Genomic DNA, 227,189 nt, shown 5'->3' with positions numbered 1-227,189 from the left:
GGGCATCGTTGACGTTGAAGTCGTAACCCAGATGCACGACATCTTCGCCGTAGTTGTCGACGTTGGCAAGCATGCCCTTGAAGGTATGCTGACCCCAGTCGTAGGCGGCGTACACGTTGGCGGCGATGTCTCCGTCATCACCGAATACGTCCTCATCCTGATCGCTGTCGATGTATTCGACCTTGGCGGACAGCGACAGGTCACCCATGCTGTGCATCGCGGAGAAGCCCCAGATACGGGTGTTCTGGGCGCCATCGACGTCGTCAACGCCCAGCGAGAGCGTGGTGTCCTGGAACGAGTAGGAACCGGTCAGCTGGTAACGGTCGTCCGGAGAACCGGAGCTGTCGGCATATCCCGAGTTGGCGCTGTAGGCCGCCCCGAAGGAGAAGCCGTTGAAGTCGGGGGAGTAGTACATCACGCTGTCGCTTTCGCGGAACGTGGTATAGGTCGCGAAGCCCGACTGGAAGGAGCTGAACATGTCGACCGGGAACGCGATCGCGTTGTAGTAGGGCATCCAGTCGCGGCCGTAGGCGAACGTGCCGGCCACATCCGACTCGAGGCCGATCTTGCCGATGCGGATGTCTTCATCGGCCGTGTTGAACGGGTCCTGCACCTTGCCATTGGCCAGATCCAGCGGCATTTCCAGCTGAGCGAAGGCGTTCAGGCCTTCGTTGAGCGGCAGGCTGCCGGTGAAGCCCACGCGCGAGTAGGCATCGCGGAAACCGTCGTAGCTATCTTCTTCAGCCGGGTCGGCAGCTTCATACTGAAGCCGCAGGGAGCCGTAGAAATCCCAGTCGATCGGACCGGCGCCTTCTTCCTGGGCCATGGCCATGCCGGGAGCGGCCAGGGTCGCGGCCACGGCCGCGGCAAGCATCTTCCTGTTCATCATCTTCCTGTCCTCGCGCTCAATTGAAACTTTTCGGGATGTCCGGAACCGGCTCCGCCGTCCGGTCGGTGTGCGGCTCTTGCAACAGCTGCGCGCGGAACATCGCGGACGATCCATTCCACTGCACACCAGTGTGGTTATATAAACGAAGTCTAATTCGTTGTAAAGGGCCCACATGCACGTACGTGGTGCGTCTGTTGTGCACAACAGACAGGAAGACCGGCTGCGGGTACCGAAGTACCGCCGAACGCACGGCGGCATGGTGCGGTCGCACGGGGTGAAGGCCACCGGGCCGTGTTTTCGTGACACGGTTTGCGCCGGAGGTATTTTTGCGCAAAAATAGTGTTCGTTCACCATCACTGCCGAGAAACGCATGTCATCCGCCAGCGCCGCCACGCAAACGTCCGCCGCCCCGTCCGGGGGCGAGGACCCCGCACGCTCGGTCATCCGCCAGCTGCGGGTCATCATCCGGGCGCTGCAGGGGCATTCGCGCGCGGTGGAGCGGGCCTGCGGGATCAGCGCCTCGCAGCTGTGGGCGCTGTGGGAGCTCCAGCGCACGCCGGGCCTTAACGTGAGCGACCTGTCGCGGCGGCTGTCGGTGCATGCCTCCACCACCTCCAACCTGCTGGACAAGCTCGAGCAGCAGGGCCTGGTCGAACGTCGCCGCCCGGAGCGCGACCAGCGCATCGTGCGTCTGTACGTGACCGAGACCGGACAGGAACTGCTGGAACGCGCCCCGGCCGCCCCCCAGGGCGAACTGAACCGGGCGCTGGAATCCATGCCGCCGGACGAACTGGCCGATCTGGACCAGAACCTGGCGATGCTGGTGGAAACCATGCAGTCCACCGAGCAGCGCGCCGGCCTCAAGCCGTTCGAGGGTGGAGCCTGAGCGGGATGCTCCGCCTCGCCGCCAGCTTCGGCCGCCTTCCGGTGCTGGCGCTGGCGCTCGTCCTGCTGGCCGCCCCGGCCCTGGCCGAACCCCGCTTCGACGATCCCCCCGAGCACTCCGCCGATGGCGGGTTCACCCTGCACTGGGAGGCGCCCGGGGCGGTGGTGCTGGAACGCGCCAGCGGCCCCGATTTCGACGATGCCGGCGTGATCTACGAAGGCGGCGACACCAGCCGCGTGATCAGCGGCCTGCCGGACGGTGAATACCGTTTCCGGCTGCGCGCGGCCGACGCCGACGAGGATGCCTGGAGCGACCGCATCACGGTCGTGGTCGAGCATCACGGCCTGGCGCGCGCCTTTGGTTTCTTCGCTGTCGGCGGCGCGGTGTTCCTGGTGCTGATCGTCGTGCTGCTGCGGGGCCGCCCGCGCGGCTGACCCCCATGCCCCGGGCCGTTGGCCCGGCCAACCGGAGACCTTCATGCCCGATTTCGCCATCAACATGCAGCGCCTGCAGCAGGACATTAACGACCTCGCGCAGATCGGCCGCGACGCCGACCGCGGCCTGCACCGCCGCGCGTTCTCCGACGGCGATCGGGCCGGTCGCGAGTGGTTCCGCCACCGCCTGGAGGCCGCAGGGCTGGACGTGTGGCAGGACGGGGCCGCCAACCTGCACGGCCGTCTGCAGTACGACGGCCGGCGCCCGGTGGTGGCGATGGGCTCGCACCTCGACACGGTGCCCGGCGGCGGTCCGCTGGACGGCGCGCTGGGCGTGCTGATCGGGCTGGAGGTGCTGCGCACCACGCAGGAGCAGGGCATCGAGCTGCAGTACCCGCTGGAGGTGATCGACTTCACCGACGAGGAGGGCCGCTTCGGCGGGATGTTCGGCTCCCAGGCGATGGCCGGCAAGCTGACCCCGGAGAGCATCAGCCATGCGCGCGACCTGGAGGGCGTGAGCCTGGTGGACGCGATGGCGGCCTGGGGCCTGAACGCCGACGACGCGCTGGCCGCGCGGCGCGATCCGAACACCCTGCACGCCTTCATCGAGACCCACATCGAACAGGGGCCGGTGCTGGACCGGCGCGGCCTGAGCGTGGGGGTGGTGGAGGCCATCACCGGGCTGTTCAAGTGGGAGGTGCGCCTGAAGGGCCAGCCCAACCATGCGGGCACCACGCCCATGGACATGCGCGCGGACGCGTTCCAGGGCCTGGCCGAGTTCGGCGGCGAGATCGACCGTCTGCTGGAGGAACACGGCAGCCCCAACTCGCGCGCAACCATCGGCCGCGTCGAACTGTCCCCGGGGGCACCGAACACCGTGCCCGGCATGGCGACCTTTTCGTTCGAGGTGCGGGACACCGACGAGAAGGTCCTGACCGCCCTGGCGCATGCGGCTCGGCGCACGCTCTCCAGCCTGGCCCGGCGGCGCGACCTGATGTTCGAGTTCGACGTGCTCTCGGAGATCGATCCGGTGCGCTGCGACACCGGGATCGTGCAGACCATCGAGGGCCAGGCCGAACGCATGGGACTGGAATACATCACCATGCCCAGCGGCGCGGCGCACGACACCCAGAGCATGAGTGCGATCACCCGCACCGGGATGATCTTCGTGCCCAGCCTGCAGGGGCGTTCCCATTCGGCCGCGGAATGGACAAACTGGGAGGACATCGAGACCGGCGCCAACCTGGCCCTGCACAGTGCGCTGGCACTGGCGGCCCCGCAGTAGCGCCGCCCCAACCGACCAAGGAGCCCGCGGCATGGCCGACGACAACGTTTCCCGCCTGACCGACTACGACTCCCTGGATCCGCTGCGCGAGCAGTACCAGGAGAGCCTGATCAGCAAGCCGGTACTGCGGCGCGAGCTGCGCGAGCACCATGTCGCCCTGCTGTGCATCGACCTGCAGTACCTGGACGCCGCGCGCGGCCACGGGGTGTTCGCGGATTCCGCCGTGTCGGGCATCCCGCTGGAGGCGCAGGAGTACTACTTCCACCGGCTGGAGGAGACCGTTCTGCCGAACGTACGCCGGCTGCAGGATGCCTTCCGCTCGCAGCAGATGGAGGTGATTCATACCCGCATCCGCTCGCTGACCCGCGACGGACGCGACCGCAGCCCCGGCCACAAGCGCCTGGGCCTGCATGCGGCCCCCGACAGCAAGGATGCCGAGTTCGTCGACGAGGTCGCACCAAAGGGCGACGAGATCGTCCTCGACAAGACCGCGAGCGGCGTGTTCAACTCGACCAATCTGCACTACATCCTGCGGAACCTGGACATTTCCTCCCTGGTGATCGTCGGCGTGTACAGCAACGAATGCGTCTCCACCGCGGTGCGCGACGCCTGTGACCTGGGTTTCTACGTGACGCTCATCGAGGACTGCTGTGCGACGGTGACCCCCGAGATGCAACGGGCGACCATCACCACCATCAAGGACCGCTACGCCCGCGTCATGACCACGGACGAGGCGATCCGCGAGATCACGAGGGTGCAGGAGGCGTCGTGACCGCCCTCGAGGATCCCATCCTCCCGACTTCTCTGGCCTGGGGGCTGCTGGCCGCCTTCAGCGTCCTCTGGGTCGCGCTGGGCGCGTGGCTGGGCCGGCGCAACTACACGGCGGCCGATCACATGCTGGCCGGGCGCAACGTGGGGCTGGCACTGGCGAGCGCTACCGCGATGGCCACCTGGGTCACCGCCAACACCACCATGACCGCCCCGCAGCTCGCGCTGGAGCTGGGCGTGTGGGGTATGCTGGGCTACTCGCTGGGGGCGCTGGGCCTGATCCTGTTCGCCCCGCTGGCCCGGCGCATCCGCGAACTGATGCCGCACGGCTTTACCTCCGGGGACTTCATCCGCCTGCGCTACGGGACCTTCACCTGGCGGGTGTTCCTCGGCGTATCCCTGATCTACGCCTTCGGCTGGCTGATCTCCATGGCGATGGCCGGCGGCGTGCTGATCAACGCTCTGGCCGGGATCGACTACCGTGTGGGCATGACCGTGATCCTGACGGTGTGCGTGATCTACACCCTGCTGGGCGGGCTGCGCGCGGTGATCGGCACCGACTTTATCCAGACCGTGATCATCATCGCCGGCGCCGCCTTCCTCGCCTGGATGACCATCGACCGGGTGGGTTTCGAGGCCATCCATTTCGACCTGATGGAAGAGCGCCCGGAACTGCTGAGCCTGCTGTTCCCGGCCGCGATCATGTTCCTGTTCAACAACCTGCTGTTCGGGGTCGGCGAGATCTTCCACTCCAACGTGTGGTGGTCGCGCGCCTTCGCCTTCGGCCGCAACGTGGGCTTCCGCGCCTACCTGCTGGGCGGACTGCTGTGGCTGCCGATCCCGATTGTGGCCGGGTTCGTGGCGCTGGCCACCCCGGCGCTGGGGATCAACGTGCCGGCGGCGGACATGGTCGGCCCGCTGGTGGCCGCCGAGGTGCTCGGCCTGACCGGCGCGATCGTGGTGTTCATCGTGGTGTTCGCCGCGCTGGCCTCCAGCCTCGACTCGCTGCTGGCGGCGACCTCCGACCTGGTCACCCGCGACATCTACCGCGGGCACATCCGGCCGCAGGCCTCGGAGCAGGCGCAGCTGCGGGCGACGAAGATCATTGTCGTGCTGCTGGGCCTGCTGACCTGGCTGGCCGCCAGCTACCGTGGCGAGGTGCCGGTGGTGGGTTCACTGGCGGCCCTGCTGTATTTCACCGGGGCCTTCGTGGCCAGCGCGATCTGGCCCATCGTGGCCGGGCTGTACTGGCGCCGCGCCAACCCGCAGGCGGCGGCCTGGGCGATGCTGCTGGGCTCCGGGCTGGGCCTGGCCAGTTACTTCATGATCGGCTGGTACGTGGCCGCACTGGTGGGTGCGGCGGTCTCGCTGGTGGTGATGGTCGCCGGTACCTGGCTGTTCCCGCGGCCCTTCGACTGGGACCGACTGGCGCACGATGACCGCGACGCCTCACCCGGCCGTGGCAACCCGGAGGTGGCCACATGACGATCCCGGTAACCGCACTGGCGACCATCGTGATCATCGCGACCACGGTCGCGACCCTGACCCCGATCCTGCTGATTGCCCTGTTCATCCGCGACTGGAAGAGAGGATGCCTCTGGTGAATCCCCATGACCCGCTGAACACCCTCAAGCCGCGGGACGGTGCCGCCGGCACCGACCGGCCGCGCGCCCTGCTCGAGGCAGTGGAGGAAAATCCCGACCCACTGCTGAAGCTGGCCGCCTCGCACGTGGTATCCAGCCGCCAGTTCACCCGCGAGGAGCTGCTGCAGCTGTTCCGCCTGGCCGCGCAGTACGAGACGACCCCGGCGCTGATGCATCTGCCGCTGGCCGGCAAGATCCTGATCAGCGCCTTCTACGAGCCGTCCACCCGCACCCGGCTGTCATTCGAGAGCGCCTGGCACCGGCTCGGCGGATCGGTGATGTCGATCACCGATCCGAAGAGCACCGGCATCGCCAAGGGGGAGTCGCTGGCCGACATCGCCGAGATGTTCAACAACTACGGCGACGTCCTGGTACTGCGCTCCTCCGAGGGCGAGGCCGTGCACAACATGCTGGAGAACCTGCGCATCCCGCTGGTCAACGCCGGCAACGGGATCGACGAGCACCCCACCCAGGCGCTGGCGGATGTCTACACCCTGGCCAAGTGGCGCCCGGAGCTGTTCCTGCCCGACTGCCCGCCGGAAAAGCACGTGAAGGTGGGGATCGTGGGCGTACCCTCGCGCATGCGCACGGTACGCAGCCTGCTGAGCATGCTGAGCCTGTTCCCCGAGGCGATCGACGAGATCGTGGTGATCTCGCGCGAGGAGGAAAACTTCGCCCCCGAGCAGCGCGAGCTGCTGGAGGGCGCGGGCCTGAAGCTGCGCGTGGTGAACGACCTGGACCCGGTGCTGCCGGAACTGGACGTCGTCTACATCAACGCCATCGCCTGGGTCGGCGACACCTTCGAGTCCATGGGCGAAGGCCTGAACCTGAACCGCCAGTCGCCGCTGAAGGAGGGCGCCATCATCATGCATCCGCTGGCGCGCGGCGCGGAGCTGTCGACCGATCTCGACGACACCCCGCACAACTGGTACTTCGCCCAGGCGCGCGGGGCGGTGTTCGTGCGCATGGCCCTGCTGACTACGGTGGTGCGCCGGATCAGCGCGGTGATGGACACCCCGGAGGGCTGACCCCCCGGTTATGCGATTGCCTGACTGACCGCGAGCGGCGCGGCGACCCGGCCCCGCTCGCCCCCGATGGATAACCAAGGAGAATACCCATGTGCGGCATTGGCGGCATCTTTCACGCCGACCCGGAACGTCCGGTCGATGCACAGACCCTGGTCAACATGGCCGCGATCCAGTACCACCGCGGCCCCGACGGCTTTGGCTACAAGATCCAGGATGATCGCGGCGTGGGCTTCAGCCACGCGCGGCTGTCGATCATCGACCTCGACGAGAACCGCGGGCGCCAGCCGTTCACCATGAGCAACGGCGAGATCATGACCGCGGTCAACGGCGAGCTGTACGACTACAAGCGCATCCGCACCGACCTGACCTCGCGCGGGGTGAAGTTCCGCACCAAGAGCGACTCCGAGATGGTGATGCACCTGTACCGGCGCGAGGGTCTGGAGGATGCGCTGCAATACTTCCGCGGCGAGTTCGCGATCTCGCTGTACGATCGCAAGCACGACCGCCTGGTGCTCGCCCGCGACCGCTTCGGCGTCAAGCCGCTGTACTTCACCGAGACCGCCAACGGCAGCTTCGTGTTCGGCTCAGAGCTGAAGGTCCTGTTCGCCAACCCCGACGTGCAGCGCCGCTTCTCCGACGACGGCCTGTACCACCAGCTGATGCAGACCATGGTCCCCGGCACCACCGCCTTCGAGGGCGTCCACCAGGTCAAGCCCGGCCACGTGGTCATCGTCGAGCGCGCCCACGGCAAGCTGAAGATCCGCCAGGAGAAGTACTGGGACATGGACTTCCCGCTGGCCTCGGAACGCCCGCCGGAGAGCGAGACCGACGAGGAATACTGGATCGAAGGGGTACGCGAACAGCTGATGGAGGCCACCCAGCTCCGTCTGGAGGCCGACGTGCCGGTCGCCTGTTACCTCTCCGGGGGCATCGACTCCTGCATCACCCTGGGCCTGGCCTCGGCGAGTCAGCAGGCACCGGTGAAGGCCTTCACCATCGGCTTCGACAACGACGACTACGACGAGACCGCCATCGCCCGCGAGATGGCCGAGAGCGTGGGCGCCGACCAGGACATCATGTCGCTGGACGCCGACCACCTCTACGACAACTTCGAGGAGGCGCTCTGGCACGCCGAGCGCACCATCTACAACACCCTGGCGGTGGCCAAGCTGCTGATGAGCCGGCACGTGAACCACGCGGGCTACAAGGTGGTGGTGACCGGCGAGGGCTCGGACGAGCTGTTCGGCGGCTACCCGGCGTTCCGCCGCGACATGTTCCTGCACGGGCTGGACACCCTGCCGGAGGCCGACCGTCAGGCCTGGCAGCAGATGCTCAACGAGTCCAACGAACTGGTCTCCGGGGCGATGCTGGCCGAGGACGAGGTCTCCGACCCCGACTTCAACCGCATGATGGGCTTTACCCCGTCCTGCCTGCAGCCCTGGCTGGCCGCCGCCGACCACGTGCCCGGACTGCTGCACCCGAAACGCCGCAAGCGGATGAAGGACTACAAGCCGGGCAAGGCCATTGCCGACGCCCTGGACAATGACATGCTGGAAGGCCGCCATCCGCTGGACAAGGCCCAGTACGTGTGGATCAAGACTATGCTGGAGGGCCAGATCCTGACCTGGGGCGGCGACCGCATGGACATGGCCAATTCCATGGAGGCGCGCCCGCCGTTCCTCGACCACCATCTGGCCGAGTTCGCCGCGCAGCTGCCGCCGACCATGCGCATCAAGGGCCGCAACGAGAAATACGTGCTGCGCGAGTCGATGAAGGGCCTGCTGCCCAAGGTGCTGTACGAGCGCGAGAAATTCCCGTTCATGGCGCCGCCGGCCCACACCGATCCCACCAAGTGGGCAGCGATGAAGGCGCTGGCGGATCGCTACCTGTCGGAGGAGAAGGTCGCCGAGGCCGGGCTGCTGGACCCCGAGGGGGTGCGCCAGGTGTTCGAGATCCACGAGTCGGAGGAGACCCCGGCGGCGACCCAGGTGCAGCTGGACGCGGTGATCAACCACATGATCGGCGTGCAAGTGCTGCACGAGCAGTTCGTGGCCACCGACATCCCGGCGCTGGCGGCGCAGAAGGCCCGCGAATTCGGCTGGAGCGCCTGACTTCGGGCCTTCGGGCCCGGAAAACAGCGGAAACGGTCCGTGTCAGGCGGCACCGCTTCCCGGACGGCGCACGAGCTGACGCAGGCGGCCATGGGCTAAGTCCAGGCCGCCACCGCACTGCGGTAGAACCCGGGGTCGGTGGTGGTGGCACCCTGCAGGGTGCACACGCGGGCGGCGAATTCGAGGGCACGGTGCAGGGTGCCTTCCCAGCCCCAGCCGCGGCGCAGGCCCAGGATGGCGACGCTGGCGAAGGCGTCGCCGGCACCTACCGCGTCCTGCATGCCCTCTACCGCCGGGGCGCGGGCGCGCACGGGCTGGCCGGCGCGCGGATGGATCTCGGCGCCGTCGGCGCCCAGGGTGACGATCAGCGCGGACTGGATGTCGCAGGCCTGGAGGCAGCGTTCGGCGCGCTTCTCGGCCGGGACGTTCGGGAACAGCGTGGCCAGCTCGTCGGCGTTCAGCTTGACCACATCGGCACCCCGGAGCAGGTCGCGCGCGTCGTGCGGGTCGTACCAGGGCTCGCGCAGGTTGGCGTCGACGAAGCGGCGTTCGCAGCGCCGGCGCAGGGCCGCCAGCAGCTCGCGGTTGCCGCTGCGCAGGGCCAGCGTACCGTGATAAAGCAGCGGGATGCGGGCGGGCACCGCGGGGTCAACCGTGGCGGGCAGGTCGTCATAGGCCTGGTCGGGCAGGATGTGATAGGCGGGCTCGCCGTCCTCCACCGTCACCTGCACCGCGCCGGTGGGGGCCTGCGGATGCGTATACAGTGCGTCTTCCGCCAGGCCGACCTCGCGCATGGCCTCGCGCACGCGCGCCCCGGCGGTGTCGTTTCCCACACCACCGACGAACAGCACGGGTTCCCCCAGCTGGTGCAGGTTCCAGGCGACGTTGAACGGGGCTCCGCCCAGGACTTCAGGGCCATCCGGAAACCGGTCGAACAGGACTTCGCCAAAGATCACGTCGGGTGCATCCGGCATTCTGGAACCCTCCCGTTACGCGGGCGCGACCGCGACAATGCGGTCGCGCCCCTGGCGTTTCGCGGCCAGCAGCGCTTTGTCCGCCAGTTCGAAGGCGGCCCCCTCCGGCGCATCCGGTCGCATCTCGGTGATACCGCCGGAGATGGTGACGTTCAGACGCTTCTTGCCGGCCCTCACCGCGATCGATGCTACCTCCTGGCGCAGGCGGTCGGCGAGGTCCCGGGCGATGTCGAGCGGCTGGTGGACGACCATCACGAATTCCTCGCCGCCATATCGGGCGACGAAGTCGGGCTCGCTGACGCCTTCGACCAGCACCTCGGCGACGGCCTTGAGGATGCGGTCACCGGAGGTGTGCCCGTATTCGTCGTTGACGTGCTTGAAATGGTCGATGTCCCAGACGATCACGGACGCCGGTCCCCCGTCGGCGGGGAATCCGGCCATGCGCTGGTCAAAGGCGTGCCGGTTGAGAAGCCCGGTCAGCTTGTCACGGTTGGCCTCGTCCCGAGCCTCGGACAGACTGTCCCGCAGCCCGGCGACCTGGCGTTCCAGCTCCTGGGCGCGCGTGCGCAGGGCGCGGTTACGCTCCAGGGCGGACAGCAACTCCGCCTCGCGGGTGTCACGGAAATCCTTGACCCGGTCGGCGACCCGATCGAGCCCCTGCACCACTTCGCGTCGCATGGTGTCGATATTGGTGATGTCGATCACGCGCCCCTTGATGCTGCTCACATCCCCGGAGATGTTGTTGTGGAGTTCGCGGATGGACGCGCGCGTACGTTCGGAGTGATCGTGGTCGGCGGACAGGGCCGAGTCGACGTCATCCAGCCGCGTGCGGATCTCGCCCATCACCTCGGTCAGCTGTTCGCGCTCCGCCAGCGCCTGGCCGCAATTCTCTTCCAGCGCCGAGAAGACCCGCGTGAGGCTTCGCCGCACGAGATCCGCATCCCCCCGGTCCGCGGCCTGCCGGACCTTCGCGAGATCGTCGGCGAGGAAGGGGAACCCCTCCAGTCCGGACTGCAGCGCGGTCAGAAGACCGCCTTCCATCGCATCGCGCTGATCATGCTGGCGGATGGTATCCGCCAGGCGCGCACTCATGCGATCCAGACACTGGGTATCGTCGGGATCCTCCTCGATGGTTCGCGTCAGGTCATGCACCGCTCCCTCGAGGTCGGGCTCGCGGGCCGACAGCACGGCCAGGGCGCGCAGGGCCACCCGCCGCAGTGAACGCATGCGTTCGCGCTCGTTCTGGAGCGAGGTTTCGAGCTCGATGACGGTCTTGCGCAGGTCGTTCTCGGCCATGGGTCTCCCTCGATCGGCCGCCCATTACAGCCGATGGGCGCTGCGAACGCCACCGTCGGCGGTGCCGGGAGTTCAGGTCAGGCCGGGGCCTGGTGCACATCCAGACGCTCCCGCACGGGCAACTGGATCTCGACCCCCACCGGCAGATGATCGGACAGCGCAACGTTGTAGACCCGCATATCGGACACGTGCAGGTCCGGGGTCAGCAGGATGTGATCGAACACCCGCTGCGGGTCCCAGGCCGGATAGGTGGCCGGGCAGGCCATGGGCTCCATCAGCCCGGTACGCGCGACCAGACGACGGATCTCGGGGCTGTCCTGCTGGCAGTTGAGATCGCCCATCACCACCGCGTGCGGCTGGTCCTCGATGCGTTCGGCAACATAGTCCAGCTGCTGCCGGCGCGCGCGCCGACTCAGCGCGAGGTGCAGCAGGAACAGCACCAGCTCCTCGCCATTGCCCATTGCAAACCGCGCCTCCACGGCCCCGCGCCCGGGCAGCGGCCCGGGCAGGCTGTGCATCTGCACATGCACCGGCTCCACCCGTGAGAACAGCGCCAGCGAATGCTTGGCAATCTGGCCGAGATCACGGTTGATGCGGGTATAGGTGTGAGGGAAGTCGGCACGGTCGGACAGCCAGCTGGACAGATCGACGAAGCGCGAGCGCAGACTGCCGCCATCCAGCTCCTGCACGCCGACGATGTCGAAGTCGCGGATGAAGCGGGCCACGCGCTCCAGGTTGGTCATGCGCCCGCCGTAGGGCAGCACGTGCTTCCAGCTGTTGGTGACGTAATGATGCAGACGCGAGGAATGGATGCCCACCTGGGCATTGAAACTCAGCAGGCGCAGTCGCTGGCCCGCAGCCTCCGGCTGCCAGACCAGGCCGCGGGCGGGTTCGTCGGTTACGGCGGACGAGCCGTTCTCCGTCATCGTGCCATCCTTCCTTCCCGTCATCCCTCACGGGACTCCTGTCAGAAGGGACAGACGAGATCCCCCAGTCGTTCCGTGAGTTTCAGGTTTTCGGAATAGTCTACCGGACAGTCGATGACGGTGACGCCCGGCCGGGTCAGCGCGGAACGCAGCGCCTGCTCCAGGCTGTCGCCGGGTTCGATGTGGACCCCTTCCGCGCCGAACGAGCGGGCCAGGGCAACGAAATCGGGGTTGCCGAAATCCACCGAGGCCTTGCGCCCGTATTCCCGCACTTGTTTCCACTCGATCAGGCCGTACGCGCTGTCGTTCCACACCAGCACAACGAAACTCTGACCCAGGCGCACCGCGGTCTCCAGCTCCTGCAGGTTCATCAGGAAACCCGCATCGCCGGTGACCGCCACCACCTGGCGCTCCGGATCCAGGGCGGCCGCAGCCACGGCCCCCGGAAGGGCGATGCCCATGCTTGCGAACCCGTTGGAGATCAGACAGGTATTGGGCATCTCACAGCGGAACATGCGCGCCATCCACAGCTTGTGGGCGCCCACGTCGGTGATCACTACGGCATCCAGGGCGGCGGCGGTGCGGAGATCCCAGATGATCTTCTGCGGCTTCATCGGCACCCCGGTGTCGTCGCGGTGCTCGTTCATGTCGTCGATCAACGACTGCCGCAGGGGCCGCAGCACGGTCTCCTCGCGTGGCGTGACCCGCTCGGCCAGATCATGCAGGCAGGTTTCGAGATCGCCGATCACCTCGGCCTGGATGTCGTAGTGGCCGTCGATCTCCGCCGGGGAGGCATCCACGTGGATCAGGGTGCAGTCGCCCTCCGGGTGCCACAGGGATGGCGGGTATTCGACCAGGTCGTAGCCGATACAAAGGACCACGTCGGCCTTGTCGAAGCCGAAGTGGACATAGTCGCGACTCTGCAGGCCCACGCTGCCCAGCGCCAGCGGGTGGCGAAACGGCAGCACGCCCTTGGCCATGAAGGTGTTGGCCACCGGGATGTTGAGGGTCCCGGCGAAATGCGCCAGGGCCTCGCTGGCGCCCGACCGGATCACCCCGTTACCGGCCAGGATCAGGGGATGCCGGGCTTGCTCCAGCAACCGTGCAGCGGCCGCCAGGGACACCTCCGCGGGCACCGCCGGCGCCCCCGAGTGGACCGGCAGCGGCGCCACCGGGCAGGGCTGGGATGCCACGTTTTCCGGCAGCTCGATGAAACTGGCCCCCGGCTTGCCGCCCTCGGCCCACTTGAAGGCCTTGCGCAGGACCTCGGGCAGGATCTCGGGCTCCACCACACTGGAGGCGTATTTGGTGACCGGGCCGAACAGCCCCTTGAGGTCCAGGACCTGGTGGGATTCCTTGTGCAGCCGGTGGGTGCTGGCCTGACCGGCGATGGCCACCAGCGGCGCGTGGTCCATGTTGGCATCCGCCACGCCGGTGATCAGGTTGGTCGCACCGGGCCCCAGGGTCGCCATGCAGACCCCGGCCCGGCCGGACAGGCGGCCGTGGACATCGGCCATGAAGGCCGCGCCCTGCTCGTGGCGGGTGGTGACGAACTCGATCGGCGAATCCTCGAGGGCATCGAGGACCGCCATGTTTTCCTCGCCGGGCAGGCCGAAGACCCGTTCGACCCCTTCCTGCTCCAGACACTGTACCAGGCGCCGTGCGGTGGTCGGCGACGGATCGGACATGCGTTCCCTCGAGGGTCGGGCCGGGGCGCTCAGCCCCGGGCCTCCGCGATCAGGTGATCGACGATCTCCAGCATCTGCTCGTGACTGGTGGTCATGCTGGCCGAAACCACGGATTCGCCGTTGACCACCATCGACGGCACGCCTTCCAGACGGTACTCGCGCACGCGCTCGGCGGAACGGCCGACCTTGCGCGCCACATCTTCCGAACGCATCGCCTCGCGGAAGGCGTCGGCATCCTGATCCATCTGGTTGACGAACCGCAGGATCGCGCTCTCCGAGCGCATCTCGCGCCCCTGTTCGTGAATGGCGTCGTAGAAGGGCTGATGGATGGCATCCACGATGCCCAGTTGCTCCGCCGCGTAGTAGACCCGCGCGTGCAGGGCCCAGACATCGTTCAGCGGGGCCGGCATGTACTCGAATTCGATGTCATCGGACAGTTCGGCTTTCCACTCCTGTACCAGCGGCTCGAACGAGTAGCAGTGCGGGCAGCCGTACCAGAAGGCCTCGACCACCTTGATGCGGCCTTCTTCGAGACCGTAATCGACGGGCGAGTCCAGGCGCATGAAGTTGCGCCCCTCGGCGAAGTCGGCCAGCAGGCGGCCGGACGCCAGCAGGGCGCCCGTACCGGCCAGGGTTCCGAGAAACTGACGTCGCTTCATCACAGTTCTCCGTAGGAATGAAGACCGGACAGGAACATGTTCACGCCCAGGAAGGTGAAGGTGGTCACGAACAGACCGATGATCGCCCACCAGGCCATGCCCGGACCGCGCCAGCCCTTGGTGAAGCGCATGTGAAGCCAGGCCGCGTAGGTCAGCCAAAGGATCAGGCTCCAGGTCTCCTTCGGGTCCCAGGTCCAGTAGCCGCCCCAGGCCTCGGCCGCCCACATGGCGCCCAGCACGGTGGCGATGGTGAAGAACGCGAAGCCGATGGCGATCGCCTTGTACATTACCCCGTCCAGCGCATCCTTGCTCGGGATGCGGGCCAGCACACGGGAGTCCGGACGGGTGCGTTCCATGCGGTGGCGCACCAGATAGGCCACGCCCAGCATCGCCGCGATCGCGAATCCGCCGTAACCGACGAAGTTGGTCGGCACGTGGATCTTCATCCACCAGCTGTCGAGCGCGGGCACCAGCGGTTCGACCATGTGGGCGTCACGATCGAACATGTACCACAGCAGGAAGGTGGTGGAGGCCGCGACCACCAGCATCACGAAGGCGCCCATGCCGCGCTGACCCGTGCGCTGTTCGTAGTACAGGTACATCAGCGCGATCATGGCGACCATCAGCACGAACACCTCGTAAAGGTTGGCGACCGGGATGTAACCCCAGCTCGGATCGTGCAGATAGATCTCGCGCCAGCGCACCATCAGGGCCATCAGGCCCGCGCCCGCCGCGATCCAGGCGAACGCGGCACCGGCCTTGTACGGGAAGTCGGAGCGCGAGAACAGCCCAACCACGTAGGCCACGGTGGACAGGTAGACCATCACGCTCATCCACATCACCCCGGCCTGGCCGGACCCGATGTAGTTGAGCCAGAACACGCTCTCGCCGCGCGCCAGGTCATCCCCGTACAACCAGACCCCGAACAGCGAAAGCACCGCGACAATCACGGAGAACAGCTGCCAGGGTCGCCAGAACCAGCCCAGCCAGGCGCTCATGCCGGCCGCGAGGATCAGGCCCCCGGTGTCGTAGCGGTCCATCATGTGGCCGTACATGGCATAGGCCGTGACCGCCACCGCCAGGACCAGGGCCATGTAGGCCCAGTCCCGCAGAAGCAGCTGCCGGAAGAATCCGGGCCGTTCGAAATCCAGGGCCTCGTGGGGTACAGACATGGGGCGCTCTCCTCCGACTGCGTGCGACTTAGTCGTTCTTGTTGGTTGCAGAATCCGGCGATTCATCGTCGCCAACGTTCTTCTGCTCGATGATCCACCGTTTAAGATGCGCGAAGCGCTTCTCGAATTCCACCCGGTGGCGGTTGCTGGTGCCCGCCATCACCACGTGGGTGCCGCTGCCGTCCGCGTTCGGACGGGCCACGATCCACAGACGCTGATAGGACACGTAGAACATCAGGAAGATCCCGATGATCAGCATCAGGCTGCCGGTGTACACCGTGCTTTCGCCCGGCGCCTTCGCGATCTGCAGGCCCGAGGCCTCGCGATGGTCGAAGTCATCCAGGCGGAAGAAATAGGGCGAACCGTAGAAGTTGAGGGCATTGATCGCCGAGACGGCGTCTTCCAGCCAGCGCTGTTCCTCCTCGGTGATCGCCACCACGCCTTCTTCCTCCAGGACCTCCATGTACAGGCCCTGGAGCCCGGAGTTCAGGACCTGGAACAGCAGGCCGCCGAGCTGCTCGCGCTGGCCTTCGGGGATCCGCTGCTCGATCTCGGCATCCACCGCGGGGTAACCGCCTTCGGCGAAGGTCTGCATGAGCATGCTGACGGTGCGCGCGATCGCCTGGCGCCCTTCTTCTCCGCCCATCATGTCCTCCGAACCCCGCGCGGCCTGCTGCGCGACGGCCATGCGGACCTCGTCATCGTGAAGCATGGTCAGATACGTGCGGAAACGATCCAGGGAGTCATCCGCGTCCGCCGGGATGAACAGGTAGGAAAATTCCTCGGCCGGACTCTCGCGGACACCGCTGAGGAAATATTTCGCCCCTTCCTGCGGGATCGGATTCTGGTAGTTGCGGTAATAAAGCCCCGCGCCGGTGCGGTCCACCAGGCGGAAATCCACGCGCGGACCGAGGAACACGTTTTCTTCCTCGCCCTCCTCGTTGAGCAGGCGCTGGGTGTTCACCAGGGAAAAGTCGATGAACTCGATCGTCAGCTCCTCCCCTCCCGGGGCCGGAATATCCATCTCGTCAAAGATCCGGCCCGGGAAATCCACCCCGCGCAGGGCGCCTGCGCCGAGCGGGATCGCCTCCATTTCGAGACGCGTACCGCCGTCGGCAAAACTGGACTGGTAGATCGCATAGCCATCGTAGATCAGCGGGTCGTTGACGCTGATGGTGGCGCGGTAGGGTTCGTCGCGTTCCGGATCATGGATGACCAGATCGCTCTCGTAGGACTGTTCCGCGCCGGTGGAGAAGCGCTGGATCCGGAACTCCTCCAGCTCGACCCGGAACGGCAGATCCTGCACCAGATACCCCTCGCGCACCGGCAGGAAGACCACGTTGGCCGAGGCCCCTTCGGGGATCTCCACGCTGCCGCGGAACGACGGGTTGCTCACCGGGACGCGCGAGATCTCGGGCACCTGCGATTCGGGGATGGAGCGGGTCTCGATCTCGACGTTGCCCATCCACTCGTTGACCTTGAGCAGGAACTGGCCGTCGAGCAGCGCGCCCACGCAGATCACCACGATCCCCACGTGCGTCAGCATGTAGCCGAGGCGGTTCCAGCGCCCCTTCATCGCGGCGACCACCGTCTCGCCGTCTCGCGTCTTTTCGCGCGCCCGGAAACCCTGGGCCTTCAGCACCCGGCGGGCATGGGCGAGGAAATCCTCCTGCGACTGCCCCAGATCCCCGGTGGAGCTGGCCGGGAAGGAACGCAGGGACTTTTCCTTCACCTGCAGGTTGTAGCGGCGCAGGTCCTTGAGGATGCCCGGCGTCTGGCGGTAGACACAGAAGGCGGTGGAAACCACCAGGAAGGTCACCACCAGCAGGAACCAGGTCGCCGAATAGACCTGGTAGAGCCCCATCCCGGCGAAGATCTCGTGCCAGAAGGGTCCGAACTGGATCAGGTATTCGGTGTACGGCTCGTTCTGCACCAGCACGGTGCCGATCACCGAGGCGATGGCCAGGGCCACCAGCAGGGTGATCGCGAGGTTCATCGACCCCAGGAATTCGACGATGATCCGGCTGCGGCGCGGGGTCCGGGCCTGACGGCGAGACGAGGACTCGGAGCCCGTCCGGTTGCTGCGTTCGGAGGCCCCTGAGGGCTGATGGGATTCTGCCATGTTCAAACCTGCGTTAATCGCCCCGAATGTGTCGGGACGCGGTCGGAAATTCAATTTCCACGACATTCCGCACGGACGCTGGGTTCCGGCGCTGCGTGGAGGGCGCGGGAACAGACGCCCCGCCTTCCGACTTCATTCCGGTGTCCGGGTTCCCGCCCGTGCATTTTCCGGACCCCGAAACGACGAGGGGGCGGCCACGGCCGCCCCCTCGTAAACCGGACGAACCCGGAGCACGCCTGCGCACCCGGGCCGTACGTACCGTGCTCAGTTCGGCTGGAGGCCGGCCATGTACTGGGCCACGGCCTCCATGTCTTCGTCCGACATGTTGCCGACGATGCCGCGCATCATCTGGCCGTTGTCGTTGCGACGTTCGCCGTCACGGAACTGCTGGAGCTGGTCCAGGCTGTAGGTCGCGTGCTGACCGGCGACCTTGGGGAACATGGCCTCCGGATTGCCCTGGCCCTGGGCGCCGTGGCAGGCGATGCAGGCGGCCACGCCTTCCGACGGGATGCCACCGCGATAGATCTGCTCGCCGCGGGCGACCACGTCCTCGTCGGCGGTCTCGGTGGTGATGCTCTGCTCGGCGTAATAGGCCGCCAGGTCCTTCATGTCCTGCTCGCTGAGGTCGGCGACCTCTCCGGCCATCAGGTTATCGTGGCGGAGTTCGCCTTCCTGGAAGTCGCGCAGCTGCTTGGCCGTGTACTTCGGGTGCTGCCCGGCCAGCTTGGGCCACTCGGGATTGGTGCTGTTGCCGTCGGCCTGGTGGCAGGCGGCGCAGGACTGCGAGAGTTCCTGACCGCGCTGGGGATCGCCCGCCTGGGCCGCCGAAAGCGGGAGCATCAGGGAGACGGACAGGGCAGCAAAGAGAGCGGAAAGCTTGTGGTTCATGGTGGAGAATCTCCTGCTTGTATATGCGTGCCGGGCCTCGACCCGTTCCTTGTGCCCCGTGTAGAAGGGCGATCAAAATCTGGGGCGCAGTTTATAGCACAACGCCAGGGAACCCACAAAAGTTTCCCACTGTCCCGCTCAGCTCAGGATGATTTCGATCATGCAACCTCGTTTTCGTGAAACCGCCTTCTCCCGGGGTGTCTCCCGCCTCGACCAGCTCCCCGCGGACCAGGGGATCGAGATCGCCTTCGCCGGGCGCTCCAACGCCGGCAAGTCCAGCGCGCTCAACGGCCTGTGCGGGCGCAAGGCCCTCGCACGGGTGGGACGCACTCCGGGTCGCACCCAGGAAATCAACATCTTTACGCTGCCGCCGGCGGAGGACTGGCGCCTGATCGACCTGCCCGGCTACGGCTACGCGAAGGTCTCCGCGAAACAGCGCGAGCACTGGGATCGCCTGCTGGGCGGCTACCTGCGCCATCGCCGGTGTCTGGCGGGCCTGGTCCTGATCATGGACATCCGCCGGCCGCTGACCGACCTGGACTGGCAGATGCTCGAATGGACCGGCGCCAACCGGCGGCTGCATTGCGTGCTGACCAAGGCCGACAAGATCTCGCGACAGGAAGCCGAACGCCAGCTGCACGCCACCCACGCACGTCTGGAAGAGGCCGGCATCGAGGCTTCGCTGCAGACCTTCTCCGCGCTCAAGAACCAGGGCGTCGACGACCTGCGCGGACTGCTGGCGGAATGGCTGGAGGAAGAAAACGCCGAGGACGGGGACGGAGGGGCCGAACAGGGCCCATAAAAAAGTGCCCCGATCCCGGGGAGGAGGATCGGGGCACCAGCGACCTCGACAGGGGGAGGCGAGGTCTTCCCGCTCAGGGAGAGAAGCGGGGAGCGCCGGGCCATGGCGCTCACCTTTTATGACGCATCACCGGCAGTGAAGTTCCCGGCCGTTCCTGTTCCGGACGGAAACTCGTCACAACCCGCGAAGCCGTGCGAAACCGCGGGGCTCACTCGCGTTCCGCGCGGGCCTGCAGGGTCGCCACCAGTTCATCCGCCGAAGTCCCGTGCGGATGGATTTCCAGCAGATCGCCCTCCGGCCCCACCAGGTAGGTGGACGAGCTGTGATCGATCACGTAGCCCATCGCGGACTGGCTGTCGGTCTTCTCGTAGAACACCCCGTACTGCTCCACCGCCGGCTCCAGCGCCTCGTGCGGGCCAGTGGCCGCCTGGATCCGGGGATGGAAATGGTCGGTGTACTCCGCCAGGTGCTCGCGGTCGTCACGCTCGGGATCCACGCTGACAAACACCGCGCTGACCCGGTCCTCCAGCGATTCGGGGAGCTGCTCCAGCGCCATCCGGATCCATCCGAGACTGACCGGGCAGGCATCCGGGCAGGAGGTGTAGCCGAAATAGAGCCACACATACTGTCCCTCCAGATCGCGCAGATCGAAGGCCTCCCCCTCGGTGGAGACCGGCAGCTGGAACGGGCCGCCGGTCACCCGGTCGGCCACCGGGATGTCTTCGTGAGTGGTGGCCTCGCCGGCTGGGGGGGGCCCCGGGACGAGCCAGACATACAGCAACAGCGCGGCCGCGGCGACAGCGGCCAGGGCCCACAGCAGGGTGGTAAAGGGAAGTCGGGACATCGCGCGCAATCCTCGGTGGAAGCCAGTACGTCAGTGGTCGCGGGCGGTGACGAAGCGATACTGTACCCGCGCGGCGTCGCCGTCGCCTTCCGGCAGCACGGTCGCCGCCCAGGTCATCGCCTCGGTGGTGCAGATCGGCAGGGTGGTGGTGCCGGCGTATTCACCCGGGCCCACGCGTTCCAGGCGCGGGCGCTGGAAGCCCATGTACATCTCGACCCCGGCAAAATCCAGCTCGATCCACTCGGGGTCGCTGCCATCGTGCCCGACATGCCGCAGATGCAGCTCCAGCTCCTGCAGCATGGGCACCGGGCGCGGGGTGATCTCGAGGGTCATCTCGCCGCCCTCCGGGTGCTGCGCGGTACAGGCCCCTTCATTGAGATCGCAGATCTCCGGGGTCACCACCACGACATTGTCGCTGCCGTCACCGCCGGCCAGGTAGCGGTCCGCCGCCACCCAGCCGGCCGCCAGCAGCAGGCCCGCGACCAGCCACGGGGCCGCGCGGTTGAACCCGCGGGCCAGTGATTCGAGATCCCCCATGCTCAGCCTCCGGCTCCGACAGGGGCCTCAGTGGGCATCATCCCAGTTATCTCCGACGCCGATGTCCACCAGCAGCTCGACATCCAGCTCGGCCGCCCCGCCCATCGCGCGGCGGGCCCGCTCGCCCAGGGTCTCCACCGCACCCTCGGCAACCTCGAACACCAGTTCGTCGTGCACCTGCATGATCATGCGGGCATCGAGCCCGTTGCCGTCCAGGTCCTGCGCCATGCGCACCATCGCACGCTTGATGATGTCGGCCGCGGTGCCCTGCATCGGGGCATTGATTGCCACGCGTTCGGCCTGCTGCCGGCGGGCCCCGTTGCGGCTGTTGATCTCGGGCAGGTAGAGCCGGCGCCCGAACAGGGTTTCCACATAGCCCTGCTCGCGCCCGCGTTCGCGCGCCCGCTCCATGTAGGCGTGCACGCCGGGATAGCGGTGGAAATAGCGGTCGATGTACTCCCGCGCCTCGGCCTGCTCGATGCCCAGGTTGCGCGCCAGGCCCCAGGCCGACATGCCGTAGATCAGACCGAAGTTGATCGCCTTGGCCGCGCGGCGCTGCTCGCCGGTGACCGCGTCCGGGTCGGCGCCGAACACCTCCGCCGCGGTCGCGCGGTGGATATCCAGACCGTCGGCGAAGGCCTGCAGCAGGCCGGCGTCCTGCGACAGATGGGCCATGATCCGCAGCTCGATCTGCGAATAGTCGGCCGCCAGCAGGCGGTACCCCGGCTCGGCAATGAACGCCCGGCGGATGCGCCGGCCGGCCTCGGTGCGCACCGGAATGTTCTGCAGGTTGGGCTCGGAGGACGACAGGCGCCCGGTGGCCGCGCCGGCCTGGTGATACGAGGTATGCACCCGCCCGGTCTCCGGGTGGATACGCCGCGGCAGGGTCTCGGTATAGGTACTGCGCAGCTTGGACAGGCCACGGTGCTCCAGGATCAGCCGGGGCAGGGCGTAGTCGTCCGCCATCTGCTCCAGCACGTCCTCGGCGGTGGAGGGCTGGCCCTTGGGCGTGCGCCGCAGCACCGGCAGGCCCAGGCGCTCGAACAGGATCTCCTGGATCTGCTTGGGCGAGCCGAGATTGAACTCGGTACCGGCCTCGTCGAAGGCCTCGCGCTCGATGCGCTCCATCTCGCTCAGCAGCTCCTGGCTCTGCTCGCCGAGCAGGTCCGGGTCCACCTTCACGCCGGCGCGCTCGATGTCCGCGAGCACCGGCACCAGCGGCATCTCGATCTCGCGGTAGACGAAGGCCGGGCCCTCGGCCTCGTTCAGGCGCGGCCGGAACAGGGCGTCCAGACGCAGGCAGATGTCCGCGTCCTCGCCGGCATAATCGGTGGCGATGCCGACGTCCACCTCGGCGAACGGGATCTGTTTCGCCCCCTTGCCGGCCACGTCTTCGTATTTCGTGGTGCGGTGATCCAGATGGCGCTCGGCCAGGGAATCCAGGTCGTGCCGGTTGGCGCCGGCGTCGAGGCAGAACGACTGCAGCATGGTGTCATCGACGATGCCGCGCAGCACGATGCCATGGTTGCCCAGCACGTTGCGGTCGTACTTGAGGTTATGGCCGAGCTTGCCGTGTTCGGCCGATTCCAGCCACGGCCGCAGGCGCTCCAGGGTCGCCTCGCGCGGGAGCTGCGGATCGGCATCCGGACCGCTGTGGGCCAGCGGCAAGTAGTACGCGGTACCCGCCTCGAACGCGAAGGACATGCCGATCAGCTCGGCCCGCATTGCCTCCAGGCTGCTGGTCTCGGTGTCAAACCCGACCCGCGCGGCGCCCTGCAGGCGTTCCAGCAGCTCCGTGAATGCCGCCTCGTCCCGCACGGTGTGATATTGCGCCGCCTGCCCCGGATCGGCATCACCGCCGTTACCGGAGGCATCGCCCCCGGCGTCGCCGCCTTCCAGCTCCGCCCGCCAGCGGGAGAACCCGTGGTGGCGCACCCGCTCCAGCAGCTGCTGCGAATCGGGCTCGCGCAGCTCGAGGTCGTCGGGGCCCAGCGGGAGATCGACATCCCGGCGCACGGTGATCAGCTCGCGCGAGGTCGGCAGGCGATCGGCCGCGGCGCGCAGATTCTCGCCGATCTTGCCGCCGATCTCGTCGGCCCGCTCGAGGATGGTGTCGAGGTCGCCGTACTTCGCGATCCATTTGGCCGCGGTCTTGGGCCCGACCTTCTCGACCCCCGGGATGTTGTCCACGCTGTCGCCCATCAGCGCGAGGTAGTCGACGATCTGCCCCGGCTCCACGCCGAACTTCTCGCGCACCCCGGCGGGATCCAGCACCGTCCCGCTCATGGTGTTGACCAGGGTCACGTGGCCATCCACCAGCTGCGCCAGGTCCTTGTCGCCGGTGGAGATGACCACCTCCTGCCCGGAGGCCGCGGCACGGTCGGCCAGGGTGGCGATCACGTCATCCGCCTCCACCCCTTCCACGCACAGCAGCGGGAAGCCCATCAGCTGCACCAGCTCGTGCAGCGGCTCGATCTGCGCCGCCAGCTCCTCCGGCATCGGCGGCCGGGTGGCCTTGTATTCAGGGTAGATCTCGTCGCGGAAGGTGGGCCCCTTCGCGTCGAACACCACCCCCATGCGCTCGGGGGCATAGTCCGCGCGCAGCTTGCGCAGCATGTTGGCCACGCCGTAGAGCGCCCCGGTGGGGTGGCCGTCGGGGGCGGTCAGCGGGGGCAGGGCGTGGTAGGCCCGGAACAGGTAGGAGGAACCGTCGACCAGGACGAGCGGGGCTTGCGACATCATGCGGATCCGGCTGGGCTTGCGAGGGAAGCATTCTAGCAGGCTGCGGGGCCCGGCCCGAGCAACGCCGGCGCGATTTGTACGCCCGTCGGGCCACGGTTAGTCTAGGCGCCCCAGAGTGCAAAGAATGCGCCCCGATGAACGATCAAGATCGAGCGGAACACCCCGGGCTGCGGCCCATCGACGATTCCTCGCTGACCCGCGAGAGCTGGAAGATCTTCCAGATCATGGCGGAGTTCGTGGAGGGCTTCGAACGCCTGGCGCACATCAAGCCCTCGGTCAGCGTGTTCGGGTCGGCACGCATCCCGTCGGACCACCCGGATTATCTGCTCGCGGAGCAGATCTCGCGCCAGCTGTCGGACGCGGGTTTCGCGGTCGTCAGTGGCGGCGGGCCGGGCATCATGGAGGCGGCCAACAAGGGGGCGTTTGCCGGTCACTCGCCCAGCATCGGGCTCAACATCCAGCTGCCGCACGAACAGCACGCCAACCCGTACCAGGACATCGGGCTGGGGTTCCGGCACTTCTTTTCGCGCAAGGTGATGTTCGTCAAGTACGCCTCCGCCTACGTGGTGCTGCCGGGCGGCTTCGGCACGCTGGACGAGCTGGCCGAGATCCTGACCCTGGTGCAGACCGGCAAGACCCGCCGCATCCCGGTGGTGCTGGTGGGCAGCAAGTTCTGGGAAGGCCTGCTGCAGTGGTTCGAGGACGCGCTGGTCACCCATGGCACCATCGATGCCGAGGACCTCAATCTATACTCGGTGGTGGACACCCCCGAGGAGGTCGTGGACGTGATCTTCGAGTACTACGAGGCCCGCAGCTTCGAGCCCTCGGCGGAAGAGAAACAACGACTGATGGAGCTCTGATGATGACGAGCACCCGCGCCACGGCGCTGGCCGCTGCCCTGCTGGGCCTTTTTCTCGCCGCCGGGCCGCTGGCGGCCCAGGACTTCGAGGACGCCCCGCCACCGCCCGACATGCCCGACGAGGCCGCCCCGCCTCCGGTACTGGACGAGCGCGCCCGCCAGCTGCAGGAGCTGGAGGAAGCCGACGTCATCATCATGGAGCGCGACGGCGAGACCCGGCGCGAATACCGCGTGGACGGCGACCTGGTGATCGTTGAGGTCAACCCCGCCGCCGGACCCACCTACTACCTGGTGGATGTCACCGGGGAAGGCGACCTGCGGCGCCGTGACGACCTTTCCCCCGATTTCACCCCGCCTCGCTGGAGGATCCTGGAATGGTAAGCACACAGTCGACCGTGGAACTTCCGGCCGCGGGTGCCGCGGCGCTGGAAGCGGCCTTTGCCGCCGCCCGGGCGGCCGGCGCGCCCGTGGGGCTGCCCGCCGCCGGCGATGCCCCGCAGCTCGACGGGGATCGCGCGCGCTGGACCCTGGAGCGCGGCAACGCCGCGGAGCCCGGGGCGATCGCCAGTGGTCCCGGCACGCCGGAGGCGCTGGGCCGCCTCGCCGCCCGCTGGCAGGCCTGGCATCCGGCGGAGGTCCTGCCGCAGGACAGCGTCTGGCGCCGCGGCGTGCTGCAGCAGCAGCTGCGCGAACGCACCGAAGACCTGAGCTCAACCCTGGACGAACAGGCGCGCGAACAACTGAACCGGGAGCTGCATCATCAGGGGCTGTACCGGTTCGAGGACCTGCCGGTGGCCGGCAGCTTCTGGCACTCGGTCAGGCGGCACGGCGAGCACACCGGACTGGCGGATCTGACGATCCCGCCGGCCCCCGTGCCGGCGTTCTGGCAGCTGGCGCGCATCGCACTTGCGGTGAGCGTGAACGAGGCGGGCGAACTGGACCGCGAACGTTACCGGGCCCTGCTGGGCGGCTATCACCAGGAGCGCCCGCTGAGCGCGATCGAACGCGGCGCCGCCCCGACCCTGCTGCGCATGGCCGCGCTCGACGACTGGCTGGAACGCATCGAGGCCGGCCGCGCACCCGCGGGCCCCGATCCGCGCCTGGCCGGCCTGCAGGACGCCGGCACCCGGGTGCAGTCGGTATGGGTAAGGCCCGCCGCCTGATGACCCCGCGGGCCTCCCTCGCGGGGCTTTTGGCCCTGGCCATCGCCGGGGCGCCGGGCATCGGCGTTCTGGCCTCCACCGAGGTCCACCGCTGGGTGGATGAAGACGGTGTGGTGCATTTCTCCGACGAGGCGCCGGGCGACGGGCGCAGCGAACGCATCGAGGTTCAGGAGCCGATGGGCGCCGTCCCCCTGGAGAATGCCCGCGAGATCCTCGAACGTCCGATCCGGCGGCCGGGAGAAGACCCGACGGACGACGATCCGGAGGAAGACGCGGCCGCGGACGAAGAGGCCGACGAAGAAGACGAAACTTCGATCGAGGACGTCCCGGTGCCCGTGGAACTGGTGGATTTCTGAACCGCCCGCGAACGTCGCACCACAATAATGCACGGAATGCCTTATAATGGGGCAATGACTGCACCTTATCGGCGCATGCCCGCGCAATGCCCCCGGACGAAGCGCCCCGGCCCCCCGTGACCATGCTGGCGCGCTTCATGCTTAAAGCCGGATGATGAGCCCGCATACGCCCCGTCCGTCCCCTCCGCTGCCCACCCCTCCGTGGTGGGACGACCTGTCCACGGCCGTCATGGTCACCGACGGAGAACTGCGACTGCAGGCCATGAACGGTTCCGCCGAGGTCCTTCTGGGACTCAGCCGCGAACGCATCCTCGGGCACCCGCTCGGCCACTGGCTGCATCTGGACCGCAACCTGTCCACACGCCTGCGCAGCGCGCTGGTCCAGGACCAGCCGATCACCCTGCGGGCGCGCCAGATGGAACCCCTGCGCGCGGAGAGCTTCCTCGCCGATGTGATCATCACCCCGCTGCAGGGCGAGGGCGACGAACCCGGGCGGCTGCTGTTCGAGCTCAGCGCCATCGACCGCCACGAACGGATCTCGCGCGAGGAGCAGCTACAGAAGCAGCAGGCCATCTCGCGCGCAGTCACGCGCGGGCTGGCGCACGAGATCAAGAACCCGCTGGGCGGCCTGCGCGGTGCCGCGCAGCTGCTGGCCGGGGAACTGGATGATCCCGACCTGCGCGAATACACGCGCATCATCATCCACGAGGCCGACCGCCTGCGTGCCCTGGTGGACCGCATGCTCGGCCCCAACAACATGCCGCAACGGACATCGGTCAACCTGCACGAGATCCTCGAGCACGTGCGCGGCCTGATCAGTGTGCAGCTGCCGCTGGGCGTGAAGATCCGCGGCGACTACGACCCGTCGATCCCGGAGATCAAAGCGGATCGCGACATGCTGGTACAGGCGCTGCTCAATCTGGTGCAGAACGCGCTGCAGGCTCTGGGTGACGAGGGCGAGATCGTGCTGAGCTCGCGCATCCTGCGCCAGTACACCGTTTCCGGCAAACGGCACCGGCTGGTGGCGCGCCTGAGCGTGCGCGACAATGGCCCCGGAATCCCCGAGGAGGTCCGCGAACGGATCTTCTTTCCCATGATCACCGGTCGCGCCAGTGGCACCGGCCTGGGGCTGCCGATCGCGCAGAGCCTGGTGCAGCTGCATGACGGCCTGATCGAATGCCATTCACGGCCCGGCTCCACGCGCTTCGACATCCTCCTGCCCGTGGCCGGACCGCCCGCCAGCGAGAGCCCCGAGGCATGACTCCGACGGTCTGGATCATCGACGACGACGATTCCATCCGCTGGGTGCTGGAACGCGCCCTGAGCCGATCCGATATCGCGGTGCGCGGGTTCGAGTCCGCCGACGCGGCATGGGCGGCCCTGGAGACGGAAGACACCCCGGACACCATCGTCGCCGACATTCGCATGCCGGGGCTCAACGGGCTCGATTTCCTGGCGCGCATGCAGAGCCGGGGTGACGCGCCGCCGGTGATCATCATGACCGCATTCTCCGATCTGGAGAGCGCGGTGGGCGCCTACCAGACCGGGGCGTTCGAATACCTGCCCAAGCCGTTCGACGTGGACGAGGCGGTGGCCCTGGTTCAGCGTGCCCTGGAGGCTCGCCGTGACAGCCTGGCGGCCGCAACGCCCGACGAGGGCAGCGCCGAGGAAACCCCGATCATCGGCGAGGCGCCGGCGATGCAGGAGATGTTCCGCGCCATCGGCCGCCTGTCACGCTCCAACATCACGGTGCTGATCAACGGCGAATCGGGCACCGGCAAGGAGCTGGTCGCACGCGCGCTGCATCAGCACAGTCCGCGGGCGGGGCAGCCGCTGATCGCCCTGAACACCGCGGCCATCCCCAAGGACCTGCTCGAGAGCGAGCTGTTCGGCCACGAGCGGGGGGCCTTTACCGGCGCCAGCCAGACGCGCAAGGGCCGCTTCGAGCAGGCCGACGGCGGGACCCTGTTCCTCGACGAGATCGGCGACATGCCGTTCGACCTGCAGACCCGCCTGCTGCGGGTGCTGGCCGACGGGACCTTCTACCGGGTGGGCGGGCATACCCCCATCCATACCGACGTGCGCATCATCGCCGCGACCCACCAGGACCTGGAGGAGCGAGTGCGCGCGGGTCAGTTCCGCGAGGACCTGTTCCACCGCCTCAACGTGATCCGCATCCATGTGCCGTCGCTGCGCGAGCGGCCGGAAGACATCCCGCTGCTGGTGAATCATTTCATGAGCGAGGTCGCCACCGAGCTGGGCGTGGAGCCCAAGGTGATGCGCCCCGAGGTGGTCGCGGAGATGCAGCGCCTGCCATGGCCGGGCAATGTGCGCCAGCTGGAAAACACCTGTCGCTGGCTGACGGTGATGGCCTCCGGACGCGAGGTGCACCTGGACGACCTGCCGGCGGAACTGCGCCGCGATGACGCGCCCCGGTCCACGGATACGCCGCAACCGGGACCGGCCCGGACCGTGCCGGTCGAACCCCGGGAGTGGACCGATGAACTGGCGCGCGTGGCCCGCGAGCACTGGGAACGTGGCGACCGGGACGTGCTGGGAAGCCTGCAGCCGGCGATGGAACGCACGCTGATCCGCGAGGCGCTGCGGGCCTCGGGCGGACACCGCCAGCAGGCCGCGGCCCTGCTGGGCTGGGGCCGCAACACGCTGACGCGCAAGATCCAGGAGCTGGGTATGAACGAGGAGCGACCGTAACCGGCGGGCCCGGCCGCTGCCGGCGCGTCAGGCGCCGCAGCCGGAGAACCCCTCGTTCAGCTGCAGCCGCCCGGTCAGCTCGCTCACGTGGCCGATCCCGTGGCGGTCCATGTAGTCGTTGATGCCGGCGAGGATCTTCGGCAGGCACAGCGGATCGTAGAACAGCCCGGTGCCCACGCCCACGGTGCTGGCCCCCGCGAGCAGGAACTCCAGGGCATCCTCGGCGCGGGTGACCCCGCCCTGGCCGATGATCGGGATGCCATGGGCCCTGGCCACCTGGTGGACCTGGTGGACCTTCAGCAGCGCCACCGGCTTGATCGCCGGGCCCGACAACCCGCCCTGGTTGTTGCCGATCACCGCGCGGCCGCTCTCGGCATCCACCGCCATGCCCATCAGGGTGTTGATCACGGCAAAGCCGTCGGTGCCCGCCTCGATGCAGCGCCGGGCGTTCTCGGCGATGTCGGTCTGGTTGGGCGAGAGCTTGGTAATCAGGGGCTTCTGCGTGACCGAACGGCAGGCCTCGACCACCCGCGCGGACATGTCCGGATCATTGCCGAAGGCGACCCCGCCTTCCTTCACGTTGGGGCAGGAGATGTTGATCTCGATCGCGTCCACCGGGGAATCGTCGAAGGCCCGGGTGACCGCGATGTATTCCTCGATGGTGGAGCCGGAGACGTTGGCGATGAAGCGCGTCTCGTCGTAATCCAGCCCCGGCAGGATCCCGCCGACCACCTGTTCGACCCCGGGATTCTGCAGGCCGATGGCGTTGAGCATGCCCTCCGGGGTCTCGTACACCCGGTGCGGGGGGTTGCCGGGCCGGGCGGCCCCCGTAGTGCCCTTGAGGCACACCGCGCCGGCATCGCGGTTGGAAAAGCCGGCCACCCGGGTATATTCCTCGCCGAAGCCGACACAGCCGGACAGCAGCACCAGAGGCGTGTTGAAATGCAGCCCGCAGAATTCCAGGGAGAGCCGCGAATCGTCGCGCGCTTCGCTCATGTTTCACATCGTCCTGTATCAGCCCGAGATCCCGCCGAACACCGGGAACGTCATTCGTCTGGCCGCCAACACCGGGGCGGCCCTGCATCTGATCCACCCGCTGGGCTTCAGCCTGGACGAGAGCCGGCTGCGCCGCGCGGGGCTGGATTACCGGGAATGGGCCCGGGTCCGCGAGTATGACAGCCTGGCCGCCTGGCGGGAATCCGTGGCCCCGCGGCGGGTGTTCGCGATCACCACGCGCGGGAGCAGCCGCTTCGATAACCCGGCGTTCGCCGCGGGCGATGCCTTCCTGTTCGGCCCCGAGAGCCGCGGCCTGCCGCAGCAGGAACTGGACGCGATCCCGGAGGAGCGGCGCCTGCGGCTGCCGATGCAGCCCGGCAGCCGCAGCCTCAATCTCGGCAATTCGGTCGCGGCGGTGATCTACGAGGCCTGGCGCCAGCTGGACTTCGCCGGCGGCGAATGAGCCGATGGGTCAGATATTCTCGGCGACCGGGTCGCGCTCCAGCAGGCGCCGCACCGCGTCGTGCACCCGCCGGCCACGGTAGAGCACCGCGTGCACCTCCTCGCAGATCGGCATCTCCACGCCGGCGGCATGCGCGCGTTCCACCGCCACGCGCGCGGTCTCGACCCCTTCCACCGACTGGCCCACCCGCTCGCGCGCGGTCGCCAGGTCGTAACCCTGGCCCAGCAAAAGACCGACGCGGCGGTTGCGCGACTGGTCGTCGGTGCAGGTGAGCAGCAGATCGCCGAGGCCGGACAGCCCGGTCAGGGTCTGCGGCCGCGCCCCCAGGGCCTCGCCCAGGCGCTGCAACTCGGCCAGCCCGCGGGTCAGCAGCGCGGCGCGGGCGTTGGCGCCGAACCCGGCCCCGTCGGCGATACCGGAGGCCACCGCGAGGACGTTCTTGAACGCCCCGCCCAGCTCCACGCCGATCACGTCGGGGTTGCCGTAGATGCGCATGGAACCGCCGTGGAAGGCATCGGCCAGACGTCGCCGGCGCTCCGGGTCGGCCGAGGCGGCGGTGAGGGCAGTGGGCTGACCGCGCGCGACCTCGGCGGCGAACGAAGGCCCGGAGATCAGAGCCGCCGGCTGTCCGGGGCCGAGTTCCGCCTCGGCCACCTCGTGCAGCCAGGCACCGGTCCCGGTTTCCAGCCCCTTGGTGGCCCAGGCCACGACCTGCCCCGGTTCCAGCCGGGGCCGCAGCCAGCGCAGGGTCTCGCGGAAGGCGCCCGAAGGCACGACCACCAGCACCAGGTCGACGCCGTCGACGACCTCCGACGCGGCGGTCACCCGCAGGTTGCGCGGGAAGGTCAGGCCCGGGAGATAGCGGGGATTCTCGCGTTCGCGCTGGAGGCGCTCGGCGGTCTCAGCCGAACGCCCCCACAGCCGCACGTCGTCGTGCAGGCGTGCGGCATGCACCGCCAGGGCGGTCCCCCAGGAACCGGCCCCCAGTACCGCGATGCGCATGCGCCGGGCCGGCTCAGGGGTTTTCGCTGGCCGTGACGGCGGCGCCGTTGCCTCCCTGGCCCTGACCCGAACCTTCCTGCTGTTCCTTCAGGTGCTTGGCATACAGCGCGTCGAAGTTGACCGGCTGCAGCAGCAGCTGCGGGAATCCGCCCTTCAGGACCAGGTCGGCAACCGTCTCGCGGGCGAAGGGGAACAGCGCATTGGGGCAGTAGGCGCCCAGCAGCTGATTGCGTTGCTCCTCGGAGAAACCGCGCACGATGAACACCCCGGCCTGCTTGATCTCGACCAGGTAGCCGGTCTCGCCGTTGGATTCGGTGGTGACCGTCAGGCCCAGCTCGACCTCGTAGACCCCTTCCTGCTCGCCCACCGGGCGCGCCTGGGTGTTGAGCTGGATGCCGGTCTCGCCCTTCCATTCCTTGAGGAAGATCTCCGGGGCGCCGGGGGCCTCGAAGGACAGGTCCTTGATGAAGACCTTCTGCATGGAGAATTCGGGGCCGTCGGAGCCCTGGCCGCCCTGTGCGGCCGCGTCGGTCTGGTTTTCTTCAGCCATGGTGCGTTCGGATCCTTTCAGGTGTTCGTGGAATCGCCGGCGTCCACGCCCCCGCAGGCCTCGATCAGGCGGTCCAGCTCGCCGGACCGTTCCATGGCCTGGAGTTCATCGTAGCCGCCGATATGGGTGTCCCCCAGGAAGATCTGCGGGACGCTGGTGCGTCCGTCCGCCCGCTGTTCCATCTCGTGGCGCAGCCCGGAGTCCCGGTCGATGCGGTATTCGTCGAAGCCGAGGTCGCGCTGGTTCAGCAGGCGGCGGGCGAGGATGCAGAACGGGCAGTGCCCGGTAGAGTAGACCTCGAAGCGCATGTCACTTCTTCTTCAGCGGCATGCCCGCATTTTCCCATGCCTGGATGCCACCGGAAAGATTGACCACGTCCTCGAAGCCGGCCGCCGTCAGCTGGTTCGCAGCCATGGAGGACCGGTTACCGCTACGGCAATAGACCACCACGGGGCTGGACTTCCACGCCTCGATGTCCTGCATGCGCTTTTTCAGTTCGCCGAGGGGGATATGCTTCGCGCCACCGATGCGGCCGCCGGAGACCTCGTTGTGCTCGCGCACATCCAGCACCAGGGCATCATCCTGGTTCATTACGCGCACCGCTTCGGTGGGCGCCAGCTCGCGGTACTTGCGCGTCAGGCGCCGGAACTCGGCGTAGATGATCAGGGCAAGCACCGCGATCAGGGCGCCTGTCAGAATCGGGTTGTTGGCAAGGAATTCGGGCAGTCGTTCAAGCATGCGGGAGACCGGTCGGGATTCAGGAACGGCAGAAGACGTCCTGCATCATACCGATCAGGCGCAGGGTGCGGGAGTCCCCCACGCGGTAATAGACCCGATTGGCGTCCTTGCGCGTGGCCAGGATGCCCTTGTCACGCAGGATTCCGAGGTGCTGGGAAATATTGCTCTGCGAGGTCCCGACCTGATCCACGATTTCCTGTACGCTGACCTCCCGGTCGCCCAGAATGCACAGGATCTTGAGCCGCAGCGGATGGGACATGGCCTTGAGCGAGCGCGAGGCCCTCTCGATATCCTCGTCCTGCGACATCAGTTCGTCTTCGATGCACGGTTCGTCGCTCACGGCAGCCTCTCGTTCGGAGGGGCATGACCCCTGCCACTGGGTGAGAATATTAGAACGCAAACGTACCCCGATATGCGGATTCACGCAATCTTGTCCCTGTCGTTTTCATGGGTTGGCCTGCTGCTGGCGGGCATGCTGGTTGCCGTGCCGGCCACGGCGCTGGAACCCGAGGCGGAGCTGGAAAAGACCCTGGAGGCCATCCGGGACGTCGAACGCTCGCTGGAGGAACGCCGCGAGGCGGTCGACGACCTGGAAGACCGGATCGCCGCATCCGCACGGGGCGCAGGTGAACAACGCGAGCGTCTGGATGAACTGAAACGCCGCCGCGAGGCCCAGGAGGAGGTGATAGCCGAGCACGAGGCCCGCGTGGCCCGGCGCGAGGAACGGCTGCACGAGCAGCGACGCGACGCGGCCCGACTGGTACACGACCAGTGGCTGCAGGCGCGCCATGGGCAGGGTGATCGGCCCACGGAAGACGGCCAGCGGCACCACCCCGTTTACGCCGCCGCCATTCAGCAAGCTCGGGAACGGGCCCTGGCGGGCCTGCATGAACGGATCGAGGAGCTGCAGACGGCCCGGGCCGGTCTGGCGAAGGAACGCGACCGGCTGGCTCGCCGCGAGACGGAAACCCGCGAAGCCATGGCCGAGCTGGAGCGCCAGGACGCCGCCCGCCGGGCGGCACTGGAGGAACTCGAGGCGGCCATGGAAGACGAGGCGCTCGAACTGGAACGCCTCGAACGCAACGCCGAGACCCTGGATCGCGTGATCGCGGAGATCGAAGAACAACGCCGTGCCACCAGCCGCGAAAAAGAATCGGGCGAGGAGGCAGCCCCTCGGTCCCGCGCAGTCAATCCGGATGTCCCGTTCGCGGATCTGGAAGGGGAGTTGCCGCGACCGGTGGATGCGCCGGTCATCCGCGATTTCGGCAGCGAACGCCGGGGCAGTCTGCGCAGCCAGTGGAACGGGGTAGTACTGGAGGCGCCCTCCGGCGCGCCGGTGCGGGCAGTGCATCAGGGTCGCGTGGTCTATGCGGACTGGATGCAGGGCTACGGGTTCCTGGTGATCCTGGATCACGGGGACGGTTATCTGACGCTGTACGGCAACCTCGAAGACATCCTCGCCGGGCCGGGGGAATCGGCCGATGCAGGCGAGCCGGTGGGACGCGCCGGGGAAGGCAGCCCCGCCATCGCGCCGGGACTGTACTTCGAAGTGCGGCGTGAGGGGCGGACATTGAACCCGCAGGCATGGTGGCCGTCACAGTAAGGGCGGAATGCTAGAATTCGGAGCATAACCGCAGAAAGACCTCGGACAAGGGATACTCTGATGAACAAGCTTTTCCATTCCGGCTACGGCCTGCTCACCGGCCTCGTTCTGGGCATCATGCTGAGCGTCTCCGTTGGCGTGTACGCCGGGCGCGACGATGCCGCCGGTCTGTCGGCACTGCCGGTCGAGGACCTGCAGCGCTTTACCGACGTTTACATGCGCATCAAGCGCAACTACGTCGAGGAAGTCGACGACAGCGAACTGCTGGACAATGCCATTCAGGGCATGCTGACGGGGCTCGACGAGCACTCTTCCTACCTCGACGAGGACGACTTCCGTGACATGGAAGCGGGAACCTCGGGCGAGTTCGGCGGCCTCGGGATCGAGGTCGGGATGGAAGACGGCTTCGTGAAGGTCATCGCTCCGATCGACGACACGCCGGCGGATCGTGCGGGCATCCAGGCGGGTGACCTCATCGTGCGTCTGGACGGTGACTCGGTGCGCGGCATGACCCTGTCGGATGCCGTCAGCCGGATGCGTGGCGAACAGGGGTCCGACATCACCCTGACGGTGGTGCGCGACGGCGAGGATCAGCCGCTGGAGATCACCATCACGCGCGACATCATCCAGGTGGAATCCGTCCGCTCCGAGATGCTGGAAGAGGGCTACGGCTACGTACGCGTCAGCAACTTCCAGACGCGCACGGCGCGGGATCTGGTCAGCGCGATCGAGGAGCTCAAGGAGGCCAACGGGCTGAAGGGCCTGGTCCTGGACCTGCGCAACAACCCGGGCGGGATCCTCAACGGCGCGGTGGGCGTGTCCGACGCCTTCCTGGACGGTGGACGGATCGTCTACACCGAGGGCCGTCTGGACGAGGCGCAGATCGAATATGACGCCTCGCCGGGGGATGTCCTCGATGGCGTGCCGATGGTGGTGCTGGTCAACCGCGGTTCGGCGTCGGCTTCCGAGATCGTCGCAGGTGCCCTGCAGGACCATGGTCGCGCGATCATCATGGGACAGAACAGCTTCGGCAAGGGATCGGTGCAGACCATCCTGCCGCTGTCCGAGCAGACCGGGATCAAGCTGACCACCGCGCGCTACTTCACCCCGGACGGCCGGTCCATCCAGGACGAAGGCATCAATCCGGACATCGCGCTCGACGAGAGACTGCGGGTGTCGCGGTCGGAAGACGATGAACCCGCGCGGCGCGACCTGCCTGAAGACGTCGAAGACGAGGAAGAAGAAAGCCTGGCCGAGCGCGACTTCGGGCTTAACGAGGCCCTCAATCTCCTCAAGGGCCTGAATTTCTACAACGGACGCTAGCTGGGAGGAGCGCGATGACGCGAGTGCTCGTACCTCTGGCCTCTGGCTCGGAAGAGCTGGAGGCCGTGACCATGATCGACCTGTTCCGGCGGGCCGGGTTCGAGGTCACGGTGGCCGGTCAGGAGGCCGGGCCGGTCACCTGCTCGCGCGCGACGGTGATCCAGCCGGAAAGCGACCTCGAGTCCGCGCTCGGCGAGGATTTCGATCTGATTGCCATTCCCGGGGGACTGCCGGGCGCGAATCACCTGCGCGATGACCCGCGGCTGATCGCGCGACTGCAGAAACAGGCGGAGGCCGGCCGGCATGTGGCGGCCATCTGTGCGGCCCCCAAGGTGCTGGCGCAGGCCGGGTTGCTGCAGGATCGCCGGGCGACCTGCTTTACCGGCGCCCTCGACGGCACCGGAGTGGAGTCGAGCGGAGCGGCCGTGGAGATCGACGGTACCGTGATTACCGGACGTGGCCCCGGGGTGGCGATGGATTTCGCCCTGGCGGTGATCGAAGAACTGGCGGGCCGCGAAACCCGCGAAGCGGTGGAGGGTCCGCTCCTGCGGGCCTGAGGCGGACCGCCGGAACGGACGTGATGCCGGGTCGGCGAGGGGGCCGAATCGGCGAGGGGGCTCGCCTCCTACAGGGAGGTCGAACCCTGGCCCCGGCAGGAGGCCGGACCTCCGGCCGATTTTGCGTCCGGCCAATCGCCTGCGCCGGGTCGGCGAGGGGCTCGCCTCCTACGGGCAGGTCGAACCCTGGCCCCGGCAGGAGGCCGGCCCTCCGGCCGATTTTGCGTCCGGCCAATCGCCTGCGCCGGGTCGGCGAGGGGCTCGCCTCCTACGGGCAGGTGGAACTCTGGCCCCGGTAGGAGGCCGGCCCTCCGGCCGATTTTGCGTTCGGCCAATGCCTGCGCCGGAACGGCGCGGGGGCTCGCCTCCTGCAAGGAGGCCGAACACGGAAATCGCGTCAGTCGGCGCGACGCAGGAACGGCCGCTGTCCGGACTGCACGGCGCGACGGATGAAGTCCGCACGGCCGCCTTCACGCTGGTTGACCTCATCCGCGCACTGGGACGGCTCGTAGGCTGCGGCGGACAGCATCACTTCCAGCTCGGCCACGTCCACCTTCGGATCGGTCAGCTGGTCGGAGGTCACGTTCAGATGACGCCCCACCTCCCAAAACATGCGCGGATTCCACATCTTGGTCTGCACCCGCGGCGAGTTGAACAGTTCGACGCAGCGCTGATTGATCTGTTGCTGATCCATCGGATACTCCGGTCACGGTTTTCAGGACGCCGGGGAATCTAGCGAAGCCGGCGCGGCAATACAAGCCATGTACGCTATTCCACGGTCACGGACTTGGCGAGATTGCGGGGCTGATCGACGTCCGTGCCCTTGAGCACCGCGGTGTGATAGGCGAGGAGCTGCAGCGGGATCGCGAACAGTACCGGCGCGATCCAGGGATTCAGCGGACCGCTCTGCGGCATCCCGATCCAGGTGTCATCCGAACCCAGGGCACGCGCAGCAGCCGCTTCCCCGATCACGATGAGCTCGCCGCCCCGGGCACGCACCTCCTGGAGATTGCTGGCGAGCTTCTCCAGCTGGGCGTCATCCGGCGCGACCGCGATCACCGGCATCTCGGCATCCACGAGCGCCAGGGGACCGTGCTTGAGCTCGCCGGACGGGTAGGCCTCGGCATGGATGTAGGAGATCTCCTTCAGCTTCAGGGCGCCTTCCAGGGCGATCGGATAGTGCACACCGCGGCCCAGGAACAGCGCGTGGTGGCGTTCCACGAGATGCTCCGCCACCTGCGCCAGGCGGCCGTCCAGCTGCAGGGTGGCTTCCGCCATCGCGGGCAGGGACTGCAGGGCCCGGATCCCGTCCTGGCGATCACCATCCGCAAGGCGGGCGGCCCGCGCCGTATCGCCCAACAGGAGCACCAGCACCGCCAGCGCGGCCAGCTGGGTCGTAAAGGCCTTGGTTGAGGCCACTCCGATTTCGGGGCCCGCCTGAGTCATCAGGACCAGATCGGCGAGACGAGCCATGGTGCTCTCGGGCACATTGCAGATGGCGAGACGCGCGGCGAAGGGCTCTTCCCGCGCCTGGCGCAGGACCGCGAGAGTATCAGCAGTTTCTCCCGACTGGGACAGCACCAGCAACAGGGTCCCCGGCGCCACGACATGCCGACGATAACGGTATTCGCTCGCCACCTCGACCTGTGCCGGCATGCCGAGATAATCCTCGATCCAGTACCGCGCGACCATCCCCGCGTGGTAGCTCGTGCCGCAGGCCACGATCTGGACCGAGCTCACTTCCTGCAGCAGGCGGTCGGTGTCCGGACCCAGAAGATTGGGCAGAACACCATCGTGCCCGAAACGCCCCGCCAGCGTGTCGTACAGTGCCCGGGGCTGTTCGTGGATTTCCTTGAGCATGAAATGGCGATATTCGCCGCGGTCGGCGATCGTCACCTCGCACCGGGTTTCGCGAGCTTCGCGGACGACCGGCTGTCCGGCCACGTCCTCGATCTCGACCCGGTCGCGGTAGAGCACAGCGATATCGCCTTCTTCCAGGTCGATAAACCGCTGGGTGACCGGAAGGAGGGCCTGCATGTCCGAGGCGGCGAAATTTTCGCCGATTCCCAGTCCGAGCAGGAGCGGGGACCCGTGGCGAGCGACGATGATGCGATCGGGCGCGTCGGAAACACTCACCGCCAGTGCCCATGCACCCTGCAGCCGGGCGCAGGTGCTCCGGACTGCCGCCACCGGTTCCTGACCCGCCTCCAGCGCCTGTTCGACCAGGTGGGCGATGACTTCGCTGTCGGTGTCGGATGCACAGGCCCAGCCATCGTCGGCCAGCGCATCGCGCAGGGCCGCGTGGTTCTCGATGATGCCGTTGTGCGCGATGGCGACACGCCGGTCGCGCGACAGGTGGGGGTGGGCATTCACCTCGGACGGCCGACCATGGGTCGCCCACCGGGTGTGGGCGAGGCCAGCGTGACCGTGGATACCGGTCCGGGCGACGCGATCTTCCAGCGCCGCCACCTTGCCCTCGGTCCGCACCATGTCGATTCCGCCGGCTCCGGTGACCGCAATGCCGGCGGAGTCATAGCCGCGGTACTCCAGGCGATGGAGGCCTTCGATCAACAGCGGGACGATATTGCGTTCGGTGATTCCGGCAACCAGTCCGCACATGGTTCAGTCCCCGCTTTTGGTTGGATTGGGGCCGGCTGCGCCTGACTCAGGCTGCCTGGCCGGACGCTGCCAGCCCTCTACGGTTCGTGCCGGTGCCCGCGTGAGCGCCAGGGCCCCGTCCGGGACATCACGGCTGATGGTGGAGCCCGCACCCACGGTCGCCCCGGCACCAATGGTGACCGGTGCGACAAGCGCCGTATTCGAGCCGATGAACGCATCCGCACCAATCTCGGTGTGATGCTTGTTGGCGCCGTCGTAATTGCAGGTGATGGTGCCGGCGCCCAGATTGGCGCCGGCACCCACACGGGCATCCCCGACATAGGCGAGATGGTTGGCCTTCGCACCCGAATCCAGGCGCGCGTTCTTCACCTCGACGAAATTGCCGACACGAACGTCCTCGGCAAGATCGGCGCCCGGCCGCAGGCGCGCGAACGGGCCCGCCTCGGCCCGCTCACCGAGCCGCGCGCCCTCAACCACCGTATACGGCTGCAGCCGCGCGCCGGAGGCGATACGACAGTCACGCAGCACGCAGCCGGGGCCGATTTTCACGTCGTCCCCGAGGACCACCGTGCCCTCCAGGACCACGTTCACGTCCAGACGGCAGTCCTGCCCGAACTGCAGCGTACCGCGGCAATCGAATCGGGCCGGGTCGGCCAGTGCCAGACCCTCGCGCATGTATTTTTCGGCGATATCCCTCTGGAGCAGACGTTCCTGCACCGCAAGCTGGGCCCGGTCATTCACGCCCAGAACGGCATCGGGATCCTCGCTGTCGACCAGTGCCACCGATTGACCCTCGCCGCGAGCGACTTCCACCACGTCCGTGAGGTACCACTCGCGTTCGCTACCCGGCGCCGGTGCGCATGCGCCCAGCCATCGCCTCAGCGCGACCGCATCCCCGGCAAGCACACCCGTATTAATCCGCGTGACGGCAGCTTCCGACGCACTGGCTTCCTTGTCCTCGACAATGCACTCCAGGTTGCCCTGCGCATCTTCGATCAGCCGCCCGTAGCCTCGAGGATCGGCCACCCGCGTTCCGAGCACCGCCAGACTCTCACGGGCGCGAGCACAACCCTCCAGATCTGCGACCGGAATCCTCGGCACGTCGCCATACAGCACCAGGACCCGTGCCCCGTCGGGAACAGCCTCCAGGGCGCGGGCCACCGCATGGCCGGTCCCGCCAGGGTGTCCCTGATCCACCCAGTGGATGTCCTGTCGGGACGCGAATTCACCTTCCACTGCCTGGCGTCCGTGACTCACCACCACATGCCTGGCTTCCGCGCGGAGCGCGTCCGCCCGTTCCAGCACGTGGGCAAGCATCGGGCGCCCACCCAGCGGTTGCAGCACCTTCGGCAGGGGCGAACGCATCCGCGTCCCCTTGCCCGCCGCCAGTATGATCAGATGCAGTGTTTCCACGTTTCACCTTCCATCCCGAGTGCCCGGTCGGGGCCACAAACAACAAGGCCGCCCAGAACAGGCGGCCTTGCACTGCTTCCCTGCCGTGTCCGTCGCCTCAGCGGCGCCGACGCAGCTTTTCGATCATCTGCAGCCGGGCCGCGGCTTCCACAAGCTCGGCCTGCGCCTTGGCATAATCGAAGTCGGCCTGCTTGTCGGCCAGGGCTTCCTCCGCCCGCTTCTTGGCCTCGAGCGCCTCGGCCTCGTCCAGGTCCTTCGCACGGACCGCGGTATCCGCGAGCACCGTGACGTGGCGCGGCTGCACCTCCATCACCCCCCCGGAGACGAACACCGGCTGGGGCTCTGCCCCTTCCTTTTCCTGGATGCGCAGTTCGCCGGGATTCAGACGAACGAGCATCTGCAGGTGACCGGCATACACGCCGACCTCGCCTTCCTCGGCCGGGGCCGCGATCATCTCGGCCGTGCCGGAGTAGATCGACTCCTCGGCACTGACCACGTCCACATGCATTGTCATTGGCATGACAGGTGCTCCTTAGCCGAGTTTGTCGGCCTTCTCGACGGCTTCCTCGATGGTACCCACCATGTAGAACGCCTGCTCGGGCAGGTGATCGTACTCACCGTCCACGATGGCCTGGAAGGCACGGATGGTGTCCTTGAGCGACACGTACTTGCCGGGGGCACCGGTGAACACTTCCGCCACAAAGAACGGCTGCGACAGGAAGCGCTGGATCTTGCGGGCCCGGGCCACGACCAGCTTGTCGTCTTCCGACAGCTCGTCCATGCCGAGGATCGCGATGATGTCCTTCAGCTCCTTGTAGCGCTGCAGCGTACCCTGCACCGCACGCGCGGTATCGTAGTGCTGCTGGCCGATGATCTGCGGATCCAGCTGACGCGAGGTCGAATCCAGCGGATCCACCGCCGGGTAGATCCCCAGTTCGGCGATCTGGCGCGACAGCACGACGGTCGCGTCAAGATGCGCAAACGTCGTGGCCGGGGACGGGTCGGTAAGGTCGTCCGCCGGCACGTAGACCGCCTGGATCGAGGTGATCGAGCCCTTCTTGGTCGACGTGATGCGTTCCTGCAGCACACCCATCTCTTCCGCCAGAGTCGGCTGGTAACCCACCGCGGAGGGCATGCGGCCCAGCAGTGCCGAAACCTCGGTACCGGCCAGCGTATAACGGTAGATGTTGTCGATGAACATCAGCACGTCGCGACCTTCGTCACGGAAGTACTCCGCCATGGTCAGACCGGTCAGCGCCACACGCAGACGGTTGCCCGGCGGCTCGTTCATCTGGCCGTAAACCAGAGCCACCTTGTCGAGGACGTTGGAATCCTTCATCTCGTGATAGAAGTCGTTCCCTTCACGAGTACGCTCACCGACGCCGGCGAACACGGAATAACCGCTGTGCTCGATCGCGATGTTACGGATGAGCTCCATCATGTTGACGGTCTTGCCCACGCCGGCGCCGCCAAACAGTCCAACCTTGCCACCCTTGGCAAAGGGGCACAGCAGATCGATCACCTTGATGCCGGTTTCCAGCAGATCGGTTGAACCCGCCTGCTCGTCAAAGCTGGGCGCCTTGCGGTGAATGGACCATTTTTCTTCGGTTTCCACCTCGCCGGCTTCGTCGACCGGCCGCCCGAGGACGTCCATCACGCGGCCCAGGGTCCCCTGACCCACCGGCACGGAGATCGGACCGCCGCTGCTGGTCACGGCCGTCTGACGCTTGAGGCCGTCGGTGCTGCCCATGGCGATGGTGCGCACGACCCCGTCACCCAGCTGCTGCTGGACCTCGAGGGTCAGGCCGTTTTCCAGGGTGAGGGCGTCGTACACCTTGGGCACTTCGCCGTGGGGAAACTCCACGTCCACGACAGCGCCGATGATTTCGACAATCTTTCCAGAGCTCATGCGTTCAATCCTCTAAGTCGTAATTCTTGCCGCGTCGGGCCTGCGGGAGCCGGTCTCTAGACCGCGGCGGCGCCGCTGACGATCTCGGAAATCTCCTGCGTGATCGCGGCCTGGCGTGCCTTGTTGTAGACCAGCTGGAGATCCTTGATCATCGTCCCGGCGTTGTCGGAGGCCGCCTTCATCGCCACCATCCGCGCAGCCATTTCGCAGGCCACGTTCTCGACTACGGCCTGATAGATCAGGGATTCCACGTAGCGCTCGACGAGGGTATCCAGGACCTCGTAGGGCTCCGGCTCGTAGATGTAGTCCCAGTGGTACTCGAGCTCGTCGTCGGAGCTCGGCGCCGTCGGCAGCAGCTGCGTGGTCCGGGGTTGCTGCGTCATGGTGTTGACGAACTTGTTCTCCACCAGGACCACGCGATCGATTTTCTCCTCACGGAAATCGTCGAGCAGGACCTTGACGGTTCCGATGAGGTCAGAGAGGTGCGGGCGGTCACCGAGATCCGTGGCCTGAGCCACGATATTGCCGCCAAGCCGCCGGAAAAACTGCAGTGCCTTGTTACCGAAGACGCAGAGGTCCACCTCGACCCCTTCCTCACGGTAACGCCGCATCTCCGCCACGGCCTGCTTGAACAGATTGGTGTTCAACCCGCCGCACAGACCCCGGTCGGTCGACACCACGATCATGGCGACACGCTTGACGTCGCGCTCGACCATGAACGGATGCCTGTACTGGGCGTTCGCCATGGCAACGTGACCGATCACGTCGCGGATCTTCTCGGCGTAGGGCCGGGACTCCTGCATGCGGTCCTGGGCCTTGCGCATCTTGGACGCGGCCACCATCTCCATGGCCTTGGTGATCTTCTGAGTATTCTGGATACTCTTGATCTGCGTCCGGATCTCCTTTGTGCCCGCCATTGCGCGCTCCCGTTACCAGGTGTTCTTGGACTTGAACTCGTCCAGGGCACTGGTCATGCGTTCCTGGATGGAGTCGTTGTAGTCACCGGTGCTGTTGATCTCGTCGAGCAGGGACTTCTGGTTCGAGCGCAGCCACGCCTGCAGTTCACGTTCGAAGTCGACCACCTTGTCCTCGTCGACGTCGTCCAGGTAACCCTGGTTCGCCGCGTACAGCGAGAACGCCATTTCGCCAATGGACATCGGCTTGTACTGACCCTGCTTCATCAGCTCGGTCACGCGCTTGCCGCGATCCAGCTGCTTGCGGGTCGTCTCGTCCAGATCGGACGCGAACTGCGAGAAGGCCGCCAGTTCGCGGTACTGGGCCAGATCCAGACGGACGCTGCCACCCAGCTTCTTGATGATCTTGGTCTGAGCCGAACCACCCACTCGCGAAACCGAGAGACCGGCGTTGATCGCCGGACGGATGCCCGAGTTGAACAGATCGGTCTCAAGGAAGATCTGACCGTCGGTGATGGAGATGACGTTGGTCGGCACGAAGGCGGAGACGTCGCCGGCCTGGGTCTCGATGATCGGCAGCGCGGTCAGCGAGCCGGTCTTACCCTTCACTTCACCGTTGGTGGCCTTCTCCACGTAATCCTCGTTGACGCGGGAGGCGCGCTCCAGCAGACGGGAATGCAGGTAGAAGACGTCACCCGGATAGGCCTCGCGACCAGGCGGGCGACGCAGGAGCAGGGACACCTGACGATACGCCCAGGCCTGTTTGGTCAGGTCGTCATAAACGATCAGTGCGTCTTCGCCCTTGTCGCGGAAGTATTCGCCCATGGCGCAGCCGGCGTACGGAGCGATGAACTGCATCGCGGCCGATTCGGAGGCGTTGGCGGCCACGATGATGGTGTTGTCCATCGCGCCGGCCTCTTCAAGCTTGTTCACCACCGAGGCGACCGAGGAGGCCTTCTGGCCCACGGCGACATAGATGCACTTAACGCCGGAGTCCTTCTGGTTGATGATCGCATCGATCGCCACCGCGGTCTTGCCGGTCTGACGGTCGCCGATGATCAGCTCGCGCTGGCCGCGGCCGACCGGGACCATGGCGTCAATCGCCTTGATGCCGCTCTGCAGCGGCTGGTCGACGCCCTGGCGCTCGATCACGCCCGGGGCCATGCGCTCGATTGGGCTGGTATGATCGGTCTCGATCGGGCCCTTGCCGTCCAGCGGTTGACCGAGCGAGTTCACGACACGGCCGAGCATCTGGTCGCCGACCGGCACCTCGAGGATACGGCCGGTGCACTTGACGGTGTCGCCCTCGCTGAGGTTCTGGTAGTCGCCGAGGATCACGACGCCCACGGAATCGCGCTCGAGGTTGAGCGCCATGCCGTAGACGTCCCCGGGGAAGGCGAGCATTTCGCCCTGCATGACGTCGCCCAGGCCGTGTACGCGGGCGATACCATCCTGCAGGCTGACCACCGTGCCTTCGTTGGAGGCCTCGGAGCCCGCATCGAACTGGTCGATGCGCTGTTTGATCAGATCACTGATCTCGGAGGGATTCAGTTGCATGATAATTTCCTCTTAGCGACTCAAATTGGCAGCCAGGCGGTCCAGCTGGCCTCGCACGGAGCCGTCGATGACCAGGTCGCCGGCGCGGATGATGGCCCCTCCAATAAGGGAGCTGTCGACCGAGGAGGTCAGATCCACCTCGCGACCGAGTCGTTGGGACAGGGCCTTGTGGATCTCTTTCTCCTGCGCCTGCGTGAGCTTGCGGGAGGCAATGACCTCGGCCTCCACGCGACTTTCCGCCTCGGCCTTCAGCGCATTGAACGCCTCGCTCACCGCCGGCAGGGCCGGCAGTCGACCGTTCTCGCCCAGGAGACGGACGAGGTTCGCCACGCCGTCGTCGAGCTTGCCCTCGGCGATGTCCAGCATGAGCTGGGCACGCTGGGCACGCGGGACCCGGGGGTTCGTGAGGAGATCGTGCACGCGGGAATCGCGGGCGATGGCCGCCAGCAACTCCAGCTGCTCGGCCCAGCCGGCAAGATCCTGGCCGTCGCGGGCCCGCTCAAAGGCGGCGCGAGCGTAGGGTCGGGCTACCGAAATCAGGTCTGACATAGCCTCTCCTTACAGCTTTGCGGCGAGCTTCTTGAGAAGGTCACCGTGGGCCTTGGCGTCAATCTCCTTGGCCAGGATCTGCTCGGCACCCTGAACTGCCAGGTCGGAGACCTGCTTGCGCAGCTCTTCCTTCGCGCGGTTGAGCTCCTGCTCGGATTCGGCCTGGGCCGATTCCTTGATTCGCTCCCCTTCCTCGCGGGCGGTGGTGCGGGCTTCCTCGACGAGCTCGTTGGCACGCTTCTGAGCGGAGGCGACGATGTCGTTGGCCTGCTGCTTGGCCTCCTTGATGACCTCGGTCGCTCGCTCCTGGGCCAGCTCCTGTTCCTTCTCGCCGCGTTCGGCGGCCGCGAGGCCGTCGGCGATCTTCTTGCGCCGTGCCTCCAGGGCCTGGGTCAGCGGCGGCCATACGAATCGCATGGTGAACCATACGAAAACGCTGAAGGCCAGCAGCTGCCCGATGATGGTGAGATTGATATTCATCCTGCTACCTCAGGTTGACGAGTGGTGAGGGATCCTCGTGACTCGATCAGCCCTTAGCCGAGAACGAACAGGACGTACAGGCCGATACCCACCGAGATCATCGGGACGGCGTCGGTCAGACCCACAACGATGAAGAAGTTGGTGCGCAGCATCGGGATCAGTTCCGGCTGACGGGCGGCGCCTTCGAGGAAGCGACCCCCGAGGGTGGCGACACCAATCGCGGCGCCGATAGCGGCCATGCCCATCATCAGAGCGGCGGCGATAATAACCAGAGCGTTAGCCATTTCCATCGTAATATCTCCAGTGAAGTTGAGACGGTCAGTTGAAGTTAAGGGTTATCAGTGGTCTTCCGAGTGAGCCATGTCCAGATAGACGATGGTCAGCACCATGAAGATGAAGGCCTGCAGCGGCACCACGAGGATGTGGAAGATCGCCCAGCCGACGTGCAGCACCCCCCCGGCAAGCCCGAACATCAGCCCGGCGGAGTACATCAGGCCGATGAGGATAAAGATCATCTCGGCGGCGTACAGGTTGCCGAACAGTCGCAGGGCGAGAGAAGCCGGCTTGGCCAGGAGGTCGACGACTTCCAGCACGAAGTTGGCCACCCAGGTCAGGGGCTTCAGCGGGGTGATGGAGGTCTGGAACGGCGCACCGGTCAGCTCCTTGACGAAACCCACCGGACCCTTGATCTTCAGCGAGTAATAGATGATGAGAATGAACACGCCCAGCGCCAGACCGATCGTCACGTTGATGTCGGTCGTGGGCACGATCTTGAAGTACGGGATGCCCAGCAGATAGGCGAGGTGCGGGATCAGATCCACCGGCACCAGGTCCATCAGGTTCAGGAGGAAGATCCAGATAAAGATAGTCAGTGCCAGCGGCGCGATGAGGTCGTTCTTGTGCTTGAACGAACCGCGCACGTTGGTGTCGACGAAGTCCATGATCCATTCGACGAAGTTCTGCCAGCCACCGGGGACACCGGCGGTGACCCGCTTTGCCGCGTAACGGAAGCTGAGGATGAACAGCAGGCCGAGGCCGATGGACCAGATCATCGAATCGACGTGGATGGCCCAGAAACCCATCTCGGCGGCCTCCGATGCGCTCATCGCGAAGCCGAGCCCGTCCTCCGGATGATACCCGAAGGTCAGGTTCGTGAGATGGTGATTGATATGGTCGTCCATTTCTGAAGCCATGTCGCTATCTCTTCATTGCTTGGGCGGATGCCCGGTGGACCCACCACACGGGCAGAAGATGCACCGCGAGAAAGCCACCGAACAGGGCGAGCAGGTCGGGGTTCTCGTAACCCGCGAACACCGCCGCAAATGCGGCTGCGATGAGCAGCAGCCGGAATACCTGAGCCAGCATCATGCGCCCGGCCAGGTTGCGGGCGGCCGACGCACGATACGCCCCGAAGACCGCAAATACCATCACGGCGTTTCCGAGGGCGGCAATCCCGCCGCCGAGCGCCATCGAGATGGCGGCCGACGGTAACGACAGCACCAGCAAGAGCACCGTCAGGAGAAGGGTGACTGCGAGCTGCAGACCGAGCGACTGGATGGCAGGGCTGAAGCGTCGCAGTGTCATCTGGTGGATGGGCACAACCCACCCCTCTCCGGAAAATTGCGCGCAGTATAAGTGGGCCCTTAAGGGAGGTCAACGCGACCCGCGGGAGCCGACCGGGTTACTGAATATGTGAAAGGATTCCGTCGAGCTCGTCCAGGGAGTTGTATTCGATCACCAGGCGGCCCTTGCCCTGACGGTTGTAACGCACCTGGACGGGAGCACCCAGGGTGTCGGCCAGGCGGCTCTCCAGCTGCCGGATCTCGGGCGGGGGCTCGGTGGAGACCGGCTCGGCATCCTTCTGCTCGAGGGTGCGGCGCACCAGCTGTTCGGTGGCGCGTACCGAGAGGCCGCGCTTGACGACGCGCTCGGCGACCTCGGGCTGGTCGTCGACCGGCAGGGCGAGGATGCAGCGGGCATGGCCCATCTCGAGGCGACCCTCGTCGACGTGAACCTTGACCGCATCGTGGAGCTCCAGCAGCCGCAGGAGGTTGGTCACCGCGGTGCGCGAGCGGCCGACGGCGGTGGCCGCGTCCTGGTGGGTCAGTTCGAATTCGCCGATCAGGCGGTGGATGGCACTGGCTTCCTCCAGCGGGTTGAGGTTCTCCCGCTGGATGTTCTCGATCAGGGCCATCGCGGCGGCCGCCTGGTCGGGGATCTCGCGGATCACTGCCGGGACCGTTTCGAGGCCTGCCTGCTGGGCGGCGCGCCAGCGTCGCTCGCCGGCGATCAGCTCGTAGCCATCGTCCACCGGCCGCAGGACCACCGGCTGTACGATGCCCTGCGAGCGGATGGATTCGGTCAGTTCGGCCAGCGCCTCTTCGGAAATCCGGCCGCGCGGCTGGTAACGGCCGCGGCGGATGCGTTCGACCGGCACGGACTCCAGGCGATCCTCTTCGCCGGGCTCCTCGGAGGCCCCGCTGAGCAGCGCGTCGATACCACGTCCGAGTCGTCCACTGTTTCTTCTGGCCATGTGTCGAATCCTGCCGAAAGGAGCAATCAGCGGCGCAGCAGTTCGCCTGCCAGGGCGAGATAGGCGACCGCGCCGCGCGATGAAGCATCATACAACAGAGCAGGCTGACCGAAGCTGGGGGCTTCGGCCAGGCGGATGTTGCGCGGGATCACGGTATTGTAGACCCGGTCGCCAAAATACCCGGTCAGCTGCTCGGATACGTCGCCGGCGAGACGGTTGCGGGCGTCGAACATGGTGCGCAGCAGCCCGGCGATGCGCAGGCGGGGATTGGGCCCGCGCTGGATGCTCTCGATAGTGCGCATCAGCGCGGTGAGACCCTCGAGGGCGTAGTACTCGCACTGCATGGGGATAACCACGCCGTCGGCAGCGACCAGACCGTTGACCGTCAGCAGGTTGAGTGACGGCGGGCAGTCGACCAGCACGTAGTCCCAGCGGCCACGGGCATCCGCCAGGGCCTGTTGCAGGCGATATTCGCGGCCCTCTTCTTCCATCAGGCGCACCTCGGCCACGGTCAGGTCACCGTTGGCCGGCAGCAGATCGAAGCCGGCCTCGACGCGCTGCACGACATCATCCAGGGGCGCATCACCCAGCAGGACGTCGCAGGTGGTGCGTACGTCGGCATGCTTGTCTTCGCCGGATCCCGTGGTCGCGTTGCCCTGCGGGTCCATGTCGACCACCAGCACCGAACGCCCCAGACGGGCGAGCGATGCGGCCAGGTTGACGCAGGTGGTCGTCTTGCCGACGCCGCCCTTCTGGTTGGTGATCGCGAGGGTTTCGGTCACGGCGCGGTTCTCTCGATGATGGCGATGTGACGGGGGGCGTGCTCGCCGGGAATGGTAACCGGCTCGACCGCATGATACGACCACGGTGGCGGCAACGCCTCGCGGGCGCGGTCCGCCGGGCCCAGCATCGCCAGTACCCGCCCCTGCGGGGCGACCAGATGGCCGGCGCGCTCAAGGGTCTCGGCGGGGGCCTTGAAGGCGCGCGAGACCAGGGTATCGAACGGGGTCTGCGGCGCGAACTGCTCGATCCGCAGATGACGGGCCTCGACGTTTTCCGTCCGCAGCAGGCCGATCACGTGACGCAGGAAGCGAACGCGCTTGGCGGCACTGTCCAGCAGGCAGTACCGCCGATTCGCGGCCGCATGGCCGTCGGGGGCGTACGCGTCGGCCAGGGCCAGGATCAGTCCCGGCAGTCCGGCACCGGTTCCCACGTCCAGGATGCGCTGCCCGTGCAGCCACGGGCGCAGGCTGAGACTGTCGAAGACATGCCGCGACACCATCTGCTGCGGATCGCGCACCGCGCTCAGGTTGTGCACCCGGTTCCAGCGTTCGAGCTGACTCAGCCAGGTCACCAGCGCGTCGATCGCGGGTTCCGTCAGACCCGCGGCGGGGGCGTGGCGCGCAAGCTCCGCACGCCAGGTGTCCTCATTCGCCACTGGCCCGCTGCTTCAGATGCACGGCCAGAGCGGACAGCGCGGCCGGAGTCACGCCGGGAATGCGCCCCGCCTGGGCCAGGGTGTGGGGACGGAACTCGGCGAGCTTCTGCCGGAGTTCAGCGGACAGGCCATGGACGCGGTCGTAGTCCAGATTTTCCGGCAGCGGCGTGTTTTCCGCGCGCTCCTGACGCCGGACCTCGGTCTGCTGACGTTCGATGTAGCCGGCATACTTGGTCTGGATCTCGACCTGCTCGCAGACGTCGGCGGGCAGGGTCGCGGCCAGTTCGGGCAGGCAGGCCATCAGACCGGGATAATCCACGTTCGGGCGACGCAGGAGGTCTTCCAGGGTCGCCTCGGGATCGGGTGTCTGGCCGAGGTAGGCGACCAGGGCCTCGCTGCGCCGCTGTTCGCGCGACAGCCGGGTTGCACCCAGGCGCGCGCGTTCGGCCTCCACCTGTTCGGCCCGGCGACTGAACACGGTCCAGCGTTCGTCGTCGACCAGACCCATTTCGCGGCCCGTCGGCGTGAGGCGCAGATCGGCGTTGTCCTCGCGCAGCAGGAGGCGATGTTCGGCGCGCGAGGTGAACATCCGGTAGGGCTCGCGGGTACCGCGGGTGACCAGATCGTCGATCAGCACCCCGATATAGGCCTCGGAACGCTGCGGGACCCACGGGTCGTGCCCGGCGACGTGGCGGGCGGCGTTGAGGCCGGCCACCAGCCCCTGGGCGGCCGCTTCCTCGTAGCCGGTCGTACCGTTGATCTGGCCGGCGAGGAACAGGTTGTCGACTTCGCGGGTCGCCAGCGCCGGGGTCAGGCCGCGCGGGTCGAAGAAATCGTATTCGATCGCATACCCCGGACGGGTGATGTGTGCGTGCGCGAAACCGGGGATGCTGCGGACCACGTCGACCTGTACCTCCCAGGGGAGGCTGGTGGAGATGCCGTTGGGATACAGCTCGTGGGTATCCAGGCCTTCGGGTTCCACAAAGATCTGGTGACTGTCCTTGTCCGCGAAGCGCACCACCTTGTCCTCGATCGACGGACAGTAGCGCGGACCGGTGCTGTCGATGGCCCCGGAATACATCGGCGAGCGCTCGAGGTTGTCGCGGATGATCGCGTGGGTATGCTCGGTGGTCCGGGCGATATGACAGGCACGCTGCGGCGGATGCTCGTCGCGCGAACCGACGAACGAGAAGACCGGTCGCGGATCGTCGCCAGGCTGACGTTCCAGCACGGAAAAGTCGACGCTGCGGCCGTCGATGCGTGGCGGGGTACCGGTCTTCAGCCGGCCGACATCGAACGCCATCTCGCGCAGGCGCGCCGCCAGGCGTTCGCTCGGCGGGTCGCCGGCGCGGCCGCCGGCCTGGTTCTGCTCGCCGGTATGCATCCGGCCGTTGAGGAAGGTGCCCACGGTCAGCACCACCGAGCGGGCCTCGAAGCGGATCCCGCCGTCGGTCACGACCGCCGCAGCGCGGTCACCGTCGAGCACGACATCGGCCACGCCCTGCTGAAAGACCCGCAGGTTGGGACACTGGTCGACGGCGCGGCGTACGGCCAGGCGATAGAGCTGGCGATCCGACTGCGCACGGGTGGCGCGCACCGCCGGCCCCTTGCGCCGGTTCAGGACGCGGAAATGGATACCCGCGGCATCCGCGGCCCGCGCCATGACCCCGCCCAGTGCATCGATCTCCCTGACCAGATGCCCCTTGCCAATGCCGCCGATCGCCGGGTTGCAGCTCATCTGCCCGACGGTCTCGAGATTGTGGGTCAGCAGCAGGGTTTGCGCACCGGTGCGCGCTGCCGCCAGGGCTGCCTCGGTACCGGCATGCCCGCCGCCCACTACGATGACATCAAAGGATTCCGCCATGCTCGAGAACTTCCCGGCCCGGGGGTCGGGCCACTGCGTTGCAAGCGATCAGTGTAGCAGGAGCGCTGCCGGTCCCGAAGTGACCATACCGTGAATCGCTTTCGACTCGATCAGGTCGGGACGGGGGCGCTGCGCACGCAGTCCCGGCCGGCGGTCTTGGCGGCGTACAGTGCGTCATCGGCGCGCTGCACCAGCGCGTCCAGCGATTCGTCACCCTGGCGACACGCCACGCCCACCGAGGCGGTTACGGTCAGCGAATCCGCCGGAAACAGATCGACGGGTTCCGCCCCCAGGCGCTCGCGAATCCGTTCCGCCAGCGCTCGCGCGCGCTCGAGGTCGCCGTGCGGCAGGACCGCGAGGAATTCTTCACCGCCCCAGCGGCCGGGGGTGCCGCCGTCGCACAACTCGTCCTGCAGCAGGGCAGCGAAATGTTCCAGCACCCGATCGCCGGCACGATGGCCATGGGTGTCGTTGATCCGCTTGAACCAGTCGAGATCGAACAGCAGCACGCACAGGCCGGCATCCGCCCCGCCGCCAACTTCCAGCTGACTCCGTACCCGGCGCGCGAGGGCCCCGCGGTTGAACAGGCCGGTCAGCGGATCGCGAGTGGCCTGCCGGTAGAGCCGCAGCAGCATGTGCAGCTGACTCAGAGCGGCCCATACGGCTACCCCGGCCACCAGCACCAGCAGCCAGAGATTGCCCAGGGTGTCCCAGCGACCCAGATTGCCCATGGCCGCCTCGATGGCCATGTAGACGGCGAGGATGACAACCGAACCGAACGCACCTTCGCGCAGGGTCAGCGGGAAGATGGCCAGGGCCGCGACCGTGAGCGCCGGAAAGAAGGCGTAACCCGAGGCGAGCGCCGACTCGAGGTCGGAATTGATGATGAACCGCGCCATGGCATAGAGCGTCATCGGAATCGCCAGCAGCAGGGCGAGGCGCCACAGCGTGCCGCGGTAGCCGGTATCCTGGCGGCAACTCCACCACAGCACCAGCCCGGCGCCGGCCCCTGTGAGCCGCAGGATCATCGTAAGCAGGGCGTCCGGGGTATCCAGCAGGAAGAATTCGAGCGGCAGCCACAGGGGCAGACCGATGGCCAGCAACAGCGCCAGCGGCCGGATCCGGCGGCGGATGTAGTCCGCTCGCGTTTCCCGGAAGTCGGGCGCGTGACCGCCACCATGGACGAGATCGGGTAGATTCATCCGGATCAGGCGTTCACGCAGGGAGGCAGGGGAGGATTCCTCGGTCGGGACTTCCGGTTCGGTCGCCATGCCGCATTCCTTCGCTCGGGATTCGGCAAGCCTGCGGCGGGATCACGGCGAATGCAAAAGCCGCAGAACGGCACTCGGATTATTTGCCGATGCAGAACCCGGCGAAGATCTCGCCCAGCAGGGCCTCGTGGTCCTGGCGTCCGAGGAGGGCGTCGAGGGCCTGTTCGGCGCTGCGCAGTTCTTCGGCGGCGAGATCGCCGGGCAGTGCCGGGTCGATGCGTTCCAGGGCACTCGCGGCCGCCACCAGCCCGTCGAGGTGGCGCGCACGCACGCTGAAGCCGCCGTCCGTCTCGGGCGCCAGGCCCAGGCGCGCGGCAATCGCGTCGCGCAGCGCATCCAGTCCCTCGCCGGTGCGCGCGGAGATCGCGAGCGCGTCGGCGGAGACAGAACCCTGCCGGTCATCGGCAAGATCGCTCTTGTTCCACACTACCAGGCGCGGCAGATCGGCCGGCAGGTCCTGTGGTATCCCGGCGTCGGGATCGGTGAGGTCACGCAGCTCGAGCACCAGGTCGGCCGTCCGTCCGGCCTCGCGGGCCCGTTCCATGCCGATCCGCTCCACCGGATCCTCGCTCCCGTGCAGGCCGGCCGTATCCACCACCTCGACGGGAATGCCATGGATCGCGACCGGTGCCCGCAGCACGTCGCGCGTGGTCCCGGGCCGGTCGGTGACGATGGCAACCTCATCCTCTGCAAGGCGGTTCATCAGGCTGGACTTGCCGGCGTTGGGTGGCCCGAGCAGCGCCAGTCGCAGACCGCGGTCCAGGTAGCGGCCGGGCCGCAGGCGTTCGATCAGCGCGCGGATCTGCGCGGCGAGTTCGGCCGCCGCCGGAGCCAGCGTCCCGGCCACATTCGACTCGAGATCGGTCTCGCCAAAGTCCAGTTCCGCCTCCATGTGGACCCGCAGGTCGCGGATGCGGCGGGAGACCGGCTGCAGCTCGGCCGCCAGGGCGCCGTCCAGACTGGAACGTGCGCGCCGCGCCGCGCGCTCGGTCTGGGCGTGGATGAGATCGGCGACGGCCTCCGCCTGGGCCAGGTCCATGCGGCCATTGAGGAACGCGCGTTCGGTGTATTCGCCCGGGCGCGCACGGCGCGCGCCCAGGGCCACGCAGGCCGCGACCAGCCGCTCCAGGAGTACGGGGCTCCCGTGGCCCTGGAATTCGACCACGTCCTCTCCGGTGTAGGAACGCGGGCCCGGGAAGAACAGCACCAGACCGTCGTCGATCAGCGCATCATCGGCAGGATCCTGCAGGCGCACGTAATGGGCGTGCCGCGGCCGTGGATCAAGCCCGGCGATCCGCCGCGCCAGTGCCACAGCATCGGGACCGGAAAGGCGCACCACCCCGATGCCGCCGGACCCCGGAGGGGTCGCGACCGCGACGATGGTGTCACCGTCCACGAAGGGTCACTCCTTCTGCTTGTCGGGGTCCGCGCCGGTCTCGATCTTGCGCGTGATGTACCACTGCTGCGCGATGGAGAACAGGTTGTTGGTGAACCAGTACAGCACCAGGCCCGCCGGGAAGAAGGCGAAGAACACGGTGAACACGAACGGCAGCGCCATGAAGATCTTCTGCTGCACCGGATCCATCGGCGGCGGGTTCAGCTTGTACTGCACGAACATGGACACGCCCATCAGGATCGGCAGGATGAAGAACGGATCGCGTGACGACAGATCCTGGATCCACAGCCACCAGGGGGCCTGACGCAGTTCGACACTCTCCAGCAGCACCCAGTACAGGGCGATGAACACCGGTATCTGCACCAGGATCGGGAGACAGCCACCCAGCGGATTGATCTTCTCCTTCTTGTACAGGTCCATCAGCGCCTGGTTCATGCGCTGCTTGTCGTCCTTGTAGCGCTCCTTCAGCTCCTGCAGCTTGGGCGCGACCTTGCGCATGCGCGCCATGGAGCGGTAACTGGTCGCCGACAGCTTGAAGAAGGCCAGCTTGATCAGGATCGTCAGGATGACGATGGACCAGCCCCAGTTACCGACGACCGCGTGGATCTTGTCCAGCAGCCAGAACAGCGGGCTGGAGAGGAAGGTGAACACCCCGTAATCGACCGTCAATTGCAGGCCGTCCGCGATTTCGGCCAGCTCCGCCTGGGTCTTGGGGCCGACCCACAGGCGGGTATGGAACTGGCCGCTGTCGCCCGAGGCCACGCGCAACGGCTCGGCCGAATGCAGGCCGATCAGGTACTCCTCGCCCACTTCCCCGGGGACCCCACGGGCATACAGGGCGTTGAGTTCCTCGGCGCCCGGGATCCAGGCCGACACGAAATAGTGCTCGATCATCGAGACCCAGCCACCCTCGATGCGATCCTCGACCGGATCGTCCGCCAGCGACTCGAAACGCTCGCGCTCGTAGCTGCCGTCGTACCAGGCCGCTCCGGTAAAGGTGTACAGCCACCAGGATTCACGGTCGGGGGTCTCGCCATGACGCAGCTGGCGATACTGACGCCCGATCCAGGGATCGGCACTGTGGTTGTGGACCTCGTATTCCACCTCGATCAGGTGGGTGCCGCGGTTGAAGACGTAGGTCTTCACGACCTCGATCTCACCGTCTTCCGAGGTCCAGCGCATCGGCACGCGCAGCTGATCCTGGCCTTCGCCCAGCTCGAAACGATCCTGGTCGACCTCGAAGTCGGCGTGATGCGACGGCGCGCGTCCTTCGGGGTCGACACCCTCAACGCGGTCGTGGGTCAGGCCGCTCTGCGCGACATAACCGCGAATGCGGTGATCCAGCAGGCGCACCGGCACCAGGGGGTCGTCGCGCAGATCCTGCGGGAACTGCAGCAGATCGGCCCGCAGGATCGTGCCACCGCGGGTATCGATCAGCAGGTCATGCTTGTCGGTCACCACCTGGATCTGACGCCGCTCCGGGGCCGCGATGGGTTCCGGGGCATCCGTGGCCGGGTCGGCCTCGGGCTCGGCCGCCGCCTCCGGGGTATCCGGAACATCCTCCGGCCGCGCATCCGGATCTTCTTCCAGCTCGCGTTCGGCCGCGGTCTCGGTGGCCGGTCGGGTGCCGTAGTCATCGTTCCAGGCCATCCACATCAGGAACAGGATGAAGGCCAGGGTCAGCCACAGCAGGGGACGGATGTTATCCATGGGCGCGATTACTTCCGGGAAGGAGATTGGGAGTCGGGATCCCGCGGCGGGACCGGATCATAGCCACCCGGTGACCAGGGGTGACAGCGCAGGATGCGGCGCAGGCCCAGCCAGAATCCGCGCAGCACGCCGTGGGTCTCCACGGCTTCCACCGTGTAGGCGGAACACGTCGGGAAATGGCGGCAATGCGGCGCCATGAACGGCGAGATGCCGTACTGATAGGCCCGCACGGGCAACAGGGCGATCTTGCGCAGCAGACGGCTCATCGGATGCGGTCCAGCAAATGGTCGATCTCGCGCCGCAGGGCTTCGGCTTCCACGTCACCCGCCCCGCCGCGCGCGAGGATGATGATATCCACCGGCGGCAGTTCGGTACGGCGCTGGCGAAAGGCCTCGCGGGCGATTCGCTTGATACGGTTGCGCCGTACCGCGCGTCGGACATGGCGCTTGGCGATCGCCAGGCCCAGCCGCGCAGGGCCGTCCTCGCTCCGCGGGCGGTAAAGCAGGGTCAGGTGGCGCCCGCGCACCCGCCGTGCGTCCTGGAAGACGTAGCGGTAGTCACCGCCGGTCAGCAGGCGCGCGGCGCGCGGAAAGCCGGCCGGCGAGGACTGCGCGGGCACTCGGGCCGAGGCCGGGCGTTACGGCGTCAGGCGCTTGCGGCCCTTGGCCCGACGGGCATTGATGACCTTGCGACCGCCACGGGTGGCCATGCGGGCACGGAATCCGTGGGTTCGCGCGCGGACGAGACGGCTGGGCTGGAAGGTGCGCTTCATGATGATTCCGGAATGACTGGATGAAAGGCCGGTGAACCTACCCCGTGTAGCGCCACAAGTCAATCATCCCCGGGGGATGCGGCTGGCGTGACCCGGCACGGCGGGCGTAGACTGCACGCCTGTTTCGTATCCCTCATCGGAGAATATCGCGTGGCTTCCGACAGCCTTTGGAGGGCCTGCCTGGACCGCCTGCAGGACAAGGTCTCCGAACAGCAGCTCAATACCTGGCTGCGCCCCCTGCATGCGGATGAAAGTGGCGACACCCTGCGCCTACTGGCCCCGAACCAGTTCGTGTTCGAGCACGTGCGCGACCATCTGCTCGGGACGATCGAAGAGGCGGTGGTGGAGATCGCCCCCGCCGGTTCCGGGGGTGAAACACCGGCCGTCCGTCTCGGGATCGGCGGCGAGGAACCAGCGCCGGCAGCGGCAGGCGACGGGGCGGGCGCCACCGGGACACGGCCGGCCGAAGGGGCCGGCACGCCGCCTCGCGCATCCGGACCGGTCAGCAACCTGAATCCGGCGTTCACTTTCGAGACCTTCGTCGAGGGGAAGTCCAACCAGCTGGCCAAGGCCGCCAGTCTGCAAGTAGCGGAAAACCCCGGGGTCGGCTACAACCCGCTGTTCATTTACGGCGGTGTCGGCCTGGGCAAGACCCATCTGATGCATGCGATTGGCAACAGCATCCTGGCGCGTCAGCCGGAAGGCCGGATCATCTATCTCCATTCCGAGCGCTTCGTGGCGGACATGATCAAGGCGCTGCAGCACAACGCGATCGACGACTTCAAACAGCACTACCGGAGTGCGGATGCGCTGCTGATCGATGACATCCAGTTCTTTGCCGGAAAGGAACGCTCGCAGGAGGAATTCTTCCACACCTTCAACGCGCTCCTGGAAGGCCAGCAGCAGATCATCCTGACCTCCGACCGTTACCCCAAGGAAGTCGAGGGGCTGGAGGAACGCCTGAAGTCCCGGTTCGGCTGGGGACTGACCATCGCGATCGAACCGCCGGAACTGGAGACCCGTGTCGCCATCCTGCAGCGCAAGGCGGAACAGGCGGGGATCGAACTGCCCAGCGAGGTGGCCTTCTTCATGGGCAAGCGAATCCGCTCGAACATCCGCGAACTGGAAGGTTCGCTGCGCCGGGTCCTGGCAAACGCCCACTTCACCGGCAAGCCGATCACGGTGGACTTCGCCAAGGAGGCGCTGCGCGACCTGCTGGCGGTGCAGAACAAGCTGATTACGCTGGAGAACATCCAGAAGACGGTGGCCGATTATTACCGGATCAAGGTCGCGGATCTGCTGTCCACGCGCCGCAGCCGCTCGATCGCGCGGCCACGTCAGGTAGCGATGGCTCTGGCCAAGGAGCTGACCCAGCACAGCCTGCCGGAGATCGGTCAGGCCTTTGGCGGGCGCGATCACACGACGGTCATGCATGCCTGCCGCAAGATCGCGGAACTGCGCGAGTCGGACGCGAGCCTCGACGAGGACTATTCCAACCTGCTCCGCACGCTGAGCAGTTGAACGGCGGATGGGAGAACGCCCGCCCGGGGCTGTGGATAAAACGGTGGACAAGCTGTCCCTGTGGCGGTGCAAAAACCGTGGGTGAGTGAGGAGGCGAAATCTGTCCACAGGCCACGCACAGCTATCCCCAAGGGCTGACGGGACAGATTTATAGTCATAAATTGCTGTTTTGAAATGTAAAACGGTCTTTTTTCCACAGGCTGACGCGTCAGTTATTACTACAAGTATTCATTTAGAAAGCTCTTACAACAGGACAAGCCATGGAACTCTCATTCAACCGGGAAGCGATGACCGAGGCCCTGCAGCGGATCGTGGGGGCGGCCGAGAAAAGGCTGACCATGCCGATCCTCGGGAACGTCCGCGTGCGGCCGGACGATACCGGGGGCATGCGGCTGGAGACTACGGACCTGGAACTGGCCTGGAGTGCACATGCAGCCGGCAACATTCCGGCGGAATGCGACACCACCGTGTCCGTGCGCAAGCTGCTGGATGTGGTAAAGGCCGCACCCGGCGAGAGCGAGATCCGGGCGAGCCTGGATGCGGAACGCATGAGTGTCGGTTTTGGCGGTTCACGGTTTTCGCTCGCTACCCTGCCGGGTGCGGATTTCCCCGACTGGGAGGCCGGCGGAATCGTGGCCGCCGTGGATGTGCCGCAGAACCGGTTGCGGCGGTTGCTGGAGGCGACCATGTTCTCCATGGCGCAGCAGGATGTGCGTTACTACCTCCAGGGGCTTTTGCTCGTGGCGACGGGGCATACGCTGCGCGCTGTCGCTACCGATGGCCACCGTCTCGCTCTGGCCGAGATCGAGCTCGATCAGGCGGTGGATAACCGCATCGAACGGATCGTGCCACGCAAGGCGGTGGCCGAACTGAAGCGCAACCTCACCGACGATGACCAGGCGGTGCGTATCGGGTTCGCCGAGGATCAGATGGTGTTCGAGCTGGGATCGGCGGTTCTGCGGTCCAAGGTCATTGAAGGGCGGTTTCCGGATTACGAACGGGTGATCCCCGCGGATCTTCCGGCGACCCTGGTGGTGGAACGGGAAGTCCTCAAAAGGGCGCTGGCACGTGTGTCCATCGTCGCGAGTGACAAGTACCGGGGGGTGCGGATGGTCCTGGGACCGGCGGGCTGCCAGGTGATGACCCATAACGCCGATCGCGAGGAAGCGCAGGAGGCGGTGGAAGCATCCTATGACGGGCCGGAAATGGAGATCGGCTTTAACCTCGGGTACCTGCAGGACGTACTGAACGTGATCGAAACGGATTCAGTGCGGATCGGGCTTCGGGACGGTAACTCCTCGATCCTGATCCAGGCGGAACCGCCTGGCGGCGCGCGCTACGTGGTCATGCCGATGCGTCTGTAGCTGCGGACCCCGGGGTGCTGGAAGAACTGCGTATCCAGGGCGTGCGCAACCTGGAGGCGACCCGGCTGAAGCTGAGCGGCGGATTCAACGTGTTCGCCGGGGCCAACGGTGCTGGCAAGACATCGGTACTGGAGGCCTGTCATTTGTTGTCGGTCGGCCGGTCGTTTCGTACGCAGCAACTCCGCCGGGTGGTACGTGAGGGGGAACATTACCTCGGCGTGGGAGGAACGGTGCTGGACCCGGTGAGCGGGACGCGCCACCGGCTCGGTGTGGAATGGCAGGGGAGCCGGCGCTCGCGTCTGGACGGAGAGTGGCTTCGGGGGCATGCGCGCGTGGCGGAATGGCTGCCCTCGCGGGTGCTGCACGCGGGCAGTTTCGACCTGGTACGGGAAGGGCCGGAGGAACGGCGACGGCTGCTGGACTGGGGCTGTTTTCACGGAATTGCCGGCTACCGCGAGGCATGGCAGCGCTGGCGGCGGGCCCACGAGCAGCGAAACGCGGCGTTGCGGCAGGGACAGGGGAGCGCGGCCCGTGAATTCGAGGGGCCACTGGTGGGGGCGGGCGAACGGGTGACCCGGGCGCGCGAAGAGTATGTCGGAGAATGGCGGGCTCGGACGCTGGAGGCCGCGGGGAAGCTGGGTTTCAAGGAGGACCTTGAAGGTCTGGATCTTCGGCTTCGGCCGGGATGGGAGCAGCGTCGCTCGCTGGCGGAGGCGGTTGATCGCAGTCGGAGCACGGATGCGGAACGCGGGTTTGCGCAGGTCGGGCCGCAGCGTGCCGATCTGGTGCTGAAACTGGCGGGGAGGGACGCGACGGAGGGATCGCGAGGGGAACAGAAACGGCTGGTAACGGCGCTGGTGGTGGGGCAGGGTCTGATGCTGGAGGCGCGTACGGGTCGCTCGCCGCTGCTGTTGCTTGACGACGTTCTGTCGGAACTGGATCGAGGGGTGACGGCCGGGCTGCTCGGCGGCTTGGATACGCTGGGCTGGCAGGTCCTGCTGACCGCAGTGGATCACGGCGCGGTCGGAGACCGGGTTCGGGAGCCCCGGATGTTTCACGTGGAACACGGGCAGGTGACTCCGCCCGACTGATGTTCCACGTGGAACATCCCTCCTCCTTTCACCCCCCGACCCGCCGACCGCCAGACTCGGCCGGCTTTGCGGTACAATGACGGGATTGTCACCTGCCGGAAGCGCATCCATGGCCGACCACGAAATCCCCGCCGATCCCGCCGCCTATGATTCCAGCCAGATCCGTGTCCTCAAGGGCCTGGACGCGGTGCGCAAGCGTCCGGGGATGTACATCGGCGATACCGATGACGGCACCGGTCTGCACCACATGGTCTTCGAGGTGGTGGACAACTCCATCGACGAGGCCCTGGCCGGACACTGTGACAGCATCGAGGTCGTGATCCACGAGGACAACGCCATCAGCGTTGCCGATAACGGCCGAGGGATTCCTACGGATGTCCATGAGGAAGAGGGGAAATCCGCGGCCGAAGTGATCCTCACCGTCCTGCACGCCGGCGGGAAGTTCGACAACAATTCCTACAAGGTCTCGGGTGGCCTCCACGGGGTAGGCGTGTCGGTCGTCAACGCCCTGTCGGAAGAGCTTCGCCTGGAGATCCATCGCGATGGCCAGCGGCACGAACAGATCTACCACCTCGGCGTACCGGAGACCGATCTGACCGTGGCGGGGGCGACCGAACGGCACGGTACCCGCATCTGGTTCCGGCCCAGCAGCGAAATCTTCTCCGACGTCGAGTTCCATTACGAGATCCTCGCCAAACGCCTGCGCGAGCTTTCGTTCCTCAACTCGGGGGTGCGCATCACGCTCCGAGACCTGCGCGACAACCGCGAAGAGACCTTCGTGTTCGAAGGCGGTATCCGTGCCTTTGTCGAGCACCTGAACCAGAAAAAGACCGCCCTGCATCCCACGGTCATCTACGCCGACCAGATGCGGGACGACTACGCAGTGGAGATCGCCCTGCAGTGGAATGATTCGTATCAGGAGAATATCTTCTGCTACACCAACAACATTCCGCAGCGCGATGGCGGCAGCCACATGGCCGGTTTTCGCGCCGCGCTCACCCGCACGATCAACCAGTATCTCGAGCGCGAGGGCCTGACCAAAAAGGCGAAGGTCGCCACGGCCGGCGATGACATGCGGGAGGGTCTGACGGCGGTCCTGTCGGTGAAGGTCCCCGACCCGAAATTCTCGTCCCAGACCAAGGACAAGCTGGTCTCCTCCGAGGTGAAGCCGATCGTCGATTCGGTGCTCTCCGATGCGCTGGGCGCCTTCCTGCTGGAAAATCCGCCCGAGGCCAAGGCGATCACCGACAAGGTGCTGGACGCCGCCCGCGCCCGCGAGGCCGCGCGCAAGGCACGCGAAGTCACCCGTCGCAAGGGCGCACTGGACGTTGCCGGCCTGCCCGGCAAGCTGGCCGACTGCCAGGAAAAGGACCCGTCCCGCTCGGAACTCTACCTGGTGGAGGGGGACTCGGCCGGCGGTTCGGCCAAGCAGGGCCGCGACCGCCATTTCCAGGCGATCCTTCCGCTCAAGGGCAAGATCCTCAACGTGGAACGCGCGCGTTTTGACCGTATGCTTGGCTCTGCCGAGGTCGGTACGCTGATCACCGCCCTGGGCTGCGGAATCGGCAAGGACGAATACGACCCCGACAAGCTGCGCTATCACCGCATCATCATCATGACCGACGCGGATGTCGACGGCTCGCACATCCGCACCCTTCTGCTGACCTTCTTCTTCCGGCAGATGCCGGAGCTGATCGAGCGCGGCCACGTCTATATCGCCCAGCCGCCGCTCTACAAGATCAAGCGCGGCAAGCGCGAGCAGTACATCCGCGACGAACAGGAGATGCAGCAGATCATCCACTCCCTGGCCCTGGACGGGGCAGCGCTGCACCCCGCCGCCGAGGCCCCCGCGATCACCGGAGAAGCATTCGAGGACCTGATCCGCGCCTACCAGGCGGCCGCCGCGGCGGTCGGGCGTCTGGGACGTCTGTATGACCCCCGCGTCCTGTGGGGCATGCTGGAAGCGCCACCCATGCCGCGTCCGCGCTCGGTGACCGAACCCGCGGTTCAGCAATGGTTCCAGGCGATTCTCGACGGACTGTCGAGTGACAAGGCGGGTGCCACGCGCTACGAACTGGAGGCCGATCGCGACGCCGACGGTCATGACCGGCTCGCACTCCATCGTCTCGAGCACGGCGCCCGGATGTCACAGCACCTCACCGACGACACCCTGGCCTCGCGCGATTTCCAGGCGATACTCGATCTGTCCGAACGCCTGCAGAGCCTGCTGGACGAAGGCGCCTACATTCAGCGCGGCGAGCGGCGTCATGAAATCGTCCGTTTTTCCGAAGCCATGGAGTGGCTGCTGGCCGAAGGCCGGCGTGGGCTGTCCGTCCAGCGGTACAAGGGCCTCGGGGAAATGAACGCCGAGCAGCTGTGGGAGACGACCATGGATCCCGAATCCCGTCGCCTCCTGCAGGTCCGCGTGGAGGACGCGATTCGCGCGGACGAGATCTTCACCACCCTGATGGGCGACCAGGTCGAACCGCGTCGCGACTTCATCGAGACCCGTGCGCTGAGCGCCGAAAACGTCGACATCTGAGCCGCGCGCGTCGCCCGTGCTCGCTCTGCTGCTGGCCCTTGTCGCCGTGACCGGCCTCGTCTGGCTGGGGCGGACGGCGGCCCGTCTCGCCCACTGTCACCGCCAGGTCACCCGCGCCTGGGAACAATTCGATGTCCTGGTGTGCCAGCGTAATGCGCTTTTGCCGCGGGCTCTGACCGAACTCGCGGTCCCGCCGGCCCGCCGCGCCGGCCTGGACACCGCCCTGGAGGCACATGAATCCGCACGCCGCCACGGCAATCCACCGCAACTTGCGGCGGCCGAGCGAGACCTGCGCAAGAACTGGGACCTGCTCGCCGAGGAATTCGATGAATCCACCCGCGATCACTCCGGCGTCCGTCGCATCGAGGCCCTGGATGTAGCCATCACGGATGCCATTCGTCGTTACAATGCGGCCCTTGGCGCCTATCGCTCGCTGTGCCGAACCCCTTCGGGCGTACTGATCGCGCGCCTGACCGTCCGTGGTCCCTACGCCCCCCTGGAGCCGTCCCACCAGCGCGAGCGTGCACATTGATCCGTGTTTCCCTGACAGTGGCATAATCCTGTTCCCAAACACCGACCCCGGGAGCCGTCGTGTCCAATCCGTTGCTGAACGTGGATTCCCTGCCCGCGTTCCGGTCCATCGAGCCGGATCATGTGATCCCGGCCATTGATCAGTTGCTCGCCGACAATCGCCGCGAGATCGATGAACTCGTCGCCCGCGCCGGTGACCGGCCCACCTGGGACAACCTGGTCGCCCCTCTCCAGCACCTCGAAAATCGCCTGGAGACCGCCTGGTCGCCGGTCAGCCATCTGAATTCGGTGATGAATTCGCCGGCCCTGCGCGAGGCCTACAATGCGTGCCTGCCCAGGCTGTCGGATTACGGTTCCTGGCTGTCCCAGCACCAGGGCCTGTACCAGGCTTTCCGCGCGCTGGCCGATGGCGATGAATACCCGCGCCTTTCGCCGCAGCGGCGCAAGGTCATCGACGATGCCCTGCGTGACTTTCATCTGAGCGGTGTCGATCTCCCCGCCGAGGCGCGCGACCGCCTGCGGCAGATCGACGGGCGGCTCTCCGAGCTGACCGCGAGCTTCGAGGAGAATGTGCTGGACGCCACTCAGGCCTGGGCCTATCCGCTACACGAGGAGGGCGAACTCGCCGGCCTGTCCGATTCCGACCGCGCCCTGCTGGCCCGGAACGCCCGTGACCACGAGCTGGACGCCCCCTGGGCCGCCACCCTCGACTTCCCCAGCGTGCACGCCGTCCTCACTCACGCCGACGATCGGGCGTTGCGCGAACGCGTCTATCACGCCTTCGTCACCCGAGCCTCGGAGACCGGCCCGCACGACCTCGCCTACGACAACTCCGCCAACATGGTCGAAATCCTGCAGCTGCGCCAGGAAAAGGCCGAACTCACCGGTTTTCCCCGTTACGCCCATCGTTCGCTGTCCACCAAGATGGCCGAGACGCCGGAGCAGGTGGAGCAGTTTCTCGCCGATCTCGCCCGCCGGGCCCGCCCCCGGGCCGAACGCGACCGCGCCGAGCTGGAGCGCTTCGCCCGCGAGGAACTGGACCTAGAGCAACTCGAATCCTGGGATGTGGCCTGGGCCGCGGAGAAGATGCGCGAGCGCCGGCTCGGACTCTCGCAGGAGATGCTGAAACCGTATTTCCCCGCCACCCGGGCCGTTGACGGTCTGTTCCGTCTGGTCGAACGCCTGTTCGGGGTCCGCTTCGAGGCCGATCCCGCGATCGAGACCTGGCACGACGACGTGACCTTCTACCGCATCTTCGGACCCGAGGGCGATGAACGCGCCGGCTTCTATCTGGACCTCTACGCCCGCCGCAACAAGCGCGGAGGCGCCTGGATGGATGTCTGCCGCCAGCGCTATGCGCGGCCTGACGGATTGCAGCTGCCCGTGGCCTACATGACCTGCAATTCCACGCCGCCGGTGGATGACCAGCCCGCGCTGTTCACCCACGACGAGGTGATCACGCTCTTTCATGAATTCGGCCACGGCCTGCACCACATGCTGACGCGGGTCGACGAGCCCGAGATCGCCGGCATCAACGGTGTGGAATGGGATGCGGTCGAGCTGCCCAGCCAGTTCATGGAAAACTGGTGCTGGGAGCGGGAACCGCTGGACCTCTTCGCCAGGCATCACGAGACCGGCGAACCAATGCCGGAGGACCTGTACGAACGCCTGCAGGGCACACGTCATTTTCATGCTGCCCTGCAGCTGCTGCGCCAGGTGGAATTCTCCATGTTCGACATGCGCCTGCACGACCGTCCGGCCCCGACGGATCCCGCAGAGATCCAGGACCTGCTGGACGCGGTGCGGCAGGAGGTCGCGGTCTTCATTCCGCCGTCGTATAACCGCTTTCCCCACGGCTTTGCCCATATCTTCGCGGGGGGCTACGCCGCGGGTTACTACTCCTACAAGTGGGCCGAGGTGCTCTCGGCGGATGCCTTTGCCCGGTTCGAGGAGGAGGGCCTGTTCTCGCGCGAGGCCGGCGCCGACTACCTGCACGAGATCCTCGAGGCGGGGGCATCCCGCCCTGCCGCGGATTCCTTTCGCGCGTTCCGCGGCCGCGACCCGCAGATCGATGCGCTGCTGCGCCACAGTGGACTGGAGGAGAAGGCCGCGTGAAGATCGCCAGCTGGAACGTCAATTCCCTGAAGGTGCGCCTGCCCCAGGTCCTGTCATGGCTGGGGACGTCGCATACCGACATCCTCGCCCTGCAGGAGACCAAACTGACCGACGAAGCCTTCCCCGTGGCCGCCATCCACGAGGCCGGCTATCAGGTGGTCCATTCCGGCCAGAAAACCTATAACGGGGTCGCCATCCTGTCGCGCACCGAGGCCACCGACGTGGTGACCGACCCGCCCGGGCTCGAGGACGCCCAGCGCCGTATCCTCGCCGCGACCATCGCCGGCGTGCGGGTGGTGAACCTGTACGTGGTCAATGGCGAGGCCGTGGATTCGGAAAAATACGCCTACAAGCTCGACTGGCTGTCGCGGGTCCGGCGCTGGCTGGAAGAAGAGGCCCGGCACCACGACAGGCTCGTGGTCCTCGGCGATTTCAATATCGCGCCGGACGACCGCGACGTTCACGATCCGGAGGCCTGGGAGGGCAAGGTCCTGTGTTCGGCACCCGAACGCGAAGCGTTGCAGTCCCTGCAGGCCCTGGGGCTGGCGGATACGTTCCGCGCGTTTGATCAGTCCGAAGGTGAATTCTCCTGGTTCGACTACCGAGCCGCGTCCTACCGCCGCAATCGCGGGTTGCGCATCGATCTGATCCTCGCGTCGGCGGCCCTCGCCAGCCGGCTGGCGGGGGCCGGTATCGACCGCGAACCCCGCGCCTGGGAACGCCCCTCCGACCATGCCCCGGTATGGGCGGAATTCACCGACGACTGACCCCGTCTGACCCGCCACCGGTACCACCACCCGTCACGGGAGGACCCATGCAGTACAAGGATCTGCGCGATTTCATCGACGGCCTGGAACAGCGGGGAGAGCTCCGCCGCGTCCAGCGCGAGGTCAGCCCCGATCTGGAGATGACCGAGATCAGCGACCGCGTACTGCGTGCCGGCGGTCCCGCCCTGCTGTTCGAGAACCCGACCGGTTCCGACATCCCGGTGCTGGCCAATCTGTTCGGCACGCCGGAACGGGTGGCCCTCGGCATGGGCGAGGATTCGGTGGAGGCGTTGCGCGAGGTCGGCCGCCTGCTGGCCTTTCTCAAGCAGCCCGATCCGCCCAAGGGTCTGAAGGCGGCCTGGGAGCAGCTCCCGGTGTTCCGCAAGGTCCTCGACATGGCGCCGAAGAAGGTGCGCAGTCCGGACTGCCAGCGACACGTGCTCGAGGGTGATGACGTCGACCTGAACCAACTGCCGGTGCAGACCTGCTGGCCGGGCGATGCCGGGCCCCTGATCACCTGGGGCCTGGTCGTGACCCGCGGCCCGGAGAAGACCCGACAGAACCTGGGCATCTATCGCCAGCAGGTCATCGGACGCAACCGCGTGATCATGCGCTGGCTGTCACACCGGGGTGGCGCTCTGGATTATCAGGAATGGTGCCGGGCTCACCCGGGCGAGCCGTTCCCGGTGGCCGTGACCCTGGGTGCAGATCCGGCGACGATCCTGGGGGCGGTCACCCCGGTACCGGATACCCTGTCGGAGTATGCCTTCGCCGGCCTGCTGCGCGGGCGCCGGACCGAACTGGCCACCTGTATCGGCTCCGATCTGCAGGTGCCCGCCTCCGCGGAATTCGTCCTCGAGGGCCATATCCATCCAGGCGATAACGCGCCGGAAGGACCCTTCGGCGATCACACCGGATACTACAACGAGGTCGACGAATTCCCGGTCTTCACCGTCGACCGGATTACCCACCGCGACCAGCCGATCTATCACTCGACCTACACCGGCCGCCCGCCCGACGAGCCGGCCATTCTCGGGGTCGCGCTCAACGAGGTCTTCGTCCCGATCCTGCAGAAGCAGTTCCCGGAGATCGTGGATTTCTACCTTCCTCCCGAAGGCTGTTCCTACCGCCTCGCGGTGGTCTCCATGCGCAAGCAGTACCCCGGCCATGCCAAGCGGGTGATGATGGGGGTCTGGAGTTTCCTGCGGCAGTTCATGTACACCAAGTTCGTCATCGTGGTCGACGAAGACGTGAACACCCGCGACTGGAAGGACGTGATCTGGGCGATCACCACCCGCATGGATCCGGTGCGCGATACCACGCTGGTCGAGAATACACCTATAGATTATCTGGATTTTGCCTCGCCGGTATCCGGTCTGGGATCCAAGATGGGGATGGATGCGACATCCAAATGGCCCGGCGAGACCGACCGCGAATGGGGCCGACCCATCAGCATGGATCCGGCCGTGAAGGAACGGGTGGACGCCATCTGGGACGAACTGGGGCTCTGAACCCGCGACCCGGCTGTCGGGCTGCCCCCCCCCGGGGCTCCAGCCGATCCCCTCCGCAGGAAAGGGAGCGGGACCGGGGACATCCGGGCCCGCTCCGTTGGTCGGGGGCTCAGTTGCCCAGATGGGCGCCGTCTTCCGGCACCCGCGACCATGCGGCGATATCCGAGCCCATCGCGCGGATCGTGCGTCCCATCACCGAACAGGTACCCTTGAATCCGCCGAAGGCGCCGCCACCGGAGATGCGACGAGAGGTGAAGTCCGCGACGGCTTCACCGTCCTCGTACAGTGTCCCTTCGGCTTCGCTGAAGGCACGGTGCCCGGACCAGGCATTCCCGTCGTTGCGCGCCTGGGTGATTTCCACCATCAGGACCTGGCCGCCGTCCGCCGGGCTCGCGTCACCGCGCTCCTCGAAGCGAATGTCATGCCGTGCACCGAACTCCTGCACGAACTCCGGAAAGCGTTCTTCCAGCTCGCATTCATTGCGGATGGCCTGCGTCACCACCGCATCATCGCTGTAGGCGAAGCGCTCGGGCATCACGATGGTGACCGCCGGATCACTGACCGCCGGCGCCGCCTGCGCCTCCCCGCCCGAATCCCGGGTCTCGTTCGCGGCACAGCCACCCAGTGCCAGGACGCCCGCTGCGGCCAGCACGCTCAGGTATTGCTTCTTTTGCATGGCTTTCTCCCCTTTGCCCATTGTGGTCTCGCGAAGTCTGCCCCAGAACCCACCCTTCATGCACCCCCCGAATCGGGGGGGCGCGGCGAATCCGGGCGGTCGTTCCGGAATCCTTGCGGTTGCTTGCGTTCCCCGGTTCTCTGACCACAATGAACGCCTTTCCTGCATGGAGCATTCCCCAATGGCCTTTGACGTCACCATCCAGCCCAGCGGCCACCAGTTCGAAGTCGAGGACGACGAGACCGTCCTCGAGGCCGGCCTGCGTCAGGGATACGCGTTCCCTTACGGGTGCCGCAACGGTGCCTGTGGTTCCTGCAAGGGTCGGGTGCTGTCGGGCGAGGTGGATCATGGTCCCAAACTGCCACCGGGCATTACCGAGGCCGAGCTGGCCGACGGCCTGGCGCTGTTCTGCCAGGCGGTCCCGGTGGATGATCTGGAGATCGAGGTGCGCGAGATCGGCGCCGCCCGTGATATCGAGGTCAAGACGCTGCCGTGCCGCGTGGCGGCCCTCAACCGCCTGGCCGATGACGTGATGGAACTGCGTATCCAGCTCCCCGCGCGGGAACGCCTGCAGTTCCTCGCCGGGCAGTACCTCGACGTGTTGCTGAAGGGGGGTGAACGCCGCAGCTATTCCCTGGCCAACGCTCCGCACGACGACGAACAGCTGATCCTGCACGTGAAATACGTCGAGGGCGGACGCTTCTCGGCCCATGTGTTCGAAGAGATGCAGCCCAAGGCCCTGCTGCGTATCGAGGGCCCGCTGGGGCAGTTCTTCGTGGACGAGGAATCGCCGCGCCCGCGCCTGTTCGTGGGCGGGGGGACCGGTTTCGGTCCGCTGAAGGGGATGCTGGACCACCTCGCGAACGAGGGCCTGGACCGGCGGCACCACCTGTTCTGGGGCGCGCGGGAGGCGGCGGGAATCTATGCTCCCGAGTGGCTGCAGGCCATGGCGGCTGCGGAACCGGAGCACTTCCGTTTTACCCCGGTTCTGTCCGATCATCCGCAGGACGAGGCGGCGGGCTTCGCCGCGCGGGCGGGACTGCCCCACGATGCGGTGCTGGCCGAATATCCGGATCTGTCCGGCTTCGATGTCTACATGGCGGGGCCGCCACCCATGGTGCATGCGGCCCGCGAGGCTTTCCGTGCGGCGGGTCTCCCCCCCGAGCAGCTCTACTACGACAGCTTCGAGCCGGCGGGCGGATCCTGACCGGGGCACGTGCCCCTGTTCGCCTGCGAGCAGTCTCCTGCCGGTTTCGTGGGAGCGGGACCGACCCTGTCTCAGCCGTCGCTGCCGTCCAGGCGCGCCGCGAGACGGCGTGCGGCCGCCAGCATGGACGCGTCGGTAGGATCTTCGGCCGTCTCCACCGCGGCCTTGAAGCCGAGCTCCTGCGCGATTTCGGCGATGCGCTCGCTGCCGACCACCAGCGGGGTCTTGCGCAGCCACATGCGTCCCAGCTTGCCGACCATCTCGTAGAGATTGCGCAGGCCCTCGCCCGAGGTAATGGTGATGATGTCGATCTGCCCGCGCGAGAACGCATACATCAGATCCCCGGTGTCCCCCTCCGGGCGGCCGCGCCGGTAGGCCTCGGCGAAGGTCACCGTGGCGCCGCGTTCGCGCAGAGTATCTCCCAGCAGCTCGCGCCCGCCGTCCCCGCGGAAGATCACCACCCGCTTGCCGCCCACCTCCTGCATCGCCGGCTCCGCCAGCAGCGCCTCGCTGTCAAAGCGGCGGGGCGGGGCGATGTCGGGCGCGTGGCCGAAACTGCGCAATTCCTGGGCCGTCCGGTTGCCGATCGCGGCGATGGCGGTCCCGGCGGGCCACTCACGATCCGCCAGCGCCAGGTTCATCACGCGCTGAACGGCGTTGGGGCTGATGAACACCGCAATATCGAACTGATCCAGCTCGTCCAGCACCGCGCGCAGATTGGTGGGATCGCTGGGTGCGAGGATCTCCAGCACCGGGAAGCGGATCACCCGGGCCCCTTCACTCTCCAGCGCCTCACAGAACGGTTCCGCCTGAGCGGCGGGCCGGGTCACCAGAATGCCCCGGTCGGCGAGGGTCGGGGCCCGGCTCCGGGCGGCGGTTTCGGCATCGGCCATGATGCGGTCCTCAGTGATCGTTCATTGCGGCGCGCAGGAGTTCCCCGGCGCCCAGTTCCAGCAGCTCGTCCGCCAGGCGGATGCCCAGTGCCTCGGCATCGGCACGGGGCCCGCGTACCTCGCGCTGCAGCAGCTGGCTGCCATCGACCGCGCCCACCAGCCCGCGCAGCCACAGGCCACCGTCGGACTCGAGGATCGCATGGGCGGCCAGCGGTACCTGACAACCCCCCTCGAGCCGGCGGTTGAACGCGCGTTCCGCGCGTACGCGATCGCTGGTATCCGGATCATTCAGGCTGGCGATCCGTGCTTCCACCTCGTTGTCCCCGTCGCGGCATTCGATCGCGATGGCCCCCTGACCGACGGCGGGCAGGCTGACCTCGGGTTCCAGGCAGTTGCGAATGCGCGCATCGAAGCCGAGGCGCTTGAGTCCCGCCGCGGCCAGCAGGATCGCGTCGTATTCGCCGGCATCCAGCTTGCCCAGCCGCGTGTTCACGTTGCCGCGCAGGTCATGGACCTCCAGATCGGGCCGGCGGGCACGCAGCTGGCACTGGCGACGCAGGCTGGAGGAGCCGACCCGCGCGCCCTGCGGAAGCTCGTCCACGTGCCCGTAGTGATTCGACACGAACGCATCCAGAGGATCCTCGCGATCGAGGATGACGGGCAGGGCCAGACCTTCCGGAAGCTCCATCGGGACATCCTTGACCGAATGCACCGCGATATCCGCGCGATCTTCCAGCAGCGCGTTCTCCAGCTCCTTCACGAACAGGCCCTTGCCGCCGATTTTCGCCAGCGGCGAGTCGAGCACGCGGTCGCCCTGAGTGGTCATGCCCACCAGTTCGACCGGCCGGTCGGGGTGTGCCGCGCGCAGACGCTCGGCGACGTGTTCGGCCTGCCACATGGCCAGCGGACTCTTGCGGGTGGCGATGCGTAGCGGTTTCATGCAGTGTCCCGTTCGGGGAACCCGGTGGTTTGTCCCGGGTCCATAAAAACGACGTAGTATAACGGCTCGCAACCCGCAGCCGAAAAACCGATGGACAAGTTCATGATGACACGCAACCGGATTCTCGCGGCCTTCGGCCTGGCCGCGGCCATGCTGTTCGCCGGACCGGCTCAGGCGGAGCTGGAACGGGTGACCGACCTGCAGGCGCTCAAGGACAACGGCGAGCGCAAGCCCACCGTGGTGATGTTCACCGCCGAGAATTGCCCCTACTGCGAGCTCGCGAAGGAGGCCCATCTGGGCCCGATGAGCCGTGACGAGGCCCATTCCGACGTCAATATCCTCATGGTGGAGATGAACGGCGAAGAAGTCCGTGATTTCGATGGCGATACCATGCGTGGCTCCGAGCTGGGGAACCGGTACGGGGCCCGCGTGACCCTCACCCTGGTGGCGTTCGACGCCGAGGGCAATCCGGTCGGGCGCCCGCTGGTGGGCATTCCCAACGAGGAGCTCTACCGCAGTCAGGTGCGCATGCGCATCAACGCCGCACGCCAGGGCAGCTGACCCGCGCCACGTCCCGCCGGACCGGACCCGCGCGGATCAGGCCCGCCCGGATCACACCCGGGTGTGCCGCCGCAGAAACTCGCGCACTCGGGCCAGCTGCCGCCGGCTCACCGGTACCGGATCGCGCCCGTCACGAAACCGCAGACGATGGTCGCCGGCGTTGCGGGTCTCCAGGCCCGCCACGTTCCGGGCCACCGCCAGGGCCCCGCGGTGCACGCGCAGCACCTCGTCCCCCAGGGCCTGCTCCAGATCCTGCAGCCGAGCCTCGACGAAGCCCTCGAGGTCCCGCCCGCGTGCGACTACGCAGCCATCCTCGGTGACGAAACAGTCGATCGCATCCAGCTGCACCGACTCTTCGCGTCGGCCGATGCGCAGGCGTATGGCCGGCGGCTCGTCCGGCTGCCCGGATCCGTCCGTTGCATGCCGGGCTCGTTCCAGAGCCTGCTCCAGTCGCTCCCGGCGTACGGGCTTGAGCACGTAGTCGCGCACCCCCGCTTCGAAGGCCTGCAGGCCGAAAGCCTCGTGTGCGGTGACCAGGATCACGACCATTTCGGGATGGCTCCGCGCGAGTTCGCCCGCCAGCTCGATCCCGCGCTCGCCGGGCATCTCGATGTCCAGCAGCAACACCCGGGGCCGGTAGGTCTGCAGGGCCGTGCGTACCTCGCCGGCGTCCGCGGCTTCCGCCACCACCCGGTGGCCCAGTTCGGTCACCAGGTCGCGCAGCCGCTCGCGCGCGACCGGTTCGTCATCCGCGATCAGCAATTCCATGGATCAGCGTCTCCCTCTCCCTCTCTCCGAATCCGGTCGATCCGGCAGCGTGCGCGGTATCTGCAGCCGGACGACGAATTCGTCTCCGTCACGTTGCGCGTGAAGCGATGCCCGATCCCCAAAGGCGTGGCGCAGGCGCAGCCGGACCGCGTCGCTGGCGGTTCCGGTACCGGCCGGGGCGGCCACCTCCGGCAGGCTGTTGCGGATCTCGACGCTCAGCGTATCCCGTTCCCGGTGGATCCGGATTCCGAGATGGCCCCGCCCGCGGGCCGGTGCGATGCCGTGCTGGATAGCGTTCTCCACCAGCGGCAACAGAACCAGTGACGGGATTTCCTGTTCCAGCGACGGGTCCTCGGGCCACTCCCGATCAATCCGGAAGCGATCGCCCAGGCGCGTCTGTTCCACCCGCAGATAGCCCTCGACCAGTTCCAGCTCCTCGCGCAGGGTATGGTGGTCGGCGCCGTTGAACGCGGCGCGAAACAGATCGGCAAGATCCAGGGTGACCTCTTCCGCGCGCGCGGGATCCGTCCGGCACAGCCCGGCGATGGTGTTCATGCTGTTGTAGAGGAAATGCGGCCGAAGCCGTGCTCGCATGGCCTGCTCGCGGGCTCGCGCCACGGCCCGGGTCTCGCGTTCCCAGGCGGTCTGCAGGTAGAGGTAATGCATCGCGACCAGGCTCAGGATCACCGCGATGCCCAGCACCGGCAGACGCAGCTCGGGATCCGCCAGCTCCACCGACTCGGCGGCGTGCTGCACCAGCGCGGTATTGACGATGGGGACCAGCGGCGGCAGCACGATCTGCAGGGTTAGCGGGCCACGCCGCAGCAGGCGCTGCAGCAGACACAGGATCAGCAGACTGGTGAGTGCGACCCAGAAGATGAACAGTGCATACAGTGCCAGGGTCCCCAGCCAGTCCCCGGTGCCGGGTCGCAGCAGGGTAATCGCCAGGGCCAGAAGTACCGCCAGCATGAGCACGCGCAGCAGGGTCTCCGCGCCACAGAAATCCGGTAGCGGCGAGACGCGGTCCGCGCGGCCCTCGTCAACCCGCTCGTTCCCGCTGGACGACCCCGGTTCCGGGCGCATGGCAGTCGCTCTCCCTGTATACTTCCCTGTCGTTCAAAACCCCGTTCAGAGTGCACCATGACGCAGGATTCCCCGCAGGACAAGCCGGCCTCCGAAGCCAAGCTCTGGGGTGGCCGCTTCTCCGAGCCCACCGATGCCTTCGTGGAGCGATTTACCGCCTCGGTGGAATTCGACCGCCGCCTCTACCGCGAGGATATCCTCGGCTCGCAGGCCCATGCGCGCATGCTGGCGAAGGTGGGGGTCCTGAGCGAGGACGAGGCGCGGCGGATCGTTGACGGGCTGGACGCCATCCGCGAGGAGATCGCCGCCGGGGAGTTCGACTGGCAGGTGGGCCGCGAGGATGTCCACATGAACATCGAGGCGCGCCTGATCGAGCGCATCGGCGATGTCGGCAAGAAGCTGCACACCGGCCGTTCGCGCAACGACCAGATCGCCACCGACATCCGCCTGTGGCTGCGCGCCGCGATCGACGAGATCATCGAACTGATTCGTTCCTACCAGAGCGGCCTGGTGGATCTGGCCGAGCGCGAGGCCGACACCATCATGCCCGGGTTCACCCATCTGCAGACGGCCCAGCCGGTGACCTTCGGCCACCACATGCTGGCGTGGTACGAGATGCTCGAGCGCGATGCCGAACGGCTGCGCGACTGCCGGCGCCGGGTGAACGTCCTGCCGCTGGGCGCCGCTGCCCTGGCGGGTACCCCGTACCCCCTGGACCGGGAATACGTGGCGGAACAGCTCGGATTCGACGGGGTCACGCGCAACTCGCTGGATGCGGTGTCGGATCGCGATTTCGCGATCGAATTCACCGCGGCGGCCTCGACCCTGATGATGCATCTGTCGCGTCAGGCCGAGGAGCTGGTGCTGTGGACCAGCGCCCAGTTCGACTTCATCGAGCTGCCGGATCGTTACTGCACCGGATCCTCCATCATGCCGCAGAAGAAGAACCCCGACGTGCCCGAGCTGGTGCGCGGGAAGACCGGCCGGGTGTATGGCCATCTGACCAGCCTCCTGACCCTGATGAAGAGCCAGCCGCTGGCCTACAACAAGGACAACCAGGAGGACAAGGAACCGTTGTTCGATACCGTGGACACCCTGCTGGGCTCCCTGCGGGCGTTCGCCGACATGGTCCCCAACCTGGCCGTGCGTCGTGCGAACACCCTGGCGGCCACTACCCGCGGTTTTGCCACCGCCACCGATCTCGCCGACTACCTGGTGGAGCGGGGCGTGGCCTTCCGCGACGCCCACGAGGTGGTGGGCCGTGCGGTGCGCCTGGCGCAGGAGCGGGGTGTGGACCTGGCACAGCTGTCACTGGGGGAACTGCAGCAGCTGAGTGCCGCGGTGGGCGAGGATGTCCACGGGGTGCTGACCGCCGAGGGCTCGGTGGCCGCCCGCCGGGTGACCGGCGGGACGGCGCCGGAACAGGTCCGGCGCCAGGTCGCGGCTGCGCGCGCGCGTCTGGCCGCAGCCGGGGATCAGTCCTCGACGTAGCCGTCGACCACGTCCCACATCACGTTGCCGTGGATGACCTCGTATTCCAGTAGCAGCTGGCCGAAGCGGTCGCCGCTCTCGAAATGGGCGAGCACCCAGCGCGCGTTGAGTACGTAGATCCCGTCTTCGCGGAACTCGGCGGTGTCACCGTCGCGCAGGACCTCGGGAACCAGTTGCGGATTCTCGACCAGATCCTCGGACAGCCGGCGCTCCGGGTTGGTCATCCCCAGACGCTGCAGCTGCTGGATGTCGGCGTTGCGCAGGCCGATCTCCACCGGGCGCGGCACCTCCTCGCGGGTGTATTCGGCCAGCTGCATCTGGGCCTCCAGCAGCTCGCGGTTGGCCTCGGTGACGTCGTGCTCCAGGCCTTCGGCGCGCGCGATGTAGATCGCCAGGATGATGACGAAGAACGCCATCAGGCCCAGCCACATCAGGCGTTCACGGGTACGCAGGCGACCCGGATCCTCGTTGTCGGTCTCGGGGTTGCGGTTTTCATCATCCTGGGACACGGCGGTTCTCCTCGGTTGCGGGCGGGCGGTAGTCCCGGGCCGAGTGGGCCCATGGGACGTACCCTCGACATGTGGCGCATGATAACCCGCAATGTTCCCGCTGCCGAGGTGCCGCCCCATGTCCGCCGCCGAGCCGAACCGCGAACGTCCTCCGGAGACACCGCCGTCGGGCGCCGGGCTGGAATGGATCAACCGTTTCGCCGCGCTGCCGGACGCCTTCCATCACCGCCCGGAGCCGGCCCCGTTCCCCGGGGCCCGGCTGCTCGCCAGCAGTCCGGCGATGCGCGAGCGTCTGGGTCTGACGCCCGAGGATCTCGCCGCGGAACCGTGGCTCGGCATGATTACCCGCGGCGAGCCGGTGGCGGGCACGCCGCAGGTCGCCAGCGTGTATGCGGGTCACCAGTTCGGGGTCTACGTGCCGCAGCTGGGCGACGGCCGGGCCAAGTTGCTGGGCGAGGTGCGCACGCCCGCCGGCGAGCACTGGGAACTGCAGAGCAAGGGCTCCGGTCCGACCGCGTTCTCGCGTCATGCCGACGGACGCGCGGTGCTGCGCTCGTCGATCCGCGAATACCTGGTTTCCGAGCACATGGCGGCGCTGGGTATCCCCACCACGCGCGCGGTGGCCCTCTACGGGTCCTCGCTGCGGGTGTTCCGTGAGCGCATCGAGAGTGGCGCGGTGGTACTGCGCGCGGCGCCCAGCTTCCTGCGTTTCGGGCATTTCGAATACTTCCACTATGCCGGTTATCCGGAGCGGCTGCGCCAGCTGATCGACTACGCGCTGGATCACGACTTTCCCGAGCACCGGGACGCGGAGGACCCGGTCCGGGCGATGCTGGAGACCGTGACCGCCCGCACCGCCGAGCTGATGGCCGACTGGCAGGCAGTGGGCTTCAGCCACGGGGTCATGAACACCGACAACATGAGCCTGACCGGGCTCACCATCGACTACGGCCCGTTTGCGTTCATGGACGCCTACGACCCCGATTACATCTGCAACCACACCGACCAGGGGGGCCGTTACGCCTTCGGCCGTCAGCCGGGCGTGGCTCAGTGGAACCTGATCCGTCTGGCGGAGACCCTGGTGGGGCAGTTCCGTGCCCCCGACATCGACACCGCGGTGGAGCAGGCGAAGCCCGTCCTCGAGGCGTACCAGGAGCAGTTCCGCGCGGCCTGGTTGCGGCGCATGCGCGCCAAGCTGGGCCTGCAGCTCGGACGTGACGAGGACGAGGCCCTGATCCAGGATCTGCTCGCCCGGATGGCGGCCGAAGGCGTCGACTACACCCGTTTCTTCCGTCAGTTGCCGGCGCTGGAAGACGGGGACGCGCGTCAGGGATTCCTCGAGGAGCTGGAAGACCCGCGTGCCTGGGCGGCCTGGGAGGATCGCTGGCGTGCCCGTCTGGGCCACGAGACGCGACCGACCGCGGAGCGCCATGCGGCGATGCGGGCGGTCAACCCGAAATATATCCTGCGCAACCACCTGGCGCAGGCTGCCATCGAACGCGCCGAGGAGGGTGACCTGTCGGAGGTCGAGCGACTGCAGCGCGTGCTGAGCCGGCCATTCGACGAACAGCCGGAGGACGAGGACCTCGCCGGGCTGCCGCCGGCCTGGGCCAGCGGCATCCAGCTCAGCTGCTCGTCCTGAGGGGAGGCGCTGCCCGGCTTCAGGCCGAGTCGGGGACCTCTTCCAGCAGCAGGCTGCGTCCGCCCATCGCACTCGGCTTGGGCACGCCCATCAGTTCGAGCACCGTGGGGGCGACGTCGGCGAGTCCGCCGCCGGTACGCAGGCGCCAGCGCTGGCTGTCGAGGATCATGCACATCACCGGGTAGATGGTGTGCTGGGTGTGCGGTGCCCCGGTGACCGGGTCGACGTATTCGTCGCAGTTGCCGTGGTCGGCGGTGACGATCACCGAGTACTCCTGGGCCTCGGCCGCATCCAGCACCCGCCCGACCTCGCGGTCGAGGGTGTGAACGGCTTCGATCAGGGCCTCGCGACGGGCGGTATGGCCCACCATGTCGCCGTTGGCGAAATTCACCAGGATGAAGCCGTAACGCCCGCTTTCCATCGCCTTGATGGTCTCGTCGGCCACCTCGCGCGCGCTCATCTCCGGCTGCTCGTCATAGGTGTCCACCGCGGGCGAGGGCACCATCACCCGCTTCTCGCCCGCATAGGGTTCCTCCTTGCCGCCGTTGAAGAAGAAGGTCACGTGGGCGTACTTCTCGGTCTCCGCGCAGTGGAACTGCGGGATCCCGGCGGAGGCGATGGTGGAACCCAGGGTGGTGGACGGGCGTTCCGGGGGAAACGCGATCGGCGACAGAAAGCGCGGGTCGTATTCGGTCAGGCAGGTCTCCGAGACCGGGTGGAAATCCCCGCGATCGAACCCGTCAAAATCATCCATGCCCAGGGCGGCGGTGAGCTGGCGCGGGCGGTCGTTGCGGAAGTTGAACAGCACGCATTCCGCCTCGGTGCCCATCGGCGCCCCGCCATTGATGATGCGGGGCTTGATGAATTCGTCATCCTCGCCCGCGGCCCAGGCACCCTCGATCGCCTCGCGCGCACTGCCGACCGGTTCGCCTTCCGCGTAGGCCATGGCGCGGAAGGCCTTCTCCGTGCGGTTCCAGCGCTTGTCACGGTCCATGGCGTAGTAGCGTCCGCAGACCGTGGCGATGAACCCGCCGGCCTGTTTCAGCTCCTGTTCCAGGACCTCGAGATAGTTCAGCGCCGAGCGAGGCGCGGTATCACGGCCGTCGGTGATCATGTGCACGATCGGCCGGGCGCCTTCCTGGCGGCAGATGCCGATCAGGGCCACCAGGTGCCGGATATGCGAATGCACGCCGCCGTCGGACACCAGTCCGATCAGGTGCAGGGGCTGGTCCTTGGAGGCCGCGGCCCGCGCCGCGCTCACCAGGGCATCGTTCTCGAAGAAACTCCCATCGGCGATGGCATCGTCGATGCGCACGAGATCCTGATTGACCACCGTCCCCGCTCCCAGCGTCAGGTGGCCGACCTCCGAGTTGCCCATCTGCCCGTCGGGCAGGCCAACCGCGCGTCCGCAGGCATCCAGGGTGGTGTGCGTGCGGGTCGACAGATAACGGTCGAGGTTGGGGGTGTCCGCCTCGGCGTAGGCGTTGTTGAGCTTGCTGGGGTTCACGCCCACCCCATCCATGACGATGAGGAGGACGGGGCGGCGAGGGGTGGTGCGTGGATCAGCCATCGCGGTCTCGGTACCTGGGTGCGTGGGTGGGACGAATCATCAGTGAAGGCTGAATTTTACCAGCTCCGCACGCGGTTTGGAGGTCCGCGACCGTCGCGAATCAGCGGGGATCGCGCTCGGGGCGGCCCCCGGATTCGTCCGGCGTGTCGTCCGCCGCATCGTCCGGCCCATCTGTGCGGTTGCCCGCGGATGCGGTTCCGCGTCGGGCGTCTTCGGCCTCGATGCGATCGAGTTCGGCATCCATCTCCGCCTCGGAAAGCGGGGTGTAGCCGGTGCGGGCCGCGGGGGACGGACGCGTCTCGTCGGAGGTGTCGGCCCGGGCCCTGCTCGCGGGTTCGGGCTGGTTGCCGCCGGAGCTCCCCCGCGGTGCGGGGCCGGAATCCAGTCCGCTCCGAGGTCCCGCGCCCGGGCTGCCGCCCGGTCCGCCATCGGGGTCATCGGGCCCGTCCGGGTCGTCATCGGGGGCGGCCTTCTGTTCGGCCTTGCGCCGCTCCATGATGCGCGCAAGGATCAGGCCGACCTCGAACAGCAACCACATCGGCAGGGCCAGCAGGGTCTGCGAAATGATGTCCGGCGGAGTCAGGACCATGCCCACGAGGAACACCCCGACGATCACGTACGGGCGCTTGGCGGCCAGCTTCTCGGTGGTGGTGGCCCCCATGGTCACCAGCAGGATGGTGGCCACCGGCATCTCGAAGGCGATGCCGAAGGCGATGAACAGCAGGATGACGAAATCCAGGTAGCGCGAGATGTCCGTCATCACGTCCACGCCTTCGGGCGCGGCCGCGGTGAAGAACGCGAAGATCAGCGGAAAGACCACGAAATAGGCGAACGCCATCCCGAGGTAGAACAGGATCGTCGATGACGCGACCAGCGGCCCGGCCAGGCTCTTCTCGTGCTGATAAAGCCCCGGCGCGATGAACGCCCAGAGCTGATAGAGCAGGTACGGGATGCTGATCGCCACCGCCAGCAGCAGGGTCAGCTTGAACGGGATCAGAAACGGCGCGGCCACCTCGATCGCGATCATGCTGGTGCCTTCCGGCAGATGCGCCATCAGCGGATCGGCCAGGAAGGTATAGAGCTGGTTGGCGAACGGGAACAGGATCAGGAACACCACCAGCACGGCGATGAACATCCGCAGGACCCGGTCGCGCAGCTCGATCAGGTGGGAGAGCAGGGTCTCGGTGGCCTCTTCCGTGGGTTCGACCCCCGGGCTGGTCTTGCTCATGGGCGTTCGTCAGGCGTGCGGGGTGAGTGGTCGGTGTCGGTTTCCTGCGGCCCGTCGCCGCCCTGTTCTTCCGGAGATTCCGGCGCCTGCTGGTTGCGGCGCTGCGGCCGGCGGCCGCCGGTGCGCCGCCGGGGCGTTTCTTCCCGAGCGTCTTCCCGCGTGCTGCGCTGTTCGCGTTCGGCCGCCAGAGCGGGATCTTCGGTGGCCAGGTCCGGGCCCATGTCGTGGCTGACGGGTACGCGTTCGAGGTCGCCGCCGTCCGCGTCCCAGGCCGGTCCCTCCGGCGCGGGTCCCGCCTCGGCGTCCTGCGTGCCGGCATCTTCCACCGAATCGGTGCGGGAGGTGTCGGTTTCGCGACCGGCCGGCTCCGGAGGGGTGCGACGTTCGCGAACCGCGGGACGTGCCGGCTTCGCCGGTGGCGTGTCCCCGTCGCCCGACTCGCCGGCATCCGCATCCGCCCGGGAGTCGTCGGTGTCGCGCAGCTCGCGGTTGATCTCGCGCTCGGTCTGCTCCAGATCCTCGCGCAGGCTGGTCTCGGTATCCTCGACCATGTGCTTGAGCTCGCGGATCTCGCGGTCCTGGCTCTTGACCATCTCGCGCAGCTCCTCGGTCTGGAATTCCCGCTCCACGTCCGAGCGCACGCTCTGGACAAAGCGCCGGGTCTTGCCGACGAACCGGCCGATCTCGCGCGCAAGGCCGGGCAGGCGCTCCGGTCCCACGACCAGGAGCGCCACCACGACGATGATCAGGATTTCCCAGAAGCCGATGTCGAACATGGACTAGCGCCGCTGCCGGCCGGTCGTTGCGGACCGGAACCGGATCAGGCGTTCTTGTCCGACGAGTCGTTGTCGCCGGACTTCTCGCTGCGCTTTTTCACCTCGGCGTCGACCACGCGACCTTCGTCGTCCTCGCTCTGGTTCTCGACGCCCGGCTTTTCGCCTTCCGCGCCTTCCTCGCCTTCTTCCTTCTTCTGGTTCTCGCCGTCGGGGTCCTTGACCGCCTGCCGGAAGTTCTTCAGCGCGGAGCCGACGTCACCGCCCATGTTGCGCAGTTTCTTCGTGCCGAACAGCAGGACCACGATCAGAAGGATGATCAGGAGCTGCCAGATGCTGATACCACCAATACCCATGGAGTGTCTCCGAAATAAGTTCCTTGCCGGACAGCCTGACCGGGGAGGGTTCCCGAATCAACCAGGCCGCCTATTTGTCCGAACGCTGTCCTGCGACTTCGCGGCCGGCCTTTTCCTCCACGCCGGACAGGCCGAAACGCCGGGCCAGTTCGTCGAGGACGTCGTCGGGGTGCCGGTCGCGCGCCCGCAGGACAATGAGGGTATGAAACCACAGGTCGGCCATTTCCGACACCAGCGCATCGGCGTCGTCGTCCTTGGCCGCCAGCACCGCCTCGGTGGCTTCTTCGCCCACCTTCTTGAGCATGGCATCCAGGCCGCGTGCCTGCAGCTTCGCGACGTAGGAGCGTTCGGGGTCCGCGGAGCGTCGCTCGTCGATGACCTCGGCCAGCGCCGCCAGCAGGTGCTCGCGCGGGGTTGCGGAGGGATCGTTCACGCCGTCACCTCCTGCAGAGGACGCACGGGCACCCCCGCGGCTTCCATCGCGGCCTTGGCCTCGCCGACCGTGTGCTCGCCGAAGTGGAAGATGCTGGCCGCCAGCACGGCATCCGCGTGCCCGGTGGTCACGCCCTCGACCAGGTGTTCCAGGCTGCCCACGCCGCCCGAGGCGATCACCGGGATGTTCACCGCGTCGCTCACCGCACGCGTCAGTTCCAGGTCGAAGCCGCTGCGGGTGCCGTCGCGGTCCATGCTGGTCAGCAGGATCTCCCCGGCACCCAGTTCGGCCATGTATTGCGCCCATTCGATCGCATCCAGGCCGGTCTCGCGGCGCCCGCCGTGGGTGAAGATCTCCCAGCGTGGGGGTTCGCCCTCGGCGCTGGTGCGGCGCGCGTCGATGGCCACCACGATGCACTGCGAGCCGACCCAGTCGGCGGCTTCGCGTACCAGTTCGGGCCGGTGAACCGCCGCAGTGTTGATGGACACCTTGTCCGCCCCGGCGTTCAGCAGACGGCGGATGTCGTCCACCGCGCGCACGCCGCCGCCCACGGTCAGCGGGATGAAGACCTGCGAGGCGACTTCTTCGACCACGTGCAGGATGGTGCTGCGGTCGTCGGAGGAGGCGGTGATGTCGAGGAACGTCAGCTCGTCGGCCCCCTGGGCGTCGTAGCGCCGGGCGATCTCCACCGGGTCACCGGCGTCGCGGATGCCGACGAAGTTCACGCCCTTGACCACGCGGCCGGCGTCCACGTCCAGGCAGGGGATGATGCGGCGTGCCAGCATCTCAGGTGTCCTCGCCCCGGGCGGCTGCGCGCGCCTGCTCCAGGGTGAAGGCGTCCTCGTACAGGGCGCGGCCGACGATCACGCCGTCGATGCCGGCGTCGGCCCCGCGGGCGAGGCTGCGGATGTCGTCCAGCGAGCTGACGCCGCCGGAGGCGATCACCGGTACGCGAACGTTCTCCGCGAGCTTCGCGGTGGCCTCCACGTTGGGGCCTTCCATCATCCCGTCGCGCGCGATGTCGGTATAGATGATCGCGGCGACGCCGTCGGACTCGAAGTGCTGGGCGAGGTCGATCACGTCGTGACGCGAGAGCTTGGACCAGCCGTCCACCGCGATCTTGCCGTCGCGGGCATCCAGGCCGACGATGATGTGACCCGGGAATTCCAGGCACAGGTCGTTGACGAAATGCGGCGCGCTGACCGCCCGTGTGCCGATGATCACGTACTGCACGCCGGCATCGAGGTAGGCCTGCACGGTGTCATCGTCGCGGATGCCGCCGCCGATCTGGATGGTCAGGTCGGGGAAGGCCTCGACGATCGCGTGGATCGCCTCGGCGTTGCGCGGGCGGCCGGCGAACGCGCCGTCAAGGTCCACGATGTGCAGGCGTTCGGCCCCGGCCTCGACCCAGCGTCGGGCCATTTCCACTGGCTCTTCGCCGAATACCGTCGAATCCTCCATGCGCCCCTGGCGCAGGCGCACGCACTTGCCTTCCTTCAGGTCGATCGCGGGAATGACCAGCATCTTCTCCGCCTCCAGTTACGGCGTTTGCGGGGCGTCCGGGGCGTCGCCGTCCCAGCGCAGAAAGTTGTTCAGCAGGCGCAACCCGCAGGCCGCGCTCTTTTCCGGGTGACACTGCATGGTGAACAGCGAGCCGCGGGCGAGGGCCGAGGCGAAGGTTTCGCCATAATCCGTGTGCGCAGCCACGCTGGCCGCGTCGCGCGGCTGCACCCGGAAGCTGTGCACGAAATAGAACCACGGCGTCTCCGGCAGGCCGTGCCACAGCGGGTGCTCGCCGGTGGGCTGCACGCGGTTCCAGCCCATGTGTGGCACCTTGAGGCGACGCCCCTGCGCATCGCTGCGTTCCGGAAAGCGGGCGACCCCGCCGGGGATCACCCCCAGCAGGTCGACGCCACCGCTTTCGTCCGAGTGCTCCATCAGGATCTGCTGCCCCAGGCACAGCCCGAGGAACGGGCGTGAACCGGCCAGTTCCGGCAGCAGGCGGTTGAGACCGCGCCGGGCGAGGGCCTGCATCGCGTCCCCGGCGGCCCCCTGGCCGGGAAACACCAGCCGGTCGGCCTCGCGCAGAATCTCCGGGTCGTCGGTACGCAGGATGCGCTGGCCGGGTGCGGCCTCGTGCGTCAGGGCACGCTCCACCGAGTGGAGGTTGCCCATGCCGTAATCGATGACGGCGACGGTTTCCATGTGGCTTCCCTGTTGCGGCGGGCCTTACAGGCTGCCCTTGGTGGAGGGCGTGATGCCGGCGCCGCGGGGGTCTTCCTCCGCGGCCTCGCGCAGCGCGCGGCCAAAGGCCTTGAAGATGGTCTCCGCCACATGATGGGCATTGTCCCCGCGCAGGCAGTCCACGTGCAGGGTGATCCACGCATGGTTGACCAGGCCCTGGAAGAATTCGTGGAACAGGTCGACATCGAACTGGCCGATGTGCGAACGGCGGAAATCGGCGTGCATCTCCAGGCCCGGGCGGCCGGAGAAGTCGATCACCACCCGTGACAGGGCCTCGTCCAGCGGAACATAGGCATGGCCATAGCGGCGGATGCCCTTCTTGTCGCCGATCGCCCGCGCCAGTGCCTGGCCCAGGGTGATGCCGATGTCTTCCACCGTGTGGTGGTCGTCGATGTGCAGGTCGCCTTCGGCGCGCACGTCCAGATCGACCATCCCGTGACGCGCGATCTGGTCGAGCATGTGGTCGAGGAACGGGATGCCGGTCTCGGTGTGGCACTGGCCGGTGCCGTCGAGGTTCAGTTCGACGGCGATCCGGGTCTCGAGGGTGTCGCGGCGGACGGAGGCGGTACGCTGGTTCATCTTGGCTGGCTTCGACGCAGAAAGCTCCAGTGTAGCAAGGCTGGCGCCCGGCCGGTATGCCGTACTCGCGGCCCGGGACATGCAGCGCGACGTCTTTCCACCCATCGGTGCGCCGGATACGGGTGCCCACAAAAAAGGCCGGGGCGAACCCCGGCCTTTCCCCATCCATCAAGGGAGATGGATTTACCGGACGGTAACCGACTCGGAAGCGGTGTCGCCCTGATTGTCTTCCCAGCTGACCTCGACGGTGTCGCCGGACGAACCTTCGAATTCCAGCTCGAGGAAGGGGTTCTGCGAGATGGTCACGTTCCAGTAGGCGGTGACCATGGTTTCGCCGTTGCGCTTGGCTTCGACGGTCTGAATGAAATGCTCGGGGATGATTTCGCCGGCATCATCCTCTTCCTCACCCGTGTGCATCGGGTGGGACAGCAGGGCGCGGACGTTGATCATGCCGTCCTGTTCCTGGGCGCGAATACGGATGGACATAGTTCTTTACCTCCAGACTGTTGATCGGATCGGTGAGGGTGCCGGCTTAGCCGCCGCAGCCACCCACCGTCACTTCGACGTTGCGGGACGTCATGTACCAGTTGCCGTCGGCCTTGACGGCGGCGATCACGTCCGAGGTGTCACCCAGGCGGATGCGCATGGACGCCTTGGGCTTCGCGCCGGAGGCGAAGACATAACGGCCGGTCAGGGAGCGGTTGTTGGCTTCGGCGAAGACCGCGATCTCCTCGACGTTGTCCATGTGGGCCTCGACCGAGATCGGCACCACGGCACCGTTCTCGGCGATTTCCGGGGCGCTCAGGTCGATGTCGTCGGACTGCTGCATGTCGGTGGTGCCGGCGACCGCATTCATTGCATCTTCCATGCTCTCGGTATCGAACATGTCGGCGGACCAGGCGGCGAGCAGCTTGCTCGGGGCCAGCAGGCCGGCGCCCACGGCGGCGCCCACGGTACCGGCGGCGAGAGTGCCTTTCAGGAAGACACGACGCTTGGTGCTAATCATGGAGATCTCCTCTCATCTTTTTGGATCAAATCCGGACTTTCCCGGGGCGCAAGCGATCCTTTCGGATGCCGGCGCCTGTGCGTTGTGACGAGGTACCGTTCGGTTCTATTCCCCGTCCCCGGATCAGCCCCCTTTGGTGTCGGGCCCTTTGCTGATCCTGCAACTCCAGAGTCCCAGAATACGGCTGAACGCTTCATGAACGGATCCGTCATCGAGCGGCTCCGGGCCGCAACGCCCCTGATCCGAGTGAAGCCAGCCCCGTATCAATGGCACACTATGCCCTCCCGATGCAATCATTTCCGGATACCGCACCCATGTCCTTCTGCAAGGCCCACCTGCTGCTGCTGATCGTGGTCATCGTCCTCGGAGGCGCGCAGATGCTGGCCAGCTGCGGGCAGAAGGGCGATCTCTACCTCCCCGAGGACGAGCAGGAGGAATCCCGCTAGATGGACTATTTCGATTACCGCGGGGGCACGCTGCATTGCGAGAGCGTGGACCTCCACGCCCTGGCCCGCCGGGTGGGGACCCCGGCCTACGTCTACTCCCGCGCCACCCTGGAGCGCCATTACCGCGCGTTCGCCGAGGCCCTGATCGGGATGCCGCATCAGGTCTGCTTCGCGGTCAAGGCCAACTCCAGTCTGGCGGTGCTGAACGTGCTGGCCCGCATGGGCTCGGGGTTCGACATCGTCTCCGGCGGCGAACTGGAGCGGGTGCTGCGTGCCGGCGGCGATCCCGCGCGGGTGGTGTTTTCCGGGGTCGGCAAGACCGCGGCGGAGATGCAGCGCGCGCTGGACGTCGGCATCCACTGCTTCAACCTCGAATCGGAGGGCGAGCTGGAACGCCTGGAAGCGGTCGCGGCCGAGCGCGGGGAGGTCGCCCCGGTGTCGCTGCGGGTGAACCCGGACGTCGACGCGGAGACCCATCCCTACATTGCCACCGGGCTGCGCGACAACAAGTTCGGCGTGGCGATCGAGGACGCGCCGGCGCTGTATCGCCGCATCCATGAGTCCGGGCACCTGGACGCGATCGGCGTGGATTTCCACATCGGCTCCCAGCTGACCAGCACCGAGCCGTTCGTCGACGCGCTGGAACGGGTGCTGGCGCTGGTGGACCGGCTGGCGGAAGACGGCATCGAGCTGTCGCACATCGATGTCGGCGGCGGGCTGGGCGTGCGCTACCGCGACGAGACCCCTCCGGAGCCCGACGTCTGGGCCGCGGCCCTGCGCGAAACCCTGGGCCAGCGGCCGCTGAAGGTGCTGCTGGAGCCGGGCCGGGCGATCGCCGCCAACGCCGGGGTGTTCCTGACCCGGGTGGAATACCTCAAGCACTCGGAACACCGCGATTTCGCGATCGTCGACGGGGCGATGAACGACCTGCTGCGCCCGGCGCTGTACGGCGCGTGGCAGGCGATCGACCCGGTGGTCCCGCGCGACGACACCGAGACCCGCAGTTACGACGTGGTCGGACCCGTATGCGAGACCGGGGATTTCCTCGGGCGCGAACGCGACCTCGCGCTGGCCGCCGGCGACGTCCTCGCGGTGCGCTCCGCCGGTGCCTACGGTTACGTGATGGCGGGCAATTACAACAGCCGCCCGCGCCCGCCCGAGGTCATGGTGGATGGTGATCATTATCAGATCGTCAACCGCCGCGAGCAGGTCGATCACCTGATGATGCGCGAGAGCATGCTGCCGCGCGATCCCGACGACGAGGATCCGCCCGGGAGGGTCGATCCGTGATCCCGCGGCGGCCCGAGCCCGAGCTGATGCTGGAGCCCGGCCAGGCCCGGGCCTATGCCGAGGCGGATTTCGCGCAGCCCCACGAGGGCTTCGTGGATGCCTTCGCCGAAGTGTTCCCGGAGCCGGTGCGCGGCCCGGTACTGGATCCGGGTTGCGGCCCGGGGGATGTCAGCCTGCGCTTCGCCGCGCGCCATCCCGACTGCGAGGTCGACGGGCTGGACGGGGCCCCCGCGATGCTGGCGGCCGGGGATGCGCTGCGGGTCGGCCATCCGGCCGCCGCGCGTGTCCATCTGGCCGAGGGTTGCCTGCCCGATGCGCGGGGTCCGCGCGCGCCCTACGCCACCATCATCTGCAACTCGCTGCTGCATCACCTGCATGATCCGGGAGTGCTGTGGCAGGTGATCCGTCGCGACGGCGCTCCGGGAGCGCGGGTGTTCGTGATGGACCTGCGCCGTCCCGACTCGGAGGCCGAAGTGAAACGCCTGGTGGGGGAGCACGCGGCCGACGCCCCGGAGGTCCTGCGGCGCGACTTCGAACATTCCCTGCATGCGGCGTTTACCCCCGAGGAGGTCCAGGGCCAGCTGGCCGCCGTCGGTCTCGAAGGTTTCCGCGTGCGGGTGACCAGCGACCGCCACATGGTCATCCACGGGCGATTGCCGGAGCGCGCGGAATGAGCGAGCTGGCTTTCACCAAGATGCATGGCCTGGGCAACGACTTCGTGGTGTTCGACGGCGTGCGTCAGGCGGTCGCGCTGAGCACGGATCAGCTGCGCCTGCTGGCCGATCGCCATTTCGGCGTGGGCTGCGACCAGATCCTGCTGGTGGAGCCGCCCGCCGATCCGGCGAGCGCGCTGTTTCGCTATCGCATCTTCAACGCCGACGGTGGCGAGGTGGAGCAGTGCGGCAATGGCGCGCGCTGTTTCGCCCGGTTCGTGCGCGAGCAGGGCCTGACCGATGCCCGCGAGATCCCGGTGGAGACCCTGGGCGGTCCGCTGGTGCTGCGGGTGGAGGCGGACGAACAGGTGACCGTCGACATGGGCCGCCCGGTACTGGAGCCGGCGCGCATCCCGTTCGAGGCCGACTTTGAGGCACCGGAGTACCGCCTGGAGGTCGGCGACACGGCCCTGACGATCGGCGCGGTGTCCATGGGCAACCCGCATGCCGTGACCTTCGTCGACGACGTGGGGCAGGCACCGGTGGCGACCCTGGGGCCCGCGATCGAGGCGCATCCCCGCTTCCCGCGCCGCGTGAACGCCGGTTTTGCCGCGGTACGTGATCGCGGGCACCTGGACCTGCGGGTATACGAACGCGGCGCCGGCGAGACCCTGGCCTGCGGCTCCGGCGCCGCCGCGGCGATGGTGGTGGCCCGTCTGCAGGGCCGGGTCGATGACTGCGTGCGGGTCTCGCTGCCGGGCGGGACCCTTGTGCTAAGCTGGGACGGCAGGCCGGAGTCGCCGGTGCGGCTGACCGGCCCCGCAACCACGGTATTCAACGGCAGGATCGATCTATGAGTACAGACCCCTCCAGTGTCTCCCCGGCGGGGGATGGCGCCGAGCTCTCGGCGGCCGAGGTCGAGGCCTGGCTGCGCGAGCACCCGGATTTTTTCCTCGACCACCAGGCCCTGCTGGACGTGCTGCGCATCCCGCATCCGGCCGGTGGAGCCGAGTCCCTGGTCGAACGCCAGCTCAAGCGCCTGCGCGAGCAGAACCGCCAGCTGGAGCAGCGCATGCACGAGCTGGTGGAGCGCGCCCGCGACAACGAACGGGTCGGCCGCCAGCTGCACGATCTCGCCCGAACCCTGATGCGTGCGGAGAACCTGGATGCGGTGCTGGCGCTGACCCAGGATGCCCTGCGCGATGAACTGGGCGCCGAGCGGGTGAGCATCCGTCTGGCGGAGCGCGAGGTGCAGGACCTGCACGCCCTGGATACTGCCCAGCTGGCCGTGCTGGAACCGCTGTTCGCCCGCGGCCGGGCGCAGTGCGGCCGCGTGCCGCCTGACATGCTGAAGGTGCTGTTCGACGATGCGGACGACACGGTGGGTTCGGCGATCCTGATGCCGCTGCTGGCGGACGATGAACGCGTGGGCGTGCTGGGCCTGGCCAGTGCCTCGCCGGACCGCTTCCAGCCGGACATGGGGACCTACTTCGTCACCCATATCGGCGAGCTGCTGGCCGAGTCCATCCGCTGCCATGCCGACCGCAAACAGGCTGCCTGAGTCCGAGCCGCAACCCGACCCCGCCATCGAGGCCTATCTCGCGCATCTGCGTGATGTGCGCGGGCTGTCGCCGCACACCGTAGCCGCGTACCGTCGCGACCTGCGCGAACTGCGCCGGGCCTGGGCCGCGCCCTGGGCGGAGCTGGATGCCGCCGCGCTGCGCCGCATCGTGGCCGGGCTGGCACGCGGCGGGCGCCATTCGCGCTCGGTCCGCCGGTTTCTCGCCGCGGTACGCGGTTTCCTCGATTTTCAGGTGGAGCGTGGCGAGCGCGCCGCCAACCCCGCCGCGGGGCTGCGCGGTCCGAAGACCGACCGTCCGTTGCCCCGCGGGCTGGACGTGGATCAGGCGCAGCAGGCGCTGGATGCCCCGCCCGCCACCGGCGCCGCGCCGGACGGGGAAGCGGCCGATCCCGATTCGCCCCTGGCGCGCCGCGACCGCGCGATGCTGGAGCTGCTGTACGGCTCCGGACTGCGGCTGGCGGAACTGACCGGGCTGGATCTGCCGGACGTGGACCGGGACGCCGGCATGGTACGGGTTCTCGGCAAGGGCCGGCGCGAGCGGCGGGTGCCCGCCGGGCGCATGGCGCTGGCTGCCCTGCGCGACTGGCTGGCGGTGCGCGGCCAGTGGGCGGATGTCGACGAGCCCGCGCTGTTCGTGACCCGGCGCGGGCAGCGCATCAGCAACCGTTCGGTCCAGCGACGGGTCGCCGAGGCGGGGCGCCGGGGCGGGCTCGACGTGCATCTGCACCCGCATCGCCTGCGCCACGCCTTCGCCAGCCACCTGCTGGAATCCAGCGGCGACCTGCGCGCGGTGCAGGAACTGCTGGGGCATGCCGATCTGTCCACTACCCAGATCTACACCCATCTGGACTATCAGCACCTGGCCGAGGTCTACGATGCCGCCCATCCCCGCGCGCGGCGTCACGATCCGGCCGACGAGACGGGTTCGTAGGCGGCCGCAACCGCGTACAATCCCGGTCCGGATCCGACTACCGATTGCAGGAGACCACCGTGGAGCAGTTTCGTGGCACCACCATCGTCTGTGTGCGCCGCAATGGCGCCGTGACCCTGGGCGGCGACGGCCAGGTATCGCTCGGCAACACCGTGATGAAGGGCAACGCGCGCAAGGTGCGCCGCGTCTACCATGACCGCATCCTCGCCGGTTTCGCCGGCGGCACCGCCGACGCCTTCACCCTGTTCGAGCGCTTCGAGGGCATGCTGGAGAAGCACTCCGGCAACGTCACCCGGGCCGCGGTCGAGCTGGCCAAGGACTGGCGCACCGACCGCGCGCTGCGCAAGCTGGAGGCACTGCTGGCGGTGTCCGATCGCGAGAACTCGTTCGTGATCTCGGGCAATGGCGACGTGATAGAGCCCGAGAACGCGCTGATCGCGATCGGCTCCGGCGGCCCCTACGCCCAGGCCTCGGCCCAGGCCCTGCTGCAGAACACCGATCTGCCGGCGCGCGATGTGGTGGAGAAGAGCCTCCATACCGCCGCCGACATCTGCGTCTACACCAATCACAACATCACGCTGGAGAGCCTCGACGCCGAGTGACGCCCCGGCGTCGCCCGCAAGGCTCCCCGGCCGCGACCCTTCAGGACCGCAAGCCATGAGCGACATGACCCCCCGCGAGATCGTCCAGGAACTGGATCGCTACATCATTGGCCAGGACGACGCCAAGCGTTCCGTGGCCGTCGCCCTGCGCAACCGCTGGCGCCGGCGCCAGCTGCCCGAGGCCCTGCAGCCCGAGGTCACGCCCAAGAACATCCTGATGATCGGCCCCACCGGCGTCGGCAAGACCGAGATCGCCCGCCGCCTGGCGAAGCTGGCCAAGGCCCCGTTCATCAAGGTCGAGGCGACCAAGTTCACCGAGGTGGGCTATGTCGGGCGCGATGTGGAGTCGATCATCCGGGATCTGGCCGAAAACGCGATCAAGCAGCTGCGCGAGGAAGAGATGCAGCAGCACCGCGGCCAGGCCGAGGACGCCGCCGAGGAGCGCATCCTCGATGCCCTGCTGCCGCGGCCGCGCAACGCCGGTTTCACCGAGTCCGGCGACGACGCGGCCAACAACGAGACCCGGCAGAAGCTGCGCAAACGCCTGCGCGAGGGCAGCCTGGACGAGCGCGAGATCGACATCGAGCTCCAGCAGCAGGGGCAGAACGTCGAACTGATGACACCGCCCGGCATGGAAGAGATGGCCAGCCAGCTGCAGTCCATGTTCCAGAACATGGGTGGTCAGAAGAGCCAGCAGCGGCGCCTGAAGATCGCCGACGCCCGGCGCCTGCTGGTGGACGAGGAGGCCGCGCGCCTGGTCAACGAGGAAGAACTCAAGGTCAAGGCGATCGAGCGGGTCGAGCAGAGCGGCATCGTGTTCCTCGACGAGATCGACAAGGTCGCCAAGGGCAGCGAGAAGAGCGGCTCGGATGTCTCCCGCGAGGGCGTGCAGCGCGACCTGCTGCCGCTGATCGAGGGCACTACCGTGTCGACCAAGCTGGGCATGGTGCGCACCGACCACATCCTGTTCATCGCCTCCGGTGCGTTCCACCTGAGCAAGCCGTCGGACATGGTCCCCGAGCTCCAGGGCCGGCTGCCGATCCGGGTGGAACTGGAACCGCTGTCGGTGGAGGCCTTCGTGCGCATCCTGACCGAGCCCACGGCCTCGCTGACCGAGCAGTACGTGGAGCTGATGAAGACCGAAGGCGTCAGCGTGGAATTCCGCGACGAGGGCGTGCACCGCCTGGCCGAGATCGCCCACGACGTCAACGCGCGCACCGAGAACATCGGTGCCCGGCGGCTGCATACCGTGCTCGAGCGCCTGCTGCAGGATGTGGCGTTCCGCGCCCCCGACATCCCGGAACCGGTCGTGATCGACCGCGCGTTCGTCGACGAACGCCTGAGCGACCTGGCCGAGGACGAGGACCTGTCCCGCTACATCCTGTGACTCCGTGTACAGAAACCGCATCTGGCGCGCGGGTTCCGGAGATTGTAGGGTTCGGGGTTCCGAACCTGTCAGGAGGCGTTGCCGTGCCCGTACCCACGATTGAATCGATCATGATCCGCGATCCCCTCACCATTGCCGCCGACACCCGGCTGGGCGAGGCTCTGGAAATGATGATGCAGCGCAACCTGCGCCACTTGCCGGTGATGAATGGCGAGGAACTGCTGGGCGTTGCCTCCGACCGGGATATCCTGCTGGCGGAGGTCGCGCATGTCGATCTTTCCGATCATTCCAGCCTGAAGGTCGGGGACGTGTGTGCCCTGGACGCGTATTGTGTCTCTCCGGACACACCGCTGCCGGAGGTGCTGCGCGGCATGGCCGAGCGGCACATCGGCTCGGCGCTGGTGTGCGGCGAGGACGGGAGCCCACTGGGCATCTTTACCTCCACCGATGCCTGCCGCGAGCTGGCGCAGGTCCTGGAAGGCGCAGCGGGCTGATCCGCGCACGGAATCCGGCCCCGGTGGCCGGGTTCTGCGCACCGACGTCCGGGAGACTGATATCCTCGCCTCTCGGAACCCCGGGCTGAACCCCGCCCGGAGTCGCCATTCCCGCGACCGGCAAGCGGAGGCCGCATGAGCAGTACGCAACGACCCACGGACATCCAGCTGCACCAGAAGTCGCGCATCCTCGAGCTGCGCTATGCCGACGGCTCGCATTTCGAGCTGCCCTGCGAGTTCCTGCGGGTGTATTCGCCGTCGGCCGAGGTGCGCGGGCACGGCCCCGGACAGGAGGTCCTGCAGGTCGGCAAGGAGGACGTGAATATCACCGCGATCGAGCCGGTCGGCAACTATGCGGTCAAGCTGGTGTTCTCCGACGGCCACGATACGGGCATCTACGACTGGGATTACCTCTACAAGCTGGGTACGGAACAGGAGCGTCTGTGGCAGGATTACCTGGAACGGCTGCATCAGGCCGGTCACGAACGCCGCACCCACTGACGCAAGAAGACTCATGAACGACGACGACCCCGGCAAGACCCACTTCGGTTATCAGACCGTTTCCGAATCCGAGAAGACCGAGCGGGTCGGACAGGTGTTCCACTCCGTGGCTTCCCGCTACGACGTGATGAACGACCTGATGTCCATGGGTATCCACCGCGTGTGGAAGCGCTATACCGTGGAACGCGCCGGGGTACGGCCCGGCATGCGCATCCTCGACCTGGCCGGCGGGACCGGCGACCTCGCCAGCGCGTTCGCGCCGCGGGTCGGGCCGAAGGGGCAGGTCGTGGTCTGCGACATCAACGCCTCCATGCTGCAGGCCGGGCGCGACCGGCTGATCGACGAGGGCCGGGTCGGCAACATCGACTACGTGCAGGCGGATGCCGAAGTCCTGCCGTATCCCGACGAGGCCTTCGACCGCATCACCATGGCCTTCGGTCTGCGTAACGTGACCCGCAAGGAAAACGCGCTGGCGGAGATGCGCCGGGTTCTCAAGCCCGGCGGCCGAGTTCTGATCCTGGAATTCTCGCAGCCCGTCGCGCCGCTGCGCCCGGCCTACGACGTCTACTCATTCAAGCTGCTGCCGCTGATGGGCAAGCTGGTGGCCAACGACGCCGACTCCTACCGCTACCTGGCCGAGTCCATCCGCATGCACCCGGATCAGGAAACCCTCGCCGGGCTGATGCGCGATGCCGGCCTCGAGCGCGTCGAATACGACAACCTTACCGGCGGCATCGTCGCGTTGCACCGCGCCACCCGCCTGTAACTCCGCGAGGAACCGCGATGGCCGAGCCGAAAGCCCTGCCAGGCCCTGTCAACGCCCTGGTGGAAACCCTTCTGAACGAGATCCTGCAGGCCGCGCCCCCGCAGGCGCGCGAGCGTCTGGCCGGTCGTGCGGTGGCGATCGTGGTGGAGCCGCCGGGGGTCGCGTTCAGCCTGGTGGGTGCCGCCGACCGCCTGCAGGTCATCGGGGGTGTGGAAGAACCGGTGGATGCTCGCGTGGCCGGCTCGCCGTTGTCGCTGGGCGCCGCGATGGCACGGGACGACCGCAGCGGGCTGACGATCGAGGGGGATGCCACGGCACTCTCCGATCTGCAGCGCGCGCTGGGCGAGGCCGAGCATGACTGGGCGGCGCTGTTCGAACGGGTCGCCGGCGCCGGGTCCGCGGGTCCGCTGCAGGACCTGTTCCGGCGGGCGGTAACCGGCTTTCGCCACGCCACCACGCGCTCGGCGGAGGACCTGGCCGATTATGCCCGCGACGAGGCAGGCTGGCTGCCGCCGTCCGGGGCTTTCGAGGCCTTCAGCGAGGACGTGGCCCGCCTGCGTGACGACTCTGCCCGGCTGGAGGCGCGTCTGCGCCGTCTCGAATCCGGAGACGCCTGACGCCCATGCGACGCAGTTTCTACCAGGGTCTGCGGCTGTGGACCATCGCCCGCGTCCTGGTGCGCTACCGGCTGGACGTTATCCTGTTCACGCTGAAGCCGCTGCGCCCGCTCAGTTTCCTGCTCTATCTCGCCCCGTGGAACTGGTTCCGCCGCACCCGGGGCACGCGGGGCGAACGCATCCGTCGCGCGCTGGAGGATCTGGGGCCGATCTTCATCAAGTTCGGACAGATGCTGTCGACCCGCCGCGACCTCCTGCCGGACGATATCGCAGTGGAGCTGGCGCGCCTGCAGGACCGGGTCCCGCCGTTCCCCGCCGATCAGGCGCGAGCGGTGATCGAGGCCGAACTGGAACGCCCGGTGGATATCGCCTTCGCCGAGTTTTCCGACACGCCGCTGGCCTCGGCCTCCATCGCCCAGGTGCACCAGGCGCGGCTGCAGGACGGCCGCGAGGTGGTGGTGAAGGTGGTCCGTCCGGGGATCCTGAAGACCATTCGCGCCGATCTCGAGGTGATGCACACCATCGCCGCGCTGGCGGATCGCTACTGGAGCGAGGCCCGCCGCCTGCGTCCGCGCGAGGTGGTCAACGAATACGAGAAGACCGTCACCGACGAGCTGGACCTGATCCGCGAAGGTGCCAACGCGACCGCGATCCGGCGCAATTTCGACGACAGCCATCTGCTCCACATCCCCGAGATCATCTGGGACCACACCCGACGCAGCGTGCTGGTAATGGAGCGCATCGGCGGGATCCCGGTGGCGGATGTGGCTGCCCTGCGCGAACGCGGTGTGGATCTGCGTCTGCTGGCGGAACGCGGGGTGGAGATCTTCTTCACCCAAGTGTTCCAGCACAATTTCTTCCATGCCGACATGCATCCGGGCAATATCTTCGTGGACGCCACCGACCCGGAGGACCCCACCTATCTGGCGGTGGACTTCGGCATCGTCGGGTCGCTGCTGGATTCCGATCAGCGCTATCTGGCGGAGAACTTCTACGCCTTCTTCAACCGCGACTACCGCCGGGTGGCGGAGCTGCACGTGGAATCCGGCTGGGTGCCGAAGGACACCCGCGTCGACGAGTTCGAGGCGGCGATCCGTTCGGTGTGCGAGCCGATCTTCCAGAAACCGCTGGACGAGATCTCCTTCGGCCAGGTGCTGATGCGCCTGTTCCAGACCGCGCGACGCTTCAACATGGAGGTGCAGCCGCAACTGGTGCTGCTGCAGAAGACCCTGCTCAACATCGAGGGGCTGGGGCGCCAGTTGTATCCGCAGCTGGATCTGTGGACCACGGCCAAGCCGTTCATCGAAGAGTGGATGCACGAACGCATGGGCACGCGGGCGTTCCTGCGCAGTGCCCGCGAGCATCTGCCGCGGCTGCTGGCCCACTTGCCGGAGCTCCCGCTGCATCTGGAGAAGGCCCTGACGGTGGAAGAGCAGCGGGCCGAACGTGATGCCGCGCTGCGCCAGCAGATCCGGGAACTGGAGGAGGGGCTCGGCCAGCAGGACCGCCGGCGCCGCGAAGGCCTGGCCGCGCTGGGGCTGCTGGTGGTGGCGGGCCTGACTTTCCAGCTCGACGTGCCGCAATGGCTGGGGATCGCCTGGCCGGCGTGGCCCGCCGGCGTCCTGGGGCTGGGGCTGCTGCTGTTCAGCCTGCGGCCGTTGCCGCCGCGGCCGCAGAACTGACACCGGCCGGCTCCGGTCCCCGCCCCCGGCCCGGGATTCAGCCGAGCAGGCCGCGCAGCACGAAGAAGAACACGATCGCCAGGATCGCGCCGGCCGGCAGAGTCACGATCCAGGACATGAAGATCATGCGGACCAGGCGCAGATCGATGGCGGCGATCCCGCGGGCCAGGCCCACGCCGAGGATCGCGCCCACCAGGGTATGGGTGGTCGAGATCGGCAGGCCGGTGCCGGAAGCGAGCACTACGGTGGCGGCGGCGGCCGCGGTGGCCGCATAGCCGCGACTGGGGGTGAGCTGGGTGATCCCGGTGCCGACCGTGGCGATCACCTTGTGGCCGTAGGTGAACAGGCCGAACACGATGCCGAACCCACCCAGCAGCAGGACCCACATCGGGACCAGCGTCTCCGGGTCCACCTCGCCGGTCTGGATGACGTCCACCACTGCGGCCAGCGGGCCCACGGCGTTGGCCACGTCGTTGGACCCCAGGGCAAAGGCCATGGCGCAGCCGGTGACCACCATCAGCACCCCGAAGACCTTCTCGACGTCACTGAAGTGCGAGCCGTTTTCCTCCGGCGGGGTCTCTTCGAAGCGCAGCCGGCGGATGGCCAGCATGCCGGCCGCCACCACGCCCAGGCTGATCAGGATCGCCAGGCTGTAGCTCTGTACCGTGGTCAGGTTCAGGCCGACATGGGTGAGGCCCTTGAACATGGTCACCAGGGCGGTGACGAAGGCCGTCAGGAAGATGTACAGCGGTGCCCAGCGTCGGGCGTTTTTCAGCGGCTGGGCGGTATCCAGGATCAGCAGCTGGATGCTGCGAAACAGGGCAAAGGCGATCGCGCCGCCGATCATCGGCGACAGCACCCAGGACATCGCGATAGTGCCCACCCGTTCCCAGCGCACTACTTCGAAGCCCAGGCCGACCACGGCAAAACCGATGATGGCGCCGATGATGGAATGCGTGGTCGAAACCGGCCAGCCGAAATACGACGCAACCATCAGCCAGGTTCCGGCGGCCGCCAGAGCCGCCAGCATCCCGAATACCAGCAAGTCCGGACTGTCCGCGAGAAGCTCGGAATCGACCATTCCGCTGCGGATGGTCTGGGTGACCTCGCCCCCGGCCAGCCAGGCCCCGGCAAACACGAAGATTCCGGCGACCACCACCGCCTGACGAATGGTCAGGGCCCGTGACCCCACCGAGGTCCCCATGGCATTGGCCACGTCGTTGGCGCCGATGCCCCAGGCCATGAACAGGCCAAAGAAAACCGCGAGGGCGAGCAGCACAATGCCGTATTCCATGCCGTCTCCCGAGCCTCGTCTTGTGTCGGGTGGTTACTTGGCCAGCATCAGCTGCAGGCGGCTGCCCACGCGCTGTGCCAGGTCGGCGAGATCGCCAATGGAGTCGATCACGCGATACATGAACATCACGTTCACCGGCGGCAGCTCCGTCTCCCGGGCAAACAGCATTTCGCGGACCTCGCGCTGGGCGTCATCGGCCTCGTGCTCGAGGCTGTCGAGCTTCTGCAGGATGCGATTGACGACCTCGACCTCGTGGCCGCGGAAGCCCGCTTCCACCAGTTCGTCCAGTTCGTTGACCGCGCGGCCGGCCTGGTCGACGGTGTCCACGCTGCGCTGCAGGAACCGCTGCACGGGCTCCTGCATGTCGTCGGGGAAACGCATCTGGCGGCCCAGCATGAGCCCGGCGATGTCCTTGGCCTTGTTGGCGATCTGGTCCTGGATGAGGAGGGTGTCGAGGACGTCGCGGCGCGACATGGCGAGCATCAGCCCCTTGGGAAGGTGCAGACGCAGATCCTTCTTCAGGCGGTCGGCATCGTGTTCGAGCTCGACAATGCGCTCCTGATGGGTGCGGGCCGCATCCCAGTCTTCGCGATCCACCGCCTGAATGAACAGCGGCAGTTCCGCGATACAGGAACGGACCTTGTCCATGTGCGCCTGCAGCGGGCGCACCGGGGACCGGCCGAACAGCTCGAAGACAAAGTTCTTGGGGCTCATGGCGGCGCGAAGAGTGTCACAGACCTTTAATCTAGCGCAAACGGCCCCGCCGTGCTTACCGGGCGGCTCTGCGTTACACTCGGATGTGAGCTGGGGGTGCCCCGTTGTCGCGAGCGACGAGGGGGCTGAGAGAGTCCCCTTGAACCTGAACCGGTTGATACCGGCGGAGGGAAGCTCGGTCAACGATCTGCTGTACCCGGGGGTTCCGTCCCCGCGATCGCCCTGCCCGCGCTCCCTCTGCCCCGTGCGACAGCAGCAGAGGTCCGATCATGAGCGCCATCCCCGAGTCGTTTGCCCGCAAGACCGCCGAGGTCTCCGCCGAGGTTACCCGTCCGTTCCCGAACTCCGAGAAGCGTTACGTCCAGGGTTCGCGCGCGGATCTCCGCGTGCCGTATCGCGAGGTCGCGCAGACGCCGACGATGACCTCCGGCACGCCCGAGGAGAACCCGCCGATCCCGGTCTACGACACCTCCGGCCCCTATACCGACCCCGAGGCGAGCATCGACCTGACCCGCGGGCTGGCGGACCTGCGCGGTGCGTGGATCGACGAGCGCGCGGACACCGAGTGGCTGGACGGCCCGAGCTCGGAGTACGGCCGCGCCCGCGCCGCCGATCCGGAACTGGCCAGCCTGCGCTTCGAGCACATCCGCCCGCCGCGCCGCGCGAAGTCCGGGGCGAACGTCTCGCAGATGCACTACGCCCGCCAGGGGATCATCACCCCGGAGATGGAGTTCGTCGCCATCCGCGAGAACAACCGCCTGCAGGAGATGCGCGCCGACCCGCGCTACACGAAGCTGCTGCGGCAGCACGCCGGCGAGTCCTTTGGTGCCTCGATTCCGGAAGAAATCACCCCCGAGTTCGTGCGCGACGAGATCGCCCGCGGCCGCGCGATCATCCCGGCGAACATCAACCACCCGGAACTGGAGCCGATGATCATCGGCCGCAACTTCCGGGTGAAGGTCAACACCAACATCGGCAACTCGGCGGTCTCCTCGTCGATCGAGGAAGAGGTCGAGAAGCTCGTGTGGTCCGCGCGCTGGGGCGGCGACACCCTGATGGACCTGTCCACCGGCAAGAACATCCACGAGACCCGCGAGTGGATCCTGCGCAACTCGCCGGTGCCGATCGGCACCGTGCCGATCTACCAGGCGCTGGAGAAGGTCGACGGCAAGCCCGAGGACCTGACCTGGGAGCTGTTCCGCGACACCCTGATCGAGCAGGCCGAACAGGGCGTGGACTACTTCACCATCCATGCGGGCGTGCGCCTGCAGTACGTGCCGCTGACCGCCGAGCGGGTGACCGGCATCGTCTCGCGTGGCGGCTCGATCATGGCCAAGTGGTGCCTGGCGCATCACCAGGAGAACTTCCTCTACACCCGCTTCGACGAGATCTGCGAGATCATGAAGGCGTTCGACGTCTCGTTCTCGCTGGGTGACGGCCTGCGCCCCGGCTGCCTGGCCGACGCCAACGACGCCGCGCAGTTCGGCGAGCTGGAGACCCTCGGCGAGCTGACGCAGAAGGCCTGGGAACACGACGTGCAGGTGATGATCGAGGGCCCCGGTCACGTGCCGCTGCAGAAGGTGAAGGAGAACGTCGACAAGGAGCTGGAAGACTGCTTCGAGGCGCCGTTCTACACCCTCGGCCCGCTGGTGACCGACATCGCGCCGGCCTACGACCACATCACCTCCGGCATCGGCGCGGCCAACATCGGCTGGTACGGCACCGCGATGCTCTGCTACGTGACGCCGAAGGAGCACCTGGGCCTGCCCAACAAGCAGGACGTGCGCGACGGCATCATCACCTACAAGATCGCCGCCCATGCGGCCGATCTCGCCAAGGGCTTCCCCGGCGCGCAGCTGCAGGACAATGCCCTGTCCAAGGCGCGCTTCGAGTTCCGCTGGGAGGACCAGTTCAACCTCGCACTGGACCCGGAGCGTGCGCGCGAATTCCACGACGAGACCCTGCCCAAGGACGCGCACAAGGTCGCCCACTTCTGCTCCATGTGCGGCCCCAACTTCTGCTCGATGAAGATCACCCAGGACGTACGCGACTATGCCGCGGCCCAGGGCATCTCCGAACAGGAGGCCCTGGAAAAGGGCATGCAGGAGAAGGCGGTGGAATTCGTCGAGAAGGGCGCGAAGATCTACCGCGAGGTGTGAGCCACCGATCCCCCCACCGCGTCCGCATCGCCGTACCGGGGCATCGTCGGGCGCCCCTGCCGGCGTGTACTGGCGGCTTGACGCCGCGGGGCCGCTTCGGTAGGAAGAATGTCCATTGTCCGTCGGGTTTTCCGACGCGGGCAATCACTCACGGCCGAGGTCCTTCCATGTTGCGAATCCGAACCCTCCCGGTGCTGTTTCTCGTGCTGGCCGTCGCCGGTGCGGGCTCCGTGGCGCTGGCCTTCGAGCGCGGCGATCCCGGGGACGTGGCCGTGCGCTCGGCCGAGTTGCGCGAGGCACCCGGTCATCTGAGCGCGATCCGCGGCCACCTCGATTACGGCACCCGAGTCGAGGTCAGGGACCATAGCCAGGGGTTTCTTCGGGTGCGCAGCGAGGCCGGCGAGGAGGGTTGGCTGCACCCGTCCGCGCTGAGCCGGGATCCGGTGATCCTGACGGAGGACGGAGACGATGTTGAACGGGACGCGGACCGCGACGAGATCGCGCTGGCCGGGCGCGGCTTCAACGAGGAGGTGGAAGAGCGCTATCGCAGTGAGCGCGGCCTGTCCTTTGCCCCGGTCGACCGGATGGAAGCCGGGGGAGCGGATCCCGAGGATCTGAGGGCATTCATCGAGCAGGGCGAGCTGCATCTGCCGGGGGGTGAGTGATGCGAGTCTGCAACGGATCATGCCTGCTGCTGCCGGTGTTTCTGGTACTGTCGCTGTCGCTGCTGGCGGGTTGTCGCGGGGTTGCTTCGGTAGGTGCCGAGCTGGGGACCCGGACCGGCGTGCTGGATGCGCGGCAGGCCGAAAGCCTGCGCCAGACCGGTGAGCTGGCGGAGCGCAGCATGGAGGATTTCACCCCGGAGCAGGAATATTTCATCGGCCGCGCCGTGGCGGCCCGGGTGCTGGAGGACTACGCGGTCCTTGATGATCCTGCGGCACAGGCGTACCTGAACAACCTGGGCGGGGTCCTGGCCCTGCACTCGGAGCGCCCGAGCCTCTACCAGGGGTATTCCTTCCGCCTGCTGGATTCCGACGAGCTTAATGCCTTCGCCACCCCGGGCGGGCATATCTTCATCACCCGCGGCATGGCCCGGCTGGCGCAGACCGAGGACGAACTGGCGGCCATCCTCGCGCACGAGATCGCGCATGTGCAGGAGCGCCACGGCCTGCAGGCGATCCGCAGCTCGCGCGTGACCGCGGCGCTCACCAGTGCGGCGCTGACCGGGGCGCAGCTGGCGGGGGACGATGATCTGCGCGAGCTGACGGACATCTTCGAGGATTCCATCGATGACATCACCCGGACCCTGTTCGTGAACGGCTATTCGCGCGAGTTCGAGCGCGAGGCGGACGACGGGGCGGTGGCCATCCTCGAGCGCACCGGCTATCGCCCCGAGGCGCTGAGCCGCGTACTGGAGCGCATGGATGACGAATGGGATCCGCAGGGTCCCGGCTTCGCCCGCACCCATCCATCGCCCTCCAGTCGCATCGCGGAGCTGGGGCTGGAGCCGGCGGACTCGCGCAGCGAGGCCCGGGCCGAACGGTTCTCGCGTTTCCGCGCGGCCCTCTGACCGCTTCCCCGGATGGCCGCAAACTCCCGCTCCGGAGGCCGTTTCCGGCGGGCCCTGATGATCGGGCTGCTGGCGGTCCTGCTGGCCCTGGTGGCGGAGCAGTCGGGCTGGCTCGACGGTCCGGAGCGGGCCGCCTACGACCTGCAGGCGCGTCTGCTGGCCGGGCTCATGGCTCCGGACGCGGAGGACGAGGTCGTGCTGATCCTGGTCGACGAGCAGAGCCTCGAGTGGGCGCTGGATACCCAGGGCCAGGGCTGGCCATGGCCGCGCGAGTACCCGGCGGTGATCGCCGATTTCGCCCGTCGTGCGGGGGCCGCCTCGCTGACCTTTGATGTCCTGTATACCGACGATTCCCGCTTCGGAGTGCATGATGATCGCCGGTTCGCACGGGCCGCCGCGGATTTTGGTCCGACGGTGTTCGCCGCGCTGTACGGCGAGGAGGCTGCCCGCCACGACCGGTTCCCGCAGGACGCGCCCGTGTCGTCCGCGACGGTGGAAGTGGAAGGGACCGGGGGCGACCCCTTCCCCGCGTTTTCCCGCGCGACCTTCCCGGTGACCGAGCTTGCGCAGTCGGCGGCGCGCATGGGCAACGTGCACATTACCCCGGATCCCGACGGGGTCTACCGCCGGCTCCCGCCGGTGACTCGCTTCGACGGGGAGCTGGTACCCGGGCTGGGGCTGGCGGCCTTTCTCGCGGGATCGGAGGAGCCGCCCGGTTTGCGGCTGGAGGACGACGGCCGGGCGCTGCGGGTGGGTGAACGGCATGTGCCGCTGGACCCGGATGGCCGCCTGATACTGCGCTTCGAGCGGCCGGGCGCGGAACGTACCCGGCTGCGGGCGGCCGCGGTCATCCAGAGCGAACTGCGGCTGGCGGCCGACCCCGAGGCCGACTCCGGCACCGACACGCCGGTCGACCCTGCAGAACTCGAAGGGCGGCATGTGATGGTGGGGCTGTCGGCGGCCGGGCTGTTCGACCTGCGACCGCTGCCGCTGGATCCGCGTGCGCCCGGCGTGGAGTTCCACGCGACCATGCTGGAGAATCTGACCACGGGGAATTTCATGCGCGAGGTCGACGCCACCCGGGCGCTGGTGCTGGTCGGTCTGCTGGCCTTTCTGCCGGCGTTCCTCGCCGGGCTGGGGCGCAGCAGTGCGAGTACGGCCCTGGCCATTGCATTTGCCCTGGTGGCGCCGGTGCTGCTGTCCGGCTTTGCGCATGCCGGCGGGGTCTGGCTGCCGCTGGCCGTGCCGCTGGTGGCCGGGCTGACGGGGACCGTGGGGGCCGCGGTCTACAACTATGCCCGCGAGGGCCGTGAACGGCGCTTCATCAAGGCGGCCTTCGCGCAGTATCTCAGCCCGCAGGTGATCGAACGCCTGCTGGAGGAGCCCGACCGCCTGAAACTGGGGGGCGAGCGCCGCGAACTCACCATCTTCTTCAGTGATCTGGAGGGCTTCACCAGCCTCAGCGAGCGGCTGTCACCGGATGATCTCACGCGGCTGCTCAACGAGTACCTGACGGAGATGACCGACATCCTCACGGCCTGTGGAGCCACCATCGACAAGTACGAGGGCGATGCGATCATCGCCTTCTGGAACGCGCCGGTGGATGTCCCCGACCATCCGCGCCGGGCGGTGGAGGCGGCGCTCGAATGTCAGCGCCGACTGGCGGCCATGGCGCCGCGCCTGCGCGGGCGGGCCGGACGCGATCTCGCGATGCGCATCGGCGTGAACACCGGCGAGGCGGTGGTCGGCAACATGGGGTCGCGTACCCGTTTCGACTACACCATGCTCGGCGACGCGGTCAATCTGGCCGCGCGGCTCGAGGGGGCCAACAAGGTCTTCGGCACGTACACCCTGATCGCGGAAAGCACCGTACGGAAGCTCCCCGAAACGCTGTATTGCCGCGAGCTGGGCGAGATCCGCGTGGTCGGACGGGCGCGCCCGGTGCGGGTCTACGAACCGGTCGCGCGGCTGGCCCTGGATGCGGCTCCCGAACGCTACGAGGTCTTCGCCCGGGCGCTGCAGACGCTGCGCGAGGGTCGGGTGGAGGAGGCGCGAGCGCTGTTCGCGAGCATTGCCGACCGGGACCCGCCCGCGGCACGCTACGTCGAACGCTGCACGCGATTGCTGGAACGGGGCGAGGCCGGCGACGGCGTCTGGGAACTCGACGCGAAGTAGCTGCGCCGCGTTCAGAGCCCCTGGCGCAGGGTACCCAGGAGCTGGTTCAGGCTCGCGTCGATGTCCATCTCGACGATCGTGGTGATGGATACAAAGTTCTGCATGGCATTGATGTTGGCGTCGCGCCGCGACGCCAGGCGTACCCGCTCCATCAGGGCACGGTTGACCGTGTTCAGCTCCCGGTGCAGTTCCTGCAGGCCTTCCATGTCCCAGTCGGGCGGTGCCTCGCCCTCCCGGCGGTCGAGGTACTGACGGACCAGATACGTCCCCGCCATGCGGTACAGCGTTTCTTCGAGGGTGGCGAACGGCAGGTGGAATTCCGCCAGAGGGCGCAGCCGCGACAGGATCGGGCAGGCGCCCGAGGCCATGATCAGCCCGAACAGCGAGCGCAGGAATTCCTGTACGTCGCATTCCTTCAGATAGCTGCGTACGGGGGTGTCCACGCGGCCCCGGATGCGTTCCACCGACGGGCTGTCGGCGAAATGCCGGGCGATATCGGCGAACTCGATGGCCGCCGGGCAGTATTCCACGGTGCGCGCATCCAGCGGACAGTTTTCGCACTGTCGGCATTCCAGGCGGGTCCAGTCCGGATGGGCCTCGTCGTTGTGGCGCGCCGGGTCCCGCGAGCGGTGGATATCCACCCGATAGCACCACTCGCTGCCGTCACTGCGTTCCAGGCGATAGATGATTTCGCTCATCGCTTTCTCTTCCCGCCGCTTTCATCGTGTTTTTGTGAAGCCTATCACGCCGCGCCGGGCCTGCCGCTCCCGGCTTCCGCGGTTTCTTTTTCACGGAGTTTCTGATCCTGGCTAACGCCTGGCTCACGCTTCGGGGGTGTAATCCCGCACGGAGCATGCCAGCATTAGCACCCGGTCCGGATCAGGGAATGGTTCCGGACGGGCCATATGGATATCCAGAGGGATGCTTCAATGCGCTTCGGAGTTGCCAGTCGCCTGCGTGGCGGCCTGATCGGGCTCGCACTCGTCACGGTCGTTGCGAGTATCGTTTCCCTCGTTTCCTTCGAACGCTTCGCGAGCAGTTTCGACGAACTGGCGGCGGAACAGGTGCCGGTACTCATGGGGACCGGCAACCTGGTCCAGCGCAGCGAGGCGATCGTCTCCACGTCGGTCGGCCTGCTCACGGCCGGAGATACGGCCGAGCGGGCTTCCGGTTTTGCCGAAATCGAGCGTTACAACGCCGATATCGGTGCCCTTCTGGAACAGATGCCGCGCAACCAGGTGGACCCGGCAACCCTCGAGGAACTCGATTTCCTGCGCGAAGACATGATGGGCTCGGTGCGTGCCCTGGAGGCGGTCATGGAGGAACATGCCGCTCACGAGGAGCGCACGCGGTCGGTACTGGCCGATCTGCGCGAGGCGCGCAGCGGGCTGGGCCGTCTGCGCGATGACCCGGATTATCCGGCGAGCTGGCTGGGACGCGCCGGCATGGTGATCATGAGTCTGGCCATGGCCGCGACGGTGGACTCGCGTGAAGACCTGGCCCCGCTGCGCCAACAGGCCAGGGACCGCGTCGAGATCCTCGTCCGCGCGACGGAAGACCTGCCGCCGGCACTGCGCCCGCAGGCCCGGCAGCTGACCGCGGATCTGCGCCGGCTCGTCCACGGCGACACGGGACTGCTGGCCACGCGCGAAGGCCAGCTGCGTCAGGCGGAGGCGGTGCAGGCCGAGCTCGGTACGGTCCGCGCCCGCGCCGGCCGTCTGGTCAGCGAGCTGTCGATACTCACCTTCGAGCTGGAAACCAGCGTGATCACGCGGCAGGAGGAGGTGCAGGAGCTCTCGGATCAGCGCATGACGGTGCTGGCCGCCACCATGGCCGTCGGCCTCCTGCTGGCAGGGATGATCATCCATTACGTTAACCGTCGGGTCGTCCGCCGGCTGCAGTCCCTGCACCACGGCATGAACGGATGTGTCGGGGGCGAAAACACCTCGGTTCCGGTCGAGGGCAACGACGAGATCGGCGACATTGGACGGGCCGCGAACTACTTCATCGATTCGGTGCGCCGACGCGAGGAGATGCTGGAGAAGCTGTTCGATGCCACACCCCTCCCGCTGGTGCTGTGCGAACCGGCCATGGGGGTCATCGAGCGCCACAATCGGCGCCTGACCGATCTGTTCGGGCCTGATATCGAGAATGTCGGGATGCTGTTCGAAAGCGCTCGGGACTGGGAAGAGCTGAGGGAGAACCTGGCCGGCGGGGCCTTCCTGGATCATCACGAGCTGCAGCTGCGGCGGGCCGACGGCAGCCCGTTCTGGGCCCTGATCTCCGCACGCCGGATCACCCTGGGCGAGCGTGAACTCCTGCTGCTCAGTGCGCTGGACATCTCGGCCCGCAAGCAGGCCGAAGCCGCGATGCGCGAGGCCAAGGAGCGCGCCGAGGACGCCACGCGGGCGAAGTCCGAATTCCTGGCCAACATGAGCCATGAACTGCGCACTCCCCTTAATGCCATCATCGGCTACAGCGACATGCTCCTCGAGGAAGCCGAGGACATGGGCTTCAGCGACTTCGATGATGACCTCGACAAGATCCGCTCCGCGGGGCGCCACCTGCTGATGCTTATCAACGACATCCTCGATATTTCCAAGATCGAGGCGGGCCGCATGCAGCTGTACCTGGAGGACCAGGAAGTCAGCCAGATCGCCTCCGAGGTCGAGGCGATGGTCACGCCGCTGGTGGGCAAGAACGGGAACCGGCTGGTCGTCGAGGGTGCCGAGGGGGCCGGCACCATGCATACCGATGTCACCAAGCTGCGGCAGTGCCTGTTCAACCTGCTCTCCAACGCCGCCAAGTTCACCGAGAACGGGGAGGTCCGCCTGGAGATCGAGACGTACCCGGACGACTCGGACCCCGAGGCCGACCGGTTGTGTTTTCACGTGAGCGACACCGGGATCGGCCTCAGCGAGGATCAGATGGCCCGGCTGTTCCGTTCGTTTTCCCAGGCCGATGCCTCCACCACCCGCAAGTACGGGGGCACCGGTCTGGGGCTCGCCATCACCCGTCACTTCGCCCGGATGATGGGCGGCGACGTCACCGTCAGCAGCGAGCCGGGTGCGGGATCCACCTTCACCGTGGAACTGCCGCGCGTTTCCAGCGAGTCGACGCCGGAGCCGAGCGAGGGCACCGGCACCCTCCTGCTGTTCGATCAGGACGAGAACCTCTACCGCATGATCGGTGGCGGGCTGGAGGAGGAAGGCTACTCGGTGGTGTTCGCCAGCACCGTGGACGAGGCGCTGAAAAAGGTCGAGGAGGTGCACCCGGACCTGATCGCGGTGGGCTGCCAGATGGAGCAGGGCAACGGCTGGACACTGGTGACCACGCTCAAGCAGATGCCCGGGGCTTCCGAGATCCCGCTGATCATGGTGGGTCAGCGCGAGGACGGCGACTCCGCCCATGCACTGCCCCTGGGCAACGTGGTCACAAAGCCGGTGGATACGCGTCACTTGATGCAGATCATCAACCGTCATGGCAAACCGGGCGATGGTGACCACGTTCTGGTTGTGGATGACGACCCCGACGCCCGGGCCGTCCTGGAACGGCTCCTGGACCGCGAAGGGATCGCGACCGCACCGGCGGGGGATGGCATCGAGGCGCTGGGGTCCATGGGGAAAAAACGCCCCTCGATGCTCCTGCTGGATCTGATGATGCCGAACCTGGACGGCTTCGGCGTCCTCGAGGCCATGCAGGGGGACCCCGAGCTGCGTGATGTGCCGGTGGTCGTCATCACCGCCAAGGACCTGGAGCCGGACGAGGCGCGTCAGCTTCAGGAACGAACGCTCCGGGTCCTGCGCAAGGGGCAGTACGACCGGCGGACCCTGCTGGAGATGATCAAGAACCGGCTGGCCCGCGAGCAGGCTCCCGCCGGTGCGGCCGTCGCCGAAACCGAAACCGAAACCGCCGGAACCGACGCATGAAGACTCGCTCTCGGGAGGTCACGTGGCAGCAAGAGACGCGCGCAGAAGGCGCCTGACACTGACGGCCGCCGCCTGTTGCTGCGGCGTGATACTGGCACTCGGATATCCGGCCCTTGCTGTCGCCGATCCCGAACGGGACCTGCGCGTGGCCACCCGAGCCCTGAGCTTCCTGGACCATCGACCCAGGGGTGACATGCCCGTAGCCGTGGTTTACGCCGCCGGCGATTCCGCTTCCGAGGCTCATGCGCGTCGCATGGCCGATGCCATGGGCGGCGGTGGTCCGCAGGGACGGATCCGTCTCGTGCCGACCCTGATGGCGGCCGACGAGCTGGGGGCCCTGGACCGCCAGGAAGCCGTCCTGCTGGCCGACGGACTCGCCGGAGACCAGGCCACGGATGTTTACAGTGCGGCGAGCCGTCGCGGCCTGATCACCATCGCTTCGGACATGGCATGCGTGGATGCGGGCTATTGCGTGATGGCGGTGGCGAGCCAGCCGCGGGTCCAGATCGTGGTCAGCCGCGAGGCGGCCCGGGAAAGCGATGTGGGCTTTGCATCCTCCTTCCGCATGATGATCACCGAACGATGATGGCCGCCGTTATGAACCTTAATCCCCTGCCTTCCGGTTTCGACTTTCGCGTTCGCCCGCTCGCCGTTGGCGTTGCCCTGCTGTCTGCGGGAATGGTCCCCGCGCCGGCGCTGGCCCAGGCCATCGACTACGGTGCGCTGGAAGATCTGTTCCAGGAGCCGGTGACCACCAGCGCGACCGGCTCCCCTCAGCGCAGCACCGAGGTGCCGGCGGACATGGAGATCATCTCCGCCGAAGATATCCGCCGTTCCGGCGCGACCGATATCCCGGAACTGCTGCGCCAGGTCCAGGGGGTGGATGTCTGGCGGCACAGCTTCGCCGCGGTAGACGCCACCGTGCGCGGGTATAACCGCCCGTATTCCCAGCGCCTGCTGGTGCTGATCAACGGTCGCCAGGTTTACAAGGACTACTGCGGCTATACCAGCTGGGGCGCACTGCCGGTCAATCTCTCCGAGATCCGTCAGATCGAGGTGGTCAAGGGCCCCAACGCGGCGCTGTTCGGTTTCAACGCGGTCGGCGGCGTGGTCAACATCATCACCTACAGCCCGCTCTATGACGATCACAACAACGTGACCGTGCGCGCCGGCAATCACGGGTATCAGGAGGTTTCGCTCACGCACACGGCGCAATTCGGGGACGTCGGCGGGGCCCGGGTCTCGCTGGGCGGCTACGGTGCCGACGAGTTCGACACCGATGCGCACCCGGTGGACGAACCCTTTCGGCTCGATCGTTCGCGCCGCCGGCACGCGGCCGTCGATACCCTCTTCCAGGTCAGTGATCGGACCCAGGTGGGCATCGAAGCCACTACCGTTCGTACGGACCAGACCAACCTGCTGCCGTTCTATGGTCTGACCCAGGCGAAGTACGACAACCAGTCGCTGCGGGTCAACCTGGGAGCCGACACCGACTTCGGCCTGATCGAGGCGACGGCCTATCAGAACGTCACCCACGTGGACATGAACAATGCGTTCATCGGCGACACCCAGATCGACAACCGCATTACCGTTGCGCGCGTCCAGAACCTGATCAAGCCCGCCAGCGATCACACCTTTCGCATGACCGGCGAGTTCCGCCGCAACGTCCTCTACAGCCTGCCGTTCGAGGGCGGCAAGGTGAGTTACGACGTCTGGGCTGCGGGCGGCATGTGGGACTGGCAGATGACCCCGCGCCTGACCCTGAACAATGCCGTGCGCTACGACCGACTGAGTTCGGGACGCAGTGGCAGGCTGCCCGATACCTGGCTGTACGAGCAGGATGACTACGACGTTACGCTCAACGAGGTCAGCTGGAACAGCGGTCTGGTCTTCCGCGCCACGGACAACGACACCTTCCGTCTGCTGGCGGGCAGCGGGGTCCAGCTGCCGTCGATGATCGAGGGGAGCTTCATGTTCCTGCTCGATCCCAACGATTACGGCATCACCCAGATGGGCAACCTCGCCGGGGGTGCCGGCAGCCCCGAGGTGGAGCCCACCCGTGTCACCAATGTGGCGCTGACCTGGGATCGGGAAATCCCGCAATGGGATGCCAGCCTCAAGACCTCGGTCTTTCACACCCGCAACAAGGACCTCAAGAGCGTCCCGGGGATTTACCCCGACACAATGGTCGATCAGGTCCCCTACGTGATGTTCACCAACGTGGGCGATTCCTCCGCCAGCGGCTTCGAGGTCGGTCTGAGCCGGACCACGCGCAACTGGATCATGGAGGGTAGCTACGCATACCTGCGCGTCAACGATGACCTCGACGATTCCGTCTACGGGCCGGACGGGAGCCCGGTCAAGGCCATCGACTACGAGGACAGCAGCTCGCGGCACAAGATCAACGCCCGTCTGGGTTACGCTACCGGCCCGTGGGAATTCGATCTCTACGGCAACTACGTCAGCGGATACTCCCTGCTGGAAAGCGGTGGAAGCCCGTTCGAGATGCGTGAAGTGGATGTTCCGAGCTACACCCTGTTCAGCGGGCGGATCGGGTACCAGTTCACCGACAACGCTTCGCTTGCACTGTCGGCGCAGGGCTTCAACACTTCCAGCCACCGCGAAAGCGCCGCGCCCGAAGTCGAGCGCCGCGTGCAGATGACCCTGTCGGTCAATTACTGAGAGCGAGAGCAGCCATGGGCAACCGGATCCTTCTGGTCGAAGACAACGAGATGAACCGCGACATGCTGTCGCGGCGCCTGACCCGCAAGGGCTTCGAGGTGACCACTGCCGAGGATGGTGCGACGGGGGTGCAGCTGGCGCGGGACGAACGCCCCGATCTGATCCTGATGGACATGAGCCTGCCGGTGATGGATGGCTGGGAAGCCAGCCGGACGCTCAAGGGGGAGGCGGATACGGCCGTCATCCCGATCATCGCCCTCACGGCGCATGCGATGACGGGTGATCGCGAGAAGGCCCTCGAGGCGGGATGCGATGACTTCGACACCAAACCGGTGGAGATGCCGCGGTTGCTGGAAAAGATCCATGCATACCTGGATGGCGCCGGAGCCTCCGCATGAGCACGGGTGTCGGGCCGGACGTCCGCCAGGCCTCCAGCCACGCCGACGACCCGCACGAAGCGATTGCCGAGGTGGCCGCCGGACTCGATGCCGCCGACGCCTCGGTGGTCTTTCTCTTCTGTTCCGCGCGCTATGACCGCAACGCCCTGGGCCGGGCCATTGCCCGGGCGTTCGCTGGCCGCCCGGTGGTGGCCTGCACCACGGCCGGCGAGCTGAGCGGCTCCACGGGCTACGTGGCCGGCAGCGTGACCGGGGCTTCGATCCGCTCGCCGCGTCTGCGGGTGGCCACCCGCCTGATCGCGCCGCTGGACGATTTTGACGCGACCCGGTCCACGGAAACCGTTCAGACGCTGGTGGACGAGGTGGCCACGGACGGCCTTGACCCGGAACGCCAGTTCGCACTGCTGCTGATCGACGGCCTGTCCATGCAGGAGGAGGCGGTGGCCGCCACGCTGCATGGCAGTCTTCACGGAGTGGGGTTGTTCGGCGGTTCGGCGGGTGACGAAATGCACTTCGAGGGTACCGCGGTGTATCACGACGGGGCCTTCCACGAGGGCGCGGCGGTCGTTGCGATGTTCGATTCCGGCCATCCGTTCCATCTGTTCCGGTTTCAGCATTTCGAGCCCACCGACATCCGCATGGTCACGACCGCCGCCGATCCGGCGTCACGCAAGGTCCACGAAATCGACGGCATGCCCGCGGCCGAGGCCTACGCGCGTGCGGTGGGGGTGGATCCCGCCGAGCTGGACGGCCATGTGTTCGCGCGCCACCCGGTGATGCTGCGGGTCGGCGGGGAATGGTATGTGCGCTCCATTCAGCAGGCTCTCCCCGATGGCAGTCTCACCTTCTACTGCGCGATCGACGATGGTCTGGTGCTGGCGCTCGGGAGGGGAGTGGATCTGGCCCGGAGCATCCGCGAGAGCTTCGACCGGCTGCGCGACACCCATGGCGAGCCCCGCTTCCTGCTGGCCTGCGACTGCATCTTCCGGCGCCTGGAACTGACCGGCCTCGATGCCCTGGAGGCCGGTTCGGAGGCGCTGCGCGGCCTGCCGTTGATCGGATTCAATACCTACGGCGAGCAGTTCCGCGGACTGCACGTCAACCAGACCCTGACCGGGGTCATGCTGGGGAACGATGAAAGCTGATCAGGAACACCGCATCCGGGAGCTGGAAGCGGAGCTCGAGCGCAAGGACCGCATCATCGCCGCACTGATGCGCCGGGTGGAACGGGCGGTGGACGATGCGGGCGACAGCTTCTCGCTGTTCGAGCGCAACGCCGCTCTGGAATCCACTGCGCGCGAGCGCATGGTGCAGCTGGAACAGGCCAATCACCGGCTGACGGATTCGGAGGAACGGCTGCGCCGGGTCTTCGACAACGTCCAGGAGATCCTCTTCGAGACCGACGGGGAGCGCCGGATCGTGATGCTTAACCCGGCCTGGGAGCGCATTACGGGGATTCCCGCCGCCCGCTGTCTGGGCCGCGACTGGATCGAGATCCTGCATTCCGAGGACCGCGACAAGGGTCTGGCCCGCTGCGCGCCGTTCATGGAAGGCAGCACGGCGGACTGCACCGAGACCCTGCGCATCACCTGCGAGGACGGCAGCGTGCGCTGGATGGACGTGCGCATGGCACGGTCGACCGACCGCGACGGGAACACGGTGGGGACCATCGGCACCATGGCCGACGTGACCCGTCAGCACGAGGCGGTGGAACAGATCCGCCAGGCGCGGGAGGCCGCCGAGGCTGCCAATCAGGCCAAGAGCGCCTTCCTCGCCAACATGAGCCATGAATTGCGCACCCCGCTGAACGCCATCATCGGTTACGCCGAAATCCTCAGTGAGGAGGCCGGGGATGCGGGTGTCGGCGAGCTCGCCGGTGACGCGGACAAGATCATCAGCGCCGGTCGCCATCTGCTGTCCCTGATCAACGACATCCTCGACATCTCCAAGATCGAGGCCGGGCGCATGGATCTCTATCTCGAGGATTTCAGTCTGGCCCCCGAGATTGACCAGGTGCTCGCGACCGTACGCCCCCTGGTCGAGTCCCGTGGCAACGAGCTGCGGCTCGAGAACGGGACGCGACACGAAACCATTCATGCGGACCTGACCAAGCTGCGGCAGATCCTGTTCAACCTGCTGTCGAACGCCGCCAAGTTCACCGACCACGGCGAGATCCGCCTGACCGTGCGGGACGGCGAGGACGACGCGCTGGAATTCGAAATCCGGGATACCGGGATCGGAATTACCGAGGAACAGCTCGCGCGCCTGTTCCAGCCGTTCACCCAGGCCGATGCGTCCACCACGCGCAAGTACGGCGGTACGGGCCTCGGACTCTCCCTCAGCCGGCATTTCGCCCGGATGATGGGCGGTGACATCGAGGTCAGCAGCGAACCCGGTGAGGGCTCGACCTTCGTGGTGCGCCTGCCGCTGCAGGGTGAGGTACCCGGCGCCGGCCGGGATGCCTCCGGCTCCGCCGCGGTGGCACCACCGTCCGGGCGAAGCTGCCGCCCCGGGCATGTACTGGTGATCGACGACGATGCCAGCGTGCGCGACCTGATCCGGCGCAGCCTGGCCACGGAAGGCTACGAGGTGACGCTGGCCACCGGGGGCGAGGAAGGGCTGCGCCTGGCCCGCGAGCAGCGCCCGGACCTGATCACCCTGGACGTGATGATGCCCGCCATGGACGGCTGGGCGGTGATGACCGCGCTGAAAAACGACCCCGACACCCGCGACATCCCGGTCATCATGCTGAGCATGCTGCGCGACCGGGATATGGGGTTCATGCTGGGGGCGGCCGACTATGTCACCAAGCCCGTAGAACGGCATTACCTGCTCGAGGCCGTCGGTCGGCAGATGCCCCCGCCCTGCGCCTGGGGCGCAACCCCGGAGACCTGCGAACGATCGCCGGGCTGCGGCTGTACCTGCACGGTCCTGGTGGTCGAGGACGATGCCGAGACCCGCGAAATGATCCGTCGCCAGCTCGACTGCGAGGGCAGCCGGGTGATCGAGGCCGAGGACGGCCAGGCGGGGCTGCGCCGTCTCGAGGAACGGGACGGCCGGGTCGATCTCATTCTGCTCGACCTGATGCTCCCGGGCATGGATGGTTTCGCCTTTCTCGACCAGCTGCAGCGTCACGAGCGCTGGGGGGGGATTCCGGTGCTGGTGCTTACTGCCCGGGATCTTTCCGCCGCGGAACGCGGCCGGCTGCTGGAGCGGGTGGAGGACATCTTCCAGAAGGGGGCTGTCAGCCGTGAGGACCTGCTGGCGGCCATCCATTCCCACGTCGACCGCCATGCCTCCGCCAGCAACACGGATCACGGGCAATGAACGTGGCGAACACCAATATCCGTCATGACCTGCGCACGCCGGTGAACCACATCATCGGTTACGCCGAGATGGTCCAGGAAGACCTGGAGGATGCCGGCATCGATGGTGGTTCGGGGCAGCAGTTGAGCGCCCTGGTGCAGAAGGCCCACGAGCTCCTCGAGCAGGTCAATCGCATTCGCACTCCGGAGGAAGGCGGGCCGCCGCTGGAAGACCAGTTTGCCGAATGGACCGACGTGCTGTCCGATCTGACCCGGCTGCATTCCGATGTCCGCGCCGCAGTTCCGGAGGCCGGGGCCGGGAGCCTGCACGGAGATCTCGACAAGATCGGAGACGCCATCAACCATCTGGCCGATATGGTGCGTGCCGGCAGTCGTACGCGTCTTGCCGATCCCGATCCCGGCCCCGAGGCCTCCGGGCCCGGCGATGCCACGGGCGCTTCATCCGACGCCCCGCCCGGGGAAGCGCCGGAAGACGCGCCGCGGATCCTGGTGGTCGACGACAATCGTTCCAACCTCGAGATTCTCGCCCGGCGTCTGGAGCGCGAGGGGTATCGCGTGTCGGCGGTGACCAGCGGCTTCCACGCCCTGGCCCGGCTGGGTGATGAAACCTTCGACCTGATCCTGCTGGACGTGGTCATGCCGGACATGGATGGCCAGGAGGTGCTGGACCGGGTGCGCCGCAAGTACGGCCCGACCGAATTGCCAGTGATCATGGTCACCGGACTGTACAACAGCGACAGCATCGTCCAGGCCCTCAATGCCGGGGCCAATGACTACGTCACCAAACCGGTGGACTTCCCCGTGGCCCTGGCGCGCATCCGCACGCATCTCCAGCTGGGCGAGCTGGCGCGTGATCTGGCCGCGGCCAACGAGCGGCTGTTCCGGTATTCCTACATGGACGGTCTGACCGCGATCCCCAATCGGCGGCATTTCGACGAACACTATGCCCGCGAGTGGGATCGTGCCCGGCGGGAGTCGCTGCCCATTGCCGTGGTCCTGATGGACATCGACTACTTCAAGCCCTTCAACGACTACTACGGCCACGAGGCCGGCGACCGGGTCCTCAAGGAAGTGGGGCGCGCCCTGGACGCGACCCCGCGGCGCAGTTCCGATCTGGTCGCCCGCTACGGCGGCGAGGAATTCGTGGCGGTGCTCCCGGGTGCGGAACAGAGCGATGCCCGCGACTTCGCCGAGCGCCTGCGGGCGTCGGTGGAGGCCCTGGAGCTGGAACACAGCCAGTCCGGTGCTGCCGCGCATGTGACGCTGAGCGTGGGCGTCGCCGGGGAGCGGCCGGTCACGGGCGGTGACGAGGCGGACGACCGGCGCCGTCAGCTGCTCCTGCGCGCGGACGAGGCCCTGTACGAGGCGAAAGAAGGCGGGCGGAACCAGGTCCGCTGTGCGCCCGATCCGGCATAGGGGGGCAGGCGGGCCCCGGCTTGTGTCCCCCTGCAAACATGCAGGTAAGTTCGCGCGGTCCGGCTGCTACACTTCGGGAAGGCGTCGGCGGCTGCGGGCGACCTGCCACCGAGGGAGAGAAAAAGGGGAATCATGAACGAGACAACCAGTACGACCGGCGTGCGCGAACTCATCGAGCCGGTTTATCGCGGCAAGTTCTGGATGCAGCTGATCGGGGTCATGCTGATCCTGTCCGGGGTGCTCACGGCCCTGTCGATCATCGGCATCATCGTGGCCTGGATCCCGATCTGGGCCGGCGTGGTGCTGATGCAGGCAGCCGGCAGCTTCACCCGGGCCTACGAGCGCGATGACGAGCTGGAGGCGAAGAATGCCATGGGCCGGCTGCGAACCCACTTCACCATCATGGGCGTGCTCCTGCTGGTCTACATCCTGCTGATGGTGCTGGGTGTCCTGTTCGGCATCGGCGCGGGGATGATGGGCATGAGCGAGCTTCAGGGCATGTAATCCGGGCAGTCGGGCCGCCGGCCGCGGCCCATTGCCTTTTGCGGCCCGTCGTCATAGCTTCTCCGGTATGTCCATCGTCCAGACCGGAGGTTCGTGATGACCCGCTCGCCAGCCGTGCTGTTCGCCGTTTCGCTTGTGCTTCCCGTTCCCGCGCTGGCCGGGCCGGATGCCGGCGAAGCGGAAGCCGATGCCTTCACGCGTGCCTACGCGGATTCCTGTCTGAGCGGAGTGAGCGATCTGGAGGCACTGCGGGCCGAACAGGACGAGGACGATCTGCTGCGTCCGGAGGTGGCCGCGCCGTTTCTGGGCGGGCAGGAAGGCGACGCCTGGCGTCTGGAGTCAGAGGCCGGGCGTTTCGTGCTGGCCCTTCCCGACGGTGACACGTTCTGTGCGGTGCACGCGCGTCGCGCCGATGTCGAGCATGCGCACGAGGCGTTCGTGCGTCTGATCTCGGAGGCCCCGGACCCGATCGAAGCCCGCGAGGTTAGCGATGACACCCGCGAGGTGCCGGGGCGCGGCCCGACGCGAACCGTATCCTGGGAATGGGCGGTGCCCGAAGCCCCTCTCAAGCAGCTGTTCACCCTGACCCTGGCCCCGGCCGACGATGACGGCCGGGGCCAGCTGATGGGGTCGGCGGCCCTGGTGACCACCGACGACGACTGATCCGCTCCGGGGCCGTTGCTCACCCCGGGGCACACTGACAACACCCATCAAAGGAAGGGAGTCATTATGGCAAGTGGACTGGCGAAGGCCGGCGTGGCCGTCGGTGTCGTGGTACTGGGCGGAGCGGCCTGGGCGGGCGGTGATCGTCTGGTTCAGGCGCATGCGCAGGACAGCCTGCAGGAGGCGCTCGACCGCTTCGAGGCGGATGCCGCGGCGGTGGACGAGTTCGACGTGATCCGGCTCGCTTATGACCGGGATGCGGGGACGGTCGATTATCGCTTCCGCTATCGCCCGGAGTCCGACAACCCGCTGCACGAGCCGCTGGCGGAGCTTCAGGGCACGCCGGAGCCGAGCGTGAGTGCCAGTGGTCGCATGGAGGTCGAGGATTACGGCCTCGCCCGCTGGGTCAGCGGCCAGCCGTTCCGCGCGGCCGGCACGCTGCCGTGGGCCGAAGCCGTGGCGGCCGACCTGCCCGCACTGGAGCAGGATCACTGGGCCACGCTGGAGTTCGCCCATCGCCCCGGGGGCGACACCCGGATCCACCTGCAGGGCACCGGTTATGACGGCGATCTGCTGATGGCCGGCCAGCATCGCATCGGTGAGCTGTCCTGGGACGCCTGGGAGGCCTCCGCGCAGATCGCGGGCGAGGCCGGTCTGCAGGCGCTGCACGCCGAGCTGCCCCGGGCCTGGATCGGCGTGCCGGGCGAGATGGATCTGCGGATCGACGGCCTGCGCATGCGCGGCGACAACCTGGTCATCGTCGATTCGCTGCTGGTGGAGGGCGATTCCGAACTCGCGCTGGACGGGATCGAGGGTGAGTTCGACGACGAGTCTTTCCGCATGCGCGACCTGCGTCTGGCGGGGGTGACCCGCGAGACCGACGGTCGTTCGCGCAGTGACCTGAGTCTGGAGCTGGGCGAGACCCGGGCGGAAGGCCTGACCGGTCTGCAGCAGTTCCACGCCGAGCTGCATCTGGACCTCGATGCCGCCTCCGTCCGCGAGGCCGGGCGTCTGGGCCGCGAAGTCGAAGCCGGCCTGCATGCGCTGGAGGATGTGGACGCCCTGTATCAGCAGTGGCTGATGGATACCGCCTCGCACGGCGCCGCCCTGGAGCTGCGGGAACTGCGGGTGGTGGACGCCCGGGGCGATGCCCTGGACGGCAGCCTGACGCTGCGGGCCGGCGAGATCCCGCCAGCCGCCTGGCAGGGCCCGGGATTGCTGGAGTATCTGTCGGGTTCGTTGCAGGCGGGCGTGGACCGGGGGCTCATCCGTACCTCGGTGCGCGAGGACATGGCCCTGCGTGAGCCGCATCGGCCGGCGGCGGAGGTGGAGCGCGAGGCCGAGGAGATCGTGGCCATGCTGATGCAGGGCGCGCGCGAGTTCCCGCTGTTCACGGTGGAGGATGACCGGGTCCGGCTGGACGTCGAGGTCGCCGAGGGCATGATCGTGGTCGATGGCGAGCCGATGATGGCGGTCACCGACCTGATGATGCTGCTGCAGGGATAGCGATCAGGCGATCTGGTATTTCTTCATCCGGTAGAGCAGGGTGTCGCGGGTCAGCCCCAGCAGGCGGGCGGCCCGCGACCGGTTGCCCGCGGTCTGTTCCAGGGCCTGGCGGATCAGGTCCATCTCCAGGCGCTCCAGGCTGAGCCCTCCCGGCGGGATCACGAACGGCCCGCCGGCCTGGTCGTGCGGGGTCTGCAGCCAGGCATCGGGCAGATCGCCCGGGTTGATCTCGGCACCGCTCATGAAGATTACGCAGCGCTCGACCAGGTTCTTCAGCTCGCGCACGTTGCCGGGCCAGGGCCACTGGCCGAGCCAGCGCAGCAGTGCGGGCGTGAACCGCGGCGGTTCCACGCCGTGGTGTTCCGCCAGTGTGACGCGAAAGTGTTCGGCCAGGCGGCGCACGTCTCCCTGGCGGCTGCGCAGTGGCGGCATCTCCAGCGGCACCACCTGCAGGCGATAGTACAGGTCGGCGCGGAAACGCCCGTCGGCCACGCGCTGCTGCAGATCCTGGTGGGTCGCGGCGATCACGCGAACGTCGATCTGTTCCGCCTCGGCCGCGCCCAGCGGCTGGCATTCCCCGTTTTCCAGAAAGCGCAGCAGCTTGGCCTGGGCCCCGGCCGGGAGTTCGGCGATCTCGTCGAGCAGCAGCGTGCCGCCATGTGCCTGGCGCACCAGCCCCGGTTGATGGTCGTTCGCGCCGGTGAAGGCCCCGCGGCGGTGGCCGAACAGTTCGGATTCGACCAGCTCTTCGGGCAGGGCCGCGCAGTTCACCGTGATCAGCGGTCCGTCCGGGCGCCGACTGCGGGCATGGATGTGGCGCGCCAGGTGTTCCTTGCCGGTTCCGCTCTCGCCCAGCACCAGTACCGTGGCATCGGTGGCCGCTACCATGCTGGCCTGACGCAGCACGGCCTGCAGCTCGGGCGAGCTCCCAACGAAATGTTCGGCGGTATTTTCGGCTGATTCGACCAACATCTCCTCCCGGCCGCCAGGCGCTTGCGGCATGACTGCATAGCCTGCCCCAGAGTCCGTGCCCGGGCAAGGGACTCCGTACGCGTCCGGTTCGCAACTGCGGCGTTTCACCCCTCCGCTGTGGCAAATCCCGCACCGGTCCCGGGGGCTGCCGTGTGTGCGTGGCGGTTCCGGCCACCTCCGGTGGTGCTCCCAATGGTGCTTCGGGCGCCGCAGTCCGCCATTCCGGTTTCCCGATCCTTGTTGGTGCCCGTACCTGGCCCCTACCTGGCCCGGTGCTTGCTGGCGAGTCGGTCGCACGACACCAATGACAAGAACAAGGACGGAGAGAAATCATGAAGCATTTGCATGGATTCCGGTGCCGCTGGATCCCCCTGGCGATCGCCGGTGCCGCGGCCGCGCCCGTGGCGGCCGCAGGGCCTTCTGCGCCGCAGGCCGGGGATCCGGCGCGGCTGGCCCCGGTGGTGGTAACGGTTCCCGCCATGGAGGGGCCCGGGCGGGTCAGTACCGATCCGCGCCAGCCCCGGCTTCCGTTGCCGGCGCATGATGGCGGGGCGTATCTGGCCTCCATCCCCGGATTCGTGACCAGCCGCAAGGGCGGTACCAGTGGCGATCCGGCCCTGCGAGGCCTGGGAGGCTCGCGACTGTCGCTGCTGCTGGACGACGATCCGGTGCTGGGCGGCTGCGGCGGGCGCATGGACCCGCCCACGGCGTATGCCTATCCGCAGGCCTTTGACCGCATCGAGGTGAGCAAGGGTCCGCAGAGCGTGCGGCACGGTGCCGTGTCGGGCGGTACGGTGCGTTTCGAGCGGGACGCGCCGGTGTTCACGGAGGCCGGGGAGGTCACCGGATTCGCGGGCCTGACCGTCGGGCGTTTCGATCGCACCGACCTGGTGGCGGACGTGGCGACCGGGTCCTCAGCGGGCTATCTGCGTGCCATCGGCACCTTCTCGGATCAGGACGATTACCGCGACGGCGATGGCAACGAGGTCCACTCGCGGTATTCCCGCTGGAGTGGCACCGGGATCGCCGGCTGGCGCCCTGACGAGCAGACCCTCATTGAGTTCACGTATGACCGTTCCGACGCCGAGGCCGCTTACGACGACCGTGGCATGGACGGCGTGCGCTTCGACCGCACCGGCTACAGCCTTGCGCTTACCCGCGATGATCTCGCGCCCTGGTTCGAGACCCTGGAGGCGCGGGTCTTCCGCAACGAGATCGACCATGTCATGGACAACTACACCCTGCGGGAGCCTCCGGGCATGCCCATGGTCAGCTACCCCGAACGCATCACCGAAGGGGCGCGGGTGGCCGGGGATTTCCGGCTGCCGCGGGACATGGCCCTGCACGCCGGGTTCGATTACAGCCGCAACCGCCACAGCGGGAACCGCCTGATGGGGCCGGACGCCTTCGGGTGGCGCGATGTCGCCCGCGAGGATACCGCGCGATTCCGCGACGCAGGGGTGTTCGGCGAACTCGAGATCCCGCTGGATGCGCGGCGCCGCGTGGTGAGCGGCCTGCGGGTTGACCGGACCCGGGCCGAGGCGCAGCGCGACGGCTTTGGTGGCGCCAGCGACGGCGACCGCGAGCGCGCGACCGCCACCAGCGGTTTCCTGCGCTATGAACAGGAGCAGGCGCAGCGGCCGCTGGCCTGGCACGTCGGTGTCGGGCGTTCGGAGCGTGCGGCGGATTTCTGGGAGCGCCGGCGGGTGTTCGATCTGGATACCGAGGTCCTGACCCAGCTGGATGCGGGCATTGCCTGGAGCGGGCCGCGCCTGCGTGCCTCGCTGTCCGGTTTCTACGGCGAGTTCGATGACTACATCCTGGTGGCGCAGCCCGGGGATCGCACGCGCAACGTGGGCGCCCGGACCTGGGGCTTCGAAGCGGACGGCGCCTGGGAGATGACGTCGGCGTGGACCTTGAACGCGAGTGCCGCCTGGGTGCGTTCGGAGAACACCACGGACGACGTGCCCCTGGCGCAGACCCCGCCGGCGGAGGCGACGCTGGGCGCGGAGTATGCGTCCGGGATGCATTTCGGCGGGTTGCAGGTGCGCGGCGTGATGCGTCAGGACCGCATCCACGAGGATCACGGTACGATCTACAGCCTGGACACCGGAGAGACCTCGGGCTTTGCCACCGTCGCGCTGTACGGCGGGGTGGAGCTGTTCGGGAACTCGCAGCTGACCGTGGGCGTGGACAACCTGTTCGATCGCACCTACAGCGAGCATATCCAGCGCGGCAGTGCCGAACTGGGAGCGGCCACCCGGCCGGTCAACGAACCCGGGCGGACCGTCTGGGCCCAGTGGAACGTGGAATTCTGAGAGAGGGAGACATAAGCAATGACCAACATCTCGCAATATCAACGCCCCGGGCGGCTGGCCCTGGCCGGTGCCGTATTCCTGGCACTGGCTGCCACCGGCGTGACGGCCGGAGAACATGCGCATGGCGCGGACGAGACTTTCGCCTGCGACTGTCCGGAGGGCCTGGAAATCGTGTCCGAGCCCTGGGTGCGCATGATGCCGCCGGGCATGGGCTCGACCGCGGCGTATCTGACTCTTGCCAACCATACCGACGAGGACGTCGAGCTGGTCCGGGGCGAATCGCCGGTCGCCGGGGTCACCGAGCTGCACGACCACGTGCAGGATGACGCGGGCGTGATGCGCATGCGCGAGGTCGAGGCCATCACCATCCCGGCCGGCGGGAAGACCGCGCTGGAGCCGGGTGGCCTGCACGTGATGCTGATCGATCTGCATGAACCGCTGGAGCGGGATCAGCGTGTGTCGGTCACCCTGGAGACGGCCGAGGGCGAAACCGCGCGCTTCGACGCCACGGTGCGCGATGGTGGCGGGGCGCGCCATGGCCACGGGTCCGGCCACCACGGGCACTGAGGATTGATCCAGATCGTTGTGACCCTCCGGGGGGTGCGGGCATACTCCATCCCGTATGTCCATTCACGGGGGGAGCATGAACGAGCATTCCGAGGGACGGGGCGAGGGCCGCGACCGTAACGGCCCGCAGGGCACCATGCTGTTTCAGCGCGGCGAACTGCCCGAGGCCCCGCCGGAGCCCGCCGGCACCGAGGTCGAGGAGAGTGACCTGCCGGTGCTGGTGGGGGTCGCCGAGCCGTTCAAGCAGCAACGCCTGCTCATGCGCCCCGGCCGCCATTCGCTGGGGCGTCAGTCCGACAACGACATCGTCCTGCAGGAGCCGAGCGTGTCTTCCCAGCACGCCTGGGTCATCAACGAGGACGGCGAATGCCGGGTGATGAACCTGCTCTCCACCAATGGCACCTGGGTCAATGGCGAGCGGGTGCACGAGGCCACGCTCAGGGAGGGCGACCGCGTGCGCTTCGGCGGGGCCGAATTCGTGTTTCATCACCGGGATCATGCCGGGGCGGGTCTGCCTCTGGCCGGCCGCCGTCCGCGCTGGCGGGTCTGGCTGGCGGGCGGTGCCGCGGTGCTGGTGCTGGCGGTGCTGGTGCGGATCGGGCTGGAGGTCCTGGCCTGATCCATGCGCCGCTTCGGCCGGTATGAAGTTGGCGAGGAGCTGGGCCGCGGCGCGATGGCGACGGTCCATCAGGGGTATGACCCGCAGATCCGTCGGACCCTGGCCATCAAGATCCTGCATGACGACTACGCCTGCGATCCGGAATACCGCCAGCGCTTCCTGACCGAGGCCCGTGCCGCGGGTACCCTGACCCACCCGGGTATTGTCACGGTCTTCGACGTGGGCGAAGCCGAGGGCCGGCCGTTCATCGCCATGGAGCTGGTGGAGGGGCAGACGCTGGATGCCTACGCCGAACAGTTCCGTCCGCTGCTGCTGCGCAATTTTCTCAAGGTGGCGCAGCAGCTGGCCGAGGCGCTGGACTATGCTCACCGCCATGGCGTGATCCACCGGGACATCAAGCCGGAAAACATCCTCGTCACCAGTGCCACGGTCAACATCAAGGTGATGGATTTCGGCATTGCCGAGACCCTGTTCGATCCGGAGTGGCACGCGGATGACTATGCTGCATCGGCCGGCACGCCGCACTACATGGCCCCGGAACTGATCCGCGGTGGGGATGCCGACGGCCGCAGCGATCTCTGGTCGATGGGGGTGGTGCTCTACGAATTGATGACCGGGCACCGACCGTTCCTGGACGGTGACACCGGACGGGTCCTGCGGCGCGTGCTGGAAGAGCCGGTACCGGAACCACGCCCCATCATCCGCGACTGCCCCGAGGACCTGGTCGCGGTGGTGCGGCGGCTGCTGGAACACGATCCCTCCCGGCGTTATCAGTCGGCCGCGGAGCTGCTGGTGGATCTGCAGCGCATCGACGAGGAGCGCGCCGAGCGCGAGCGGGTCGGGGCCGGACGGCGGATCGTGCCCCTGCGCCTGCGCTGGACCGCCGTGATGGGGGCTCTGGTCGCGGTCACGCTGGCGGTGGGTGCCTTTCTGGTGCAGCAGAAACAGAACGAGGTGATGACCGACCTCGCTTTCGATTACGGTTCCACGCTCGCGGGCACCATCGCGGTGGAGAGCGCCGAGGACCTGCTGCTGGAGGATTCCATCGCGATGCAGGCGCGCCTGCGCGACATGCAGGCCAATCGCGAGATCGAACTGCTGTCCGTCAGCGACCGGCACGGACGTATCGTCGCCAGCTCCGACCCGGACGCGCCGGGCGAGCCGCGCAACGAGCCGCCGGCCGAGGATCTTCTGCTCTCGCGCGAGGGGCGCACGGTATGGTCCACCGCCGGTCCGGACGGTAACGACGTGTTCCTGTTCGAGGCGCCGGTGCGGTTCCAGGATTTCGAACTGGGGCATCTGCAGGTCGCGCTCAGTACCTCTTCGCTGCAGGAAGCGGGGCGCACCACCATGATGGCGCTGCTCATGCTGACGGTGGTGACCGTGCTGGCGGTGCTGCTGGGCGTCTATGTCTTTGCCCGGCGCCTGCAGGTGCCGATGGAGACCCTGCGCGGCGCGCTGGACCAGATCGCCCAGGGGCGGCTGGATACCCGCATCCGGGTGCGGCGGCGGGACGACTTCGAACGGGTCTTCTCCGCCTGCAACGCCATGGCGGATTCGCTGGAAGCGCGGGTCAAGCGGGCGGCCGCGGACCCGGCGCCGTCGGGGCACAAGGACGATACCTCCGCCACGCGGACCATGCCAGTGGCTCCACCGGAACGGCCGCCCGGTGCGGACCCGGGCAGCGACGAACGCGGCGGATAGTCCGCCGCGGTCCGGCCGCCGGCCGGTTACTCCATGTTCTCCAGGCGCCGCTGCAGCTCGCGGGCGCGCAGGCGATAGCCTTCCGCTGCGTCGAAGTCGGGATCGAGCTCGAGCGCGGCATCCCACAGCTCAATGGCCCGGTCGAGTTCCTGATTGCGGTAGTGGACGATCGCGGCGGAGTGCAGGGTCTCCGCTTCCGCGCGCCGCAGACGCGCCAGTTCGGTTCGTGCCGGTTCGCGCCCGGGTTCCGCCTCCAGCGCGCGTTCCAGCCAGTCCCTGGCCGCGTCCGCGTCGTCCCGGTCTCGCGCATCCAGGCCGCGCTGTTCGTAATGGGCCGCCGCGGCCTCCCGTTCCAGCGGGTCGAGCCAGTCGTCCCAGGCCTCATCGGGGGCGGCCTCACGGGCGGCCCGTGCGGTCTCGTAGGCCGCTTCGTGACGCCCGGCGTCGAGGTCGGCGCGGATGGTCATGCGGTAGGACTCCCCATGTTCGCGGGAGCCGTCTTCCGCGCCCGCACCCAGGGCCTGCAGCTGCTCGTCGAGATCGGGGGTGACACCAGGCTCGCCGGCGTCCTGGGGGTCGGCGGGCGGGGGAACCCGCAGCTGCTGACCGACGGTCAGGTGTTCCGGCCGCCGGATGTCGTTGAGCCGCGCCAGGATCACGAACTGCGTGGCGTCACCGGTGTAGCGCCTGGCGATCAGACCCAGGGTCTCCCCCGCCTCCACGGTATGCCGCGTCTCGCCGTCGGCGAGCAGCGTTTCCGGGTCTTCCGTGAGCTGACGCTGCAGCGAGCGCGCGGTGGGGTCCTCGGGGCGGGATTCCCGGAACCGCTCCAGCATGGTCTCCGCCCGGTCCCATTCGCCCGCCTGCAGCCGGCTCAGGATAGCAGCAAGGGTCGGCGGTGAGGCATGTTTTTCGTCCGACCGGGCCGCTTCCCGCGGTTCATCCGTCGCTTGCGGGTCCTGGGTCGGTTCCGGGTCTGCGTCCGGTTCCTGTTCCAGCATTGCACAGCCGCCCGTCAGGGACAGCAGGGACAACAGCAACAGCGAGCGGACGAAACGGGAGGGGGCCATCGGACGATCCATTATGTGAACTGCTTCACTGTTTATACAGTATACGGGTTCCGTGATTTCCGTTCATCCGCCGCCGACCGGCCAGAACAGGATCGCCAGCACCGCCAGCAGGATGATCCCGCCCAGCAGCGTCGATGGCACCAGCGACCCGCCCCGGTGGCGCAGGCGATCGAAGCCCCGGGGGGCGCCGCTGCGCCAGGCGGCCACGGCGATGTTGTCGCCGCGTGGGCCCCCGCGCCTGGCGGCTACCCGCACCGCCTCGTCGAGCCCGCCGGACAGGTCATCGGACACCAGCAGGCCCGCCATCTCTGTCGACTCGATCTGTTCCCAGAAGCCGTCGGTGCACAGCAGGAACGCGGAGTCCGGATGGCGTTTCGCGTGTCCGTGGTCCAGGCGCAGGCCTCCGGGCATGCCCAGCGCCGCGAGCAGGTGGTTCTGATCCGGGTGGGTGGCCATTTCCTGTTCGCGGATCATCCCGGCCTCGAACAGCTCCTGCACCCGCGAGTGGTCGCGGGTGCGTTCGATCAGGCGCGTGCCACGGAAATGCAGCAGGCGGCTGTCGCCGCAGTGCACCCACCACGCACCGGACTCATCCACGAACAGCACCACCAGGGTGGTCCCGGGCGGGGCGGTGTCGTCGGTGATTTCCGCGCGCAGGGCGTCGTGGGCCGCGCGGGCGACGGTTTCCAGCCAGCGGGCCGGACGCGTGGGCGTGCTGTTGCACTGCTCCCAGTGCGCCTCGATGGTGGCGATGGCGGTATGCGAGGCCCAGGCCCCGGCCGCGTGGCCGCCCATGCCGTCGGCGACGGCCAGCAGCGCGCGGCGACCGTCGTCGGAGACCCGGACGGTGACGGCATCCTGCTGTTCGGGGCGCGCCCCGATGTCGCTGGCGGAGGCGGTTTCCATGTCGAGTCCGGCGGGAGGGATGAAGACCCTGCCATGATGCCGGTTTCGGGGATTGCGGGACACCCCCGGGCGGGAGAGTACGAAACGGGTGAAACGGCCCCGGTGGCATCCGGGGCCGCGGAGGATCCGGACGGATCCGGGTGGGGTCAGTCGCTGCGGTGGATCTTGTCGGCGTTCATCTCGCGGCTCCACGGCAGGCCGGAGTTCTGCCAGCCGTTCTTCAGGCGGAAGCCGGCGCGTTCGCCTTCGCTGATGGCGTCGCCCTGGAAGCCGTTGACCACGTAACGGGCGTTGGGAAAGCCGTTCTCGCGCAGGAATGCCGCGCTGGGCTCTCCGCGTTCGCTGCCGGAGCGGCACATGGTGATGATCGTGGTGTCACGGTCCAGGCCGCGCTCGTCCAGCGCCGCGTCGATCTGGTCGACGAAGTCGGGGTTACGCGAGGGGTTGAAGCGGTTCTTCTCGTCATCCCAGTCGTGGCGGTCCACCAGCAGGAAGGGGATGTTGAGATCGACCTCGTCGGTGAAGCCCACGAACATGATCTCGACCGGGTCGCGGACATCGATGAACAGGATGTCATCGCCGTCTTCCTGCACCAGGTTGTAGGTCGCCTGCGGCGAGATCCCGAATTCGTGGACGTCGTCGGCCACGGCGGTGGCGGGCAGGGCGAGGGCCAGGCCCAGAGTCAGGGCGGCGAGGGTACGCTGCATGCTTCTCTCCAGTGTTTATTAGGGAATACTAATATACATGCAGCGCCGTGACCCCGGGAAAATGACCCGGCCCCCGAGGGGGTATGAGGCCGGGGCGGATCAGCCGGTCGCCCCCAGCCAGAATTCGATGGAACGCCCGAGGAATTCCTCGGAGGTCATGTAGTGCGAGCCGTCGCAGGAGAAGGTCAGGCTGACCATGCCGTTGAACAGGTTGAGCGACGCGGAACGCAGATACACGGTGTCGTCGGCGAAACGCAGGGTCCGCAGGCCGTCCAGCACCCGGCCGATGTCCCGTTGCGGGATCAGTGCCTCCTCCGGGTAGGGCTCGTGGGGGAAGGCCAGGCAGACATCCGGGTCGGCCAGCGACTCGTGGGTCAGGATGCGGTAGCGGTACGGATCCTCGGTGGTCCACAGGGTCGCGCGCGAGCTGGAGAAGTGGAACACGCCCTGGAACACGCCGCGTTCGGTGAACAGCTCCTCCAGGATGGCCAGCGCGGTGTCCATGTTGCGGTCCATCAGGCTTTCGGTGCGGCTCTGCTGGAACAGCGTGCCGCGGATCGACGGGTCGCCCTTGATCTGACGCCACTCGCTGGATTCCTCGTACAGGTCCTCCGACAGGTCCGGCAGGTTGCGCAGGTCGAAGTCCGCGCCGAGGAAACCCAGGGCCCGGCCGTTGTCGTCGCGGACGAGCTGCAGGGCGGTCAGCGACGGGCGCCGCCCCAGCAGGCTGATATAGGCCTCGGACAGCAGGAAACCATCGGCCGGCACGGCCTCCTTCATGTATGGCCGCTGCGAGCGGTCGCGGCCGAAGTGCTCGGGCAGCACGCCGCTGCGGGAGATGTTGTCGGACAGCTGGATCCCGCGGGTGTTGAGCGCGTACATGAATGTGGCCTCGGGGATCCGCCGGATCCCGTCCTCCAGGATCGAGTCCAGTTCTTCGCGCCGGGGCCAGGCCGGCACCAGGCGCGCCGCGATCCCGCTCAGCGGCTCATGCAGCCGCTCTTCCAGGTACTCCCGCTGGTGCTCGATGGCCTGTTTCAGTTCGTTCATGGTGCGTTTCCGATTCCTTTTGGTGCGCGCGCATTATCCCCGAACCGGGTTTTCACTGTCGTGACCGGCTCTCCCGAGCGTTGACTGGTTTGTCAGCAGGATTCGTGCCCGCCGTCAGCTCCGCGGGTTTTTCCGTCGGCGCGAGCGCCGCCACAGCCAGGCGCCGCCGATCACGGCGGCCAGCAGCAGGGCCGCGGCCGCGGGCCAGACATGCTCCGGCGAGCTCAGATAATGCAGCAGGGAATGGCCGTCGCCGTGCCCATGTCCGGGGTGCGCGAGCGCCGGACTGGAGGCCAGGGCCAGGGGGGCGAGAGCGAGGGGGCGAAGGGGCATGGTCGGTCTCCGGTGGTATGGCGGGCCCGGCCAACGATAGCGCGTGCCGGCGCGGTTTTCAGCAGATGCGCGGGAGCTGTTCTCCGGCCGGCAGGACCAGTCGGCGTTCCACGCCGGTGGCCAGGCGCCGGATCACCGCGGGGTCGCCGGCCGCGGCCCGGCCGATGGCGACCGCGTCCCGGGTCTCGGGAACGGATCGCAGGATCGCCAGTGCCTGCCCCGCGTGATCCTCCGGGACGGCCGCGAGGAAACGGCCCTCGCAGGCCGAGTGCAGCGGGTCCAGCCCGAGGATCTCGCAGGCCCCGCGCACGTCTTCGCGTACGGGGATGGCCTCATCCTCCAGCACCAGGCGGCAGCCGGACGCGTCGGCCAGCTCCTGCAGCGCGGCAACGGCGCCGCCACGGGTCGGGTCGCGCAGTGCATGTACCGCCACCCCGGCATCCAGCAGGGCCGCCACGGCTGCAGCGACCGCCGCGCTGTCGCTGGGCACGGGCGGCTCGAGGCCGAGGTCCTCGCGTGCGGCAAGGATGGCCACGCCATGGCGCCCGAGGTCGCCGCTGGCCAGCAGCACGTCGCCCGGCCGGATCGTCGCCGGGTCGACCCGCACGCCCTCCGGGACGATGCCCGCGCCGGTGGTGTTGATATAGACCCCGTCGCCATGCCCGGCCTCCACCACCTTGGTGTCGCCGGCCACCAAGGATACGCCGCATGCCTCGGCAGCCGTGCGTACCGAGGCGAGGATCTGGCGCAGGTCGTCCAGGGGCAGTCCCTCTTCCAGGATCAGTCCGAGGGTCAGCCAGCGCGGACGCGCCCCGGCCATCGCCAGGTCGTTGACCGTGCCGTGTACCGCGAGGCGGCCGATGTCGCCGCCGGGAAAGAACAGCGGCCGCACCACGAAGCTGTCGGTGGTCATGGCCAGGCGCCCGCCCGGCGCGTCGAGCACGGCCGCATCGGGGGCGCCGCAGGCGCGGGCGCCGAGGGCCGGCAGGATCACCTCGTCCAGCAGCCCGGCCTGCAGCCGGCCCCCGCCGCCATGTGCCAGCCGCACGACCTCGGTGGTCATGTCTCGCCCCGGTAGTGGAGGTAGGCCGCACAGGCCCCCTCGGAGGAGACCATCGGCGCCCCCAGGGGGTGATCCGGGGTGCATTCGCGGCCGAAGGCCGGACAGTCGGTGGGTCGGCTCAGCCCGCGCAGCACCTGGCCGGCGATACAGGGACCGTCTCCTCCGGATTCGGTCCCGGCCAGGTCAAAGCGCTTCAGGGCATCGAAGCGCGCGTATTCCGGACGCAGGCCCAGGCCGCTGGCGGGCAGGCGGCCCATCCCGCGCCACTCGCGTTCCACCGGCTCGAACACGCGGGTGACCGCATCGCGCGCGGCGGCGTTGCCGTCATCGCGGGCGGCCCGGTCGTAGCGGTTCTCCACCCGCGCTTCGCCGCGTTCCAGCTGCTCCACGCAGGCCCGAATCCCGGCCAGCAGGTCCACCGGCTCGAAGCCCGTCACCACGATGGGAATCCGGAAGCGTTCGGCGATCGTCCGGTAGACGTCTGCACCTTCCACCGTGCAGACGTGTCCGGCGGCCAGAAAGCCCTGGATGCGACTGTCCGGGTCGGTCAGCAGGGCCTCCATCGCCGGCGGCACCAGTGAGTGCGAGACCAGCAGCGACAGGTTGGTCAGGCCCAGGGCCTCGGCCTGCAGCACCGCGATGGCGGCGGCCGGGGCGGTGGTCTCGAAGCCCACCGCGAGCAGCACCACCTCGCGCTTCGGGTGTTCCCGCGCCAGTGCGACAGCATCCAGCGGCGAGTAGATCACGCGCACGTCGCCCCCGGCCGCGCGCGCGGCGTTCAGGTCGCCCAGCGCGCCCGGTACGCGCAGCATGTCGCCGAAGGTGCACAGCATCACCTCCGGGCGGCGGGTCAGCAGTACCGCCTGATCAAGGGTCTCGGCCGGGGTCACGCAGACCGGGCAGCCGGGCCCGTGGAGCAGCTCGACCGAGTCGGCCAGCAATTCATCCAGCCCGTGGCGCAGGATCGCGTGGGTCTGGCCGCCGCAGACCTCCATCAGCGTCCAGCGCCGGGTGCAGGCCGCGCGGATCGCCTCGACCTGCTGCAGGATCAGCGCCGGGTCGCGGTATTCGTCGAGGTGCTTCACGGAGCCTCCGGAGCGGACGGATCGTGCCCGGGGATTTCGCGCAGCGACGCCAGGGTGCGTTCGGCGGCCGCCTCGTCGAGGGTGGCGATCGCGATGCCGGCATGCACCAGCACGTAGTCGCCCGGCCCGGCCTCCGGCGTGCAGGCCAGAGAGACCGTTCGGGTGACGCCGCCGAACGCGACGCGCGCCTGGCGGAACAGCGGATCGTCCGCCTCCTCCACGTGGTCGATGCGGCCGGGGATGGCCAGGCACATGGTCTCAGTCTCCGTCGGTGGTTCGCACGGGCGAGGTCGCCCGTCTTGCAATCACGGCCTGGCCGGTCGCCAGCCCGCCGTCGCCGGGCGGGATGCGCTGCGGCCAGAGCGGGCGGAAACCGGCCGCCCGCAGGGCGTCCACGCATTGTTGCAGCAAATGCCGATTCTGGAAGCATCCGCCGGTCAATGCCACGGTTTCCCGGTTATTGGCGCGGGCCGCCGCGACCGCGAATCCCGCGAGCGCCCGGTGCAGCCGCGTGGCCATGCGTGCGGGCGCGTCCACCGGCCGCGCCGCGCGTTCCGCGAGCAGGGCATCGACCAGCGGGGCCCAGTCGCCCTGCCAGGGTGCAAGATCGGTATCCAGCGGGATCGCGTCTGGATCACCGTACCGTGCCCGGTCGTCCGGGTGCCCTGCCGCTTCCGCGGCTTCCTGTACGTGTAGCGCGGCCTGCCCTTCGTAGCCGGCGGCGATGCGCAGGCCGCTGAGTGCCGCGACCGCATCGAACAGCCTTCCCGCACTGGAGGTCACCGGGGCGTTGATCCCCCGGTCCAGGCAGGCGAGCAGCGGCCGCCATTCCGCTGCGGTGAACAGGGCGCGCGCGGGGCTGGCCTCGAGGGCCGCGCGATCGCCGTGGTACCGGGCATGCAGCAGACCCAGCAGCGCGCGCCGCGGTTCGCGCATGGCGGCCTCGCCCCCGGGCAGGCGGAACGGTCGCAGATGCCCGCTGCGGCGCCAGCTCCCGTCACGGTCGAGGCTCAGGCACTCGCCGCCCCACAGCGTGTCGTCGTCGCCCAGCCCGGCCCCGTCCCACACCAGGGCCAGCGCCGGTTCGCGCACGCCGTGCTCCGCGAGGGCAGCGACCGCATGGGCATGATGATGCTGTACCCGCGTGAGCGGCAGGTTCCAGGTTTCGGCCAGGCGCGTGGAGGCGTAATCCGGGTGCCGGTCGCAGGCGACCCGTTCGATGTCCACCCCGCAGAGCTCCCCCAGCGCCCGGGCCTCGCGGTTCAGCCGCTGTAATGCCGTGTCGCTTTCCAGGTCGCCGACATGGGCGCCGACCACCACTTCATTCCCGAGCGCCAGGGCGGGCGCGGCCTTGAGCTGCCCGCCCAGGGCCAGGGTGACCGGCGCGGGCGCAACCGCGGGCTCCCCCGCAGGTAGTGGCACGCGCGTTGGCATGCAGCCGCGCCCCAGTCGCAGGCACTGGGGTTCGCCGGCGGCGACCTGGAACACGGAGTCGTCCAGCGCCCGTGCGACCGGCCGGTCGTGATCCAGGATCGCGTCCGCGATATCGCCCAGCCGGGCAACCGCCTCGTCGCCTTCCACGCACAGGGGCTCGCCGCTGCGGTTCCCGGAAGTGCAGACCACCGGTTCGCCGAAGTCGTCCAGGAGCAGGAGGTGCAGCGGGGTGGACGGGCGCATCAGTCCGCGACGCCCGAGACCCGGGGCGACCTCTTCGGCCAGCGGCGCCTCCGGCCGGCCCTCGACCAGCACGATGGGGGCCTCCGGGGATTCCAGCAGCGCCCGCTCGACATCGTCGATGCGGGCGAGCGTATCCGTTTCGGCCCGACCCGGCAGCATGATCGCCAGTGGTTTCTCCGGCCGCTGCTTGCGCCGGCGCAGCCGCGCGACCGCTTCCGGACGGGTGGCATCCACCAGCAGCTGGAAGCCGCCCGTCCCCTTCAGGGCCAGAATGCCCCCTTCGCGCAGGGTGTCCACCGCCGCGCGCAGGGCGTCGTCGCCGGTGCTCCGCGCGCCCCCGTCCGGCGTGCGCAGCGTCAGTTGCGGGCCGCAGGCGGGGCAGGCCATGGCCTCGGCGTGGAAGCGCCGATCCTCCGGATCTTCGAACTCCGTCCGGCAGGCCGGGCACAGCGGGAACGCCGCCAGCGTGGTGTGGGCCCGGTCCCAGGGCAGGTCGGTCGCGATGCTCCAGCGCGGTCCGCAGTCGGCACAGGCGGTGAACGGATAGCGGAACCGCCGCGCAGCCGGGTCACGGATTTCGGCCCGACACGCCGGGCAGGGCGCGCGGTCGGGGGCCAGTGCGGGAGCGCCCCCGCCGGCGGCATGATTGGTGCGGACGTAAAAATCCGCATCGCCGAGCGGCGGAATCGTGGTGGCGGTGATCAGGTCCACGCGTGCGGCCGGCGGGCCGTCCTCCTCCAGGGAACGGCGGAAGGAACTCAGCGCCGCCTGCGGCCCTTCGATCTCGATCACGACCCCTTCCGGGGTGTTCGCGACCGCCCCCGTCAGCCCCAGCCGACGGGCCTGACGGGCGACGAACGGCCGGAACCCGACGCCCTGTACCCGGCCTGCGACGATCAGGCGCCAGCGCGCACGGGCGCGGTCGTTCACACCACGTCCAGGTTCCGCAGCAGGATCTGCTGGGCTTCGGGGTGGGTCTCGTCGTCCGAGGTCTCCACCTCCAGTTCGGCGCCCTCGGCCAGCGTGCCGCGGGTGCCGTCCTCGAAATGCTCGCGGAAATGCTCCGGCGTGATATGCGACAGCGCCCCCAGCCACACCCGGACCCGGGTCACGCGCTCGGCGTTGTTGTCGGCCGCCACCTGTTCGATCTTGCGCAGCAAGTCGGCCATCAGCGAATGTTCGTGCATGGTTCAGTGTCTCCCCGTCCCGGTTTCCTTAAGGTAGACTGGTTCCTTCCTATAATGGCTGCAGGGAGGCGGCATGGAAAAGAACGAAACCTGGAAACCGTCGATGTTTCTGCCAGGGAAACACTGATCCATGTGCACGTTCGCGCTCGAGTCGCTTTTGCGTGCGAACAAGGCGCGGTGACCGCCGTGCAGCATTCTGCACAAGGGAGCCGCAACGCCGTGCGCGCGCCCGTTTTGATCAACAACGGGCGGCCGAGCCCCTTCGGGGTTGGCACCCCGGGTTCCTCGATCCGGCGTTGTCCTCTCCATCCCGTTCGCCGCGGATGTCATCCGGCATGTTCGACGGGTACGGGCGGCGGACACCCACTGAACGGAGCCCGACATCCATGCAGATCCACATCGACACCCCCGACCTGATGACCCGCGTGCGGCTCGAATCGCGCTGGCGCGCGGCCGGTGCCGAAGTGACCGGCAGCGGCGAGCCCGCAGCCCCCGACCTGATCGTGATCGACCTGGGTGCACGGGACGTCGCGAGTGTGTCGACCTGGCGTGAACGCTGTCCGGGTGCCGCCATCCTCGCCTTTGGCCCGCATGTGGAAGGGAGCATGCTCAAGGCCGCGCGTGAGGCCGGAGCCGACGAGGTGGTGGTGCGTGGCAAGGTCGCCGATCGCGTGGCGAAAAAGATCGCCGACGACACGGCATAGCGTGACGGGGCGGCGGGCGCATGCCCGAGCTCGACCGGGGTGTCCGCTTCAATGGACTCCCCGGGTCCCTGAACTCCCGGGAGGGCACGGCGTCAGGCGGAAGCCGATGGCGTCCGGTGGCAGGCCGACAGCGCGCGCAGGCGGCGGCGCTGCATCTTGAGGCGATACTCCAGCTCCTTGAATCGGGTGCGCAGTTCCGTGCGCAGCCAGCGGTCGTTCAGGGCCTCGCGACCGGCCCGCATGTTGTCCGCCTGCACCTGCTGCCACTGGTTCACCGTATCGCGGAAGTGCTGGTACTCGCGTTCCACGGTCGCGCGCCAGGTGTCGTGCATCGGCCCGGCCGCATCGGAGTTCAGCAGGCGGCGGAACTCGGTGTGCAGCCGCGCGCGCAGGATCTTGAAGCGCGGCGTCCAGCGCCGGTCATGCACCAGGCCCGTCCAGGCCAGCAGGTTGATCAGCCACTTCGAGGGGTCGTACTGCCACCAGCGCACCCCGTTGCGATAGTCGCCCTGAAAGGCATGGTGGAAGTTGTGGTACCCCTCGCCCCAGGTGAGCAACGCGACCAGGCCGTTGTCCACGGCGGTATTCTCGTCACTGTAGGGGCGCCATCCCCACCAGTGCGCCAGGGAGTTGATAAAGAACGTGAAATGGTGACTGAGCACCAGCCGCAGCACGCCCGCCAGCAGCAGCATGCCGATCACGTCCCCGAACACCAGCCCCAGCAGCAAGGGCAGCCCCAGGTTCAGCCCCCACACCAGGGTCCAGTAGTGGCGGTGCTGCCACATCACCACCGGATCCTTCGTCAGGTCCTTCGCGCGCGAATAATCGGCCCGGCTGGCGGGCCAGTTGCGCAGCATCCATCCCATGTGGGCGTGCCAGAAGCCGCGCTTGATGGAATGCGGGTCGCGTTCCACGTCATCCACGTAGCCATGATGCACGCGGTGCCGGGCACTCCAGTTGTAGATGCTGTTCTGCAGCGCCAGCGCCCCGCAAAGCGCCAGAATCACGCGCAGCGGGCCACGCGCCTTGAAGCTGCGATGCGCCCACAGGCGGTGATAGCCGACCGTGATCCCCAGCCCGCTCAATACCAGGAACAGTCCGAAGAACAGCCAGGCTGCGCCACTGAAACCCTGTGTGAGACCCCACCAGGGCACCAGCGTGAGTGCGGCCAGATTCGACAGGGCGAAAAAGATGGCCGAGGTCCAGGCGACGGGAGGGGTGTGTGCGGACATGGAAAACCTGCTTGCGAGACGGAGGAGCAGGGCGCTCCTGCCTGTACGAGTAAGACAGCCCTGCCCCCGGAAAATGCCCGGGGTTTAACGTTTGACGCCAAATATCGTCAGCAGCAGCCCCAGGACTACGGCCACACCGCCCCCGATGAAATACCACGTGGTTTCATCCGTGAACCGGCCGGTCAGGGTCTCGTGGGCCTGTTCGACCAAGCCCTGCGAAGTCTGCCAGCCAAAATAAAGAATCACGATCCCTGCGACCAGCAGGACGATACCGAGAATGCGAACCGGACTCATGGACTTTCTCCTTGCGCTCCGGTGTCATGGTTAGCGGGGTGCCAGCACGAACGTGCACCGGATCAGTGCTTCCCTGAAGTCTAGACCCTTGCCCGCGGGGTTGCCGACGACGGCCCCTGCTTCGCGCAGGCACGATCCCGGATCCGGATTATCGGGCTCTTCGGGTGCCCTGCAGCATGGCCCGGAAATCCTCCGCCTCGAGAGGATGCGCAAGGAGGAAGCCCTGGACACGGTCACAGCCGTGCGCCCGCAGCCAGGCCAGCTGCTGCGGGGTCTCCACGCCCTCGGCTACCGTCCGCAGGGCCAGGGCGCGTGCCATGGCGAGGCTGGCGCGGGCAATGGCTTCGTCGTTCTCGTCCGTGCCCAGCCCGTCCACAAAGGATTTGTCGATCTTGAGCTCGGCGAGGGGGAGCCGCTTGAGGTTGATCAGGGAGGAGTAACCGGTCCCGAAATCGTCGATGGCCAGGTGGATCCCCTGTTGGTGAAGCCTGCGGATCTCCTCGTGGACGATATCGGAGCGCTCGGTAAGCGTGCCCTCGGTGAACTCCAGCTGGAGCTGGTCTGCGCCGATGCCGTGGTGCGTCATGCACTGGAACAGCGCCGTGGCGAACTCCCCTTCCCGAAAGTCCCGGGGCGAGACATTGAAGGAGATCGGGGGCGGGTCGAGCCCGGCCGCCCGCCAGGCGCCGACCTGTTCGCACAGGATCTTCTCCACCCGCCGGCCCAGCTCGGTGATCAGGTCGGATTTCTCCGCAACGGGTATGAAGTGTCCCGGACTGACCGCTCCCCTCTCCGGGTGCTCCCAGCGCAGCAGGGCCTCCGCGCCCACGAGCCGTTCCGGATCGCCTGCGTCGAACTGGGGCTGATAGACGAGGCGCAGTTCGTCGTTGACCAGAGCCCGGCGCAGCGCGTCCTCCAGGCTGCAGTCTTCCATCAGGCGCCGGTGCAGTGCCGGTTCGTACAGACGCAGCCGGTTGCGGCCGTCGGCCTTGGCCCGGTACATGGCCATGTCGGCTGCGCGGGACAGGGTGTCCGCATCCTCGCCGTCGTCGGGGTACAGCGCCAGGCCGATGCTGCAGGTGACACGCAGGCTTCGGCCCCGGACTTCAAACGGGCGAGCAAGGGTCGCCACCAGGCGCCGGGCAATCGAGGCGGCTTCGTCGGTGTGAGTGTCGGCGAGGATGACCGTAAACTCATCGCCGCCCAGGCGCGCGATCGTATCCACGTCACGCACCACCTCCTGCAGCCGGGAGGCCACTTCGACCAGCAGCTCGTCGCCCACCTCGTGGCCCAGGGTGTCATTGATGGTCTTGAAATCGTCCAGATCGAGGAACAGCAGGGCCGCCTGTTTCCCGTCGCGCCGGGCCTGGGCAATGGCCTGGAGAAGTCGGTCCTGGAACAGGTTGCGGTTCGACAGGCCGGTCAGCGCATCGTGGTTGGCCAGGTATTCGACCTCCCGGTGGGAATCCTTGAGCTGGCTGATGTCCGAAAAGACCGTCACGAAGTAACGGGGCTGGCCGACATCGTCATCCACGCGGTTGATGGTCAGCCATTCCGGGTAAACATCCCCGTTCTTTCGCCGGTTCCAGATCTCCCCCTCCCAGAATCCGCGCTGGTTGATGCCTTCCCACATTTCTTCGTAGAAGGCCTGGCTGTGGCGTCCGGATTTGAGCAGGCGGCCGATTTTGACGCCCATGGCGTCGCTGCTGGTGTAGCCGGTAATGCGGGTGAAGGCCTGGTTGACGGTCTGGATGCGGCCGGCCGGATCCGTCACCACGATGGCCTCGCCGGCGTCCTCGAACACATGGGCCGCGATCCGGAGCTGATCCTCCGCGCGGCGGCGTTCCGTGATATCCATGAGGGCACAACGGAACCGGGCCTCGGCGGCGTCCTTGTTGCGTTCCGCCACCGTGTCCATGCGCACGGTCCGCGGGCTTGAGCCGTCGCCCACCAGGTTCAGTTCGTCCACAACATGGGCCTTCCCCGCGCCGGTCAGTGCACGGCGGTGCAGGTGCAGTGCATCCTGGGATTCGGTGGCCACGAAAGCGGACAGGGGCTGGTCGGTGACATCGGTTCCCGGGGCGAGGAGTTCGGTGGCGGCCCGGTTGGCCTCCCGTATCCGACCCTCGTCGTCCAGGATCAGGTAACCCATCGGGGCCTGCTGGAACAGGTCCCGGTAGCGATCCCGGGCGGTTTCCAGGTGGTCCCGTGCCTGTTGCAGCACCTCGTTCTGGATCCTCAGCTCCTCCTGATGCAGCTCCAGCTCCGCCACCAGGGCCCGGGTATCCGCATCGGTCCGTTCGGAGATGTCCGTCAGGCCGCGCCCCAGGCGCTGACGGGCCGCTTCGCGCAGGGCCTCGGGCGGAAGGGGTTTCGGGTCGTCATGGTCCATGGTCGGGGCTCCTTGCGGCGGGTTCCGGGGCCCGGGACACCGGTCTCCGGAACTCCATGGTGAGCAGGATCATGCTCGCGTCGTCCTCCAGTTCCAGGCGACGGCCGTTCAGGAGCAGGCCGGTCGACTCCGGGTCGCCGAAATCCGCTGTCAGCTCGAAGTCGTGGAAGGCCTTGTTCTGCGGCAGGACCTCGGTCAGCAGGGCCCGCAATTCCGGGTGGTTCCACTGCCCGTCTGCCAGCTTGAACAGGCTTCGGCCTTCCACCGACTCCGGGGTCAGGGGAAAGCTGCGATAAAAGCCGTCGTTGGCGGACACCACCCGCAACTCCGAATTCAGGACCAGCAGGGGCTCGCGAACGGTGTCGACGACCGCCCGGAAGAATGCCTCGGGACGGGCTACCCCCTGAGCGGCCTGAATGTCCTGGAAGGTACACACCACCCCGCGGATCACGTTCCGGGTGCTGCGGTAGGGCTGGATGCGCAGCAGATACCAGTGGCCGGTCTGCGTCTGCACCTTCACCTCGCGGGGGATCAGGCTGTCCAGAACCGCCTCGGCGTCCGCCTCGAGGGAGTCGTAGCAAAGCCTGGTGGTCAGCTCCCTCAAAGGGCGGCCGATGTCGGAGGGGCGTACCGCGATCAGGGTCTGCGCGGGCATGGTAAAGCGCTTGATGTTCAGGGATTCATCCAGGAACAGGATGGCGAGGTGGGTGCTCTCCAGGAGGTTCTTGAGGTCATCGTTGGCCTCGGTCAGGTCATCCACCCGGGTCTGCAGCTCGGTATTGACGCTGCGCAGCTCCTGGTTGAGGGACTCGACTTCCTCCTTGGCAGCTTCCAGCTCCTCGTTGCTGCTCTGGTGCTCCTCGTTCATGGACTGCAGTTCTTCGTTAAGGGACTGCAGCTCCTCGTTGGAGGACTGCAGTTCCTTGACCGCGAACTGCTTGTCCTGACGCAGGGCCTCCAGCTCCCGCTTCAGCCGGGTTGCGTCCGCGGTATTGCCGCCTTCCGGGGCGGCTGCCGTCGCACACGATTCAATGGATGCTTCCGCCGGGTCCACGGCAGGGACCGAATGCAGGGCCACCAGGCGGAATCCCGAAAGGGCGGCGGGTGTCCGGATCCGCCGGACTTCCAGCCGGACCGGCTCGGTATCGCCGTTGGTCTGGACCTGCACCTCGCGGGTCACGTGATCGGTATCGCTGCCGGTCACGTCCTTCAACGCCTGGGACAGCGGCGCCCGCAGCCCCGGCCGAGCCATCTCCAGGATCTGATTCCGCGCGGGGCCGCTGGCGGGTTCCAGGAAGCGCCCGGTGCGTCCGTGAATGTACACCACCTCCCCGCGGTCATTGACCACCACTGTCGGCGGAGCGAACTGCAGGGCCAGCAGGCGTTCCACATTGCGGGCGAGGCTGTTCCCGGTTCCGGTGGCCGGGCTGTCGCTGCTTTCCTGGGAGGGTAGTGCCCGATGGTGACGGCTGGGCCCCGGCATCTCCGGCAGGAGCGACGGCAGGCCCCCCTCGGGGACGCGGAAGATCCGGCTTTCCTTGTCCGCGACCGAGAAGGCCTCGCTGTGGTAATCCGGGCTTTCCGATGCGCCCAGCAGCAGCAGACCCTGGCTGCGCAGGGAGTAACGGAACAGCGCCAGGAGACGCTCCTGACGGTCACGCTCCAGATAGATCAACAGGTTGCGGCAGGTAATGAGATCCAGCCCGGTGAACGGCGGGTCCTGCAGCGCGTTGTGCTCGGCGAACACCACCATGTCCCGCACCTCCCGGCCGATCCGGTAGGCGTCGTTTTCGGCCGAGAAATGCCGGCGCACCCGTGCCTCGGTCAGATCCTGGGCAATGCCCGCCGGATAGCGTCCCGCCCGTGCGATGTTGATGGCCGCCTGATCCACATCGGTGGCGAAGATCCGGACCTCCGGGGCCTGCTCCCAGTGCTCGATACATTCCCGGACGAGGATGGCCAGCGTGTAGGCCTCTTCCCCGGTCGCACAGCCCACCACCCAGGCGCGGAACTCCTGCCCCGTCCGGGCTGCCCGTTGCAGCATGGCCGGCAGCAGCTTCTCTGCCAGCGTGGTCCAGACCGGGGGATCCCGGAAGAAGTTGGTAACACTGATCAGGAACTCCTGAAAGAGCAGGTCGATTTCCTCGGGATGCGTCTGCAGATAGGTCAGGTATTCCTCGGCATCCACGATCTGCCGCAGGTCCATGCGCCGTTCCAGGCGGCGATGCAGGGTGCTGGTCTTGTACCCGGAAAAATCGTGGCCGGTGCGCTGCCGGACCTGGTTCAGGATCCGGGCCAGCAGGTTTTGCGGGATCAGAGGGGCATGATCCGCTAGGGCCTTCTGGCGGTCACCCCGGGAACGGAGATAGCCGGTCAGGGTGGCTGGCATGTCGGCCGCGGGCAGCACGTAGTCCACCTGCCCGGTGGCGATGGCATTGCCCGGCATGTCGCCGAACTCGGCGGTATCCGTGGCATGGGCCATGACCATGCCCTCGCGCGACTTGATGGCCTGGACCCCGAGGGTGCCGTCGCTGCCCGTTCCGGAGAGAACAATCGCGATGGCCCGGTGTGCTGCCCCCTCCGCCAGTGAACGGAAGAGGGTATCAATGGGGTGGGGAGGGCCGTTGCCGGGGCGTTCCAGGGGGTCGCGCGAACGCATCAGCTGTCCCCGGACCAGGACCCAGCCGTCGTCCGGAAGCGCTACATACACGCGGTCCGGCGCCAGCGCCTCGCCTTCCTCGACCATCTGTACCGGCAGGGCCGTGTGCGGCCCCAGGATCTCCGGCAGCAGACTGCGTTCGCCCCTGGGGTGGTGGGTGACGATGACGTAGGCCGCCCCGGTGTCGGCAGGCAGGTGGGCCAGAAGGGACTGAAGGGGCTGGAGTGAACCCGCGGAGCCCCCGACACCGACGATTGGCAGGGCCTGGACTGTGGGATCATCGCTCGGTGGCGGCATGGACTGCTCTCGGACGGCGGAACGGGTTTGCTGATACCCACATACTAGGGAAACACTGATCAATGTACACGTTCGCGCTCGAGCCCCTGCATTTAATGACTTGTGGGGGTGGCACCCCGGGAAGCGGGCCCCGGATGTTTTTCACCCCGCAGCGGCCATGCTCGCACCGACAGGCTGTCCGATCGCTTTACAGCATCGGGCCGCACCCGCACGCCCGGGCCCGGGCAGCGCCGTTGGCCACGCCCATCGAACCCGGGGAGGAATCCGGCCGTATGTCGCACCACACCAGTCATTGCGGCACATCCGCCCGCACCGCGCGAGCCCTCCGGCCGTGCTCTTCGTCGTCCCGGGGGCTGTCCACATACTTTACGGTTCGTGGTCGCCCCTGTGCCCCTGGTTGGGCCCCGAAACGCAAGCCTTTGTTCTCAAAGGGGGAGAGGCCGCCCATTCCGTCGGGCGCGAATGTTGCATATCCATGTATGAGTGCAGCACCCAAACCACAATCTGCCCTCGCATACCATGGAGGTAGCTATCATGGACAAGACAGTTTCGCGCAGCGGAACCCTCGCTTTTCTCCTCGCGGGCAGCATGCTCGTGGCTGGACCGGCTTCCGCCAGTTTGATCAACTGTTCGGACGTCGACGGGGGCCTGGAAAACAAGGTCAATCCCAACCAGGGCTGCCAGATTCTGGAGCCGCTCGATGGCAACCAGAATGACAGCCCCACGCTCATCAACAATACCGCGTTCTTCGGCTACTCGGACTGGTCGTTCGACGGCAAGTACGACGATGACGGCGACGCCCTTACACCGGACCCGGGTGACCCGGCCACCATTGTGAGTTTCGACGGTGACGCCGAGAGCGGGACCTGGGGTCTGGTGGACCTCGATTTCTGGGCCAGTTTCGATAACCTGATGATGGTCTTCAAGGATGGCGGCAATACCAACCTGGTCGCCTATGACATCACAACCGGAGCCCTGAATGGAGACTATGCCACCCCGTTCACCAGCCCGCCGTTTCCGTTGCCGGGCCAGGGCAACGACCGCGACATCTCGCACGTCTCGATTTACTACCGGGACAACGGACATGGCGAAATCCCGGCGCCCGGCTCGCTGCTTCTCGTGGGTCTCGGTCTCGTGATGCTTGGCTGGTCCCTGCGCCGGCGCAAGAAGCCGGCCCCGGGATTGATGGCATAAGTCCCTGAGGATCCAGCCCCAACGGGCCCCGGAAGCGATTCCGGGGCCCGTTTTACGTGCGGCCCGGCTTCGCGCGCCGGTCTGTGCGGCCTTTCCCGTAACGCCTGCGGGCTGCGGAAGGGGGTGGCGCATTTCTGGCGTTGGGCTGAACCGATTCAGAGAGCCGGGCGGGATCGGGATACAGCCTCGTCGAGGTCCTTTGTGATCCGGGTGACGACCCGGGCAAGGGTGTCGAGGGTCTCGGGTGAGAGACACGCGCCGTCCTCAAGGCGGGCGGGTTCGATGCCGTGGACGATGAGAGTTTCCGGGAGCTCGCCGAGGGAACGGGCGAGTTCCACGGCCTCGGCGAGGCCGATGCCGTGGGAGGAGTAACGGGCGCCGCGCGGCAGGGGCTCGCGGGCGTCCAGCCGGTGCAGGGTGCCGGGGGCGGCGCCGGTGACGATGGCATCGACGAGGATCACCGGATCATGGCCCTGCCACAGCTCCATCAGTTCGGCAGGCTCGCCGTGGCTTTTCGCGGTGGCGAGGCCCGGGGTGTCGGCCAGCGCGTCCACCACGGCATGGCCGATACCGTCGTCGCCGCGCCAGGGGTTGCCGATGCCGATGACCAACGGCCCTTTGCCGGTGATTGGCACGGCGGGAGCCGTAGCCAATCCCTTTTGCGGGCGTTCCCGGGCTATGGGGGTGTTTCGTGCCGCCCGGACAATTTCTTCGCGGCGTCCGTCGCTCAGATCCGAGTGCCGCTCTTCGGTCTCGGAGGCCGAAAACAGCGGTTTTTCCTGAGGGTTCTGTCCGGATGGTCGTGCCACGGGGCGCTCCCGGTCGATACCTGGCGGTGGCTAACGGGGCGTGCCCTCGCTTTTCCGGGCGGCAGTGGTCGTTTCCAGCCGCTCCGCAAGCCAGATCTTGATGATCGACTGGCGGGTGACACCCAGTCGGCTGGCTTCTCGGTCCAGCGACTCGATCATCCAGTCCGGGAAGTCCACGTTTACCCGCCGCTGTTTGCGGAGCGGCCGCTGGGCCCCGGATAGATCGAGGGCATCGGTCATCTCTTCTCCGCTGTCAAAGCGCTCGTCAAATGTCTTCGCTTTCATATGAATGAATGGTATAGAAATTATACCTTTACTCTAACAGAACGACGATCTTGGCTCGCGCAGAATCAAACGTCCCGTCTTGTGCTGGGCCTCACTGGCGGTCGACGGTGAGGTCGAGGAAGTGGGTGGCGCAGGAGATGCAGGGATCGTAGTTGCGGATGGCGACCTCGCAGTGGTGGCGCAGTTCGTCGTCCGGCAGGTCGAGGTGGGTCTGCACCAGTTCGCGCAGGTCGGCCTCGATGGTGGGCTGGTTGACCGAGGTGGGCGGGACGATCTTGGCGTCGGTGATGATGCCTGCGTCGTCGATGCTGTAGCGGTGGTAGCAGATGCCGCGCGGGGCCTCGGTGGCGCCGAAGCCGGTGCCGGCGCGCGGGGTGACCGGCAGCGCGGGTTCGCCCGGTGCGGTCCGGTAGCCGTCGACCAGGCGCAGGGCCTCCTCGAAGGCGAGCACGATCTCGATCATGCGCACCTGGATGCTGCGGAACGGGTTGCGGCAGGCCGCGCCCAGCCCGGCGCGCTCGGCCAGTTCGGCGGCGCGCGGGGTGAGGCGTTCGCGGTTCAGGGCGAAGCGCGCCAGCGGGCCCATGAACACCGGTTCGCCGCTGTCGGAGCGGTGGCTGTGCAGGGCGTTGGAGTGGGCCACGTGCTCCTCGGTGAAGACGTCGTCGTAGTCGCGGATGGCGGCGTCCAGGCCGCTGGCGGAGCCGAGGCGGCCGTGGGTGATCGGGTATTCGTCCGGGTGCACCAGCGACACGAACTCGTAGTCGCGTTCGAGGTTCGGGTAGTCGAGGGTGGCGAGGAATTCGGCGACCTCGCAGGAGGCCTCCAGGCCCCAGGTCAGCTCCTCGCGCAGGCCGGCGACCTCGGCGGGCGTTGGCGCGCGGTAGAAGCCGCCGACCCGCAGATTGACCGGGTGGATCTCGCGCCCGCCCAGCAGGCGCAGGATCGAGTTGCCAATCTTCTTGATGCGCAGGCCGTTGCGCACCATGTCCGGGTGGTCCTTCGCGGCGGTGACCGCATCCGGATAGCCGAGGAAGTCCGGCAGGTGGAGCATGAATACATGCAGGGCGTGGCTCTCGATCCACTCGCCGCAGTAGGCCAGCCGCCGCAGGTCCTGCAGCACGCCGTCCACTGTCACGCCGCAGATGTCCTCCATCGCCAGCGAGGCGCCCATCTGGTAGGCGATCGGGCAGATGCCGCAGATGCGCGCGGTGATGTCCGGGGCCTCGCGGAAGTCGCGCCCGCGCAGGAAGCCCTCGAAGAAGCGCGGCGCCTCGAAGATCGACAGCTTCACCTCCTCCACGCGGTCGCCCTCGGTGCGCACGTACATCGCGCCCTCGCCCTCCACGCGGGCGAGGTAGTCGACTTCGATGGTGCGGGTCTCGCTCATGGTCCGTTTCCTGATTCCTGGCGCTCGCTCTCCTCGCGGAAGGCGTCGGCGCCGGCATTGAAGGTGCGGTAGAAGCGCACGCGGGTGGCGCGCTCCATGCCGAGGGCCTCCAGCTGCCCGGACAGGCCGGGCGCGTTGGGCGTCTCCTTGGGCCCGAAGCAGCCATAGCAGCCGCGGTTGCAACCAGGGCACAGCGCGCCGCAGCCGGCATGGGTGACCGGGCCCAGGCAGGGCGTGCCGTGGGCGACCATCACGCAGACCTGTCCCGCCCGCTTGCACTCCTCGCAGACGCTGGCGCTGGAGACCTGCGGGCGCCGGCCGTAGAGGAAGGCGCTGACGACCTCCAGCAACTGGTACTTGTCGATCGGGCAGCCGCGCAGTTCGAAGTCCACCGGGACGTGCTGGCTGATGGCATCCGAGGTGGCCAGGGTCTCGATGTATTCCGGGTGGGCGTAGACCTGGCGGGTGAATTCCTCGACGTCCGCGAAGTTGCGCAGGGCCTGGATGCCGCCGGTGGTGGCGCAGGCGCCGATGGTCACCAGGAACTTCGAGGCGCGGCGGATCTCGCGGATCTCCTCCGCCGCCTGCGGCGTGGTGATCGAGCCCTCGACCAGCGTCAGGTCCCACGGCCCGTCGATGCGGGTGCGCGTGGCCTCGGGGAAGTGGGCGATCCGGATCCGATCGGTGACCGCCAGCAGCTCGTCCTCGCAGTCCAGCAGGCTGAGCTGGCAGCCGTCGCAGGAGGCGAACTTGAACACCGCCAGGGTGGGCTTGTCCCGACTCATAGCTCGCGCACCCGGAAGGCCGGTTCCATCACCGGGTAGGGGAACACGGGGCCGTCGCGGCAGACGAAGTGCGACCCGATCTGGCAGTGGCCGCAAAAGCCCACCGCGCAGCGCATGTTGCGCTCCATGGACACGAAGATGTCCTCCGGCTTCAGGCCGCGGCGCTCCAGCGAGGACGCGGTGAAGCGCATCATCACCTCCGGGCCGCAGACCATCGCCAGGGTGTTGCGCCGGTCGAAACCGCCGCGATCGACCAGCTGGGTGACCACGCCGACATCGCCGCGCCAGGCGGCAGTGCCGCGATCCACGGTGATGCGCAGATCCACATCGTCGCGGGCTTCCCAGGCGTCCAGCTCGTCGCGGAAGATCATGTCGCCGGGCGAGCGCGCCCCGTAGCAGACCACTATGCGCCCGAACTCCGAACGCCGCTGGAGCGCGGCGTGGATCACCGGGCGCAGCGGGGCCAGGCCGATGCCGCCGGCCACCAGCACCAGGTCGCGCCCGCGCGCCTGTTCCACCGGCCAGGCCGTGCCGAACGGCCCGCGCAGGCCAACCACCGCACCGGCCTCCAGATCCTGCATCGCGCGGGTCACGCTGCCCACCGCGCGGATGGTGTGCACGATGCCGCCGTCGTCGGTGGTCGCGGACACCGAGATCGGCACCTCGCCCACGCCGAACAGGTAAAGCATGTTGAACTGCCCGGGCGCCGGCGGCGGCCCCGGCTCCACGCCCGGTTCGGGGTACAGCGTCCAGCTGAAGACCTCGTTGCTGGCCACGTCGCGGCGCACCGAGTGGATGCGCCAGGGCTCTGGCGCCATCGCCTGATCCGGCAGGGTTGCAACCGCGTCAGGCGCCATGGCCGGGCCCTCCGTGGCTGTAGATATCCAGCGCCTGCAACCGCGCGGCCTGCAGGCGTTGCACGATCAGCGCGGCGAAGTGCTTCATCAGCACGTAGCCGAACGCCGGGTCGGCCTCCATGCGTTCGCGCAGCACGCCGGCATCGAAGTGCAGGGTTTGCAGATCGGTGATCGCTCGGGCGTCGTAACTGGCGCGGTACGGCGGCAGCAGCCAGGACCAGCCGAGGATGTCGCCGGGTCCCAGGGTCTGGAACGTTGCCCGGCCTTCGCGCAGGGGGCTCTCCAGCGCGACCTGCCCCTCGCGGATCAGCCAGAAGGTTTCCGCCGGTTCGTGGTCGCGCATCAGCCGCGTTCCGGCCGGGTAACCGCACTTGGCTGCGCAGGCCGCCAGCAGGCGCCGGTGTTCCGGTTCCAGGTCCTCGAAAAACGGCTGTTGGTCGATGATCGTCAGCAGCTCGTTCATGCCCGGCCCTCCGGATCGCGGCGCACCGCGGTGACTTCCTCGGTGATGTCGATCCCCACCGGGCACCAGGTGATGCAGCGTCCGCAGCCGACACAGCCGGAGGTGTCGAACTGGTCGTGCCAGGTGGCCAGCTTGTGGGTGATCCACTGGCGATAGCGCGCGGCCACCGACTCCCGATGGGGCCCGCCGACCAGGTGCGAGTGCTCCTGGTTGAAGCAGGAATCCCAGCGCCGCACGCGCTCGGTGCGCTGGCCCTCCAGATCGGGCACCTCCTCGACCTGCGAGCAGAAGCAGGTGGGGCAGACCAGGGTGCAGTTGGAGCAGGACAGGCAGCGCTCGGCGGTCTCTTCCCAGCGCGGGTGTTCGAAGGCCCGGTTCAGCACCTCGCGGGCGTCACCGGGCATGCTCCGACCCATCTTTTTCGGGGCCTCGGCCCACACGCGTTCGGCGGCGGCCTGCTCGGCGTCCGAGGCCGGGCGCGGCTCCAGCCGGTCGAGCATCGCACGCCCCGCGTCGGATCCGGCCTCGGCGACCAGGAAGTGCTGGGTGGCGTCGATCACCTCGGTGAGCGCCAGGTCGAAGCCCTTGCGGGCGCGCGGGCCGGTGTCCATGGAGGCACAGAAGCAGGTGCCTCCCGGCTCGGCACAACTGACCGCGACCATGAACAAGTCCCGCCGACGGGCGGCATAGCCGCGGTCCTGCACCGCCTGGCCGAGGAACACCCGGTCCTGCACGTCGATCGCCGCCAACTCGCAGGCGCGCATGCCGATGAAGGCGCGGCGGGGGATGTCGGATACGCCGGGCTCGGTCACGAAGCTCCCGTCCGGCTGGCGGGTCAGCCGGAACAGGGTCTCCTCGGGGGGGAACAGGTACTTCTTCCAGGAATGCGGCCCGACCACGTAGCCGAACAGCGCGCCGTCCTCGCGCTCGCGCAGGCGGTAGTGCCCGGGGGCCTGCTCGTCGGTCCAGCCCACCGGCAGGTCCTCGAGGCCGCCCACCCGGTCGTAGACGATCGCGCCGTCGCGCCGTGTCGGCCCCACCACCTCGTAGCCATCACCGGCCAGCAGGCGGATCAGCGTATCCACGGCTTGTGGTGCGATCACTTCCATGGAATCCCTCCGGTGAATCCCGTCCCGTCCGGTCCGTCGCTGCGGTCCGGTCGGTCAGTTTCCATGGTGCGCCAAATGCGACGCAGGTTCTACCCGTCCGCCCGGGCGAGTCTGGCCATCGCGCGACCGTGGTCTGGCGCCCTGGCCGCTGACACGGCCGGGGTCCGGGTGTGCGATCCTGCACACGTCAAAGCAACCAGTCGCAGGAGGATTCCGGATGAAGGTGGCCGTATTCAGCGCCCAGCAGCATGACCATGAACACCTCGTGCCGTTAATGCGCGAGGCGGGGATGGAGCCCGTGATGGACGAACGTCGCTTGACCCCGGAGTCGGTCAACGATGCGGCCGGCGCGGATGCGGTGTGTGCGTTCACCAACGACGATCTGGGTGCGGCCACTCTGGACGGCCTGCATGCGCTGGGCATCCGCGTGATCGCCCTGCGCTGTTCGGGACACGACAACCTGGATCACGAGCATGCCGCCTCCCTGGGCATGCGAGCAGGCCGGGTGCCGGCGTATTCGCCCAGTGCGATCGCCGAGCATGCGGTGGCTCTGCTGATGACGCTGAACCGGCATACCCATTTCGCCTGGCAGCGCACCCGGCGCGGCGATTTCCGCCTGAATCACCTGGCCGGCTTCGACGTCGCGCAGCGCAACGTGGGCGTGATTGGTACCGGCAAGATCGGGGCGATCTTCTGCCGAATCATGCAGGGTTTCGGGGCCCGGGTCCGGGCGATGGACCCGTACCCCGATCCGGAGCTGCAGGCCGCCGGCGTGACCTACACCGATCTCGACGGTCTGCTGAGCGAATCCAACGTGGTCTGCCTGATGTGCCCGCTGACGCGTGACAACCGGCACCTGATCAACGCCGACACGCTGGCCCGCATGCCCCGCGGCGCGATCCTGATCAACACGGCCCGTGGCCCCCTGGTGGATACCGACGCGTTGGAGGCGGCGCTGGATTCCGGGCAGCTGGGCGCGGCAGCCCTGGACGTCTACGAGGACGAGGGTCCGGTGTTCTTCCGTGACTGGTCCGGGACCGAGGGTGGCGTACCCGACGAACGGCTGGTGCGCCTGACGCAGCGCGACAACGTGCTGGTCACCGGGCATCAGGCGTTCCTGACCCACGAGGGCCTGACCGGGATCGCCGAAACCACGGTCCGGAATCTGCAGGTGCTCTCGCGCGATCCGGAGGGTCACGAGGAGTTGCCCGGCCGCCTGGTGTGAAGCCGCGCCGCATTGCGGACGCAGCGCTTGATTTTCGCCGGCCCGGCTAATATATCCCCGGTAAGGATGCCGCCACGGCATGGAGGTCAACAGCATGCACGAGGTCGACGGCGTAAAGCTCATCGAAAACACCTGGATCACGCTGAGCGACGGCTGCCGCCTGGCTGCACGCATCTGGCTGCCGGAGGATGCCGGGGACAACCCGGTCCCCGCGATCCTCGAGTACATCCCGTATCGCAAGAACGACCACAAGGCCCTGCGGGATGCAGAAGTCCATGGCTTCTTCGCGCGTAACGGCTACGCGGGGGTGCGTGTCGACCTGCGCGGCAGCGGTGATTCTGACGGGGTGCTGCCCGACGAATACCTGCAGCAGGAACTGGAAGACGGCCTGGAGGTGATCCGCTGGATCGCGCAGCAGCCGTGGTGTTCGGGCAAGGTCGGCCTGTTCGGTCTGTCCTGGGGCGGCTTCAACGGGCTGCAGCTGGCGGCCCTCCAGCCCCCGGAGCTGGGGGCGGTGATCTCGGTGTGTTCGTCGGATGACCGCTATGCCGACGACGTGCACTACATGGGCGGCTGCCTGCTGACGGACAACCTTTCCTGGGCGTCGACCATGTTCGGCTTCAACTCCTGCCCGCCGGACCCGCGGGTGGTCGGCGAGGATCGCTGGCGCGACATGTGGCGCGAGCGCCTGGAGGGGTCCGGCCTGTGGATCCGCAACTGGCTGGAGCACCAGCGCCGCGACGACTACTGGAAGCATGCTTCGGTCTGCGAGGACTACAGCGCGATCCAGGTCCCGGTGATGGCGGTCAGCGGCTGGGCCGACGGCTACTCCAATACAGTGTTCCGCCTGCTCGAGCACCTGCAGGTACCGCGCGCCGGGCTGGTGGGGCCCTGGGGCCACAAGTATCCGCACATGGGCGGCCCCGGACCGACCATCGACTTCCTCGGCGAATGCGTGCGCTGGTGGGACCACTGGCTCAAGGGCATCGACCGTGGCGTCGATTCCGATCCGATGGCGCGCTTGTGGCTGCACGACGCGCGCAGCCCGCTGGTGCCGGAGATCACCGGTGAGTGGGTCGCCGAGCAGTGCTGGCCCAGCCCCGGCATCCACTACCACGAATTCGGTCTGGCCCGGGGGCGCCTGGTCGCCGGCGGCGAACGCACCGATGAAGCGGAAACCCTGACCATACGCAGTCCGCTGAGCGTGGGGCTGTTCGCCGGCAAGTGGTGTTCCTACGCCGAGACCACCGACCTGCCTTCGGATCAGCGCCTGGAGGACGGCGGCGCCCTGGTGTTCGAGACCGATCCGCTGGAACAGGATTTCGACCTGCTGGGGGACACCGAGCTGGAGCTGGAGATCGAGGCCGATCGTCCGGTGGCCCAGGTCGCCGCGCGCCTGTCCGACGTGGACCCGGAGGACCGGGCCACGCGGGTGACTTTCGGCATCCGCAATCTGACGCATCGCGACGGGCACGAGGAACCGCAGCCGCTGGAGCCCGGGCGGCGCTACCGTGTCCGCTTCCGGCTGAATGAGGTGGCCCAGCGGTTCCGTCGCGGCCATCGTATTCGCCTGTCGGTCTCCAGTTCCTACTGGCCGCTGGCGTGGCCGGCACCGGAACCCGCACGTCTGACCCTGCATCTGGAAGGTTGCTGCCTGCATTTGCCGGAACGCCGGGCCGGCGCCGATACCCCTGTCCCGCGGGATCTCGGCGAGCCGCGGCATGCCCCCACCCCGGGGCATACCCTGCTGGCCCCGGCCCATCGCGAATGGAAGACCGAGCACAACCTGGCGACCAACGAGGTCGCCCTGAACGTGATCAACAACGACCCCGTGCTGCAGCTGCATGACAATGACCTGACCTTTGGCCGGGAGGTGCACGAACGCTACAGCTACCGCAGCGAGTCCTACGACACCGTGCGGGGCGAGGTGGTGCAGACCCGGCATTTCCGGCGGGATGACTGGTCGGTGCGCACCGTGACCCGCACGGTGCTCACCTCTACCCCCGACACCTTCCGGATCCGCGCCACCCTGGATGCCTACGAGGGTGACGTGCGCGTCTACGCGCAGAGCTGGGACGAGAGCATCCCGCGCGACCTGATCTGAAGCGGTCCGGCGAACACCGGGAAACCGGGAGGAGCGACATGAGCGAGAAGAAACACGTCTTTGTGGTCGGTATGGACGACTTCAACCGGGCCAAGCTGGAACGCCTGCCCCAGGCCGCCGAGTGCGAATTCCACGCGGCGCTGGATTTCGCCGACATCCGTAACGTCGATGCCTTCGATATGGGCGACCTGCTGGAACGTGCGGCCGCGCGTATCCAGCGGGCCGGGGTCCCGGTGGACGCCATCGTGAGCTTCTACGACTTCCCCGGCACCGTGATGGTCCCGTTGCTGGCCGAGCGCTTCGGCGTGCCCGGGCCCTCGCTGGAAGCCGTGCTCAAGTGCGAGCACAAGTACTGGAGCCGGCTGGAACAGCGCAAGGTCATCCCCGAGCATATCCCGCGCTTTCAGGCCTTCGATCCGCACGACGAGGAAGCGTGGTCGAAGCTCGGCATGCTGCCGCCGTTCTGGATCAAGCCGATCAAGTCGTTCCGTTCGTTCCTCGCCTTCCAGATCAACGACGAGCGCCAGTTCCGCTCCGTCATGCCGATCTGCCGCGAGAAGGGTGGCTTCATCGGCGCGCCCTTTGCCTGGCTGATGCAGCGCTCCGGCGCGCCGCCGGAAATCGCCGAGATGCCCGAGAGCTTCGTGGCTGAATCACCCATCGGCGGCTGGCAGTGCACCCTCGAGGGATACAGCTACAACGGGCAGGTGAATGTCTACGGTGTGGTCGATTCGGTGACCGAGCAGGACGGCTCCTCGTTCTCGCGCTACGAATACCCGTCCTCGCTGCCGCTGGAGATCCAGCACCGCATGATGGATCTCGCGCGCCTGGCGGTGCAGCAAACCGGCCTGGACAATTCGCCGTTCAACGCCGAGTTCTACTACGACCAGACCGGCGATCAGGTGTGGCTGCTGGAGATCAACCCGCGCATCTCCCAGGCTCATTCCGACATCTTCGAAAAGGTGCACGGCATCTCGCACCACTCCGTGATGGTGGACCTGGCGCTGGGACGCAAGCCGCGGCCGATGGAGCGCAACGGCGAGTTCAACGTGGCCGCGCATTTCATGTTCCGCACGCACGAGAGCGGCCGCGTGCGGCGGGTCCCCAGTGCCGAGGCCGTTACCCGGCTCAAGACCCGCCAGCCCGGCACCGAGGTGAAGATCCCGGTGCGGCCCGGCCAGCACCTCAAGGACCTTCAGGGCCAGGACATGTACAGCTTCGAGATCGCCAACGTGTTCATCGGCGGGCGTGATCGCGCCGACCTTCTGGACAAATACGACGAGGCCCTGTCGGTGCTGCAGTTCGACATCGAGAAGGACACCGAGGCGGTCATCACCTGACCCTCGGGCCGGATCGGCGAGAGGGCTCGCCTCCTACCGGTTGATGCCTCCCCGGGCCGGATCGGCGAGGGGGCTCGCCTCCTGCCGGTTGATGCCTCCCCGGGCCTGATCGGCGAGGGGGCTCGCCTCCTGCCGGTTGATGCCTCCCCGGGCCTGATCGGCGAGGGGGCTCGCCTCCTGCCGGTTGATGCCTCCCCGGGCCTGATCGGCGAGGGGGCTCGCCTCCTGCCGGTTGATGCCTCCCCGGGCCGGATCGGCGAGGGGGCTCGCCTCCTACCGCGGTTGGCGTCTGAACCGCGGTTGATGCCTGACCCGTAGGAGGCCGGCCCTCCGGCCGATCGGCGTCACGGGTTGCCAGCCGGCGGCAGCTCTCGTGCGGCCCGGACCTCCGTACGGGCCAACAAAAGGGCCCGGTCCCCCGAAGGGGCCGGGCCCTGCAATGCCGGGTCGGCGGGCCGCGAAGTCCTCGCGGCCGCCGGGGCGCGATCAGCCCTCGTTGTGGTAGCGGGTCACGCGCTCCACGTCGTTCTTCGCGCCCAGCACCACCGGCACGCGCTGGTGGATGTCCTTCGGCGGGAGATCCATGATGCGCTGGCGCCCGGTGGTGGAGGCACCGCCGGCCTGCTCGACGATGTAGCTCATCGGGTTGGCCTCGTACATCAGGCGCAGCTTGCCTTCCTGACCCTTGGCGGTGGTCTTGGAGTCCAGCGGGTACATGAAGATGCCGCCGCGCGACAGAATGCGGTGCACCTCGGCGACCATGGAGGCGACCCAGCGCATGTTGTAGTCCTTGCCCAGCGCGCCTTCCTTGCCGGCCAGGCACTCGTCGACGTAGCGCTTGATCGGGGCTTCCCAGAACCGCATGTTCGACATGTTGATGGCGAACTCCTGGGTGTCCTCGGGGATGTGGACCTTTTCCTTGGTCAGCAGGAACTCGCCGAAGTCCTTGTCCAGGGTGAACATGTTCACGCCCTGGCCGGTGGTCAGCACCATCATGGTGGACGGACCGTACAGGCAGTAGCCGGCGGCCACCTGGGTGGTACCGGGCTGCAGGAAGTCCTCGGTCTTCGGGTCCTGCACGCCTTCCGGGGCCTTCAGGATGGAGAAGATGGTGCCGACGGAGACGTTCACGTCGATGTTGGAGGAGCCGTCCAGCGGGTCGAACAGCACCAGGTAGTGGCCACGCGGGGCGTCCTTGGGCAGCTCGAGGATCTCGTCCATCTCCTCGGACGCCAGGCCGGCGACATGACCGTTGTGCGACAGCGCCTCGATGAACACCTCGTTGGTGATCACGTCCAGCTTCTTCTGGGTCTCGCCCTGCACGTTCTCGGAACCGGCCGAGCCGAGGACGCCGACCAGGTCGCCCTTGTCGACCAGGGCCGAGATCTTCTTGCAGGCGGTGGCGATGTCGTTGAGCAGTCCGGTGAACTCGCCGGTGGCGCCCTGGATGCCGCGCTGGGTTTCGATGATGTAGTTGGTCAGTGTCGTGCCGATATGCATTTTGCCGATCCTGATGGTTGTGAGTCCGTGCGACCTCGGGGCACTCTTGGGGCAGAGGCTGCCGCGAGGGCGGCCGAACCCGCCGCCCCGGCCCGGGTCTTAACCGGGATAGTGTAGCAAATGCCGGCGCGGGGGCCGATGCGGGTCCGAATGCAGCGAAATCCAGGGAGAAAGGCATGCCGCAGAACGCTTTGTACGCCCAGTCTGGCGGGGTTACCGCTGTCATCAACGCCAGTGCCTGGGGGGTGATCGAGGCCGTTCGGGGGCACCCGGCCCATTTCGGACGGATCTACGCCGCGCGCGACGGGATCCTCGGCGTGCTGCGCGAGGAGCTGATCGACCTCGACCACGAGGATCCGCTGACCCTGCAGGCACTGAGGCACACGCCCGGCGGGGCGTTCGGGTCCTGCCGCTTCGACCTGGGCGATCCGGAAACCCATCCCGAGCAGTACGAACGACTGGTGGAGGTCTTCCGCGCCCACGATATCGGCTATTTCTTTTACAACGGGGGCGGCGGCTCCATGGATACTGCCCTCAAGGTCGCGAAGATGGGGGACCGCATGGGCTACCCGATCACCGCGGTGGGTGTGCCCAAGACCATCGACAACGACCTCGCGATCACCGATACCAGTCCGGGTTTCGGCTCCGCCGCCAAGTTCATCGCCACCACCGTGCGCGAGGCCAGCCTGGACGTGGAGTCCATGCATACCAGCTCGACCAAGGTCTTCATCCTCGAGGTGATGGGCCGGCATGCTGGCTGGCTGGCGGCCGCCGCGGCACTGGCCCAGGAGTTCGACGGCCAGCCGCCGATGCTGATCCTGTTCGCCGAGATCCCGTTCGAGGAGGCGGACTTCATGGAACACCTCAACCGCACCATCGAGCGCCACGGCTACTGCGTGGTGGTGGTTTCCGAGGGCCTGAAGAACCCCGACGGCAGCCTGTTCTCGGTAGCGCAGAGCCACGATGTCTATGCCTATACCCAGCTGGGCGGCGCCGCGCCGCGCCTGTCCGAGCTGATCCGCGAGAAGACGGGGCACAAGCTCCACTGGGCGGTGGTGGACTACATCCAGCGGGCCGCCCGCCACATCGCGTCGAAGGTGGACGTGGACCAGGCCTACGCGTGCGGGCGTGCGGCCGTGGAAGGCGTGGTGGCCGGCCACCACAGCTTCATGCCGATCATCCAGCGGGATTCCACCCAGCCCTACCGCTGGCGCATGGGGCGGACCTCGCTGGAGAGCGTGGCCGACATCGAGCAGGGCATGCCGCGCGAATACATCACCCCGGACGGCTACGGCATCACCCAGGCCGCGCGCGACTATCTGCGTCCACTGATCCAGGGAGAGGACCAGCCGCCGTTCGAACGCGGGTTGCCGGCCTACCCCCGCATCCGCGGCGAATTGCTGCCGAAACGGTGCCCATCATTCGAAGTGGATCACGACTGAGCACTTCCGGAGGCTCGAGGGCTTGGCGTGGCGCCTGATGGGCGTAGGATGAAAGTTGTGGGGGGGCCAACCCGTGCCTTCGAGGAGGCTGTCCATGACAAACTCGATCGTTACAAGTACTCGCTTCGTCCCGTCCGGCTCCGGTTTGCTGGCCGGTCTTCTCGCGCTGGGGCTTGCCCTGTTGCCGGTGACCCCCGCGCTGGCTGAAACCGGCGAGCGGGCCGAGGCCGGCACCGGCCACATGGTGGATACCCGTTCACTGATCGATCAGACGCAGTCCGAGGACACCCGGGCCGAACTGCTGGAGCGCCTGGACGAGGCGGCGGTGCAGGAGCAGCTGATCGCCATGGGCGTGGATCCGGAGCAGGCCCGCGAGCGGGTGGCCCGGCTTACCGATGACGAGCTGGCGGAGCTGGAGGCACGCATGGATTCCGAGCCGGTGGGGGCTACCGGAGTCCTGGGCGTGCTGGCCATCGTCTTCGTGGTGTTCGTGATCACCGATGCCCTGGGCGTGACCGACGTGTTCCCGTTCGTGCAGTCACGCGATCGCTGACCCTTCGATGCAGAGTTCGGGAGGTGCACACCCCGCGGCGCACTGGCGCGGCGGGGTCGGGGGAGTGCTGGCCGCCGCGCTGCTGGCGTTGCTGCTGACGGGCTGTGCTACCGCGCCGCAGAGCCGTGACCTGGCGGGCGGACCCGAGGCCCTCCCGGATCTGCCGCCACGCGTCGAACTGCGCGACACCCCGTTCCACCCGCAGGAGGATTACCAGTGCGGCCCGGCCGCGCTGGCCACGGTGCTCGAGGGGCGCGGTCTGGACGTGTCGCTGCAAGGGCTGATCGACGAGGTCTACCTCCCCGCCCGCGAGGGCACCCTGCAGGCCGAGATGCGTGCGGCGGTGCGCGCGCGCGATCTGGTGGCGTATCGCCTGGAGCCGGATCTGGAAGCGGTCCTGCGCGAGGTCGCGGCCGGTCATCCGGTGGTGGTGTTCCAGAACCTCGGGCTCGCGATGTTCCCGGAATGGCATTTCGCGGTGGTCATCGGCTACGACCTCGACGCCGGCGAAATCATCCTGCGCAGCGGGACCCACGAACGCCACGTGAACGAGTTCGCCCGCTTCGAGCGGACCTGGGCGCGCGGCGAGCGCTGGGCCTTCATCCCCGTGGCGCCGGATGAGCTGCCGGCCACCGCGGAGCCGCTGAACTGGCTGCGCGCGGTCAACGAACTGGAGGTCACCGGCGCACTGGCGGCCGCGGCCACGGGTTACCACACGGCGATCGACGCATGGCCCGATCACCCGGTGGCCTATGTCGGTCTGGCCAACGTGGCCATGGCGCAGGATGACCCCGAGGCGGCCGAGTCTGCGCTGCGCGAGCTGATCGAGCGTGACCCCGGGGTGGACGCGGCCTGGAACAACCTCGCCCATGTCCTGCTGGCGCGGGACTGCACGGAACCCGCCCGGGCGGCGGCCGCCTGCGCGGTGGCGCTGAGCGGGGGCGAGGACGCATCCCCGTATGCCCCGACCCTGCGGACGCTGGAGCGGGCGGCCCCGTCCCCCGACGGGGCATGCGACCCCGTCCCGGACTGCCCGGCGGGCCGGCGCGCCGACTGAGAGGGGCACGCGGCTCGGCGCGGCGTCAGTCCTCGAACAGGGCCTCCACCCGCGCGTGGATGTGCTGGTCGGCGTCCGGTCCGATTTGCGTGGTCTCCGGGTCGTGGCGGTCGCAGAACGCCCAGGCGAATTTCAGGTCCTTGATCCCCAGCGAGCCGAACAGCCGGGCCTCGGCCGAATGGTCGGTGGCTTCCGGGATCACGGTCGGCCAGCCGTCCTCGCCCGGGGTCAGCGCGGGACCGAAGAAGATCGCCCCCGGCAGGTTCTTGATCCGCAGGGCGCAGGTGCCCTCGGTGACGCCGCCCATCGGCAGGAAGTCGATGGTGCGCGACAGCCGCTGCTTGCGGTTGAACGGGGTATCCACGGTGCCGCCGGCGGCGCGGATCGCGGGTGCCTCGGCCTCGTAGGCCAGCACCTCCAGTCCGGCCTCGCGCCAGGCGTCGAGGTCGCGCGCGCCGCGGTGGCTGGGCAGGAACAGCCAGCGCGGCTCGGTGAGCGCGCGCAGCTCCTGCAGCAGGGCGTCCGAAAACGGCGGGGCGTTCACCAGGATCCCGCCCATCTCGCGGTCGTCGATCAGCCAGACCGCCGGCTCGTCATCGCCGACGCGGTGGATATTGCGTTCGCGCAGTTCGACCAGTGCCGGACCGATCGTTCCGGGGGAAGCGGACATGCAGGCGTCTCCGGGTTCCTCTGGGGTGTAGCCGGGGAGATTGCGGGCTTGCGGCCCCGTGCGCAATTTGGGCGGGAATCCGGCGGGGGATCGTCGGATGGTCGGGCCGCCGACCGCCGGGTTACTGCTCCCGCGGGGAGGCCTCGTCGCGGGCTTCCAGTTGCGCCATCTCGCTTTCGATCCAGTCCTCGGTCTGCGCCAGCACCTCGGCGGCCGAACGACCCTGCGTCTCGATCGGCGGCCCCACCGAGACCTCGATGGTCCCGGGGCGGCGCAGGATCCCGTGCCGCGGCCAGTATGTACCGGAGTTCAGCGCCACCGGCAGCACCGGGTAACCGCCGCGCGCGGCGAGCTGCGCGCCGCCCTGACGGTAGCGTCCCTTTTCCCCGGGATTTACGCGCGTGCCCTCGGGGAACACGATCACCCACAGGCCCTGGTCCAGCCGCTTCTTGCCTTCCCGGAGCAGGCCCTCCAGGGCCTGGCGACCGGCACTGCGGTCGATCGGTACCGGCTGGAGCATGGCCAGGGCCCAGCCAAACAGCGGGATGCGCATCAGCTCGCGCTTGAGCACCCAGGTCTGGCGCGGGAAGATCGACACGAACGCGAGCGTCTCCCACGCCGACTGATGCTTGGACATCACCACGTGGGGGCGCGAGGTGTCCACGTGTTCCAGGCCGCGTACCCGGTAGCGCACCCCGCAGGTCACCCGCAGCCACCAGATGTTGAAGCGGCCCCACTGGATCAGGACGCGGTAGCGGCGTTCATGGGACAGCGGCCAGATCAGCAGCGGCATGATCAGGCCGTAGACCAGCGACGAGCTGATCAGCCCCGCCTGAAACAGGAGTGCCCGCAGATAGCGCATCGCCCGTCTCCTTCAGCCGGTGGCCAGCCGCCCGATGTCCGCCACGGTCTCGAAGGCCTGACGCAGTTCCCGCAGCAGCGCCAGGCGGTTGCGGCGTTCGGCGGGGTCCTCGGCCATCACCATCACCCCGTCGAAGAAGCGGTCCACGCGCTCGCGCAGGCCGGCGAGCTCGCCCAGGGCGCGCACGTAGTCGCCGTCGGCCACCGCCGCGTCCACCGCCGGGCGCACCGCCAGCAGACCCTGGTGCAGCCGGCGTTCCTCGTCGGCCACCAGGGCGTCGGGCTCCAGCGTGCCGGCGGCCTCGTCGCCGGCCTTGCGCAGCAGGTTGTGGATGCGCTTGTTGGCCGCGGCCAGGGCCTCGGCCTCCGGGCGTTCGCGGAACTGCGACACCGCGCGCACGCGCCGGGCGAAATCCAGTGGCTGGTCGGGGCCGACCGCGCCCACGGCCTCGATGGTCTCGTGGGCATGGCCCTGTTCCAGCAGGTAGCCGCGCAGGCGCTCGACGATGTATTCGCGCACCGGGTCCACCGCCTGGTCGGCCTCGGCCACGCGTTCGCGGATCGGCTCGGCGGCCGCGGTGAGCAGCGGGGTCAGGGTCAGCGGGAGTTCGCGCTCCACCAGGATGCGCACCAGCCCCAGCGCGGCCCGGCGCAGCGCGAACGGGTCCTTGGTGCCGCTGGGCTGCTTGCCGATGGCGAAGATCCCGACCAGGGTGTCGAGGCGGTCGGCCAGCGCCAGGGCCTGGGCCAGCGGGCCGTCCGGGAGTTCGGAGCCGGACTGGCGCGGCCAGTAGTGCTGCTCGATCGCGTCGGCGACGGCCTCGTCCTCGCGGTCGTGCAGCGCGTAGTAGCGCCCCATGGTGCCCTGCAGTTCGGTGAACTCGAACACCATCCGGGTCAGTAGATCGCATTTGCACAGCCGCGCGGCGCGCGCCGCCTGCTGCGCATCCAGGTCCATCAGGCCGGCGAGGCGCTGCATCAGCGCTTCCAGGCGCTGCGACTTGTCGCGCAGGGTGCCCAGGCGCTTCTCGAATACCACCGCGCCGAGCTCGTCGAGGCGCTCTTCCAGGCGGTGCTTGCGGTCCTGCTCCCAGAAGAATTCGGCATCCGCGAAGCGCGGGCGCAGCACGCGCTCGTTGCCATCGCGTACTGCTTCGGGATCGCGCGACTCGATGTTGCTGACGACGATGAAATGCGGCTGCAGGCGGCCGGCCTCGTCCACCACCGGGAAGTATTTCTGGTTGTCCTGCATGGTGGAGATCAGCGCCTCCTGCGGGACCTCGAGGAAACGCCGGTCGAAGCTGCCGCCCAGGGCCACCGGCCACTCCACCAGTGCGGTGACCTCGTCCAGCATGTCCGGGTCGACCAGCGCGCGCCCGCCCAGCTCGCGGGCGGTGGCGTGGACCTGCTCCAGGATGCGTTCGCGACGGGACTCGAACGAGGGCTCGACGCGGCCCTCGGCGCGCAGCCTGTCGGCGTAGTCCGCGGGGCTGGCGAGCTCCAGCGGGGCCGGGTGGTGGAAACGGTGGCCGCGCGTGTGGCGGCCGGCATCCTGTTCCAGCACCGTCATCGGCAGGACGTCGGTGCCGTGCAGCACCACCAGCCAGTGCACCGGGCGCACGAATTCCGTGGTGCTCTCGCCCCAGCGCATGCGCTTGGGCGTGGGCAGGTGTTCCAGGGCGCCGTCCAGCATCTCCGGCAGCAGTTCGCCGAGGGCCTGCCCCGGCTGCATGCGGCGGAAGATCAGGTATTCGCCCTTGCCGGTGTCCTCGCGCTCGAGCTGGTCCACTTCCACCCCGCAGGAGGAGGCGAAGCCCTGCGCCGCGCGGGTCGGCTGGCCCTGGTCGTCGAAGGCGGCGGCCACGGCCGGGCCACGGCGTTCCTGCAGCTGGTCGGGCTGGCGGCCAGGCACCGCGGGGAAACGCACGGCCAGGCGTCGGGGCGTGGCGAAGGCCTCGGGCTCGCCGGGTTCCAGCCCGGCGTCGCGCAGGCGGGTGGTCAGGCCCTCGGCCAGGGCGTCGCGCAGGCGTGCCAGCGCGGTGGGGGGCAGTTCCTCGGTGCCGAGTTCGATCAGAAGTTCGCGGGCTTCGTCCATGTTCGGTCCAGTCGGGTTCCGGTGGGCCCGCGCGCCCGTTCGGGGCGGCGGCGGGCACGGGTTCGGGGTATGCCCCGGTGTCGGGTGGCGTCAGGCGGCGTCGGACTTGCCGGTGTCGCCCGGGGCGCACAGTGGAAAGCCCAGGGCCTCGCGCGATTCATAGTATTTCTGCGCGACGTTCCTGGAGAGCTCGCGCACGCGCAGGATGTAGCGCTGGCGCTCGGTGACCGAGATCGCCCCGCGCGCATCCAGCAGGTTGAAGCTGTGCGAGGCGCGCAGCATCTGCTCGTAGGCCGGCAGCGGCAGGCCCAGCTCGATCATGCGGTCGCTCTCCGCCGCATGGTGGTCGAACGCGGCGAACAGGGCATCGCGGTCGGCGTGCTCGAAGTTGTACTTCGACTGTTCCACCTCGTTCTGGTGGTAGACGTCGCCGTAGGTGACCGCGCGCCCGTCCGGGCCGACGGTCCAGACCAGGTCGTAGACGCTCTCCACGCCCTGCAGGTACATCGCCAGACGCTCCAGCCCGTAGGTGATCTCGCCGGAGACGGGGTGGCAGTCGATCCCGCCCACCTGCTGGAAGTAGGTGAACTGGGTCACCTCCATGCCGTTCAGCCAGACCTCCCAGCCCAGCCCCCAGGCGCCCAGGGTCGGGGACTCCCAGTTGTCCTCGACGAAACGGACGTCGTGGGTCAGCGTGTCGAAGCCCAGCGCCTCCAGCGAGCCGAGATACAGGTCCTGGATGTCGGCCGGGGAGGGCTTCAGCAGCACCTGGAACTGGTAGTAGTGCTGCAGGCGATTGGGATTGTCGCCGTAGCGCCCGTCGGTCGGGCGCCGGCTGGGCTGCACGTAGGCCGCGCGCCACGGTTCCGGCCCGATCGAGCGCAGGAAGGTCGCCGGATGGAAGGTGCCGGCACCCATCTCCATGTCATAGGGCTGCATGACCACGCAGCCGTGGTCGTTCCAGTAATCCTGCAGTCGGCGGATCAGGTCCTGGAAGGTGGGACTCGCGGTCTCGGTTCGGTCGCTTGCGTTCGCCATCGCTGGGGGTCCGGAGCGGATCAGGGGCGGCAGTATATCGGCCCGTGCCCGGGTGCGGCCACCGCCGGGCGGGTCCATAATGAGCGGATTGATCCGTCCCGGAGGGATGATGGCCACGCACAGTGACGACTCAGCCGACGCTCCACGCGACGGCTCGCGCTATCGTGATACACGGCGGGTGACGCTGACCGGCGCTGCGGTCAATTCCGGCCTGGCTGTCACCCAGCTGGCCAGCGGATGGCTGCTGAACTCGCAGGCGCTGATCGCCGACGGCGTGCATACGGTCTCGGACCTGGTCACCGATGCCGTGGTGCTGGTCGCGGCGGGGCATGCGGCCGCCTCCCCTGATCGCAATCACCCCTATGGTCACGGCCGCATCGAAACCCTCGCCACCGTTATTGTGGGGGTCTTTCTCGCTCTCGCCGGCGTTGCCATTGCCTGGGGCGCGGGCAGCCGGCTGCTGGGGCCGGAAGAGCTGACCGGTCCGGCGCCGCTGGCCATCGCATTCGCCGTGGTTACCCTGGTGGCCAAGGAGGGCATGTACCAGTACACGCATCGGGTCGCGCGCCGCCTGGGGTCGCGCATGCTGGAAGCCAACGCCTGGCATCACCGTACCGATGCGATCTCCTCCGTCATTGTCCTGCTGGCAGTCGCCGGTGCGGTAGCGGGGTGGCCGTGGCTGGACGCGGCCGCGGCGCTGGTGGTGGCCGGCTTCATCCTGCATATTGCCGGGCGCCTCGTCTGGCGCAGCGCCGCGGAACTCATCGACACCGCGCTGGAACCGGAGGAGGTCGAGCGAATCCACCGCACCATCCTGGACGTCCCGGGGGTAAAGGACGCCCACATGCTGCGCACCCGGCGCTCCGGCGACGATGCCGTGGCCGACGTGCACGTGCAGGTCGCACCGATGATCTCGGTGTCGGAGGGGCACCGCATCGCTGACGCGGTCCATCAGGCGGTGACCGAGGATGCGGGCGCAGTCTGCGATATAACCGTGCACGTGGATCCCGAAAACGACGAGGATCAGGCCGCCAGCTCGCGGCTGCCATTGCGCCCCGAGTTGGTGGCCGGGCTGCGCGAAGCCTGGTCCGGCTTCCCCGAGCTGGAGGCCCTGGAGCACCTGTCGCTGCACTATCTGGGCGGGCGGGTGCATGCCACCGTTACCCTGCGCCTGGATCCCGGGCTGTCGGGGACAGGGCTTGAGGGGCGCGCGGACCTGCTGACCCGGCAGCTCCGCGAGCACCCGGCGCTGAAGCCGGTGCTGGGCCAGGTGACCATACTCTACCGGCCGTGCACCGAATGAGGGCGGGCTTGATGCATACGCACCACAATAGTGCATTCTATGCACTGCGGGTGTGCGGATCGTGATGGCGTCGCTGCGGAAAAGGGCGTCAGGGCGCTCCGAACCGGGGCTTTCGGTCTGGCACGCCACCTGCATAACCATCGGGCAGACGCCGCTCGGCCTCTGACGACCGCACCGGCATCGACCGTCTCAAACTGAAGACCAGAGGAGTCCTCACTATGTCCGCAGCCGAAGTGCTGAAGCAGATCAAGGAACAGGAAGTCCGCTTCGTCGATTTCCGTTTTACCGATTCCAAGGGCAAGGAACAGCATGTGACCCTGCCGGCCCACGACCTCGACGAAGACGCCTTCGAGGAAGGCAAGATGTTCGACGGTTCCTCCATCTCCGGGTGGAAGGGCATCAATGAGTCCGACATGATCCTGATGCCGGACGCGGAGTCCGCGGCCATCGATCCGTTCTTCGAGGACATGACCATGAACATCCGCTGCGATGTCGTGGAGCCGGCCACCATGCAGGGCTATGACCGCTGCCCGCGGTCCCTGGCGCGTCGCGCCGAGGCCTATCTGCAGAGCACCGGCATCGCCGACACCGCGCTGTTCGGTCCGGAGAACGAATTCTTTGTCTTCGACGACGTGAAGTGGGGCTCCGACCTCTCCGGCTCCTACTGCCGCGTGGACTCCCAGGAGGCCTCGTGGAACTCCGAGCGCGTGTATGACGACGGCAACATCGGCCATCGCCCGGGCGTGAAGGGTGGCTACTTCCCGGTCCCGCCGGTCGACAGCCTGCACGACATCCGCTCCACCATGTGCGAAGTGATGACCGAGATGGGGCTGGTGACCGAAGTGCATCACCACGAGGTGGCGACCGCCGGCCAGTGCGAGATCGGCGTCGGCCCGGCGACCCTGACCAAGAAGTCCGACGAAGTGCAGATGCTCAAGTACGTGGTGCAGAACGTCGCCCACATGCACGGCAAGACCGCCACCTTCATGCCCAAGCCGATTGTCGGCGACAACGGCTCCGGCATGCACGTGCACCAGTCGCTGTCGAAGGACGGCAAGAATCTGTTCTCCGGTGACCTGTACGGCGGCCTGTCCGAAACCGCTCTCTACTACATCGGCGGCATCATCAAGCACGCCCGCGCGCTGAACGCCTTCACCAATCCGTCCACCAACAGCTACAAGCGTCTGGTGCCGGGCTTCGAGGCGCCGGTGATGCTGGCCTACTCCGCGCGCAACCGCTCGGCGTCCATCCGCATCCCGTTCGTGATGAGCCCGAAGGCCCGCCGCATCGAGCTGCGCTTCCCGGACTCCACCGCCAACCCGTATCTGGCGTTCGCCGCGATGCTGATGGCCGGCATCGACGGCATCCAGAACAAGATCCACCCGGGCGAGGCGATGGACAAGAACCTCTACGATCTGCCGCCGGAGGAAGAAAAGGGCATCCCGCAGGTCGCCCATTCGCTGGATCAGGCCCTCGAGGCGCTGGACGGCGACCGCGCGTTCCTGACCCAGGGCGGGGTGTTCACCGACGACATGATCGACGCCTACATCGACCTGAAGATGGAAGACGTCACGCGCATGCGCATGACCACCCATCCGATCGAGTTCGACATGTACTACAGCCTGTAAGCCCCGCGGGTTTTACGGCCGTCAATCATCGGGCCCCGGCGTTCGCGCCGGGGCTTTTTTGTGCGCGGAGAGCGCGCACAAAAAAGGGCCGCCCGAAGGCGGCCCTCTGCTTCCCGAAGCGCGCCCGGAGGCGCGCCGTGCGGGCAGTCTTACAGCGCGGTTACGTCACCCGCGGCCAGACCCTTGGCGGTTTCCTGAATCTCGAAGGAAACCTTCTGGCCTTCGGCCAGGGTCTTGAAGCCCGAACCGTTGATCGCGGAGAAGTGCACGAACACGTCCTTGCCGCCATCATCGGGGGTGATGAAACCGAAACCCTTGCTCTCGTTGAACCACTTAACAACACCGGTATTCACAACTACTTACCTCATCATGTAACTAAAGAAACGTGATTGCGGAACGCTACCAACAGATCAACGGGAGCACTGGTCCAGAAAACTGGGGACTTCCTTGGAGTTGCTGCTTACCGCGAATCACGTATTCGACTATACGCCCCTGCGCCGGCAAAAGCCAATGGGGTGTGATGAAGTTTTTCTGTCAACGCCGACCGGTCAGGCGCGCGTATTCTTCCGGGTCGTTGAGTGCACGGATATCGACAAAGCTTCCGGAGGGCTGCTCGCGCAGCCGTGGCAGTACCTCGAGGATGTCGCGTGCCGCGGTTTCCGGTTCCGGCATGGTGCGGGTGCCGCGCGCGGCCTTCAGCCGCTGCAGGGCGGTGAAGGTCTCGCTGTCGGCCTCGTCGCACAGATAGTCCTGCATCGCGGTGTCGATCAGACCCGGTGCCAGCGAATGCACCGGCACGCCGGGGAATTCGTGCGAGTAGAGCTGCATCAGCATGTTCAGCGCGGCCTTGGACAGCGAATACCCGCTCCAGCCGGCGTTGCCGAACACCGCCGCCCCCGAGGAGATGGCTACGATCTGGCCGACCGGGATCTCGCGCGTCAGCAGACGATCCAGGATCACCTTGTTGGCAAAGGTGTTCACGTCCATCAGCAGGCGCAGTTCCTCCATCGGGGCGTCCGGCATGCGCTGGATATGCCCCAGCAGGCCGGCGTTCAGGATCACCAGATCCAGCCGGGTGACGCCCTGCAGCAGCCGGTCCATGGCCTCCGGGATCGTGTCGAAGTCCGCCAGGTCGATCTGTACGTCGCCGGCGACCCCGTCGTCCGGGCAGCCGCGGCGGCTCATGCCGTAGACCGCCGCGCCGTCGGCGGCGAGGACCCGGGTGAGCCCGAGGCCCAGGCCGCTGGAATTGCCGGTGATCAGGGCCGATTGCGGAGTGGTCGATGTCATGTCTGCTCCTCGCTGAGTGGTTCCATCCAGGCGTACTCGGCCTCCACGAGATTGCCGCTCCCGAGGTGCCGCATCTGCCGGCAAAGACGGTGCACCAGGGTAAGGCCGCGCCCCCACAGCCTTTCGTCGCTCTCGCCCTCCAGCGCCCGCCGTACCCGTTGGTGGTCAAAGCCCGCGCCACTGTCGCGCACACGGATGCGCACGCAGTGCCAGTCGTCCGTGCGGCGATAGCGCAGACTGATACCGATGCGCCCTTCCAGGCGCTCGAGTCCTTCCTGGCGCAGGCGATAGTACTCGGCAAAGCCCTCCGCGGTGGCTTTCATCTCGGAAGACAGGCCCAGCACGCCATGTTCGAAGGCATTGTTGCAGAGCTCGGCGATCACCGTCTGCAGGGCCTGAAGGTGTTCGCCGGACCCGGGAAACCAGCGCCGGAGCTGCTGTCGGGCCTCTTCCGCGACGTCCACGCGGGCCAGCTCGGCCCCGGCGGCCTCCATGGACCAGCGTCGGTTGCCGGTGGTGTCCGGGGGTACCGCGAGACCGGTTTCCAGCACGACCTCGGGGTCGCAGGTGATGGCGACCGCGGTGATGTCGTCGGCCGGTGACGCGTCCCCCATGTGCCGTGACAGTGCGTTGCCCAGCCGATCGATCCGCTCCGGGGGGCGCTCCGGATGGCACAGACAGCCATGCAGGCGTGCCTCGCCGAACGGCTCGCCGGCCGCGCCTTCCTCTTCCAGAACCCCGTCGGTGACGATGAGCAGGGTCTCGTCGGCGGCGACGGCGTAACGCCGAGGGCCGCTGTCCAGCTCCAGCCGGGGCAGGATCCCCAGCGGCATCGCCTGCGAGGGCAGGCTGCGCAGTCGTCCGTCGCCGCCGCACAGCAGCGCATCCGGCAGGCCGCCGTTCCAGGCGGTCAGGCTCTGCCCGTCGGGCTCAAAAGTGACCAGCACGGCGCCCATGAACATCGAGGGCGGCAGAAAGCCGTGGAGCACGTGGTTGAGCTCGAAGACCAGTTCGGTGTCGCCCACGCCCTCGCGCGTCAGCGTATGGAAGGTCTCCGAAACCGGATAGGTGCCGATGGCCGCAGCCAGGCCATGGCCGGTGAAGTCCCCCACCAGTACCCGCAGGCCGCCGTCCGGGGTGAAGTCCGACAGCACCACGTCGCCGCTGAAGGTGGCCGCCGACCACTGGCATACGCGCAGCCGTTGCGCGCCCACGTTGCGGCCCGTGATGGCCCGCGACAAGACGCTTTCCGCGGTCTCTTCCTCCCATGCCTGGCGCGCCCGGGCCCGGGCCAGGGCCTCGTTGCGCTCGCGCAGCCCGTGATGCAGGTCGCGCAGGCGCTCCATCGCGTGGATCTTGGCGCGCAGCACCGAGAGGTTGAGGGGCTTGTTGAGGAAATCATCGGCACCGGCGCGGATACCCTGCAGCAGGGAGTCCTCGTCATCCAGGGCGGTCAGGATGATCACCGGGATGAAACGGTCGCCGCACTCGTGCTTGATCTGCCGGGTGGACTCGAAGCCGTCCAGCCCCGGCATCATCACGTCCATCAGGATCAGGTCCGGGGGAGCGTTGCGTGCCTGCTCCACGGCCTGGTGGCCGTCGGTCGCCTCCTCGGTGTCGTAGCCGGCGCCGGTCAGCATCATCTTCAGCAGGCGCCGGTTGTGCTTGTCGTCGTCGACGATCAGCACACGCCCCTCGCCGGACGCCAGCGGCACGCTTTCGGAGGAGGCGTTCACGGACGTCACTCGATGGTGAACAGGCGACCGAAATTGGCGATGTCGAGCACCTTGCGTACCCCGTCGGACGCCCCGACGATGCGCACGTCGGCACTATCGCCGCCGGCGTGTTCCCGCAACAGCAGCAGCATGCCCAGCGCGGAGCTGTCCATGTACTCCGTCTGCGACAGGTCGATGACGTAGCGCATGCCGGCGCCGCGGGTGTCGCGGTAGGCGCTGCGGAAGTCCTGATGCTGATCAAAATCGAAACGGCCGTGGATGGCGATGCGCAGTTCGCTGCCGTCCGTCGATGTGCGGGTCTGGATGCTCATGCGGTCTCCGTCGGGAGTTTTCGGGGGTCAGAAGAGTTCAACGTCGCCGGTGTCCAGGTTTTCCTGATTCACGGCGCGATGATGACGATTCTGGCGATCCTCGCGCCAGGCGCGCACGCGCTCGGCCATCGCGCGGGCATCGTCGGTGGAGCGTGCCTCGTGCAGGATCCCCTGCAGTTCGTGCAGATGGGCCAGGGCGTCTTCGGCGGTGCCCAGGGACTGACGCGCGATGTCCTCGAACTGCAGCGAGCGAACCGCGGTGGCGACCGCCTGGTTCATGCGATCGGTCAGCTCCGCCTCTTCCCGCAGCCGGCTTTCCATGTCCTCGGTGGCCTCGCGGGCATAGTCGAACAGCGAGCCGATCCGCTCCTTTTCTTCCATGCTGTCGCTCATGTCGCGCGAGGCCATGGAGTGGACCGTGTCGTGCACCTGGCGGATGCTGCGGCGCGCCTCCTCGATCTGCTTGCGGATGTCCTCGTGGAAGGTGGCCGAGCGCTTCGACAGGTTGCGGACTTCGTCGGCCACCACCGCGAACCCGCGCCCGGCCTCGCCGGCCCGTGCGGCCTCGATGCTCGCGTTCAGCGCCAGCAGATTGGTCTGGTCGGCGATCTCGCCGGCACTGTCCAGCAGCTTGAACACCCCGTCCATGTGCTGGTTCATGTCCGCCATGTGGTGCGCGCTCTCCACGCTCTGGCGACTGACCTCCACCAGCGTGTCGATGAACATCTGCAGGGTCTCGTCCGACTGGCGGGTCAGGTCGCGCAGGATCTCCGGCTGGGATTTCCCGTCTTCCCCCGCGTTGTTCGTGGAGGACAGATCGGAGCTCATCAGTTCCTGCTGGCGTTCGGCGATCTGGTGCATGTCGCTGAAGCTCTCGCCCAGTTCCTTCACCGCGTTCTCGATCAGTCCCTTCTGCCGGGTGATCTCCTGATCGATCTGGTCCAGTTCGAAGCGCATGGCCTGGTCGATCTCTTCGGACAGTTCCGCGCCGCCGGCCACCCGGTGCGTGGCTTCCTGCTCGCCGTGGGTGGGGGCGTCCGCGTCCGGGGTGTGCCACAGGGCGACGACCAGCGCGGCACCCAGCAGCAGGGGCACCACCAGCAGGCTGGCCGCCGCGGCTGCTCCGGCCAGCCAGACGCCGCCAATGCCGGCCAGCAGGGTGGCCACCAGGGCAATCGCCAGGCCTCGCTGTAGCGGCGGGTGCGTCAGACGTTGTTTCCAGTCATTCATCACGTGTCTCCTCCGTTGGCGACGGCGCGGGCGGTGTCGCGATGATCGTCCAGCAGTGCCTCGGCGATGCGCCCCAGCGGCAGAACCTGTACGGCCGCGCCGCGTTCCACGGCCTCGCCGGGCATGCCCCAGACCAGGCTGGTCGCTTCGTCCTGGGCGATGGTGTGGGCGCCGGCCTCGCGCAGCGCCAGCAGCCCGCGGGCGCCGTCGTCGCCCATGCCCGTCAACAACGCGGCCACGGTGTTGGAACCGGCGGACTGCGCGGCGGATTCGAACAGCACGTCCACGCTGGGCCGATGCCGGTTCACCGGCCCCTGGTCGTCCAGCCGGCAGACGTAGCGCGCACCGTCCCGCTCCAGGCGCAGGTGATAGTCCGTGCCGGGGGCCACGAATACGTGCCCCGGCATCACCACGTCTCCGTCCTCGGCCTCCTTCACCCGTAGTGCGGTGCTGCGGTCCATGCGCTCGGCGAAGGCCTGGCTGAAGCCCGCCGGGATGTGCTGGGTGATCACGATCCCGGGTGCGTCCGGCGGCAGTCCCATCAGCACCTCCTTGAGGGCCTCGGTGCCTCCGGTCGACGCGCCCAGCGCAATGACGCGGTCGGTGGTGCGAAAGCGGCGGCCCCCGCCGGCGGTGGCCGCCGGCCGGGTGGCCTGAGCGGGCGCTTCCGCCGGGACGCTGCGTGCCTGCACGCGAATGCGCGAGGCCGTGCGGATCTTCTCGATCAGGGCGTCCGCATAGGCCTCCATGGCATGCGCCACGTCGGTCCCCGGCTTGGTCACGAAATCCACCGCTCCCAGCTCCAGTGCCTGGAGGGTGACATCCGCCCCCGCTTCGGTCAGCGAGGAAACCATGACCACCGGCATCGGGCGCAGGCGCATCAGATTGCGCAGGAAGGTGATGCCGTCCATCTTCGGCATCTCCACGTCCAGGGTGAGCACGTCCGGATCGTGCTGCTTGATCTTCTCACGGGCGTCGTACGGATCGGCCGCGGTTTCCACCACCTCGATATCCGGTGCCTGGTCGAGGATCCGTGCCAGCAGCTTGCGGATCAGGGCCGAGTCGTCGACCACGATCACGCGGATGGGGCGGGCCTGCGTTGTGCTCATTCAAACAGCTCCACGTCGCCGGCCAGGTCCTCGCCTTCGAGGCGGCGGCGGTAGTCCTGCTCGCGTTCGAGCAGGGTGTTGTTGTGCAGGGACACGAGCTTTTTCAGCCGCACCCGTCCGGAGGCAGGGAAAAACACGACCTTGCGCGGCCACGGGCCGCCCACGTCCTCGGCCAGAATCTCGAGCCCTTCTTCGCGCGCGTAACGGCGCAGAAACGCGATGTTCCGCGCGCCCACATCACTCATGCCCGCCATCACGCGCCCGCCCCCGAACATCTTGATGCGCAGGTCGTCGTGTTCGGCGCCCAGCTTGAGCAGCTCGTTCACCAGGAACTCCATCGCGTGGGTGCCGTAGCGCGTGGCATTGGAAACCGCCGGGCCCCAGCCGCTGTCGCGTTCGCCTTCCGGGAGCATGAAATGGTTCATGCCGCCCACGCCGGCCTTCGGCGACCATACGCAGGCCGACACGCAGGAGCCCAGCACCGTGGTGATCAGTTCCGCGGAGGACACCGAAACGTAGCATTCCCCGGGCAGCAGCTTGGCCGCCGGGGCATTGTTCATGCGATCCCAGTAGCGGTTGATGTGCGCGAAGGCACCATCATGCAGCTCGGGCAGCGCGCTCATGGCGAAACCCTCCGGTACAGCGTCTGTTCCAGCAGGCGGAACGCGTCGGTCACCCGGTACAGCGACTCGGAGTGGCCGATGAACAGGTAGCCACCCGGGCGCAGGATGGTCGCAAACCGTTCCACCAGCTCCTTCTGGGTCGGTTTGTCGAAATAGATCAGCGTGTTGCGACAGAAGATCGCGTCCAGCGGCCCCCGGATCGGCCATTCGTCGAACAGGTTGAGCTGCTGGAAGCGTGCCATCGAGCGCAGGTCATCGCGGATCCGGACCTTCCCGTCCTGCCCGCCCTTGCCGCGCAGCAGCCAGCGCCGCTGGCGTTCGCGCGCGATCCCGGTGATGCGACTGCCGTCGTAGATCCCGGCATCGGCATGCGCGACCACGCGCGAATCCACGTCGGTCGCGAGGATGCGCGCCGCATCCGTCGAGCCCGTCGCGTCGGCCAGGGTCATCGCGATCGACCAGGGCTCTTCTCCCGTGGAGCAGCCGGCCGACCAGATCTTCAGCGGCCCGTCCGGGTTGGCCCGGCGCATCTCCTGCAACACCGATCCCTCCAGCATCTCGAAGTGATGCGGCTCGCGGAAGAATGCCGTGAGGTTGGTGGTGAGGGCATTGATGAACTCTTCGAGCTCGGCCTCGTCGCCACCCTCGACCCGGTCGAGATACTGCTCGAAGCGTTCCAGGCCCAGCGCCCGCAGCCGCCGTGCCAGGCGGCTGTAGACCAGCTCCCGCTTGCTCTCGTTGAGCATGATCCCGGTGCGTTCGCCAATCAGGCGGGCGACGCGCCGGAAATCGCGGTCGCTCAGGCTCTCGAAACGGCCCATTCAGCAAAGGTCTCCGGTGCGCCTCAGAATTCTTCCCATTCTTCACCGCTGTCCGCGGTGGCGGACTTCTGCTGCGTCCGGGCGCGCGGGGCCGGCTTCTTCTTCTCCTCTTCCTTCTTCGCGGCGGGACGAGTGCTGCCGGCGGCGGCCGGGCGCTGTGCCCGGTTTTCCTCGGTGCGCCCGGCGGGGCGGGCAGCCGCGGCCGGAGCGGCCGGGGCCTCGCTGCGCGAGCCCTTGAAGAAGGCCATCAGCTCGAGCAGTTCGCGAGCCTGATCGTCGAGGGACTCGGAGGCGGAAGCGGCCTCCTCGACCAGGGCGGCGTTCTGCTGGGTAACCTCGTCGAGCTGGGAGACGGCCTTGTTGATCTCGTCGAGCCCGGTGGACTGCTGCTCGGAGGCGGCGGCGATCTCGGCGATGATGTCGGAGACCTTCTTGACCGAGTCGACGATCTCTTCCAGGGCCTTGCCGGAGGCGTCGACGAGCTTGGTGCCCTCGTCGACCTTTTCGACCGAGTCGGAGATCAGGGACTTGATCTCCTTGGCGGCCTGGGCGCTGCGCTGGGCGAGGTTGCGGACCTCGGTGGCGACGACCGCGAAGCCGCGGCCCTGTTCGCCGGCGCGGGCGGCTTCGACCGCGGCGTTGAGGGCGAGCAGATTGGTCTGGAAGGCGATCTCGTCGATGACACCGATGATGTCGGAGATCTTTTTCGAGGACTGGTTGATCTCGCCCATGGCGCCGACGGCCTTGCTGACGACCTCGCCACCCTCGGCGGCCTTGTCGCGCGCGGCGACGGCGAGCTGGTTGGCCTGCTTGGAGTTGTCGGCGTTGGATTTGACCGTGGAGGTCATCTCTTCCATGGAAGAGGCGGTTTCCTCCAGCGAGGAGGCCTGTTCCTCGGTGCGCTGGGACAGATCGGTGTTGCCCTGGGCGATCTCGGAGGAGGCCGAACGCACGTTGTTGGCCCCTTCCAGGATCTGGCCGACCAGCCGGTCGAGGTTGTCGATGGTGTCGTGGATGGCGTCGCGGAACTCCGCGAATTCGCCCTGGAAGTCGCCCTCCAGCCGCGCGTTCAGGTCGCCTTCGGCCATGGCCTGCATCACGCGCGAGCCTTCGCGCAGCGGCGGGACCACTGCGTCCAGCAGGCCATTGATCTTTTCGCCGACGACGCGCGTGAAGCCGCTGTACTTCTCGGGGTCCAGGCGTTCGCCCAGATTGCCGCTGGCTGCGTCCTCGATCAGCGTGGTGATCTCTTCCTCGGCTTTACGGACCTCCGTGACGTCCTGCCACTCCAGCATGTTGCCGGCATAGTTTCCGCGAGCGTCGATGATCGCGGTGGCATTGATACGGAAGCGCAGGTTGTCCAGGGCGATCTCGGCCTCGTGCGGCAGGCGCGCGGGATTCTGCAGGATCGCGTGCTGGTGCGCAGGGTTTTCGTGGAACCGATCAATGGACTGGCCCACGAGGTTTTGCGGGTCGAAGCCCGCGAAATGCCGGGAAAGGGTCGCCTGATGGCGCTCGAACATCCGCTGCAGCGCCTGGTTGGCGAAAGTAATGTCCATGTGCTCGTCGCACATCATCAGGGCGCCCTCGGCGCCATCGATGGCTGCGGCGAAGCGCGCGCGTTCACGTTCGGAGCGATTGAATTCGGTGATGTCGCTCCACTCCACCATGTTGCCCCGGTAGTTGCCGTCGTCATCCACGACCGCGGTGGCCTCGAGCTTGAACTCGATTCCGCCTACTTCGATGTTCGCGGTCCAGGGCAGACGTTCCGGGTTCTGCAGGATTGCCCGCTGGTGGGCGGGATTCTCGTGGAACTGGTCGATCGACTGCCCCACCAGATTCTCCGGATCGAAATCCGGAAAACGCTTCCGGATCTGTGCCTTGCGTTCGGTCAGCAGGTCCACAACATGCTGATTCGCGTAAATGATGTTCATGTCCGTGTCGCACATCATCACGGACATGCGCGACCCCTCAAATGCGGCGCGCATGAACTCGCCGTCGAGTCGTTCTTCGTAGACGTTGGCGTTCTGCGTCTTTTCGGCCATGGTGCTGTCCTCGCTGGGGGTTTGTTGCGGGGTTTCGGTACGGGCGGACCCGGTGTTCTTGCGGCTGCGGCCCTTCGCCGGTGCCTTGCGGCGCGCGGGGCGGGCCTCGCCCTCGGCCGCGTCGCCGGTATCGTCGGACCCGGATGCCTCGGTCTGCGGCGGCTCGTCCGAGGGCTCGGACCGGGCTTCGTCGCCGTCGTCCATCCAGCCCAGCGGATCGTTGCCCAGTTTGTTGCGCTTGCGTGTGCTCATTGCGTGTCCCGTCGTTCAGGCCGTTGCCGTCGCGGTTTCCATCAGGTCCCCGGCGAGGGCCCTGAAGTCCCCGGCGGCGCGATGCCGGGGCTGATATTCGAAGATCGTCTGGCCGAAGCTCGGACTCTCGGCCAGCACCACCGATTCGCGGATCGTGGTTTCCAGCAGTTGCGAGCCGAAGTGCTCGCGGATCCGGTCGCGCACCTCGCGGGCGTGGCGGCGCTGTTCCATGAATCGCGACAGCACGATCCATTTCGGCCGCGAGCCGCCCAGGCGCTCCTCAATGCCGTGCAGGATGCGCATCAGCCGCGACAGCCCGTTCAGCGAGAGGAAGTCGCCGGCTACCGGGATCAGCATCTCGTCGGCGGCGATGATCGCGTTCATGCCCAGCAGGCCGGCCGATGGCGGACAGTCGATCAGCACGTAGTCGAACGGTTCGTCCATCGCCGCCAGGGCTCGCTGGAGGCGCCAGCCGCGTTCGGCACCGCCCTGGTTCAGGTTTTCCACTTCCTGCAGATGCTCGCCGGCGGCGACCACCTGCAGGCCGTTGCCGGCCTCGCTGAAGGCGTCCTGCATGCGCGCCTCGCCGTGCAGTACCCGGTCGAGCCCGGCGGGGTCCTCCAGGCCGAAGGCCATGGTCAGGTGCCCCTGCGGGTCCGCGTCGATCGCCAGCACGCGGTTCCCGGCCAGCGCCAGCGCGTGCGAAAGGTTCAGCGTTACGGTGGTTTTGCCGACGCCGCCTTTCTGGTTGATCACCGCGAACGTGCGCATGGGTCGTTATGCCTCAGGCGCCCTGTTCTTCCCGGATCGCGTCTTCGCTGGCGATCAGGCCGGGGCCGAGCAGGGTGTCGATGTCCAGAACGAGGATCATCTTCTCCTCCACCGTGGCCAGCCCGCGTACGAAGTCGATGCCGATGCGGGTGCCGAAATCCGGGGCCGGCTGCAGGTTGTCGTCGCCGATGCTGTACACCTCGGAGACCGCGTCCACCACGATGCCCATCACCCGTTCGCGGTCCTCGCTGATCACCCGCAGCATGATCACCACCGTGGTGGGGCCGTACTCCAGTGGCTCCATGCCGAAGCGCAGGCGCATGTCGATGATCGGCACGATCATGCCGCGCACGTTGATCACGCCGCGGATGTAGTCCGGCGTGTTGGGCAGCGGGGTGGGGCGTTCCCAGCCCTTGATCTCCTGCACGCGGAGGATGTCCACCCCGTATTCCTCGTCGGCCAGGATGAAGGTCAGGTACTGGTCCTCCCCGGCGGTGGCCGGGTCCTGGATGGACTGGGTCGCGTCGTTAGCCATTGCGTTGGACTCCATTGGTCATCATGCAGCGCGGGTGTCGTGTCCGGCGGCCATCCGGGCGATGCCCGCAACGTCCAGGATCAGCGCCACCTGGCCGTCGCCGAGAATGGTGGCCCCGGCCGTACCCGGCACCCGCCGGAAATTGGTTTCGAGCGTCTTGATGACGACCTGCTGCTGCCCCAGCAGGTCATCCACCCGCAGGGCCACGCGCTGGTTGTCCGCCTCGGCCACCACCAGCAGGGCCCGATCCGGCATCGGCGAGGGTTCGGCCTGCCCGAACAGGGCCGCCAGATCCACGACCGGGATGTACTCGTCCCGCAGGCGGTAGAGCGGCAGCTTGCCGAAGGCCTGCTTCACGTTCTCGGGTTCCGTCTGCAGTGACTCGACGATCGCGATCAGCGGGATCACGAAGGTCTCGTCGTGGATCTTCAGCAGCTGGCCGTCCATGATCGACAGGGTAAGCGGCAGGCGAATGGTGACCCGCGAGCCCCGGCCCGGCTCGGAATGCAGTTCGATGTTGCCGCCGAGGCTGCGGATGTTCTTCTTCACCACGTCCATGCCCACGCCGCGGCCGGACAGGTCCGACAGCTTCTCCGCGGTGGAAAGCCCGGGCTCGAAGATGTACTGCAGGATCTCGTGCGGTTCCGGATTCTGGTCCGGCCGCAGCAGACCGGCGGCGCGGGCCTTCTCCAGGATGCGGTCGGAGTTCATCCCGCGGCCGTCGTCGCGGATTTCGATCACCACGTTGCCGCCGCGATGGTAGGCCTCCAGCGTGACCCGGCCGGTGGGATCCTTGCCGGCCGCGCTGCGCTCGTCGGGCATCTCGATGCCGTGGTCGATGGCGTTGCGCACCAGGTGCACCAGCGGATCGCCCAGGTGCTCCAGCACGGTCTTGTCGATCTCGGTGAGCTCGCCTTCCATCTGCAGGTCGATCTGCTTGCCGAGCTGGCCGGAGAGGTCGTGGACCAGGCGGGGGAAGCGGTTGAACACCTGGGCGATGGGCACCATGCGGATGCCCATCACGCTTTCCTGCAGCTCGCGGGTATTGCGCTCCAGTTCGGCCAGCCCCGAGCGCAGGCGCTCGATCTGCTGCTCCACGCGCGCGGGGTCTTCTTCCATCTGCTCGCTGATGTCGGTGAGCATCGACTGGGTGATGACCAGCTCGCCGACCATGTCGATCAGGGCGTCGATCTTGGCGGCGTTGACCCGCATGGAGCTGGATTCGGTCGGCTTCGAGGCCGCGCGTGCGGGGGCTCCGGCCGCGCTGTCCTCACCGCCGGGGGGCGCGGATGCCGGGCCGGAGCTCTCCGGGGGCGGGTCCGCCGGGGGGTGCGCTCCGGTGCTGTCGCCGGCGGTTTCAAGCGGTTCGATCGTCAGGTCGCATTCGTCCTCGACCCATTCGAAGACTTCCTCGATGTCGGCACGGTCCGCGTCGCCGCGCAGTTCCAGGGTCCAGGCGAGGTAGCTGGCCTCCGGGTCGTAGCCTTCGAGCGTCGCGGGCAGGCCCTCTGCGTCGCAGTGCACCGTCAGCTCGCCCAGCTCCTCAAGTACTTCGAACATGCGCAGCGGGTCGTTGCCGGTGCGCAGGAGATCGGCATGCGGACGAAAATGGATGCGCCAGCCGCGGGGCGTCCCGTCGCCGTCGCCGTCCCCGGAGCCGTTCACCGGTCCGGATCCGTCAACGTTCCCGCCCACAGTGGGCGCCAGGGCATCCGGAGTCGCATCAGGCGCCGCGTCACCCAGGGTCGCCTCGATCAGGGCCCGCACCTCGGCCGCCTCGGCCGGGTCGGCTTCGCCACCATCGCGGGCCGCCTGCAGCTGGCCGCGCAGCACGTCCACCGCGCGCAGCAGCAGATTGACGATCTCCGGGGTGGTCTCCTGCTGACCGTTACGCATGCGGTCGAGCAGGGTCTCCATGCCATGGGTGAATTCGGAGATCGCGCTGAACCCGAACGTCCCGGCGCCGCCCTTGATCGAGTGGGCCGCACGGAAGATCGTGTGCAGGGTTTCCTCGTCGCCGGCGTTGAGCGCCAGCAACTCGGTCTCCATGTGTTCCAGCCCCTCGAAGCTTTCTTCGAGGAAGGCCTCGGTGAACTGGGACATATCCATGGACATGGCTAGCGCAGGACCTTGTTGACGGTGCTCATCAGCTTTTCCGGATCAAACGGCTTGACCAGCCAGCCGGTGGCGCCGGCCGCCTTGCCCTCCTGCTTCTTCTCCGGTCCGGCCTCGGTGGTCAGCACCAGGATGGGCGTGAACTTGTAGTCGGGCAGCTTGCGCAGCTCGCGGGTCAGCTCCAGTCCGTCCTTGCCGGGCATGTTTACGTCGGTGATGACCAGATCGGCCTTCAGCCCCTGTGCCTTGCTCAGGCCGTCGTTGCCGTCCCGGCCCTCGGTCACGTCGTGACCGGCCTGCTTGAGCGCGAAGCTCACCATCTGTCGCATCGAGGACGAGTCGTCCACCACCAGCACCTTGGCCATTGCGTGCCCCTGTTATCCGATTGTCTTGTTCATGCGGGCGACCCCGGGTCCGGTCGTGTGACCTGTCAGCAAGCCGTGTGCCAGGGCCGCCGTCGCATTCTCCGAAAAAACCTGTACAAGGACTGTACATCAAACTCGGGGTCCGTCACAGAATTTAACGGGTCCCGGATGAAAAACTTGAGCCGAGCGGTTCCGCTCCGCGGAAAAACGACAAAATCCTGACCATTCCTGTACAGCTGGAAAGGCTTTGTGTCCTGCTGTCGTCAGGATCCCGGCTGGTTCGCGGAGTCCTGCACGTGGCCCTCCAGGCCCAGGCGCTGCAGGCCGCTTTCCAGGGCGGGGCTGACGGGATCGAGTGTCATGGGCTGGCCGCGGCGTTCGGCTTCCCGGCGCAGCATCGCCAGCAGCTGCAGACCGGCGGTGTCGGTGTCCCGGACGCTGTCACCGTCCAGCCGCAGGGGCTGGCCCTGGTCCAGGGTCTGGCGCGCGGCTTCGGTCAGCGCCTCGACGGCATCGATGCGCAGGCGTTCCGGCAGTTCGATGGCGGGCTGTTCGTTGGTATTCATGCGGGCTCCTGGTTCATGCTGCGAGATGTCGCGTGCGGTCGTTCCTGTCTGTGTCGGCATCCGAACACAGGGTTTGAGGTTCGTCACGTTTTCACAAGTTCCGTTTCTTTTTTCCGGGGGCACTCGCGATGGTCCGTTCCGGTCCGCCGCATCGACGCATCATCGCCTTGCCGGGGCGGCCGGAGGTCTGCGAGTGCGCGGGCGAATGGCTGCGGCAACAGGCCGGTGGCCACGGCGTCCTGTGGGCGGGCCGCAGCGCGCCCCCGGATCTGCCCTCGGTGCGTCCGGCCCAGGCCGGAGACTGGCTGGGCCGCGAGCGCGACGTGGTGGTATTCGAGGCGCAGTCCGGTCTCCCCGCCGATGCCCTGGTGATCGTCAGCGGCATCCTGCGCGGGGGCGGCGTGCTGGTCCTGCTCACGGATGCCGACGGCGCCACGCCGTTCGGCGAGCGCTGGCGGCAGGCGCTGGCGGAAGCGGTGGTGGAGCATCCCGACCCTGGACGGCCGGCGAACTGGCCGCGTCCCACTGGCGCCGTGCCCGGCGAGGGCTGGACCGACGACCAGCAGCGGGTGCTGGAGCGGCTGCGCGACCCGGGCGAACCGGACGCCCCGGGCGGGCGGCGCTGCGACGTGGTGATTGCCCCGCGCGGGCGCGGCAAGTCCACCGTGCTCGGACAGTGGCTGGGTGAACATCTGCGGCTGTCGGGCGCTCCGGACGGGGAGATTGCCGTGACTGCGCCGGCCCCGTCCGCGGCCGAGCGGCTGCTGGCGCAGGCTGCGGAAGGCTCGCCCGTCGTGGATCCCGCGACGCTGTATCGCGCACCGGCGGTCCTGCTGGATTCCCCGGCACGGCCCGACCTGCTGATCGTGGACGAGGCCGCGGCCATCCCGGTGGAGCGCCTGCTGGAACTGACCCGGCGCGCCCGCCGGGTGGTCCTGGCGACCACCACCGGCGGGTTCGAGGGCAGCGGTCAGGGTTTCCGCCTGCGGGTGCTGCCGGCACTGGAACGGGACGGCCTGTCGCCGCGGATCCTGCGCCTGCACGAGCCCGTGCGCTGGGCGGCGGGCGACCCGCTGGAAGACTGGATCAACCGGCTTTTCCTGCTGGAGGCGGCCAGCCACGAGCCTTCGCCCCAGGCCGTGCGTCTGGCGTGGCGCTCGCCGGCCGAGCTCGCGGGCGACGCCGCCCGCCTGGAGGCGCTGACCGGCCTGCTGGCCGACGCCCATTACCGCACCCGGCCCTCCGATCTGCAGCGCTGGCTGGACGATCCGGACCTGCATGTCCTGCTGCTGGAAGGGGCACGTGATGGCGCCCTGTTCGGCGCGGTGCTGGTGCAGGCCGAGCCGGGGCTGGAGCCGGAGCTGGCGGGCGCGGTGTGGGCCGGCGAGCGGCGGCCGCCGGGGCGCTTCCTGCCGTGCACCCTGGCTGCGGTGGGTTCCTTTTCATTGGCGGCGCAGACCGCCTGGCGGATCCACCGGATCGCGGTGCATCCTGCCTGGCAGGGGCGCGGGCTGGGCACGCGCCTGCTGCGCGCCGTGGCCGAAAGGGCCGCGCGCGACGGGGTGGGGCTGCTGGGGGCGGCGTTCGGGGTGACCCCGGGCATGCTGCATTTCTGGCAGCGCGAGGGCTTCGCGCCGGTGCGCCTGGGCGTGCGCCCGGATCCGGCCAGCGGACAGGTCACGCTGATCGTGATGCGTGCGCTGGCCGAGGCCGGCGAGGCGTGGCCGGCGCTGGCGGCTGTGCAGGGGGCTTTCGCCCGCGACTGGCCGCTATGGCGCGCGCTGGCCGCGGAGCAGCTGGACAGCGCCACCACCCGCGCCATCGAGCAGAGCCTGCCGGCGCCCGGCGATCATGGCGAAGTCGATGCGGACGATCGCGCCTCGATCGAGGCGTTTGCCCATCGCAGCCGCAGCTTCGAGTGGGCCCTGCCGGCACTGCGCCGGGCCCTGGCGGCCGAGGCCGCGCGGGATCGCGAGCTGGATCTGAACCCGGGCCAGAACCCGGGCCAGGACTCGGGCCAGGCCCTGCTGCATGCCGCGTGCGTGCAGCAGCAGGACTGGGCGGCCCTGCAAGCGCTGGCCGGAGTCTCCGGCAGGCGGGGGGTCATCCGCCGCCTGCGCGAGGCGGCGGCCCGGTGGCTGGCCGAAACCCGGCCCGAGATTCGGCCCGAGATCCGGCCCGGGACCCGCTAGTCCACCCGCACCAGGCGCGAGCTGACCAGCTCGCCGTGGCGCAGCATCGCGTCGTACAGGGCCTCGCTGCGTTCGGCCAGTTCGGCGTCGTCGTCCCAGGCCCCGGGGCGGTCGAATGCGTCGCCGGCGCGGTACCCGTTGCCTACGGCCTGCACGAAGGCCGCGGCGGCGCGGGTGGTGACGGTCGGGTCGCTGACCGAGCCGTCGCCATGGTCCAGGCGGGCCGGCACGTAGTCGCCGTCGAGCTGGTATTCGAGCGCGCCGAGGAACATGCGGTCCAGCGCCCGGCCCACTTTCTGCTCCAGTTCGGGGTGGCGTTCACCCATCAGGCCGGACGTGCCGTCGCGCTCGCGCAGGATGGAAAACCCGCCGGTGACCTGATGCACGAAGCGCCACTGGCCGCCGACATCCACCTCGTCCGACGCGGCCATGGCCCGGCCGTCGACGAATTCCAGGCGCGCGGGCAGGCCCCAGTCACGCAGCGGCCCGTGTCCGTCCAGCACGGCCGTGGTGATGGCCGCGGCGCGATCCGCCAGGGTTTCCGCCCGTTCCTGGTCGTCATCGTCTCCGTACAGCGCCAGCATCTCGTACAAGCCCTTGTGCCCGCGCAGCATGGCACCGAGCTGATCGACGGACCACTCGGCACCCTCGTCCAGTACGTAGACCCCGGCGTCTGCGTCCCAGGCCTCGTCGGCCCGGTCCGCGACCGCGCGGGCGACCGCGACCAGGTCGTCACGCGAATGGCCCAGCCAGCCGGCCAGCGCGTCCAGGTCGAGCTGGCCCATGTCATCGGCGCCACCCGGCTTGTCCTGGCGGACCCAGGCATAGGCCGAGGCGTGCAGCGCATCCATGCCGTAGGCGAAGGCCTCGGCATCGCTGGCGTCGGCGCCGTCGATCCGGCCGTCTTCGTGGCGCGTGTTGACCAGATGGTTTTCCAGCTGCGAGATCATCGGGCCGGGCTTGTGGGTGAGGTCATCGTACAGCCCCAGGTCCTCGAACCGGCCCGCGCTGTGGTGCATGTGATAAAGATAGGAGGCTTCGGCGTAGGCGGCTGGTGCGGCCTCCTCTTCCCCTTCGGCATGGGCGCGGAGGCGACCCTCGTCGAGGAACGCCCCCTCGGCGTAGCCCAGCAGGTCCAGCCAGCGTTCGCCGACCGCCTGCATCGGGTCTCCGGCCAGTTCCGGGCGATAACCTTCATGGCCCATCTCGCTGTCGCGCATCAGCCGGCCCTTGACCGTCAGGGCCCCGAGGGCGGCGAAGGTGTCCTCCGCCCGTGCGCCGTCGACGGAGACCAGCGGCTGGCCGTCCCGGTCCAGGGTCTGGGCGACCGTGCCGGTGCCGGTGCCGGTGTCCGCATGCGCGGCGCCTCCCGCGAGGCTCAGCGCCGCGATCAGGGTCCCGCCGAATCGAGTCTTTGCAGCCATCATGAAACCTCCTGGATCATCCTTTGTGGTGTTCGAAACCGGGCGGCAGGTGCTCGCGCATCGCATCGCTCAGCGGGACATCGTGCACTACCATCACCGGCAGGCTGGCGTGGCGCACCAGCCACTCGGTGGCCGAGCCCGACAGCATGCTGGCGAGCTGGCTGCGCCCGCGGGTGCCCATCACGATCAGTTCCCCGTCCCATTCCTCGGCGAGGCGCGAGATCTCCTCGGGTGCACTGCCCACGGCCACCGCGCATTCCTCGTCGTCCCGTGCCCATTCCTTCAGCCGGGCATAGGCCTGCTCCTCCGCCGACTGGCGCATGTCTTTCGAATGCAGCGGCGAGGAGCCGGCCCCGGCCATGGCCCCGGCCGCGCTGCCGCGGGCGACATCCGCGGGTTTCATCACGTGCAGCAGGCGGCGCGTGGCACCGGGACAATGGTGCCGAGAGATAGCGAGGGCCGCGGCCGAGGCGGAAGAAAAATCGATGGCGACAATGACGCGTTGCAGCATGCGGAAATCCTGACTTTCGAGCGTGCGTGGCGGGGGCGACCCCGTTGGACTTTGAGGCTGGCACTTCAGAAAACGCTGATGAGGTGTTAGACTCGCGCGCCTTTCTCACGGGCGGTTCCTGTGACCTGCTCCTCGTCCGTGATCCAGCGCCGTAACTGGTGGCCACGGGATGCCTAGCAGTACCCCACTGACCGGTGCCCGTCAATCCCACCCGTCTTATCACTGCAGTCGCGGTCTGCACCGTGCTCAGGGCCGGCGCGTCAAACCTCTGATTCGGGAGATTTGCCGTGCAGCAGACGCTACAGGCCTTCTGGCAACGCCAGCGTGACATCTGGTTCTTCAACGTCCGCGGCGATCTGATCGCCGGGATCGTCGTCGCCCTCGCCCTCATTCCCGAGGCGATCGCGTTTTCCATCATCGCCGGCGTGGACCCTTCGGTGGGGCTGTACGCGTCCTTCTCCATGGCGGTGGTGATCGCCTTCACCGGTGGTCGCCCCGGCATGATCTCCGCGGCTACCGGGGCCATGGCCCTGCTGATGGTCACCCTGGTGGCGGAGCACGGGTTGCAGTACCTGCTGGCCGCGACCCTGCTGACCGGGGTGATCCAGCTACTGTTCGCCTGGGCGAAGCTGGGGCGTTACATGATGTTCATCCCGCGCACCGTGATGGTCGGGTTCGTGAACGCGCTGGCGATCCTGATCTTCATGTCGCAGGTGCCGTATCTGGTGGACGGTGACACCACCATGTGGGTGCTGGTCTCCGTCGGCCTGCTGATCCTCTACGGCCTGCCGCTGATCCCGGGCTATCCCAAACTGCTGCCGCCTCCGCTGGTGGCCATCGTGGTCCTGACCATCGTGGTCTACTACATGGGCCTGCCCACCATGGAAGTGGGCGACATGGGCGAGCTGCCCGACGGCCTGCCGGTGTTCCTGTTCCCCGACATCCCGTGGAACCTCGAGACCCTGCAGATCATCTTCCCCACCGCGTTCTCGCTGGCTGTGGTCGGTCTGCTGGAATCGCTGATGACGGCGCAGGTGGTGGACGATCTCACCGACACTCCCTCCGGCAAGAACCGCGAGGCCCAGGGCCAGGGCATCGCCAACATCGTGACCGGCTTCTTCGGCGGCATGGCCAGCTGCGCGATGATCGGGCAGTCGGTCATCAACATCAAATCCGGCGGTCTGGGACGGCTGTCTACCCTGTCGGCGGGTCTGTACCTGCTGTTCTTCATCCTTGTGCTGGGGGATCTGGTGTCGATCATCCCCATGGCCGCACTGGTGGCCGTGATGATCATGGTCTCCATCGCCACCTTCGACTGGAGCTCGCTGACCACCCTGCACAAGCTTCCGCGCACCGATGCCACCGTGCTCATCGTGACCGTGGGCGTGACCGTGGTGACCCACGACCTCTCGCTGGGCGTGTTCGCCGGCGTATTGCTCAGCGCGGTGTTCTTCGCGCGCAAGATGGTCAACGCCGTCCATGTGGAAAGCGAACGACCGGAAGGAAGCAGGATCCGTACGTACAAGGTCCGCGGGCAGCTGTTCTTCGTGGCCGTGGACAAGTTCATCGACAGCTTCGACTACCGCGAGCGCATTCATCACGTGGTCATCGACCTCAGCGAAGCCTCGCTGTGGGACAGCTCCGCGGTGGCCGCCATCGACAAGGTGGTGGCCAAGTTCCGCCGCAACGGCATGGAAGTGGAAGTGAAGGCCCCGCCCGGCCAGAGCGGCGAGCTCCACGACAAGCTTGCCCTGCACGACAAGGAAGGCGGCGCCAGCGAACCCGGGGGCCACTGATCCGCGCCGGCACGTGACCGTGCGCCCCGGGGCATTGCACTATCGTCCGGCGCCCGCGTTCAGGGCTGCGTCCAGTTGTTCGGTGACGTGGTCGGCGATGCGGGTGTCGAGCCAGTAACGGGGGCGCCCGGGCACGTCTCCGGCCACAAAGCCGACATGCCCGCCGCGCGCCTGCAGCTCCAGCCGGACCCCGGAGCCCAGTTCGCGGGTGGCGGGGACGCTGGTGCCCGGGACGAACGGGTCGTCCGCGGCATGCAGGATGAGGGTCGGCTGGCGGATCGCGCCCAGGCGCGGGCGGCAGCTGGCCCGGGCGTAGTAGTCGGCACTGTCGCGAAAGCCGTGCAGCGGGGCGGTGATGCGCTCGTCGAACTCGCGCAGCCGGCGCATGCGGCGTAGCTCCGCGAGCGGCAGCGGGGCATCGTCGCGTGCTGCGAACTTGCGCAGCGTGACCCGGCGCAGACCGCGCATCAGATGCCACTGGTAGACCCGCGCGAAGCCGCGCTCCAGGGCATCGGCGCTGGCGGCCAGATCGAACGGCACCGATACCGCCACAGCGGTGGCCAGCGGCGCGTCGCCGCGTTCCCCCAGCCACGACAGCAGCATGGAACCGCTCAGGGAAAACCCGCAGACCGCCATCGGCCGGGTGGGGTCGCGTCGACGCAGGGTCTCCACCACGTGGTCGAGGTCGTCCCATGCCGCCGCGTGATAGCTGCGGCGCAGCCGGTTCGGGTGCGAGCCGGCCCCGCGCGAGATCAGCACCGCGCTGCCGATCCCGCGCCGCGCCAGCGCCGCCACCACCCCCAGCGCATAGCCCGAGGTCTCGTCGCCGCCCAGACCGTGGCCCACCAGCACCAGACCGCGGCCCGGTGGCCCCCAGGCCAGTTCCAGGAAATCCCCGTCCGGCAGTTCCAGGCGTTCGCGCTCCAGCCGCACCGGTGGCGGCGCGCGAAACAGTGCCGGAAAGACCGTCTGCGCATGGCGCCCCGCCAGCCACCAGGCCGGCCGGAACGCCTGATCCGTCTTGCCCTCGAACGGGTCGCTCAACCTCTGGCCTCCTCGATCGCCACCGGATGCATTCGCGGACAGCGAGCAGGCCATGAAGTGCCCCGAGCGCGCTCGAACCTGGCCACGGCGCCAAAGACGTGGGAAACGATCTTGCCTCCGGGTGTCCTGGTGTCGATCGTTTTCGAGACTCCCCGCTCAGTGATCGCAGGGATGGACTCGGGGCCGGATGCCGCGCTAACTTAGCACAAGGTAATACCTAGTAATACGAGGTCCGCCATGGCAACGTCCCTGAAAATCGATGACGCACTGAAAGCCCGCCTCCAGGATCTCGCCGCCCAACGCCGACGGTCGCCCCACTGGATCATGCTCGAAGCCATCCGCCAATACGTTGACCGCGAGGAAGCCCGAGAGAGTTTCAGGCAGGAAGCCCTGGCGTCCTGGTCGGCCTATCGGGAAACCGGCCAGCACCTGACCGGGCAGGAAGCCCGCGACTGGTTGAGAACATGGGGCACTGACGATGAAGGAACCGTGCCCGAGTGCCACGAGTAATCGTCACCGCAGGCGCCGCAGAAGGTTTGGAGCGATGCAGGCGGGCTCTCGCCACTAAAGCTCCGGATGCGGCCAGGCGCGCGGGTCAGGTGATCGAGCGGCAATTCCTGCTGCTGGAAACGGCCCCCGATATTGGGCGACCGGACCCTGAAATCCCCGAACTGCGTGAGCTGGTGATTGCCTTCGGCGACTCCGGATTCGTGGCCCTCTACCGTCACGAACCGGCCGACGACGCCGTGTACGTCCTCGCCTTCCGGCACCAGAAAGAGGCGGGTTACTGAATGCGGAGCCCGAGCTTCAATCGCTTGTGCCGTGCATCGGTCACGAACAGCGGAATCCGTAACCGCGGCTTACAGGTTGGGGGCCGGAATTTTCAGATCGTCCGGGGTGAGGCGGTGCGGCAGGAGCGCCTGGACGGCGTCGGGTGCGGCCACTGGACGGTGGGGCGCGCTTACTTGCCCGGCGTCCGCCGACGGTAGACCCCCAGCTCCAGGCGCTCCCAGGGGTCTTCGCTGTCGCGCTTTTTGATGATGCGGGCCACCAGATCCTCGTTGCGGTCCAGCAGCTCCGCCGCCATGTCGTTCTCGTCGCGCGGCAGATACCCCAGCTGGTGATCCAGCCAGCACACCGCCACTGCGTTCGGATCGACCGGATTCAGCCGCTCGCGCTGCACCGTCAGCCCCTGCCCGCGGCGCAGGTGCGGCCACAGCCGCGGCGCCTCGTGATGCCGATACCCCGCCAGCGGAATCCGTTGCAGGAGCTCCTCCGTGGTAGCCGTGTTCTGAATCCGGTCCCGCCGCGCATAATAACCGCGCAGCACGGGAACGGGCCGGGCCTGATCGGGAAAACGGGAGCCGTTGCGTTGCATGGGAACCTCCGGGGTTCGTGTTGCCAGTACCCGTATCCCACCACAGGCGGTGGCTCACACAGTGAGCCACCCGGCCAGGGCGTCGCTACCGTGGTCTCCGTTGGGGCTGTTTCGTTTGTTGCGTTTGTGCTCCTGGTGCGCCCATATCGAAGGAAGACGAGAGGAACGACGATGAACGCCCACGAAAGGAACAGCGGCCTGCCCGACCCTGAAGACGCCGCTCTGGCGCGCGAAGGCGCGAGCGAACTGGCCCGGCTGCTCGCAGAGAAGCTCGAGGCCGAACGGGTGCAGATCCGTCTGGACGGAGCCGACCTGATCGTGCCGCGGCAGGCGGTCTCTCTGTTGCGCGACATCCTTGCCCAGATGGCCCAGGGGAACGCAGTAACGGTGGTCCCGACCCACGCGGAACTGAGCACCCAGGAGGCGGCCACGATCATCAACGTGTCGCGGCCATTTGTCGTCAAACTGCTCGAGCGGGGCGATATCCCGTTTCGCAAGGCCGGCACGCACCGCCGCATCCGTTATGAAGACCTCATGAACTACAAGGCGCGCATGGACGCCGACAGCCGCGAAGCAATGGATGCTCTGGCCGCGCAAGCGCAGGAGCTGGACATGGACTATTGATGCATGCGCTTCAGCTCTTGACTGATCATCCCCGGGCTGCGGCCCAGCGTCCGCGCAATCGCCCCCTGCGAGCGCCCCAGCCCGCGCAACGCACTGATCTGATATCGTTCTTCCTGGGTCAGCTGCCTGTAGTGCCTCATCGGTACGCCTGAATGGGTTTGGGGTGAGAGCCACCCATTCTACGGCGGCAGCTGGCCCACCCCTTCCGGGTTCAGGCGTTGCAGTTATTCTATGAATTCAGGCCCTGATTCCATCCTGGTTCTCCAGAACGCGCTCTCTGGATTCCGGCTCTTCCAGTAAGGTGCAGAGGGTCTCGACGGTCTCTCTGTCGGGCAAGTTCTTGTCGTCGAGGGATTCGCCGGCGGTGGCCATCAGCGGAAAGCATAAGGTGATTGCGGTTGCGATCCTTGCAATGGGCATGAGTAACTCCACAGGTTCAGGTGTAGCGGGCGGCGGCTTCGCGCAGCGTGTCGGCGACGCGCTGGCGCAGGGATTCGGGGGCGATGACTTCCACGCCGGGGCCGTGGCGCAGGATTTCCTGGATCAGTTCGGTGGGGTCGGAGTAGGGGATCTGCAGTTCCCAGGTGTCGCCGCGGTACTGGCCGATCTGGTCGGGGTGCCAGGTTTCGTCGGCGACCCAGCGGGCGTGTTCGGGCGTGAAGCGCAGTACGGCCCATTCGCTGGCGGGGCCGGTGAAGATGCCGAAGGCGGCGCCGACGTGGCGGTCGAGGTCGGCATCGGCTTCTTCCCGCAGCGGGGTGTCCTGCACGGGGGTGGCGGCACGGATGCGTTCCAGGGCGAAGGTGCGCAGGGCTTGGGCGTTTTCGCACCAGGCGATCAGGTACCAGTTGTCGCGGTAGTAGAGCAGACGCTGCGGGTGGATGCGGCGGCGGGTAGCGCTGTCGCGGGCGCGGCCGTGGTAGTCGATGTCCAGCGGGTGGCCGGCGAGGGTGGCCTCGGCGGCGATGCGGAAGGTGTCGGCGGCGCTGGTGCGATGGGCCTGGGGCTGGATCTGGATGCGCCGGCGAAGTTCGGTGGAGTCCTGGCCGCCGCTCTCCAGCAGGCGGCGGATGCGGGTCTTCATCGGGCCGATGACGGGGGCGAGCAGGCCCGGCTGCATGTCCTCCAGCAGCTGTTCCATGGTCAGCAGGGCGAGCAGTTCGGATTCGTTGAACCACAGCCCCGGCAGCTCGAAGGCCGGGGCGTCGGGGTCGTAGCGGTAGCCGTTGGCCTGCGCGTCGTACTCGATCGGTGCCTGCATGAAGTCACGCATGTATTCGATGTCGCGCTTGAGGGTGGCGCGCGACACCCCGAGCTGTTCCACCAGCTGCGCCAGCGAGGGCGGCTGGCGGCTTTCCTTGAGCCGGCGATGCAGGTGGAAGATGCGTTCGGCGCGGTTCATGGGGAGGACCTGGCGGCGGATCAGTGCAGCCGGCGGCTGACGCGGATGATCTCGTCGTCGGAGGTGAGGATCTCGCGCTGGAAGCCGTGGCGGCGGGCGAGGGCGAGCATGCCGTCGTTGTGGCGCAGGACCTCGCCGAACAGTTCGCGCAGGCCGTTGCGCCGGGCGGAGTCGATGATGGCCTCCATCAGCAGCGAGCCCACGCCGCGGCCCTGCCAGGCGTCGCTGACGACTACGGCGAATTCGGCGCTCTCGCCGTCGGGCTCGGTGGTGTAGCGGGCCACGCCCACCTGGACTTCCTGGCCGTCGGCGTGATCCACGGCGATGAAGGCCATCTCGCGGTCGTAGTCGATCTGGGTGAAGCGCACCAGCATTTCGGGCGTGAGTTCGTCCAGCGAGCGCATGAACCGCAGGTAGCGGGTCTTTTCCGACAGGCTGCGCACGAAGGCCTGTTCGATGGCGGCGTCTTCGGGGCGGATCGGCCGCAGTTCCAGCTCGTGGCCGTCGCGGGTGGTGACGGTGTGCGCCACGTGCCCGGGATACGGATGGATGGCCATGTGGGCGTAATGGCGGGTGTCGTGCCCGGGGTCCGCCAGTTCGATACGGGCGTCCACGGCCATGACACCGTGCTCGCCGGCCTGCAGCGGGTTGATGTCCAGCGACGCCAGTTCCGGCAGTTCGCAGGCCATCTCCGAAACCCGCAACAACACCTGTTCCAGCGCCTCGCGCGGTACCGGCGGGGCGCCGCGGAACTCGCCCAGGGTGCGCGCGGCGCGCGTCTGGTCGATGAGGCGTTCGGTCAGTGACTGGTTCAGCGGCGGCAGGGCGATGGCCTGGTCGCCGATGACTTCCACCGCGGTGCCGCCCAGGCCGAAGGCGATCACCGGGCCGAACACCGGGTCGCGCGAGATCCCGACGAGGAGTTCGCGCGCATGCCCGACCTCGGACATGCGTTCCACGGTGACGCCTTCGACGTCGGCGTCGGGGAAGTGCTCGCGGATCTGGTCCAGCATCTCCTGGGTCTGCTGACGCACCGTCTGCACGCTGCGCAGGTTGAGCCGCACGCCGCCGAAGTCGCTCTTGTGGCTGATCCCGGTGGCGCTGATCTTGAGCGCCACGGGGAAGCCCAGGGTTTCGGCGGCCAGCATCGCATCCGCCGGGTCGCGCGCGAGGATGCTGGGGTTGGTGGGGATGTGGAAGGCGGCCAGCACGGCCTTGGACTCGCGGATGCTGAGAACTTTGCGGCCATCGTTGCGGGCGTTCTGCAGGATCAGGTGGGCGCCCTCGATGTCGGACGGGGTCTCGTCGCACAGCGGGCCCGGGGTCTGCAGCAGCATGCGCTGGTTGTGGCGGTGCCGGATCAGCCAGGCGAAGGTCTCGATCGCCGCTTCGGGCGTGCGGTACTGCGGGATGCCTGCCGCGTCGAAGCGCCGGCGTGCGCTGGCCACCAGCGGGTCGCCCATCCAGCAGGCGAGCACCGGCTTGTGGCTGTTGCGGGCCTGTTCAATCACGGCTTCGGCACAGGCGTCCGGGTCGGTCATGGCCTGCGGGGTCAGCAGTACCACCGCCATATCTACGCCGGGGTCGGCCAGCGTGATGCGCAGTGCCTCGCCGTAGCGTTCGGCGGTGGCGTCACCGAGGATGTCGATCGGGTTGCCATGCGACCAGTGGCCGGGGAGCAGGCCGTTCAGCGCGTCCATGCTCTTGTCCGCCAGACTGGCCAGATCCAGGCCGAGGTCGGCCGCGCGGTCCACGGCCATCACGCCGGGCCCGCCGCCGTTGGTGAGGATCGCCAGGTTCTCGCCGCGCAGACGCATCCCCTGCGCGAGGATGTGGGCGGCGGAGAACCACTGCGACACGCGCTCCACGCGGACCACGCCGGCGCGTTCCAGGGCGGCGTCGAAGACTGCGTCGGAGCCCATCATGGCCCCGGTGTGGGTGGCCGCCGCCTGGGCGGTGGCCGCGTGGCGCGCCGACTTCAGCACCACCACGGGTTTCATGCGAGCGGCCGCGCGCAGCCCGGAGAGGAAACGCCGGGTGTGGCGGATGCCCTCGACGTACAGCAGGATGCCCTGGGTTTCGGGATCCACCGCGAGGTAGTCCAGCAGCTCGCCGAAGTCGACGTCGGCGGCGTCGCCGGTGGAGGCGACGCCGGAGAAGCCGATGCCGGTGGACTGGGCCCAGTCCAGCACCGCGGTCACCAGGGCGCCGGAACTGGAGACCAGCCCCAGCTTGCCGGGCAGTGCCTGGTTGTGACTGAAGGTGGCGTTGAGGCCGATCCGCGGGCGCATGATGCCCAGGCAGTTGGGGCCGATCAGGCGCATGCGGTAGCGCTGCGCGATCTCCACGCACTCCTGCTGCAGGCGCTGGCCCTCGCGTCCGGCCTCGCCGAAGCCGGCCGACAGGATGACGGCGCCGTGCAGCCCCGCCTCGCCACAGTTGCGCAGGATGGCGGGCACGGCCCGCGCGGGCGTGGCGATCAGCGCCAGGTCCACGCGGTGCTCGCCGGGGCGCAGTTCGGGGACGCAGGGCAGCCCCTGCACCGTGTCATGCTTGGGATTGACCGGGACCAGCGTGCCTTCGTATCCGGCGGTCAGCAGGTTGGCCAGGACAGTCTGGCCCACGGCCCCCTCGCGCTCGGTGGCGCCGAATACGGCGACGCCGCGGGGGTTGAAGATCTTGTCGAGGATATGGGTGCCCATGCATGCTTCCTGCGGTGGTGGATCCGATGAATTCGTGCTGCCCGGAGGGGCCTTCATAACATGAATCTTGCCTTTTTATCTCCCGATGCCGGGCTGGAACACGACAACGGGCCCGGACATCCGGAATGCCCCGAGCGGCTGACCGCGATCCGCGACCAGCTGGTGGCCGGCGGGCTGGACCCGTGGATCCTGCATCGCGAGGCGCTGCCGGCGGGGCGCACGGATCTGCGGCGGGTGCATGCCGAGGCGCACATCGACCGCGTGCTGCGGCATGTGCCGGCGGGCGAGCGGATCATGCTCGACGGCGACACCGCGGTGTCCGGCGGCAGCCACGAAGCGGCCCTGCTGGCGGCGGGCGCGGGCATGACGGCCGTCGACTGGGTGATGGGTGCGGAGAACCGCCGTGCGTTCTGCGCGGTGCGTCCGCCGGGGCACCATGCGCGCGCCGACCGCGCCGCGGGGTTCTGCCTGTTCAACAACGTGGTGATCGCCGCGCGGCACGCGCAGGCCCGCCACGGTATCCGGCGCATCGCCATCGTGGACTTCGACGTGCATCATGGCGATGGCACCGAGTCGCTGGTGGCCGGGGATCCGTCCATCCTGTTCGCGTCGTCCTTCGAGCATCCGGCCTACCCCGGGTCGGGCGTAACGCCGCTGGGCGACAATTGCCTCAACGTGCCCGTGGCGGGCGGGTCGTCCGGCGAGCAGTGGCGCGAGGCGGTGGCCGCGGCCTGGTTCGAGCGGTGGGATGCGTTCGCCCCGGAGCTGGTGCTGGTGTCGGCCGGTTTCGATGCCCACCGCGAGGACGAACTCTCGCGCCTGGCCCTGAGCGAGGACGACTACGCCTGGATTACCGCGCGCATCGTGGAGCTGGCCGAGCGCCACGCGCAGGGTCGGGTGGTCTCGATGCTGGAAGGCGGCTACGCCCTGCACGCGCTGGGGCGCAGCGCGGTGGCCCACATGCGCGAGCTCGGAGGGCTGTAACCCCGGCGCTATTCGTGCGCGGCCACGCGGTTGCGGCCGCGACGCTTGGCCTCGTACAGGGCATCATCGGCGCGCTTGAAGGTGTCCTTCAGCGGTTCCCCCGGCTGGTACTCCGATACCCCGATGCTGACGGTGATATGGCCGGGGCCCGGAAAGACTGCCTTCCCGACCCGCGAGCGCAGGGTTTCGGCGACCTTGCGCGCACGGGGCAGTTCGGTGGCCGGCAGCAGGATCATGAATTCCTCGCCGCCCCAGCGGCCCACTACATCGGACTTGCGCAGGCGTTCCTGAAGGACCCGCACCAGGGTCTGCAGCACCTCGTCGCCCACGTCGTGGCCGAAGGTGTCGTTCACGTCCTTGAACCGGTCCAGATCGAGCAGCAGGATCGAGAACGCATCGCCGTGGCGATCGGCGCGGTGGGCCTCCTGTTCCAGCAGGCTCTCCAGGTGGCGCCGGTTGGGCACGCCGGTCAGGCGGTCGTGCAGGGCCTGGCGCTCCAGCTCTGCCTCGAGGTGCTTCTGTCGCGAGATGTCGTGGAACACCGCCACGTAGTGTTCCACCGGCCCGTCGTCCCCGGATCGCAGCGCGGTGATGGACATGTACAGGGGAATCAGCACGCCATCCTTGCGCCGGTCCCAGATCTCGCCTTCCCAGTGGCCCTGCTCGTCGAGGCGGCCGAACAGGTCGGAATAGAAAGACCGGTCGTGCTCGCCCGATTTCAGCAGTTCCCGCGGGTTGGCGCCGATCGCCTCCGCCGCGCTGTAACCGGTGATCTCCTCGAACGCCGGGTTGGCCCGCAGGATCCGCCCGTCGGCGTCGGTGATGAAGATCGCATGGCTGGCGCGGAAGGTCGCCGCCAGCAGTTCCAGTTCTTCCTCCAGCTCGCGGCGTTCGGTGATGTCGACCAGGTAGCCGTGATAGTGATCAACCGCCCCGAATTCATCGCGTTCGATGGTGGTGAAGTCGAGCATCCAGCGCCACCCGCCGTCACGGTGGCGCATGCGGTAGGGCGTGTGCTGGAAGTTGGCGCTGCGGTCGTCGGTATGCGCCTGTACTTCCCGGTCCAGGCGTTCGCGATCGTCGGAGTGGACCAGGTCGTTATGCGGCCTGCGTTCCCCGGCCAGTTCCTGCGGGTCGTAGCCCAGGATCTCGCGTACGTTGGGCGAGACATACTGGATGGGCCAGCCCGGAGCGTTGTCCCAGGCAAAGACCAGCGTCGGACCGGCCATGAACAGGTTGCGCTCGCGTTCCAGCGCCAGGCGCTGTTCGCGTCGCGTCAGCTCGTGGCCGAGCCATTGCGCCATCAGGGTGATCAGGTCGCGCTCGAAGGGCACGAAGGGCCCGCGCGGGTTCCGCGCGACAAAGCTCAGCACCGCGCGCAGTTCCCCGTTCACGTGTACCGGCATGCCGAAACAGGCGCCGGCCGTAGGCGTGTCCGAGATGCTGCAGCCCCCGGTCCGGGCCTCCGGAGCGTGGAATCCCACCGGGCCGGGTTCCGTCAGGGCGTTGTTGCAGAAGCGGGCATCCCGCTCGCCCGGTTCCCCGGGGCCCTCCGGCCAGTCACCGGCGGCCTCCAGGATGCGGCGGCTGCCGTCATCCACCCGCACCAGGCGACCATGGTCCATGCCGAACTCGCGCAGGCCGAGTTCCAGCAGTGCGCGCAGTTTGCCGGCGTCTTCGGTGTCCGCGGTGCTGGTGATCCGGTGCAGCTCCTGCAGCGCGTTCTGCCGGCGCTGCTCCAGGGCCTCACGCGTCTTTTCCGGGCGGATGTCGCGGATGATGGTGGAGTAATACTCGGGCTCGCCGTCGTCATCGAAGTGCGCAATGATCCGCTGCGACACGGGGATCTCGTATCCGCCGGCATCCAGCAGTGCGGACTCGCCTTCCCAGGAGCCCTCGTGCCGTGCGGTCGGCAGCCCCTCGGCGGCCAGGCGATCACGCGCCCACTCCGGCGCCAGCCATTCCCCGGCGCGTTCCCCGGAGAAGAAAGTGCGATCCTGCTCCGGGTCTGCACCGCCTGCCGCGCCTGGCAGGCCGATCAGCTCCTTGCCTCCGCGGTTGACGTACAGGATGTTGCCCTCGGCGTCCGCCATGGACACGAAATCCGGGGTGGCCTCGAGGATCTGGATCAGCCGTTCGCGGCTGCGCTCCGCCTCGCGCTGCTCGGTGACGTCGATCCCCACCCCCTGAAACGCGGTGATCCGGCCGTCCGCGTCGAAGAACGCCCGGTTGCTCCACATGATGGTGCGCAGCTCGCCGTCGGCCCGCGGCAGGGTGTTCTCGAAATGTCCCACCGGCCGTTCCGGGGCAAAGCTGTCCAGATGCGCGCGGACCCGAGCGACGTCCGCCTCCGGGGTCCAGTCCAGCCAGCGCTGGCCCAGGACCTCCTCCGACGTGCGTCCCTGGAATTCCAGCATCGCGCGGTTGGCATGCAGAAGCGTGGTATCCGGGAGGTAGCGGGTGACCAGATGCGGGTGGTCCTCGACCAGGCTGCGGTACAGCGCCTCCTGCTGTGCCAGTTCGCGGCGCGCGCGGTGGCGGGTCGCGGCGTAGACCAGGCTGCGCTGGAGCAGCTCATCACCCAGCCGGTTCTTGCTGAGGAAGTCCTCGGCCCCCGCCTCGATGGCGTGCGCCCCGGTGGCCGCATGGTCGTCGCCGGTGAGGACCACCACGGGGATCTCGCGGGTCGTCGACAGCACCCGTTCCAGGGTTTCGTCCGGGTCCGAATCGGGCAGGTTCAGATCCAGCAGGATCGCGTCGAACGCGGTGGCGTCGCGTGCCAGATGCTCCCGGGCCTCCTGCAGCCGGCCGCAGTGTGTGGTGTCGAACCGCGTGGCCCCGGTCGGGATGGCCAGCAGATCCCGTACCAGGGCCGCATCATCCATGTTGTCCTCGATCAGCAGAACGCTGAGGCGAGGGGAGTCCTCGGGGCGGGGGATCTCGGACGCTCGGGGCGGCATCGGTTCCTTCCGTGCATGGTTCACGTCGGGCAGGATAACCCCTGCCTGCCGGCGAATACAGCGACGGTGCCCGGGCTCAGGCGGGGGCGGGTACGGCGGACCACTCCGGCGGGGGCGTCCAGTGTTCCAGCCAGCCCTCCAGCGCGTCCGGCGGCAGCGGGCGGGCGATGGCATAGCCCTGGCCGTTCTCGCAGCCCATGCCGATCAGGATGCGCCCCTGTTCGACCGTTTCCACGCCCTCGGCCAGGACCAGGCGGTCGAACGCCCGGGCCAGGCCCACCACCGCCTCGATGATGGCCCGGTCATCGGCGTCCTCCAGCATGTCGCGGACGTAGCTGCGGTCCATCTTCAGCGCGTTGGCGGGCACGCGCTTGATGTAGGTCAGCGACGAGTAGCCGGTGCCGAAGTCGTCGATGCTCATGGACACGCCCAGTTCGCGGACCGCACGCATGTTCGCCTCCGCCGCCGCGGCGTTGTCGAAGGCGGTGCTTTCCAGCACCTCGATCTCGAGATCGGCCCGCGGGATCTCCGGATGGCGATCCAGGATGTTTTCCAGACGTTGTGCCAGGTCGGCGTTCTCGAGCTGCAGGGCACCGATGTTGACGCTGACCGGAAGATGGTGCCCGTTCCGGCGCCAGGCCTCCATCTGGCGCATGGCCTCCTCCAGCATGTATTCGCCGAGATCGATGGAGACCGGGTCGTTCTCGATGGTCGGCAGGAACTCCGCCGGCGCCAGCAGGCCGCGGTCCGGGTGTCGCCAGCGCACCAGCGCCTCCGCGCCGAGCACCGCACCGGTACGCATGTTCACCTTGGGCTGGTATTCCACGCTCAGTTCGCCATTCTGCATCGCCCGGCGGAATGCATTGATGGTGCGGTGTCGGCTGGCGACCCGCTGATACTGTCCGTGGTCGAAATATTCCCAGGCGCGGATACCACGCAACTTTGCTTCGTACAGTGCATCGTCCGCCTGGCGCAATACGGTCTCCGGGTCGAGGCCGCTGCGCGCAGGGCGGATCGAGATCCCGGCACTGACGGAGACGTTTTCGCTGGCCCCGCCGGCGCCCTTGTCGGTGACCGGCAGGTGATGCCCGGCCTCGATCACCCTCCGCATTACGTCCTCGAGGCGTTCGATGGTCTCGGTGCTGCGCAGCACGAGGATGAATTCGTCCCCGCCGCGGCGCCCCAGCAGGGCGTCGCCGTTCAGGCGGTCGCGCCAGCGGCGGCTCAGCTCGGCGAGCACCCGGTCGCCCGCAGCCATCCCCAGGCGCTCGTTGAGGGCTCGAAAGTTGTCCACGTCGATGGAGACCAGGGCCAGCGCGGTCTCGTCGTGCTCCGTAGTGGCTTCCTCCAGCGCCTGCATGATCCCGGCGCGGTTGGGGAGGCCGGTCAGCGGGTCGTTGACCGAAAGCCATTCCAGTTCCCGGCGGTGTTCCAGCTCACGGGTCATGTCCTCGTAGAAGGCGATCCGCAGGCTGCGGCCATGGTCGCGGATCTCGCCGCCGCGGGTGATGCGGACCGGGATATCCCGGCCCGTGGCACTGCGGACCCGGCTGTACAGCGGCGGGCTGTCGTTCCCGGCGGGGGCCTCGGGCGGTGCCGTCAGGAGTGCGGCGACCCGCTCGCGTTCGTCGTCCGGGTGGAGATCGGCGATGCTGCGTTCCTTCAGCTCGCTTTCCGTATGGCCGGTCAATGTGCAGGCAGAGGGGTTGGCCTCGAGCACGCTGCCGTCTTCGGCATCCAGGATCAGCAGGGGGTGGATGAAGCAGTCGAACAGGGTGCGAAAGCGGTTTTCAGCCTCCTCCTGGCCGCGCACGGCGAGTTGTTTGGCGAACCGGGAGACCTGTTGTTCGATGCTGACATACGTGTTGAGCAGGGACTCCAGGCCGGCCGGTGACTGTTCGCGGAAGTGGCGCGCCGCGCGTTCGCGGGCCTCGGCCACCCCGAGACCCGCCTCCAGCGCATTGATGGCGGCGGCCATCTGTTTGTCGCTGCGCAGGATGTGCAGTGTCAGCCAGCGGACCAGGAACTCGAGCAGTGGCTGCAGGCGGTATTCCTCGGGCCCCTGCAGGGTAGCGATGCGGTCCAGTTCCTCGATGAATCCGGCGTGGGCGCGGCAATGGCTGGCGAACCATTCGTCGTCGCGGAAGGCCCGTGCCCAGATACCTTCCTCGGTCTCGAAGTGGTAACGCGCGTAGTCCCGCAGTTCTGCGACGATCCCGTCGGCCGTGGCCTCGTCGGTGCCCTCCAGCACCGTGCGCGCCAGGCGGTTGATGAGGTCCACCAGGTAATGGTGCTGGTGGTCCACCTCGGGGATATGGGTCAGGAATTCACCGCCCCAGGGGAAGATCTCGAATTCGTCCGTGTTCATGGTGCTGTTCCAATTCCCGCTGATTCCTCCGGGTAGAGTGTACGCACCGGATAGCGGGTTTTCCCAGCGGCCGTTTGCAGCAGTCTTCCGGGGCCCGGCGTTTCCTTCAGGCGTCCAGGCGCAGGACGAGCCGCGGGTCGCCCGCGGCCGGCTGCGGGGAACGGTGCACCGCGGCCTGTCCGGCGCCGCCGGGAAAGCGTTCGCCCTTCATCAGGATCGCGTGCCCGCGGGCGATCCGCAGGGGGGCATGGCCGGCGAGGACGCCGTCGTTGTCGCCGCAGCCCAGGCGGCTGCGGTCGACGTGGCGGTCGTCCACGTATTCGGTGCCGGGGCCGGTGTAGCTGCACAGCATGCGCAGCTCCAGCTGGTCCACGTGGAACAGCGGGCAGGGCCGGGCCTCCAGCACTTCCAGCTGGGCGCGCAGGATCACGCGCCGGGTGACCACCGCGAAGTTGCGGGCCAGGTTTTCGATGTCGAGGGCCAGGTGATGGATGTCGAACGGCCGCGTTCCCGCTGCCTCCAGCAGGCCGGTGCGGATCTGGTCCGGCCGGCCCAGGAGGTCGAGTTTCAGTCCGGGGCTCTGCTCCGCCAGGGTCTGTGCCTGAAGCCGCAGCTCATCCGTTTCCGGACGACGCCAGATCAGGGCGTTGACGTCCTCGCGCCGAATGCCATGCAGCTCGGCGGCCCGGTCAATGAAACGATGCCGGGACGCTGCGGTCGCGCGGGTGCGGGGACGGGTGCTCACGAGATCACCTCGGTTTCTTCTTCGGTCTCTTCCGCGCCGTTCTGCAGCCGCCACTCGGGGAACGGGTCGCGATAGTCGGCCCAGGCTTCGGCGCCGGCAGCCAGTTCCCGGTCGTCCAGCAGGCAGGCGTCCAGGCGCTGGCGAATGGAGTCGGGATCCATGTCGATGCCGATCACCACGATCTCCTGGCGGCGGTCGCCGTAGCGTTCGTCCCAGTGCGGCGCGACGTGGTCCTGCCACCAGTCGGCGTCCACTGGCCGGCGTTCCGGGGGCACCGAGGCCCACCACAAGCCGGCGGCGTGATGGGTCAGCGCGCCGCCGGCCTGCGACAGCGTGCCCACCCAGTCCGGTCGCGACGCCAGCCAGAACCAGCCCTTGCTGCGGATCACGCCGGGCCATTCCTGATGGAGCAGGTCGAAGAAACGCCCGGGGTGGAACGGACGGGTCGCCCGGTAGACGAAACTGTGGATCCCGTACTCCTCGGTTTCGGGGGTGTGGTCACCCATCAGCTCCCGCACCCAGCCGGGGGCCTGTGCGGCACGGTCGAAGTCGAAGCGTCCGGTGCCGAGCAGTTCGCGCGGGTCCGTGCGCCCGTGCGTGATTTCCAGCACCCGGGCCTCGCGGTTCAGGGCCCGTACGACCCGATGCGCCTGGCGGCGCTGCTCGTCGGTGGCGCGGTCGATCTTGTTCAGCAGGATGACGTCGGCGAACTCGATCTGGTCGACCAGCAGGTCCACGACGGTGCGTTCGTCATCCTCGCCCAGCGACTCGCCGCGGTCAGCGAGGTCATCGGGGGAGGCGTAGTCCTGCAGCAGGGAGGCGGTGTCCACCACCGTGACCATGGTGTCCAGACGCGCCACGTCATCCAGCGACGCGTCGTTCTCGTCGCGGAAGGCGAAGGTGCTGGCCACCGGCATCGGCTCGGAGATGCCCGTGGACTCGATCAGCAGGTAATCGTACTGGCCGGATTCGGCCAGGCGGCGTACCTCCACGAGGAGGTCGTCGCGCAGGGTGCAGCAGATGCATCCGTTGCTCATCTCCACGGTGCGGGCGTCGGTGCGCGACACGCCGCCCTGATCACCGTGGTCGACGTGGTCGCCTCGCACCAGCGCGCCGTCGATGTTGATCTCGCTCATGTCGTTGACGATCACGGCGATCTTGAGCCCCTCCTGATTGTGCAGCAGGTGGTTGAGGACGGTGGTCTTGCCGGCGCCGAGGAATCCGGAGAGGACGGTAACGGGCAGACGTTCGGTCATGGCAGGCTCCCGGGGATTGTGTTGGATGTCACTCATGGAACAGGTGCTCGGTCGCTTCCATGCGCTCCTTGGCCTCCACGCTCAGCGTGGCGGTGGGGCGGGCCAGGAGTCGGGGCAGGCCGATGGGGTCCCCGGTCTGCTCGCAGAAACCGTAATCGCCGGTCTCGATGCGATAGAGGGCCTCGTCGATCTTCTTCAGCAGCCGGTTCTCGCGTCCCCGAATCCGCAGTTCGAGCTGGCGGTTTTCCTCTTCGCTGGCCCGGTCCAGTTCGTCCGCGGCCTGACTGCTCTGGCGCAGATCGGTGCGCACCTGCTCGATATCGTCGAGGACCTGTTCGCGCATGGCCTGCAGGCGTGCGCGGAAGAACTCGAGCTGCTGCGGGTTCATGTAAGCCTCCTCGGGCATCGCGAGGAGCTCCTCTTCGGTGCGGGGGATGTTATGGATCGTCTCGCTCATGGCGTTACACTATAACGTTACTGACACACGGTCACAACGGCCCCGCGCCGGTGACCCGAACCCTTGCGGGAGATACGATGGATTCAGCCAGCGACCACCGGAGCACCGACCTGCCGGACGTGGCGACCGGGACATCGCGCCGCGCCTCGACCCTCGACTGGGTGGGCATGGAGCGCATCGCACTGCCCCTCCAGGTGGCCGGGCAGCCGGTCGCCGCGCACGCCGATGCCGGGGTCAGTCTCGACGATCCGGAGGCCCGCGGCATCCACATGTCGCGGCTGTATCTGGCCCTGCGTATGCTGATCCACCGCGAACTGGACTGCGCGCGGCTGGGCCACGTGCTGGATGCGTTCCTCGAGTCGCACGAGGGGCTTTCGGGGCGCGCCGCGCTCTCGCTGGAGGGCGAGGCGCTGCTGGAACGGCCGGCCATGGTCAGCCCCCTGGCGGGCTGGAAGGCGTATCCGTTTCGCGTGGATACGGAAAAGGACGACCGCGGTACGCAGATCCGCCTCGGGATCGAGATCGGGTATTCCTCGACCTGTCCCTGTTCGGCGGCACTCGCCCGCCAGGCGATCCAGGAACGCTATGATCAGGACTTCGGGACGGCGCCGCCGGATCCGGACCGGCTGCGTGAATGGCTGGGCAGCGAGGCGGGCATCATGGCGACACCGCACAGCCAGCGCAGCCGGGCGTGGGTGGAGGTGGGCGTGCGGCCGGATGCCGAGACCTTTCCGTTCCGCTTTCTGGTCGATCGGGTCGAGCAGGCGCTGGGCACCGCGCTGCAGACCGCGGTCAAGCGCGCCGACGAGCAGGCGTTTGCGGTGGCCAACGGCGGCAACCCGATGTTCTGCGAGGATGCCGCGCGGCGACTCGACGAGGCCCTGGAGGCCCCGTTCGGGGCGCGCGGTTACCGCATCCACGTGCGCCACGAGGAGAGCCTGCATGCGCACGATGCGGTGGCGCGGGTCGAGCGGCCGCCGCGCGGGGCCTGAGGCCGGGCAGCAGGGCTATTCCTGTTCCCCGGCCTGTTCCCCGGCCTGACCGTAGAAGCGCTGCAGCGGGTCCTCGAAGCTGCGGTGACGGTCGGCCATGGGCTCCGCCGAGATCAGATAGTCGGCACCGTACTTGAGCCCTTCCTTCTGCCGGGCCATGGGCAGGGCGCGGGCGCGCAGCTGCTCGATGTAGCCGCGCATGGACTCGGCGGTGTCCGGATCGGTGAACTGATCCAGCTGGCGCAGCGCGAGGTCGAGCTGCCCGTTCACGAAGCGTTCGCGGTAGCGGATAGGGAAGTAGCGCGTCTCCATCACCCGGAAGCCCGCCTGGCCCAGCTGGCGGAGCACCCAGGGGGAGGGATACTCGCGGTACGGCATGCTGCCGCTGAGCAGCAGGCAGGCATCGCGGACGCGGCCGATCTCGCGCACCAGGCGTCCAGCCTCGGTGTCGGGTTCGCTGGGCACGTAGGGTTCCACGCCGATGATGTACAGCCGCTGGCCGACATGCGGACGGATACGGTGCAGGGCCTGCTCCTGCCAGTAGGGGGAGAAGCCCTCGATGGCACCGATGAAGTAGTCCAGCAGCACGGTGTCGAAGCGCTCGCCGTACAGCAGGTGTTCGGAGTGCCAGTTGCCCACCAGCACGCGGTCCTGTGGCCGGTGCCGGTCGCCCGCGGCCTCCTGCACGGTGCGCGCCATGTTCTGCGAGGCGGTGATGGCGGTCCGGCGTTCGGTGCCGAGTTCGGTGATCCACTCGATCGACTTGCGGCCGGTCCCGGCATCGAGAACGCTGCCCCAGGGCAGCGATCCCTGCATCTGCTCGATGGCCTGAAAGATCGGCGAGCTCGTACCCGAGCCCTGCGTCTTTTCACTCATGGTGTTTCCTTTATTGCAGAGGTCCGGAGAATCAGGCAGCGCGCCGCAGGGCCGCGCCCGCCCGCGCCAGCAGCGCGAGCAGCAGGAGCACGACCACCAGTACCGGGGCGAAGGGCTGGTCCAGTGGCAGGCTGATGGTCCAGGCGACGAGGAAGCCCGCGATCGCCAGGCTCTGGGTCCACAGCAGCGCGCCGGTCAGGCCGCGGGCCAGAAAGGCCGCTCCCCAGGCCGGCAGCAGCAGGGTGGCCAGCGCCGCGGGCATGCCCAGCACCATGCTCCCGAGGACGATCACGGCAACCAGCCATGCGATCTCCAGCCAGCGCGCGATCGCCGGCGGTGCCGGTGCGGCGGAGACGTCCGGGGCGAGCTGGGCGTGCAGCCAGACCCGGCGCAGCCACGGCCACAGCACCGCGCTGGCCACCCCGGCGACGACCACCGCGATCAGCTCGCCCGGGCCGGCGAAATACAGCTGTCCCTCGGCCCAGGCGGCCGCCGCGATGCTTGCCTGCGAGAAATTGGCGGCCAGCAGGGTGACCGCGGCCAGCCCGCCCAGGAACAGCGCCAGCGGCAGGCGTTCGGCATCGCGGACCCGCTGCAGCAGGGCCATCACCCCGGCCCCCAGGGCCAGCGCGACCGGCAGCACCGGCCAGTGCAGGACCGAGGCCAGCACGCCACCGGCGGCGGCCCACTGACCCAGCGCCAGCGCCTGCCAGACCGAGCCGCGCAGGAACAGGCCACTGCCCGCCAGCGCCAGCACCAGCGTGATCAGGAATCCCGCCACGAAAGGCGTCAGCAGCAGGTCAGTCATGGGCGTCGAGGTAGTCCTGCAGGGGGTGGCGTTCGACGCCGAGGGTGCCCAGCAGTTCGTCGTCGTGGCTGGTCATGACCAGAGTGGCGCTCGCGGGCAGGGCGGTGATCAGTTCCACCGCGTCGGCGCGGACCTCGGCATCCAGGTGGTTGGCGGGCTCGTCCAGCAGCACCAGGTGGGGGCGGCCGGTGTCGCGGTCGGCGGCCTCAACGGGCGCCAGTACGGAGGCCAGGCGCAGGAGCTGCCACTGGCCGCCGCTGAGTTGATCCAGACGCCGGCGCAGCAGCGCCCGGATGCGAGGGTGTTCGGGCACGCGCGTACCCATGGCCCGGAACCAGTCGTGTCCGGACAGGGGCCACGGGTACGGGCGCGGATGATCCTGAGCCAGCAGGCTGATGCGGGTGCCGGGGGCGGTGGTCAGCCGCCCCCCGTGCACCCGCGCCTGCCCCGTCAGGCACTTGAGCAACAGCGACTTGCCGGACCCGTTGGGGCCGGTGAGCGCCCAGCGTGCCCCGCCCGGGACCGCAAGACTGAGCGGCCCGAGGACGGGGCGGTCAAAGCCCGGGCGCGCGGCCCGGGCCTCGATGACGGGGGAGTCGGACATCCGCGCAGCCTAGCGGGTGCGGAAGGTGGATGCCCAGGTTTCCATCAGCTCGAGGTAGCCGTCCAGGCCGGCGTCCTGGGGCGGATCCAGCGGTACGGCGTGGCTGTCCCAGCCGAGTTCGCGCTCGAGGAACTCGGCCCCGCGCGGCGGCTGGAACTCGGCGTACAGCACGTGACCGTCCATGTCTTCCAGCTCGCCGACCAGGCTCTGCAGGTGGCGACCGGTGGGCGGGATACCCGGTGCCGGTTCGAGGTAGCCGACGACCGTGGCGGGCAGCCATTCCTCGAGATAGTCGAGGTCTTCGTGATAGACCACGATGTTCTGGTCGGGGGCCAGTTCACTGGCGAGATGCTCGGCATGCTCGCGCAGCCGCTGCGCGGTCTCTTCCGCGCGTTCGCGATAGACGTCCGCATTGGCGGAGTCGAGCTCCGCGAGCCGCTCGCCCAGGGCCAGGCCGACTTCCGCCATGCGCAGGGGATCGACATTGAAATGCGGATTGCCCTCTTCATGGACGTGGCCCATGTTGGGCCCGTCCTGGGTGATGGAGCGGCGCAGATCGACCTTGCCGGCGGCGTAGAAATGCCCGCGCTGGCCCTCGTTGATGGCCGGGTTGGACGCGCCACGGGTGGCGGCCGGCAGCCAGCCTTCCTCCAGGCCGGCGCCCAGTTCCAGCAGCAGATCGGCGTTGCGCAGGGCGGCCATGAAACTGGGCCGGGCATCCAGATAATGGGCGTCGCGGTCGGGCGCCGCCAGGACACGTACGCTGGTTTCGTCGCCGCCGATTTCACGCGCAAGTGCTCCCAGGCTGGAGGTCGTGGCGACCACGTTGAGCTCGTCCGCAGAGGCCTGCGCGGGCAGGAACAGGGCGGTGGCGAGTGCGGCGCCGGTCAGGGCGGAGAGCCCGATGGCCGGACGTTGCTGCGGGGTCTTGCGGTTTTTCATGGGTACTCCTTGAAAAATGCAGGTTTTGCGCGAGGCCCGTGGCGGGGCCTCGCGCTCCGTAACGGGGTGCCGGGATCCGCCGCCAGGCAGGCCCCGGGCGGTGCGATCAGAAGCGGTGCGCGCCGTGGGCGCCCAGCGCCACGTTCACCTGGAACATGAATTCGAGGCCGCGATCGCGGTCGCCATGATCGTCGACGAAGTCGTTTTGCGTGAGCTGCGCGCGCAGGAACACCGGCTCCACCGGACGGAAGGTGACCTGGGCCGAATGGCGGTACGAGGTGTCGAAGCCGGGTACCGAGAAGTCGCGGTCGTCGCCCTCGTTGGTGGGCAGCCCGTCATTGGTCAGGCCCACGGCCTCGGTCCGCAGACCCGCTTCCCAGCGCGGGGCGAAGCCGTACACACCCTGCACATAGATGCCGTCCTGCTTCGCCTTGCCGCTGCCTTCGGCGTTACCGGCGATGGTCGTGTTGTCCTCGCGCCGCTGGTAGTCGACATCGATCACGCGGTAGAAATATTCGCCCTGTACACGCCAGTCGCCGTGGCCGTAGGCGCGGCCGGAGTCGTACTTGTAGACCGCGTCCAGGCCCGCGAACCAGGCGTCACCGTCCCATTCCTCCAGCCCCGAACTGTGTTCGGTGGCCTTCTGCCAGGTGTTGGCGTAGCCCCCGGAGACGCCGAACTGTGCCGCGTGATCCGGGCCCAGGTCCGGGCCGACCCTGGCGAAGGCCGTCAGCAGGCGGGGGCCCGAGGTGTCGGAAAGATCGGAATTGATCTCGTCCCCGGTGTTGGGAACTTCATATGTTCCGATGTCGCCCTCGTAGCGGGCGAAGGTCCCGTCGCCCTGCAGCAGTTCCACGCCCAGCTGGGTATAGGTCTCGGTCGGCGCGACCCAGGTGGCCTGTACGCCGGTCTCCTGGATGCCGTGGTCGCCGAACAGGTATTCGTTCACCAGCGGGCGGTCGACGAAATCCCAGTCGTGGACGTGGCGGCTGTTGATGTAGCCGATGTCCGACAGGAACTTGCCCGCTTTCAGCTGCAGGCCGGCCGGCAGGGCGCGGGTGGTCAGGTAGGCCTCTTCGATCTCGATGTCGTCCTCGTCGAAGCCGATCATCAGGGTGCCGTCCAGCAGGCCGCCCAGGTCGGCCTCGAACACCAGTTCGTTGTGGCCGAGGTTGAAGCCGTCGTCGAAGGAATGGTCGTGGTCGTGATCATGGCCGTGGCCATGGTCATGCCCGTCGTCGAAGCCGGCGGGCTCGTGAACCCCTTCGCTCATCTCGTTGTAGTAGACCCCTTCCAGGATCAGCGAGATATCCATGCCCCAGTGCGAACCCGAGTCGTCCGGGGCCTGGGCGGCGGCCAGGGCCGGCGTGGCGCAGGCCAGAACGGTCAGGCCCGTCAGGGCGTTGCGATGGTGTCGCGCGTTCAGCATGTCTTTTCTCCCCTTGTGGAAACTGGTTGCCTCCGTACATCGCTATTCATACATTATAGCGTAACGAAATAGCGTAAGAACGATATAATGTAACAATAGGGTCATACAAGGGGCCGTCGCCCCGGTGGGGGCAATGCCGGGGAAAACGAGAAAAGGAGCCGCCCGTTACAGCGGGCGGCCAAGCGTAGCGGAGGTTGGAGAGACAGGGGAGCGAAGAGGCCCCGGTCCCGGCGACACGCCAGAGTCCGACAACAATCGCGTATCTAAGTGAGAATTATATGCATCCGCGTTTGGGTGTCAACGTGGCCGATTCCAATGGCGCGGTTCATCGACCCGATGGGGCGGCGGGTCGCGCGGGTTCAGGGCGTCGGGGCGCCCAGCCCGGCCTGGCGGAAGGCCTCGGCCCAGCGTTCGAGCTTGGCCTCGAGATCGAGGCGGGCATTGGCCGGGCTGGTGGAGGGCAGGCGCACCGCGGTCACGCCCAGCGCCCGGGTCTCGCCGATGCGGCGGGCGCTTTCGGCGCCGTTGTGGACGATCAGCCGCAGTCCCGGGGCCTCGCGTGTCAGCCGGCCGAGGTCGTTGGGCTGCGGGTTGCGGATGGCGCTGTCCAGACTGCCCTCGCGTGCGCAGGCGCCGTAGATGTCCCACAGCCCGACCCCGCAGTCGAGCAGGCGAGCGTAGCGCTCCGGCCAGGGCAGTTCCGGGAACGGCGGTCCGAAGATGCGCGCCATGATCGGCCAGAACTGGTTGCGCGGATGGGCGTAATAGGCCGCCGCCTCCAGCGAGGCGACCCCGGGGAAGCTGCCCAGCACCACGGCCCGGGTATCCGCGCGCAGCACGGGCTCGAACGCCCGCAACTCGGGACTGGCATGAGCGTCAGACATCAAGGGGCAGTGTAGGCAAATGCCGTCGCGGATACACGTCCGCGAACGGGCATGATTCGGTCCGGTTCCTTGTGTATATTGGTTGTGTACACAAACGATGAGCAGGAGACGGCAGATGGAAACGGTCAGCGCCCGAGAGGCTCGCGAGCGGCTTGCCTGGGTTCTGGATCGCGTCGAGGCCGGGGAAGAGGTGGTGATCCAGCGTCAGGGGCGGCCGGTCGCAAGGCTTGTGCGGCCCCGGAGCCCGTTCCCGGGGTTTCCGGATCGCAGTGGCCTGCGTGCGGAGCTGCCGCCCTGTGGTGAAGGAGGGGCGGAGGCGGTTCGCGCGGGCCGCGACGAAGAGCGGTTCTGATGCTCTATTTCGATACCAGCGCGGTCCTGCCGTACTATCGTGAAGAAGCCGCGAGCCGCCCGGTTCAGCAGATGTTGCAGGCGAGCACCCGCCCGGTGTTGGTCAGTCATCTGACACGGGTGGAGGTGGCTTCGGCCCTGGCCCGCTGGGTGCGTATGGACGAGTTGTCCGAAGCTCAGGCGAACCGGATCGAGTCGGCATTCCTGGAGGACCTGCGGGCAGGTCGTTTCGTCCGGGTTTCGCTGGATCCGGAGGTGTTCGAGCGCGCCTGCCACTGGCTGCTTACGCGCCGTTCATCGTTGCGCACGCTGGACGCCCTGCACCTGGCGGCTGCCGAGATCTGCGGCGCGGAGCTGGTGACGCTGGATCGCCCGCTGGTGCAGGCCGCCCGGCTGTTCGGCGTGACGGTCCGGTGTCCCGGAGAGGACCCTGCAGAGGAGGATCAGGTCGACTGACAGTCGCGGCACAGGCCGTGGAGTTCCACGGTGCGGGTCTCGATCGCGAAGCCGGTTTCGGCCGCGGCGGCCTCCAGGGCGTGGCTGGCGGTGTCCGGGGTGTGGAACTCGATGATCCGGCCGCAGCCGTCGCAGATCATCAGCGCGGATTCGTGGCGTTCCCCGGGGTGGCTGCAGGCGACGAAGCCGTTAAGGCTCTCGATGCGGTGGATCAGGCCCTGTTCCAGCAGGAAGGCGAGGGTGCGGTAGACCGTCGGCGGCTTGATGCTGCGGTCCTCGGACGACAGCGCGTGGATCAGGTCGTAGGCCTTGATCACGCCGTCGGTGCGCAGGATCTGTTCGAGGATGCGGCGGCGCTGCTCGGTCAGGCGCGCGCCGCGCCGGGTGCAGACCCGCTCGGCCTCGTCCAGGGCCTGCTGGATCGCGGCGTCGTCGGTGGTGTGCTGGCGGGTGGCCGTGGTCATGCCGCCAAGCTTAATCCATATGCACGCGCGGGGGCGAACACGGCCCGGACCGTTTACTGCAACAGCGACAGCGGCGGGGCCTCGGCGTCGGCGTCTTCCCCCGGGGCGCGATGGTGGTAGGCCGCGCAGTTGCGTCCGGCGTGCTTGGCATCGTAAAGGGCGTTGTCCAGGCGCTTGAGCAGGGTGTCGGGGTCGTCGTCGCGGTGCAGGATCGTGACGCCGAGGCTGATGGTCACCGGCCCGGCATCTTCGAACGGCGTCGCGGCGATCTCGCGGCGCAGGCGTTCCGCCATGTACCGGGCGCCCTCGGCGTCGGTCTCCGGAAGTAGCACCACGAATTCCTCGCCACCCCAGCGCGCAAGGAAATCCGCGCGCCGAAGCGAGTGGGCGACACGACGGGACAGCTCGACCAGTACGCGATCCCCGATGTCGTGCCCGTGGGTGTCGTTGAGGCGCTTGAAGTGGTCGATGTCGAACAGGATGGCACCCGCCTCGCTGGCGTAACGCTCGGTCCGGGCCAGTGCCCGGTCCAGCTCGGCATCGAACCGCTGGCGGTTGTACAGCCCGGTCAGGCGGTCGGTGGTGGCCTCGAGTTCCAGTTCCGCTTCCAGGCGCTTCTGCTCCGAGATGTCGTGGAACACGGCGACAAAGTATTCGAGCTGGCCGGCTTCATTGCGCACGGCGCTGATGCTTTCCCATTGCGGGTAAACGCTGCCGTCGCGGCGGCGGTTCCAGATCTCGCCCTCCCAGTGGTCGTTTTCCAGTAGTTCGGTCCACAGCCGGTGGTAGAACTCCAGATCCTGGCGGCCGGACTGCAGCACGCGCGGATTCTTGCCGAGGACCTCGTCCTCGGCATAGCCGGTGATGCGTGTGAAGGCATGGTTCGCGCGCAGGATCCGGCCCTGAGGATCGGTCACCACGATGGCCTGGGCACTGTCGAAGGCGGTCGCCATCAGGCGCACCTCGCGCTGGCTGCGGTAGCGTTCCATCGCGTAGTGCAGGGCGCGCGCCAGCAGGGCCGGGTGCAGTTCTTCCTTGGGCAGGAAGTCCTGGGCCCCCAGGCGAATTGCCCCGGTCCCGGTACCCCGGTCCTGGTGGCCGGTCATGACCACCACCGGGATGCCGCCCGCGGACTCCACCAGCAGGCGCAGGGTATCCAGGCCCTGTGAGTCGGGCAGTCCCAGGTCGAGCAGGGCGATGTCGAAGGGACGCTCTTCCAGAAGCCCCAGGGCCTCGCGCAGGCGGCCGGCCCGTTCCACCACGTAGCCCCGCTCGGCGCAGTCGTCCAGCAGATCCTCGACCAGCTCGGCTTCGGCGGGGTTATCCTCGATCAGCAGCAGTCGGTACTCGCTCATGGCACCGAGTGTCCGCTTGCGCCCGCGCGCGAGGGCAGGGTGGCGGCATGCAGCCAGAACTCGCCCAGCCGTCGAGTGAGCTCCAGGAATGCGTCAAAATCCGGGGGCTTGGTCAGGAAGGCGCTGGCGCGGTGCTCATACGACCGGGTCACGTCCTCGGGGGCGTTCGAGGTGGTGAGGATTACTACCGGCAGGCTCTGCAGCTTCGGGTCGTTCTTCACCGCGGCCAGTACCTCGCGTCCGTCCATGCGCGGCATGTTGAGGTCCAGCAGCATCATGTCGGCCTGTGGCGCGCCGGCATGTTCGCCCTCGCCGCGCAGATAGGCCATGGCCTCCACCCCGTCGCTCACCGGGTGCAACTCCGCCGCGAAACGGTGGTGCTCGAAGGCCTCGCGCAGCAGCTCGACGTCTTCGGGCGAGTCTTCGGCCAGGAGAATGGTGACGGGGTTCATCGGGTTGCGGTTCCGCGGTGACAAGTCTGGAATAGATCTTAGTCTAGCGCTTGGCGCGTGGTCGAGACGATAGCCCCGCCCCTCGGCGCAGGAGTTCAGCTGGCAGAGGTCGCATCCGCAGGCTGCCGCGGGAGGGTGAGGCGGAACGTCGTGCCGTGGCCCTCGCCGTCCGACTCGGCCCGGATCCGGCCGCCGTGGCGTTCGGTAATGCGCCGCGCCAGTGCCAGTCCGGCCCCGGTGCCCGGGTATTCGGCGCGGCCGTGCAGGCGCTGGAATACCTGGAAGATACGCTCGCTCTGTTCCGGGTCGATGCCGATCCCGTTGTCGGTTACGCGGATCTCCCATTCGTCGCCCCGTTCGTCACAGCCCACGTGAATCTCGGGGACTGCATCGGGTGGCCCGTACTTGATCGCATTCGACAGCAGGTTCTGGAACAGCCGCATCAGCTGCCCGGCGTCGCCCTGTACCGTGGGCAGCGGATCGCGGGAAATGCGGGCCCCGCTGTCCTGGATCGCCGTGTGCAGGTTGCCGCAGGCGTCGTCCAGTGCGCGCGCCAGGTCCACCGGTGCGAAGGCCTCGCCCATGCGCTGGACACGGGAGTACTCCAGCAGATCCTGGATCATCTGCCGCATGCGCCCGGCCGCGTCGGTGGCGGTGTCGATGTAGCGCCGCGCCTTGTCGTCCAGGGCGTCGGCATGGCGTCGCTCCAGCAGCCCGAGGTAGCTGTTGATGATACGCAGCGGTTCCTGCAGGTCGTGCGAGACTGCGTAGGCGAACTGCTCCAGCTCGGCATTGGAACGCTCCAGTTCCCGCTCGATGCGCTTGCGTTCGGAGATGTCGCGGATGATGGTCGAGGTCTGGGCGATCGCTCCATCCGCGTCATGGTGGACCAGCAATACCTGCGAGGCCGGCCGCTCGCGGCCCTCGGCGTCCAGCAGTGCGGTCTCGCCCTGCCATGCGCCCTGTTCCATCGCGGCCGGCAGGGCCTCCGTGCGGACGCGTTCCAGCGCCCAGGGCGGATGGACGCGCTCGATGGTGCCTTCCACGGTATCCATCTCGCGCGGCAGGCCGGTGCGGTTCCAGCCGGTTTGGGGGTCCCAGTGGTCGGTGAGCTCGGGCTCCGGCAGGCCCATCAGCCGGCGACCGGCGGCATTGAGGTAGAGCATCGCCCCGTCGGGACCGTGCATCGAGACCACGTCCGGGGTGCTGTCGAGGATCGATACCAGACGCCGCAGGCTGTCCTCCAGCTGACGCTGTTCGGTGATGTCCTGCACCGTACCCAGCATGCGGATTGGCTGGCCCGTGTCGTCGAACTCGGTGTGGCCGCGCTCGCGCACGGTACGGACCTCGCCGTCCGACCGGACCACGCGGTGCACGATGTCGTAGGGTTCGCCGGCGAACGAGGCCTCCAGCGCCGCCCGCACCGCCGTTCGGTCATGCGGGTGGACCGCCTCCATGAAGGTCTCGTGGGTCACCCGGCCTTCTTCCGGCCGGCGGCCGAAGATGCGGTAGATCTCGTCCGACCAGCGGATCTCGTTCACGCGGAAATCCGAGACCCAGCTGCCCATGCGCGCGATCCGCTGCGCCTGGTTGAGCTCCGCCTCCCGTTGACGCAGCGCCTGCTCGGTGGCCACGCGCTCGGAGATGTCGCGGATGATGGTCGAATAGCGGCGCACCGCGCCGGTTTCGTCGAAATGCGCGACCACGGTCTGTGACACCGGCAGCTCGCGGCCGTCGCCGGCCAGAATGGCCATCTCCCCCTGCCATATGCCGTTGTGGCGTGCCTCGGGCAGGGCCTCTTCCTGCAGGCGGCGCCGGGCCCACTCGGGATGGAGACCGCCGACATCGTGGAGGCTCGCCTCGGCCGAGTCTGCGAACCCCATGGCACGGTTGAACGAAGGGTTCTGATACAGGATGCGGCCATCGGGGTCGGCCATGCCGATGAAATCGGGCGCGGCTTCCAGGATCTGCAGGAGGTCTTCGCGCTGGCGTTCGGCCTGGTGGCGTTCGGTGACATCTTCCACCACGCCGTCGAACACGGTGCCCTGTTCGGTCTCGTGGGCGCGTGCCGTGATCGCACACCGGATCGCACGGCCGTCCAGGGTCCGCAGGTCCAGTTCGCGACGATGCACCTCGCCCCGGGCGAGGAGGTCGTCGCTGAAGCGGCGGCGTTCCTCCGGGTCGGTATATAGCTCGGCGGTGGAACGGCTCAGGAGTTCCGCTATGGAGCCGGCGCCGAAGATCCGCGCCATGGCCGGGTTGACGTAGTCGAACTGCCCCGTGTGGCCCGGCAGGTTGCGGTAGACCCCGACCGGCAGGGTGTCGAAGATCGCCTTGTAGCGTTCCAGCTCCCGCAGGTAGCGGCGGGTGTCGGTGGCATCGTGGATGATGGAGTGCAGATAGCGCTTGCCGCGCAGCCACACCGGGCCGGAATAGACCTCCACGTCGCGGATCTCACCGCTCGCGACGCGGTGGCGAAAGCGGAAGTACAGCCGCTCCTCCTCAGCGGCCCGTTCCATCTCGGTCCGAACCTCCTCGGCGGAGAGGGTGTTGATCGCCTGGATGGGGCGTTTTTTCAGCTCTTCGATCGACCAGCCGTAGAAGGTCTCGGCGGCGGGATTGGCGTCGACGATGCGGCCGTCGTCCGGGTCGATCAGCAGCTTGACCGCGACATTGTTGGTGAACGTCTGCTGGTAGAAATGTTCGAGTTCGTCGCGCTCGGCCTCGCTGGCCTTGCGCGCGTCGATGTCGGTGGCGGTCAGGGCCAGACGCGCCGCGCCATCATCGGCGTCGGGCAGGCGGCTCAGCGCCAGTTCCACCCACAGCGGCGGTCCCTGCCGGGGGAGCAGGCGGCATTCGTCGCGCCACTCGCCGGTCTCGCCGTAAGTGAGCGAATGGATCGCGGCCGCCACCCGGTCGGCCTCGGCGGAGGCCACCCACTGCGTCAGCGTCTGCCCGACGAGGACGTCCGCTTCCCGAGCCAGCAGCCCGGACAGGCGCCGGTTGGCGGCGCGCAGACACCCGTCGGCGTCCACGACGGCCATGCCGACCGGGGCGTGTTCGAAGAAGGCGGAATGCGTGTTCTCGGGGTCCATGGCGTGTTGCCCGCCAAAGATCGGGCGGCGGTCGGGAGACAGGGCCGCCAATTCTGCCACGCAGCGTCTGCCCGCACGAGGCGGGGGCAGCGTCAGTCGGCGTGGCGTTTGTGCGGTACGGCGCCGAAGCCGGCGGGGCGGCAGCCGAAACGGGCGGCGGCCCAGGCCGCACGCGCCGCCTGGGGTTCTTCGGCGGTCTTGCGAATGTGTTCGTCGACCGCGCGCAGGCGCGGGCGGAGGCCTTCGCCATTGGCGATCTGGATCGCCAGCCCCGGCCGCGCGTTGAGCTCCAGAATCAGCGGGCCGTGGCGGCGGTCGATGACCACGTCGACGCCCAGATAGCCCAGGCCGCTGAGTTCGTAGCAGCCCGCGGCGAGTTCCATGAGTTTGTCCCATCCCGGGATCGCCAGGTCCACCAGGCTGGCTTCGGTGTCCGGGTGAGCCCATACGGGCTGGTTGTGCTGCACGCCACCCAGGGTATGTCCGCTTGCGAGGTCGATGCCGGTGCCCACCGCCCCCTGGTGGAGGTTGGCCTTGCCGTCCGATTCCTGCGTCGGCAGGCGCAGCATGGCCATCACAGGATAGCCGCGATAGACCACCGTGCGGATATCCGGAACACCGGTATGGGTCACCTCGGCGAAGATCTCGGAGAACTCCACGCGTTCCTCGATCAGTGCCACGTCCGGACGCCCGCCGAGGCTGTACATCCCGGACAGGATCCCGGACACATGGTCCTGCAGCTCGCTGATCTCGAGCATGCGCCCGCCGGCCCGGCGGAGCCGCTCACCGCGCCAGCCGGAGATCACCATGATCCCGTCGCCGGCCGCGCCATGGGCCGGTTTGATGACAAAGCCGTTCGCATATTCGCGCAGTTGCCGTTCCAGGCCGCGCAGCTGGTGGTGACCGTGAATGACACCGATGAGCTCCGGCACGGCCAGGCCCGCGGCGCTGGCCAGCTGCTTGGTCATCCGCTTGTCGTCCACGCGCGGATAGTGGCGCCGTGCGTTGTATTCGGCGATGTACAGGCCGTTGCGCGCATTCATGCCGAGGATGCCCTGCCGGCGCAGGGTCGACGGGCGCACGAAACGGGGCCACCAGCCGGCCATCAGTCGGGTTTCCTCAGGGCGTCCTGCATCTTCCCGAAGCGGGCCAGCTCGGTCAGGCGGTAGCCGGTGTAACGCCCGAGCAGCAGGGTCACGGCGAGGATGACCAGCAGGAGTTCGGGGAACACGAACAGCAGGTGTTCGAGCTGGCGACTGGCCATCAGGCCATAGGCCGCCGCAGCCACGATCAGGCTGCCGACCCCCTGGGAGATGGCATCGGCCGGGCCGTGTTCTTCCCATACCACCGACATGCGCTCGATGGTCATGGCCAGGATCACCATCGGGAACAGCGACAGGGCCAGGGCACGCTCCAGCCCCAAGTGGTGGGCCAGGATGGACAGCCCCAGCATCAGCATGATGACCACGCTGACCACGGCGGCCAGGCGGGGTACCAGCAGGAGCCGCAGGTGTTCCAGGTAGAAACGTACCGCCAGCCCGAGCGAGACGATCAGGGTGAACAGGATGACCCCGGCCAGCAGCTGGGTCTCGCGAAAGGACAGGGCGATCAGCACCGGCATGAACGTGCCGAAGGTCTGGATGCCGATCACGTTGCGCAGCAGCACGATGATCATGGCCCCCAGCGGGACCATCAGCAGCACGCGATAGGTGTTCTGCGTGCCCAGCGGCAGTTCCAGCGGCGAGAAATCGAGGATGCGGGTGTCCAGGGTCTCCCCCAGACGCTGAGCGGTGCCCAGCGCGTCCTGCACGCTGCGGGTCACCGCGAAGCGCAGTTCTTCTCCGGTGCCGTTACGGACCTCGAGGATCGGCGCGTCGCCATGGCTCCAGACCACCACGTCGTCGGGGTAGTCGATGTTGCCGTTCAGCGGATGCACCGGAACCCAGCGCTCGGTGTTGTGCACCTCCAGCCAGGTCTCCGGCTCGATATTGCGATGCCCGTCGCGCAGCGCGATGACCGTGACCGCGCGGGCGGGGATGCGGGCGACGGAGAGCAGGTCGATCAGGGTCTGCGTGCGCAGTTCGCGGTCGCCGTCATCCATCACGAACAGCGACGCGTTGCCGTTCGCTCCCGCGCCTCCCAGGTCCCGGACCAGCACGGTGGCAAAGCTCTGGATGCCGGAGGAGCGTTCGCGCACGCTCTGGATCAGGGCCTCGGCGGCCGAATCGAAGGGTTCGTCCCATTCGCGGGGCGCCACCGGTCCGGGGTACTCCGCATGGGGGCCGGCGCTGGCGTCGCGATAGAGCGTGGTGCGGTAATAGAGCGTCTGCTCTCCGCGCGGGTCGCGCGAGGTCCACTGCGCGATCCGGTCATCCGTCCCGTGCGAGGTGGTCAGGCCGTAACCCCGGGAGATGAAGTTCTCGTCCAGCCGGGCGAAGTTCGGGAGCCGTTCGGGGATGCTCAGCCGAACGTCGGCTGCGCCGCCGGTCGGCTGGAAACGGATGCGCGATTCCACCACCCAGGTGTCGGCCGTCGCACCCGGCTGCAGGGGCATGTCGAGCAGGGTGGCCTTGTAGAGAAAGATGCCGAGGCCCGCCCCCAGCAGGAGCAGGATCAGCAGGGGCAGATGGAACCGTTTCATTCGTCGGCGTCACTGCTGTCTTCGTCCGCCGGGCAGTCCGGTGGCAGCAGGTGTTCGTGGCCGGAGTCCACCAGGATGTGCCCGGCCATGTGGCTGCGGCCCACCAGCAGCTGGTAGGTGAGTTCCGTGCGGTCCACCAGGGTGGTGTCGGCTTCGATCTTCCGGTCGCCGAGGCACAGTTCGAGGCGCACGACGTGCCGTTCGTCGAGTTCGCCACTATGCTGGCGGATGCGGGCGCTGCGTTCGATGGGGCGCTCCAGGGTGATGCGGGCGTCTTCGTTGTGCGGATCGATGATCTCGAAGCGGATCCATTCCGCGTCATCGCGCTCGAATGTCTCCTGCTGTAGCGCGTTGAGAGAGGAGGAAGTGGCGCCGGTATCCAGGCGTCCCTCCAGGGTGATGTCCTCTTCGAGGATAGTGGCGTCTTCCACGGTGCCGAGAATGGTCAGGGAGGAAGGCGTTCCCGCGATCGAGGGGGCGTGCGCCACGGCCGTGAGCAGGGCCACAAAAACCGCGGCCGATTTGGGTACACTGACGGTCGGGCGCATACAGTCGACGATGGCTCGGGATGAAGCCATGGATGATATTGCATGCCCGGACGATGCGCCCTGACACGATTCACATGACAAGGAGCCGGCCATGAGCTGGGTGATCGACCTCGCCGACCTGACCATGAATGACGTTGCCGAGACCGGTGGCAAGAACGCCTCGCTGGGCGAGCTGCTGGGGCAGCTGGGGGCCGCCGGGGTGCGGGTGCCGGGCGGTTTTGCCACTACCGCGTCGGCGTTTCGCACGTTCCTCGCCCGCGACGGACTGGATACCCGCATCAAGGAACGCCTGTCCGGGCTGGACATCAACGACATCGAGGCCCTGCGCGCCGCCGGGCGCGAGGTGCGCGGCTGGATCGAGGCCGCCCCGCTGCCCGCGGAGCTGGAAGACGCGATCCGCGAGCATTACGCGAAGCTGGGCGAGGACGTGCCGGTGGCGGTGCGCTCGTCGGCCACCGCCGAGGACCTGCCCGAGGCCTCGTTTGCCGGCCAGCAGGAGACCTTCCTCAACGTGCGCGGCATCGAGGCCCTGCTGCAGCGGGTGCGCGAGTGCTTCGCCAGCCTGTACAACGACCGTGCCATCGCCTACCGCGTACATAATGGCTTTGCCCACGACGAGGTGGCGCTGTCCGCCGGGGTGCAGCGCATGGTGCGCTCGGACATCGGCGCCTCCGGGGTCATCTTTACCCTGGATACCGAAACCGGTTTCCGCGACGCGGTGTTCATTACCGGCGCCTGGGGCCTGGGCGAGACCGTGGTGCAGGGTTCGGTGAACCCCGACGAATATCAGGTGTACAAGCCGGCGCTGGCGGCCGGCAAGCGCGCGGTGATCGGGCGCACGCTGGGCACCAAGGCGATCCGCATGGTGCTGACCGAGGACGGCACGCAGACCGAGGATACCCCGGAAGAACTGCGCCGGCGTTTCTGCCTGTCGGATGGCGACGCGGAGCAGCTGGGCCGTTTCGCGGTGGCGATCGAGCAGCACTACGGCCGGCCGATGGACATCGAGTGGGCGCAGGACGGGGAGACCGGCGAGCTGTTCATCGTGCAGGCGCGCCCGGAGACGGTGGAGAGCCGCGTGGAGATAGGCGGCGGCGAGACCTACAAGCTGGGTGCGCACGATGTCGAGCCACTGGTGACCGGACGTGCGATCGGTTCGCGCATCGGCAGCGGCGTGGTGCGGGTGCTGGAGTCGCCCGACGAGATGCACCGCATGGAGGAGGGCGACATCCTGGTCGCGGACATGACCGATCCCGACTGGGAGCCGATCATGAAGCGGTCCGCGGCCATCGTGACCAACCGCGGCGGGCGCACCTGTCACGCGGCGATCATCGCGCGCGAGATGGGCGTGCCGGCGGTGGTCGGCTGCGGCGATGCCACCGAAAAGCTGAGCGACGGCTTCGAGGCCACGGTGTCCTGCGCCGAGGGGGACGACGGCCACGTGTATCCGGGGCATATCTCCTTCGAGGTGGAGAAGGCCTCTCCGGAACAGTTGCCGGAGCTCCCGCTCAAGCTGATGCTCAACGTCGCCAACCCCGGGCGCGCCTACGCCTTCTCGCAGCTGCCGCACGCGGGCATCGGTCTGGCGCGGCTGGAGTTCATCATCAACGGCACCATCGGCGTGCATCCGCTGGCGCTGCTGGACTACGCCGAGGATCCGCAGCGCCTGGAGCCGGCGGTGCGCGAGCGGATCGCCGAACGTCTGCACGGCTTTGACGATGGCCCCCGCGAGTTCTTCGTGCGCAAGCTGTCCGAGGGGATTGCGACGCTGGCGGCGGCCTTCGCGCCGGAACCGGTGATCGTGCGGCTGTCGGACTTCAAGTCCAATGAATATGCCCACCTGATCGGCGGGGGCGGTTACGAGCCGGAGGAAGAAAACCCGATGCTGGGGTTCCGTGGCGCTTCGCGCTATCGCGCCTCCAGTTTCCGTCCGGCGTTTGCCATGGAGTGCGAGGCCCTGCGCCGCGTGCGCGACGAGATGGGCCTGGACAACGTGCAGATCATGGTTCCCTTCGTGCGTACCCTGAAGGAGGCCGACGATGTCCTGCAGGTGCTGGAGGAGGAAGGCCTGAAGCGCGGCGAGAACGGGCTCAGGGTCGTGATGATGTGCGAGATCCCGTCCAACGCCCTGCTTGCGGATGACTTCCTCGAGCGCTTCGACGGGTTTTCCATCGGTTCCAACGATCTGACTCAGCTGACTCTGGGGGTCGATCGCGACTCGGGGCTGGTGGCGGAGTCCTTTGACGAGCGTGACGAGGCCGTGAAACAGTTGCTGGCGATGGCCATTCAGGCGGCGCGCCGGCAAAACAAGTACGTGGGGATCTGCGGGCAGGCGCCCTCGGACTATCCCGAGCTGGCCGGCTGGCTGATGGAACAGGGTATCGATTCGCTGTCGCTGAACCCGGATGCCCTGATCTCCACCTGGAAGAGTCTGGCGCAGCTGCGCCAGGCGGGCGGCCGGGGGTGACGTCCATGGCGGGCGGCGAACCGGAGGAGCCGCGCTGCCCGCAGGTGTACCTCGTGTCCGACGGCACGGGGATCACCGCGGAAACCCTGGCGCGGTCACTGTTCACCCAGTTCCCGGCGCTCGCGCCGGACTGGCACCGGCTGCCTTTCGTGCAGTCGCCGGGGCGGCTGTCGTCGGCGTTCGCGCGCATCGGGGAGGGGCCGCAGCCGGCGCTGGTGGTGGCGACCCTGGCCGATGGCCAGCTGCGGGCGCAGCTGGAGCATTGCCCGGTGCCGGTGATCGACGTGCTCGGGGAACACCTGGGACGCCTGGAGGCGATCCTTGGGGCCCAGGCCGAGGCGGTGGCGGGGCGTGCCCACGGGCGCGGCGATGCCGAACGCTACGACCGCCGGATCGACGCCCTGAACTACACCCTGGCGCATGACGACGGCCTGGCCAGTACCGATCTCGCGGTGGCCGACGTGGTGCTGCTGGGAGCCTCGCGCTCCGGCAAGACCCCCACCAGTCTGTATCTGGCGATGAACTACGGACTGTTTTCGGCCAATTACCCCCTGGTGCCGGAGGATCTGGACCACGGCGGCACGCCGCACATGCCGCAGCCCCTGCGCGGGCTGGAAGGGCGCATGGTCGGCCTGACCATTCACCCGCAGCGGCTGGCACAGATCCGCGAGGCGCGGCGCCCGGGCAGCCGCTACGCCAGCCTGGAGCAGTGCCGGGCCGAGACCCGGGCGATCGCAACCTTTCTCGAAGTCTGGGAGCTCCCGCAGCTGGACGTTACCGAACGCTCGGTCGAGGAGATCGCTACCCGGGTGCGCGACCTGCTGGAGCTGCCGCGCTGAGTCAGGCGGCGTCCGGCAGTCCGAGGCGGGCGAGCCAGTCGGCCGGGTCGCCATTGCAGACCAGGAATTCCGGGTTGAGCAGGCTCTCGCGGGTGTTGTAGCGCAACTCGTTGCCTTCCAGATCGGTGACGCGGCCGCCGGCCGCGCGCACCACCGCGTGGGCGGCGGCGGTATCCCATTCCGAGGTCGGTCCCAGACGCGGGTAGATGTCGGCGCTGCCTTCCGCCACCAGGCACAGCTTCATGGAGCTGCCGAGGCTCACCAGCTCGTGCGGTCCGATGCGTTCCAGCACCGCGTTCAGTCGCTCGGCGCCGTGCGACCGGCTGCCGGCCACGCGAACCGCCTCCTCCCGGGTGCGCGGCGCGGTCACGCGGATGGGTGTGCGCGGCCCGTCGCCGTCGCGACGGAAGGCTTCGCCGTCGATCTGCCCGGCATACAGGCGCTGCAGCACCGGGCACCAGACCACGCCCAGCACCGGTTCGTGGTTGTGGATCAGGGCGATGTTGACGGTGAACTCGCCGCTGCGCTTCACGAATTCGCGGGTGCCGTCCAGCGGGTCGATCAGCCAGTAGGTGTCCCAGTCCTGACGGGTGGCGAACGGGATGTCCTGGCCTTCCTCCGACAGCACCGGCCACTGCGGGGCGATCTCGCGCAGGCCGTCGCTGATCACGCGATGGGCGGCCAGATCGGCCTCGGTGAGCGGCGAGCGGTCGTCCTTCTCGGTGACGGCAAAGCGGGTCTCGTAGATCTCGAGGATCGCGCGGCCGGCGTCCTCGGCCACGGTGCCGACCTCGTTGAGCAGGGCGGACAGGGCCGCGCCTTCGGGCACGGCAACGGATGCGGTTTCGGTCACGGGCGGCTCCTCAGGTGTTCCCGGATCATGTACAGCGCGGCGATGGAACGGGCCTCGGTGCAGTCTTCGCGCTGCACCAGTTCCTCCAGGGCATCCAGGGGCCAGGGCACCACCTCGATGGCCTCGGGTTCGTCACCCTCGGCGCGCTGCTCGTAGAGGTCCTCGGCCAGGACCAGATGGGTCTGATGGCTCATGTAGCCGGGGGCCACGGTCAGGCTGCCCATCGCCGTCAGGCGGCGCCCGGCATAACCGACCTCCTCCATGATCTCGCGGTTGGCCGCGGCGATGATCTCCTCCCCGCGCTCCATGCGCCCCTTGGGGAGGCCGAGTTCGTAGCGGTGGGTGCCGGCGGCGTATTCGCGGATCAGGAGGACATGGCCATCGTCGCGTACCGGGGCGATGATCACGGCCCCGTTGCCGCGGCTGACCAGGCGCTCGAAACAGGCATGGGCCCCGTTGCTGAATTCCAGGTCCAGCTCCTCCACTTCGAACAGGCGGCTTCGGGCCACCGTGCGGCGTTCGTGGACGGCGGGCTTGTCGCGGCTCATTGCGGGTCCATCGGTCGGGGCGTCCGGGGGCAGACAGGCTGCTCCCCGGACGCGGGTCACTCGTCGCGGCTCAGTCGGATCCGGGTCTCCAGCTCGCCTTCGAAGGTGGTATCCAGGATCATGCCGTGCTCGAAACCCCGGACGTCCACGCCGGGCTGTCGTTCGGGGGCCGTGTCTTCCAGCGTCAGGTCCAGATCGCCCCAGGACAGCGTGAGCGTCACGCGCATGGGGAAGTAGCCGTCCAGGAAGCGGCGCATGAACGGCCCGTTCTCCAGTACGTACTCGCCGTTGCCCCGGCTCTCGACCACCCGCATCTCGGCTTCGACACACAGCTCCGAGGCCTCGGTGACGCCGATGACGACGACCCGGTCGTCCTCGGCCCAGGCATCTTCGACCTCGTCGGCGCTGGCCACTCGCAGGCCCCGGATGTTCGGCTCATTGTACACGATGGACATGCGGCTGATCTCGGCCAGGCCACTGTGGCACTGGCGCAGCCGCACCCATCCGTCGTTCAGGCTGTCTTCGTCGAGGGTCAGGTGGTTGTCGTGGTGATGCAGCGGTGTGTCGCGCTCTTCCGGCGGTTCGGCGTAGATCCGCAGTTCCGGGCTGGTGGTCTGGGCGTCCTCGGGATCCACCTGACCGGGGCCCGGGGGACCGTCCTCCCACAGGCTGTCGTCCTCCAGCGGGTCGTAGTCCGGGTCATCCGGGTCCATGGCCATGGCGGGTGCCGTCGCCAGGGCGCCGCCCAGGGCCAGGATCAGCCCCGTCGCAATCGCGCCGGGTCCGCGTGCCATTCGTGTTTCGGTTATTCTGTGCATCGTCAATCCCGTCGTTGCTTCCCCACATCTCATGGACTCGCAGACCCGCGCGAAAAATCCCGAGACGCCCGCCGCGCCGGTGGACTGGTCGCGGGTGGATACCGTGCTGTTCGACATGGACGGCACGCTGCTGGACCTGCACTTCGACAACCGGTTCTGGGGGGAGCTGATCCCGCAGGAATACATGCGCTGCCAGCCCGATGACCCGGAATGCGCGCGCCGGCGGCTGGAAGACGAGATGCAGCGGGTGCGCGGGCGGCTGGAGTGGTACTGCGTCGACCACTGGACGCATTTCACCGGTCTCGACGTGCTCGCGCTCAAGCGCGAGCTTGCCCATCACGTGGCCATCAAGCCGCACGCCGTCGAGGTCCTGGACCGGATCGCCGCCAGCGGGCGGGAACGGGTGCTGGTGACCAACGCCCATCCCGAGGTGTATGCCTTCAAGCACCGCCTGACCGGGATCGGGGACCATCTCGACCGTATCGTCTCTGCCCACGAGCTGTTCTGTGCCAAGGAGGAGACGGTCTTCTGGGAGCGGCTGCAGGCTGTCGCTCCGCACGATCCGGCCCGGACCCTGTTGGTGGATGACAACCTGCATGCCCTGGCCAGCGCGCGCGAGGCGGGTATTGGCCAGCTGCGCGGGATGCGCTATCCGGACGAGCGCGGTGCCCCGATGAACAGCGACGAGTGGGCGCTGCTGGAGGACCTTTCGGATCTGCTGGACGGGCTCACTTGACCGGCGTGGGCATGTTGCGGATCCGGTCCAGACGGATGTGCACGGCCTCGCCCTCGCAGGTGCCTTCCAGCCAGTGATGCCCGTGGTCGTCCGCGGTGACCTCGTGCGGGGTAACCCGACCCATCCAGGCGCGGCCGGCATCGGGCCCGGCATCGGGCCCGGCCCAGTGCAGCTGCAGGGTTTCGCCGGTCAGGATGGCGATTTCCAGGCGTTCGAGGATGTGGCGCGGGGTTTCTTCGGTCATGGTGTCTGCGGTCCGGGTGGCTGGCGGTAGTCGGTCGGGTCGGGGACGTCGGCCGCGGCGAAGGCGGCCTGGCGGGCGTGGCACTGGGGGCAGCGGCCGCAATGGCGTTCCTGACCCAGCAGGCAGCTCCAGGTCAGGCGCCATGGCACTCCGTCCTGTCCGCCCCGGCGGATGATATCGGCCTTGCCGAGTTCCTGCAGCGGGGCGGCCACCGACAGGCCGGGAACCAGCCGGGCGGCCAGCGAGCCGAAGTCCTGCAGGAAGGCCGCGCGGCTGCCCGGACCGTGCCCGGCGTCCTCGCGGTTGAGCGCGAGCAGGATGCGTCCGGCACCGTGGTGCTGGGCCAGATTGACCGCGAGCGCCAGGATCAGCAGATTGCGCTGCGGCAGCGGGACATGCCCGACCCAGTCGGCACGCCGGGTGAACGCCTCGCGCAGGGCCCCGGTTTCCACGGTTTTCAGGCGCACGCCCTCGGCTTCGGCCAGGGCGAGGACCGCGGCCCGCTCACGCGCGGCATTGCGCTGGCCATAGTCGGCCCAGGTGGCGATGACGGGGCGGTTTTCGGCGCACCACCGGCGCAGCAGGGCGGCGCTTTCGACGCCGCCGGAGAGCAGGAGCAGGTCGGGTTCCGGGTTCATGGCTACAAATTATGCGCCGCGCGGGAACGTCGCCAGAGACCGGGACGGGGACGGGGTGGGAGCCGCGGAACCCGGGGGCATGGTCGTGGCCTCATTGATGGGACTTCACCGGGAGCAGACAGACGATGATTGAGCAGTTGCGGGCGCGCTGGCAGCAGCTGATGCGCGCCGAACGCAGTGACAGCGAGACCGGCGACGAACAGGAGCGCCTGCAGCGCGCCGCGGCCGCGCTGATGATGGAGGTGTGCCGTGCCGACTTCCAGCTGGTGGATGCGGAGCTGGAGACCGTGCGCGCCAACCTGGTCGAGATGTTCGGACTGGACGACGAGGCGGCCGATGCCCTGCTGGACATCGCACGGGAAAAGAGCGATGCGCTGGTCTCCCTGCATCCGGTGGTGCGCGAGGTGAACGCTGCCTTCGATGCCGATCAGAAGGCGGCGATCATGAAAGGCCTGTGGCGCTCGGCGCTGGCCAACGACGAACTGCACAAGCGCCAGGAGGCGGTGATCCGGCGGCTGGCGGACCTGCTGTACGTGCCGCATGCCACGTTCATCCGCACCAAGCTGGCGGTGCTGGAGGAGCGCGGCGAGGCACCGGAAGAACAGGGCGGCCGGGAATGACGGTCGCACGACATCATGGCTGATCCGGGTACGCTGCTGGCGGCCGCCGCGGTGGGCATCCTCGGCGGTGTGCACTGCCTCGGGATGTGCGGCGGCATCGTGGGGGCCATTTCCATGGGGCATGCCGGGCGCCGTGGCCCGGTGTGGCCGCTGCTGCTGGGTTACAACATCGGCCGCATGACCAGCTATGTCATCGCCGGGGCGCTGGCGGGGTGGCTGGGTGCCACGCTGCTCGGGGGGCTGCCCGCGGGGCAGACCATCCTGCAGGTGGTGGCCGCGATCTTCCTGATCCTGCTGGGACTCTACATCGCCGGGTGGTGGCCGGTGCTGGCGCGGCTGGAGCAGGTGGGCGGCGTGCTGTGGCGGCGCATCGAGCCGCTGGGCCGGCGCTTTCTGCCGGTGCGCAATCCGGGGCAGGCGCTGGTGGTTGGCGGGCTGTGGGGCTGGCTGCCCTGCGGTCTGGTCTACAGCGTGCTGGCCTGGTCGCTGAGCGCCGGCGGCGCGCTGGAGGGTGCGGCGCTGATGGCGGCGTTCGCGCTGGGGACGCTGCCCAACCTGCTGCTGATGGGGGTGTTCGCGGCGAAGCTGGCGGGTTTCGTGCGTCGGCCCTGGGTGCGCCGGGTCGCGGGAGCGGCCATCGCCCTGTACGGGGTCGGGATGCTGGTGGTTCTGCTGGTCTAGAACGGCCCGGAGCGGCGGGTGCAGCCCCGCCCCGGGCACGGACTTCAGTCGACGTAGAACTTCTGCTCGAACTCGATCGGCAGGACCTCGTCCGACCCCGCGGGCGTGATCTCCAGATTGAAGGTCATTTCTTCGCCCGCGCGCACCGTCATTTCCGAGAGGTGGTAGATCGCGTCGCCGTCCTCGATCTCGCGAAAGCGCAGGCTGCGCGACTGCTGATTCATGTTGACCGCGTTGCCGCTGACATCGGCGGAAACGGCCTGCAGACCGTCATCGGTGCGTTCCATGACGGTGACGTTGATCATTGCACGGTTGCTGCTGCGACGGACGTCATAGGCACGCGCAACTTCGGGCGACAGGAAGGTGGTGTTGATGACGTTGTAATAGACCACGTGATCGTCGAACCCGGTCTCGTTCGCGTTCGCCACCGAACTGCCGAGGGCGAGGGCGGCCACGATCGAGACGACGCCACCGAGAACACGCTGCACTCTTGTCATATCGGACTCCTCATTCGCTTGAACCATGCCCCGGGATCCATACCGGAGCCGGGCGGCGGGTTCCGCCCCTGATTTCGAGTCTAGTCCTTCTGGCACTATTTGCGCAGCCGGGTCTCAGAAGATCCCGCGCACGATGATGGTCAGGATATACAGCCCGACCAGGGCAATCATCGGCGAGAAGTCGATGGCCCCGGTGGACGGGAGCATGCGCCGCAGCGGGCCGAGAATGGGGCGGTTCACGTCGGCCGCGAGTCGCGCGATAGGGTTGTATCCGCCCCCGCCGCCGGCCTGCACCCAGCTCATCACGACCTCGACGATCAGGGCGATGATGAATACCCAGATCGCAGTGATCAGGAGTTCGCGTATGGCCACCAGCAGCAGAATCACCGGGTCGGCTTCCATGCCCAGTACGGCAACGCGCAGCCACAGTTCCAGGAATTTGAGGACGACCATCAGCACGATGGCTGCCGTGTCGACGCGCCCGATGGAGGGGATGATCGGCCGCAGCAGGTTCAGCGGCGGCGTGGTCAGCATCAGGATGGTCTGCGAGATCGGGTTGCGGTAGTCGGCCCGCACCAGCCCGAAGATGACCCGCAGCATCAGCAGGATGATGGCGATGCCGAAGGCAACGCCGATAAGGAAGTTAAGGATCTCCTGGCCGGTGGTCATGGCTCCGGGGTTCATGCTGGCTCCTGGCGGTCTGCGCGGCGCGAATGAAGACGCGTATTTTCCTCCAGGGTTGTCGGGAAGCCAAGGGATATGGCCGGGGTGGTCCCGTTAGGGAAACACTGATCAATGTACACGCTCGCGCTCGAGTCGCTTTTGCGTGGGAACAAGGCGCGGCGACCGCCGTGCAGTCATTCTGCACAAGGGAGCCGCAACGCCGTGCGCGCGCAAAAGCGGCCGAGCCCCTGCATTCAATAACTTGTGGGGGTTGGCACCCCGGGTTCCCCGATCCTGCGTTGCGGCCCTTGCCGGTAGAACCACTACCGGCTGCGTACCGCGCCTTGTCTCGGAAAACCCGGGGTGCCAACGCGAGCGTGTACATTGATCAGTGTTTCCCTAG

At 67.8% G+C, this 227,189-nt stretch carries 219 protein-coding genes, 1 pseudogene and 1 riboswitch (1 of these 221 running past the window's edge); of the genes and pseudogenes, 86 read left to right on the top strand and 134 right to left on the bottom strand.

Annotation, left to right across the window (positions count from 1 at the left end; genetic code table 11):
• Positions 1-889, bottom strand: the 5' portion of a protein-coding gene (locus tag D893_RS04295; RefSeq protein WP_018947204.1) for a porin. Its footprint begins 149 nt before the window's first position; the window shows 889 of its 1,038 coding nt (coding positions 1-889); its start codon is at positions 887-889; its stop codon lies beyond the left edge, outside the window.
• Positions 890-1,259: 370 nt separating this feature from the next.
• Here D893_RS04295 and D893_RS04290 point away from each other — a divergent pair, with 370 nt between their 5' ends.
• From D893_RS04290 to asnB, 8 genes are all read left to right on the top strand, one after another.
• On the top strand, positions 1,260-1,775 hold the full coding sequence (locus tag D893_RS04290) for a MarR family transcriptional regulator (RefSeq protein ID WP_024328678.1): 516 nt from the start codon (positions 1,260-1,262) through the stop codon (positions 1,773-1,775).
• Positions 1,776-1,780: 5 nt separating this feature from the next.
• On the top strand, positions 1,781-2,209 hold the full coding sequence (locus D893_RS04285) for a hypothetical protein (protein ID WP_018947206.1): 429 nt from the start codon (positions 1,781-1,783) through the stop codon (positions 2,207-2,209).
• Between the two features lie 43 nt (positions 2,210-2,252).
• A complete protein-coding gene (locus D893_RS04280; protein WP_018947207.1) occupies positions 2,253-3,494 on the top strand; it encodes a Zn-dependent hydrolase in 1,242 nt (413 codons plus the stop codon).
• Positions 3,495-3,525: 31 nt separating this feature from the next.
• Entirely contained in the window at positions 3,526-4,266 is a 741-nt protein-coding gene (locus D893_RS04275) for an isochorismatase family cysteine hydrolase (protein WP_077244450.1), read from the top strand.
• On the top strand, positions 4,263-5,747 hold the full coding sequence (locus D893_RS04270; RefSeq protein ID WP_077244451.1) for a sodium:solute symporter family protein: 1,485 nt from the start codon (positions 4,263-4,265) through the stop codon (positions 5,745-5,747). Before D893_RS04275 ends, D893_RS04270 begins: the two co-directional genes overlap by 4 nt.
• Positions 5,744-5,866: a hypothetical protein gene (locus D893_RS13995; protein WP_018868948.1), complete on the top strand. Its 123-nt coding sequence runs from the start codon at positions 5,744-5,746 to the stop codon at positions 5,864-5,866. Before D893_RS04270 ends, D893_RS13995 begins: the two co-directional genes overlap by 4 nt.
• Positions 5,854-6,933 carry an aspartate carbamoyltransferase gene (locus D893_RS04265; protein ID WP_110619211.1) on the top strand — a complete coding sequence of 360 codons (1,080 nt, stop codon included), beginning with the start codon at positions 5,854-5,856 and terminating at the stop codon, positions 6,931-6,933. Before D893_RS13995 ends, D893_RS04265 begins: the two co-directional genes overlap by 13 nt.
• 89 nt (positions 6,934-7,022) lie before the next feature.
• Positions 7,023-9,044 (top strand): asparagine synthase (glutamine-hydrolyzing), encoded by a 2,022-nt coding sequence (gene asnB / locus D893_RS04260; protein ID WP_110619210.1) that lies wholly within the window; start codon positions 7,023-7,025, stop codon positions 9,042-9,044.
• A gap of 95 nt (positions 9,045-9,139) precedes the next feature.
• Here the strand turns inward: asnB and D893_RS04255 are convergent, their stop codons facing one another.
• The 8 genes from D893_RS04255 to D893_RS04220 all read right to left on the bottom strand — a co-directional run bounded on the left by D893_RS04255 (position 9,140) and on the right by D893_RS04220 (position 18,769).
• Positions 9,140-10,018, bottom strand: a complete 879-nt coding sequence (locus D893_RS04255; RefSeq protein ID WP_110619209.1) for a PfkB family carbohydrate kinase — start codon at positions 10,016-10,018, stop codon at positions 9,140-9,142.
• A 15-nt stretch (positions 10,019-10,033) separates the two neighbouring features.
• Complete coding sequence (locus D893_RS04250; protein ID WP_110619208.1) at positions 10,034-11,314, bottom strand: GGDEF domain-containing protein; 1,281 nt, start codon at positions 11,312-11,314, stop codon at positions 10,034-10,036.
• A 77-nt stretch (positions 11,315-11,391) separates the two neighbouring features.
• Positions 11,392-12,240, bottom strand: coding sequence for an endonuclease/exonuclease/phosphatase family protein (locus tag D893_RS04245; protein ID WP_024328671.1), 849 nt, complete (start codon positions 12,238-12,240; stop codon positions 11,392-11,394).
• 41 nt (positions 12,241-12,281) lie between these two features.
• Positions 12,282-13,928: an acetolactate synthase large subunit gene (locus tag D893_RS04240; protein ID WP_110619207.1), complete on the bottom strand. Its 1,647-nt coding sequence runs from the start codon at positions 13,926-13,928 to the stop codon at positions 12,282-12,284.
• A 29-nt stretch (positions 13,929-13,957) separates the two neighbouring features.
• A complete protein-coding gene (locus tag D893_RS04235; protein WP_110619206.1) occupies positions 13,958-14,587 on the bottom strand; it encodes a thiol:disulfide interchange protein DsbA/DsbL in 630 nt (209 codons plus the stop codon).
• Positions 14,587-15,759 carry a c-type cytochrome biogenesis protein CcsB gene (gene ccsB / locus D893_RS04230; protein ID WP_018947217.1) on the bottom strand — a complete coding sequence of 391 codons (1,173 nt, stop codon included), beginning with the start codon at positions 15,757-15,759 and terminating at the stop codon, positions 14,587-14,589. The genes D893_RS04235 and ccsB overlap by 1 nt, the downstream gene beginning before the upstream one ends.
• Before the next feature lie 28 nt (positions 15,760-15,787).
• Entirely contained in the window at positions 15,788-17,881 is a 2,094-nt protein-coding gene (locus D893_RS04225; protein WP_026288995.1) for a cytochrome c biogenesis protein ResB, read from the bottom strand.
• Between the two features lie 264 nt (positions 17,882-18,145).
• Entirely contained in the window at positions 18,146-18,769 is a 624-nt protein-coding gene (locus tag D893_RS04220; RefSeq protein WP_018947219.1) for a c-type cytochrome, read from the bottom strand.
• A gap of 160 nt (positions 18,770-18,929) precedes the next feature.
• Here D893_RS04220 and yihA point away from each other — a divergent pair, with 160 nt between their 5' ends.
• Complete coding sequence (yihA, locus tag D893_RS04215; RefSeq protein WP_110619205.1) at positions 18,930-19,571, top strand: ribosome biogenesis GTP-binding protein YihA/YsxC; 642 nt, start codon at positions 18,930-18,932, stop codon at positions 19,569-19,571.
• 208 nt (positions 19,572-19,779) lie between these two features.
• Here yihA and D893_RS04210 read toward each other — a convergent pair whose 3' ends face one another.
• From D893_RS04210 to polA, 3 genes are read right to left on the bottom strand one after another with little or no spacing between them, the layout of a single operon-like run.
• Entirely contained in the window at positions 19,780-20,415 is a 636-nt protein-coding gene (locus D893_RS04210) for an SCO family protein (RefSeq protein ID WP_110619204.1), read from the bottom strand.
• A 30-nt stretch (positions 20,416-20,445) separates the two neighbouring features.
• Positions 20,446-20,952, bottom strand: a complete 507-nt coding sequence (locus D893_RS04205; RefSeq protein ID WP_110619203.1) for a hypothetical protein — start codon at positions 20,950-20,952, stop codon at positions 20,446-20,448.
• Between the two features lie 27 nt (positions 20,953-20,979).
• Positions 20,980-23,691, bottom strand: coding sequence for a DNA polymerase I (polA, locus tag D893_RS04200; RefSeq protein ID WP_110619251.1), 2,712 nt, complete (start codon positions 23,689-23,691; stop codon positions 20,980-20,982).
• A 137-nt stretch (positions 23,692-23,828) separates the two neighbouring features.
• Here polA and D893_RS04195 point away from each other — a divergent pair, with 137 nt between their 5' ends.
• From D893_RS04195 to ntrC, 6 genes are all read left to right on the top strand, one after another.
• The gene (locus D893_RS04195; RefSeq protein ID WP_018947224.1) at positions 23,829-24,554 is read left to right on the top strand and encodes a TIGR00730 family Rossman fold protein; all 726 of its coding nucleotides are present in this window, start codon (positions 23,829-23,831) and stop codon (positions 24,552-24,554) included.
• The gene (locus D893_RS04190) at positions 24,554-24,934 is read left to right on the top strand and encodes a DUF2782 domain-containing protein (RefSeq protein ID WP_018947225.1); all 381 of its coding nucleotides are present in this window, start codon (positions 24,554-24,556) and stop codon (positions 24,932-24,934) included. Before D893_RS04195 ends, D893_RS04190 begins: the two co-directional genes overlap by 1 nt.
• Positions 24,928-25,716: a hypothetical protein gene (locus D893_RS04185; protein ID WP_110619202.1), complete on the top strand. Its 789-nt coding sequence runs from the start codon at positions 24,928-24,930 to the stop codon at positions 25,714-25,716. The genes D893_RS04190 and D893_RS04185 overlap by 7 nt, the downstream gene beginning before the upstream one ends.
• Positions 25,695-26,072: a DUF4124 domain-containing protein gene (locus D893_RS04180; RefSeq protein ID WP_110619201.1), complete on the top strand. Its 378-nt coding sequence runs from the start codon at positions 25,695-25,697 to the stop codon at positions 26,070-26,072. The genes D893_RS04185 and D893_RS04180 overlap by 22 nt, the downstream gene beginning before the upstream one ends.
• Before the next feature lie 154 nt (positions 26,073-26,226).
• A complete protein-coding gene (gene glnL, locus D893_RS04175; protein WP_110619200.1) occupies positions 26,227-27,333 on the top strand; it encodes a nitrogen regulation protein NR(II) in 1,107 nt (368 codons plus the stop codon).
• Positions 27,330-28,784, top strand: a complete 1,455-nt coding sequence (ntrC, locus tag D893_RS04170) for a nitrogen regulation protein NR(I) (RefSeq protein ID WP_018947229.1) — start codon at positions 27,330-27,332, stop codon at positions 28,782-28,784. Before glnL ends, ntrC begins: the two co-directional genes overlap by 4 nt.
• A gap of 27 nt (positions 28,785-28,811) precedes the next feature.
• Here the strand turns inward: ntrC and D893_RS04165 are convergent, their stop codons facing one another.
• The gene (locus tag D893_RS04165; protein ID WP_018947230.1) at positions 28,812-29,780 is read right to left on the bottom strand and encodes a dihydroorotate dehydrogenase; all 969 of its coding nucleotides are present in this window, start codon (positions 29,778-29,780) and stop codon (positions 28,812-28,814) included.
• On the opposite strand from D893_RS04165, the gene D893_RS04160 reads away from it, so the two are divergent.
• Positions 29,779-30,243, top strand: a complete 465-nt coding sequence (locus D893_RS04160; RefSeq protein ID WP_110619199.1) for a tRNA (cytidine(34)-2'-O)-methyltransferase — start codon at positions 29,779-29,781, stop codon at positions 30,241-30,243. The genes D893_RS04165 and D893_RS04160 overlap by 2 nt on opposite strands.
• A 9-nt stretch (positions 30,244-30,252) precedes the next feature.
• On the opposite strand, the gene D893_RS04155 is transcribed toward D893_RS04160, so the two are convergent.
• The 5 genes from D893_RS04155 to D893_RS04135 are packed head-to-tail and all read right to left on the bottom strand — an operon-like array spanning position 30,253 to position 32,840.
• Positions 30,253-31,245, bottom strand: a complete 993-nt coding sequence (locus D893_RS04155; protein ID WP_019022530.1) for an NAD(P)H-dependent glycerol-3-phosphate dehydrogenase — start codon at positions 31,243-31,245, stop codon at positions 30,253-30,255.
• Positions 31,246-31,258: 13 nt separating this feature from the next.
• Positions 31,259-31,795, bottom strand: a complete 537-nt coding sequence (gene secB, locus D893_RS04150) for a protein-export chaperone SecB (protein ID WP_018868918.1) — start codon at positions 31,793-31,795, stop codon at positions 31,259-31,261.
• A gap of 17 nt (positions 31,796-31,812) precedes the next feature.
• On the bottom strand, positions 31,813-32,103 hold the full coding sequence (gene grxC / locus D893_RS04145; protein WP_018868917.1) for a glutaredoxin 3: 291 nt from the start codon (positions 32,101-32,103) through the stop codon (positions 31,813-31,815).
• 1 nt (position 32,104) lies between these two features.
• Positions 32,105-32,533, bottom strand: a complete 429-nt coding sequence (locus D893_RS04140) for a rhodanese-like domain-containing protein (protein ID WP_018868916.1) — start codon at positions 32,531-32,533, stop codon at positions 32,105-32,107.
• A gap of 19 nt (positions 32,534-32,552) precedes the next feature.
• A complete protein-coding gene (locus D893_RS04135; RefSeq protein WP_051073636.1) occupies positions 32,553-32,840 on the bottom strand; it encodes a metalloregulator ArsR/SmtB family transcription factor in 288 nt (95 codons plus the stop codon).
• A 105-nt stretch (positions 32,841-32,945) separates the two neighbouring features.
• On the opposite strand from D893_RS04135, the gene D893_RS04130 reads away from it, so the two are divergent.
• The 3 genes from D893_RS04130 to D893_RS04120 are packed head-to-tail and all read left to right on the top strand — an operon-like array spanning position 32,946 to position 36,016.
• A complete protein-coding gene (locus D893_RS04130; protein ID WP_110619198.1) occupies positions 32,946-34,136 on the top strand; it encodes a peptidoglycan DD-metalloendopeptidase family protein in 1,191 nt (396 codons plus the stop codon).
• 60 nt (positions 34,137-34,196) lie between these two features.
• A complete protein-coding gene (locus tag D893_RS04125) occupies positions 34,197-35,459 on the top strand; it encodes a S41 family peptidase (protein WP_110619197.1) in 1,263 nt (420 codons plus the stop codon).
• A gap of 14 nt (positions 35,460-35,473) precedes the next feature.
• Positions 35,474-36,016 (top strand): DJ-1 family glyoxalase III, encoded by a 543-nt coding sequence (locus D893_RS04120; RefSeq protein WP_110619196.1) that lies wholly within the window; start codon positions 35,474-35,476, stop codon positions 36,014-36,016.
• 397 nt (positions 36,017-36,413) lie between these two features.
• Here the strand turns inward: D893_RS04120 and D893_RS04115 are convergent, their stop codons facing one another.
• From D893_RS04115 to rpmH, 22 genes are all read right to left on the bottom strand, one after another.
• Positions 36,414-36,710, bottom strand: coding sequence for a hypothetical protein (locus tag D893_RS04115; protein ID WP_018947236.1), 297 nt, complete (start codon positions 36,708-36,710; stop codon positions 36,414-36,416).
• A gap of 74 nt (positions 36,711-36,784) precedes the next feature.
• Positions 36,785-38,635 carry a glutamine--fructose-6-phosphate transaminase (isomerizing) gene (gene glmS / locus D893_RS04110; protein WP_018947237.1) on the bottom strand — a complete coding sequence of 617 codons (1,851 nt, stop codon included), beginning with the start codon at positions 38,633-38,635 and terminating at the stop codon, positions 36,785-36,787.
• Positions 38,636-38,638: 3 nt separating this feature from the next.
• A complete protein-coding gene (gene glmU, locus D893_RS04105) occupies positions 38,639-40,048 on the bottom strand; it encodes a bifunctional UDP-N-acetylglucosamine diphosphorylase/glucosamine-1-phosphate N-acetyltransferase GlmU (protein WP_110619195.1) in 1,410 nt (469 codons plus the stop codon).
• Between the two features lie 97 nt (positions 40,049-40,145).
• Positions 40,146-40,568: a F0F1 ATP synthase subunit epsilon gene (locus tag D893_RS04100; protein WP_110619194.1), complete on the bottom strand. Its 423-nt coding sequence runs from the start codon at positions 40,566-40,568 to the stop codon at positions 40,146-40,148.
• A gap of 12 nt (positions 40,569-40,580) precedes the next feature.
• Positions 40,581-41,957, bottom strand: a complete 1,377-nt coding sequence (gene atpD, locus D893_RS04095) for a F0F1 ATP synthase subunit beta (RefSeq protein ID WP_018947239.1) — start codon at positions 41,955-41,957, stop codon at positions 40,581-40,583.
• 56 nt (positions 41,958-42,013) lie between these two features.
• The gene (atpG, locus tag D893_RS04090; RefSeq protein ID WP_018947240.1) at positions 42,014-42,874 is read right to left on the bottom strand and encodes a F0F1 ATP synthase subunit gamma; all 861 of its coding nucleotides are present in this window, start codon (positions 42,872-42,874) and stop codon (positions 42,014-42,016) included.
• Between the two features lie 12 nt (positions 42,875-42,886).
• On the bottom strand, positions 42,887-44,428 hold the full coding sequence (gene atpA, locus D893_RS04085; RefSeq protein WP_018947241.1) for a F0F1 ATP synthase subunit alpha: 1,542 nt from the start codon (positions 44,426-44,428) through the stop codon (positions 42,887-42,889).
• Positions 44,429-44,440: 12 nt separating this feature from the next.
• Positions 44,441-44,977 (bottom strand): F0F1 ATP synthase subunit delta, encoded by a 537-nt coding sequence (locus tag D893_RS04080; RefSeq protein WP_018947242.1) that lies wholly within the window; start codon positions 44,975-44,977, stop codon positions 44,441-44,443.
• 9 nt (positions 44,978-44,986) lie between these two features.
• Positions 44,987-45,457 (bottom strand): F0F1 ATP synthase subunit B, encoded by a 471-nt coding sequence (locus D893_RS04075; protein WP_018947243.1) that lies wholly within the window; start codon positions 45,455-45,457, stop codon positions 44,987-44,989.
• 53 nt (positions 45,458-45,510) lie between these two features.
• Positions 45,511-45,747, bottom strand: coding sequence for a F0F1 ATP synthase subunit C (gene atpE / locus D893_RS04070; RefSeq protein ID WP_018868902.1), 237 nt, complete (start codon positions 45,745-45,747; stop codon positions 45,511-45,513).
• A 48-nt stretch (positions 45,748-45,795) separates the two neighbouring features.
• Positions 45,796-46,638 carry a F0F1 ATP synthase subunit A gene (gene atpB, locus D893_RS04065; protein WP_019022541.1) on the bottom strand — a complete coding sequence of 281 codons (843 nt, stop codon included), beginning with the start codon at positions 46,636-46,638 and terminating at the stop codon, positions 45,796-45,798.
• A gap of 16 nt (positions 46,639-46,654) precedes the next feature.
• Positions 46,655-47,041: an ATP synthase subunit I gene (locus D893_RS04060; protein ID WP_026288998.1), complete on the bottom strand. Its 387-nt coding sequence runs from the start codon at positions 47,039-47,041 to the stop codon at positions 46,655-46,657.
• 97 nt (positions 47,042-47,138) lie between these two features.
• Complete coding sequence (locus D893_RS04055) at positions 47,139-47,990, bottom strand: ParB/RepB/Spo0J family partition protein (RefSeq protein ID WP_018868899.1); 852 nt, start codon at positions 47,988-47,990, stop codon at positions 47,139-47,141.
• Positions 47,991-48,016: 26 nt separating this feature from the next.
• Positions 48,017-48,772 carry a ParA family protein gene (locus tag D893_RS04050; protein ID WP_019022543.1) on the bottom strand — a complete coding sequence of 252 codons (756 nt, stop codon included), beginning with the start codon at positions 48,770-48,772 and terminating at the stop codon, positions 48,017-48,019.
• A complete protein-coding gene (gene rsmG / locus D893_RS04045; protein ID WP_018947248.1) occupies positions 48,769-49,428 on the bottom strand; it encodes a 16S rRNA (guanine(527)-N(7))-methyltransferase RsmG in 660 nt (219 codons plus the stop codon). Before rsmG ends, D893_RS04050 begins: the two co-directional genes overlap by 4 nt.
• Entirely contained in the window at positions 49,418-51,292 is a 1,875-nt protein-coding gene (mnmG, locus tag D893_RS04040; RefSeq protein WP_110619193.1) for a tRNA uridine-5-carboxymethylaminomethyl(34) synthesis enzyme MnmG, read from the bottom strand. The genes rsmG and mnmG overlap by 11 nt, the downstream gene beginning before the upstream one ends.
• Before the next feature lie 110 nt (positions 51,293-51,402).
• Entirely contained in the window at positions 51,403-52,563 is a 1,161-nt protein-coding gene (locus D893_RS04035; RefSeq protein WP_018947250.1) for a diguanylate cyclase, read from the bottom strand.
• 79 nt (positions 52,564-52,642) lie between these two features.
• Positions 52,643-53,959 carry a tRNA uridine-5-carboxymethylaminomethyl(34) synthesis GTPase MnmE gene (gene mnmE / locus D893_RS04030; RefSeq protein ID WP_110619192.1) on the bottom strand — a complete coding sequence of 439 codons (1,317 nt, stop codon included), beginning with the start codon at positions 53,957-53,959 and terminating at the stop codon, positions 52,643-52,645.
• A gap of 6 nt (positions 53,960-53,965) precedes the next feature.
• Positions 53,966-55,669: a membrane protein insertase YidC gene (gene yidC, locus D893_RS04025; RefSeq protein ID WP_018947252.1), complete on the bottom strand. Its 1,704-nt coding sequence runs from the start codon at positions 55,667-55,669 to the stop codon at positions 53,966-53,968.
• 8 nt (positions 55,670-55,677) lie between these two features.
• Positions 55,678-55,935: a membrane protein insertion efficiency factor YidD gene (gene yidD, locus D893_RS04020; protein WP_018868892.1), complete on the bottom strand. Its 258-nt coding sequence runs from the start codon at positions 55,933-55,935 to the stop codon at positions 55,678-55,680.
• Positions 55,932-56,288 carry a ribonuclease P protein component gene (gene rnpA, locus D893_RS04015; RefSeq protein ID WP_110619191.1) on the bottom strand — a complete coding sequence of 119 codons (357 nt, stop codon included), beginning with the start codon at positions 56,286-56,288 and terminating at the stop codon, positions 55,932-55,934. The genes yidD and rnpA overlap by 4 nt, the downstream gene beginning before the upstream one ends.
• An 18-nt stretch (positions 56,289-56,306) precedes the next feature.
• Positions 56,307-56,441 carry a 50S ribosomal protein L34 gene (gene rpmH / locus D893_RS04010; protein WP_018868890.1) on the bottom strand — a complete coding sequence of 45 codons (135 nt, stop codon included), beginning with the start codon at positions 56,439-56,441 and terminating at the stop codon, positions 56,307-56,309.
• Between the two features lie 150 nt (positions 56,442-56,591).
• Here rpmH and dnaA point away from each other — a divergent pair, with 150 nt between their 5' ends.
• The 8 genes from dnaA to ubiD all read left to right on the top strand — a co-directional run bounded on the left by dnaA (position 56,592) and on the right by ubiD (position 67,883).
• Entirely contained in the window at positions 56,592-57,962 is a 1,371-nt protein-coding gene (gene dnaA, locus D893_RS04005) for a chromosomal replication initiator protein DnaA (RefSeq protein WP_110619190.1), read from the top strand.
• 260 nt (positions 57,963-58,222) lie between these two features.
• On the top strand, positions 58,223-59,326 hold the full coding sequence (gene dnaN, locus D893_RS04000) for a DNA polymerase III subunit beta (protein ID WP_018947255.1): 1,104 nt from the start codon (positions 58,223-58,225) through the stop codon (positions 59,324-59,326).
• 14 nt (positions 59,327-59,340) lie between these two features.
• Entirely contained in the window at positions 59,341-60,417 is a 1,077-nt protein-coding gene (gene recF / locus D893_RS03995) for a DNA replication and repair protein RecF (RefSeq protein WP_018947256.1), read from the top strand.
• Between the two features lie 109 nt (positions 60,418-60,526).
• Entirely contained in the window at positions 60,527-62,959 is a 2,433-nt protein-coding gene (gene gyrB / locus D893_RS03990; RefSeq protein ID WP_018947257.1) for a DNA topoisomerase (ATP-hydrolyzing) subunit B, read from the top strand.
• A 16-nt stretch (positions 62,960-62,975) separates the two neighbouring features.
• Positions 62,976-63,491 (top strand): hypothetical protein, encoded by a 516-nt coding sequence (locus tag D893_RS03985; RefSeq protein WP_018947258.1) that lies wholly within the window; start codon positions 62,976-62,978, stop codon positions 63,489-63,491.
• A gap of 59 nt (positions 63,492-63,550) precedes the next feature.
• The gene (locus D893_RS03980) at positions 63,551-65,605 is read left to right on the top strand and encodes a M3 family metallopeptidase (protein ID WP_110619189.1); all 2,055 of its coding nucleotides are present in this window, start codon (positions 63,551-63,553) and stop codon (positions 65,603-65,605) included.
• The gene (gene xth, locus D893_RS03975; protein WP_018947260.1) at positions 65,602-66,372 is read left to right on the top strand and encodes an exodeoxyribonuclease III; all 771 of its coding nucleotides are present in this window, start codon (positions 65,602-65,604) and stop codon (positions 66,370-66,372) included. Before D893_RS03980 ends, xth begins: the two co-directional genes overlap by 4 nt.
• A gap of 47 nt (positions 66,373-66,419) precedes the next feature.
• Positions 66,420-67,883, top strand: a complete 1,464-nt coding sequence (gene ubiD / locus D893_RS03970) for a 4-hydroxy-3-polyprenylbenzoate decarboxylase (protein ID WP_110619188.1) — start codon at positions 66,420-66,422, stop codon at positions 67,881-67,883.
• Between the two features lie 109 nt (positions 67,884-67,992).
• Here ubiD and D893_RS03965 read toward each other — a convergent pair whose 3' ends face one another.
• Positions 67,993-68,559 carry a hypothetical protein gene (locus D893_RS03965; RefSeq protein WP_018947262.1) on the bottom strand — a complete coding sequence of 189 codons (567 nt, stop codon included), beginning with the start codon at positions 68,557-68,559 and terminating at the stop codon, positions 67,993-67,995.
• A gap of 181 nt (positions 68,560-68,740) precedes the next feature.
• Between D893_RS03965 and D893_RS03960 the strand changes: the two genes are divergently transcribed.
• Entirely contained in the window at positions 68,741-69,766 is a 1,026-nt protein-coding gene (locus tag D893_RS03960) for a CDP-6-deoxy-delta-3,4-glucoseen reductase (protein WP_110619187.1), read from the top strand.
• Between the two features lie 71 nt (positions 69,767-69,837).
• On the opposite strand, the gene D893_RS03955 is transcribed toward D893_RS03960, so the two are convergent.
• Both D893_RS03955 and hemC read right to left on the bottom strand, forming a co-directional pair.
• A complete protein-coding gene (locus D893_RS03955; protein WP_018947264.1) occupies positions 69,838-70,659 on the bottom strand; it encodes a uroporphyrinogen-III synthase in 822 nt (273 codons plus the stop codon).
• Between the two features lie 10 nt (positions 70,660-70,669).
• Entirely contained in the window at positions 70,670-71,599 is a 930-nt protein-coding gene (gene hemC, locus D893_RS03950) for a hydroxymethylbilane synthase (protein WP_110619186.1), read from the bottom strand.
• Between the two features lie 90 nt (positions 71,600-71,689).
• Here hemC and D893_RS03945 point away from each other — a divergent pair, with 90 nt between their 5' ends.
• The gene (locus D893_RS03945) at positions 71,690-72,160 is read left to right on the top strand and encodes a thioredoxin fold domain-containing protein (RefSeq protein ID WP_110619185.1); all 471 of its coding nucleotides are present in this window, start codon (positions 71,690-71,692) and stop codon (positions 72,158-72,160) included.
• A gap of 51 nt (positions 72,161-72,211) precedes the next feature.
• Here the strand turns inward: D893_RS03945 and D893_RS03940 are convergent, their stop codons facing one another.
• Positions 72,212-72,928, bottom strand: coding sequence for a LytTR family DNA-binding domain-containing protein (locus D893_RS03940; RefSeq protein ID WP_018947267.1), 717 nt, complete (start codon positions 72,926-72,928; stop codon positions 72,212-72,214).
• A 3-nt stretch (positions 72,929-72,931) separates the two neighbouring features.
• Positions 72,932-74,011 (bottom strand): histidine kinase, encoded by a 1,080-nt coding sequence (locus tag D893_RS03935; protein ID WP_018947268.1) that lies wholly within the window; start codon positions 74,009-74,011, stop codon positions 72,932-72,934.
• A 57-nt stretch (positions 74,012-74,068) separates the two neighbouring features.
• Here D893_RS03935 and argH point away from each other — a divergent pair, with 57 nt between their 5' ends.
• A complete protein-coding gene (gene argH, locus D893_RS03930; RefSeq protein WP_110619184.1) occupies positions 74,069-75,502 on the top strand; it encodes an argininosuccinate lyase in 1,434 nt (477 codons plus the stop codon).
• Here the strand turns inward: argH and D893_RS03925 are convergent.
• Entirely contained in the window at positions 75,487-76,011 is a 525-nt protein-coding gene (locus D893_RS03925; RefSeq protein ID WP_018947270.1) for a hypothetical protein, read from the bottom strand. The genes argH and D893_RS03925 overlap by 16 nt on opposite strands.
• 118 nt (positions 76,012-76,129) lie before the next feature.
• On the opposite strand from D893_RS03925, the gene D893_RS03920 reads away from it, so the two are divergent.
• Entirely contained in the window at positions 76,130-77,653 is a 1,524-nt protein-coding gene (locus D893_RS03920) for a protein adenylyltransferase SelO (protein ID WP_018947271.1), read from the top strand.
• A gap of 19 nt (positions 77,654-77,672) precedes the next feature.
• Here the strand turns inward: D893_RS03920 and gpmI are convergent, their stop codons facing one another.
• From gpmI to soxY, 11 genes are all read right to left on the bottom strand, one after another.
• Positions 77,673-79,223, bottom strand: a complete 1,551-nt coding sequence (gene gpmI, locus D893_RS03915) for a 2,3-bisphosphoglycerate-independent phosphoglycerate mutase (RefSeq protein WP_018947272.1) — start codon at positions 79,221-79,223, stop codon at positions 77,673-77,675.
• 100 nt (positions 79,224-79,323) lie between these two features.
• Positions 79,324-80,451 carry a twin-arginine translocase subunit TatC gene (tatC, locus tag D893_RS03910; RefSeq protein ID WP_018947273.1) on the bottom strand — a complete coding sequence of 376 codons (1,128 nt, stop codon included), beginning with the start codon at positions 80,449-80,451 and terminating at the stop codon, positions 79,324-79,326.
• Complete coding sequence (gene tatB / locus D893_RS03905) at positions 80,448-81,227, bottom strand: Sec-independent protein translocase protein TatB (RefSeq protein ID WP_018947274.1); 780 nt, start codon at positions 81,225-81,227, stop codon at positions 80,448-80,450. The genes tatC and tatB overlap by 4 nt, the downstream gene beginning before the upstream one ends.
• Positions 81,228-81,271: 44 nt before the next feature.
• Positions 81,272-81,580, bottom strand: a complete 309-nt coding sequence (tatA, locus tag D893_RS03900) for a twin-arginine translocase TatA/TatE family subunit (protein ID WP_018947275.1) — start codon at positions 81,578-81,580, stop codon at positions 81,272-81,274.
• Positions 81,581-81,650: 70 nt separating this feature from the next.
• Positions 81,651-82,013 (bottom strand): phosphoribosyl-ATP diphosphatase, encoded by a 363-nt coding sequence (locus tag D893_RS03895; RefSeq protein ID WP_018947276.1) that lies wholly within the window; start codon positions 82,011-82,013, stop codon positions 81,651-81,653.
• Positions 82,010-82,798: an imidazole glycerol phosphate synthase subunit HisF gene (hisF, locus tag D893_RS03890; protein WP_018947277.1), complete on the bottom strand. Its 789-nt coding sequence runs from the start codon at positions 82,796-82,798 to the stop codon at positions 82,010-82,012. The genes D893_RS03895 and hisF overlap by 4 nt, the downstream gene beginning before the upstream one ends.
• Position 82,799: 1 nt before the next feature.
• Entirely contained in the window at positions 82,800-83,537 is a 738-nt protein-coding gene (gene hisA, locus D893_RS03885; RefSeq protein ID WP_018868865.1) for a 1-(5-phosphoribosyl)-5-[(5-phosphoribosylamino)methylideneamino]imidazole-4-carboxamide isomerase, read from the bottom strand.
• A 15-nt stretch (positions 83,538-83,552) separates the two neighbouring features.
• Complete coding sequence (gene hisH, locus D893_RS03880) at positions 83,553-84,218, bottom strand: imidazole glycerol phosphate synthase subunit HisH (protein WP_077244046.1); 666 nt, start codon at positions 84,216-84,218, stop codon at positions 83,553-83,555.
• Positions 84,219-84,242: 24 nt separating this feature from the next.
• On the bottom strand, positions 84,243-84,836 hold the full coding sequence (hisB, locus tag D893_RS03875) for an imidazoleglycerol-phosphate dehydratase HisB (protein ID WP_024328622.1): 594 nt from the start codon (positions 84,834-84,836) through the stop codon (positions 84,243-84,245).
• Positions 84,837-85,019: 183 nt separating this feature from the next.
• Positions 85,020-85,322, bottom strand: a complete 303-nt coding sequence (gene soxZ, locus D893_RS03870) for a thiosulfate oxidation carrier complex protein SoxZ (protein ID WP_018947279.1) — start codon at positions 85,320-85,322, stop codon at positions 85,020-85,022.
• 46 nt (positions 85,323-85,368) lie between these two features.
• Positions 85,369-85,842, bottom strand: a complete 474-nt coding sequence (gene soxY / locus D893_RS03865) for a thiosulfate oxidation carrier protein SoxY (protein WP_018868861.1) — start codon at positions 85,840-85,842, stop codon at positions 85,369-85,371.
• A 314-nt stretch (positions 85,843-86,156) separates the two neighbouring features.
• Here soxY and D893_RS03860 point away from each other — a divergent pair, with 314 nt between their 5' ends.
• The 13 genes from D893_RS03860 to ubiB all read left to right on the top strand — a co-directional run bounded on the left by D893_RS03860 (position 86,157) and on the right by ubiB (position 96,793).
• Positions 86,157-86,288: a lipoprotein gene (locus tag D893_RS03860; protein ID WP_018947280.1), complete on the top strand. Its 132-nt coding sequence runs from the start codon at positions 86,157-86,159 to the stop codon at positions 86,286-86,288.
• A complete protein-coding gene (gene lysA / locus D893_RS03855) occupies positions 86,289-87,578 on the top strand; it encodes a diaminopimelate decarboxylase (RefSeq protein ID WP_110619183.1) in 1,290 nt (429 codons plus the stop codon).
• The gene (locus D893_RS03850) at positions 87,575-88,252 is read left to right on the top strand and encodes a class I SAM-dependent methyltransferase (RefSeq protein WP_018947282.1); all 678 of its coding nucleotides are present in this window, start codon (positions 87,575-87,577) and stop codon (positions 88,250-88,252) included. Before lysA ends, D893_RS03850 begins: the two co-directional genes overlap by 4 nt.
• Positions 88,249-89,088 carry a diaminopimelate epimerase gene (gene dapF / locus D893_RS03845; RefSeq protein WP_018947283.1) on the top strand — a complete coding sequence of 280 codons (840 nt, stop codon included), beginning with the start codon at positions 88,249-88,251 and terminating at the stop codon, positions 89,086-89,088. The genes D893_RS03850 and dapF overlap by 4 nt, the downstream gene beginning before the upstream one ends.
• Positions 89,085-89,792 (top strand): DUF484 family protein, encoded by a 708-nt coding sequence (locus D893_RS03840; RefSeq protein ID WP_018947284.1) that lies wholly within the window; start codon positions 89,085-89,087, stop codon positions 89,790-89,792. Before dapF ends, D893_RS03840 begins: the two co-directional genes overlap by 4 nt.
• A complete protein-coding gene (locus D893_RS03835; protein ID WP_110619182.1) occupies positions 89,767-90,744 on the top strand; it encodes a tyrosine recombinase XerC in 978 nt (325 codons plus the stop codon). Before D893_RS03840 ends, D893_RS03835 begins: the two co-directional genes overlap by 26 nt.
• A 59-nt stretch (positions 90,745-90,803) precedes the next feature.
• Entirely contained in the window at positions 90,804-91,346 is a 543-nt protein-coding gene (gene hslV / locus D893_RS03830) for an ATP-dependent protease subunit HslV (protein ID WP_024328616.1), read from the top strand.
• A 55-nt stretch (positions 91,347-91,401) separates the two neighbouring features.
• Positions 91,402-92,733 carry an ATP-dependent protease ATPase subunit HslU gene (gene hslU / locus D893_RS03825; RefSeq protein ID WP_018947287.1) on the top strand — a complete coding sequence of 444 codons (1,332 nt, stop codon included), beginning with the start codon at positions 91,402-91,404 and terminating at the stop codon, positions 92,731-92,733.
• 110 nt (positions 92,734-92,843) lie between these two features.
• Positions 92,844-93,227, top strand: a complete 384-nt coding sequence (locus D893_RS03820; RefSeq protein WP_146220537.1) for a CBS domain-containing protein — start codon at positions 92,844-92,846, stop codon at positions 93,225-93,227.
• Positions 93,228-93,362: 135 nt separating this feature from the next.
• A complete protein-coding gene (locus tag D893_RS03815; RefSeq protein WP_018868852.1) occupies positions 93,363-93,728 on the top strand; it encodes a DUF971 domain-containing protein in 366 nt (121 codons plus the stop codon).
• Positions 93,729-93,741: 13 nt separating this feature from the next.
• A complete protein-coding gene (gene ubiE, locus D893_RS03810; RefSeq protein ID WP_077244038.1) occupies positions 93,742-94,494 on the top strand; it encodes a bifunctional demethylmenaquinone methyltransferase/2-methoxy-6-polyprenyl-1,4-benzoquinol methylase UbiE in 753 nt (250 codons plus the stop codon).
• A 17-nt stretch (positions 94,495-94,511) separates the two neighbouring features.
• Positions 94,512-95,111 carry a sterol-binding protein gene (locus tag D893_RS03805; protein WP_077244037.1) on the top strand — a complete coding sequence of 200 codons (600 nt, stop codon included), beginning with the start codon at positions 94,512-94,514 and terminating at the stop codon, positions 95,109-95,111.
• Between the two features lie 5 nt (positions 95,112-95,116).
• Positions 95,117-96,793 (top strand): ubiquinone biosynthesis regulatory protein kinase UbiB, encoded by a 1,677-nt coding sequence (gene ubiB / locus D893_RS03800; RefSeq protein WP_018947292.1) that lies wholly within the window; start codon positions 95,117-95,119, stop codon positions 96,791-96,793.
• Between the two features lie 37 nt (positions 96,794-96,830).
• Here ubiB and D893_RS03795 read toward each other — a convergent pair whose 3' ends face one another.
• Complete coding sequence (locus D893_RS03795) at positions 96,831-98,087, bottom strand: inorganic phosphate transporter (RefSeq protein WP_110619180.1); 1,257 nt, start codon at positions 98,085-98,087, stop codon at positions 96,831-96,833.
• A gap of 33 nt (positions 98,088-98,120) precedes the next feature.
• Complete coding sequence (locus tag D893_RS03790) at positions 98,121-98,801, bottom strand: TIGR00153 family protein (protein WP_019022583.1); 681 nt, start codon at positions 98,799-98,801, stop codon at positions 98,121-98,123.
• 82 nt (positions 98,802-98,883) lie between these two features.
• A riboswitch (TPP riboswitch) is annotated at positions 98,884-98,990 on the top strand.
• Positions 98,991-99,070: 80 nt separating this feature from the next.
• Here D893_RS03790 and thiC point away from each other — a divergent pair.
• The 4 genes from thiC (at position 99,071) to D893_RS03770 (ending at position 104,705) form a co-directional block, all read left to right on the top strand.
• On the top strand, positions 99,071-100,960 hold the full coding sequence (thiC, locus tag D893_RS03785) for a phosphomethylpyrimidine synthase ThiC (RefSeq protein ID WP_110619179.1): 1,890 nt from the start codon (positions 99,071-99,073) through the stop codon (positions 100,958-100,960).
• Positions 100,961-101,127: 167 nt separating this feature from the next.
• Positions 101,128-101,625 carry an SH3 domain-containing protein gene (locus tag D893_RS03780; RefSeq protein ID WP_246863874.1) on the top strand — a complete coding sequence of 166 codons (498 nt, stop codon included), beginning with the start codon at positions 101,128-101,130 and terminating at the stop codon, positions 101,623-101,625.
• Positions 101,625-102,530, top strand: coding sequence for a M48 family metalloprotease (locus D893_RS03775; protein ID WP_110619178.1), 906 nt, complete (start codon positions 101,625-101,627; stop codon positions 102,528-102,530). Before D893_RS03780 ends, D893_RS03775 begins: the two co-directional genes overlap by 1 nt.
• A gap of 57 nt (positions 102,531-102,587) precedes the next feature.
• On the top strand, positions 102,588-104,705 hold the full coding sequence (locus D893_RS03770; RefSeq protein WP_110619177.1) for an adenylate/guanylate cyclase domain-containing protein: 2,118 nt from the start codon (positions 102,588-102,590) through the stop codon (positions 104,703-104,705).
• Positions 104,706-104,716: 11 nt separating this feature from the next.
• Here D893_RS03770 and D893_RS03765 read toward each other — a convergent pair whose 3' ends face one another.
• Positions 104,717-105,403 carry a hypothetical protein gene (locus D893_RS03765; RefSeq protein WP_110619176.1) on the bottom strand — a complete coding sequence of 229 codons (687 nt, stop codon included), beginning with the start codon at positions 105,401-105,403 and terminating at the stop codon, positions 104,717-104,719.
• 231 nt (positions 105,404-105,634) lie between these two features.
• Between D893_RS03765 and D893_RS03760 the strand changes: the two genes are divergently transcribed.
• The 10 genes from D893_RS03760 to D893_RS03715 all read left to right on the top strand — a co-directional run bounded on the left by D893_RS03760 (position 105,635) and on the right by D893_RS03715 (position 119,129).
• Positions 105,635-108,634, top strand: a complete 3,000-nt coding sequence (locus D893_RS03760) for a response regulator (protein ID WP_110619175.1) — start codon at positions 105,635-105,637, stop codon at positions 108,632-108,634.
• A gap of 22 nt (positions 108,635-108,656) precedes the next feature.
• Positions 108,657-109,220: a hypothetical protein gene (locus D893_RS03755; RefSeq protein ID WP_246863872.1), complete on the top strand. Its 564-nt coding sequence runs from the start codon at positions 108,657-108,659 to the stop codon at positions 109,218-109,220.
• An 11-nt stretch (positions 109,221-109,231) separates the two neighbouring features.
• On the top strand, positions 109,232-111,316 hold the full coding sequence (locus D893_RS03750; RefSeq protein WP_244269174.1) for a TonB-dependent receptor: 2,085 nt from the start codon (positions 109,232-109,234) through the stop codon (positions 111,314-111,316).
• Between the two features lie 14 nt (positions 111,317-111,330).
• On the top strand, positions 111,331-111,714 hold the full coding sequence (locus D893_RS03745; RefSeq protein ID WP_018947303.1) for a response regulator: 384 nt from the start codon (positions 111,331-111,333) through the stop codon (positions 111,712-111,714).
• Entirely contained in the window at positions 111,711-112,859 is a 1,149-nt protein-coding gene (locus tag D893_RS03740) for an FIST N-terminal domain-containing protein (RefSeq protein ID WP_077244027.1), read from the top strand. The genes D893_RS03745 and D893_RS03740 overlap by 4 nt, the downstream gene beginning before the upstream one ends.
• Complete coding sequence (locus D893_RS03735) at positions 112,849-115,041, top strand: response regulator (protein ID WP_110619173.1); 2,193 nt, start codon at positions 112,849-112,851, stop codon at positions 115,039-115,041. Before D893_RS03740 ends, D893_RS03735 begins: the two co-directional genes overlap by 11 nt.
• Entirely contained in the window at positions 115,038-116,456 is a 1,419-nt protein-coding gene (locus tag D893_RS03730; protein WP_018947306.1) for a diguanylate cyclase, read from the top strand. The genes D893_RS03735 and D893_RS03730 overlap by 4 nt, the downstream gene beginning before the upstream one ends.
• 132 nt (positions 116,457-116,588) lie before the next feature.
• Complete coding sequence (locus D893_RS03725; RefSeq protein WP_018947307.1) at positions 116,589-116,960, top strand: DUF5362 family protein; 372 nt, start codon at positions 116,589-116,591, stop codon at positions 116,958-116,960.
• Between the two features lie 96 nt (positions 116,961-117,056).
• Positions 117,057-117,623: a hypothetical protein gene (locus D893_RS03720; RefSeq protein WP_018947308.1), complete on the top strand. Its 567-nt coding sequence runs from the start codon at positions 117,057-117,059 to the stop codon at positions 117,621-117,623.
• Between the two features lie 66 nt (positions 117,624-117,689).
• On the top strand, positions 117,690-119,129 hold the full coding sequence (locus D893_RS03715; RefSeq protein WP_110619172.1) for a DUF945 family protein: 1,440 nt from the start codon (positions 117,690-117,692) through the stop codon (positions 119,127-119,129).
• A gap of 3 nt (positions 119,130-119,132) precedes the next feature.
• On the opposite strand, the gene D893_RS03710 is transcribed toward D893_RS03715, so the two are convergent.
• Positions 119,133-120,101 carry a sigma-54-dependent Fis family transcriptional regulator gene (locus D893_RS03710; RefSeq protein ID WP_018947310.1) on the bottom strand — a complete coding sequence of 323 codons (969 nt, stop codon included), beginning with the start codon at positions 120,099-120,101 and terminating at the stop codon, positions 119,133-119,135.
• A 332-nt stretch (positions 120,102-120,433) separates the two neighbouring features.
• On the opposite strand from D893_RS03710, the gene D893_RS03705 reads away from it, so the two are divergent.
• The 4 genes from D893_RS03705 (at position 120,434) to D893_RS03690 (ending at position 125,309) form a co-directional block, all read left to right on the top strand.
• Positions 120,434-122,419 (top strand): TonB-dependent copper receptor, encoded by a 1,986-nt coding sequence (locus D893_RS03705; protein WP_018947311.1) that lies wholly within the window; start codon positions 120,434-120,436, stop codon positions 122,417-122,419.
• Positions 122,420-122,437: 18 nt separating this feature from the next.
• The gene (locus D893_RS03700; RefSeq protein WP_110619171.1) at positions 122,438-122,986 is read left to right on the top strand and encodes a copper chaperone PCu(A)C; all 549 of its coding nucleotides are present in this window, start codon (positions 122,438-122,440) and stop codon (positions 122,984-122,986) included.
• A gap of 76 nt (positions 122,987-123,062) precedes the next feature.
• Entirely contained in the window at positions 123,063-123,605 is a 543-nt protein-coding gene (locus D893_RS03695; protein WP_024328596.1) for an FHA domain-containing protein, read from the top strand.
• Positions 123,606-123,608: 3 nt separating this feature from the next.
• On the top strand, positions 123,609-125,309 hold the full coding sequence (locus D893_RS03690; RefSeq protein ID WP_110619170.1) for a serine/threonine-protein kinase: 1,701 nt from the start codon (positions 123,609-123,611) through the stop codon (positions 125,307-125,309).
• A gap of 26 nt (positions 125,310-125,335) precedes the next feature.
• Here the strand turns inward: D893_RS03690 and D893_RS03685 are convergent, their stop codons facing one another.
• The 10 genes from D893_RS03685 to D893_RS03640 form a co-directional block, all read right to left on the bottom strand.
• On the bottom strand, positions 125,336-126,379 hold the full coding sequence (locus D893_RS03685; protein WP_110619169.1) for a LysM peptidoglycan-binding domain-containing protein: 1,044 nt from the start codon (positions 126,377-126,379) through the stop codon (positions 125,336-125,338).
• 63 nt (positions 126,380-126,442) lie between these two features.
• Positions 126,443-127,285: a protein phosphatase 2C domain-containing protein gene (locus D893_RS03680; protein ID WP_110619168.1), complete on the bottom strand. Its 843-nt coding sequence runs from the start codon at positions 127,283-127,285 to the stop codon at positions 126,443-126,445.
• A gap of 146 nt (positions 127,286-127,431) precedes the next feature.
• A complete protein-coding gene (locus D893_RS03675; protein WP_018947316.1) occupies positions 127,432-127,992 on the bottom strand; it encodes a rhodanese-like domain-containing protein in 561 nt (186 codons plus the stop codon).
• Positions 127,993-128,091: 99 nt separating this feature from the next.
• Positions 128,092-129,042 (bottom strand): PDC sensor domain-containing protein, encoded by a 951-nt coding sequence (locus D893_RS03670; protein WP_018868822.1) that lies wholly within the window; start codon positions 129,040-129,042, stop codon positions 128,092-128,094.
• A gap of 114 nt (positions 129,043-129,156) precedes the next feature.
• Positions 129,157-129,375, bottom strand: a complete 219-nt coding sequence (locus D893_RS03665; RefSeq protein WP_110619167.1) for a hypothetical protein — start codon at positions 129,373-129,375, stop codon at positions 129,157-129,159.
• Between the two features lie 58 nt (positions 129,376-129,433).
• Entirely contained in the window at positions 129,434-130,438 is a 1,005-nt protein-coding gene (hypE, locus tag D893_RS03660) for a hydrogenase expression/formation protein HypE (RefSeq protein WP_110619166.1), read from the bottom strand.
• Positions 130,435-131,523: a hydrogenase formation protein HypD gene (gene hypD, locus D893_RS03655; RefSeq protein WP_018947319.1), complete on the bottom strand. Its 1,089-nt coding sequence runs from the start codon at positions 131,521-131,523 to the stop codon at positions 130,435-130,437. Before hypD ends, hypE begins: the two co-directional genes overlap by 4 nt.
• On the bottom strand, positions 131,520-131,777 hold the full coding sequence (locus D893_RS03650; RefSeq protein ID WP_110619165.1) for a HypC/HybG/HupF family hydrogenase formation chaperone: 258 nt from the start codon (positions 131,775-131,777) through the stop codon (positions 131,520-131,522). The genes hypD and D893_RS03650 overlap by 4 nt, the downstream gene beginning before the upstream one ends.
• 4 nt (positions 131,778-131,781) lie before the next feature.
• Positions 131,782-134,130 carry a carbamoyltransferase HypF gene (gene hypF, locus D893_RS03645; protein ID WP_110619164.1) on the bottom strand — a complete coding sequence of 783 codons (2,349 nt, stop codon included), beginning with the start codon at positions 134,128-134,130 and terminating at the stop codon, positions 131,782-131,784.
• A complete protein-coding gene (locus D893_RS03640; RefSeq protein WP_018947322.1) occupies positions 134,127-134,387 on the bottom strand; it encodes a hydrogenase maturation nickel metallochaperone HypA in 261 nt (86 codons plus the stop codon). Before D893_RS03640 ends, hypF begins: the two co-directional genes overlap by 4 nt.
• 386 nt (positions 134,388-134,773) lie before the next feature.
• Here D893_RS03640 and D893_RS03630 point away from each other — a divergent pair, with 386 nt between their 5' ends.
• Positions 134,774-135,091, top strand: coding sequence for a hypothetical protein (locus D893_RS03630; RefSeq protein ID WP_018947323.1), 318 nt, complete (start codon positions 134,774-134,776; stop codon positions 135,089-135,091).
• A gap of 92 nt (positions 135,092-135,183) precedes the next feature.
• Here the strand turns inward: D893_RS03630 and D893_RS03625 are convergent, their stop codons facing one another.
• The 4 genes from D893_RS03625 to D893_RS03610 form a co-directional block, all read right to left on the bottom strand.
• Complete coding sequence (locus D893_RS03625; RefSeq protein ID WP_110619163.1) at positions 135,184-136,323, bottom strand: acyl-CoA desaturase; 1,140 nt, start codon at positions 136,321-136,323, stop codon at positions 135,184-135,186.
• 84 nt (positions 136,324-136,407) lie between these two features.
• Entirely contained in the window at positions 136,408-136,617 is a 210-nt protein-coding gene (locus D893_RS03620; protein WP_018947325.1) for a DUF3185 family protein, read from the bottom strand.
• A gap of 148 nt (positions 136,618-136,765) precedes the next feature.
• Positions 136,766-139,009 carry an EAL domain-containing protein gene (locus D893_RS03615; protein ID WP_018947326.1) on the bottom strand — a complete coding sequence of 748 codons (2,244 nt, stop codon included), beginning with the start codon at positions 139,007-139,009 and terminating at the stop codon, positions 136,766-136,768.
• Positions 138,999-141,965 (bottom strand): CheR family methyltransferase, encoded by a 2,967-nt coding sequence (locus D893_RS03610; RefSeq protein ID WP_110619162.1) that lies wholly within the window; start codon positions 141,963-141,965, stop codon positions 138,999-139,001. The genes D893_RS03615 and D893_RS03610 overlap by 11 nt, the downstream gene beginning before the upstream one ends.
• A gap of 588 nt (positions 141,966-142,553) precedes the next feature.
• Between D893_RS03610 and D893_RS03605 the strand changes: the two genes are divergently transcribed.
• A complete protein-coding gene (locus D893_RS03605; RefSeq protein WP_110619249.1) occupies positions 142,554-143,159 on the top strand; it encodes a PEP-CTERM sorting domain-containing protein in 606 nt (201 codons plus the stop codon).
• A 155-nt stretch (positions 143,160-143,314) separates the two neighbouring features.
• Here the strand turns inward: D893_RS03605 and D893_RS03600 are convergent, their stop codons facing one another.
• The 7 genes from D893_RS03600 to D893_RS03570 form a co-directional block, all read right to left on the bottom strand.
• Complete coding sequence (locus tag D893_RS03600; RefSeq protein WP_110619161.1) at positions 143,315-143,794, bottom strand: hydrogenase maturation protease; 480 nt, start codon at positions 143,792-143,794, stop codon at positions 143,315-143,317.
• A gap of 204 nt (positions 143,795-143,998) precedes the next feature.
• Entirely contained in the window at positions 143,999-144,208 is a 210-nt protein-coding gene (locus tag D893_RS03595; protein WP_110619248.1) for a CopG family transcriptional regulator, read from the bottom strand.
• A 136-nt stretch (positions 144,209-144,344) separates the two neighbouring features.
• Positions 144,345-145,643 carry a Ni/Fe hydrogenase subunit alpha gene (locus D893_RS03590; protein ID WP_110619160.1) on the bottom strand — a complete coding sequence of 433 codons (1,299 nt, stop codon included), beginning with the start codon at positions 145,641-145,643 and terminating at the stop codon, positions 144,345-144,347.
• Positions 145,640-146,428, bottom strand: coding sequence for an oxidoreductase (locus tag D893_RS03585; RefSeq protein WP_110619159.1), 789 nt, complete (start codon positions 146,426-146,428; stop codon positions 145,640-145,642). Before D893_RS03585 ends, D893_RS03590 begins: the two co-directional genes overlap by 4 nt.
• Positions 146,425-147,285, bottom strand: coding sequence for an FAD/NAD(P)-binding protein (locus tag D893_RS03580; RefSeq protein WP_110619158.1), 861 nt, complete (start codon positions 147,283-147,285; stop codon positions 146,425-146,427). Before D893_RS03580 ends, D893_RS03585 begins: the two co-directional genes overlap by 4 nt.
• Positions 147,275-147,748, bottom strand: a complete 474-nt coding sequence (locus tag D893_RS03575) for a cyclic nucleotide-binding domain-containing protein (protein ID WP_018947334.1) — start codon at positions 147,746-147,748, stop codon at positions 147,275-147,277. Before D893_RS03575 ends, D893_RS03580 begins: the two co-directional genes overlap by 11 nt.
• Positions 147,745-148,857: a 4Fe-4S dicluster domain-containing protein gene (locus D893_RS03570; RefSeq protein ID WP_110619157.1), complete on the bottom strand. Its 1,113-nt coding sequence runs from the start codon at positions 148,855-148,857 to the stop codon at positions 147,745-147,747. The genes D893_RS03575 and D893_RS03570 overlap by 4 nt, the downstream gene beginning before the upstream one ends.
• Before the next feature lie 217 nt (positions 148,858-149,074).
• Between D893_RS03570 and D893_RS03565 the strand changes: the two genes are divergently transcribed.
• The 3 genes from D893_RS03565 (at position 149,075) to D893_RS03555 (ending at position 153,526) form a co-directional block, all read left to right on the top strand.
• Positions 149,075-150,082, top strand: coding sequence for a 2-hydroxyacid dehydrogenase (locus tag D893_RS03565; protein WP_110619156.1), 1,008 nt, complete (start codon positions 149,075-149,077; stop codon positions 150,080-150,082).
• A gap of 94 nt (positions 150,083-150,176) precedes the next feature.
• Complete coding sequence (locus D893_RS03560; RefSeq protein WP_077244594.1) at positions 150,177-152,186, top strand: CocE/NonD family hydrolase; 2,010 nt, start codon at positions 150,177-150,179, stop codon at positions 152,184-152,186.
• Between the two features lie 38 nt (positions 152,187-152,224).
• Positions 152,225-153,526 carry an ATP-grasp domain-containing protein gene (locus tag D893_RS03555; protein ID WP_018947338.1) on the top strand — a complete coding sequence of 434 codons (1,302 nt, stop codon included), beginning with the start codon at positions 152,225-152,227 and terminating at the stop codon, positions 153,524-153,526.
• A gap of 486 nt (positions 153,527-154,012) precedes the next feature.
• Here D893_RS03555 and D893_RS03550 read toward each other — a convergent pair whose 3' ends face one another.
• A complete protein-coding gene (locus tag D893_RS03550) occupies positions 154,013-155,026 on the bottom strand; it encodes a class 1 fructose-bisphosphatase (RefSeq protein ID WP_018947339.1) in 1,014 nt (337 codons plus the stop codon).
• Between the two features lie 176 nt (positions 155,027-155,202).
• On the opposite strand from D893_RS03550, the gene D893_RS03545 reads away from it, so the two are divergent.
• From D893_RS03545 to D893_RS03535, 3 genes are all read left to right on the top strand, one after another.
• Complete coding sequence (locus tag D893_RS03545; RefSeq protein WP_018947340.1) at positions 155,203-156,468, top strand: 6-phosphofructokinase; 1,266 nt, start codon at positions 155,203-155,205, stop codon at positions 156,466-156,468.
• A gap of 94 nt (positions 156,469-156,562) precedes the next feature.
• Positions 156,563-157,021, top strand: coding sequence for a PA2779 family protein (locus D893_RS03540; protein WP_024328574.1), 459 nt, complete (start codon positions 156,563-156,565; stop codon positions 157,019-157,021).
• Between the two features lie 7 nt (positions 157,022-157,028).
• Entirely contained in the window at positions 157,029-158,078 is a 1,050-nt protein-coding gene (locus tag D893_RS03535; RefSeq protein ID WP_081618825.1) for a PA2778 family cysteine peptidase, read from the top strand.
• A gap of 25 nt (positions 158,079-158,103) precedes the next feature.
• On the opposite strand, the gene D893_RS03530 is transcribed toward D893_RS03535, so the two are convergent.
• The 4 genes from D893_RS03530 to glyQ all read right to left on the bottom strand — a co-directional run bounded on the left by D893_RS03530 (position 158,104) and on the right by glyQ (position 162,742).
• The gene (locus D893_RS03530; RefSeq protein ID WP_018947343.1) at positions 158,104-158,748 is read right to left on the bottom strand and encodes a hypothetical protein; all 645 of its coding nucleotides are present in this window, start codon (positions 158,746-158,748) and stop codon (positions 158,104-158,106) included.
• 121 nt (positions 158,749-158,869) lie between these two features.
• Positions 158,870-159,610, bottom strand: coding sequence for a lysophospholipid acyltransferase family protein (locus tag D893_RS03525; protein WP_018947344.1), 741 nt, complete (start codon positions 159,608-159,610; stop codon positions 158,870-158,872).
• Positions 159,611-159,622: 12 nt separating this feature from the next.
• Positions 159,623-161,704, bottom strand: coding sequence for a glycine--tRNA ligase subunit beta (gene glyS, locus D893_RS03520; RefSeq protein WP_018947345.1), 2,082 nt, complete (start codon positions 161,702-161,704; stop codon positions 159,623-159,625).
• 90 nt (positions 161,705-161,794) lie between these two features.
• Positions 161,795-162,742 carry a glycine--tRNA ligase subunit alpha gene (gene glyQ / locus D893_RS03515; protein ID WP_018936517.1) on the bottom strand — a complete coding sequence of 316 codons (948 nt, stop codon included), beginning with the start codon at positions 162,740-162,742 and terminating at the stop codon, positions 161,795-161,797.
• 109 nt (positions 162,743-162,851) lie between these two features.
• Between glyQ and D893_RS03510 the strand changes: the two genes are divergently transcribed.
• Both D893_RS03510 and glnA read left to right on the top strand, forming a co-directional pair.
• Positions 162,852-164,045 (top strand): cation diffusion facilitator family transporter, encoded by a 1,194-nt coding sequence (locus tag D893_RS03510; protein ID WP_077244570.1) that lies wholly within the window; start codon positions 162,852-162,854, stop codon positions 164,043-164,045.
• Between the two features lie 218 nt (positions 164,046-164,263).
• On the top strand, positions 164,264-165,673 hold the full coding sequence (gene glnA / locus D893_RS03505; protein WP_077244569.1) for a glutamate--ammonia ligase: 1,410 nt from the start codon (positions 164,264-164,266) through the stop codon (positions 165,671-165,673).
• Positions 165,674-165,822: 149 nt separating this feature from the next.
• Here the strand turns inward: glnA and D893_RS03500 are convergent, their stop codons facing one another.
• The 14 genes from D893_RS03500 to D893_RS03435 form a co-directional block, all read right to left on the bottom strand.
• Entirely contained in the window at positions 165,823-166,026 is a 204-nt protein-coding gene (locus tag D893_RS03500; protein ID WP_018868787.1) for a cold-shock protein, read from the bottom strand.
• A gap of 181 nt (positions 166,027-166,207) precedes the next feature.
• A complete protein-coding gene (locus tag D893_RS03495; protein ID WP_110619155.1) occupies positions 166,208-166,963 on the bottom strand; it encodes an SDR family NAD(P)-dependent oxidoreductase in 756 nt (251 codons plus the stop codon).
• Entirely contained in the window at positions 166,960-168,699 is a 1,740-nt protein-coding gene (locus tag D893_RS03490; RefSeq protein WP_110619154.1) for a fused response regulator/phosphatase, read from the bottom strand. The genes D893_RS03495 and D893_RS03490 overlap by 4 nt, the downstream gene beginning before the upstream one ends.
• Positions 168,700-168,704: 5 nt before the next feature.
• Positions 168,705-169,010 (bottom strand): STAS domain-containing protein, encoded by a 306-nt coding sequence (locus D893_RS03485; RefSeq protein ID WP_018947350.1) that lies wholly within the window; start codon positions 169,008-169,010, stop codon positions 168,705-168,707.
• A gap of 27 nt (positions 169,011-169,037) precedes the next feature.
• A complete protein-coding gene (locus D893_RS03480) occupies positions 169,038-170,240 on the bottom strand; it encodes a methyl-accepting chemotaxis protein (protein WP_110619153.1) in 1,203 nt (400 codons plus the stop codon).
• The gene (locus tag D893_RS03475) at positions 170,240-171,349 is read right to left on the bottom strand and encodes a chemotaxis response regulator protein-glutamate methylesterase (protein ID WP_024330056.1); all 1,110 of its coding nucleotides are present in this window, start codon (positions 171,347-171,349) and stop codon (positions 170,240-170,242) included. The genes D893_RS03480 and D893_RS03475 overlap by 1 nt, the downstream gene beginning before the upstream one ends.
• Positions 171,346-171,972, bottom strand: coding sequence for a chemoreceptor glutamine deamidase CheD (gene cheD / locus D893_RS03470; protein WP_110619152.1), 627 nt, complete (start codon positions 171,970-171,972; stop codon positions 171,346-171,348). The genes D893_RS03475 and cheD overlap by 4 nt, the downstream gene beginning before the upstream one ends.
• Entirely contained in the window at positions 171,969-172,793 is an 825-nt protein-coding gene (locus D893_RS03465; RefSeq protein WP_024330057.1) for a protein-glutamate O-methyltransferase CheR, read from the bottom strand. Before D893_RS03465 ends, cheD begins: the two co-directional genes overlap by 4 nt.
• Before the next feature lie 23 nt (positions 172,794-172,816).
• Positions 172,817-175,090 (bottom strand): methyl-accepting chemotaxis protein, encoded by a 2,274-nt coding sequence (locus D893_RS03460; protein WP_110619151.1) that lies wholly within the window; start codon positions 175,088-175,090, stop codon positions 172,817-172,819.
• A 15-nt stretch (positions 175,091-175,105) separates the two neighbouring features.
• The gene (locus tag D893_RS03455; protein ID WP_110619150.1) at positions 175,106-175,861 is read right to left on the bottom strand and encodes a ParA family protein; all 756 of its coding nucleotides are present in this window, start codon (positions 175,859-175,861) and stop codon (positions 175,106-175,108) included.
• Between the two features lie 13 nt (positions 175,862-175,874).
• On the bottom strand, positions 175,875-176,396 hold the full coding sequence (locus D893_RS03450) for a chemotaxis protein CheW (protein ID WP_018869624.1): 522 nt from the start codon (positions 176,394-176,396) through the stop codon (positions 175,875-175,877).
• Between the two features lie 21 nt (positions 176,397-176,417).
• A complete protein-coding gene (locus D893_RS03445) occupies positions 176,418-178,511 on the bottom strand; it encodes a chemotaxis protein CheA (protein WP_110619149.1) in 2,094 nt (697 codons plus the stop codon).
• A gap of 2 nt (positions 178,512-178,513) precedes the next feature.
• Positions 178,514-178,876: a response regulator gene (locus D893_RS03440; RefSeq protein WP_018869626.1), complete on the bottom strand. Its 363-nt coding sequence runs from the start codon at positions 178,874-178,876 to the stop codon at positions 178,514-178,516.
• A gap of 263 nt (positions 178,877-179,139) precedes the next feature.
• Positions 179,140-179,442, bottom strand: a complete 303-nt coding sequence (locus D893_RS03435) for an STAS domain-containing protein (RefSeq protein WP_018947627.1) — start codon at positions 179,440-179,442, stop codon at positions 179,140-179,142.
• A gap of 128 nt (positions 179,443-179,570) precedes the next feature.
• Here D893_RS03435 and D893_RS03430 point away from each other — a divergent pair, with 128 nt between their 5' ends.
• The gene (locus D893_RS03430) at positions 179,571-181,634 is read left to right on the top strand and encodes a GNAT family N-acetyltransferase (protein ID WP_110619148.1); all 2,064 of its coding nucleotides are present in this window, start codon (positions 179,571-179,573) and stop codon (positions 181,632-181,634) included.
• Here D893_RS03430 and D893_RS03425 read toward each other — a convergent pair.
• Positions 181,631-183,061, bottom strand: coding sequence for a hypothetical protein (locus D893_RS03425; protein WP_110619147.1), 1,431 nt, complete (start codon positions 183,059-183,061; stop codon positions 181,631-181,633). The two genes, D893_RS03430 and D893_RS03425, sit on opposite strands and share 4 nt — an antisense overlap.
• Before the next feature lie 13 nt (positions 183,062-183,074).
• Entirely contained in the window at positions 183,075-183,569 is a 495-nt protein-coding gene (locus tag D893_RS03420; protein ID WP_018947624.1) for a universal stress protein, read from the bottom strand.
• A gap of 287 nt (positions 183,570-183,856) precedes the next feature.
• Here D893_RS03420 and D893_RS03415 point away from each other — a divergent pair, with 287 nt between their 5' ends.
• The gene (locus D893_RS03415) at positions 183,857-185,365 is read left to right on the top strand and encodes a SulP family inorganic anion transporter (protein WP_018947623.1); all 1,509 of its coding nucleotides are present in this window, start codon (positions 183,857-183,859) and stop codon (positions 185,363-185,365) included.
• 39 nt (positions 185,366-185,404) lie between these two features.
• Here D893_RS03415 and D893_RS03410 read toward each other — a convergent pair whose 3' ends face one another.
• Positions 185,405-186,409 (bottom strand): hydrolase, encoded by a 1,005-nt coding sequence (locus D893_RS03410; RefSeq protein ID WP_018947622.1) that lies wholly within the window; start codon positions 186,407-186,409, stop codon positions 185,405-185,407.
• 237 nt (positions 186,410-186,646) lie between these two features.
• On the opposite strand from D893_RS03410, the gene D893_RS03400 reads away from it, so the two are divergent.
• Positions 186,647-186,919 (top strand): CopG family ribbon-helix-helix protein, encoded by a 273-nt coding sequence (locus D893_RS03400; protein WP_018947621.1) that lies wholly within the window; start codon positions 186,647-186,649, stop codon positions 186,917-186,919.
• A gap of 26 nt (positions 186,920-186,945) precedes the next feature.
• Positions 186,946-187,200 carry a type II toxin-antitoxin system RelE/ParE family toxin gene (locus D893_RS03395; protein WP_024329990.1) on the top strand — a complete coding sequence of 85 codons (255 nt, stop codon included), beginning with the start codon at positions 186,946-186,948 and terminating at the stop codon, positions 187,198-187,200.
• Positions 187,201-187,370: 170 nt separating this feature from the next.
• On the opposite strand, the gene D893_RS03385 is transcribed toward D893_RS03395, so the two are convergent.
• The gene (locus tag D893_RS03385; RefSeq protein WP_018947620.1) at positions 187,371-187,787 is read right to left on the bottom strand and encodes an HIRAN domain-containing protein; all 417 of its coding nucleotides are present in this window, start codon (positions 187,785-187,787) and stop codon (positions 187,371-187,373) included.
• Between the two features lie 171 nt (positions 187,788-187,958).
• Between D893_RS03385 and D893_RS03380 the strand changes: the two genes are divergently transcribed.
• On the top strand, positions 187,959-188,411 hold the full coding sequence (locus D893_RS03380; protein WP_077244405.1) for an excisionase family DNA-binding protein: 453 nt from the start codon (positions 187,959-187,961) through the stop codon (positions 188,409-188,411).
• A 5-nt stretch (positions 188,412-188,416) separates the two neighbouring features.
• Here the strand turns inward: D893_RS03380 and D893_RS03375 are convergent.
• The 4 genes and pseudogenes from D893_RS03375 to D893_RS03365 form a co-directional block, all read right to left on the bottom strand.
• Positions 188,417-188,551: pseudogene (locus D893_RS03375) on the bottom strand (helix-turn-helix domain-containing protein); the annotation flags it as partial.
• Between the two features lie 97 nt (positions 188,552-188,648).
• Entirely contained in the window at positions 188,649-188,831 is a 183-nt protein-coding gene (locus D893_RS13730; RefSeq protein WP_146220536.1) for a hypothetical protein, read from the bottom strand.
• 16 nt (positions 188,832-188,847) lie between these two features.
• Entirely contained in the window at positions 188,848-189,813 is a 966-nt protein-coding gene (locus tag D893_RS03370; RefSeq protein WP_018947616.1) for a WYL domain-containing protein, read from the bottom strand.
• A 20-nt stretch (positions 189,814-189,833) separates the two neighbouring features.
• A complete protein-coding gene (locus D893_RS03365; RefSeq protein ID WP_110619145.1) occupies positions 189,834-192,515 on the bottom strand; it encodes a bifunctional acetate--CoA ligase family protein/GNAT family N-acetyltransferase in 2,682 nt (893 codons plus the stop codon).
• A gap of 60 nt (positions 192,516-192,575) precedes the next feature.
• Between D893_RS03365 and D893_RS03360 the strand changes: the two genes are divergently transcribed.
• Positions 192,576-193,499 (top strand): histone deacetylase family protein, encoded by a 924-nt coding sequence (locus D893_RS03360; RefSeq protein WP_110619144.1) that lies wholly within the window; start codon positions 192,576-192,578, stop codon positions 193,497-193,499.
• 8 nt (positions 193,500-193,507) lie between these two features.
• On the opposite strand, the gene D893_RS03355 is transcribed toward D893_RS03360, so the two are convergent.
• The 5 genes from D893_RS03355 to dksA form a co-directional block, all read right to left on the bottom strand.
• A complete protein-coding gene (locus tag D893_RS03355) occupies positions 193,508-196,459 on the bottom strand; it encodes a PAS domain S-box protein (protein WP_110619143.1) in 2,952 nt (983 codons plus the stop codon).
• Between the two features lie 76 nt (positions 196,460-196,535).
• Positions 196,536-198,827, bottom strand: coding sequence for an EAL domain-containing protein (locus D893_RS03350; protein WP_110619142.1), 2,292 nt, complete (start codon positions 198,825-198,827; stop codon positions 196,536-196,538).
• A 106-nt stretch (positions 198,828-198,933) separates the two neighbouring features.
• Complete coding sequence (locus D893_RS03345; protein WP_018947611.1) at positions 198,934-199,572, bottom strand: DUF1826 domain-containing protein; 639 nt, start codon at positions 199,570-199,572, stop codon at positions 198,934-198,936.
• Positions 199,569-200,828 carry a zinc metallochaperone GTPase ZigA gene (zigA, locus tag D893_RS03340; protein ID WP_110619141.1) on the bottom strand — a complete coding sequence of 420 codons (1,260 nt, stop codon included), beginning with the start codon at positions 200,826-200,828 and terminating at the stop codon, positions 199,569-199,571. The genes D893_RS03345 and zigA overlap by 4 nt, the downstream gene beginning before the upstream one ends.
• Before the next feature lie 28 nt (positions 200,829-200,856).
• Entirely contained in the window at positions 200,857-201,285 is a 429-nt protein-coding gene (gene dksA / locus D893_RS03335; protein ID WP_024329619.1) for an RNA polymerase-binding protein DksA, read from the bottom strand.
• A 77-nt stretch (positions 201,286-201,362) separates the two neighbouring features.
• Between dksA and folE2 the strand changes: the two genes are divergently transcribed.
• Positions 201,363-202,277 (top strand): GTP cyclohydrolase FolE2, encoded by a 915-nt coding sequence (folE2, locus tag D893_RS03330; RefSeq protein WP_018947608.1) that lies wholly within the window; start codon positions 201,363-201,365, stop codon positions 202,275-202,277.
• Positions 202,278-202,292: 15 nt separating this feature from the next.
• Here folE2 and D893_RS03325 read toward each other — a convergent pair whose 3' ends face one another.
• The 6 genes from D893_RS03325 to D893_RS03300 all read right to left on the bottom strand — a co-directional run bounded on the left by D893_RS03325 (position 202,293) and on the right by D893_RS03300 (position 207,820).
• Positions 202,293-203,153: a class I SAM-dependent methyltransferase gene (locus tag D893_RS03325; protein ID WP_110619140.1), complete on the bottom strand. Its 861-nt coding sequence runs from the start codon at positions 203,151-203,153 to the stop codon at positions 202,293-202,295.
• A gap of 31 nt (positions 203,154-203,184) precedes the next feature.
• Entirely contained in the window at positions 203,185-203,961 is a 777-nt protein-coding gene (locus D893_RS03320) for a hypothetical protein (RefSeq protein WP_018947606.1), read from the bottom strand.
• Positions 203,954-204,565, bottom strand: coding sequence for an ABC transporter ATP-binding protein (locus tag D893_RS03315; protein ID WP_018947605.1), 612 nt, complete (start codon positions 204,563-204,565; stop codon positions 203,954-203,956). Before D893_RS03315 ends, D893_RS03320 begins: the two co-directional genes overlap by 8 nt.
• Positions 204,566-204,574: 9 nt before the next feature.
• Entirely contained in the window at positions 204,575-205,507 is a 933-nt protein-coding gene (locus tag D893_RS03310) for a metal ABC transporter substrate-binding protein (protein WP_018947604.1), read from the bottom strand.
• A 106-nt stretch (positions 205,508-205,613) separates the two neighbouring features.
• Positions 205,614-206,936, bottom strand: a complete 1,323-nt coding sequence (locus tag D893_RS03305) for a hypothetical protein (RefSeq protein ID WP_018947603.1) — start codon at positions 206,934-206,936, stop codon at positions 205,614-205,616.
• Between the two features lie 359 nt (positions 206,937-207,295).
• Complete coding sequence (locus D893_RS03300; RefSeq protein ID WP_110619139.1) at positions 207,296-207,820, bottom strand: DNA-deoxyinosine glycosylase; 525 nt, start codon at positions 207,818-207,820, stop codon at positions 207,296-207,298.
• Between the two features lie 115 nt (positions 207,821-207,935).
• On the opposite strand from D893_RS03300, the gene D893_RS03295 reads away from it, so the two are divergent.
• Positions 207,936-208,172 (top strand): type II toxin-antitoxin system prevent-host-death family antitoxin, encoded by a 237-nt coding sequence (locus D893_RS03295; RefSeq protein WP_110619138.1) that lies wholly within the window; start codon positions 207,936-207,938, stop codon positions 208,170-208,172.
• Entirely contained in the window at positions 208,172-208,627 is a 456-nt protein-coding gene (locus D893_RS03290) for a type II toxin-antitoxin system VapC family toxin (protein WP_110619137.1), read from the top strand. Before D893_RS03295 ends, D893_RS03290 begins: the two co-directional genes overlap by 1 nt.
• Here the strand turns inward: D893_RS03290 and D893_RS03285 are convergent.
• From D893_RS03285 to D893_RS03255, 7 genes are all read right to left on the bottom strand, one after another.
• Complete coding sequence (locus D893_RS03285) at positions 208,615-209,091, bottom strand: Fur family transcriptional regulator (protein ID WP_110619136.1); 477 nt, start codon at positions 209,089-209,091, stop codon at positions 208,615-208,617. The genes D893_RS03290 and D893_RS03285 overlap by 13 nt on opposite strands.
• Before the next feature lie 53 nt (positions 209,092-209,144).
• Positions 209,145-210,446, bottom strand: coding sequence for a diguanylate cyclase (locus D893_RS03280; RefSeq protein ID WP_110619135.1), 1,302 nt, complete (start codon positions 210,444-210,446; stop codon positions 209,145-209,147).
• Positions 210,443-210,898: a response regulator gene (locus D893_RS03275; RefSeq protein ID WP_018947597.1), complete on the bottom strand. Its 456-nt coding sequence runs from the start codon at positions 210,896-210,898 to the stop codon at positions 210,443-210,445. The genes D893_RS03280 and D893_RS03275 overlap by 4 nt, the downstream gene beginning before the upstream one ends.
• 95 nt (positions 210,899-210,993) lie before the next feature.
• Positions 210,994-214,053, bottom strand: a complete 3,060-nt coding sequence (locus tag D893_RS03270) for a PAS domain S-box protein (protein ID WP_246863871.1) — start codon at positions 214,051-214,053, stop codon at positions 210,994-210,996.
• A gap of 32 nt (positions 214,054-214,085) precedes the next feature.
• A complete protein-coding gene (locus tag D893_RS03265; RefSeq protein ID WP_018947595.1) occupies positions 214,086-215,099 on the bottom strand; it encodes an alpha-L-glutamate ligase-like protein in 1,014 nt (337 codons plus the stop codon).
• A complete protein-coding gene (locus tag D893_RS03260; RefSeq protein ID WP_110619133.1) occupies positions 215,099-216,634 on the bottom strand; it encodes an inactive transglutaminase family protein in 1,536 nt (511 codons plus the stop codon). The genes D893_RS03265 and D893_RS03260 overlap by 1 nt, the downstream gene beginning before the upstream one ends.
• On the bottom strand, positions 216,631-217,182 hold the full coding sequence (locus D893_RS03255; RefSeq protein ID WP_110619132.1) for an ATP-dependent zinc protease: 552 nt from the start codon (positions 217,180-217,182) through the stop codon (positions 216,631-216,633). The genes D893_RS03260 and D893_RS03255 overlap by 4 nt, the downstream gene beginning before the upstream one ends.
• 91 nt (positions 217,183-217,273) lie before the next feature.
• Here D893_RS03255 and ppsA point away from each other — a divergent pair, with 91 nt between their 5' ends.
• Both ppsA and ppsR read left to right on the top strand, forming a co-directional pair.
• A complete protein-coding gene (ppsA, locus tag D893_RS03250) occupies positions 217,274-219,649 on the top strand; it encodes a phosphoenolpyruvate synthase (RefSeq protein ID WP_110619131.1) in 2,376 nt (791 codons plus the stop codon).
• Positions 219,650-219,654: 5 nt separating this feature from the next.
• Positions 219,655-220,488 (top strand): pyruvate, phosphate dikinase/phosphoenolpyruvate synthase regulator, encoded by an 834-nt coding sequence (gene ppsR, locus D893_RS03245; RefSeq protein ID WP_018947591.1) that lies wholly within the window; start codon positions 219,655-219,657, stop codon positions 220,486-220,488.
• Between the two features lies 1 nt (position 220,489).
• Here ppsR and cysQ read toward each other — a convergent pair whose 3' ends face one another.
• From cysQ to D893_RS03230, 3 genes are read right to left on the bottom strand one after another with little or no spacing between them, the layout of a single operon-like run.
• Positions 220,490-221,341, bottom strand: a complete 852-nt coding sequence (gene cysQ, locus D893_RS03240) for a 3'(2'),5'-bisphosphate nucleotidase CysQ (protein WP_018947590.1) — start codon at positions 221,339-221,341, stop codon at positions 220,490-220,492.
• Positions 221,338-221,889 carry an ADP compounds hydrolase NudE gene (nudE, locus tag D893_RS03235; protein ID WP_018947589.1) on the bottom strand — a complete coding sequence of 184 codons (552 nt, stop codon included), beginning with the start codon at positions 221,887-221,889 and terminating at the stop codon, positions 221,338-221,340. The genes cysQ and nudE overlap by 4 nt, the downstream gene beginning before the upstream one ends.
• Positions 221,890-221,945: 56 nt before the next feature.
• Positions 221,946-222,707, bottom strand: a complete 762-nt coding sequence (locus D893_RS03230) for an alpha/beta hydrolase (protein ID WP_110619130.1) — start codon at positions 222,705-222,707, stop codon at positions 221,946-221,948.
• A 31-nt stretch (positions 222,708-222,738) separates the two neighbouring features.
• Between D893_RS03230 and D893_RS03225 the strand changes: the two genes are divergently transcribed.
• Complete coding sequence (locus tag D893_RS03225; protein WP_018947587.1) at positions 222,739-223,443, top strand: HAD family hydrolase; 705 nt, start codon at positions 222,739-222,741, stop codon at positions 223,441-223,443.
• Here D893_RS03225 and D893_RS03220 read toward each other — a convergent pair.
• Both D893_RS03220 and D893_RS03215 read right to left on the bottom strand, forming a co-directional pair.
• Positions 223,436-223,687 (bottom strand): hypothetical protein, encoded by a 252-nt coding sequence (locus tag D893_RS03220; RefSeq protein ID WP_024329640.1) that lies wholly within the window; start codon positions 223,685-223,687, stop codon positions 223,436-223,438. The genes D893_RS03225 and D893_RS03220 overlap by 8 nt on opposite strands.
• Positions 223,684-224,325 (bottom strand): 7-cyano-7-deazaguanine synthase, encoded by a 642-nt coding sequence (locus D893_RS03215; RefSeq protein ID WP_110619129.1) that lies wholly within the window; start codon positions 224,323-224,325, stop codon positions 223,684-223,686. The genes D893_RS03220 and D893_RS03215 overlap by 4 nt, the downstream gene beginning before the upstream one ends.
• A gap of 125 nt (positions 224,326-224,450) precedes the next feature.
• Here D893_RS03215 and D893_RS03210 point away from each other — a divergent pair, with 125 nt between their 5' ends.
• Positions 224,451-224,945: a TerB family tellurite resistance protein gene (locus D893_RS03210; protein WP_018947584.1), complete on the top strand. Its 495-nt coding sequence runs from the start codon at positions 224,451-224,453 to the stop codon at positions 224,943-224,945.
• 15 nt (positions 224,946-224,960) lie between these two features.
• Positions 224,961-225,626: a sulfite exporter TauE/SafE family protein gene (locus D893_RS03205; protein WP_018947583.1), complete on the top strand. Its 666-nt coding sequence runs from the start codon at positions 224,961-224,963 to the stop codon at positions 225,624-225,626.
• Between the two features lie 44 nt (positions 225,627-225,670).
• On the opposite strand, the gene D893_RS03200 is transcribed toward D893_RS03205, so the two are convergent.
• Positions 225,671-226,123 (bottom strand): DUF4426 domain-containing protein, encoded by a 453-nt coding sequence (locus D893_RS03200; protein ID WP_026279470.1) that lies wholly within the window; start codon positions 226,121-226,123, stop codon positions 225,671-225,673.
• A gap of 114 nt (positions 226,124-226,237) precedes the next feature.
• The gene (locus tag D893_RS03195; protein WP_018947582.1) at positions 226,238-226,807 is read right to left on the bottom strand and encodes a YggT family protein; all 570 of its coding nucleotides are present in this window, start codon (positions 226,805-226,807) and stop codon (positions 226,238-226,240) included.
• Positions 226,808-227,189: the final 382 nt, after the last annotated feature.

Origin of the sequence: Thioalkalivibrio sp. ALE21 (genome assembly GCF_003208255.1) — a bacterium.
GTDB lineage: Bacteria > Pseudomonadota > Gammaproteobacteria > Ectothiorhodospirales > Ectothiorhodospiraceae > Thioalkalivibrio > Thioalkalivibrio halophilus.
This window is presented reverse-complemented; position numbering and strand designations above follow the sequence as displayed.

Coding starts and splice junctions, on each gene's coding strand:
- D893_RS04290 (WP_024328678.1), top strand. CDS start 1,260: ATGTCATCCGCCAGCGCCGCCACGCAAACGTCCGCCGCCCCGTCCGGG.
- D893_RS04285 (WP_018947206.1), top strand. CDS start 1,781: ATGCTCCGCCTCGCCGCCAGCTTCGGCCGCCTTCCGGTGCTGGCGCTG.
- D893_RS04280 (WP_018947207.1), top strand. CDS start 2,253: ATGCCCGATTTCGCCATCAACATGCAGCGCCTGCAGCAGGACATTAAC.
- D893_RS04275 (WP_077244450.1), top strand. CDS start 3,526: ATGGCCGACGACAACGTTTCCCGCCTGACCGACTACGACTCCCTGGAT.
- D893_RS13995 (WP_018868948.1), top strand. CDS start 5,744: ATGACGATCCCGGTAACCGCACTGGCGACCATCGTGATCATCGCGACC.
- D893_RS04265 (WP_110619211.1), top strand. CDS start 5,854: ATGCCTCTGGTGAATCCCCATGACCCGCTGAACACCCTCAAGCCGCGG.
- asnB (WP_110619210.1), top strand. CDS start 7,023: ATGTGCGGCATTGGCGGCATCTTTCACGCCGACCCGGAACGTCCGGTC.
- D893_RS04255 (WP_110619209.1), bottom strand. CDS start 10,018: ATGCCGGATGCACCCGACGTGATCTTTGGCGAAGTCCTGTTCGACCGG.
- D893_RS04250 (WP_110619208.1), bottom strand. CDS start 11,314: ATGGCCGAGAACGACCTGCGCAAGACCGTCATCGAGCTCGAAACCTCG.
- D893_RS04245 (WP_024328671.1), bottom strand. CDS start 12,240: ATGACGGAGAACGGCTCGTCCGCCGTAACCGACGAACCCGCCCGCGGC.
- D893_RS04240 (WP_110619207.1), bottom strand. CDS start 13,928: ATGTCCGATCCGTCGCCGACCACCGCACGGCGCCTGGTACAGTGTCTG.
- D893_RS04235 (WP_110619206.1), bottom strand. CDS start 14,587: ATGAAGCGACGTCAGTTTCTCGGAACCCTGGCCGGTACGGGCGCCCTG.
- ccsB (WP_018947217.1), bottom strand. CDS start 15,759: ATGTCTGTACCCCACGAGGCCCTGGATTTCGAACGGCCCGGATTCTTC.
- D893_RS04225 (WP_026288995.1), bottom strand. CDS start 17,881: ATGGCAGAATCCCATCAGCCCTCAGGGGCCTCCGAACGCAGCAACCGG.
- D893_RS04220 (WP_018947219.1), bottom strand. CDS start 18,769: ATGAACCACAAGCTTTCCGCTCTCTTTGCTGCCCTGTCCGTCTCCCTG.
- yihA (WP_110619205.1), top strand. CDS start 18,930: ATGCAACCTCGTTTTCGTGAAACCGCCTTCTCCCGGGGTGTCTCCCGC.
- D893_RS04210 (WP_110619204.1), bottom strand. CDS start 20,415: ATGTCCCGACTTCCCTTTACCACCCTGCTGTGGGCCCTGGCCGCTGTC.
- D893_RS04205 (WP_110619203.1), bottom strand. CDS start 20,952: ATGGGGGATCTCGAATCACTGGCCCGCGGGTTCAACCGCGCGGCCCCG.
- polA (WP_110619251.1), bottom strand. CDS start 23,691: ATGTCGCAAGCCCCGCTCGTCCTGGTCGACGGTTCCTCCTACCTGTTC.
- D893_RS04195 (WP_018947224.1), top strand. CDS start 23,829: ATGAACGATCAAGATCGAGCGGAACACCCCGGGCTGCGGCCCATCGAC.
- D893_RS04190 (WP_018947225.1), top strand. CDS start 24,554: ATGATGACGAGCACCCGCGCCACGGCGCTGGCCGCTGCCCTGCTGGGC.
- D893_RS04185 (WP_110619202.1), top strand. CDS start 24,928: ATGGTAAGCACACAGTCGACCGTGGAACTTCCGGCCGCGGGTGCCGCG.
- D893_RS04180 (WP_110619201.1), top strand. CDS start 25,695: ATGGGTAAGGCCCGCCGCCTGATGACCCCGCGGGCCTCCCTCGCGGGG.
- glnL (WP_110619200.1), top strand. CDS start 26,227: ATGAGCCCGCATACGCCCCGTCCGTCCCCTCCGCTGCCCACCCCTCCG.
- ntrC (WP_018947229.1), top strand. CDS start 27,330: ATGACTCCGACGGTCTGGATCATCGACGACGACGATTCCATCCGCTGG.
- D893_RS04160 (WP_110619199.1), top strand. CDS start 29,779: ATGTTTCACATCGTCCTGTATCAGCCCGAGATCCCGCCGAACACCGGG.
- D893_RS04165 (WP_018947230.1), bottom strand. CDS start 29,780: ATGAGCGAAGCGCGCGACGATTCGCGGCTCTCCCTGGAATTCTGCGGG.
- D893_RS04155 (WP_019022530.1), bottom strand. CDS start 31,245: ATGCGCATCGCGGTACTGGGGGCCGGTTCCTGGGGGACCGCCCTGGCG.
- secB (WP_018868918.1), bottom strand. CDS start 31,795: ATGGCTGAAGAAAACCAGACCGACGCGGCCGCACAGGGCGGCCAGGGC.
- grxC (WP_018868917.1), bottom strand. CDS start 32,103: ATGCGCTTCGAGGTCTACTCTACCGGGCACTGCCCGTTCTGCATCCTC.
- D893_RS04140 (WP_018868916.1), bottom strand. CDS start 32,533: ATGCTTGAACGACTGCCCGAATTCCTTGCCAACAACCCGATTCTGACA.
- D893_RS04135 (WP_051073636.1), bottom strand. CDS start 32,840: ATGTCGCAGGACGAGGATATCGAGAGGGCCTCGCGCTCGCTCAAGGCC.
- D893_RS04130 (WP_110619198.1), top strand. CDS start 32,946: ATGCGGATTCACGCAATCTTGTCCCTGTCGTTTTCATGGGTTGGCCTG.
- D893_RS04125 (WP_110619197.1), top strand. CDS start 34,197: ATGAACAAGCTTTTCCATTCCGGCTACGGCCTGCTCACCGGCCTCGTT.
- D893_RS04120 (WP_110619196.1), top strand. CDS start 35,474: ATGACGCGAGTGCTCGTACCTCTGGCCTCTGGCTCGGAAGAGCTGGAG.
- D893_RS04115 (WP_018947236.1), bottom strand. CDS start 36,710: ATGGATCAGCAACAGATCAATCAGCGCTGCGTCGAACTGTTCAACTCG.
- glmS (WP_018947237.1), bottom strand. CDS start 38,635: ATGTGCGGACTGGTTGCCGGAATCACCGAACGCAATATCGTCCCGCTG.
- D893_RS04100 (WP_110619194.1), bottom strand. CDS start 40,568: ATGCCAATGACAATGCATGTGGACGTGGTCAGTGCCGAGGAGTCGATC.
- atpD (WP_018947239.1), bottom strand. CDS start 41,957: ATGAGCTCTGGAAAGATTGTCGAAATCATCGGCGCTGTCGTGGACGTG.
- atpG (WP_018947240.1), bottom strand. CDS start 42,874: ATGGCGGGCACAAAGGAGATCCGGACGCAGATCAAGAGTATCCAGAAT.
- atpA (WP_018947241.1), bottom strand. CDS start 44,428: ATGCAACTGAATCCCTCCGAGATCAGTGATCTGATCAAACAGCGCATC.
- D893_RS04080 (WP_018947242.1), bottom strand. CDS start 44,977: ATGTCAGACCTGATTTCGGTAGCCCGACCCTACGCTCGCGCCGCCTTT.
- D893_RS04075 (WP_018947243.1), bottom strand. CDS start 45,457: ATGAATATCAATCTCACCATCATCGGGCAGCTGCTGGCCTTCAGCGTT.
- atpE (WP_018868902.1), bottom strand. CDS start 45,747: ATGGAAATGGCTAACGCTCTGGTTATTATCGCCGCCGCTCTGATGATG.
- atpB (WP_019022541.1), bottom strand. CDS start 46,638: ATGGACGACCATATCAATCACCATCTCACGAACCTGACCTTCGGGTAT.
- D893_RS04060 (WP_026288998.1), bottom strand. CDS start 47,041: ATGACACTGCGACGCTTCAGCCCTGCCATCCAGTCGCTCGGTCTGCAG.
- D893_RS04055 (WP_018868899.1), bottom strand. CDS start 47,990: ATGGCCAGAAGAAACAGTGGACGACTCGGACGTGGTATCGACGCGCTG.
- mnmG (WP_110619193.1), bottom strand. CDS start 51,292: ATGGCGGAATCCTTTGATGTCATCGTAGTGGGCGGCGGGCATGCCGGT.
- D893_RS04035 (WP_018947250.1), bottom strand. CDS start 52,563: ATGGCGACCGAACCGGAAGTCCCGACCGAGGAATCCTCCCCTGCCTCC.
- yidC (WP_018947252.1), bottom strand. CDS start 55,669: ATGGATAACATCCGTCCCCTGCTGTGGCTGACCCTGGCCTTCATCCTG.
- yidD (WP_018868892.1), bottom strand. CDS start 55,935: ATGAGCCGTCTGCTGCGCAAGATCGCCCTGTTGCCCGTGCGGGCCTAT.
- rpmH (WP_018868890.1), bottom strand. CDS start 56,441: ATGAAGCGCACCTTCCAGCCCAGCCGTCTCGTCCGCGCGCGAACCCAC.
- dnaN (WP_018947255.1), top strand. CDS start 58,223: ATGGAACTCTCATTCAACCGGGAAGCGATGACCGAGGCCCTGCAGCGG.
- gyrB (WP_018947257.1), top strand. CDS start 60,527: ATGGCCGACCACGAAATCCCCGCCGATCCCGCCGCCTATGATTCCAGC.
- ubiD (WP_110619188.1), top strand. CDS start 66,420: ATGCAGTACAAGGATCTGCGCGATTTCATCGACGGCCTGGAACAGCGG.
- D893_RS03965 (WP_018947262.1), bottom strand. CDS start 68,559: ATGCAAAAGAAGCAATACCTGAGCGTGCTGGCCGCAGCGGGCGTCCTG.
- D893_RS03960 (WP_110619187.1), top strand. CDS start 68,741: ATGGCCTTTGACGTCACCATCCAGCCCAGCGGCCACCAGTTCGAAGTC.
- D893_RS03955 (WP_018947264.1), bottom strand. CDS start 70,659: ATGGCCGATGCCGAAACCGCCGCCCGGAGCCGGGCCCCGACCCTCGCC.
- hemC (WP_110619186.1), bottom strand. CDS start 71,599: ATGAAACCGCTACGCATCGCCACCCGCAAGAGTCCGCTGGCCATGTGG.
- D893_RS03945 (WP_110619185.1), top strand. CDS start 71,690: ATGGACAAGTTCATGATGACACGCAACCGGATTCTCGCGGCCTTCGGC.
- D893_RS03940 (WP_018947267.1), bottom strand. CDS start 72,928: ATGGAATTGCTGATCGCGGATGACGAACCGGTCGCGCGCGAGCGGCTG.
- D893_RS03935 (WP_018947268.1), bottom strand. CDS start 74,011: ATGCGCCCGGAACCGGGGTCGTCCAGCGGGAACGAGCGGGTTGACGAG.
- argH (WP_110619184.1), top strand. CDS start 74,069: ATGACGCAGGATTCCCCGCAGGACAAGCCGGCCTCCGAAGCCAAGCTC.
- D893_RS03920 (WP_018947271.1), top strand. CDS start 76,130: ATGTCCGCCGCCGAGCCGAACCGCGAACGTCCTCCGGAGACACCGCCG.
- gpmI (WP_018947272.1), bottom strand. CDS start 79,223: ATGGCTGATCCACGCACCACCCCTCGCCGCCCCGTCCTCCTCATCGTC.
- tatC (WP_018947273.1), bottom strand. CDS start 80,451: ATGAGCAAGACCAGCCCGGGGGTCGAACCCACGGAAGAGGCCACCGAG.
- tatB (WP_018947274.1), bottom strand. CDS start 81,227: ATGTTCGACATCGGCTTCTGGGAAATCCTGATCATCGTCGTGGTGGCG.
- tatA (WP_018947275.1), bottom strand. CDS start 81,580: ATGGGTATTGGTGGTATCAGCATCTGGCAGCTCCTGATCATCCTTCTG.
- hisF (WP_018947277.1), bottom strand. CDS start 82,798: ATGCTGGCACGCCGCATCATCCCCTGCCTGGACGTGGACGCCGGCCGC.
- hisA (WP_018868865.1), bottom strand. CDS start 83,537: ATGCTGGTCATTCCCGCGATCGACCTGAAGGAAGGCAAGTGCGTGCGC.
- hisH (WP_077244046.1), bottom strand. CDS start 84,218: ATGGAAACCGTCGCCGTCATCGATTACGGCATGGGCAACCTCCACTCG.
- hisB (WP_024328622.1), bottom strand. CDS start 84,836: ATGAACCAGCGTACCGCCTCCGTCCGCCGCGACACCCTCGAGACCCGG.
- soxZ (WP_018947279.1), bottom strand. CDS start 85,322: ATGTCCATCCGTATTCGCGCCCAGGAACAGGACGGCATGATCAACGTC.
- soxY (WP_018868861.1), bottom strand. CDS start 85,842: ATGATTAGCACCAAGCGTCGTGTCTTCCTGAAAGGCACTCTCGCCGCC.
- D893_RS03860 (WP_018947280.1), top strand. CDS start 86,157: ATGTCCTTCTGCAAGGCCCACCTGCTGCTGCTGATCGTGGTCATCGTC.
- lysA (WP_110619183.1), top strand. CDS start 86,289: ATGGACTATTTCGATTACCGCGGGGGCACGCTGCATTGCGAGAGCGTG.
- dapF (WP_018947283.1), top strand. CDS start 88,249: ATGAGCGAGCTGGCTTTCACCAAGATGCATGGCCTGGGCAACGACTTC.
- D893_RS03840 (WP_018947284.1), top strand. CDS start 89,085: ATGAGTACAGACCCCTCCAGTGTCTCCCCGGCGGGGGATGGCGCCGAG.
- D893_RS03835 (WP_110619182.1), top strand. CDS start 89,767: ATGCCGACCGCAAACAGGCTGCCTGAGTCCGAGCCGCAACCCGACCCC.
- hslU (WP_018947287.1), top strand. CDS start 91,402: ATGAGCGACATGACCCCCCGCGAGATCGTCCAGGAACTGGATCGCTAC.
- D893_RS03820 (WP_146220537.1), top strand. CDS start 92,844: ATGATCCGCGATCCCCTCACCATTGCCGCCGACACCCGGCTGGGCGAG.
- D893_RS03815 (WP_018868852.1), top strand. CDS start 93,363: ATGAGCAGTACGCAACGACCCACGGACATCCAGCTGCACCAGAAGTCG.
- ubiE (WP_077244038.1), top strand. CDS start 93,742: ATGAACGACGACGACCCCGGCAAGACCCACTTCGGTTATCAGACCGTT.
- D893_RS03805 (WP_077244037.1), top strand. CDS start 94,512: ATGGCCGAGCCGAAAGCCCTGCCAGGCCCTGTCAACGCCCTGGTGGAA.
- ubiB (WP_018947292.1), top strand. CDS start 95,117: ATGCGACGCAGTTTCTACCAGGGTCTGCGGCTGTGGACCATCGCCCGC.
- D893_RS03795 (WP_110619180.1), bottom strand. CDS start 98,087: ATGGAATACGGCATTGTGCTGCTCGCCCTCGCGGTTTTCTTTGGCCTG.
- D893_RS03790 (WP_019022583.1), bottom strand. CDS start 98,801: ATGAGCCCCAAGAACTTTGTCTTCGAGCTGTTCGGCCGGTCCCCGGTG.
- thiC (WP_110619179.1), top strand. CDS start 99,071: ATGAGCGCCATCCCCGAGTCGTTTGCCCGCAAGACCGCCGAGGTCTCC.
- D893_RS03780 (WP_246863874.1), top strand. CDS start 101,128: ATGTTGCGAATCCGAACCCTCCCGGTGCTGTTTCTCGTGCTGGCCGTC.
- D893_RS03775 (WP_110619178.1), top strand. CDS start 101,625: ATGCGAGTCTGCAACGGATCATGCCTGCTGCTGCCGGTGTTTCTGGTA.
- D893_RS03770 (WP_110619177.1), top strand. CDS start 102,588: ATGATCGGGCTGCTGGCGGTCCTGCTGGCCCTGGTGGCGGAGCAGTCG.
- D893_RS03765 (WP_110619176.1), bottom strand. CDS start 105,403: ATGAGCGAAATCATCTATCGCCTGGAACGCAGTGACGGCAGCGAGTGG.
- D893_RS03760 (WP_110619175.1), top strand. CDS start 105,635: ATGCGCTTCGGAGTTGCCAGTCGCCTGCGTGGCGGCCTGATCGGGCTC.
- D893_RS03750 (WP_244269174.1), top strand. CDS start 109,232: ATGAACCTTAATCCCCTGCCTTCCGGTTTCGACTTTCGCGTTCGCCCG.
- D893_RS03745 (WP_018947303.1), top strand. CDS start 111,331: ATGGGCAACCGGATCCTTCTGGTCGAAGACAACGAGATGAACCGCGAC.
- D893_RS03740 (WP_077244027.1), top strand. CDS start 111,711: ATGAGCACGGGTGTCGGGCCGGACGTCCGCCAGGCCTCCAGCCACGCC.
- D893_RS03735 (WP_110619173.1), top strand. CDS start 112,849: ATGAAAGCTGATCAGGAACACCGCATCCGGGAGCTGGAAGCGGAGCTC.
- D893_RS03730 (WP_018947306.1), top strand. CDS start 115,038: ATGAACGTGGCGAACACCAATATCCGTCATGACCTGCGCACGCCGGTG.
- D893_RS03725 (WP_018947307.1), top strand. CDS start 116,589: ATGAACGAGACAACCAGTACGACCGGCGTGCGCGAACTCATCGAGCCG.
- D893_RS03720 (WP_018947308.1), top strand. CDS start 117,057: ATGACCCGCTCGCCAGCCGTGCTGTTCGCCGTTTCGCTTGTGCTTCCC.
- D893_RS03715 (WP_110619172.1), top strand. CDS start 117,690: ATGGCAAGTGGACTGGCGAAGGCCGGCGTGGCCGTCGGTGTCGTGGTA.
- D893_RS03710 (WP_018947310.1), bottom strand. CDS start 120,101: ATGTTGGTCGAATCAGCCGAAAATACCGCCGAACATTTCGTTGGGAGC.
- D893_RS03705 (WP_018947311.1), top strand. CDS start 120,434: ATGAAGCATTTGCATGGATTCCGGTGCCGCTGGATCCCCCTGGCGATC.
- D893_RS03700 (WP_110619171.1), top strand. CDS start 122,438: ATGACCAACATCTCGCAATATCAACGCCCCGGGCGGCTGGCCCTGGCC.
- D893_RS03695 (WP_024328596.1), top strand. CDS start 123,063: ATGAACGAGCATTCCGAGGGACGGGGCGAGGGCCGCGACCGTAACGGC.
- D893_RS03690 (WP_110619170.1), top strand. CDS start 123,609: ATGCGCCGCTTCGGCCGGTATGAAGTTGGCGAGGAGCTGGGCCGCGGC.
- D893_RS03685 (WP_110619169.1), bottom strand. CDS start 126,379: ATGGCCCCCTCCCGTTTCGTCCGCTCGCTGTTGCTGTTGTCCCTGCTG.
- D893_RS03680 (WP_110619168.1), bottom strand. CDS start 127,285: ATGGAAACCGCCTCCGCCAGCGACATCGGGGCGCGCCCCGAACAGCAG.
- D893_RS03675 (WP_018947316.1), bottom strand. CDS start 127,992: ATGCAGCGTACCCTCGCCGCCCTGACTCTGGGCCTGGCCCTCGCCCTG.
- D893_RS03670 (WP_018868822.1), bottom strand. CDS start 129,042: ATGAACGAACTGAAACAGGCCATCGAGCACCAGCGGGAGTACCTGGAA.
- D893_RS03665 (WP_110619167.1), bottom strand. CDS start 129,375: ATGCCCCTTCGCCCCCTCGCTCTCGCCCCCCTGGCCCTGGCCTCCAGT.
- hypE (WP_110619166.1), bottom strand. CDS start 130,438: ATGACCACCGAGGTCGTGCGGCTGGCACATGGCGGCGGGGGCCGGCTG.
- D893_RS03650 (WP_110619165.1), bottom strand. CDS start 131,777: ATGTGCCTGGCCATCCCCGGCCGCATCGACCACGTGGAGGAGGCGGAC.
- D893_RS03640 (WP_018947322.1), bottom strand. CDS start 134,387: ATGCACGAACATTCGCTGATGGCCGACTTGCTGCGCAAGATCGAACAG.
- D893_RS03630 (WP_018947323.1), top strand. CDS start 134,774: ATGCAGATCCACATCGACACCCCCGACCTGATGACCCGCGTGCGGCTC.
- D893_RS03625 (WP_110619163.1), bottom strand. CDS start 136,323: ATGTCCGCACACACCCCTCCCGTCGCCTGGACCTCGGCCATCTTTTTC.
- D893_RS03620 (WP_018947325.1), bottom strand. CDS start 136,617: ATGAGTCCGGTTCGCATTCTCGGTATCGTCCTGCTGGTCGCAGGGATC.
- D893_RS03615 (WP_018947326.1), bottom strand. CDS start 139,009: ATGGACCATGACGACCCGAAACCCCTTCCGCCCGAGGCCCTGCGCGAA.
- D893_RS03610 (WP_110619162.1), bottom strand. CDS start 141,965: ATGCCGCCACCGAGCGATGATCCCACAGTCCAGGCCCTGCCAATCGTC.
- D893_RS03605 (WP_110619249.1), top strand. CDS start 142,554: ATGCTCGTGGCTGGACCGGCTTCCGCCAGTTTGATCAACTGTTCGGAC.
- D893_RS03595 (WP_110619248.1), bottom strand. CDS start 144,208: ATGACCGATGCCCTCGATCTATCCGGGGCCCAGCGGCCGCTCCGCAAA.
- D893_RS03590 (WP_110619160.1), bottom strand. CDS start 145,643: ATGAGCGAGACCCGCACCATCGAAGTCGACTACCTCGCCCGCGTGGAG.
- D893_RS03585 (WP_110619159.1), bottom strand. CDS start 146,428: ATGAGTCGGGACAAGCCCACCCTGGCGGTGTTCAAGTTCGCCTCCTGC.
- D893_RS03580 (WP_110619158.1), bottom strand. CDS start 147,285: ATGGCGCCTGACGCGGTTGCAACCCTGCCGGATCAGGCGATGGCGCCA.
- D893_RS03575 (WP_018947334.1), bottom strand. CDS start 147,748: ATGAACGAGCTGCTGACGATCATCGACCAACAGCCGTTTTTCGAGGAC.
- D893_RS03570 (WP_110619157.1), bottom strand. CDS start 148,857: ATGGAAGTGATCGCACCACAAGCCGTGGATACGCTGATCCGCCTGCTG.
- D893_RS03565 (WP_110619156.1), top strand. CDS start 149,075: ATGAAGGTGGCCGTATTCAGCGCCCAGCAGCATGACCATGAACACCTC.
- D893_RS03560 (WP_077244594.1), top strand. CDS start 150,177: ATGCACGAGGTCGACGGCGTAAAGCTCATCGAAAACACCTGGATCACG.
- D893_RS03555 (WP_018947338.1), top strand. CDS start 152,225: ATGAGCGAGAAGAAACACGTCTTTGTGGTCGGTATGGACGACTTCAAC.
- D893_RS03550 (WP_018947339.1), bottom strand. CDS start 155,026: ATGCATATCGGCACGACACTGACCAACTACATCATCGAAACCCAGCGC.
- D893_RS03545 (WP_018947340.1), top strand. CDS start 155,203: ATGCCGCAGAACGCTTTGTACGCCCAGTCTGGCGGGGTTACCGCTGTC.
- D893_RS03540 (WP_024328574.1), top strand. CDS start 156,563: ATGACAAACTCGATCGTTACAAGTACTCGCTTCGTCCCGTCCGGCTCC.
- D893_RS03535 (WP_081618825.1), top strand. CDS start 157,029: ATGCAGAGTTCGGGAGGTGCACACCCCGCGGCGCACTGGCGCGGCGGG.
- D893_RS03530 (WP_018947343.1), bottom strand. CDS start 158,748: ATGTCCGCTTCCCCCGGAACGATCGGTCCGGCACTGGTCGAACTGCGC.
- D893_RS03525 (WP_018947344.1), bottom strand. CDS start 159,610: ATGCGCTATCTGCGGGCACTCCTGTTTCAGGCGGGGCTGATCAGCTCG.
- glyS (WP_018947345.1), bottom strand. CDS start 161,704: ATGGACGAAGCCCGCGAACTTCTGATCGAACTCGGCACCGAGGAACTG.
- glyQ (WP_018936517.1), bottom strand. CDS start 162,742: ATGGCGAACGCAAGCGACCGAACCGAGACCGCGAGTCCCACCTTCCAG.
- D893_RS03510 (WP_077244570.1), top strand. CDS start 162,852: ATGGCCACGCACAGTGACGACTCAGCCGACGCTCCACGCGACGGCTCG.
- glnA (WP_077244569.1), top strand. CDS start 164,264: ATGTCCGCAGCCGAAGTGCTGAAGCAGATCAAGGAACAGGAAGTCCGC.
- D893_RS03495 (WP_110619155.1), bottom strand. CDS start 166,963: ATGACATCGACCACTCCGCAATCGGCCCTGATCACCGGCAATTCCAGC.
- D893_RS03485 (WP_018947350.1), bottom strand. CDS start 169,010: ATGAGCATCCAGACCCGCACATCGACGGACGGCAGCGAACTGCGCATC.
- D893_RS03480 (WP_110619153.1), bottom strand. CDS start 170,240: ATGAATGACTGGAAACAACGTCTGACGCACCCGCCGCTACAGCGAGGC.
- D893_RS03475 (WP_024330056.1), bottom strand. CDS start 171,349: ATGAGCACAACGCAGGCCCGCCCCATCCGCGTGATCGTGGTCGACGAC.
- cheD (WP_110619152.1), bottom strand. CDS start 171,972: ATGAGCGCGCTGCCCGAGCTGCATGATGGTGCCTTCGCGCACATCAAC.
- D893_RS03465 (WP_024330057.1), bottom strand. CDS start 172,793: ATGGGCCGTTTCGAGAGCCTGAGCGACCGCGATTTCCGGCGCGTCGCC.
- D893_RS03460 (WP_110619151.1), bottom strand. CDS start 175,090: ATGAGCACACGCAAGCGCAACAAACTGGGCAACGATCCGCTGGGCTGG.
- D893_RS03455 (WP_110619150.1), bottom strand. CDS start 175,861: ATGCGCACGTTCGCGGTGATCAACCAGAAAGGCGGCGTCGGCAAAACC.
- D893_RS03450 (WP_018869624.1), bottom strand. CDS start 176,396: ATGGCTAACGACGCGACCCAGTCCATCCAGGACCCGGCCACCGCCGGG.
- D893_RS03445 (WP_110619149.1), bottom strand. CDS start 178,511: ATGTCCATGGATATGTCCCAGTTCACCGAGGCCTTCCTCGAAGAAAGC.
- D893_RS03440 (WP_018869626.1), bottom strand. CDS start 178,876: ATGGCCAAGGTGCTGGTGGTGGACGACTCGTCCTCGATGCGACAGATG.
- D893_RS03435 (WP_018947627.1), bottom strand. CDS start 179,442: ATGAATACCAACGAACAGCCCGCCATCGAACTGCCGGAACGCCTGCGC.
- D893_RS03430 (WP_110619148.1), top strand. CDS start 179,571: ATGGTCCGTTCCGGTCCGCCGCATCGACGCATCATCGCCTTGCCGGGG.
- D893_RS03425 (WP_110619147.1), bottom strand. CDS start 183,061: ATGATGGCTGCAAAGACTCGATTCGGCGGGACCCTGATCGCGGCGCTG.
- D893_RS03420 (WP_018947624.1), bottom strand. CDS start 183,569: ATGCTGCAACGCGTCATTGTCGCCATCGATTTTTCTTCCGCCTCGGCC.
- D893_RS03400 (WP_018947621.1), top strand. CDS start 186,647: ATGGCAACGTCCCTGAAAATCGATGACGCACTGAAAGCCCGCCTCCAG.
- D893_RS03385 (WP_018947620.1), bottom strand. CDS start 187,787: ATGCAACGCAACGGCTCCCGTTTTCCCGATCAGGCCCGGCCCGTTCCC.
- D893_RS03380 (WP_077244405.1), top strand. CDS start 187,959: ATGAACGCCCACGAAAGGAACAGCGGCCTGCCCGACCCTGAAGACGCC.
- D893_RS13730 (WP_146220536.1), bottom strand. CDS start 188,831: ATGCCCATTGCAAGGATCGCAACCGCAATCACCTTATGCTTTCCGCTG.
- D893_RS03370 (WP_018947616.1), bottom strand. CDS start 189,813: ATGAACCGCGCCGAACGCATCTTCCACCTGCATCGCCGGCTCAAGGAA.
- D893_RS03365 (WP_110619145.1), bottom strand. CDS start 192,515: ATGGGCACCCATATCCTCGACAAGATCTTCAACCCCCGCGGCGTCGCC.
- D893_RS03360 (WP_110619144.1), top strand. CDS start 192,576: ATGAATCTTGCCTTTTTATCTCCCGATGCCGGGCTGGAACACGACAAC.
- D893_RS03355 (WP_110619143.1), bottom strand. CDS start 196,459: ATGCCGCCCCGAGCGTCCGAGATCCCCCGCCCCGAGGACTCCCCTCGC.
- D893_RS03350 (WP_110619142.1), bottom strand. CDS start 198,827: ATGAACACGGACGAATTCGAGATCTTCCCCTGGGGCGGTGAATTCCTG.
- zigA (WP_110619141.1), bottom strand. CDS start 200,828: ATGACCGAACGTCTGCCCGTTACCGTCCTCTCCGGATTCCTCGGCGCC.
- dksA (WP_024329619.1), bottom strand. CDS start 201,285: ATGAGCGAGACGATCCATAACATCCCCCGCACCGAAGAGGAGCTCCTC.
- folE2 (WP_018947608.1), top strand. CDS start 201,363: ATGGATTCAGCCAGCGACCACCGGAGCACCGACCTGCCGGACGTGGCG.
- D893_RS03325 (WP_110619140.1), bottom strand. CDS start 203,153: ATGAGTGAAAAGACGCAGGGCTCGGGTACGAGCTCGCCGATCTTTCAG.
- D893_RS03320 (WP_018947606.1), bottom strand. CDS start 203,961: ATGACTGACCTGCTGCTGACGCCTTTCGTGGCGGGATTCCTGATCACG.
- D893_RS03315 (WP_018947605.1), bottom strand. CDS start 204,565: ATGTCCGACTCCCCCGTCATCGAGGCCCGGGCCGCGCGCCCGGGCTTT.
- D893_RS03310 (WP_018947604.1), bottom strand. CDS start 205,507: ATGAAAAACCGCAAGACCCCGCAGCAACGTCCGGCCATCGGGCTCTCC.
- D893_RS03305 (WP_018947603.1), bottom strand. CDS start 206,936: ATGCTGAACGCGCGACACCATCGCAACGCCCTGACGGGCCTGACCGTT.
- D893_RS03300 (WP_110619139.1), bottom strand. CDS start 207,820: ATGTCTGACGCTCATGCCAGTCCCGAGTTGCGGGCGTTCGAGCCCGTG.
- D893_RS03295 (WP_110619138.1), top strand. CDS start 207,936: ATGGAAACGGTCAGCGCCCGAGAGGCTCGCGAGCGGCTTGCCTGGGTT.
- D893_RS03290 (WP_110619137.1), top strand. CDS start 208,172: ATGCTCTATTTCGATACCAGCGCGGTCCTGCCGTACTATCGTGAAGAA.
- D893_RS03285 (WP_110619136.1), bottom strand. CDS start 209,091: ATGACCACGGCCACCCGCCAGCACACCACCGACGACGCCGCGATCCAG.
- D893_RS03280 (WP_110619135.1), bottom strand. CDS start 210,446: ATGAGCGAGTACCGACTGCTGCTGATCGAGGATAACCCCGCCGAAGCC.
- D893_RS03275 (WP_018947597.1), bottom strand. CDS start 210,898: ATGAACCCCGTCACCATTCTCCTGGCCGAAGACTCGCCCGAAGACGTC.
- D893_RS03265 (WP_018947595.1), bottom strand. CDS start 215,099: ATGGCCGGCTGGTGGCCCCGTTTCGTGCGCCCGTCGACCCTGCGCCGG.
- D893_RS03260 (WP_110619133.1), bottom strand. CDS start 216,634: ATGAAACGGTTCCATCTGCCCCTGCTGATCCTGCTCCTGCTGGGGGCG.
- D893_RS03255 (WP_110619132.1), bottom strand. CDS start 217,182: ATGCGCCCGACCGTCAGTGTACCCAAATCGGCCGCGGTTTTTGTGGCC.
- ppsA (WP_110619131.1), top strand. CDS start 217,274: ATGAGCTGGGTGATCGACCTCGCCGACCTGACCATGAATGACGTTGCC.
- ppsR (WP_018947591.1), top strand. CDS start 219,655: ATGGCGGGCGGCGAACCGGAGGAGCCGCGCTGCCCGCAGGTGTACCTC.
- nudE (WP_018947589.1), bottom strand. CDS start 221,889: ATGAGCCGCGACAAGCCCGCCGTCCACGAACGCCGCACGGTGGCCCGA.
- D893_RS03230 (WP_110619130.1), bottom strand. CDS start 222,707: ATGCACAGAATAACCGAAACACGAATGGCACGCGGACCCGGCGCGATT.
- D893_RS03225 (WP_018947587.1), top strand. CDS start 222,739: ATGGACTCGCAGACCCGCGCGAAAAATCCCGAGACGCCCGCCGCGCCG.
- D893_RS03220 (WP_024329640.1), bottom strand. CDS start 223,687: ATGACCGAAGAAACCCCGCGCCACATCCTCGAACGCCTGGAAATCGCC.
- D893_RS03215 (WP_110619129.1), bottom strand. CDS start 224,325: ATGAACCCGGAACCCGACCTGCTCCTGCTCTCCGGCGGCGTCGAAAGC.
- D893_RS03210 (WP_018947584.1), top strand. CDS start 224,451: ATGATTGAGCAGTTGCGGGCGCGCTGGCAGCAGCTGATGCGCGCCGAA.
- D893_RS03205 (WP_018947583.1), top strand. CDS start 224,961: ATGGCTGATCCGGGTACGCTGCTGGCGGCCGCCGCGGTGGGCATCCTC.
- D893_RS03200 (WP_026279470.1), bottom strand. CDS start 226,123: ATGACAAGAGTGCAGCGTGTTCTCGGTGGCGTCGTCTCGATCGTGGCC.
- D893_RS03195 (WP_018947582.1), bottom strand. CDS start 226,807: ATGAACCCCGGAGCCATGACCACCGGCCAGGAGATCCTTAACTTCCTT.